The sequence below is a fragment of the Streptomyces sp. NPDC048462 genome (genome assembly GCF_043200175.1).
GTDB lineage: Bacteria > Actinomycetota > Actinomycetes > Streptomycetales > Streptomycetaceae > Streptomyces.
The window spans coordinates 292,604-523,289 of record NZ_JBICXG010000003.1 but is presented as its reverse complement, the minus strand read 5'-3'; the positions used below and the strand labels follow the sequence as shown (position 1 = coordinate 523,289).

The 230,686-nt window shown below is 72.2% G+C and carries 188 protein-coding genes, 4 pseudogenes and 3 riboswitches (1 of these 195 only partly in view); of the genes and pseudogenes, 87 read left to right on the top strand and 105 right to left on the bottom strand.

Annotation, left to right across the window (positions count from 1 at the left end):
* The first annotated feature begins 61 nt into the window (after positions 1–61).
* Genes ACGFU6_RS08305 through ACGFU6_RS08295 form a run of 3 tightly spaced genes read left to right on the top strand, consistent with a single transcriptional unit; the run spans position 62 to position 4,829 of the window.
* Entirely contained in the window at positions 62–1,435 is a 1,374-nt protein-coding gene (locus ACGFU6_RS08305; RefSeq protein ID WP_393608976.1) for an acetyl-CoA carboxylase biotin carboxylase subunit family protein, read from the top strand.
* The gene (locus ACGFU6_RS08300; protein WP_393608975.1) at positions 1,432–3,441 is read left to right on the top strand and encodes a PEP/pyruvate-binding domain-containing protein; all 2,010 of its coding nucleotides are present in this window, start codon (positions 1,432–1,434) and stop codon (positions 3,439–3,441) included. Before ACGFU6_RS08305 ends, ACGFU6_RS08300 begins: the two co-directional genes overlap by 4 nt.
* Entirely contained in the window at positions 3,438–4,829 is a 1,392-nt protein-coding gene (locus ACGFU6_RS08295) for an MFS transporter (protein WP_393608973.1), read from the top strand. Before ACGFU6_RS08300 ends, ACGFU6_RS08295 begins: the two co-directional genes overlap by 4 nt.
* A 25-nt stretch (positions 4,830–4,854) precedes the next feature.
* Here ACGFU6_RS08295 and ACGFU6_RS08290 read toward each other — a convergent pair whose 3' ends face one another.
* The 3 genes from ACGFU6_RS08290 to ACGFU6_RS08280 form a co-directional block, all read right to left on the bottom strand.
* Entirely contained in the window at positions 4,855–5,523 is a 669-nt protein-coding gene (locus ACGFU6_RS08290) for a hypothetical protein (RefSeq protein WP_393608972.1), read from the bottom strand.
* 157 nt (positions 5,524–5,680) lie between these two features.
* Positions 5,681–6,115, bottom strand: coding sequence for an SRPBCC family protein (locus ACGFU6_RS08285; RefSeq protein WP_123529813.1), 435 nt, complete (start codon positions 6,113–6,115; stop codon positions 5,681–5,683).
* 140 nt (positions 6,116–6,255) lie between these two features.
* Entirely contained in the window at positions 6,256–6,639 is a 384-nt protein-coding gene (locus ACGFU6_RS08280; protein WP_393608970.1) for a VOC family protein, read from the bottom strand.
* Positions 6,640–6,894: 255 nt separating this feature from the next.
* Between ACGFU6_RS08280 and ACGFU6_RS08275 the strand changes: the two genes are divergently transcribed.
* The 4 genes from ACGFU6_RS08275 (at position 6,895) to ACGFU6_RS08260 (ending at position 11,232) form a co-directional block, all read left to right on the top strand.
* On the top strand, positions 6,895–8,649 hold the full coding sequence (locus ACGFU6_RS08275) for a diacylglycerol kinase family protein (RefSeq protein WP_393608968.1): 1,755 nt from the start codon (positions 6,895–6,897) through the stop codon (positions 8,647–8,649).
* The gene (locus tag ACGFU6_RS08270) at positions 8,650–9,603 is read left to right on the top strand and encodes a YihY/virulence factor BrkB family protein (RefSeq protein WP_393608967.1); all 954 of its coding nucleotides are present in this window, start codon (positions 8,650–8,652) and stop codon (positions 9,601–9,603) included.
* A gap of 5 nt (positions 9,604–9,608) precedes the next feature.
* Positions 9,609–10,373 carry a phosphatase PAP2 family protein gene (locus tag ACGFU6_RS08265; RefSeq protein WP_393608966.1) on the top strand — a complete coding sequence of 255 codons (765 nt, stop codon included), beginning with the start codon at positions 9,609–9,611 and terminating at the stop codon, positions 10,371–10,373.
* 169 nt (positions 10,374–10,542) lie between these two features.
* Positions 10,543–11,232: a haloacid dehalogenase type II gene (locus tag ACGFU6_RS08260; RefSeq protein ID WP_393608964.1), complete on the top strand. Its 690-nt coding sequence runs from the start codon at positions 10,543–10,545 to the stop codon at positions 11,230–11,232.
* Positions 11,233–11,288: 56 nt separating this feature from the next.
* On the opposite strand, the gene ACGFU6_RS08255 is transcribed toward ACGFU6_RS08260, so the two are convergent.
* From ACGFU6_RS08255 to ACGFU6_RS08175, 17 genes are all read right to left on the bottom strand, one after another.
* Positions 11,289–12,065 carry an NADase-type glycan-binding domain-containing protein gene (locus tag ACGFU6_RS08255; RefSeq protein WP_393608962.1) on the bottom strand — a complete coding sequence of 259 codons (777 nt, stop codon included), beginning with the start codon at positions 12,063–12,065 and terminating at the stop codon, positions 11,289–11,291.
* A 304-nt stretch (positions 12,066–12,369) separates the two neighbouring features.
* A complete protein-coding gene (locus ACGFU6_RS08250; RefSeq protein WP_393608961.1) occupies positions 12,370–12,933 on the bottom strand; it encodes a phage tail protein in 564 nt (187 codons plus the stop codon).
* Positions 12,930–14,888, bottom strand: coding sequence for a putative baseplate assembly protein (locus tag ACGFU6_RS08245; RefSeq protein ID WP_393608959.1), 1,959 nt, complete (start codon positions 14,886–14,888; stop codon positions 12,930–12,932). The genes ACGFU6_RS08250 and ACGFU6_RS08245 overlap by 4 nt, the downstream gene beginning before the upstream one ends.
* Positions 14,888–15,310, bottom strand: a complete 423-nt coding sequence (locus tag ACGFU6_RS08240; protein WP_145768325.1) for a GPW/gp25 family protein — start codon at positions 15,308–15,310, stop codon at positions 14,888–14,890. The genes ACGFU6_RS08245 and ACGFU6_RS08240 overlap by 1 nt, the downstream gene beginning before the upstream one ends.
* Positions 15,310–15,627, bottom strand: coding sequence for a PAAR domain-containing protein (locus tag ACGFU6_RS08235; protein WP_393608957.1), 318 nt, complete (start codon positions 15,625–15,627; stop codon positions 15,310–15,312). The genes ACGFU6_RS08240 and ACGFU6_RS08235 overlap by 1 nt, the downstream gene beginning before the upstream one ends.
* 142 nt (positions 15,628–15,769) lie before the next feature.
* Positions 15,770–17,584, bottom strand: coding sequence for a VgrG-related protein (locus ACGFU6_RS08230; protein ID WP_393608956.1), 1,815 nt, complete (start codon positions 17,582–17,584; stop codon positions 15,770–15,772).
* The gene (locus ACGFU6_RS08225) at positions 17,581–18,303 is read right to left on the bottom strand and encodes a LysM peptidoglycan-binding domain-containing protein (protein WP_393608954.1); all 723 of its coding nucleotides are present in this window, start codon (positions 18,301–18,303) and stop codon (positions 17,581–17,583) included. The genes ACGFU6_RS08230 and ACGFU6_RS08225 overlap by 4 nt, the downstream gene beginning before the upstream one ends.
* A gap of 54 nt (positions 18,304–18,357) precedes the next feature.
* Positions 18,358–18,783: a phage tail protein gene (locus tag ACGFU6_RS08220; RefSeq protein ID WP_123465434.1), complete on the bottom strand. Its 426-nt coding sequence runs from the start codon at positions 18,781–18,783 to the stop codon at positions 18,358–18,360.
* A 31-nt stretch (positions 18,784–18,814) separates the two neighbouring features.
* Positions 18,815–19,282: a hypothetical protein gene (locus ACGFU6_RS08215; protein ID WP_393608953.1), complete on the bottom strand. Its 468-nt coding sequence runs from the start codon at positions 19,280–19,282 to the stop codon at positions 18,815–18,817.
* 2,560 nt (positions 19,283–21,842) lie between these two features.
* Positions 21,843–22,001: a DUF6760 family protein gene (locus ACGFU6_RS08210; RefSeq protein ID WP_185092612.1), complete on the bottom strand. Its 159-nt coding sequence runs from the start codon at positions 21,999–22,001 to the stop codon at positions 21,843–21,845.
* Complete coding sequence (locus ACGFU6_RS08205) at positions 21,998–22,492, bottom strand: hypothetical protein (protein WP_393608951.1); 495 nt, start codon at positions 22,490–22,492, stop codon at positions 21,998–22,000. The genes ACGFU6_RS08210 and ACGFU6_RS08205 overlap by 4 nt, the downstream gene beginning before the upstream one ends.
* Positions 22,489–22,929 (bottom strand): phage tail protein, encoded by a 441-nt coding sequence (locus tag ACGFU6_RS08200; RefSeq protein WP_024494932.1) that lies wholly within the window; start codon positions 22,927–22,929, stop codon positions 22,489–22,491. Before ACGFU6_RS08200 ends, ACGFU6_RS08205 begins: the two co-directional genes overlap by 4 nt.
* A 34-nt stretch (positions 22,930–22,963) precedes the next feature.
* Positions 22,964–24,517, bottom strand: a complete 1,554-nt coding sequence (locus tag ACGFU6_RS08195) for a phage tail sheath family protein (RefSeq protein ID WP_393608949.1) — start codon at positions 24,515–24,517, stop codon at positions 22,964–22,966.
* A 159-nt stretch (positions 24,518–24,676) separates the two neighbouring features.
* A complete protein-coding gene (locus tag ACGFU6_RS08190; protein ID WP_393609077.1) occupies positions 24,677–26,770 on the bottom strand; it encodes an AAA family ATPase in 2,094 nt (697 codons plus the stop codon).
* Positions 26,771–26,793: 23 nt separating this feature from the next.
* Positions 26,794–27,498 carry a DUF4255 domain-containing protein gene (locus ACGFU6_RS08185; RefSeq protein ID WP_393608948.1) on the bottom strand — a complete coding sequence of 235 codons (705 nt, stop codon included), beginning with the start codon at positions 27,496–27,498 and terminating at the stop codon, positions 26,794–26,796.
* Complete coding sequence (locus tag ACGFU6_RS08180) at positions 27,495–30,683, bottom strand: hypothetical protein (RefSeq protein ID WP_393608946.1); 3,189 nt, start codon at positions 30,681–30,683, stop codon at positions 27,495–27,497. The genes ACGFU6_RS08185 and ACGFU6_RS08180 overlap by 4 nt, the downstream gene beginning before the upstream one ends.
* Positions 30,684–30,828: 145 nt before the next feature.
* Positions 30,829–31,521 carry a LuxR C-terminal-related transcriptional regulator gene (locus ACGFU6_RS08175; RefSeq protein ID WP_393608944.1) on the bottom strand — a complete coding sequence of 231 codons (693 nt, stop codon included), beginning with the start codon at positions 31,519–31,521 and terminating at the stop codon, positions 30,829–30,831.
* Positions 31,522–31,881: 360 nt separating this feature from the next.
* Here ACGFU6_RS08175 and ACGFU6_RS08170 point away from each other — a divergent pair, with 360 nt between their 5' ends.
* The 3 genes from ACGFU6_RS08170 to ACGFU6_RS08160 all read left to right on the top strand — a co-directional run bounded on the left by ACGFU6_RS08170 (position 31,882) and on the right by ACGFU6_RS08160 (position 35,035).
* Positions 31,882–33,231 (top strand): hydrolytic protein, encoded by a 1,350-nt coding sequence (locus ACGFU6_RS08170; protein WP_393608942.1) that lies wholly within the window; start codon positions 31,882–31,884, stop codon positions 33,229–33,231.
* 443 nt (positions 33,232–33,674) lie between these two features.
* Positions 33,675–34,304, top strand: a complete 630-nt coding sequence (locus ACGFU6_RS08165; RefSeq protein ID WP_393608941.1) for a TetR/AcrR family transcriptional regulator — start codon at positions 33,675–33,677, stop codon at positions 34,302–34,304.
* Between the two features lie 77 nt (positions 34,305–34,381).
* Positions 34,382–35,035: a GPP34 family phosphoprotein gene (locus ACGFU6_RS08160; protein ID WP_393608940.1), complete on the top strand. Its 654-nt coding sequence runs from the start codon at positions 34,382–34,384 to the stop codon at positions 35,033–35,035.
* Between the two features lie 497 nt (positions 35,036–35,532).
* On the opposite strand, the gene ACGFU6_RS08155 is transcribed toward ACGFU6_RS08160, so the two are convergent.
* Together ACGFU6_RS08155 and ACGFU6_RS08150 are read right to left on the bottom strand one after the other, a co-directional pair.
* A complete protein-coding gene (locus tag ACGFU6_RS08155) occupies positions 35,533–36,267 on the bottom strand; it encodes a class F sortase (protein ID WP_393608938.1) in 735 nt (244 codons plus the stop codon).
* A gap of 67 nt (positions 36,268–36,334) precedes the next feature.
* Positions 36,335–37,162 carry an LPXTG cell wall anchor domain-containing protein gene (locus ACGFU6_RS08150; protein WP_393608936.1) on the bottom strand — a complete coding sequence of 276 codons (828 nt, stop codon included), beginning with the start codon at positions 37,160–37,162 and terminating at the stop codon, positions 36,335–36,337.
* A gap of 174 nt (positions 37,163–37,336) precedes the next feature.
* Here ACGFU6_RS08150 and ACGFU6_RS08145 point away from each other — a divergent pair, with 174 nt between their 5' ends.
* Positions 37,337–37,516, top strand: a complete 180-nt coding sequence (locus tag ACGFU6_RS08145) for a hypothetical protein (RefSeq protein ID WP_393608935.1) — start codon at positions 37,337–37,339, stop codon at positions 37,514–37,516.
* 97 nt (positions 37,517–37,613) lie between these two features.
* On the opposite strand, the gene ACGFU6_RS08140 is transcribed toward ACGFU6_RS08145, so the two are convergent.
* The 10 genes from ACGFU6_RS08140 to bla all read right to left on the bottom strand — a co-directional run bounded on the left by ACGFU6_RS08140 (position 37,614) and on the right by bla (position 47,520).
* Positions 37,614–38,270 carry a sortase domain-bontaining protein gene (locus tag ACGFU6_RS08140; RefSeq protein WP_393608934.1) on the bottom strand — a complete coding sequence of 219 codons (657 nt, stop codon included), beginning with the start codon at positions 38,268–38,270 and terminating at the stop codon, positions 37,614–37,616.
* Positions 38,271–38,295: 25 nt separating this feature from the next.
* Positions 38,296–39,078 carry a hypothetical protein gene (locus ACGFU6_RS08135; RefSeq protein WP_393608933.1) on the bottom strand — a complete coding sequence of 261 codons (783 nt, stop codon included), beginning with the start codon at positions 39,076–39,078 and terminating at the stop codon, positions 38,296–38,298.
* Between the two features lie 238 nt (positions 39,079–39,316).
* Complete coding sequence (locus ACGFU6_RS08130; protein ID WP_393608931.1) at positions 39,317–40,252, bottom strand: PfkB family carbohydrate kinase; 936 nt, start codon at positions 40,250–40,252, stop codon at positions 39,317–39,319.
* On the bottom strand, positions 40,249–41,238 hold the full coding sequence (locus tag ACGFU6_RS08125) for a zinc-dependent alcohol dehydrogenase family protein (RefSeq protein ID WP_393608930.1): 990 nt from the start codon (positions 41,236–41,238) through the stop codon (positions 40,249–40,251). The genes ACGFU6_RS08130 and ACGFU6_RS08125 overlap by 4 nt, the downstream gene beginning before the upstream one ends.
* Positions 41,235–42,125 carry a carbohydrate ABC transporter permease gene (locus ACGFU6_RS08120; protein ID WP_393608928.1) on the bottom strand — a complete coding sequence of 297 codons (891 nt, stop codon included), beginning with the start codon at positions 42,123–42,125 and terminating at the stop codon, positions 41,235–41,237. The genes ACGFU6_RS08125 and ACGFU6_RS08120 overlap by 4 nt, the downstream gene beginning before the upstream one ends.
* Complete coding sequence (locus ACGFU6_RS08115) at positions 42,122–43,105, bottom strand: carbohydrate ABC transporter permease (RefSeq protein ID WP_393608926.1); 984 nt, start codon at positions 43,103–43,105, stop codon at positions 42,122–42,124. Before ACGFU6_RS08115 ends, ACGFU6_RS08120 begins: the two co-directional genes overlap by 4 nt.
* The gene (locus ACGFU6_RS08110) at positions 43,102–44,466 is read right to left on the bottom strand and encodes an ABC transporter substrate-binding protein (protein ID WP_393609075.1); all 1,365 of its coding nucleotides are present in this window, start codon (positions 44,464–44,466) and stop codon (positions 43,102–43,104) included. Before ACGFU6_RS08110 ends, ACGFU6_RS08115 begins: the two co-directional genes overlap by 4 nt.
* 104 nt (positions 44,467–44,570) lie before the next feature.
* Positions 44,571–45,332, bottom strand: a complete 762-nt coding sequence (locus tag ACGFU6_RS08105) for a DeoR/GlpR family DNA-binding transcription regulator (protein WP_393608925.1) — start codon at positions 45,330–45,332, stop codon at positions 44,571–44,573.
* Positions 45,333–45,597: 265 nt separating this feature from the next.
* A complete protein-coding gene (locus tag ACGFU6_RS08100) occupies positions 45,598–46,473 on the bottom strand; it encodes a glycosyltransferase family 2 protein (RefSeq protein ID WP_393608923.1) in 876 nt (291 codons plus the stop codon).
* A gap of 111 nt (positions 46,474–46,584) precedes the next feature.
* Positions 46,585–47,520, bottom strand: a complete 936-nt coding sequence (bla, locus tag ACGFU6_RS08095; RefSeq protein WP_393608921.1) for a class A beta-lactamase — start codon at positions 47,518–47,520, stop codon at positions 46,585–46,587.
* Between the two features lie 130 nt (positions 47,521–47,650).
* On the opposite strand from bla, the gene ACGFU6_RS08090 reads away from it, so the two are divergent.
* Both ACGFU6_RS08090 and ACGFU6_RS08085 read left to right on the top strand, forming a co-directional pair.
* Complete coding sequence (locus ACGFU6_RS08090) at positions 47,651–48,523, top strand: LysR family transcriptional regulator (protein WP_393608920.1); 873 nt, start codon at positions 47,651–47,653, stop codon at positions 48,521–48,523.
* Positions 48,520–49,434, top strand: coding sequence for a serine hydrolase (locus ACGFU6_RS08085; protein ID WP_393608919.1), 915 nt, complete (start codon positions 48,520–48,522; stop codon positions 49,432–49,434). The genes ACGFU6_RS08090 and ACGFU6_RS08085 overlap by 4 nt, the downstream gene beginning before the upstream one ends.
* Positions 49,435–49,495: 61 nt before the next feature.
* Here ACGFU6_RS08085 and ACGFU6_RS08080 read toward each other — a convergent pair whose 3' ends face one another.
* A complete protein-coding gene (locus ACGFU6_RS08080) occupies positions 49,496–49,864 on the bottom strand; it encodes a nuclear transport factor 2 family protein (RefSeq protein WP_393608917.1) in 369 nt (122 codons plus the stop codon).
* A gap of 87 nt (positions 49,865–49,951) precedes the next feature.
* Between ACGFU6_RS08080 and ACGFU6_RS08075 the strand changes: the two genes are divergently transcribed.
* Together ACGFU6_RS08075 and ACGFU6_RS08070 are read left to right on the top strand one after the other, a co-directional pair.
* Positions 49,952–50,773 (top strand): helix-turn-helix domain-containing protein, encoded by an 822-nt coding sequence (locus ACGFU6_RS08075; protein ID WP_393608916.1) that lies wholly within the window; start codon positions 49,952–49,954, stop codon positions 50,771–50,773.
* 96 nt (positions 50,774–50,869) lie between these two features.
* The gene (locus ACGFU6_RS08070; protein ID WP_393608914.1) at positions 50,870–51,436 is read left to right on the top strand and encodes a glutathione S-transferase C-terminal domain-containing protein; all 567 of its coding nucleotides are present in this window, start codon (positions 50,870–50,872) and stop codon (positions 51,434–51,436) included.
* A 47-nt stretch (positions 51,437–51,483) separates the two neighbouring features.
* On the opposite strand, the gene ACGFU6_RS08065 is transcribed toward ACGFU6_RS08070, so the two are convergent.
* Together ACGFU6_RS08065 and ACGFU6_RS08060 are read right to left on the bottom strand one after the other, a co-directional pair.
* Complete coding sequence (locus tag ACGFU6_RS08065) at positions 51,484–53,868, bottom strand: ATP-binding cassette domain-containing protein (RefSeq protein ID WP_393608912.1); 2,385 nt, start codon at positions 53,866–53,868, stop codon at positions 51,484–51,486.
* Positions 53,869–54,060: 192 nt separating this feature from the next.
* Positions 54,061–54,417 (bottom strand): VOC family protein, encoded by a 357-nt coding sequence (locus ACGFU6_RS08060; RefSeq protein WP_393608911.1) that lies wholly within the window; start codon positions 54,415–54,417, stop codon positions 54,061–54,063.
* Between the two features lie 283 nt (positions 54,418–54,700).
* Here ACGFU6_RS08060 and ACGFU6_RS08055 point away from each other — a divergent pair, with 283 nt between their 5' ends.
* The 6 genes from ACGFU6_RS08055 (at position 54,701) to ACGFU6_RS08030 (ending at position 63,385) form a co-directional block, all read left to right on the top strand.
* Complete coding sequence (locus tag ACGFU6_RS08055; RefSeq protein WP_393608909.1) at positions 54,701–55,459, top strand: IclR family transcriptional regulator; 759 nt, start codon at positions 54,701–54,703, stop codon at positions 55,457–55,459.
* A 178-nt stretch (positions 55,460–55,637) separates the two neighbouring features.
* Entirely contained in the window at positions 55,638–57,083 is a 1,446-nt protein-coding gene (locus tag ACGFU6_RS08050; protein WP_393608908.1) for a hypothetical protein, read from the top strand.
* Positions 57,084–57,181: 98 nt separating this feature from the next.
* A complete protein-coding gene (locus tag ACGFU6_RS08045; RefSeq protein ID WP_393608907.1) occupies positions 57,182–58,459 on the top strand; it encodes an AAA family ATPase in 1,278 nt (425 codons plus the stop codon).
* On the top strand, positions 58,456–59,730 hold the full coding sequence (locus ACGFU6_RS08040) for a VWA-like domain-containing protein (RefSeq protein WP_393608905.1): 1,275 nt from the start codon (positions 58,456–58,458) through the stop codon (positions 59,728–59,730). Before ACGFU6_RS08045 ends, ACGFU6_RS08040 begins: the two co-directional genes overlap by 4 nt.
* Positions 59,731–60,038: 308 nt before the next feature.
* Entirely contained in the window at positions 60,039–61,673 is a 1,635-nt protein-coding gene (locus ACGFU6_RS08035; RefSeq protein ID WP_393608903.1) for an ABC-F family ATP-binding cassette domain-containing protein, read from the top strand.
* 80 nt (positions 61,674–61,753) lie between these two features.
* Entirely contained in the window at positions 61,754–63,385 is a 1,632-nt protein-coding gene (locus ACGFU6_RS08030) for an ABC-F family ATP-binding cassette domain-containing protein (protein WP_393608902.1), read from the top strand.
* Here ACGFU6_RS08030 and ACGFU6_RS08025 read toward each other — a convergent pair.
* A complete protein-coding gene (locus tag ACGFU6_RS08025) occupies positions 63,358–63,942 on the bottom strand; it encodes a helix-turn-helix domain-containing protein (protein ID WP_393608901.1) in 585 nt (194 codons plus the stop codon). The genes ACGFU6_RS08030 and ACGFU6_RS08025 overlap by 28 nt on opposite strands.
* 155 nt (positions 63,943–64,097) lie before the next feature.
* On the opposite strand from ACGFU6_RS08025, the gene ACGFU6_RS08020 reads away from it, so the two are divergent.
* Together ACGFU6_RS08020 and ACGFU6_RS08015 are read left to right on the top strand one after the other, a co-directional pair.
* Positions 64,098–65,339, top strand: a complete 1,242-nt coding sequence (locus ACGFU6_RS08020; RefSeq protein WP_393608900.1) for a benzoate/H(+) symporter BenE family transporter — start codon at positions 64,098–64,100, stop codon at positions 65,337–65,339.
* Positions 65,340–65,448: 109 nt separating this feature from the next.
* The gene (locus tag ACGFU6_RS08015) at positions 65,449–67,242 is read left to right on the top strand and encodes an ABC transporter ATP-binding protein (protein ID WP_393608898.1); all 1,794 of its coding nucleotides are present in this window, start codon (positions 65,449–65,451) and stop codon (positions 67,240–67,242) included.
* A gap of 130 nt (positions 67,243–67,372) precedes the next feature.
* Here ACGFU6_RS08015 and ACGFU6_RS08010 read toward each other — a convergent pair whose 3' ends face one another.
* Positions 67,373–67,678, bottom strand: coding sequence for a hypothetical protein (locus ACGFU6_RS08010; RefSeq protein WP_393608897.1), 306 nt, complete (start codon positions 67,676–67,678; stop codon positions 67,373–67,375).
* Between the two features lie 446 nt (positions 67,679–68,124).
* On the opposite strand from ACGFU6_RS08010, the gene ACGFU6_RS08005 reads away from it, so the two are divergent.
* The 4 genes from ACGFU6_RS08005 to ACGFU6_RS07990 are packed head-to-tail and all read left to right on the top strand — an operon-like array spanning position 68,125 to position 80,612.
* On the top strand, positions 68,125–78,561 hold the full coding sequence (locus tag ACGFU6_RS08005; RefSeq protein ID WP_393608896.1) for an amino acid adenylation domain-containing protein: 10,437 nt from the start codon (positions 68,125–68,127) through the stop codon (positions 78,559–78,561).
* Positions 78,558–78,764 (top strand): MbtH family protein, encoded by a 207-nt coding sequence (locus ACGFU6_RS08000; RefSeq protein WP_393608895.1) that lies wholly within the window; start codon positions 78,558–78,560, stop codon positions 78,762–78,764. The genes ACGFU6_RS08005 and ACGFU6_RS08000 overlap by 4 nt, the downstream gene beginning before the upstream one ends.
* 37 nt (positions 78,765–78,801) lie before the next feature.
* Positions 78,802–79,815 (top strand): ATP-binding cassette domain-containing protein, encoded by a 1,014-nt coding sequence (locus ACGFU6_RS07995; RefSeq protein ID WP_393608893.1) that lies wholly within the window; start codon positions 78,802–78,804, stop codon positions 79,813–79,815.
* A complete protein-coding gene (locus ACGFU6_RS07990; protein WP_393608891.1) occupies positions 79,812–80,612 on the top strand; it encodes an ABC transporter permease in 801 nt (266 codons plus the stop codon). The genes ACGFU6_RS07995 and ACGFU6_RS07990 overlap by 4 nt, the downstream gene beginning before the upstream one ends.
* A gap of 1 nt (position 80,613) precedes the next feature.
* On the opposite strand, the gene ACGFU6_RS07985 is transcribed toward ACGFU6_RS07990, so the two are convergent.
* The 3 genes from ACGFU6_RS07985 to ACGFU6_RS07975 form a co-directional block, all read right to left on the bottom strand.
* A complete protein-coding gene (locus ACGFU6_RS07985) occupies positions 80,614–82,302 on the bottom strand; it encodes a nickel transporter (protein WP_393608889.1) in 1,689 nt (562 codons plus the stop codon).
* Entirely contained in the window at positions 82,299–83,645 is a 1,347-nt protein-coding gene (locus tag ACGFU6_RS07980) for a tetratricopeptide repeat protein (RefSeq protein WP_393608888.1), read from the bottom strand. The genes ACGFU6_RS07985 and ACGFU6_RS07980 overlap by 4 nt, the downstream gene beginning before the upstream one ends.
* 111 nt (positions 83,646–83,756) lie before the next feature.
* Entirely contained in the window at positions 83,757–85,322 is a 1,566-nt protein-coding gene (locus ACGFU6_RS07975; protein WP_393608886.1) for a DUF4331 domain-containing protein, read from the bottom strand.
* 744 nt (positions 85,323–86,066) lie between these two features.
* On the opposite strand from ACGFU6_RS07975, the gene ACGFU6_RS07970 reads away from it, so the two are divergent.
* The gene (locus tag ACGFU6_RS07970; protein ID WP_393608884.1) at positions 86,067–86,375 is read left to right on the top strand and encodes a zf-HC2 domain-containing protein; all 309 of its coding nucleotides are present in this window, start codon (positions 86,067–86,069) and stop codon (positions 86,373–86,375) included.
* 116 nt (positions 86,376–86,491) lie between these two features.
* Here ACGFU6_RS07970 and ACGFU6_RS07965 read toward each other — a convergent pair whose 3' ends face one another.
* Positions 86,492–87,142, bottom strand: coding sequence for a fasciclin domain-containing protein (locus ACGFU6_RS07965; protein WP_393608883.1), 651 nt, complete (start codon positions 87,140–87,142; stop codon positions 86,492–86,494).
* A gap of 383 nt (positions 87,143–87,525) precedes the next feature.
* On the opposite strand from ACGFU6_RS07965, the gene ACGFU6_RS07960 reads away from it, so the two are divergent.
* Positions 87,526–88,743 carry an MFS transporter gene (locus ACGFU6_RS07960; RefSeq protein WP_393608881.1) on the top strand — a complete coding sequence of 406 codons (1,218 nt, stop codon included), beginning with the start codon at positions 87,526–87,528 and terminating at the stop codon, positions 88,741–88,743.
* 42 nt (positions 88,744–88,785) lie between these two features.
* On the opposite strand, the gene ACGFU6_RS07955 is transcribed toward ACGFU6_RS07960, so the two are convergent.
* Positions 88,786–89,523: an SAM-dependent methyltransferase gene (locus ACGFU6_RS07955; RefSeq protein ID WP_393608879.1), complete on the bottom strand. Its 738-nt coding sequence runs from the start codon at positions 89,521–89,523 to the stop codon at positions 88,786–88,788.
* A gap of 79 nt (positions 89,524–89,602) precedes the next feature.
* Positions 89,603–90,460, bottom strand: a complete 858-nt coding sequence (locus ACGFU6_RS07950) for a class I SAM-dependent methyltransferase (RefSeq protein WP_393608877.1) — start codon at positions 90,458–90,460, stop codon at positions 89,603–89,605.
* Positions 90,461–90,793: 333 nt separating this feature from the next.
* Between ACGFU6_RS07950 and ACGFU6_RS07945 the strand changes: the two genes are divergently transcribed.
* The 5 genes from ACGFU6_RS07945 to ACGFU6_RS07925 all read left to right on the top strand — a co-directional run bounded on the left by ACGFU6_RS07945 (position 90,794) and on the right by ACGFU6_RS07925 (position 97,897).
* A complete protein-coding gene (locus ACGFU6_RS07945) occupies positions 90,794–92,278 on the top strand; it encodes an aldehyde dehydrogenase family protein (protein ID WP_393608876.1) in 1,485 nt (494 codons plus the stop codon).
* Positions 92,279–92,292: 14 nt separating this feature from the next.
* Positions 92,293–93,831, top strand: a complete 1,539-nt coding sequence (locus ACGFU6_RS07940) for a GMC family oxidoreductase (RefSeq protein ID WP_393608874.1) — start codon at positions 92,293–92,295, stop codon at positions 93,829–93,831.
* Positions 93,828–94,877 (top strand): glycine betaine/L-proline ABC transporter ATP-binding protein, encoded by a 1,050-nt coding sequence (locus ACGFU6_RS07935; RefSeq protein WP_393608873.1) that lies wholly within the window; start codon positions 93,828–93,830, stop codon positions 94,875–94,877. The genes ACGFU6_RS07940 and ACGFU6_RS07935 overlap by 4 nt, the downstream gene beginning before the upstream one ends.
* A 94-nt stretch (positions 94,878–94,971) precedes the next feature.
* Positions 94,972–96,930: an ABC transporter permease gene (locus tag ACGFU6_RS07930; protein ID WP_393608871.1), complete on the top strand. Its 1,959-nt coding sequence runs from the start codon at positions 94,972–94,974 to the stop codon at positions 96,928–96,930.
* Position 96,931: 1 nt separating this feature from the next.
* A complete protein-coding gene (locus ACGFU6_RS07925) occupies positions 96,932–97,897 on the top strand; it encodes an ABC transporter substrate-binding protein (RefSeq protein ID WP_393608869.1) in 966 nt (321 codons plus the stop codon).
* 62 nt (positions 97,898–97,959) lie between these two features.
* Here the strand turns inward: ACGFU6_RS07925 and ACGFU6_RS07920 are convergent, their stop codons facing one another.
* From ACGFU6_RS07920 to ACGFU6_RS07905, 4 genes are all read right to left on the bottom strand, one after another.
* A complete protein-coding gene (locus ACGFU6_RS07920) occupies positions 97,960–98,196 on the bottom strand; it encodes a hypothetical protein (protein ID WP_393608868.1) in 237 nt (78 codons plus the stop codon).
* 7 nt (positions 98,197–98,203) lie between these two features.
* Complete coding sequence (locus ACGFU6_RS07915; protein WP_393608866.1) at positions 98,204–98,878, bottom strand: TNT domain-containing protein; 675 nt, start codon at positions 98,876–98,878, stop codon at positions 98,204–98,206.
* Positions 98,879–98,995: 117 nt separating this feature from the next.
* Complete coding sequence (locus ACGFU6_RS07910; RefSeq protein WP_393608864.1) at positions 98,996–100,831, bottom strand: SpoIIE family protein phosphatase; 1,836 nt, start codon at positions 100,829–100,831, stop codon at positions 98,996–98,998.
* 185 nt (positions 100,832–101,016) lie between these two features.
* A complete protein-coding gene (locus ACGFU6_RS07905; RefSeq protein ID WP_393608863.1) occupies positions 101,017–101,178 on the bottom strand; it encodes a hypothetical protein in 162 nt (53 codons plus the stop codon).
* A 273-nt stretch (positions 101,179–101,451) separates the two neighbouring features.
* Between ACGFU6_RS07905 and ACGFU6_RS07900 the strand changes: the two genes are divergently transcribed.
* Positions 101,452–103,353, top strand: a complete 1,902-nt coding sequence (locus tag ACGFU6_RS07900) for an ABC transporter ATP-binding protein (RefSeq protein WP_393608861.1) — start codon at positions 101,452–101,454, stop codon at positions 103,351–103,353.
* A gap of 67 nt (positions 103,354–103,420) precedes the next feature.
* On the opposite strand, the gene ACGFU6_RS07895 is transcribed toward ACGFU6_RS07900, so the two are convergent.
* Positions 103,421–104,269 (bottom strand): PepSY domain-containing protein, encoded by an 849-nt coding sequence (locus tag ACGFU6_RS07895; RefSeq protein WP_393608859.1) that lies wholly within the window; start codon positions 104,267–104,269, stop codon positions 103,421–103,423.
* A 226-nt stretch (positions 104,270–104,495) separates the two neighbouring features.
* Between ACGFU6_RS07895 and ACGFU6_RS07890 the strand changes: the two genes are divergently transcribed.
* A complete protein-coding gene (locus tag ACGFU6_RS07890) occupies positions 104,496–104,813 on the top strand; it encodes a hypothetical protein (protein WP_393608858.1) in 318 nt (105 codons plus the stop codon).
* A 108-nt stretch (positions 104,814–104,921) separates the two neighbouring features.
* Here the strand turns inward: ACGFU6_RS07890 and ACGFU6_RS07885 are convergent, their stop codons facing one another.
* The 3 genes from ACGFU6_RS07885 to ACGFU6_RS07875 are packed head-to-tail and all read right to left on the bottom strand — an operon-like array spanning position 104,922 to position 107,682.
* Positions 104,922–105,959 carry an ABC transporter substrate-binding protein gene (locus tag ACGFU6_RS07885; protein WP_393608856.1) on the bottom strand — a complete coding sequence of 346 codons (1,038 nt, stop codon included), beginning with the start codon at positions 105,957–105,959 and terminating at the stop codon, positions 104,922–104,924.
* A gap of 54 nt (positions 105,960–106,013) precedes the next feature.
* Positions 106,014–106,877, bottom strand: coding sequence for an ABC transporter permease (locus ACGFU6_RS07880; RefSeq protein ID WP_393608854.1), 864 nt, complete (start codon positions 106,875–106,877; stop codon positions 106,014–106,016).
* Complete coding sequence (locus ACGFU6_RS07875; RefSeq protein ID WP_123529943.1) at positions 106,867–107,682, bottom strand: ABC transporter ATP-binding protein; 816 nt, start codon at positions 107,680–107,682, stop codon at positions 106,867–106,869. Before ACGFU6_RS07875 ends, ACGFU6_RS07880 begins: the two co-directional genes overlap by 11 nt.
* Positions 107,683–107,900: 218 nt before the next feature.
* Here ACGFU6_RS07875 and ACGFU6_RS07870 point away from each other — a divergent pair, with 218 nt between their 5' ends.
* The 3 genes from ACGFU6_RS07870 to ACGFU6_RS07860 all read left to right on the top strand — a co-directional run bounded on the left by ACGFU6_RS07870 (position 107,901) and on the right by ACGFU6_RS07860 (position 110,684).
* Positions 107,901–109,499, top strand: coding sequence for an ATP-binding protein (locus ACGFU6_RS07870; RefSeq protein WP_393608852.1), 1,599 nt, complete (start codon positions 107,901–107,903; stop codon positions 109,497–109,499).
* Positions 109,496–110,194, top strand: coding sequence for a response regulator (locus tag ACGFU6_RS07865; protein ID WP_393608850.1), 699 nt, complete (start codon positions 109,496–109,498; stop codon positions 110,192–110,194). Before ACGFU6_RS07870 ends, ACGFU6_RS07865 begins: the two co-directional genes overlap by 4 nt.
* A 127-nt stretch (positions 110,195–110,321) precedes the next feature.
* Entirely contained in the window at positions 110,322–110,684 is a 363-nt protein-coding gene (locus tag ACGFU6_RS07860; protein ID WP_393608848.1) for a DUF779 domain-containing protein, read from the top strand.
* 22 nt (positions 110,685–110,706) lie between these two features.
* Here ACGFU6_RS07860 and ACGFU6_RS07855 read toward each other — a convergent pair whose 3' ends face one another.
* Entirely contained in the window at positions 110,707–111,465 is a 759-nt protein-coding gene (locus ACGFU6_RS07855; protein WP_393608846.1) for a hypothetical protein, read from the bottom strand.
* Positions 111,466–111,716: 251 nt separating this feature from the next.
* Here ACGFU6_RS07855 and ACGFU6_RS07850 point away from each other — a divergent pair, with 251 nt between their 5' ends.
* Together ACGFU6_RS07850 and ACGFU6_RS07845 are read left to right on the top strand one after the other, a co-directional pair.
* Positions 111,717–112,178 carry an SDR family oxidoreductase gene (locus ACGFU6_RS07850; protein ID WP_393608844.1) on the top strand — a complete coding sequence of 154 codons (462 nt, stop codon included), beginning with the start codon at positions 111,717–111,719 and terminating at the stop codon, positions 112,176–112,178.
* A 26-nt stretch (positions 112,179–112,204) separates the two neighbouring features.
* Positions 112,205–112,564: pseudogene (locus ACGFU6_RS07845) on the top strand (MerR family transcriptional regulator); the annotation flags it as partial.
* Positions 112,565–112,594: 30 nt separating this feature from the next.
* Here ACGFU6_RS07845 and ACGFU6_RS07840 read toward each other — a convergent pair.
* From ACGFU6_RS07840 to ACGFU6_RS07820, 5 genes are all read right to left on the bottom strand, one after another.
* Complete coding sequence (locus tag ACGFU6_RS07840) at positions 112,595–112,789, bottom strand: hypothetical protein (RefSeq protein ID WP_024489726.1); 195 nt, start codon at positions 112,787–112,789, stop codon at positions 112,595–112,597.
* Positions 112,790–112,960: 171 nt separating this feature from the next.
* Positions 112,961–114,079 (bottom strand): acyl-CoA dehydrogenase family protein, encoded by a 1,119-nt coding sequence (locus ACGFU6_RS07835; protein ID WP_393608843.1) that lies wholly within the window; start codon positions 114,077–114,079, stop codon positions 112,961–112,963.
* Positions 114,076–115,263: an acyl-CoA dehydrogenase family protein gene (locus ACGFU6_RS07830; protein ID WP_393608841.1), complete on the bottom strand. Its 1,188-nt coding sequence runs from the start codon at positions 115,261–115,263 to the stop codon at positions 114,076–114,078. Before ACGFU6_RS07830 ends, ACGFU6_RS07835 begins: the two co-directional genes overlap by 4 nt.
* Positions 115,260–116,228, bottom strand: a complete 969-nt coding sequence (locus ACGFU6_RS07825; RefSeq protein WP_393608840.1) for an NADPH:quinone oxidoreductase family protein — start codon at positions 116,226–116,228, stop codon at positions 115,260–115,262. Before ACGFU6_RS07825 ends, ACGFU6_RS07830 begins: the two co-directional genes overlap by 4 nt.
* Before the next feature lie 210 nt (positions 116,229–116,438).
* The gene (locus ACGFU6_RS07820; protein WP_393608838.1) at positions 116,439–119,117 is read right to left on the bottom strand and encodes a beta-N-acetylglucosaminidase domain-containing protein; all 2,679 of its coding nucleotides are present in this window, start codon (positions 119,115–119,117) and stop codon (positions 116,439–116,441) included.
* Between the two features lie 145 nt (positions 119,118–119,262).
* On the opposite strand from ACGFU6_RS07820, the gene ACGFU6_RS07815 reads away from it, so the two are divergent.
* On the top strand, positions 119,263–120,258 hold the full coding sequence (locus tag ACGFU6_RS07815; RefSeq protein ID WP_393608837.1) for an SDR family oxidoreductase: 996 nt from the start codon (positions 119,263–119,265) through the stop codon (positions 120,256–120,258).
* A gap of 1 nt (position 120,259) precedes the next feature.
* On the opposite strand, the gene ACGFU6_RS07810 is transcribed toward ACGFU6_RS07815, so the two are convergent.
* Positions 120,260–121,093 (bottom strand): enoyl-CoA hydratase/isomerase family protein, encoded by an 834-nt coding sequence (locus ACGFU6_RS07810; RefSeq protein WP_393608835.1) that lies wholly within the window; start codon positions 121,091–121,093, stop codon positions 120,260–120,262.
* Between the two features lie 92 nt (positions 121,094–121,185).
* Positions 121,186–121,917: a PIG-L deacetylase family protein gene (locus tag ACGFU6_RS07805; protein WP_393608833.1), complete on the bottom strand. Its 732-nt coding sequence runs from the start codon at positions 121,915–121,917 to the stop codon at positions 121,186–121,188.
* A gap of 148 nt (positions 121,918–122,065) precedes the next feature.
* Here ACGFU6_RS07805 and argG point away from each other — a divergent pair, with 148 nt between their 5' ends.
* Together argG and ACGFU6_RS07795 are read left to right on the top strand one after the other, a co-directional pair.
* Positions 122,066–123,517, top strand: coding sequence for an argininosuccinate synthase (gene argG / locus ACGFU6_RS07800; RefSeq protein WP_123529971.1), 1,452 nt, complete (start codon positions 122,066–122,068; stop codon positions 123,515–123,517).
* 181 nt (positions 123,518–123,698) lie between these two features.
* Positions 123,699–124,271 carry a rhodanese-like domain-containing protein gene (locus ACGFU6_RS07795; RefSeq protein ID WP_393608831.1) on the top strand — a complete coding sequence of 191 codons (573 nt, stop codon included), beginning with the start codon at positions 123,699–123,701 and terminating at the stop codon, positions 124,269–124,271.
* 110 nt (positions 124,272–124,381) lie between these two features.
* On the opposite strand, the gene ACGFU6_RS07790 is transcribed toward ACGFU6_RS07795, so the two are convergent.
* Positions 124,382–125,677 (bottom strand): alpha/beta fold hydrolase, encoded by a 1,296-nt coding sequence (locus ACGFU6_RS07790; RefSeq protein ID WP_393608830.1) that lies wholly within the window; start codon positions 125,675–125,677, stop codon positions 124,382–124,384.
* 105 nt (positions 125,678–125,782) lie between these two features.
* Between ACGFU6_RS07790 and ACGFU6_RS07785 the strand changes: the two genes are divergently transcribed.
* Positions 125,783–126,946 carry an ABC transporter ATP-binding protein gene (locus tag ACGFU6_RS07785; RefSeq protein WP_393608828.1) on the top strand — a complete coding sequence of 388 codons (1,164 nt, stop codon included), beginning with the start codon at positions 125,783–125,785 and terminating at the stop codon, positions 126,944–126,946.
* 30 nt (positions 126,947–126,976) lie between these two features.
* Here ACGFU6_RS07785 and ACGFU6_RS07780 read toward each other — a convergent pair whose 3' ends face one another.
* The 8 genes from ACGFU6_RS07780 to ACGFU6_RS07745 form a co-directional block, all read right to left on the bottom strand.
* On the bottom strand, positions 126,977–127,534 hold the full coding sequence (locus ACGFU6_RS07780; RefSeq protein ID WP_393608826.1) for an SMI1/KNR4 family protein: 558 nt from the start codon (positions 127,532–127,534) through the stop codon (positions 126,977–126,979).
* Positions 127,535–127,599: 65 nt separating this feature from the next.
* Entirely contained in the window at positions 127,600–128,259 is a 660-nt protein-coding gene (locus ACGFU6_RS07775) for a class I SAM-dependent methyltransferase (RefSeq protein WP_393608825.1), read from the bottom strand.
* A gap of 43 nt (positions 128,260–128,302) precedes the next feature.
* On the bottom strand, positions 128,303–129,451 hold the full coding sequence (locus tag ACGFU6_RS07770) for a serine hydrolase domain-containing protein (RefSeq protein ID WP_393608823.1): 1,149 nt from the start codon (positions 129,449–129,451) through the stop codon (positions 128,303–128,305).
* Between the two features lie 90 nt (positions 129,452–129,541).
* A complete protein-coding gene (locus tag ACGFU6_RS07765) occupies positions 129,542–130,495 on the bottom strand; it encodes an ABC transporter substrate-binding protein (RefSeq protein ID WP_393608822.1) in 954 nt (317 codons plus the stop codon).
* Positions 130,492–131,169: an ABC transporter permease gene (locus ACGFU6_RS07760; RefSeq protein ID WP_393608820.1), complete on the bottom strand. Its 678-nt coding sequence runs from the start codon at positions 131,167–131,169 to the stop codon at positions 130,492–130,494. The genes ACGFU6_RS07765 and ACGFU6_RS07760 overlap by 4 nt, the downstream gene beginning before the upstream one ends.
* Positions 131,166–131,843: an ABC transporter permease gene (locus tag ACGFU6_RS07755; protein ID WP_393608819.1), complete on the bottom strand. Its 678-nt coding sequence runs from the start codon at positions 131,841–131,843 to the stop codon at positions 131,166–131,168. Before ACGFU6_RS07755 ends, ACGFU6_RS07760 begins: the two co-directional genes overlap by 4 nt.
* A 145-nt stretch (positions 131,844–131,988) precedes the next feature.
* The gene (locus tag ACGFU6_RS07750; RefSeq protein ID WP_393608817.1) at positions 131,989–132,687 is read right to left on the bottom strand and encodes an alpha/beta fold hydrolase; all 699 of its coding nucleotides are present in this window, start codon (positions 132,685–132,687) and stop codon (positions 131,989–131,991) included.
* Entirely contained in the window at positions 132,680–133,276 is a 597-nt protein-coding gene (locus tag ACGFU6_RS07745; RefSeq protein ID WP_393608816.1) for a PadR family transcriptional regulator, read from the bottom strand. The genes ACGFU6_RS07750 and ACGFU6_RS07745 overlap by 8 nt, the downstream gene beginning before the upstream one ends.
* A gap of 70 nt (positions 133,277–133,346) precedes the next feature.
* Here ACGFU6_RS07745 and ACGFU6_RS07740 point away from each other — a divergent pair, with 70 nt between their 5' ends.
* The 5 genes from ACGFU6_RS07740 to ACGFU6_RS07720 all read left to right on the top strand — a co-directional run bounded on the left by ACGFU6_RS07740 (position 133,347) and on the right by ACGFU6_RS07720 (position 138,304).
* Positions 133,347–133,739, top strand: a complete 393-nt coding sequence (locus tag ACGFU6_RS07740; protein ID WP_393608814.1) for a nuclear transport factor 2 family protein — start codon at positions 133,347–133,349, stop codon at positions 133,737–133,739.
* Positions 133,740–133,797: 58 nt separating this feature from the next.
* The gene (locus ACGFU6_RS07735; protein ID WP_393608812.1) at positions 133,798–134,487 is read left to right on the top strand and encodes a formylglycine-generating enzyme family protein; all 690 of its coding nucleotides are present in this window, start codon (positions 133,798–133,800) and stop codon (positions 134,485–134,487) included.
* A gap of 157 nt (positions 134,488–134,644) precedes the next feature.
* Positions 134,645–135,952 (top strand): phosphoribosyltransferase family protein, encoded by a 1,308-nt coding sequence (locus ACGFU6_RS07730; RefSeq protein ID WP_393608811.1) that lies wholly within the window; start codon positions 134,645–134,647, stop codon positions 135,950–135,952.
* 241 nt (positions 135,953–136,193) lie between these two features.
* Positions 136,194–137,258 carry a tetratricopeptide repeat protein gene (locus tag ACGFU6_RS07725; protein WP_393608809.1) on the top strand — a complete coding sequence of 355 codons (1,065 nt, stop codon included), beginning with the start codon at positions 136,194–136,196 and terminating at the stop codon, positions 137,256–137,258.
* On the top strand, positions 137,255–138,304 hold the full coding sequence (locus ACGFU6_RS07720; RefSeq protein WP_393608807.1) for a polyprenyl synthetase family protein: 1,050 nt from the start codon (positions 137,255–137,257) through the stop codon (positions 138,302–138,304). Before ACGFU6_RS07725 ends, ACGFU6_RS07720 begins: the two co-directional genes overlap by 4 nt.
* Before the next feature lie 57 nt (positions 138,305–138,361).
* Here the strand turns inward: ACGFU6_RS07720 and ACGFU6_RS07715 are convergent, their stop codons facing one another.
* Positions 138,362–138,793: a DUF2000 family protein gene (locus ACGFU6_RS07715; RefSeq protein ID WP_393608805.1), complete on the bottom strand. Its 432-nt coding sequence runs from the start codon at positions 138,791–138,793 to the stop codon at positions 138,362–138,364.
* Positions 138,794–138,901: 108 nt separating this feature from the next.
* On the opposite strand from ACGFU6_RS07715, the gene ACGFU6_RS07710 reads away from it, so the two are divergent.
* A complete protein-coding gene (locus ACGFU6_RS07710; RefSeq protein ID WP_393608804.1) occupies positions 138,902–139,720 on the top strand; it encodes a helix-turn-helix domain-containing protein in 819 nt (272 codons plus the stop codon).
* Between the two features lie 6 nt (positions 139,721–139,726).
* On the opposite strand, the gene ACGFU6_RS07705 is transcribed toward ACGFU6_RS07710, so the two are convergent.
* Together ACGFU6_RS07705 and ACGFU6_RS07700 are read right to left on the bottom strand one after the other, a co-directional pair.
* Positions 139,727–140,236 carry a DUF664 domain-containing protein gene (locus ACGFU6_RS07705; RefSeq protein ID WP_393608802.1) on the bottom strand — a complete coding sequence of 170 codons (510 nt, stop codon included), beginning with the start codon at positions 140,234–140,236 and terminating at the stop codon, positions 139,727–139,729.
* Positions 140,237–140,306: 70 nt separating this feature from the next.
* Complete coding sequence (locus tag ACGFU6_RS07700; protein ID WP_393608800.1) at positions 140,307–140,624, bottom strand: YkvA family protein; 318 nt, start codon at positions 140,622–140,624, stop codon at positions 140,307–140,309.
* Between the two features lie 287 nt (positions 140,625–140,911).
* On the opposite strand from ACGFU6_RS07700, the gene ACGFU6_RS07695 reads away from it, so the two are divergent.
* On the top strand, positions 140,912–142,972 hold the full coding sequence (locus tag ACGFU6_RS07695; RefSeq protein WP_393609073.1) for a SpoIIE family protein phosphatase: 2,061 nt from the start codon (positions 140,912–140,914) through the stop codon (positions 142,970–142,972).
* Between the two features lie 48 nt (positions 142,973–143,020).
* On the opposite strand, the gene ACGFU6_RS07690 is transcribed toward ACGFU6_RS07695, so the two are convergent.
* Positions 143,021–143,485: a hypothetical protein gene (locus ACGFU6_RS07690; protein WP_393608798.1), complete on the bottom strand. Its 465-nt coding sequence runs from the start codon at positions 143,483–143,485 to the stop codon at positions 143,021–143,023.
* A gap of 169 nt (positions 143,486–143,654) precedes the next feature.
* On the opposite strand from ACGFU6_RS07690, the gene ACGFU6_RS07685 reads away from it, so the two are divergent.
* Entirely contained in the window at positions 143,655–144,551 is an 897-nt protein-coding gene (locus tag ACGFU6_RS07685; protein WP_393609072.1) for a carbohydrate kinase family protein, read from the top strand.
* 40 nt (positions 144,552–144,591) lie between these two features.
* On the opposite strand, the gene ACGFU6_RS07680 is transcribed toward ACGFU6_RS07685, so the two are convergent.
* On the bottom strand, positions 144,592–145,191 hold the full coding sequence (locus ACGFU6_RS07680) for a TetR/AcrR family transcriptional regulator (protein ID WP_393608797.1): 600 nt from the start codon (positions 145,189–145,191) through the stop codon (positions 144,592–144,594).
* Between the two features lie 183 nt (positions 145,192–145,374).
* Here ACGFU6_RS07680 and ACGFU6_RS07675 point away from each other — a divergent pair, with 183 nt between their 5' ends.
* A complete protein-coding gene (locus tag ACGFU6_RS07675; RefSeq protein ID WP_393608796.1) occupies positions 145,375–147,666 on the top strand; it encodes a glycoside hydrolase family 3 N-terminal domain-containing protein in 2,292 nt (763 codons plus the stop codon).
* Between the two features lie 256 nt (positions 147,667–147,922).
* Positions 147,923–150,073: an MMPL family transporter gene (locus tag ACGFU6_RS07670; RefSeq protein ID WP_393608795.1), complete on the top strand. Its 2,151-nt coding sequence runs from the start codon at positions 147,923–147,925 to the stop codon at positions 150,071–150,073.
* Positions 150,074–150,110: 37 nt separating this feature from the next.
* On the opposite strand, the gene ACGFU6_RS07665 is transcribed toward ACGFU6_RS07670, so the two are convergent.
* Positions 150,111–151,763: an MFS transporter gene (locus ACGFU6_RS07665; RefSeq protein ID WP_393608794.1), complete on the bottom strand. Its 1,653-nt coding sequence runs from the start codon at positions 151,761–151,763 to the stop codon at positions 150,111–150,113.
* A gap of 554 nt (positions 151,764–152,317) precedes the next feature.
* On the opposite strand from ACGFU6_RS07665, the gene ACGFU6_RS07660 reads away from it, so the two are divergent.
* Together ACGFU6_RS07660 and ACGFU6_RS07655 are read left to right on the top strand one after the other, a co-directional pair.
* Complete coding sequence (locus ACGFU6_RS07660) at positions 152,318–153,298, top strand: TauD/TfdA dioxygenase family protein (protein ID WP_393608792.1); 981 nt, start codon at positions 152,318–152,320, stop codon at positions 153,296–153,298.
* Between the two features lie 36 nt (positions 153,299–153,334).
* Positions 153,335–153,565, top strand: coding sequence for a hypothetical protein (locus ACGFU6_RS07655; RefSeq protein WP_393608790.1), 231 nt, complete (start codon positions 153,335–153,337; stop codon positions 153,563–153,565).
* A gap of 50 nt (positions 153,566–153,615) precedes the next feature.
* Here ACGFU6_RS07655 and ACGFU6_RS07650 read toward each other — a convergent pair whose 3' ends face one another.
* Complete coding sequence (locus ACGFU6_RS07650; RefSeq protein WP_393608789.1) at positions 153,616–155,844, bottom strand: alpha-galactosidase; 2,229 nt, start codon at positions 155,842–155,844, stop codon at positions 153,616–153,618.
* Between the two features lie 154 nt (positions 155,845–155,998).
* Between ACGFU6_RS07650 and ACGFU6_RS07645 the strand changes: the two genes are divergently transcribed.
* Positions 155,999–157,186: an ROK family protein gene (locus ACGFU6_RS07645; protein WP_393608788.1), complete on the top strand. Its 1,188-nt coding sequence runs from the start codon at positions 155,999–156,001 to the stop codon at positions 157,184–157,186.
* 42 nt (positions 157,187–157,228) lie between these two features.
* Here the strand turns inward: ACGFU6_RS07645 and ACGFU6_RS07640 are convergent, their stop codons facing one another.
* The gene (locus ACGFU6_RS07640; RefSeq protein WP_393608786.1) at positions 157,229–157,996 is read right to left on the bottom strand and encodes an NPP1 family protein; all 768 of its coding nucleotides are present in this window, start codon (positions 157,994–157,996) and stop codon (positions 157,229–157,231) included.
* A gap of 230 nt (positions 157,997–158,226) precedes the next feature.
* Between ACGFU6_RS07640 and ACGFU6_RS07635 the strand changes: the two genes are divergently transcribed.
* The 3 genes from ACGFU6_RS07635 (at position 158,227) to ACGFU6_RS07625 (ending at position 163,938) form a co-directional block, all read left to right on the top strand.
* Positions 158,227–159,414, top strand: a complete 1,188-nt coding sequence (locus tag ACGFU6_RS07635; RefSeq protein ID WP_393608785.1) for an ROK family protein — start codon at positions 158,227–158,229, stop codon at positions 159,412–159,414.
* Positions 159,415–159,609: 195 nt separating this feature from the next.
* Positions 159,610–161,448: an alpha-galactosidase D gene (locus ACGFU6_RS07630; RefSeq protein ID WP_393608784.1), complete on the top strand. Its 1,839-nt coding sequence runs from the start codon at positions 159,610–159,612 to the stop codon at positions 161,446–161,448.
* Positions 161,449–161,517: 69 nt separating this feature from the next.
* Positions 161,518–163,938, top strand: a complete 2,421-nt coding sequence (locus ACGFU6_RS07625) for a glycoside hydrolase N-terminal domain-containing protein (RefSeq protein ID WP_393608782.1) — start codon at positions 161,518–161,520, stop codon at positions 163,936–163,938.
* 73 nt (positions 163,939–164,011) lie between these two features.
* On the opposite strand, the gene ACGFU6_RS07620 is transcribed toward ACGFU6_RS07625, so the two are convergent.
* The 3 genes from ACGFU6_RS07620 to ACGFU6_RS07610 are packed head-to-tail and all read right to left on the bottom strand — an operon-like array spanning position 164,012 to position 167,696.
* Positions 164,012–166,153, bottom strand: coding sequence for a xanthine dehydrogenase family protein molybdopterin-binding subunit (locus ACGFU6_RS07620; protein WP_393608781.1), 2,142 nt, complete (start codon positions 166,151–166,153; stop codon positions 164,012–164,014).
* A complete protein-coding gene (locus ACGFU6_RS07615) occupies positions 166,150–167,142 on the bottom strand; it encodes an FAD binding domain-containing protein (RefSeq protein WP_393608779.1) in 993 nt (330 codons plus the stop codon). Before ACGFU6_RS07615 ends, ACGFU6_RS07620 begins: the two co-directional genes overlap by 4 nt.
* Positions 167,139–167,696 (bottom strand): (2Fe-2S)-binding protein, encoded by a 558-nt coding sequence (locus ACGFU6_RS07610; protein ID WP_393608778.1) that lies wholly within the window; start codon positions 167,694–167,696, stop codon positions 167,139–167,141. The genes ACGFU6_RS07615 and ACGFU6_RS07610 overlap by 4 nt, the downstream gene beginning before the upstream one ends.
* A 261-nt stretch (positions 167,697–167,957) precedes the next feature.
* On the opposite strand from ACGFU6_RS07610, the gene ACGFU6_RS07605 reads away from it, so the two are divergent.
* The gene (locus ACGFU6_RS07605; protein ID WP_393608777.1) at positions 167,958–168,569 is read left to right on the top strand and encodes a TetR/AcrR family transcriptional regulator; all 612 of its coding nucleotides are present in this window, start codon (positions 167,958–167,960) and stop codon (positions 168,567–168,569) included.
* A gap of 9 nt (positions 168,570–168,578) precedes the next feature.
* Positions 168,579–168,986, top strand: coding sequence for a molybdopterin-binding protein (locus tag ACGFU6_RS07600; RefSeq protein ID WP_393608776.1), 408 nt, complete (start codon positions 168,579–168,581; stop codon positions 168,984–168,986).
* A 21-nt stretch (positions 168,987–169,007) separates the two neighbouring features.
* Here ACGFU6_RS07600 and ACGFU6_RS07595 read toward each other — a convergent pair whose 3' ends face one another.
* Positions 169,008–170,528 (bottom strand): helix-turn-helix domain-containing protein, encoded by a 1,521-nt coding sequence (locus tag ACGFU6_RS07595; RefSeq protein ID WP_393608775.1) that lies wholly within the window; start codon positions 170,526–170,528, stop codon positions 169,008–169,010.
* Between the two features lie 243 nt (positions 170,529–170,771).
* Here ACGFU6_RS07595 and ACGFU6_RS07590 point away from each other — a divergent pair, with 243 nt between their 5' ends.
* From ACGFU6_RS07590 to ACGFU6_RS07580, 3 genes are all read left to right on the top strand, one after another.
* On the top strand, positions 170,772–171,596 hold the full coding sequence (locus ACGFU6_RS07590; RefSeq protein WP_393609070.1) for an FAD binding domain-containing protein: 825 nt from the start codon (positions 170,772–170,774) through the stop codon (positions 171,594–171,596).
* Complete coding sequence (locus ACGFU6_RS07585; RefSeq protein WP_393608773.1) at positions 171,593–174,349, top strand: molybdopterin-dependent oxidoreductase; 2,757 nt, start codon at positions 171,593–171,595, stop codon at positions 174,347–174,349. The genes ACGFU6_RS07590 and ACGFU6_RS07585 overlap by 4 nt, the downstream gene beginning before the upstream one ends.
* Positions 174,350–174,504: 155 nt before the next feature.
* Complete coding sequence (locus tag ACGFU6_RS07580; protein ID WP_393608771.1) at positions 174,505–174,987, top strand: molybdopterin-dependent oxidoreductase; 483 nt, start codon at positions 174,505–174,507, stop codon at positions 174,985–174,987.
* Positions 174,988–175,073: 86 nt separating this feature from the next.
* Here the strand turns inward: ACGFU6_RS07580 and ACGFU6_RS07575 are convergent, their stop codons facing one another.
* Positions 175,074–175,493 (bottom strand): molybdopterin-binding protein, encoded by a 420-nt coding sequence (locus tag ACGFU6_RS07575; protein ID WP_393608770.1) that lies wholly within the window; start codon positions 175,491–175,493, stop codon positions 175,074–175,076.
* Between the two features lie 470 nt (positions 175,494–175,963).
* Here ACGFU6_RS07575 and modA point away from each other — a divergent pair, with 470 nt between their 5' ends.
* A complete protein-coding gene (gene modA / locus ACGFU6_RS07570) occupies positions 175,964–176,770 on the top strand; it encodes a molybdate ABC transporter substrate-binding protein (protein ID WP_393608769.1) in 807 nt (268 codons plus the stop codon).
* 246 nt (positions 176,771–177,016) lie between these two features.
* Positions 177,017–178,990, top strand: a complete 1,974-nt coding sequence (locus tag ACGFU6_RS07565; RefSeq protein WP_393608767.1) for an ABC transporter permease — start codon at positions 177,017–177,019, stop codon at positions 178,988–178,990.
* Positions 178,991–179,129: 139 nt separating this feature from the next.
* On the opposite strand, the gene ACGFU6_RS07560 is transcribed toward ACGFU6_RS07565, so the two are convergent.
* From ACGFU6_RS07560 to ACGFU6_RS07545, 4 genes are all read right to left on the bottom strand, one after another.
* Positions 179,130–180,404, bottom strand: a complete 1,275-nt coding sequence (locus ACGFU6_RS07560) for a sugar ABC transporter permease (RefSeq protein ID WP_393608766.1) — start codon at positions 180,402–180,404, stop codon at positions 179,130–179,132.
* On the bottom strand, positions 180,401–181,180 hold the full coding sequence (locus tag ACGFU6_RS07555; protein WP_393608764.1) for an ATP-binding cassette domain-containing protein: 780 nt from the start codon (positions 181,178–181,180) through the stop codon (positions 180,401–180,403). Before ACGFU6_RS07555 ends, ACGFU6_RS07560 begins: the two co-directional genes overlap by 4 nt.
* A gap of 146 nt (positions 181,181–181,326) precedes the next feature.
* On the bottom strand, positions 181,327–182,418 hold the full coding sequence (locus ACGFU6_RS07550; RefSeq protein WP_393608763.1) for a sugar ABC transporter substrate-binding protein: 1,092 nt from the start codon (positions 182,416–182,418) through the stop codon (positions 181,327–181,329).
* Between the two features lie 145 nt (positions 182,419–182,563).
* Positions 182,564–183,016 (bottom strand): flavodoxin family protein, encoded by a 453-nt coding sequence (locus ACGFU6_RS07545; protein ID WP_393608761.1) that lies wholly within the window; start codon positions 183,014–183,016, stop codon positions 182,564–182,566.
* Between ACGFU6_RS07545 and ACGFU6_RS07540 the strand changes: the two genes are divergently transcribed.
* Positions 182,993–183,259, top strand: a complete 267-nt coding sequence (locus ACGFU6_RS07540) for a hypothetical protein (RefSeq protein WP_393608759.1) — start codon at positions 182,993–182,995, stop codon at positions 183,257–183,259. The two genes, ACGFU6_RS07545 and ACGFU6_RS07540, sit on opposite strands and share 24 nt — an antisense overlap.
* Positions 183,260–183,294: 35 nt before the next feature.
* On the opposite strand, the gene ACGFU6_RS07535 is transcribed toward ACGFU6_RS07540, so the two are convergent.
* The 3 genes from ACGFU6_RS07535 to ACGFU6_RS07525 form a co-directional block, all read right to left on the bottom strand.
* Positions 183,295–184,671, bottom strand: coding sequence for a histidine-type phosphatase (locus ACGFU6_RS07535; RefSeq protein ID WP_393608758.1), 1,377 nt, complete (start codon positions 184,669–184,671; stop codon positions 183,295–183,297).
* A gap of 144 nt (positions 184,672–184,815) precedes the next feature.
* Positions 184,816–185,244: a helix-turn-helix transcriptional regulator gene (locus ACGFU6_RS07530; RefSeq protein WP_393608756.1), complete on the bottom strand. Its 429-nt coding sequence runs from the start codon at positions 185,242–185,244 to the stop codon at positions 184,816–184,818.
* A gap of 52 nt (positions 185,245–185,296) precedes the next feature.
* Complete coding sequence (locus tag ACGFU6_RS07525; RefSeq protein WP_393608754.1) at positions 185,297–185,776, bottom strand: MarR family winged helix-turn-helix transcriptional regulator; 480 nt, start codon at positions 185,774–185,776, stop codon at positions 185,297–185,299.
* A 104-nt stretch (positions 185,777–185,880) separates the two neighbouring features.
* Between ACGFU6_RS07525 and ACGFU6_RS07520 the strand changes: the two genes are divergently transcribed.
* Entirely contained in the window at positions 185,881–186,840 is a 960-nt protein-coding gene (locus ACGFU6_RS07520) for a zinc-binding alcohol dehydrogenase family protein (RefSeq protein WP_393608752.1), read from the top strand.
* Positions 186,841–186,929: 89 nt separating this feature from the next.
* The gene (locus tag ACGFU6_RS07515) at positions 186,930–187,358 is read left to right on the top strand and encodes a pyridoxamine 5'-phosphate oxidase family protein (RefSeq protein ID WP_393608750.1); all 429 of its coding nucleotides are present in this window, start codon (positions 186,930–186,932) and stop codon (positions 187,356–187,358) included.
* Positions 187,359–187,451: 93 nt separating this feature from the next.
* On the opposite strand, the gene ACGFU6_RS07510 is transcribed toward ACGFU6_RS07515, so the two are convergent.
* Positions 187,452–187,703 (bottom strand): hypothetical protein, encoded by a 252-nt coding sequence (locus ACGFU6_RS07510; protein ID WP_393608748.1) that lies wholly within the window; start codon positions 187,701–187,703, stop codon positions 187,452–187,454.
* Between the two features lie 597 nt (positions 187,704–188,300).
* On the opposite strand from ACGFU6_RS07510, the gene ACGFU6_RS07505 reads away from it, so the two are divergent.
* The 3 genes from ACGFU6_RS07505 to ACGFU6_RS07495 all read left to right on the top strand — a co-directional run bounded on the left by ACGFU6_RS07505 (position 188,301) and on the right by ACGFU6_RS07495 (position 193,233).
* Positions 188,301–189,122 carry a hypothetical protein gene (locus ACGFU6_RS07505; protein ID WP_393608747.1) on the top strand — a complete coding sequence of 274 codons (822 nt, stop codon included), beginning with the start codon at positions 188,301–188,303 and terminating at the stop codon, positions 189,120–189,122.
* A gap of 95 nt (positions 189,123–189,217) precedes the next feature.
* Positions 189,218–189,434, top strand: a riboswitch (cobalamin riboswitch).
* A gap of 159 nt (positions 189,435–189,593) precedes the next feature.
* Positions 189,594–191,912 (top strand): 5-methyltetrahydropteroyltriglutamate--homocysteine S-methyltransferase, encoded by a 2,319-nt coding sequence (metE, locus tag ACGFU6_RS07500; protein WP_393608745.1) that lies wholly within the window; start codon positions 189,594–189,596, stop codon positions 191,910–191,912.
* Between the two features lie 226 nt (positions 191,913–192,138).
* Positions 192,139–193,233 carry a Rieske 2Fe-2S domain-containing protein gene (locus ACGFU6_RS07495; protein WP_393608743.1) on the top strand — a complete coding sequence of 365 codons (1,095 nt, stop codon included), beginning with the start codon at positions 192,139–192,141 and terminating at the stop codon, positions 193,231–193,233.
* Between the two features lie 37 nt (positions 193,234–193,270).
* Here ACGFU6_RS07495 and ACGFU6_RS07490 read toward each other — a convergent pair whose 3' ends face one another.
* Positions 193,271–194,008: a TioE family transcriptional regulator gene (locus ACGFU6_RS07490; protein WP_393608741.1), complete on the bottom strand. Its 738-nt coding sequence runs from the start codon at positions 194,006–194,008 to the stop codon at positions 193,271–193,273.
* 91 nt (positions 194,009–194,099) lie between these two features.
* Here ACGFU6_RS07490 and ACGFU6_RS07485 point away from each other — a divergent pair, with 91 nt between their 5' ends.
* The 3 genes from ACGFU6_RS07485 to dhaL all read left to right on the top strand — a co-directional run bounded on the left by ACGFU6_RS07485 (position 194,100) and on the right by dhaL (position 197,257).
* The gene (locus ACGFU6_RS07485; RefSeq protein ID WP_393608739.1) at positions 194,100–195,296 is read left to right on the top strand and encodes an erythromycin esterase family protein; all 1,197 of its coding nucleotides are present in this window, start codon (positions 194,100–194,102) and stop codon (positions 195,294–195,296) included.
* A gap of 239 nt (positions 195,297–195,535) precedes the next feature.
* Positions 195,536–196,534 carry a dihydroxyacetone kinase subunit DhaK gene (locus ACGFU6_RS07480; RefSeq protein ID WP_393608737.1) on the top strand — a complete coding sequence of 333 codons (999 nt, stop codon included), beginning with the start codon at positions 195,536–195,538 and terminating at the stop codon, positions 196,532–196,534.
* Positions 196,535–196,591: 57 nt separating this feature from the next.
* Positions 196,592–197,257, top strand: a complete 666-nt coding sequence (gene dhaL / locus ACGFU6_RS07475) for a dihydroxyacetone kinase subunit DhaL (RefSeq protein ID WP_393608736.1) — start codon at positions 196,592–196,594, stop codon at positions 197,255–197,257.
* Between the two features lie 14 nt (positions 197,258–197,271).
* Here the strand turns inward: dhaL and ACGFU6_RS07470 are convergent, their stop codons facing one another.
* The 5 genes and pseudogenes from ACGFU6_RS07470 to ACGFU6_RS07450 form a co-directional block, all read right to left on the bottom strand.
* Positions 197,272–197,997 (bottom strand): HAD family hydrolase, encoded by a 726-nt coding sequence (locus ACGFU6_RS07470; protein ID WP_393608735.1) that lies wholly within the window; start codon positions 197,995–197,997, stop codon positions 197,272–197,274.
* A 750-nt stretch (positions 197,998–198,747) separates the two neighbouring features.
* A complete protein-coding gene (locus ACGFU6_RS07465; RefSeq protein WP_393608734.1) occupies positions 198,748–199,248 on the bottom strand; it encodes a DUF5133 domain-containing protein in 501 nt (166 codons plus the stop codon).
* 163 nt (positions 199,249–199,411) lie between these two features.
* Positions 199,412–199,733: pseudogene (locus ACGFU6_RS07460) on the bottom strand (transposase); the annotation flags it as partial.
* 134 nt (positions 199,734–199,867) lie between these two features.
* Positions 199,868–200,887 carry a DUF389 domain-containing protein gene (locus tag ACGFU6_RS07455; RefSeq protein ID WP_393608732.1) on the bottom strand — a complete coding sequence of 340 codons (1,020 nt, stop codon included), beginning with the start codon at positions 200,885–200,887 and terminating at the stop codon, positions 199,868–199,870.
* Positions 200,888–200,922: 35 nt separating this feature from the next.
* Positions 200,923–202,254 (bottom strand): hypothetical protein, encoded by a 1,332-nt coding sequence (locus tag ACGFU6_RS07450; protein WP_393608731.1) that lies wholly within the window; start codon positions 202,252–202,254, stop codon positions 200,923–200,925.
* 491 nt (positions 202,255–202,745) lie between these two features.
* Between ACGFU6_RS07450 and ACGFU6_RS07445 the strand changes: the two are divergent.
* The 6 genes and pseudogenes from ACGFU6_RS07445 to ACGFU6_RS07420 all read left to right on the top strand — a co-directional run.
* Positions 202,746–203,249, top strand: a pseudogene (locus ACGFU6_RS07445) (SulP family inorganic anion transporter); the annotation flags it as partial.
* Positions 203,250–203,406: 157 nt separating this feature from the next.
* Positions 203,407–203,613 (top strand): annotated as a pseudogene (locus ACGFU6_RS07440) (SulP family inorganic anion transporter); the annotation flags it as partial.
* 51 nt (positions 203,614–203,664) lie between these two features.
* Positions 203,665–204,234, top strand: a complete 570-nt coding sequence (locus ACGFU6_RS07435) for an STAS domain-containing protein (protein ID WP_393609068.1) — start codon at positions 203,665–203,667, stop codon at positions 204,232–204,234.
* A gap of 110 nt (positions 204,235–204,344) precedes the next feature.
* Entirely contained in the window at positions 204,345–206,906 is a 2,562-nt protein-coding gene (locus ACGFU6_RS07430; protein ID WP_393608729.1) for a S8 family serine peptidase, read from the top strand.
* Positions 206,906–209,848, top strand: coding sequence for an FG-GAP repeat domain-containing protein (locus ACGFU6_RS07425; protein WP_393608728.1), 2,943 nt, complete (start codon positions 206,906–206,908; stop codon positions 209,846–209,848). The genes ACGFU6_RS07430 and ACGFU6_RS07425 overlap by 1 nt, the downstream gene beginning before the upstream one ends.
* 114 nt (positions 209,849–209,962) lie before the next feature.
* Positions 209,963–213,346, top strand: coding sequence for an ATP-binding protein (locus ACGFU6_RS07420; protein WP_393608726.1), 3,384 nt, complete (start codon positions 209,963–209,965; stop codon positions 213,344–213,346).
* Positions 213,347–213,409: 63 nt separating this feature from the next.
* On the opposite strand, the gene ACGFU6_RS07415 is transcribed toward ACGFU6_RS07420, so the two are convergent.
* The 3 genes from ACGFU6_RS07415 to ACGFU6_RS07405 form a co-directional block, all read right to left on the bottom strand.
* Positions 213,410–215,068: an acyl-CoA dehydrogenase family protein gene (locus ACGFU6_RS07415; protein ID WP_393608725.1), complete on the bottom strand. Its 1,659-nt coding sequence runs from the start codon at positions 215,066–215,068 to the stop codon at positions 213,410–213,412.
* 50 nt (positions 215,069–215,118) lie between these two features.
* Entirely contained in the window at positions 215,119–215,739 is a 621-nt protein-coding gene (locus tag ACGFU6_RS07410; protein WP_393608723.1) for a TetR/AcrR family transcriptional regulator, read from the bottom strand.
* A gap of 579 nt (positions 215,740–216,318) precedes the next feature.
* A complete protein-coding gene (locus ACGFU6_RS07405; RefSeq protein WP_393608722.1) occupies positions 216,319–218,220 on the bottom strand; it encodes an alkyl/aryl-sulfatase in 1,902 nt (633 codons plus the stop codon).
* Positions 218,221–218,487: 267 nt separating this feature from the next.
* On the opposite strand from ACGFU6_RS07405, the gene ACGFU6_RS07400 reads away from it, so the two are divergent.
* Positions 218,488–218,760 carry a lipopolysaccharide assembly protein LapA domain-containing protein gene (locus ACGFU6_RS07400; RefSeq protein WP_393608721.1) on the top strand — a complete coding sequence of 91 codons (273 nt, stop codon included), beginning with the start codon at positions 218,488–218,490 and terminating at the stop codon, positions 218,758–218,760.
* Between the two features lie 377 nt (positions 218,761–219,137).
* Positions 219,138–219,437: a hypothetical protein gene (locus ACGFU6_RS07395; protein WP_393608719.1), complete on the top strand. Its 300-nt coding sequence runs from the start codon at positions 219,138–219,140 to the stop codon at positions 219,435–219,437.
* 59 nt (positions 219,438–219,496) lie between these two features.
* Here the strand turns inward: ACGFU6_RS07395 and ACGFU6_RS07390 are convergent, their stop codons facing one another.
* The gene (locus ACGFU6_RS07390; RefSeq protein ID WP_393608717.1) at positions 219,497–219,892 is read right to left on the bottom strand and encodes a hypothetical protein; all 396 of its coding nucleotides are present in this window, start codon (positions 219,890–219,892) and stop codon (positions 219,497–219,499) included.
* 76 nt (positions 219,893–219,968) lie between these two features.
* Entirely contained in the window at positions 219,969–220,715 is a 747-nt protein-coding gene (locus tag ACGFU6_RS07385; RefSeq protein ID WP_393608716.1) for a VOC family protein, read from the bottom strand.
* 126 nt (positions 220,716–220,841) lie between these two features.
* Here ACGFU6_RS07385 and ACGFU6_RS07380 point away from each other — a divergent pair, with 126 nt between their 5' ends.
* Positions 220,842–221,708, top strand: a complete 867-nt coding sequence (locus ACGFU6_RS07380; protein ID WP_393608714.1) for a GNAT family N-acetyltransferase — start codon at positions 220,842–220,844, stop codon at positions 221,706–221,708.
* 335 nt (positions 221,709–222,043) lie between these two features.
* Here ACGFU6_RS07380 and ACGFU6_RS07375 read toward each other — a convergent pair whose 3' ends face one another.
* From ACGFU6_RS07375 to ACGFU6_RS07355, 5 genes are read right to left on the bottom strand one after another with little or no spacing between them, the layout of a single operon-like run.
* Positions 222,044–222,883, bottom strand: coding sequence for an ECF transporter S component (locus ACGFU6_RS07375; protein ID WP_393608712.1), 840 nt, complete (start codon positions 222,881–222,883; stop codon positions 222,044–222,046).
* Positions 222,880–224,541: an ABC transporter ATP-binding protein gene (locus ACGFU6_RS07370; RefSeq protein ID WP_393608710.1), complete on the bottom strand. Its 1,662-nt coding sequence runs from the start codon at positions 224,539–224,541 to the stop codon at positions 222,880–222,882. The genes ACGFU6_RS07375 and ACGFU6_RS07370 overlap by 4 nt, the downstream gene beginning before the upstream one ends.
* On the bottom strand, positions 224,538–225,710 hold the full coding sequence (locus ACGFU6_RS07365; RefSeq protein ID WP_393609067.1) for an energy-coupling factor transporter transmembrane component T: 1,173 nt from the start codon (positions 225,708–225,710) through the stop codon (positions 224,538–224,540). Before ACGFU6_RS07365 ends, ACGFU6_RS07370 begins: the two co-directional genes overlap by 4 nt.
* 16 nt (positions 225,711–225,726) lie before the next feature.
* Positions 225,727–226,644, bottom strand: coding sequence for a hypothetical protein (locus ACGFU6_RS07360; protein WP_393608709.1), 918 nt, complete (start codon positions 226,642–226,644; stop codon positions 225,727–225,729).
* Positions 226,641–229,340, bottom strand: a complete 2,700-nt coding sequence (locus ACGFU6_RS07355; RefSeq protein ID WP_393609065.1) for a prenyltransferase/squalene oxidase repeat-containing protein — start codon at positions 229,338–229,340, stop codon at positions 226,641–226,643. Before ACGFU6_RS07355 ends, ACGFU6_RS07360 begins: the two co-directional genes overlap by 4 nt.
* Positions 229,341–229,566: 226 nt before the next feature.
* Positions 229,567–229,637: riboswitch (cobalamin riboswitch) on the bottom strand.
* A gap of 142 nt (positions 229,638–229,779) precedes the next feature.
* A riboswitch (cobalamin riboswitch) is annotated at positions 229,780–229,856 on the top strand.
* A gap of 122 nt (positions 229,857–229,978) precedes the next feature.
* Here ACGFU6_RS07355 and ACGFU6_RS07350 point away from each other — a divergent pair.
* A protein-coding gene (locus ACGFU6_RS07350; RefSeq protein WP_393608707.1) for a hypothetical protein crosses the window boundary here: on the top strand, positions 229,979–230,686 show its 5' portion. It continues 705 nt past the right edge of the window; 708 of the gene's 1,413 nt are visible here — the first part of the coding sequence; its start codon is at positions 229,979–229,981; the stop codon falls past the right edge of the window.

Here is a 230,686-nt window from a genome sequence, read left to right as displayed (position 1 = left end):
TCCGGGCGCGCTGCCCGGCCGGCGCACTTGTGACGACACGAACGAATGGAGACGAACTTCAGTGAGCAAGGTGCTGTTGGTGCATGCCAAGGGTGGTCCGCCGCTCGGCTACGTCCTGTCCCGGGCGGCCGCGAAGTCGCACGTACACCTGCTGGCGCTCAGCGCTCTTCCTGCCTCTGCGGCCGACGCCGCGGCGAGCCTGTGCGCCTCGGTCGTGACGCCCGCCGAAGCGGATCGCACCGACCTGGTCTCCCTGATCGCCTCGCATGCGCGGGCCGTGGGCGCCGACGCGGTGCTCACCTTCTCCGAGTACGCGGTCGTCGCCGTCGCCGAGGCCTGCCAGGAACTCGGTCTCGCCGGAGCCGGGGGCGCCTCCGCCCTGGCCCGCGACAAGCGGCTCATGCGGCGCACCTGGCAGGAACACGGGCTCTCCCAGCCCGAGTTCCGCCCGGTCGCCACCGAGGCCGGTCTGCGCGAGGCCACCGGCGCCCTCTCCTTCCCGCTGCTGCTCAAGGCGGCCTGGAGCGCCGGCTCCACCGCGCACCAGATCATCCGCTCCCCGCACGAGGTGTCCGCCGCCTGGCGTCGTTCGCGCGAAGTGATGTCCGCGTCAGCCCGGTTGGGCTACTCCGAACTGCATGTGGCCGAGGCCGACGCCGACTTCGTCGTCGAGGAGATAGTGAGCGGCACCGCCTCGGACTGGTTCGCGGAACCCGGCTGGGGCGACTACGTCAGCGTCGAGGGTGTCGTGGCCGACGGCGTCTTCCACCCGGTCTGTCTCAGCGGCCGGATGCCGACGGTCGAGCCGTTCACCGAGCGCGCGGGCATCACGCCCGCGCCCCTGCCACAGGACGCCCAGGACCGTGTCGTGGCCCTCGCCCGGCAGGCCGTGGACGCCCTCGGTCTGAAGAACTGCGGGACGCACACCGAGATCAAGCTCGGCGCCGGGGGGCGTATGTGGCTGATCGAGACAGCCGCCCGGTTCGGCGGCGCGATGACTGTCCCGCAGATCGAGGAGGTCTTCGGGCTCGACCTCGTGGGCATGCTGGTCGACCACCTCCTCGGCCGCCCGGTGGACTGGCCCGCCGACGCCCGTACCCCTGATCAGGCGCGCGGCGCCGCCGGGTCCCTCGTCGTCCTCGCCGTCACCGGCGCGGGCGCGGCCTGGCCGGACCGGCGGATCTGGGACTTCCCGGCCGTCCTGGCGGGCGCGCCGCTCGGCCGGGGCAGCGCGCTGTCGGTGGTGGCGGAGTGTTCGCTCCCCGACGGCAGCGCGGTACCCGTCTACGACCCGGCCGCGGGAGCCAACACCATGGCGGCGCTGTGCCTCCTGTCCGCCCGCGACCCGCAGACCGTGCTCCGCGACTTCGAGGCCCTGGTGGACGCCCTGCCCCGGGTCCTGCCCGCAGCACTGCCCGAGGAAGTCTCCGCGTGAGCGCCCTCCTCACCACCGGAGCCCCGGAGCCCGCCACGGACCGGACGGTCGTCGGCGGGAACCTCTCGCTGCCGCTGTTCCGCACACTCTCCGGAGTGCTGGCCGGCCACCCGTACCTCAAGGTCGTCGTCGACCTGGCCGAGAACACCTGGCACCTGCTCGACACGGCCGCGCACCCGTTCCACGTCAACTACACGGCCACGCGCGTCCTCGGCATGGAACTCGCCGAACTCGACGCCTCCCTAGACGAGTTCAACGCCTCCGTCTACATGGACCCCGAGCGCCGTTTCCTGCTCGGGGTGCTGTCCCTGCACACCGAGCAGGAATCGGAGGGCAACGAGCGCACCTTCCTCGTCCTGGAGACGACCGAGGCCGACACCATGCACGGCGCGCTGCTCGAAGCGTTCTACGTGTTCGTCCGGGCGCGCCTCGACAGCAGCCTGCCGCTCCTGCTCAAGCCCGCGAACCACGGCCAGGAGGAGGAGCTCACGGCGATCAGCGCGACCCGGGTGCCACGCGTCCTCAGCCACGAACTCTTCGGCAACAGGACCCGTACGCCCCTCAACCCGGGCGACGCCACCGGGCGGCTGCGCTTCTTCCGCACCACCGAGGAGTACGAGGCCGCGGCGGCCGGGCTCGGCTGGGCGGACATCGTCGCCATGCCCCGCGTCCCGGACGATGTGCCCCGCACCGCCGGATTCCTCAACACCGCGCCGATCACACCGCTCTCGCACACCAACGTCCTCGCCGCCGGCTGGGGCATACCCAACGCCGTCGTGCGCGACCTGGAACAGCTCGTCGAGCGGGACGGGCTGGACGGCACCTGGGTCCGCTACCGGGTCCGCGAGGACGAGATCGCCCTGGAACCGCAGGCCGGCGAACTGGTGCTGCAGGCCCCGGCCTGGCACCAGCAGCGTATCCGCCTCGAACCACCGTTCCTCCAGGACGCACCCGTCATGTCCCTGTACCGGCTGCGCAGCGCCGACCGCGACCGGTACGGCACCAAGGCCGCCAACCTCGGCGAACTGCACCACGTGCTCGACAGCCGCACAGCCGATCTCACCGCCTTCTACGGGCGTCCCCGCCCGCCGCGCGAGGACCTCTACGGGCACCTCGCGGCCCGGCTCGGCCTGGACGCGCCCTCGGCCGCCGAACTCCGCTCGGCAGCCGGCGCCTTCGTGGCCGGCACGGTCGGGGCACCTGACGGTGTCGCCCTGCCCTTCGCACTGCAGCACCGCTTCCTCACCTCGTCCCCCGCGCTCCAGCAGGGCATCGGCAAGCTGAAGATGGCGCTCGAACTCGACGCCGGCGACATGCTGGACCCACTCTGCCTTCAGCTCCAGCACCTGATCCGCCACACGCCCATGCCCGAGTCCGTCACCCGCCAGATCGAGCAGTCCCTGTCCGCGCCCCCGGCCGCGGGCGGCCGTCTGGTGGTGCGCTCCTCCTCCAACGCCGAGGACCTGCCGGGCTTCTCCGCGGCAGGCGTCTACGACTCCGTGACCACCGTGCGCGGTCCCGGCGAACTCCTCGACGCGGTACGCCAGGTCTGGGCCTCCCTCCTGTCGCCACGCAGTGTGCGGCTGCGCCACCAGGCCGGCATCTCGCTCGACGACACGTACATGGGTGTGATCATTCAGGAGTACGTGCCCGCCTCCCTCGGCGGTGTGCTCGTGACCTGCAACCCGACGCGGCGCGAGGACTTCCGCAACGTCTACCTCAACTGCTCCCCCGGCTCGCCCGAGCAGGTCGTCGAGGGCTCGGTCCTGCCCCAGCAGTACCTGTACAACACGGTCGAGGGAGGGGGCCGCACCGTCGCCCTCGGCTCCTGGAGCGAGGGGCTGCCCGCAGCCACCCGGGCCCGGCTCGCCGATCTGTCCCTGACCGGACGGCTTCTGCAGTCCCACTTCTGCGCGTCCGACGTGGACAGGCCGCTGGACATCGAGTGGCTGATGACCGACCGGGACGAACTCCGCCTGGTCCAGATCCGCCCCTACGCGCTGTGAGGCCCCGCCTCCCGTGGCGGCCCGGGACCGGCCCGGCCGCCGCGGCTGCCGGCCTGACAGCCACCGCCCGCCGCATCATCAGGCTCAACCAGGGCTTCCAGCTGCTGTTCAACCTGCTGTGGTGGATGCCGGTGTTCTACGCCTTCCAGAAGGAGGCCGGGCTCTCGGACGGGCAGATCTTCGGCATCCAGAGCATCTACTACGTGGCATTCTGCCTGTTCGAGATCCCGACCGGGCTGATCGCCGACCGGATCGGCACCCGCAACTGCCTGCGGGCCGGGGCCGTCGTCATGACGGCGGCGAACCTGGCCCCGGTGTTCAGCCCCTCGTACACCGGCTTCCTCGTTCACTTCCTCGCCATCGCGGCGGGCCGCTCGCTCACCTCGGGAGCGGCGAGCGCCTACCTGTACGACGGGCTGCGCGCAGAGAAGTGCGACGAGCACTATCTGAGGGCGGAGGGCACGGCACGGGCCCTGGGGCTGGCGGCCAAGGTCGTGTGCTGGCCGCTGGTCGGCCCCTTGATGGCCCTCGCCCACACGGCGCCGTACGTCCTGAGCGCGGTGAGCGCCGCGGGCTCCCTGGTCTGCGCGGTGGCGCTCCCCCGGGTCGCCACCCCGTCGCGCACCGGCGGCGCGGGGAAGGCGGCCGCGACCGGGGGCGGGCGTCGCGGCAGGGGCGGGGCGTCCCTGCGTGACGCGGGCTCCGCGCTGCGCTGCGTAGCCTCCTCGCCATGGCTCGCCCTGGTGATGGTGCAGGGCGTGGCCGTGTTCACCCTCTCCCGGATCTGCCAGGTCAACCTCTTCCAGCCCATCCTGCTGGACCACGGCATCGGTGAGGCCTCGCACGGCGGAGTGCTGGCCGCCATGACGGTGGCGGAGGCGGTCGCCTCGGCCCGCCCGCAGTGGCTGAGCCGCCGGCTGCCACCGGTGGCCTGGGTGTCGGTTCTCAGCCTCGCGCTCGCAGGCACCCTGGCGGGCCTCACCCTGGGCGGCCCGTGGACCGTCGTCGCCCTGCTCTGTCTGTTCGCCGCCGCCACCGGCTTCGCCTATCCGGTCCAGCGCAAACTGGTGAACGACGCCGTGCCCGCCCACGCCCCGCGAGCCACTCTGCTGTCGGTCGAGAGCATCGTGGACCGCGCGGTGTGCGCGCTGGCTGCCGTTGCCGCGGGCGCCTACCTCTCCGCAGGGCACCTGGACGCACTGCTGTGGCACAGCGCCCTGGCGACTGCGGTGCTGCTCGGGGCCTTCCAACTCGTCCTGCGCAGCGGGACGGTCGAGCGAAGCCTCGGCCGGACGGGCACGGGAGCGGCTGGTCCCGCGGACCCGGGCGGGGCCGGCCCCGGCACCCGAACGCCCGCATCGGCGGGCAGGAGGGACACGCCTGCCTGAGCGGGGGCGACAGCGGCCGCGGAGGTCACCGCGGCAGGTGCGCGAGGAGCTCGATCAGCCGGACGGGCAGGTAGGCGGGCCGGTGGGGCCGCCCGACCTGGTAGGCCAGGAAGCCGAGCGAGGCCGCGGCATCGGTCTCCTCGGCGGTCTCGGCCTCGTAGACGAGGCGGCAGCCGCCCGAGCCGGCGCCGGCGCGTTCCCAGAGAACGGGTGCCGGTTTGCGCTCCGCCTCGGTGCGCGGGGTGAGGATCCGGTCGCCGAAATCGTCCCAGGCGAAGGGCGCGGAGCCCGTCCAGCCCGCGTCGACCTCCTTCTTCAGCCTGGCCGCGCGCTCGGCGTCGGTCTCGCCCCAGGACGACGGCACGTTCGTGATCAGGCCCACCTCGATGTGGCGTTCGCGCAGCGCGCGCAGGTAGGCGGACGCACCGGGCAGGTAGCTCGTGCTGCCGTCGTCCGCCGTGTGCACCAGGGTCTCCCCCAAGTCGAAGTACACGACGGTGCAACGGCGTTCGCTACCGGCCGGTACGGCGGGCGTCAGCACCGTACCGGCCGGCACGGCGGCGGACGTCCGCGCAGCCTCGGCAGCGGTCCCCGGCACAGCTGTGCTCGCGGGCGCGACCAGCACGGTCGACGCCATCGCGGCGGCCAGCGCGAGGCTCACCCGGACGAGACCCCGGGAGGTGGATCTGTTCATGACGGCGGCACCCTTCGTCGGGACGCACCACACGGGTACGCATTGTTCTGTACACGCCACATCATGCCGCAGATATTCATGCCCGGCGGGCAGACACCCGGAAGATCTCCCTTCGCGCCGCAACTACCGATCCCCACTCCGGCCCGTCAGGGGAGATTCACTCGAAGTCGCCGGAGGCGGTCCGCTCGGCCAGCTTCTGGAACTCGCCGAGGTCGTAGTTGGCCAGGACCGAGTCGAGGTTGGTGAGAGCTCCCAGGTGCTCCACAAATCCCTTGGGGTCGTATTCGATCTGCAGGGCCACCCGACTCGACTCGTGGTCCAGCCGGTGGAAGGTGACGACGCCGGCGTGATGGACGCCCTCCGTCGTCCTCCAGGCGATCCGGTCCTCCGGTACGACTTCGGTGAGCTCGGCGACGAAGACCTTGTCGACCCCCGGCAGTGCGAGCTGCCAGGCGAAGCGACGCTCGTCCAGGGGGTCGACGCGCTGCACATGGCTCAGGAACCTGGGCCACCGCTCCACATCGCTCCAGAGCGCCCAGCTGATGGCCACCGAGGCCTTGATATCGACGGTCTCGACGATCGAGGAAGACATGCGGACTCCTTGGCAAACGGGTGGGTTCGTGTGTTCACGGCGCCGGTCGCGGGTCCCGGTGGGGTCACGAGGTCCGTTCCGCACGGCGCGCGGACCGGGACGCGGTCACACGGATGGATGTCGGGTGCGGGCGGCGGATCTCAGGTGTTCCGGGTGGCCAGCGTGAAGGAGTGCCCGGCGGGATCGGAATAGAGGCGCGTGTCACGCGTGCCCCCGTTGTCCTTCGTGTCCAGGGGACGCGCACCGAGGCCGACCGCCTCGCGCTCCGCCTCGTCCATGTCCTCGCGCGCCACCAGGATCCGCAGATGAGCCTGCTGGGAGTCGTCGGGCCTCGGCCAGCTGGGAGGCGCATAGCCGTGGTCGCGGCGGATCGCCAGGCGCACCCCGTCGTGGCCCACGATCTCGACGATGTCGAGCTCCCGCCCGACCTGGACCTCCGCGTTGAGCAACGCGGCGTAGAACTCGGCGAGTTCGTTCGGCTCCGCGCAGTCCAGCACCAGCACACTCGTCTTCGCAACCGCCATGGCCGTCCTCCTGTCCACCGGGACCGGGTCTCCGGTACGTCGTCCCGGGTACCCCCTTCGAAGAGCCGCACACCCGCACTCCGCCGCACTCGCGATCCGCCGCCCCGGTGCACCGGCCTGCGCGGCGAGCGCCCTGAGCGCAGTCACCGCGGGCATGGCTGACCGGCGGATTTCGGGGCAGACGGCGGAGGGCCGGGCCCCGGCCGGCATCGACGCCGTCACCACCGACCCACTACGCCGAGCGCTGGGAGTGCCATGCCTGCGAACCTGCCGGAGAGACCGGTCGACCTGACCACGCGACCGCCCACGCCCTCCCGGCCCGGACACTCTCCGGCTCTCACGAGCGGCAGCGGCCGGGCCGCCGCCCTGATCGGCGCGATGGCCGTCTGCCAGGCCGCGCTGATGGTCGGACTGGGACTCCTGATCACCGGCCCCGCCGGTGGGATCTGGCCGCTGACCGCCGAGGACCGGGTCAACGAGGGGTTCGAGCGGCTGCGCACCGGACCCCTCAACGACGTGTCGTTCATCGCTTCGGAGGCCGGCAACACCACCACGGTGGTCGTTCTCACCGCGCTCACCTGTCTGGGCCTGATCCTCGTGCCCCGGCTGCCGAGGTGGCGCGAGGCGGTCTTCCTCGCTGTCTCCGTCTCGCTCCAGGCACTGGTGTTCCTGGTCATCAGCGTCTCCGTGGACCGCGAGCGGCCGGAGGTGGAGCGCCTGGATTCCTCGCCGCCGACGTCCAGTTACACCTCGGGGCACACGGGCGCCGCGACCGCGCTCTACGCCGGTCTCGCCGTGCTGGTGCTCTCCCGGGTGCGGGGCCCCTGGCGGAAGGCCGTCGGCGGGCTGCTGCTGCTCATACCGTTGGTGGTCGCGGTCGCACGCCTCTACCGGGGGATGCACCATCCCACCGACGTGCTCGGCGGACTGCTGAACGGAACGCTGTCGCTGCTGATCGTCGGGCGCGCCCTGATGAGCGGCGGCGGCGCTCCCACTCCCCCGCCGTCGAACGCCGCCGAGGTCGCGCTGCGGGCCACCGCCGAACGCACGGAGCACGTCGCGGGCCACACCGTCGTGATCGTCAACCCGACGGTGACCGACGACACGCAGCGCGAGACCCTGCGGCTGATCCTGGAGCAGCACGGCCACCACGGCGCGGAGTTCGTCTCCACGACCGCGGACGACCCGGGCGGCGGGCAGGCCGCCGCCGCCGTCCGGGACGGCGCGTCGCTGGTCGTGGTCTGCGGCGGGGACGGGACCATCAGGGCGGCGGCGGACGCCCTGGCCGGCACCGGCGTTCCGCTGGCCGTGGTGCCGTGCGGCACCGGCAACCTGCTGGCCCGGAACCTGGGTCTCCCCTTGACGCCGGCGGCCGCCCTGGACGCCGCGCTGTCGGGCAGCGTCCGCCCGGTCGACCTCGGAAGGATCGAGGGCGACTCCCTCCCGGCCACCCACTTCACCGCCATGTCCGGCGCCGGTCTGGACGCCGCGATGCTGGAGAACACCGGGGACGCCGCCAAGTCCGCCATCGGCTGGCCCGCCTACGTGGTGGCCGGTGTCAGGAGCCTGCGAGCGCCCCGGATGTCCGTGTCGATCCGGCTCGACAACGGACCGGTCCTGCACCGCACCGCCCGGATGGTCCTCCTCGCCAACATCGGCAGGGTGCAGGGCGGCGCCGCCCTCGTCCCGGCCGCCGAACCCGACGACGGACTGCTGGATCTCGCCGTCTTCGACCCGCGCGGCCCCGGCGGCTGGCTGCGCGCCGGCGGCATACTGCTGCGCGGCCGGTCGAGGCCGCCCCGCCCGTCCGGGGAAGGCAGCTTCCCGGCCGCCGACAGCACGGGCCACGGCACCCCGGTGGAGTACTTCACCTTCCGCCGTGCCGAACTCCGCTTCGCCTCGGCGCAGCCGCGCGAGTTCGACGGAGACCCGGTGCGACCGGGCCGGCTGCTCATCGCCGAGGTCAGGCCCGGAGCCCTGAGCGCGCTGCTGCCGGCCAGGAGCGAGTGAATGGGCACCGCGACCCGGGTCCCGCAGACCCGCGACATGACGGGCGACGAGCTCTCCGCCGACGAGGCACTGGCAGCCCTGCGCCGCTACGGCCGCTGGCCGCTGGTACGGGACTCCTTCGTCCGCTTCCGTTACGCCGACGGCTTCAGCCACTCCCGCGCACTCGCCCTGCAGACCGTCCTCTCCGTGATTCCCCTCGTCATCGCCTTCGTCGGACTGTCCGCCTCACTGCACACGGAGAACGTGGGGCAGCTGGCGGAACTGACCATTCACCGCATCGCCGCAGGGCCGAGTGCCGAAGTGGTCGACGACGCGCTGGACCGGAGCCGGCGGCGTGCCGGGGACGGCTCCCAGCTCACTCTCTGGCTCGGCCTGGCCTTCTCGCTGGTGAACGTCACGACGGCGATGTGCCAGATAGAACGCGGGGCCAACCGGATCTACGGAATCGAACGCGACCGCCCCTTCCACCAGAAGTACTCCCGGGGTCTGCTGATGGCCCTGACCGCCGGCATCCCCCTGGGCTTCGGCTTCATCCTGATGGTGGTCGGCGGCGACCTCGTCGCGGCCGCCGTGAGCGTCTACGGTCTCGGCGACGGGGCCAGGCACGCCTGGGACCTGCTGCGCTGGCCGTGCGGGCTGCTGCTCGCCCTCATCTCGGCGAGCGCGATCTTCCATCGCTCCCCGCGTCGCCGCCAGCCCGGCTACACGTGGCTGGCGTTCGGGGCGGCCCTGTACCTGGTGCTGTGGACGACGCTGACCTGGCTGCTCAGCCTCTACCTCTCCCTCAGCGGGTCCTTCGACACCGTCTACGGCCCGCTGAGCGCCTTCATGTCGCTGCTCCTGTGGGCCTATCTGACCTCCATCGCCCTCTTCCTCGGGCTGTCCTTCGCCGCGCAGCTGGAGGCGGCCCGCGCCAGGCAGCCCGGTCCTGTCAAGTCCGATCCGGGAGCGTGAATGTGATGCGCGCCAGTACAGGGCGGCTTCGTGGGTTCCCGCGCCGTGCCGCCGACCGCAGGTTCGGCGTACGTCTGCTCGCCGCCGCCGCCGTCGCCGCGGTGTCCGCGGTCCCCTTCGCCCTTCTCCTCGTGCTCGTCGAGAGCCGCTGGAGCCCGTTGCACGCCGTGGACTCGGGCGCGGCCCGGCGGCTGCACAGCACGGCGCTCGCCCACCCCGCGTGGACGAGCACGCTTCGTTTCCTGTCCGACCGGGTCTGGGACCCCGCGACGCTGCGCTGCGCGGTCGCGCTGCTGACGATCTGGCTGCTCCATCGCCGTGCCTGGCGGCTGGCCGCCTGGTCCGCCGTGACAGCCGTGGCCGGCGGACTCACGGGGCTGCTCGTCAAGACGGTCGTCGAGCGGGCCAGGCCCTCCCTGGCCGACCCGGTGGCCCAGGCGCCGGGCTTCTCCTTCCCGTCGGGCCACGCGATGAGCGCGACCACCTCGTTCGCCGTCCTGCTGCTCGTGCTGCTGCCGCTGGTGCCGCGTGGCTGGCGGGTCGTCTGCTGGAGCGTGGCGGTGCTCTCGGTGCTGGGAGTGGGGTTCACCCGGGTCGCACTCGGCGTCCACTGGTTCAGCGATGTGGTCGGCGGCTGGCTGCTCGGCCTCGCCGTGGTGGCGGCGACCGCCTGGGCCTTCGAAGCCTGGCGCGCCGACTCCGGCCGTCGCCGGAGCGGGATGGCCGAAGGCCTGGAGCCCGAGCTGCCCGAGGCCGCCCCGGAGCGGTGACGCCTCCGTCATCCCGGCCGGCGAGCGGCCCGTCACGATGTTGCCTCGAGCCGGCGCACCTGCCGGGAACGGGAACCAACGGACACCGCGCCTTGTTCGGCCAACAGCCGCTTGTACGGGACCGCTCGGTCCGGGAGACCACACCACTTCGTCCGGGAGACGACACCTCATGTCACAGCCAGAGATCGATGCCCTCGTCTTCGATGTGCTCGGGACACTCGTCGACGAACCCGCCGGGATCCGCGCGGGCATCCGCCGGCTGGACCCGACGCTGGACGATTTGGGGGTCGAACGGCTCCTGTCGCTGTGGCAGCGGCACATCGACCGCGAACAGCGCCGCGTCCTCGACGGCAGCCGGCCCTATCTGCCCAGCGACGCCCTGGACCGGGAGGCCGCCGAGGCGGTCGCCGGCGCGGCCGGTTCCGATGATCCGGACGCCGTGGAGGAGCTGGCACTGTCGGGCACCCGGGTGCCGCCCTGGCCCGACTCCGTGGCCGGCCTCGCCCGGTTCGCGAAGCGGTACCCGCTGATCGGGCTGTCCAACGCGAGCCGCACGGCCCTGCTCGGGCTCAACGCCCACGCCGGACTGCGCTGGCACCAGGCCCTGTCCGCCGAGGATGCCCGGAGCTACAAGCCGGACCCCGAGGTCTACCGGCTGGCCGTCACCGTGTCCGGACGGCCGCCGGAGCGGCTGCTGATGGTCGCCGCCCATGCATGGGACCTGCGCGGTGCGCAGGCGCTGGGGCTGCGCACCGCCTATGTCGCCCGCCCCATGGGTGATCCGCCCGACGGCTCGGACCGGTTCGACCTCTACGCCGAGAGCCTGGCCGATCTGGCGGAACAGCTCGGCGCCGGCTGAGAGCGCCCCGACGACACGGTGACGGTTTGTACGGGGCGGCGCTCTCCGGCTCCGGTTCAGCTCCGCCGGAAGAACTCCACCTCCGCCAGGGCCAGGTGACGGCCCTTCGTCAGACCGGCCGGCGAGGACAGGACCAGGCGCACCGTCTTCACGTCGCTGATCCCGGTGGGCACCGGCTGCGCACCCGGTTTGTCGCTGAGGGTGATCTGCTTGGTGTGCTTGTCGCCGTCCTGCGTGGTCACCTCCAGGTCCACCCGGAGTGCGCGCCCCTGGCCGGCGTATTCCTCCGCGGACTTGGACGCCCCGTTGGTGATGAGCACGTTGACCAGCCGGAACGGTTTGCCGAAGGTGTACGTCACCGAGGCCTGCGGCCCGGGTGCGCCCCAGTAGCGGTTGTTCAGTCCGTCCGTGGTGTTCTTCGCCGGGTGGCGGGGTATCTCCGCGCTCGCGGCGATACCGACCGGGGTCACCGCCACGGCCTTGCCCATCTTGTCCCTGGTGTCCTCGATGAGGGCGCGCCCGGCAGGCAGCAGCAGGAGCCCGCCCGCGCACAGGGCCAGCAGCACCGCGAGAATCACCAGGCCCCGTACCACCCGGCCGGAACTCGCCCGCGCCCGGCGGCGGCGGAACGGCCACACGGTCCGCCACCACGGCAGCGGTGCGGGCTTCGCGGCGGGGTTCAGCGCAGCGGCGCAGCGCCGGCAGAACCGCCGGCCGGGCAGGTTGGGCGTGGCGCAGGCCGGGCAGGGCACCCCGGCCGCCTCTTCCGGCGCCGCCACGGGCCGTACGACGGGGCGGGGCGCGACCGGCTTCGCGGGGAGTACGGGCAGCACGGGTTCCTGCTCCGACGCCTCGGGGGCGGGTGCGGCCGGGGCCGGACTCGGTCCGGGCGTGGGCGCGGGTGGAACCGTGGTGCGTGGTGGGGTGGTGGATGCGGCAGTGGCGCTCGGTGCGGTGGGGGTGCTCGGTGGGGCGGTGGTTTCCTCCGGGGTGGGTTGCGGTGGGGCCGGGGTGTTCGCGGGCGGCGTGCTCGGGGCCGGTTCGGTCTCCGACCAGCCCAGGTAGGCGCCGCAGTTACCGCAGAAGTCGTCCGCTGAACCGTTGGACGCCCCGCAGGTGGGACACGCGCGCACGGCGTCACCTCCCTTCATCGGCGGGCGGGCCGGGCAGGACCTCCACCCGGCAGACGGTGTGCACCGGGCACATCGCCCGGACGATCTCGTTGACCCGGTCCACGTCCACCGTCGCCTCGCGGCCCGGCCACACCCGGACCAGGATCTCGCCGGGCGGTTCCGGCGGCAGTTCGGCTCCGGCGGTACGCGACCACACCGCACCGCCGTCCCCGGCGATCACGGCGTTCACGCCGAGCCCGAGCCGCAACCCGTCCACCAGGCCGCGTCCGGTACCGCGCCGGCGGTGCAGCTCGACCGCGTGGACCACCGCCTCACGGCGCAGCTCCACGGGCCACCGCGGATCGTCGACCGCACCCACCCACGACGCCAGCCAGGCCAGGAAGTCGGCCGGGGCCACCCGGGGGTCGAAGTACGAGGGCAGGTTGTCCAGGGTCGCGAACACCGGGGCGAGCACGGTGTCGAGCCCCTCGGTGAACCGCTGCGCGAAGTCGTCGTCGGCGTACATGGCGGGGAGCTGTTCGCCGATCGGGTACCTGCTGGGCAGACCTGGTACGGCCGCGCGGCTCATCCCCGTACCTCCGGTTCGATGGCGGTGACGACCACCTGGTGCTGGTACGAGAAGACCAGCGCTCCTGCGGCCACGTCGATGCGGTCCGCCGGCGCACCCCGGCGTCCTGTCGTCGGGTCGGCGGCGAACAGCCGGATCTCCTCCACGAGCGCGTTGCCGGTGGCGCGTTGCAGTACGCCGAACACCTCGCCGTACTGCACCGGCCGCCCGAACGGCCACCCCGTACCGTCCGGGCCGCCGTGCAGCGGGTTGAGGAGCCGGAACAGCGCGTCGAGCGCCGCCTCGCGCACCCGGTCCGTGTCCCCGGGCGCCGCCGCGAGCCTCGCCACGACGGTGACGCCCTGGTAGACGGGCGGCTCCACCACGAGACGGGTACCGATCAGCCGTCGCTCGTCCAGGCTCTCGGTGATCGCCCGCAGTACCTGGTCCGACGGGATGAGCTGCTCGAAGCGGAGCCGGTCTCCCTCGTCGGCCACCGCGTCCGGTACGACCAGGACCCGCACCGCGCCCGCACCGTCCCCGGCGGGTATGCAGCGCACCCGGCGCACCGAGGGAGCGGCGCGGCGGCTGATGATCTCGTAGTCCTCGGCGGTCACCGCGCGCTCCTGCATCCGCAGCGCGTCCGGCGCCCGGAGCTTGGCGTTGGCGATGGTCTCACCGGCGACGCCGCCGCGCGCGGCCTCCCTGTTGTCGACCCGCGCCACGTACGGCACGGAGCTGCGCAGCACGGAGATCACGCCTCGTGCGACGTTTCCGGCAGGGCCGCCACCCGTGCGGTAGCGGGCCACTCGCAGCTGGGCGCCCTTGGGCGGTACGGCGCCGCACTGGCGCAGCGTGCCGTCCGGCTCTCGCAGCACCGGGGGGAAGGTGAACTCGCCGGTGGTGGCGTCCACCCGGACGTGCTGGTCGGCGGGGCCGGAGCGGCCGAAGTGTTCCACCAACTCCCAGCGGCGCCATCCCTGGCCCGAGGACACCTCCACCACCGGGGGTTCGCCGTCGAGGAGGACCGGTGGACGGCCGAGCCGGAAGGTCTGGCCGGCGACGCCCTCCGAGGTGCCGAGCGGCACGTCGGTCACCGTCTCCGCGTGTTCGACGTACATGGTGCCGCCGACCGTGAACACGGCCGCCTCGCGCACCGTCGGGGACTCCGAGTAGAACGGCTGGCCCGGTCCGGGCTCGGTGACGCGGCAGCGCAGCCAGCCGGCCCTGGTCCCGCCGACCACCGACGCGGTGTGCCCGGCCGGTACGTGGACGATGACCTCGCCGGGGCGGTTCAGCCCGCCGGTGGTGTCCGCGCCGGTCTCGCACTCGCGCCAGCCGCCGCCGTCCCACGCCTCCCACACCAGCGGGGGCTGGCGCGGGTCCACGCCGATGCCCTCCACCCGGCTGTCCATGCGCACCGCGACCACGCAGCGCGGCACCGGCGCCGGCAGACCGAACAGGAGCGCGTCGCCCGGCTCGGGGGTCGCCTGGAAGCAGGGCACGTCGAGCCCCTCGGCGAGCGTCCTGGTCCGGTCGCTCTGCTCACCGGTCCGGGGCGCGGTGACGAGTTTCGTCAACTCGCTCGGGACGATGTGGAGTTCGTCCGTGGTCGTGAAGACGACGGCTTCCTCGGTCTCGCCGCGCACGGTGGTCACCTCGGTGCCGGCGGGGAGCGTCACCGTCTCGGGCTGGGGGGCCGACAGCCAGAAGTCGACGTCGGCACCGGCGGCGGCCGGCGGGAACAGGCAGATGCCCAACAGGTCGAGGAACGCTGTGTAGTTCTTGTCCGGGACACGGTTCAGCCGGTAGAGCAGCTGGTCCACGAGGTAGGCGAACGTCTCGATGAGAGTGACGCCCGGGTCGGAGACGTTGTGGTCGGTCCACTCCGGGGCGCGCTGCTGCACGTACCGCTTCGCCTCGTCGACGAGTTGCTGGAACCGCCGGTCGTCCAGGTTGGGGAAGTCCAGAGCCATCAGTCCGCGACCAATTCCTCGGTCTCCTCGTCGGAGGGGATCGTGTAGAAGGGAAAGACCAGGTTGCGCCGGTCGTTGGTGGAGCGCACGGTGTAGTGCACGTCGATGTAGAGGGTGCCGTCCTCGACGGCGTCGAAGGCGACCACCACGTCGTCCACCGCGATGCGTGGCTCCCACCGTTCGAGGGCCTCGCGGGTCTGCTGCGCGATGCGTCCGGCGGTGGCGCCGTTGCCGGGGGCGAAGACGTAGTCGTGGATGCCGCAGCCGAACTCGGGGCGCATGGGGCGCTCGCCGGGCGCGGTTCCGAGCACCAGGCGGATCGCCTCCTCGATCTCCCGCTCGCGTTCGACCATGGCGATCCCGCCGGTCGGCCCGACGCGCAGCGGGAACGCCCAGCCGCGCCCGATGAACCGCTCGCTCATCACATGCCCCCGATGCGGACGTTCTGGGCGCCGGTCAGGATGTTCCCGGAGCACGCCGTACGGTCGCCGGCCCGCGCGGCCGGCAGCCCGCCGATCAGTACCGTGCCGGTGGCGAGCGCGGCCGGGTCGGGCAGGATCACGTTGGCCGGCCCCAGCAGTGCGTGCGGGGGGATCGGACAGGTGTGGAGGCTGCCCACGACGGCGGCGGGACGGCCGCCGATCAGCACCCGCATCACCGCGGCGGCGGCGCCGGGCGGCGCGGTGGCGATCACACCGCCGTGGCTGGTGGGGTCGCCGGTACGGGCTGCGGCTGGCATGCGGCACTCCTTGCGGAAGGTCCTGGGCCCGGAGGCCGGTCGCGGATTCGGTCAGGTGAGCGGAGTGGGTCAGGTGGGCCGGGTACTGAGGGTGCTGCGAGCGCTTCGGGCGCTTCGGTGGGTCCGCGCAGGTGGCGGGGTCTCAGTTGATCCGGATGAGCCGGGCCTTCAGGACGCCCAGCAGACCGCCGTCGACGGTGACATCCGAAACACCGTTGACGCGCACGGAACGGCCCCCGATCCGCACTCCGTCCGTGCCGTCGATGTCCACCTGTCTGCCCCGCACGTTCACCTTGCCCAGCTTGGCGTCCAGCGTGATGCCGTCCTTGTCGAGCACGACGGAGCTGAGGGGGCGGCCGCGCCCGGCGTACACGGTCAGTTCGATCCGGTCCAGGCGGTCGTCGAGGCGTACTTCGAGGCGCTCGTCGGCGGTCATCAGCCGCAGTCCGGACGGGCCCGGCGCCCGCGCGTCCAGGAGCTCGACCCGGTGCCCCGAACGCGACACCACCGAACGGCGGTTGACCTTGCCACTGGTCCGGTCGATCAGCGGGACGTCGTGGGGTGAGGGCCGGTCCACGCCGTTGTACAGCCCCCCGATGACGTACGGGCTGTCCAGCAGCCCCTGCTCGAACCCGACCAGGACCTCGTCGTTGACCTCCGCGCTCACCACCCCTCCCCCGCCGACGCCGCCCCACTGCACGGTGCGCACCCAGTCGGTGACGTAACTCTCGTCCAGCCAGGGAAACTTCAGCCGGACCCCGCCACGCTCGGCGCCGTCCGGCTCGCGTACGTCGGTCACCACGCCGATCGCCAGACCCGGCATACGGGGGCCACGGTCAGGCCCGCCGGTCACCAGGCCGGTCAGTGAGCGGTCCGGGCCCGCACCGACCCAGACGGTGGTGCGGTAGCCCTCGTGCGGCTCCAGTACGTGCTGTACGGCCGTCGCCGTGTACCGGCCCGAGAACGCCTGCCCGACGTTGCCGAGAGCCACCGGTTTACCGGCGCGCAGCCGGGGGTTGCCCTCGGCCAGCGCCTCCAGTTCCCCGAAGCCCGCGCTGACCTGGGCGGCCGTCGCGTCCGCGACCGCCGTCGTCTCGGCCTGGGTGCGGTACGGGGTGTCCGTGACGGTCAGCTTGGCCTTGCCGAAGCGGGCGTTCGCCGACGGGTTCAGACCGGGCACCGCGGTGTCACTGACCACCGACGGGTTCCGGGCCACCAGGGGCCGTTTGGTCTTGACGTCCCAGCCGCGCACCTCCACCGACGCCGCGCTGTCCGCCGCCGACAGCGAGGCCCGCAGCGCGAGGAGGTTGCGGCCGTACTCGAGCACCATCGGGTTCCTGGTGGCCGAGGTCGACGGCGCGGGCGCGCCGGACGCCTTCTGCGGCCGGGTGAACTGGAGCAGGCCCTTGTCGTCCACCCGCACCTGCGCACCGCTCTCGCCGGCCAGGTACTGCAGGAAGTCCCAGTCGGACACGTTCGCCTGCGAGAGCTGCTGGTAGGTGACCGGTGCGGCCTGCACGGTTCCGCAGGCCAGACCGGCCCCGGCGGCCACCTTGCGGACGATCGCGGCCGCCGTCATGTTCCGGTACGCGACCACCTTGCGGCCCCGCTGCAGCCGGTGCGCCTTGGAGTACGCGCGCACCACCGTGAACGAGCCGGTGCGGTCCCCGTCCAGTTCCAGGGCCGTCACCTCGCCGTCGAACAGCCGCTCACGCGCCTGGCCCGAGGCGGTCACCACCGAGACCCGCAGCGGGGTACCGATGGTGATTCCGGTCGCCTGGAGGAACTCGTGATCGGGGTCGCGGAAGGTGAGCACCGCCGCGTCGGGCAGGCCCACGTTCTCGTCCACCACGCAGCTCACCAGCTGGGCGGCCCAGACCCTGGGGAGCTCGGCGGGCGTCTCCACGACGGGGTCCGCCGCGAACGACCGGCTGCCCTGTGCCTCGGTTGTGCTCACCGTTCCTCCACGCTGTCCGTGTCCAGCAGTGCCGGCACCACCAGTTCGGTGCCGGGCGCGAGCGCCATCGGGTCGTCGATTCCGTTCGCCTCCGCGATGACCCGCCACGCCGTCGGGTCGCCGTACTCCCGCCAGGCCAGCATGGCGAGGCTGTCGCCCGCCACGACCGTGTGCGTACTGCGGGCGGTGCGGGCGCCGGACGTCGGGTTCTGGCCCGCCGTGTCGACGCTCGCCTCCTCGATGGACAGCCCGCAGGTGGCCCGCAGCGGCTTGCCGTCCACGTCGAACAGCGTGTAACTCACGGACAGGCTTGAAAGCACCCCGTCGAACGCGGTCGTCCGAGCGGTGCCCCACTCGAACCTGACCCATGGGCTGGCCGGCTTCTTGCGGCCCAGGCTGGCCGGTGTCGGCACGCAGGCCTTCATCAGCTTCTCCACCGCCTGCTCCACGGAGTTGTCGTGGGTGGCTGTGGCGTCCAGGAACACTTCGAGGCTCAGCGTGCGCGGTCCGCTGCCGACGAACTCGGGCAGCGCCGACTGCCCGGCCATCCGGGACGGGGAGCGCCGCCACTCGGCGGTCTTGCGCAGTTCCAGGGTGGAGGGGTTGAACTGCAGGTCGAGCTGCGCGACCGTCCCACCGGGTTTCGCGCCGACCGAGGCCGGGGGCTCCTTGAGGATCAGCTGGGCTCTGGCCCGGCTGGAGCGCACCGCTGGCGACATGCCTGGAGTTCCTTTCCGGTGCGGGTACGAGGGCTGGCGGGGAAGGGTGCCGGGTCAGGAAGGACGCAGCCCCTGATGGGCGATCTCCAGGGTTTCCACCGCGGCCTCCGAACGGGCGGGATCGAAGGACGGCCCCTGCCAGCGGACCGGGACGATCCCGAACACCTGCCAGCTGATGATCCTGGTCAGGTCCGGTTTCAGCGCCACGATCTCGCCGTCCTTGGGCTCCACCCGCCGCAGCGTCTCGTCGAGCCAGCGGCCGATCTTCGCCGTGTCGGCGGTGACCGGCCTGGTGAGCGTGATGTTCGACCAGGTCACGCGTCCGGGCAGTTGCCAGGTGAAGCCGTTGTTGCCGCCTTCGGCATAGCTCTCCATCTCCACCTCGGCGCCCATGCCGGAGCAGGTGTGAAAGGCCCCGAGGTCGTTCCCGGCGATAGCGAGCCGGAAGAACACGCTGGTCGCGAAGATGCTGTCTGTCATTGCTCCGTCATCCGTTCGGTGCTCTCGGGTCTCAGCGGCGTCCGTCGTAGGGACGGCCCGTACGGTCCCGGCCACGCCGCAGTTCGGTGCGCAGCAGCCGGGCCAGGGGGTCGAGCAGGCGGCGCGCCAGCTCGTCCAGTTCGGCACCGGAGCCCTGCGGTAGCCCGGCCGCGTCCCTGCCGGCGGCGGACGATGCCTTACCCGGCCGCTCCGGCTCCGGCCCGGCCGGTGTGCCGTTGGATACGGAGCTGCTGGGTACGGGGCTGCTGGATGCCGGGCTGTGGGATACGGGGCCGTTGGGCGGGGGGCCGTCGCCCGTCCCGGCGACGTCGCGCTGGACCTGGGGCCCGGCCCGGCCGGACCCGCCCGTCGCAGGCCTCGGGCTCGTCGGCGTGCCGGCCCGGGGCCGGACCACGGGGACGGTGCCCGAGGGTGCCCGCGCCGGTGCCGGTGTGACCGGGGGGCGGCCGGCGAGCGCCTGCGCCTGGGGTGCGGTCACCGGCAGGGGGCGTACGGGTACGGGCCCTGCCGGCGCGGCACTTGCCGAAGCCGGGCCTGCCGGTGCTCCTCCCCCGGCCGGGCCCCGGAGGGACGACGCGGGCCGGACGACCGGGACGCGCCGGGCGGACTCCGGAGCGCCGTTGCTCCGTACGCCGCGCCCCGCTTCCGCCGGCCGGGCACCGGAGCGTCCGGTGGCCGCCCGCTGGATCTGCGGCGTGGCCCGGGGCGTCCCGGACGGACCCGGCGACGGCTGTGCCGGGCCGCTCCGGTGCGGAGCCGGTGCGCCGGGCCAGCGCGCCGCCACCACCGGAGGGCCACCGGCTCGGGGGGTGGCGGGGGCTGCCACGCCTTGTGGAGCCAGGGTGTTCAGGCTGAGGGGACGGGCGGCGAGCAGCGAGAGGGTGCGGGGCGCGGACGCCGGGGCGGCGTGTGCTCCGGTCCGGGTCACGGTGACGGGGCGCGGGCTGACCGTGCTCAGGGGCGAAGCAGCTGCGATGCCGGAGCTACTTGTGGGGCCATCGATACTTGTGGGGCTTGCGTTGCTTGTCACGCTCAGGCCTCCTGCCGCGAGGGCACGGGAGACCGCATTGCCGGGCCCGGAGGCGGAGCCAGGGACAGAGCTGGATCCAGAGGCAGAGCCGGGGCCAGAGGCAGAGCCGGGACAAGAACCGGAACCGCCCGAGGCCGATTCCCGGCGGCGCGTGTTCCCTGCGGATCCCGCCGCTCCCGCAACGCCGCCCTGTGCGCCTGCCCGTGCACCTTCCCCTGTACCAAGCAGCGGCGCTTCCGTGGCGCTTGAGCGGTTCCGATCCGTCGTGGGTGGCGCCGGAGCTGCCCCGGACGTCCGGTCCTGTCGGGCCGGAGCACGCTGAACGTCGGGACCGGGTGCCGTGCGGCGAGGGCGCGGACCGGACCCGGTGGCGCCCGGCAGGCCCGCGCTGGGGGGCAGCTCGGACAACGGCGCGCCCAGGCCGCCGCGCGCTCGTGCCCCGGGGCGGCGGATCGGAGTCCGAGCGGGGGTATCCGTCCTCTTCGCGGGGGCGGTCGGTGTGCCGGGGGCCGGGGCACCGGGGGCCGGGGCACCGGGGGCCGGGGTATGGGAGGTGGTCTCCAAGTGGTGCTGGACCACGGGAAGCGCCGGACCGGACGTGGGTGCGGGTGCGGTGGGAGTGGTGGGTCCGGTCGGGGGAACCGCCACGGCGTCCGGCGTCAACGGCTGCGATGTGGAGGGCAGTTCACTCATCGGTGCGCCGAGTGGCGCGCGAACGGCGGCTCGCTGTACGGGCTCCGCCGGGCGCGTCCCGGCCCCGGCGGACGGGCCTGCGGTGAAGTCGGGCCCAGGTGCGTCCGGGGCGGCCCGGTTCACGGGAGCCCGCACGGTGGCCGGTCGCAGGGCCGGGAGCCGGCGCGCGGGCCCGGCCGGACGCCGGGCGACGGTCGGCAGCGGCCCGACCGGACGGGGCCGTACAGCCTCGCGGGACACCTCGTTCCCCGGGGCGCGGGGCGGCTGCGGCTGTCCGGCTCGCCTCGTGGCCGGTGACTCGGGTGCCCCCTGCGCCGCGCGCTGGACGGCCGGTCCCGATGACGTACGGCTGCCGGAACCGGCGGCCGGCCGGGACGCTCGCTCCGGAGCCGGGCCGGACGCTCCCGGTGGTGTCCGCGAGGCGCGTGCGCCGGAAGTGGGCCGGGCCACGGCTGCGTCCGCGACCGCGCCCGGGACCACCGACACGCGTCGCACCAGCGGGATGCGGGGAGCGGCCTGGCTGGGGGTGGCGCCCGTGTCCGTGGGCGTCACGACCGGGCCGGCGGCCGGGTCCGCCGCCCTCCGGCCGACTGGATCCGGCGGAAGAGGTGTGGCGGGGGAATCCGTGGATGTGAGGCCGCGGGTCCGAGACGGATCAGCCGAACGGCGTTCCACCGAAGGGCTGTTGCCGTCGGGTCGGGCCGCCGCTGTGGGCGCCGGGCCGAGGCCGGGTCCCGTACCCGACGTCGCGGTTCCTGTCGCCTTCGCCGTTCTCGTCGCCGCCCCCGGACGGGTCCGGCGCGAGATCTGCGGTGTCCGGGCGGCCGGGGCCCGCGTACCGCCGGTCGCGCTCACCACGTCCGGGGCACCGAGTCCGGGTGAGCCGCCATCCGCCCCGTTCGGCTGCTCCGTGCGCAGGGCCCGGAGCAGCAGGGGGCCCCGGCCGGTGCGGGTGGGCTGCGGGGCGGCGGGGGGCGTGACGCCGCGCACCAGACCGGTCGGGGCGGTGGGCAGCACGGCATGGCCCAGGCCGGCGTCGAACGACGGGTTCTGCCAGCTCGCGAGGCCGTCGCGGAAGGAGAGCCCGTCGCTGACGCCGAGCGGGGCGCGGGCCACGGTCAGCTGTTGCGGCGGGGCGCCGCGCCAGCCGCCGTCCCAGTCGCCCGGCACGGAGGCAGCCGGATCGGCCGGTGCGCCCCGGTCCGGACCGTCGCCGAAGGGACCGGCCGCCGCGGCGCGCTCCGCGGACCGGGGGCGGTCCGCGGTGTCGGGACCGGCAGTCCGGCGGCGCAGCCTGTCCCGCCATGCCATGCGCTCAACCGCCTTCGTTCACACGGGTGTTGATTCGGGCTATCTCGGATACCCACTCCTGGCGCTCGCCGTGCGTCAGGTCGAGGATCTCCTCGCGTTGCCAGTGGAAGTGGTAGGCGATGTACGCGATCTCCTCCCGGAGCCGGGGAAGGGCGTACGTCACGATTCCCCCAGGCGCCCACCCGAGAGGTCGACCTCGAAGCCGCCCTCGCAGTGCGGGCAGGTCACCGCCGCCCGGGTGTGGCCCTCGCTGTTGACGCGGCGGTAGAAGTCCTGGAGGAACGCCACGTCGGTGGCGTACATCCGTTCCACCACCCCGGCGTGCACATCGGTGATCGCGCCGAGCCGGGTGATCACCTGGCTGAGCAGGACCACGCTCAGGTACGCCGGGTTCTCCTTGACCCGCAGGTCGATCTGGGGCCGCAGCTCGTCACGGGCGGTCGCCAGGCGCATCGATCCGTGCCGGTGCACCGTGCCCGCCTCGTCCACGTATCCGCGCGGGAGCTCGAACTCGAACTCGGTGCGCAGCCTGTGGTCCTCCCGGGGGGCCGGGGCGGCGGCGGGGGCGGCCGCCGCCTGCTCCGGCACCTGGGCGGGCTCCGTCGCCTGGAGGATCTCCTCCAGGTTGCCCGCGGACACCGTACGACGCCTCATTCGACGACGATCTCCTCGAAGACGATCGTGACGGACTCGGTGGCCGCGGCGGACTCGCCCGCCTTGAGCGACGGGCCCTCCCACTTCGAGGCCCAGCCCTGCATCAGCTGGATGCGCCGGACGGTGCTGCCCTCGGAGTCCTTGATCTCGATCGTGAGGTTCTGCCGCGCGGCGTCCACGGCGCCCTTGTTCAGGGTCTCCTTGATCCACGAGGTGAACTCGCTGCTCTGGTCGAGTCCGCGGGTGATCGTGACCTCACCGGCCTGCCGGGCGCCGGGCTGCTTGCGGATGATCTGCTTGCCCTCCGCGCTGACCTGACGGACCTCGACGACCTCCTCCTCGACGGTCAGCCCGCTGATCTCCTGAATCGACTCGACCAGGTAGCCGCCGAGCTGCACGCCGAAGACGTGGGTGGAAAGAGCATCGCCCTCTGCCATGGCTGTCTGTCACCTTTCTTTGCTGACCCGCGGGTCACTCGTCGATGAGGCTGGTGGTGTCGGAGAACTGAGCCAGCCGGAACACCACGAACTCCGCGGGCTTGACCGGCGAGACGCCGATCTCACAGATGACCCGGCCCTGGTCGATGGACTCCTGCGGGTTGTTGTCGCGGTCGCACCGCACGTAGAACGCCTCTTCGGCGGTGCGGCCGAACAGCGCGCCCCTGCGCCACTCCTCGGTGAGGAACGCGGTGACGTTGCGCCGGATGCTCGACCACAGGCGGTCGTCGTTCGGCTCGAAGACCACCCACTGGGTGCCCAGGAGGATCGACTCCTCCAGGTAGTTGAACAGCCGGCGCACGTTCAGGTAGCGCCATGCCGGGTCCGAGGAGAGGGTGCGGGCGCCCCACACCCGCACGCCCCGGCCGGAGAACGCGCGCACGCAGTTCACGCCGATCGGGTTCAGCAGGTCCTGCTCGCCCTTGCTGAGCCGGAGTTCCAGATCCACGGCGCCGCGGATCACCTCGTTGGCGGGCGCCTTGTGCACGCCGCGCTCGGCGTCGCTGCGCGCCCACACGCCCGCGATGTGACCGCTGGGCGGGACGGTGGTGTTGCGTCCGGCCGCCGGGTCGAAGACCCGCACCCACGGGTAGTAGAGGGTGGCGTAGCGGGAGTCGTAGCCTGCCTCGTCGTTGCGCCAGGTGCGCACCTGCTGGGCGGAGAGTCCGGGCGGGCTGTCCAGGATGGCCACCCGGTCGCCCATCTGCTCGCAGTGCGCGATCACGGCGAGCTGCACCGTTCGTACGCCCTCCGCGTCGATGTCACCGCGCTGGTGGGCGCTCATCAGGTCCGGCACCGAGACCATGGTGATCTCGTCGATGGCCTCCAGGCCGCCGAACCCCGTACGGGCTGCGGCGTCGCCGACGTACTCGGACGCGTCGAGGCGCGCGACCTCGCCGGAGCCGGACGCGGCGGGCGCGGCCGGGGCGTCGGGCACTGCCACGGTCTGGCCCGCGGGCCGGCTCTGGGTGGCGTTGCGCTGCTCGGTGACCGCGATCAGGCTGGAGGAACGTGCCTGGGTGACGAGGTATCCCTTGACGTTCTTGCGGGTCGAGGCCTCGTAGGTCTCCACGACCTTGTCGCCCTGGCGGACCAGGACCTTGAAGCGGTCCTCGGGCGGGTTCTCGCCGTCCGCGTCGGCGATCTCCACCGACACCCCGGTGATCCCCGGCCTGGCCGCGATCAGGAAGCCGCCGAGTTCGACCGGCTCCGCCGCCCTGGCCTGCGCCCCCTGGGCGCCGTCGGCCGGGGATGCGCCCTCGGCGGGTCCGCCGATCCGGACCACGTAGGCCGCGCCCCCGCCGTTGGCGAAGTATCCGTAGACCGCGTGGGGCAGGTAGGTGCCCTCCGCGAATCCGCCGAACAGCTGGGTGTACTGGTCCCAGGAGGTGACCAGTGTCGGTGCGTGGAACGGTCCGTTCCGGGCAAACCCCACGAACGCGGCGACGGCGGTGCCGACCCCTTCGATCGGTCGGGCACCGGACTGCACCTCCTCCACGTACACACCCGGGGTGAGGTACGTCGGCATACTCGCTCCTTCGCGTCCTTACGGGTCACCTGTGTCCAGGCCGAGTCTTCGCTGCCGGCCCGCCTCGGCGACAGGGACTCGCGGACCTGGCCGGGGGCAAGGCCGCTGCCTTTCCGGGACGCCCCGCGCTGACCGTCCGGGCCAGGCGGTACGCGCGCCTCAGGCGCCGGCGGCCTCGGTCATGTACGGGCCGAACTCGCCCTCCAGGACCAGCCGCCCGAGCTTGCGGTACTCCTGCACGACCGAGGTCACCACCTGGCGCATGGTGAGCGGCGTGCCGGACTCCGCCGCCAGGTACGCCGCGGTCACCGCGCAGGCCCGGATCGAGCCCCCGGCGAGTTCGAAGCGGTCCGCGCAGAAGACGAGGTCGAGGTCGTCGGCGCGGGGCAGCCGGTCGCCCAGACACCGGTCCCAGAGGGCGAGGCGCTGGCCCGGGTCGGGCACCGGGAAGTCCGCCACCACGTCCAGGCGGCGGGTGAAGGCCTCGTCCAGGTTGGCCCGCAGGTTGGTGGTCAGCACGGCGATCCCGTCGAACGACTCCATGCGCTGGAGCAGGTACGCCGACTCGATGTTGGCGTGCCGGTCGTGCGCGTCCTTCACCTCCGAGCGCTTGCCGAAGATCGCGTCGGCCTCGTCGAAGAGCAGGACCGCGTTGACCGCGGACGCCTCGGTGAAGATCCGTTCCAGGTTCTTCTCGGTCTCCCCGACGTACTTGTCGACGACCGTGGACAGGTCCACCACGTACAGGTCCATGCCCAGGTCTGCGGCGACGACCTCGGCGGACATGGTCTTGCCGGTGCCCGACTCGCCCGCGAACAGGGCGATCACGCCACGTCCCCGGCCGCCGCCGGGCCGCATCCCCCACTGCCCCAGCACCTGCTCGCGGTGGCGGGCCCGCAGGGCGAGTTCGCGCAGCCGCCGGTGGGTGGTCGGCGGGAGCACCAGGTCGTCCCAGCCGACGCCCGGCTCCACCCGGCGGGCGAGCCGTTCGAGCCCGGCGCCGTTCTGGGCACGCACGGCGCTCTGCAGATCGTCGGGGCCGACCGGCCCGCCGGCCAGGGTGGCCGTGCGCACCGCGGCGTCGGCGGCGCGGCGCAACTGCCCGGAGTCCAGACGGTGCGCGGCGACGGCCCTGGCGAGCGCATCGGCGTCGCCGGTCATGGAGCCCTCACCGGCGGCCCGGTCGAGGGCGTGCCGCCAGCGCGCTGCCTGCCGCTCGGGAGACGGCGCCGCCACGGTCAGGACGACGGGGGCGTCGGCGGCCCACCCCGGGTCCCAGCCGGTGGTGCCGTGCGTGAGCAGCGGGATTCCCCGCAGCGCCGCGCACAACGCGCCCAGCGTCCGGGCCCGTTCGACGGGCTCGGCGGGCAGCGCCTCCACCGGGCCGAGTACGACCCCGGAGCCGGTCAGCCGGGCCTCGCGGGCTGCCACCCGGGCGAGTTCGGGCAGTTCGCCGGAGCGCCGGGCCAGCGCAACCGCGTCCAGAACGAGCGGCCGCAGCCCGGCCGCGCGCAGGGCTGCGGTGGCCAGGCCCTCGGCGTCGCCGCCCCGGCTGCGCAGGTGCACGAGGCCGGTGCCGGTGCGGGCGGCGGCCGAGGCCCGCCGGATCTCCGCCGCGTCGGCGGTCGGGTCCTCACCGCTCTCGCCGAGCACCCCGGCGAGCAGAACGTCGGGGTGCGCGTTGCCCAGGAGATGCCCGGACACCCGGTCGGGGACCGCCAGGACGCGGGAGAGCGGTGGCCGTTCCGGCTCGGTGACCCGCACCAGAGCGCCGTCGACGAGCGGTGCTCCGGGGGCGAGCCGGAAGCGGGCGGCGGCCGCGCCGGCCAGCCCGCACAGCTCCAGGGCGAGCCCGACCGTGGGACGACGGCGCGTCAGATCGTCGTTGAGGTAGCCGTAGAACCGCTCGAACCGCGCGTCCAGGTCGGGCGCCACCGCGATCAGAAGAAGGTCCAGGTCCAGCGGCGAGAGGCCGAACCGCACGGCGAGGCCTTCGAGGACGGAGCCGGGAGGCGGCTGCCAGGGCTCCTGCGCCGGTGCACCGAGGCCGCCCGGTTCGTCCAGGATGCGGGTGATCGCCTCGGGGGTGAAGTACTGGCCCCGGTAGGGGTCGTCGGGGTCGGGGTCGGCGGCCCGGCGGTCCTCCACCGCCTGCCGTACCCGCTGCTCGACCAGGCGGAGCCGGGCCCAGAGGTGGGCCTCTCCGGCGGGGACGGGGGGCTCGGTGCCGCACCTGCCCGAAGGCTCGGCGATGACTGCGGGTTCGACGGTACGGGTCACGGCTGGCGGTCTCCCCTGCGGCGGCGCGCGGGGGCGGGGCGGCGCTCGCGCGGTCCGGCGAAGCCGTCCGGGCCCGCCTCGCTCGTCCCCGTATAGCGCAGCCGCCGTCCCGGCACCGCCTCCCCCTCCTCGCTGCGGGCCGCGGAGCGCACGACGAGCCCTTCGGTGACCGGGGGTGCCAGGACGGTGCTCACTCCGGCCAGCGGTGCCCGCACCAGTACCCCCAGCGAGGCCTTCAGCTCTCCGCCGAGCGCCGACCACACGTCCGACGCGGACGGTGCGTCGAGCCTGCCCCCAGCGGTGTCCAGGCTGACGGTCAGGCCGAGTTCGGCGAGTGTGCCGGTGAGCAGCCGGGCCGGCAGCGTGTCGGTCGCCACCAGGCAGGCGAGCACCTGGGAGAGCAGCCGGTGCTCGTCCTGCGGGCGGCTCGCCCACGCCGTGACCAGGTAGGTCAGCTCGAACCAGCGCGGCGGGGTGCGGCGTGCGACCAGGTGTCCTTCCGCGTCGTACACCTCTCCCGCGCCGCTTCCGCGCCGGGTGGCGTCCTCCCGGATGTCGTACAGGAAGACGCAGACCGTGGGGGCGTTGCGGCGGGCCGCCCAGTCCTTGGTGGGGGCGTCGAAGACCACCTCGACGCCCGATGCCTCCAGGCCGGACTCACCGAGCAGCCGGCGCACTGCCTCGTCGACTTCGTGGATCACCGGCGGGTCATCTCGCCGGGCGGCTGCCAGTTGCCGATGACCACCAGGAAGTCGGTCTTCACCGCCGAGAAGCCGGGGCCCCTGGCCGTGATGACGCGCGGTCCCGTCTCGTCCTTGGCGAGGATGAGCAGCTGGCCGATGAAGGTGCCGTCGGGTTTCGGGACGGTCGGCGCGGCCGCCGCTGTGATGCCGGGCTTCCAGGTGAACCGCACCGGCGCTCCCGGCGGGAAGTCCTTGCCGCGCACCGAGGTGACGAAGCCGGGCTTGCCGATCGGCGGGACCGCGACGATGCGCGGCTGGAGGATGCGCAGTGGCTGCCGGGCGGTGTTGTCGCTCTTGTCCGCGTCGGTGCCGGTGGTGGTGAGCAGGCCGGTGGCGCTGCCGGTCAGCGCCTTGTCGGGGCTCAGGACGACGCGGACGACGGTACTCGCGCCCGGCGCCAGGTCGGGCAGCGCGCACACCCAGGAGCTGTCGCAGCCCGCCGGGGGCCCGCTGTTCGGGATCGTCCGGGGCAGGCCGACCCTGAGCCGCAGCCCGGTCGCCAGTGCCTCGCGGCCGTTGCGCACGGTGTACGTCACCACGACCCGTCCGCCGACGTAACCGGGGTTGGGCTGCGCCGTGACGCGTACCCCGGGACCGGCCGCCGGCTCGGGCGGGGCCGGGGGCACGGTGGGCGGCGCTGTGGGCGGTGCGGTGGTGGGGGGCGGCTCGGTGGTGGGGGGCGCCCGGGTGGGTGTCGGCGGTTGCGGTGGCGTCGTCGGGGGCGGGGTGTCCTCGCGTACCGGGACCACGGTGCGGCCGGTGTTGTCGGTGGGCTGCGGATCGATTACGGAGCCGGTGACCGACCAGTCGAACGGTGCGTCGCCGGGGGTGACCCCGACGAGGGTGACGCGCACCGGGACCGTTTCGCCGGGGCGCACCACTCCGACGTCGCACTGGAGGGAGGCGGCGTCGCAGGTGCCCCCGGGCCAGGTCAGCCCGCTGATCCGGGCGCCGGGCGGCGGGGCGATGGTCAGCCGGGTGCCGGGGGACGCGGCGGGGCCGTTGTTCACCACGTCGACGGTGATCGTCCTGGAGCGGCCGACGGCCACCGCCGGGACGTTGCCGGGCGCGTGGACCGCGAGGTCCACGGACTGCTGCACGCTGGGTTCCTTCTGCCGTCCGGGCAGGCCGGTGGTCAGCGGGCTGAGGGCGCAGGTCGCGATGTCCAGGAGGTAGAGCTTCTCGGGGCTGTTGGCCGGGAGCGCCTCGCGGGAGCTGATGACCAGGCCCGTGCCGTCGGCCGTCCAGGCGGCGTCGCGCGGCTGGAAGGGGCCGGTGAGCGAGGTGTCGGGCAGCTCCTGGCGGCAGCCGTCGGGGAGGTTGTGGGCGGCCTCGGGCAGCAGCACCTGGCAGCCGCCGTCCGCCAGCGACGTCAGCAGGATGCCGTTGTGCTCGTCGGTCCGGCCGCCGCCGTTCTTGCGGTTGAAGGCGATGCTGAGTCCGTCCGGCGAGAACGCCGGGCTGTCGTCGATGACTTCGCAGTCCCCCGGACACGCCGTGGCGCTCAGGTCCCGCTGCGCGTTCAGGTCGTTGACCGGCACGGTCCAGATGTGCTTGTTGCCGCCGCCCCCGCCGATCACCTGGTTACGGGTGAAGGCCAGGGTGGTGCCGTCGGAGGACCAGGTGGGCTGGGCGTCACCGCCCTGCGGCTGCCCGGCCGGCGCGGTGATCCGGTCGCGGATCTCGCCGGTCGCGACGTCCGCGATCAGGATGCTGCTGGGCCCCGCCGCGTCGCCGACGCCGCCGGGCGAAGTCCGGGTGAAGGCGAGGTACTTGCCGTCCGGGGAGAACGTCGGGTCGGTGTCCCAGTCGTTCGGTCCGCGCCCGTCGAGCTTCATGTACGCCTTGTTGGAGCCGTCGGCGTCCACCATCCAGATCCGCTCGACACGGTTGCCGGCGTCGCCCTCGAAGCGGGTCACCACGATCCTGCGGCCGTCGGGCGTGTAGTTCTGCCGCTCGGTCCACGGGTCCCCGGTGGTGGGCCGGAAGAGCGGGTCGTGCGTCGGATCGGTGTCGGTGTCGGCGGCCGGGTCCTCGTTGAGGATGGTCACCCCCAGGTCGCGGGGGTCGGATCCGTCCGAACGGGCGTCCTGGAGCGTCACCTCGTGCGGACCGGCGGCCGAGACGCGCTCGACCACCACACCGCCGTCGTCGACCGTGCCGGTCCAGGTGGGCGATTCGACCTCGCGGTCCTCGCTGAGCTTCAGTACCGGTGTGCCGGCGGAGTGCGTGGTCACGCGGAACACATGGTCCCAGTCGCCCTCGCAGTCGCAGGTGCGGTCGGGGCTCAGGAACAGCACGTCGTTCCCGTCGGGCAGCCACGCTGCCCCGTGGGTACGCCAGTCGGCCTGTACGCCACCCAGCAGCGGCCCGTCGGTGCGCCCGTCGGTCACCCGCAGCCGGGGTCCCGGCGGCCCGGCCGAGGTGTAGGCGATCAGGTCGCGGTGCGCGGGGTCGTCGACCGGGTTCCAGGCCGGCTCGGTGGCCGCGCCGTTGACGGGGTCGGTGACCCGGGTCGCGGCGCCGCCCGTCAGGGGCCGCACGTAGATCTGCATGCCGGCCGCCGCGTCGTCGCCGCCGGAGTACGCCAGGCGCTGCCCGTTGGGGGAGACGGTCGGGCACTCCTCGTCCCAGGGTGTGTCGGTGAGCCGGGTGAGGCCGGTGCCGTCGGTGCGCACGATCCACAGATCGCGCTGCTTGCGGCCGTCCGGGCCACCGGGTTCGGCCGAGTCGAACACGACGGACCGGCCGTCGGGCGTCAGCTGGGGGTGCCCGGCGTACCGGCCGCTGGTCAGCTTGCGCACCGAACCGTCGGCGGTCCGCAGGTAGACCTGCGGCGCCTTCTCGTCGCGGCGGCTCGCGAAGACCAGTTGGTCCCCGAGGGCGGACGGCTGGAGGTCGAAGTGGGCGGGGCCCTCGCCGAACAGCGGTGCGCTGTGGGTGTCGCTCTCCACCTGGCCGAGGCTGCGGTGGTGGGTGCCGGCGTAGGCGATCCGGGTGGCGGCGGCGTCGGCCGCCTGCGCCCGGGGCTCGGCGCTGCCCTCCCCCGAGGCCGTTGTCACCGCGAGCAGGGGGATCAGGAGCAGCAACGACGCCCCGAGTCTTCCCGGGCGGAACCGCCCACCGGGGCCGGCGGTGCGCATCACGGTCCACCTCGCTGTCTGGTGCGGTTTCGGGCTGTACCCCGCCACCCTGCCGGGTCCGCGTACGGTGCGGCAGGGCGGCGGAGACGTACCCGGGGGAAACGTTCGGTGCGCTTTCGGGCAGTGCCGGCGTACCCGGCCGCCGTCAGATCAGCCCGTTGCGCAGTGCGTAGCCGACCGCGTGGGCGCGGTTGCGCAGTTGCAGCCGGGTGATGATCTCGTGCAGGACGTTCTTCACGGTCCGTTCGGAGTAGGCGGTCTTGCGGGCTATCTCCACGGTGTCCAGGCCTTCCGACACCAGGCGCAGCATGTCCGCCTCGCGCGTGGTCAGCGTGGAGAGCGACAGGCTCCGCGGGTCGAGCGCCGACCGCTGGAGGCTGCCCACGTGGGTGAGCAGCTTGCCGAGCAGGTCGCCGGGGAGCACGCCCTCGCCGTTGGCCATCGCCAGGACGAGGTGGAGCAGCTGGTCCTGGCCGGCGTCGGCACGCCGCAGCACCGCCGAGACGCCGCACTCTATGACGCGTTGCAGCGCGCCCGCGCCGAGGGTACCGACCACCAGGCCGGTGCGGGTGGCGGTGTTGTGCCGCAGCCGGTGCAACAGGGCCGCCACGTCGTCGTCGACGGTGTCGACGACGACCAGCGAGGCCTGGGCCTGCTCCGCATCGGCGTCGTCGAGCAGACTTATCTCGGGCCGCCGGCGTAACTGCTGGACGACACCGACGTGCAGGACCGGATCGGCGGCGTACACGGCGACGGTCACCTGGTCCGGGCGGTCGGTCTGGGAGGTCCGGTGCACGGCCGGTGCCTGGCTGGACAGACGGGGTGTGGTGACGGACACGGCCGGACGGTACTGCTCTGGGCAGGTCATGGGTGCAGTTCCTGTTTCATGAGTCCGTGGGCAGAGGGTTCGTGAGCAGAGGGTTCGTGAGGTGAGAGTTCGCGGACGGGGGGTTCGTGAACGGAGGGAGTGTGGAGGGTTCGTGAGCAGAGGGTCGTGGGCACGAGGACGTACGAGCGGGTGACCCGAGGGGCGGTCAACGGCCGTCGCGGGCGCGGGCGGCCGACGGCGGGACCGGACGGTCCGGTCAACAGCTCACCGAAATGGTGGAGTTGGTCTTGACTTCCCGGGCACCGCGACTGCCCGGGTCTTGCCCTTGCGCTCCTCGTGGCGGGCGCGGCGCGCTTCTACCGTGGCGGTGTGACGCCTTCCGCATCCCCCTCCGGCCCCAGCGCGCCCGGCCTCGACATCCCGGCGGTGACCGTTGCGCCGGGCAGCACCGCCACCACCAGCCTGACCGTCCACAACGACAGCGACATCGTCGAGGCGTACAGCCTGGAGGTCGTCGGGGACTGCGCTCCCTGGGCCACCGTGGAGCCCCCGCGGGTCTCCCTCTATCCCGGCACGTCCGAGACGGTGACGATCCGTCTGGACCCACCGCGTTCGCCGGACATCCGGCCCGGTGAGACACCGCTGGGCGTGCGCGTCCTGCCGGCCGAGCACCCGGAGTCGGTACGGGTGCCCGAAACCGTCGTGACCGTCGAGGAGTTCCACGAGCTGCACACCGAGCTGGCGCCGCGTCGCCGGCGCGGCTGGCTGCGCGGCCGCTACCGCCTCGCGGTGCGCAACCTCGGCAACACCCCGGCGCAGGTGGGCTTCGCCCCCGGTCAGGCGGGTGAGGAGCTGCGGTTCGCCTTCAGCCCGGCGAAGCCGAAGCTGGAGCCCGGCGAGTCGGCGGAGGTCCGGCTGCGGGTCCGCACCGGCAAGCCGGTGTGGTTCGGCTCCCCGGTGGTGTGGCCGTTCACCGTGGACGCCGCCGAGTCCGTAGAGCCCGCCGCCCAGGAGGAGGCACGGCGTGACGAGACCGTCGTCCGGCCGCCGCTGAACGCCGAGTTCGTCCAGATCCCGATCTTCCCGAAGTGGCTGCTCGCGGTGCTCGCCGCGCTGCTCGCGCTGCTCCTGGCCTGGTTCACGCTGGTGCGTCCCGCGGTGCGCAGCGCGGCGAAGGAGGCCGCCACGAAGGAGGTCCAGGCGCGCCCCAATCCGGGCGGGGCGCAGGACAGCCAGTCGCCGGGCACCGGTTCGGGCGGCGGCAAGGACGACCCGTCCGGCGGGGACAAGGGCGCGCAGCCCGGAGCGAGCCCCGGGACGACGCCGGGCACGGGCGGCGACGGCACCCCGGCGGGCGGCGGCCAGCAGAGTTCGGCCACCATCGACCTGAAGACGTCCGGCGGGAAGAGCGAGGCGGGTACGTACAAGGTGCCCGAGGACCACGTCTTCGGGATCACGGACATCGTCGTCGCCAACTTCCAGGGCGACGAAGGGGTGATCACGATCACGTTCGGCAAGCGGAAGATCACCACGATCGCGCTGGAGACCTTCCGCAACCAGGACTACCACTGGGTCACCCCTATCAAGATCACCGAGAACGAGACCGTGACCGTCAACGTGACCTGTGCGAAGCCGGGTACACCGGCCACCGGGCGTCGGGCGCAGGAGTGCCACGAAGTCCTGAACGTGAGTGGTGTGCTCAGCCCCGTCAAGCAATGAACCAGGCCTTCCGGGACAATATCGACCAGCGCGGGGCCGTCCGAAACGGGAGATTTATCGTTTCGTCTGAAAATCGACACCGCACTCGACCGAGGACCGCGGGCCGACGGAGAGGCAGGGGCGGGGCGGCGGGGCGGCGCATCCAGCGGTGATCCGCCACCGCTCCCCGCACCACGGCCGATGATCCGGCCCAGCCCGTCGATGGTGGCACCCACGTCTCCCGCAGCACGAACGACCTGCGCGGATCGCAAAGTGGCCGACTTTCGCCGTGACAGCGCGCGTGTCCCGGGCAGGAGTTCGGGCCCCCGGACGCAAGCGCTTCGACACGACACCCTTTCCGCCTCTGTCACTAAGTGACACACTGTCTCTCGAAGACAGCGCGAGAGTGCGACGCGGGAGGGTGATGCGGTGCCATGCCGACGAAGACGCGCGGCACGGGAGGGATGAGCGAGCGGCGTCGGCTGCGGCTGCGCCTGGAGATCTCACGGGAGGCGGCACGCCTGTTCTGGGAACAGGGAGTGGCCGCGACGAGCGGCGACCAGATCGCCCAGGCGGTCGGCCTCTCCACCCGCACCCTCTGGCGGCACTTCCGGAGCAAGGAGAGCTGCGCCGAGCCGATCGTCGCGCAGGGCGTCGTCACCCTGCTGAGCGTGCTGCGCGACTGGCCCCGGGAGAGATCACTCGAAGACCATCTGGCCGCGGAACTGACCCGGCTCCGTCACGGGACGCCGCCCGTCGACATCGCGGACGAGACGCTCGCGATGAAGATGATCCGGCTCGCCGACACCGAACCGGCGCTCCGCACCGCCTGGCTGATGGCCTGTGACCAGACGGAACGGGAGATGTGCGTGATCATCGGCGACCGCCTCGGGCGCCCCGCCGGTGATCCGGAGGTGCGGCTGTACGCCGCTTCGGCCGCCGCGGTCCTGCGGGTGCTGGACGAGGAGATCGGCGCCGCCGTCCTCGCCGGAGCCGGCCTCACCGAGTACGAGGACGTGACGGCCGTTTCGCTGCGCTACGCCCACGCGATCCGCACGGCCACCGGCGGAGCCGTCGGCGGCCCGGTCACCTGAGGGCGCGCGACCGGACACCCGGGCCGGCGGACGCCCCCGTCAACACGACGAACGACGAGGAAGGCAGAGGAAGAGAAATGGCCCAGTCACTGCCCCAGAACCTTTACCTGCTCTGCTACACCGTGGACGCCGAGAAGTTCGAGCTCACCAATCTCCAGGGGCGCGGCCAGCTGCTGCGCGCCGGAGCGCTGACCGGGCTGACCGTCGGCGGGCTGGTCCGCGCCGAGGGAGGCAAGGCCGTCCGGCGCGCCGCCAAGCCGCCGGGCGACCCCTTCCTCGCCGACGTCTGGCACGACCTGCCCACGGAGAAGCCCAAGCGCTGGCTCCAGTTCGTCCACAACAAGGCCCACACCGCCGAGAAGCCGGTCCGGGAGCAGCTCGCCGGGGCGGGCGCGATCACGGTCCACCGCGAGAAGCGGCTCGGCCTGGTCTCGGTCGACCGGGTCCAGGTAAACGACCCGCAACAGGTGCGCGCCCTGCAGGATCGGGTTCGCGACGCCGTACTCCTCGGCGATGATCCGGCGTCGGTCCCGGTGGACGAGCTGACCATGGCCGTGTTCGCGGCCGAGGCCGAGGTGTCCAGCGTGTTCACCGGCAAGGAGCGCCGCGAACACAAGGCGGCGCTGAAGAAGCTCGCCGCGCATTACGACGGGCTCGTTCCAGGGCTGCGCGCGGCGCTGCGCGACTCGTACCTGTCGAGCAGGGCGGTCGGCGGCGGCTGGGGAAGCTGAACACCGGGGCCGGACCGCGCCGAGCGGGGCGGGGACGGGCGGGTGCGGTCCGCCGGCTGCAGGCACCGGCGGACCGCCGGTCCCGCTCCGGCTCACGAGTGGAGGTTGTCGAGCCGGCACGGGACCTGCGCACCGGACCACGGGGCCACCGAAGGAGTTCCGGCTCCTCGGCCCGGGGTCCGGGTCCGACCTGGTCGGCTCCGGAACGCGGTCCTGTGCGGTGGCTTCGTCCCCGTTGACGGGTCCGGCGCACGTATGTGGGGCGATGCCCGCCCGGGGCCCTGCCGGGTGGTTTCCGGCCCGGCCCCGAGCGGCCGAGGCGGACCTCTCGCCGTGAGCCCCGCTCCGACAGTCATTCGGAGACGGGGCGCCTGCGGATTGGAGCCGGAGCGGATTCGGTACCGGTATCACCTGTCCGGGTGAAGCGCCGCCCGCGGCCGCCCGCGCCGGCACGGGCCCGGCTGCCCGCGCTCCCCGGCCCGTGCCGCCGTGCCCGCCTATGCGGGACCGTGGCTGCCGGTGAGGGTGGCGTACACGACGACGTTGTCGGCGTAGTGGCTGTCGTCCTTGGAGTAGTCGCCGCCACAGGTGATCAGGCGGAGCCCGGCGTGGTCGAGGTTGCGGTAGACCTCGACGGTGGGGAACCGGTCCTTGGGGTAGACGGCGGTCCGGTCGACGGTGAAGTCGGCGGTCCGCCCGTCCGCGCGCCGGACGCTGATCCGGTCACCGGGACGGAGCTTGCCGAGCCCGAAGAACACCCCGGGCGCGCCGTTCCAGGTGACATGACCCGCTATCACGGCGGGGCCCACGGCTCCGGGCGTGGCCCCGGGGCGGTACCAGCCCGCCTTGTCCGGGTCCCGCGGGGTCTCCATGGCGCGGTCCTTGCCGAGCCCGAGCTCCTCCAGGGTGGAGGTCACCTTGAGCGAGGGAATCGTGATGCCGACGGGCCGGGACGCGGGCAGCGCCGCGGTGTGCGGCTTCCCGGACGGTGCGGCGGTGTCCGGTTTCCCCGACGGCGTCGCGGGCTTCGCCCCCTGTCGCACCGGGGGCTGTCCGGTGGCGGCCGGACTCCCCCTGTCCGCGGCGGGGGGCGGAGCGGGCTGCTGCCGGCTCGTTCCCAGAGCCAGCAGCAGCCCACCGGTCAGGAGCAGGGCGGCGGTGAGGGCGATGAGCGTGACATTGCGCCGCCGGGCCCTCGTGCGGTGCGCGCCTTCGTCGGGTATCTCGTTCATCGCTTCACCTGTCCCTGCGTCCGGCTGTTACGGGCATCCGACGGCGCGTCCGTCGGTGTGGCGCGCCTCAGCCGTCGTGCCGGGCGTCCGCCGTGCGCGTCCGGCGCCGTACGACGAACAGCCCGCCCGCCGCGAGGAGCGCCGCGCCGCCCGCCGCGAACAGACCGGGCGACTCCACACCCGCGGTGCTCCCGCTGCCCGTCTCGACGCCGCCCACGGGCATGGAGCCGACCGCGGCACCCTTGACCATGCCGCAGCTCGCCGGAGCCGTGGCCTCCTGCGGCAGCTTCGGGTCGAGTTCGCTCTTGCCCTTGCCGAAGTCGTACTTGGCGTTGCCGTTCGGGTCGATGCCGTGCTGGACGACGTGGAGATCCTTGATGTGCTCGGCCACGGCGTGCGAGACGGGAATGGTCCGGGAGTAGCTCAGCTTCCCGTCCTTGTCCGCGACGGGCATCCGGTCGACGGCGAGGCCGCTGTTCTTGGACGTGTCGCCCTTGGTGGTCAAGGAGATGTTGATGTCCCCGTACACCGGCAGCCCCTCGGCCGTGCTGACGATGCCGTCACCGTCCTTGTCGGCGCTCATGTCCGGGCAGCGGAAGTCATGGCCGTCGGTCGAGCCGTGGATGTGCTGCGCGTGCGGCTGGCCGGGGACCAGGCCCTCGGCCTCGATCTTCACCGTGAGCTTGTCGCCCTCCACGCTCACCAGGGCCGTGCCACTGGCGCCGGAGCTGTTCAACTGGTTCAGGTCGATCTGGTACGTGTCGCCGTCGGCGGCTTTCGCCGCGCTGCCGGCGACATGGCCGTCGTGCGCCATGGCGGGCACGGCCGCGCAGAGCGTGAGCGCGGCGGGCACAGCCAGCAGAGCGGTGAGACGGGTTGAACGGCGGGCATTCACGAAGACGCATCCCCTTCCGGCGGTCCGGTCACAGAACCGGAACCGCGTTCGGTCGCTGATGTCGTCTATTCGGCGCCGTCGGCGCGATGGATTGGTCTGAGCACGACATCTCTCGTATGGGAGCCGCGAACGGGGGCACATGGGGTTCACCACTCGAGAACAGGAGTTCCACCGATGCTCGGAATAGTCGCAGCCGTCCTCTTCTTCATCGCCTTCCTGATCAATGCCGCTGACATCGCGACCAACGACGTCTTCTCGTCCGTGAACGTGATGCTGCTCGGCCTGACGGCCCTGGCGTTGCACGTGGGCGGGATCGGCACCGGATGGGGGGCCGGCAGGTCGCGCAGGCGCTGATCCGCGGCCCGTGGGCAGCACCACGCCCCACCGCCCGGCCTCCGTCCGCGTCAGAGCAGCGATACCCACCACCACAGGCCCGCCCCCGTCCGGAACGTCACCCGGGGGCGGGCTTCTGACGTGGGGTGGCGTAGACGACCACGTTCTCCCGGTACTCGCGCGCGCCCGGGTCCCAGCCGGTGCAGGTCAGCAGGCGCAGGCTCGGGCCGGGAGTGGGGCCGTAGACGGTGGAGTCGGGGAACTCGTCCTTGGGGTAGACGGCCACCGCGTCGATCGTGAAGTGCGCGGTGGTCCCGTCACGGCGTGCGACGGACACGGCCATACCGGGCTTGACGGCGCCCAGGCTGTAGAACGCCGCGGGGCCGGAGGTGGTGTCGACGTGTCCCGCGAGCACGGCGGTGCCGCGCTCGCCCGGCGTGGCGGAGGAACCGACCCAGCTCGCCCGGTCCCTGCCCCGGGGCAGCGGCAGTTGCCCGTCGCCGTCGAGTTCCTCCGGTACGAGGGTGGCGTTCAGCCCCACGGCGGGGATCCGGACCGCGGTCGGTACCGATCTGGGCATGCCGTCCTGTGGCGCCGTCGCACGGCCGGCCGGGGGCGGCGGCGACACACTCACCACGGTGCGCGGCCGGGGCGGTGGCCCGGCCTGCTGGTGGACGGCCACGCCCACGGCCAGCGCGCCGGCGAGTACGCACAGGGCGGCCGCAGCGGTCCAGATGCTGCGGCCGCCCGTCCCGGGGGCCGGGGTCTCTCGCATCACCGACGCCCCGGTGCCACGGTGCTCATGCCTGACCGCTGGCCTTGCGACGACGGATCACGAGGAAGCCGGCTCCGCCGACCGCGATGGCGGCCGCACCCGCCGACATCAGGCCGGTGTGCTGCAGACCCTGGGTGCTGCCCGCGCCGGCGGCGACGCCACCGGACATCTGAGCGCGCATCACACCGCACAGCGCGGGCGCGGTGGCGACCTGCGGGAGCTTGGGGTCGAGCTCACTGGCGCCGAGTACGTCTGTGAACTTGCCGCTGCCGTCGTAGTCGATGCCGTGGACGACGATGGCCGAGTTGTTCGCACGGATGCTCTTGACCACGTCGTCGGTGACCATCTGGGTGCGCTCGTAGTGGAACGAGGACCCCATCGGGAAGCGGTCGACGGCCAGCGCGCTGGCCGGTGTGTTGTCGCCGCTGGTGGTGAGGGACGTACCGATCATGCCGTACGCCTTCATGCCGTCCGACGTGCTCATCGACTTCTTGCCGTTGTGCACACCGGCGTCCGCCGCCGTGGGACAGCGGCCCTGCCCGTCGATGTGGATGTGCTGCGCGTGCGGAACGCCCGCGAGGAGCCCCTTGGCGTCGACCGTCACCGTGGCCTTGTTGCCTTCGAGGCGGATCCTGGCGGTGCCGGAGCCGGTGACGTTGTTCGTGGGCACCGGGTTCAACGTCGTCGTGAAGACGTCGCTTCCCGCGTGGCCGGACCCCGTGTCACCGGCCGAGGCCGGCGGGGCGATCGCCAGGGTGGAGCCGGCCATGGTCAGGGCGGCCAGCAGCGACGCGGCTATCTTCTTCAAGGTCTCTCCTTCGGTCCCGCCGGTACGGGATCCCGCACCGGCGGCAGCACCTTCAGCCGGCCAGCTGCACGGCAAAAATGCTCACGTAAAGTACACGAATATGCACCTGTCGTGACGTTAGAGCCGGTGAAGGTTCGCCGCGCGCCGGAGCGGGCATTCGAGCCGTTCCGGCAGGTCCGGAGAGTGACCGGCGGGCGTGCGACGGCAGTGGCGCGCCCGCCGAACGTGCTGTGCGGGCTCAGCGGCCGAGGCCGGCCCCGGGGCGCGACGGCTCCGTGCCCGACCGGGCGACGACGGAGGCCGCCACCCGCGACGCGAACGTCAGCATCTCGGCGGCCCTCTCGCGCGACAGCCGCACCGCGCCGCCGTCGCGGAACGCCCCGGCATCGCTCAGCCAGTTGAGCGTCCCGGCCATGAACGCGTCCCCGGCGCCTATCGTGTTGACCACCTCGACCGGCACCGCGGGCACCGACACCCGTCCGGACTCCCGGCCGAAGGCGGTACTGCCCGCCGGGCCCCGGGTGAGGACCACCAGCCGGTTCTCCGCGGCAAGCCGCTCACAGGTGTCCTCCGGGGACACCCCCGGCCAGAGCGCGGTCACGTCCTCGTCGCTGACCTTGAGGATCCCGGCCAGTGCGCACAGCTCCCGCAGCCGCCGTACGGCGGAGCCGCTGTCCAGGGTGCGGTCCCCGCGCACGTTCGGGTCGACCACCAGCACGCGGTGCCCGGCCGCGGCGCGCGCGGTCGCGGCCACGGCCTCGGCGGCGGGCGCGACGACCGCGGCGAGTCCGCCCGCGTACACGGCGCCGAAGCGGCCCACGTCGGCCGTGCGCTCCGGCAGCCGGAAGGTGGCGGTGTCCTGCAGGTGGAAGTGGTAGCCGGTGCCGTCGGGGCCCGGGTCGGCGACCGCGAGTGCGGTGGGCAGCTCCGAACGGGCGCACAGGTCCAGCCGCGTTCCTGCGGAGACCAGCCGCTCCTCGATCAGTCGGGCGAACCCGTCGCCGCCGAGCCCTCCCGCGAACCAGCTGGGCGTGCCCAGCCGGGCCAGCCCGGCGGCGACGTTGGCGGGTGCGCCGCCGGGCTGCGCCCGGTGGGTCCCCGGATCGTCCGGGGACGGCACCAGGTCGATGAGCGCCTCGCCCATCACCAGGACGGCATCGGGGCCACCGGTCACGGCTCGACCACGATCTTGCGGCCCTGGCCGGCCTTGAACCGCTCCAGGGCTGCCGGGTACTGCTCCAGCGGCAGCCGGTCGCTGATGAAGACCGCGGGGTCGATGACTCCCCCGGCGAACAGCGCGGCGGCCCGCTCGTAGCTGTGCAGCACGGCCATCGAGCCGGTGATCGTGATCTCCTGGTTGTAGATCCGGTAGGGCTCGATGACGGCGGTCGTCGCGTAGTCCGCGACGCCGAACTGCAGGAACGTGCCGCCCTTGGCGACCCGGCCGAGGCCGTCCTGGATGGCGCCCGCGTTACCGGTGGCATCGACGACGACGTCCCAGCCCCGTACCGTCTCCAGCTCGTCCGCCGAGGCGGCCGAGCGCGAGACACCGAGCTTGACGGCGGTGGTCAGCCGGTCCGGGTTGACGTCCAGGATGTCGACGGACGCGGCGCCGGTGCGCTTGGCCAGCTCCAGCATCATCAGCCCCATGGTGCCGGAACCGTAGATGAGCACCTTGGCGCCCAGCGTGGAGCTGAGCACGTCGTAGCCGCGCACGGCGCAGGAGAGCGGCTCGATCAGCGCCGCGGTGCGCACGTCGACGTGGTCGGGGAGCTTGACGCAGTTCGCCACCGGGGCGACGGCGAACTCGGCGGCCCCGCCGGGCTTGCTGACCCCGATCGCGTTCCAGTTGTCGCAGAGGTTCCCGCGTCCGCTGCGGCAGTAGTGGCACTCGTGGCAGTGCAACGACGGATCGACGGCGACCTTGTCCCCGATAACCAGCTCGGTCACCTCCGAGCCGGTCTCCACGATCTCACCGGCGAACTCGTGCCCCGGAATGATGGGCAGCGCGGGTGCGAACTCGCCCTGGAGGATGTGCAGATCGGTGCCGCAGAGTCCGCAGGCCTTGACCGCGACGACCACGTCCCGGGGGCCGGGGGTGGGGTCGGGGACGGTCTCGACCGACACCTTGCCGACGGATTCGATGATCGCAGCCCTCATTTGACAGCTCCAAGAGAAAGGCCCTGGACGAGTTTGTCCTGGGCGGCGAAGCCGGCGGCGAGCACCGGCAGGGACACGACGACGGACGCGGCGCACAGCTGGGCGAGGAAGAGCCCCTGGCTGGTGACGACGCTCGTCAGGAAGACGGGGGCGGTCTGGGCCGTCACCCCGGTGAGCACCCGGGCGAAGAGCAGCTCGTTCCAGCTGAAGATGAAGCAGATGAGCGAGGTGGCCGCGATCCCGGGTGCGGCGACCGGCGCCACCACCCTGGCCAGCACGGTGGGCAGCCGGGCCCCGTCGACCTGGGCGGCCTCGATGATGGACACCGGCACATCGGCCAGGAACGACTGCATCATCCAGACCGCGATCGGCAGGTTCATCGACGTGTAGAGGATGACGAGGAACCAGATGTTGTCCAGCATTCCGGTGTTCTTGGCGAACAGGTACACCGGCAGCAGCCCCGCCACGACCGGCAGCATCTTCGTGGACAGGAAGAAGAACATCACGTCCGTCCACTTCTCCACTCGCTTGATGGAGAGCGCGTACGCGGCGGGGAGCGCGAGTACGAGCACGAAGAGCGTGGAGAAGACCGACGCGGTCACGGAGTTGATCAGCGGCGGCCAGGGGCTCGCGCCTCCGCCGGCGCCGAAGAACACCCGGTAGCCGTCGAGGGTGAGGGGTGCGCCGAGCGACGGGGGGTTGGTCGCGGCGTCGGCCTCCGAGTGGAAGGAGGTGAGCAGCATCCAGAGTGCGGGGGCGCAGAAGGCGATGCCGACGATCCAGGCGACCAGCCCGAGGACGGTGGAGCGTCGCCTGCCCCTGCGCAGGGCCCGTGCGTGGTCGGCGCGGACGGTGGGGGCGGCTTGCGGAGCGGTCAGGGTACTCATGCGCGGTTCGCCTCCTCACTGAAGAGGGACGAGACCACGCGCAGGGCGAGGGTCGCGACGACGATGGTGCCGATCACCACGACCACGCCTGCGGCGGACGCCAGTCCGTATTCGTGAGCCTGGTAGAAGGTCTGGTAGATCGTGTACGGGAGGTTCGCGGTGCCGAGTCCGCCGGCGGTGATGGTGAACACGGCGTCGAAGTTCTGCACGATGTAGATGGAGCCGAGCAGTACGCCCAGTTCCAGGTACCGGCGCAGGTGCGGCAGTGTCAGGTAGCAGAACATCTGCCAGGCGTTCGCGCCGTCCAGCCGTGCGGCCTCCATCTGCTCGGCGGACCGGCTCTGCAGTCCGGCGAGCAGGATGAGCATCATGAACGGGGTCCACTGCCAGATGAGCGCGGTCGCGACCGCGGCCAGCGGCATGTCGGAGATCCAGTCGGGCTGAGCGGGGCTGTCGACGCCGAACAGTCCGGTGAACCAGGCCCAGCCCCCGTTCAGCAGGCCGTACTCGGGGTTGTACAGCAGGTGCTTCCACATCAGCGCCGCCGAGACGGGCACCAGGAGGAACGGGGTGATCAGCAGGGTTCGGACGAATCCCCGGCCGATGAACGCGCGGTCGAGCAGCAGGGCGAGGAGGAGCCCGAGCACGACGCTCACGATCACGACTCCCGCCGTGAGCCAGACCGTGGTGAACACCGAGTCGCGCAGGCTCGGATCGCTGAACACCTGGCCGTAGTTGGCGAACGCGTTGAAGCTGCGCGAGTCGGGCGAGAGCGAGTTCCAGTCGAAGAACGAGATCACGACCGTTGCAACGAAGGGCAGCTGGGTCACGGCGATCAGGAAGATCAGGGCGGGCAGCAGTGGGGCGCGGGTGGCCCAGACCCGGGCCCGGCCGGGGCCCTTTCCGGCCTTGCGGGGTGCGGTTGCGTCACCGGGTGCTCCGGCGGGCGAGACTTCCGGGGTGGATACGGAGGTACTCACTTCTGCTCCTTGCCGACCTTTTCGGCGAGTGCCTGCGAGGCCTTCAGGGCGTCGGACACCGACTGGCGGCCGGCGATCGCGGAGCTGATCTCCTGCGAGACCTTGGTGCCCAGGTCGGTGAACTCCGGGATGTCGACGAACTGGATACCCACGGTCGGCCGGGGCTGGGTTCCGGGGTCACGCGGGTTCGCGCCGGCGATGGCCTGCTGGGTGACGCTCGCGAACGCGGAGGCGTCCTTCAGGTAGTCCTTGTTGGAGTACGTCGAGGCGCGCTTGCCCGCGGGCACGTCGGGCCAGCCGACCTTCTCGCCGACGAGGTTCTCGTAGTCCTTGCCGGAGGCCCAGGAGATGAACTTCCAGGCACTGTCGGTCTTCTTGGAGGCCTTCTGCATGCCCCAGGCCCAGGTGTAGAGCCAGCCCGAGGTGTCGGTCTTCTCGACGGGCGCGGCGACGTATCCGACCTTGCCCTTGACCGGGGAGCCGGCGGCCTCCAGCGATCCGGCGCCTGCGGTGGCGTCGTACCACATGGCCGTCTTGCCCTGCGTCATGTTGTTGAGGCACTCGGCGTAGCCGGACTGGGGAGCGCCCGCTTCGCCGTGCTTCTTCACCAGGTCGACGTAGAACTGGACGGCCTTCTTGAACTCGGGAGAGTCGAGCCTGGCGTTCCAGTCCTTGTCGAACCAGGTGCCGCCCATGGTGTTGACGACGGTGGTCAGCGGTGCGATGACCTCGCCCCAGCCGGGCAGGCCGCGCAGGCAGATGCCCTTCATGCCGCTCCTGGCGCCGTCCGCCTTGGCCGCCAGGTCGGCGACCTGCTGCCAGGTGGGCTTGGCCGGCATCTTCAGGTTCTTCTCGGCGAAGACGTCCTTGCGGTACATGAGGAAGGAGGACTCGCCGTAGAACGGCTCGGCGTAGAGCTTGCCGTCCTGCGCGGTAAGGGATTCCTGGAGCGGCTTCAGGATGTCCTTCTGGTCGAAGGCCTTGTCCTTGGCCGTGTAGTCGTCGAGCGGGTGCAGCCAGCCGTTCTTCGCGTAGAACGGCACCTCGAAGTTGCTGATGGTGGCGACGTCGTACTGGCCCGCCTGGTTGGAGAAGTCCTGGGTGATCTTGTCGCGTACGTCGTTCTCCGGCAGCACCGTGAAGTGCACCTCGATGCCGGTCTCCTTGGTGAAGTTGGCCGCGGTGAGCTTCTGCAGCTGCACCATCTGAGGGTTGTTCACCATGAGTACGTTGATCGAGTCGTTGTCGCCGGACGAGCTGCCGCCGCCCGCGCCGCTGCACCCGGCGAGCAGGGCCGTGAGGGCGGCGCCGGTGCCCAGTCGCACACTCAGCCTGCTTCGGCGTTGCTGAAGGTGGAGCATGTGGTTCTCCTGATCACTCGTCATCGAGGGACTGCTTGCGTTTTGTACTGGCCATGTCAGGCCGCCCGGCCGGCGGAGGCGGTGCGCGACCGTGCGGGGGTGCGTCAGGCGCGGATGACCTGTGGGCCGAGACGTGAGTAGCGCTGGGCCTCGGCGGAGGCCAGACCCGTGTCGGTGACGATCGACTCGAAGTCACCGACCTCGGCGAAGCGGCAGAAGCTCACGGCGCCGAACTTGGTGTGGATGCCGGCGAAGACCCTGCGACGGCTGCTGCGCATGGCCTGGGCCTTCACTTCGCTCACGGCCGGGTCGGGCGTGGTCAGCCCGTACTCGCGGGAGATGCCGTTCGCCCCGACGTACGCCAGGTCGATGACGAATCCGGCGAGCATCCGGGTCGTCCAGTGATCGACGGTGGCCATCGTGGAACCGCGCAGCCTGCCGCCGAGGAGCAGCACGGTGGCCTTCTCCGCGTCGGCGAGAGCGGTCGCCACGGCGAGGGAGGCGGTGACCACGGTCAGGGGCCGGTCCCGGGGCAGTGCCTCCGCGACGAGCATGGGCGTGTAGCCCTCATCGACGAAGACCGTCTCCGCGTCGCCGAGCAGGTCGGCCGCGGCCGCCGCGATCCTGGACTTCTGGGGGACGAGACGGCTGGTGCGGGCGGCCAGCGTCGTCTCGAAGCCCGCGCTCTCCACGGGATAGGCGCCGCCGTGGGTGCGGCGCACCAGACCGTGCTCCTCCAGGATGTGCAGATCACGCCGGACGGTTTCCTTGGCCACCTGGAGCGCCCCGGCCAGTGCGGTTACGTCCACCGATCCTTCGCGTCGGGCAATCTTGAGGATCTCTCGTCGGCGCTCGTCGGTGTCCACGACATACTTCCCTGCGTTCGCTGCGACTCAGGCCCCGTTCGGGCTCATGGGTCGTTTGTACAAGCAAGGGACCCGCTGCGACCAGGCTCTTCACAACGTCACCTGTGCCCGTTCGTGCCCGTTTCGCCGAGGCCGTATCGGCTGGTCAAGCCGCACGGACGGGTCGCGTCCGCCCGGACTCCTGCCCGATCAAGGCCGAGGGAGTGCCCGAACGGCGCCCGCGGCGGTCGGCACTCCCCCGCCGGAACCCGGTGACACTGCCCGTTCAGAGGACCGGTGGCCGGCCCAGCCGGGTCATGCGCCACACGGTGCGCCACTTCATCGGCTCGCGCGGTCCGCACGGCGTCCGCAGTCCCTCGGCGAACCCGCCCCACCAGGCCCGCAGACCGGCGGCCGAGCGCATCCGTGCCATGGTCAGGGAGATCCAGACCCCGAGGTAGACCGGGATCAGCGCGGCCGGGAGGCGTCGGCGGGCCAGCCACACCCGGTTGCGGGCGGTGAAGCGGTAGTGGGTCGCGTGCCGGGCCGGGGACGTCCTCGGGTGCTGGAGCACGAGTTCGGGTTCGTAGCGGATCGTCCAGCCCGCGTCGAGCGCACGCCAGGCCAGGTCGGACTCCTCGTGCCCGAAGAAGAACTCCGCCGGCCACCGGCCGATCCCGCCGAGCATCGGCATCGAGAAGGCGTGTCCGCCGCCGAGGAAGGCGGTCACCGCACCACCCCGCATCGGGTCGCCGGCGCGCAGCCGGGGCACCCAGCGCCGCTCCGTCACCCCGTGCTCGTCAGCGACCCGGAACCCGACGATGCCGAGCCCGGGGTCGTCGGCGAACAGCCGCTGAACCCGGCGGAACACGTCTTCGGCGATGAGCAGGCCGTCGTCGTCCAGTTCGACGACGACATCCACCTCCCCCGACTCACTCAGCGCCCTGAGCCCGACGTTGCGGCCGCCGGGGCAGCCCAGGTTCTCCTCGAGCGGGATCCTGGTCACGTCGGCCGTGATGTCGGTGAGGGGCGTCGCATTGCCGACCAGGACCACCCTCGCCGCCGGCACGTCCTGCTTCTCCACCGAGGCGAGCAGGGCGGCCAGTTCGATGGGGCGGGTGCCCATCGTGACGATGACGACTCCAAGGCGTGGCAATGGCATGGGGCTCGCTCCAGCGGTCGGTGAAGATGCCAATGCTAGGGCCTGCCATCAAGCCGCCGTCTGCCGCGCGGCGCCATGCCGAGCAGGCCGGGCCACGCGATTTACGGGCGGCTACCCGAGCGCCCCGATCGCCCCGATGGCGACCTTCGCGGCTCCGGCGATGAGGGCGTCGTCCCGTTCGGCGTCCTTGGTGGAGCGTCGCGAGAGGACGGCCAGGGTGATCGGGGCGGCGCCGGGAGGCCAGATGACGGCGATGTCGTTCCGGGTGCCGTAGCCGCCCGTGCCCGTCTTGTCGCCCACCTGCCAGTGGTCGGGAACGCCCGCGCGGATGGTGTGGTCGCCGGTGGTGTTGCGCCTGAGCAGGTCGGTCAGCACGGCCCGTTTGTCCGCGGGGAGCGTGCTGCCGAGGACGTACGCGCGCAGGTCGGTGGCCAGGGCGCGGGGGGTGCTGGTGTCGCGGGGGTCGCCGGGGGTGGCATCGCTGAGCGCGGTCTCGTAGCGGTCGCAGCGGGTGACTTCGTCACCGAGTGAGCGCAGGGCCTTCTGCAGGGCGTGGGGGGAGCCGAGTTCGTGGAAGAGGAGGTTGGCCGCGGTGTTGTCGCTGTACCGGATCGCGGCGTCGGACAGCTCGCGCAGGGTCATCCCGGTGTCGACGTGCTTCTCCGTGATCGGTGAGGCGCTCACGAGGTCGCCTCGGCCGTAGCGTACGAGCCGGTCCATCTGCCGCAGTGAGTTCTTGTCCAGTACGGCGCCGACGAGCAGCGCCTTGCAGGTGGAGGCGTAGGCGAATCGCTCGTCCGGCCGGTGGGTGACGGTCCGGCCGCTGCCGGTGTCGAGCGCGTGGACCCCGAGCCGGGCGTCGAACTTCCGCTCCAGTTCACGGAAGGCCCGTTCGGTACGGGGGTCGGCGGGGGCCGGGCCCGAAGCGGCCGGCGAGCTGAAGGAGGCGGGCGAGGCGTCGTCCGAGCCGCCCGCGCATCCGGCGAGGGGCAGGGCGGCGAGTCCGGCCAGTACGGCACGACGGGACAGCGAAGTTCGAGTCTGCATGGCATACGGGCTTTCTGTTCCGGGGACGTGGGCTGTCCGAAGTCAAGTCCGACGCCGGGCCGCATGTCGAATACCATCTCGGCATCTTCCTCATTCACAAGCCATATCACCGCATGCCAGGAGGTACGGATTGCTCACCGAACGACATCTGGAAATCTTTGTCGCCCTGGCGGACGAGGAGCACTTTGGTGCGGCCGCCCAGCGGGTGGGCATGACCCAGCCACCGTTGTCGCAGGGCCTGCGGAGACTGGAGTCGCTGCTCGGGGTCCGTCTGTTCGACCGTGAGCGGGGGGTGTTCCTCACCGAGGAGGGGGCACTGCTGCTTCCGCACGCCCGCCGCGCCCTGGCCGCCCTCGCGGAGCTCCGCGAGACCGGTGCCCGTGAGCAGGCCGACGGCCGGCGGCTGCGGATCGGGCTTGCCCCGGAGGTGCCGGCGCCGCTGGCCGCCGAGGCGGCGGCGGCCCCGGTCCGGGCGGGTGAGCGCGCCAGGATCGGCATGGTGACGGCGTCGACTGCCACACTCCTCGCCGACGTCGCGGCCGGACGGGTCGACATCGCCGTGATCCGGCACCCGTCCGTGCTGCACGGTCTCGCCGCGGGCCGGGTGATCCTGCTGCCGACCTGGGTGCTGTCCCCCGCCGGGGTCGACGCGAGCGGTGGGACGGCCGCGTCACGCCTGCCCGTCGCGGTGCGCCCGCGTGCCGAGGCACCCGCCGCGCATGACCTATTCGTCGACACCCTGGCCAGCCGGGGCCGCCGCGTGGAGACCGTGGTGGTCTCCGACGAGCGCGCCGCCCTCGCCCTCGTGGCGGCGGGCCAGGCGGTGCTCGTCACGGCGGACGAGGCGCTGACGGCGTCCGGCGTGGAGCGCCGGACGGCGACGGACCCGCCGCTGCCCCTGCGCTTGCGGGTCGCCTGGGACCCCCGCCGTCCGGGTGCGCTGGAGACCGCCGGGACGGCGCAGCTGCTGGAGGACGCCCTGGCCCGGAAGGTGGCACCGTGAGCCGGTCGCGCCGGGGCGGCGGTGTGGAGCGCGCCATTCGCGGCATGTTCGACGACGCGGGCGTCCGGGGCTGGCTGCACGTGGCGGAGCTGCGGCGCCCGGCCGCCCGCGTGGTCATCGATCCCGGCGAACAGCTGCCCCTGGGGTCGGTCTACAAGCTGCCGCTCATGGCCGCCTTCTGCCGCCTCGCGGACGCGGGACGGCTGGACCCGTGCCACCGGGTGACCCTGGATGCCGCCGACCGGGTCCCCGGCCCGACGGGCGTCTCCATCCTCCAGGACCCCGTCACCATGTCCCTGCGTGATCTGGTGGCGCTGATGATGACCGTCTCCGACAACACCGCGGCCGCCGCCGTCCTGCGGGCCGTCGGCGCCGATGCGGTGGATGCCGTCTGCCGCCTGCTGGGCATGCCCGACACCCATGTCCGCGGCGGTGTCGTCAGCACGTTCAGCCGGCTGGTCGCGGAGACGGGAGCGCCGTCGCTGGACGCGGCCCTGGCCCATGTAGCCGACAACGACACCGTCGTACCGGCGGGCGTGTACGACCCGGCCTTCAAGGCATCCGGCACCCCGGCGGACCTGGCACGGCTGCTGCGGGCCGTCTGGACGGATGAGGCCGCCTCGGCGGAGGGCTGCGCGTTCATGCGGGAGGTGATGCGCAGGCAGCCGTGGACGCACCGGCTCGCCTCGGGGTTTCCCTACGACGACGTCACCGTCTACGGGAAGACCGGCACCTTCGGTTCGCTCCGGCACGAGGCCGGGGTCGTCGAACTCGCGGACGGCAGCACCTACACCGCGGTGGTGTTCACCCAGGCGGCCAGGGCCGACAGCAGGCTGCCGCGCGCCGACGCCGTGATCGGGGCCGCGGCGCGGGCCGCCGTGGAGGAGCTGCGGGGGAACCAGGGCACCTGACCTGGGCCGGTTCCCCCTCACCGCCAAGGACGCCGGCACCCGCCCGGCGCCGCCGCCGTGGTCAGAGTGTCTCCAGAGGGTTCGGAGCGTTCACCGGGATCTGCTCGACGACCTCCCAGCGCTCCGCGATCAGGCCGTCCTGGATGCGGAAGATGTCGGCCACCGCGATGTCGAGCGCGCCTCCGGGCAGCCACCGGTGGGAGAACAGCGTCACGAAGCCGCCCTGCGCCACCACGCTCCGGATGTCGATGCGCAGCTCCGCGTGGGGCAGCTTCCCCGCCGCCTCGATCCATTCGGCTTTCGTGGAGGTCCGGAACGGCAGCCCGTGATCGGCGTAGTCGTCGCACAGCAGCGGCGATACGGCATCGAGGTCGCCCCTTCCGTAGAACTCCAGGCATTTCAGGACCAGTTCCCTGTTGTCAGTGCTCATGCCGCCAAGTTTCGCGACGCGTTCGGGCGGTGTCGATGAACTCCCAGTTCATGGAACGTCTCCGGGACAGCCCTTAGGGTCGGCGTTGTGGAAACGGTAGGCACCCTGTTGCGCGAGTGGCGTCACAGCCGACGGCTGAGCCAGCTCGATCTCGCGCTTGCCGCCGACGTATCACCCCGCTACGTCAGCCTCGTGGAGACCGGCAGGTCCCGGCCGAGCGCCGGGATGGTGCTTCGCCTCGCGGCACAGCTGGACGTTCCGCTGCGGCACCGCAACCGTCTGCTGGTGGCAGCCGGTTTCGCGCCCCGGTACGGCGAGCGGCCGCTCGACGAGCCGGACATGTCAGCCGTCCGGGACGCCCTGATCCAGGTACTGCACGCGCACGAACCGTACCCGGCGCTGGTCGTGGACCGGCATTGGAACATCGTGCTGTCCAACGCACCGGTCGGGCTGTTCCTCGAAGGCGTCGATCCCGCGCTGCTCGCCGCTCCGGTCAACATGGTGCGGCTCGGGCTCGATCCGCGAGGGCTCGCCTCCCGGATCGTCAACCTCACCGAAGTCGGCTCGTTCTTCCGCGCGCGGTTGTCGCGTCAGCTCGCCCGCACCGGTGATCCGGTGGTCGGCGCACTGTACGACGAGTTCTTCGCGGAGCGTGAGCCGGACGAGCCGGCCCCCACGGCGGCCTCGGAGGTGGCGATTGCGATGATCTTCCGGTTCCGGGGACGTGAGCTGAGGCTGTTCTCGACGATCACCACGTTCGGCACCCCGCACGACATCACGCTCGACGAGCTCTCGATCGAGTCGTACTACCCGGCGGACGCCGACAGCGCCGCCTTCCTGCGGAGCATGGCCGACGTGCGCGGCGGCCCGCCGCTGCTTCACGGTCACGACGGAGGGCGGGACACCTGACGGGCCGCGAGAGCGGACCGGGGAACGGATGCGGCTGAGGGTGCGGCTGTGGGTGCGGCTGTGGGTGGCGCCCCGGCCAGGACCGGGCTCCGGTCGATGCGTATCTCGATCACTCTAGCCCTGCTCGGTCTCGAGGACTCGGTCGCCACCACGTTCCTGGGGCACCCCGCCGGGGCACCCGAGGCGCTCGCCTCGCTGCGCAGCGCGTACGAGGCCACGTTGCACCACTACGACGGTCCGCTGACGGCGCCCGCGCTGTGCGACCGGTGGAGCGGACGCGTCGTCAGCAACCACACGCCCGACATCCTCCGCGATCTCGCGGGCCTGCTCTCGGGCCATGACGAGGCCCGCCCGTCGGCGCTGCGGCCGCCGGAGCTCGCGGCGGACATCGAGGCCCTCCGCGAGATGCTGGACCGGGATGTCACGCCCCGGGCGAGTCATACGCAGCGGTCGGTGGCCCTGGACCTGCTGGATCGGTCGCTCGCCCCCCGGCCCTACGCGCTGGGCGAGGAATTGACCGCTGCCGATGTGGACCTGTGGGTGGCGCTCGTCCATCTCGGCCCGGCCGGCACCCTTGGCGGCCGTCCCCGGCTCCGGGAGTACGTGGAGCGCCTCGGCGGCCACCCCGCCTTCCCGAAGCCACCGAAGCCACCGAAGCGCTGAACGCAGCGGCGACGTCGATCGGGGCGGCCGCCCTTCGGCGCTCCCCCTCAGGATCCGACGTAGGCGGCGAGGTGCTCGCCGGTGAGCGTGGAGCGGTCGTCGACCAGATCGGCGGGGGTGCCCTCGAAGACGAGCGAACCGCCGTCGTGACCGGCGCCGGGACCGAGGTCGATGATCCAGTCGGCGTGTGCCATGACCGCTTGGTGGTGCTCGATCACGATGACGGACTTCCCGGAGTCCACGAGCCGGTCGAGCAGGCCGAGCAGCTGCTCGACGTCTGCGAGGTGAAGGCCGGTGGTGGGCTCGTCGAGGACGTAGACGCCGCCCTTCTCGCCCATGTGCGTGGCCAGCTTGAGCCGTTGCCGCTCACCGCCGGACAGGGTGGTGAGCGGCTGGCCCAGGCTGAGGTAGCCGAGCCCGACGTCCGCGAGCCTGCCGAGGACGCGGTGGGCGGCGGGCGTGTGCGCCTCTCCGGCGCCGAAGAACTCCTCGGCCTCGGCCACCGGCATCGCGAGCACCTCGCTGATGTCGCGGCCGCCGAGGCGGTATTCGAGCACCGAGGCCAGGAACCGCTTCCCCTCGCACTCCTCGCAGACGGTGGCGACGCCCGCCATCATCGCCAGGTCGGTGTAGACGACCCCGACGCCGTTGCAACCGGGGCAGGCGCCTTCGGAGTTGGCGCTGAACAGGGCCGGCTTCACGTCGTTGGCCTTGGCGAACGCCTTGCGGATCGGGTCGAGCAGCCCGGTGTACGTGGCCGGGTTGCTCCGTCGCGAGCCCCGGATCGCGCCCTGGTCGATCGACACCACCCCGTCCAGTCGGGAGACCGAGCCGTGGATCAGTGAGCTCTTGCCGGAACCGGCGACGCCGGTGACCACGGCGAGGACCCCGAGCGGGATGTCGACGTCGACGCCGCGCAGGTTGTTCGCGTCCGCTCCCCGGACCTCCAGCGCGCCGGTGGGCTTGCGCGGCGCTTCCTTGAGGGTGGCCCGGTCGTCGAAGTGGCGCCCCGTGACGGTGTCCCCGGCCCGCAGGCCCTCGACGGAGCCCTCGAAGCAGACGGTGCCGCCCGCCGTACCGGCGCCGGGGCCGAGGTCGACGACATGGTCAGCGATCGCGATCGTCTCCGGCTTGTGCTCCACGACGAGCACCGTGTTGCCCTTGTCGCGCAGGCGCAGCAGCAGCCGGTTCATCCGCTGGATGTCGTGGGGGTGCAGCCCGGCGGTCGGCTCGTCGAAGACATAGGTGACGTCGGTGAGCGAGGAGCCCAGGTGGCGGATCATCTTGACGCGCTGGGCCTCGCCGCCCGACAGCGTGCCCGTCGGCCGGTCGAGGGAGAGGTAGCCGAGCCCGATCTCCACGAACGAGTCGAGCGTCTGTCGCAGCGCGGTGAGCAGGGGTGCGACCGAGGGCTCGTCGAGACCGCGGACCCAGTCGGCCAGGTCGCTGGTCTGCATCGCGCAGGCGTCGGCGATGTTGATCCGCTTGATCTTCGAGGACCGGGCGCCCTCGCTGAGGCGGGTGCCGTCGCACTCGGGGCAGGTGGTGAAGGTGACGGCCCGCTCCACGAACGCGCGGATGTGGGGCTGCAGGGCTTCCTTGTCCTTGGACAGGAAGGACTTCTGGATCTTGGGGATCAGACCCTCGTAAGTGAGGTTCACGCCCTCGACCTTGACCTTGGTCGGCTCCCGGTAGAGGAAGTCCCGCATCTCCTTCTTGGTGAACCTGCGGATCGGCTTGTGCGGGTCCAGGAGTCCCGATTCGGCGTAGACCCGGACGGTCCAGAAGCTGTCGGACTTCCAGCCGGGGATGGTGAAGGCGCCCTCGGCGAGGGACTTGGAGTCGTCGTAGAGCTGCGTGAGGTCGATGTCGGAGACGGTGCCCCGTCCCTCGCAGCGCGTACACATGCCGCCGGTGCGGTTGAAGGTCGCCTTCACCGCCTTCTTGGCACCGCGCTCCACCGTGATGGCACCGCTGGCCCGGACCGAGGGGACATTGAAGGCGTACGCGCCCGGCGGGCCGATGTGCGGCTTCCCGAGGCGGCTGAAGAGGATCCGCAGCATCGCGTTGGCGTCGGTGGCCGTGCCGACCGTGGAGCGCGGATCGGCGCCCAGTCTCTGCTGGTCCACGATGATCGCGGTGGTCAGCCCGTCCAGGACGTCGACCTCGGGCCGCGACAGCGTCGGCATGAAGCCCTGCACGAAGGCGCTGTAGGTCTCGTTGATCAGCCGCTGCGACTCCGCCGCGATCGTGTTGAACACCAGCGAGGTCTTCCCCGAGCCCGAGACACCGGTGAAGACCGTGAGCCGCCGCTTCGGGATCTCGATGCTGACGTCCCTGAGGTTGTTCACGCGCGCGCCGTGCACGCGGATCACATCGTGGATGTCGGCGGCGTGCGGTGCGGACGACCGCGCGTCCTTACTCGTGGCCATGCTTATCGGTTCTCCATCTGTCTGCTGTCGGCCATCTGTCCGCTGTCGGCCATCTGTCTTCCGTCGACCGGCTGAGGACTGTAGGCATGGTTCTACTTGGCCGACGTGTCCGTGGCCAACGCATCCCGGCGGGAGGGCGGCCGCGCCGCTCGCCCGCCGTGCCGGACGCGCGGGACGGCTCAGCGGCCGTACTCAGGTGTCCTGCAGGATCCCGAGCACGTTGCCGTCGGGATCCGTGAAGGTGGCCACCAGGCGTCCGCCGCCAACGTCGTGCGCGGGCTCCTTCACCGTGGCGCCCGCGGCCGTCACCTCGGCCAGCTTCGCCTCGATGTCGGGCACCTCCCAGTAGGTCACGGGCGAGGCCATGCCCTGCCCTCCCCCGTCCGGCACGAGACCGATGTGCTGGCCCCCGGCCTCGTAGCCGACGTAGTAGGGCGCGTCCGCCTGCGGCTCCACGCCGAGCAGGGCCGTGTACACCGCCTTGGCGGCTGCCAGGTCGGACACGGGGTGCAGGACGGTCTTGATTCCCTTGGCGGCTGAGCCGGTCATGGTCGCTCCTGTGGTTCGTGGGGCGCGGGGCCCCATGTGGACGGTCGCGCCGGGCCGGCGCGGAGGTACGGAGCCGGCGGGCACGGTCGGCGCCCGATGCCCGGGCGCCCGGTGTCTGGCAATCACGCTAGCTGCGGCCCGGTGACCGCGCTTCTCCATTCCTGACCGGTCCCCGCAGCGGTCCCGGAACGCGCCGCGCCCCTTCGCCTCGGCACGCGCCCCAGGTCAGGGCCGTGCACCGGTCGTATTGCTGCCGTCCGGCACCGGGTCCATGCTTGTGTGCATGGGTGACGAGGGCGGCCCCGAGCTCATCGCGTACGTCGAGCGTGCCCTCCGCGTGATGGAGGCGGCGGGATCGCACTCGGCGGATGTCCCCGTGCGGCAGCTGGCCCGGGAGGCGGGTCTGCCCCTGGCCACCGTCGAACGGCTCCTGAAGGCGCTCGCACGCGACGGCTATCTGACCGAGGCGGCCGACGGCACGTTCGCCCTCTCCCCCGAGCGCTCGTCGCCGGGCGCCGCGGGCGGCGGGCGCGGGCTGCCGGCCCCCGTCAGGCCCGTCCTGAAGTCGTTGCGGGACGAGCTCTCGGCCGCGGTCTATCTGACGCTGTACGAGGAGGGCGAGATCCGGGTCCTGGAGATCGTCGACAGCGCCCGGGCCCCCCGGGTGGATCTCTGGGTCGGATTCCAGGACGCCGGACACGCCACGGCTCTCGGCAAGAGCGTGCTGCGAGAACTCGACGAGCAGGCGCGCGCCGAGTACTTCTCCCGGCATACGCTGACCGATCTCACCCCCCGCACCATCACGCGGCGGGAGGAGCTGCTGCGGCAGCTCGACTCCACGCCGGCGGCGCCAGTCGTCATGGACCGGGAGGAGTACGCCCGCGGTACGACATGCATAGCCGTGCCCGTGTACAGCGGTGACCAGATCGGTTCGCTGGGCATCTCCTTCCGGTCGGACCGGATGTACCGGACCACCCGCGTCCGGGCCGGGCTGCTGTCCTCGGCGATGCGCGTGACGATGGGCCTCTCCCTGCCCGACTGAGCCCCCGACCGGGCCGCGACAGGACCCCGGACAATCCGGGCCGGTCCCCGACCGCGCCCCGTTTCCGGGCAGTTCGAGAAAATCCGTGGCGGTCCGGTGTCGCGAGCTATACGGTCGTCGCGATGATGACTCACTCTGTTCACAGATTGGGGGACCCGTCCGCGCAAGGTGAGTGCTGATGCTCACCGAGACCGCGAACCGGGATTCCCGTTCTTCCTACTGGCTGCGCGTGCGCGAGTTCGCCGTGCCGTCCTCCATGATCGAGACCGCGACCGGCCGCCGTTCCTCCGGGGACTGGGCAGGGGCGTGTGCCGCAGCGGGCGTCGACGTCGATCTGAACCTGCGTTCCGTGGCGGACGCGCACGGCCGTGAGCTCGCGGCCCGTGTCCGGGCCGATCTACGGCATCTGGCGCCGGACCTGTTGCGCTGGCACCTGCCGAGAACGGCTCCCGACGGCCTGCTGCGTCCGGGCCTGACCATGGCACTGGCCCGGTACGACGCCTGGGGCCCGGACGGCCCGTACCCGGCCCAGCTCGTGATCCGGACGCCGCCGGCCTGGGCGGACGGCGGTCAGCGCATCAGCCTCGCGCTGTGGGACGGCTCCCTCGCCGACGCCGCTGCACGACGGCACCCGCATCCCCACCCCAGCCGGCGGTTCCGGCTCGATCTGCACCGCCACCTCTGGGACGCGCGCAGGGCCGGCGAGCTGCGGAGCCGGTCCGGGGCCGACCGGCCGGCCGCCGGCCTGCGTCCCGTACCGGACCCGCCGCTCCCGGGCCCGGTGCCGGCGCTGCGGCTGCACCGCTTCGCCGTCGACCGGTGGGCGGACGAGGCCGGGATCCTGCTCCGGGCCGAGGGACTGCCCGTCGGCCCCGTCACCGTACGGTGCGGGGTCAGGCACCGGCTGCTCCTGGACCCGGCCGTGGACGGGGACGGCCCCGGGCCGCCCGCGCTGCGGATCTCGGCGGCGCCCGCCGATGGGGTCGCCGCCGCGCTGCCGGTCCTGCCCGACGCGGCGGCCTGGGTGCCGCCCGACCTGGAGCTGCTCCGGGCCGGTGCGATCGAGGCCGGGCGGCTGCACCCGCTGGTCGCCTCGGCCCTGGCACCGGAGCACGCACCGCCGGGCGACCACCGTGATCCGGACCCGCCGGGCGGACCGCGCCTCGTGGAGTGCCGGGGCGCCCGGCACCGGATCGGGCTGGTCGACGGGGTGCTGGCGCCGCTCGACCACGATCCGGCCGAGATCCGCCGCGAGGAGCTGCTGGTCGCCCTGACCGGCAATCCGCTCCCCTGTCTGCGGGCCATCGACGAGGCGCACCGCCGCCCGCACTGCCTCAGCGGGGTACGGGAACGGCTCCTGCACGGCGACATCACCGGTGCGCTGGCCGTCGTCGAGGGTCTGCTCGGCCCCGACGCGGTGCTGCGGGGCGGCGCCCTGCGGGACGAGCTGGCGGCCGCCGCCCAACGGCGGATCACCCACGGACTGTTCAGGGCCGGCCTGATCGGCGGCGGACCGGGGTCCGCGCCCGGCCGGTTCTTCCCGGCTCGTCCCCGTTCCCGCCCACGGCCCCGTCCCCGTTCCGGTGACCGTACCCCTCGCCCACGCCTGGCGACCTTCCGCTGACCTGAGGGCCCGGCCCTGCCCGCGTGCCTCGCGCGCGCGTCACGAACCGCACGCCACGATCCGCGCGTCACGAACCCACAACCGACAGGTGATCAGACATGCCCGCATACGCACCGTTCGCCACCCCCGACGCCCCTGCCCAACCGTCCGGACCGGCCGCCGCCGATGTCCCCCAGCTCGACGTCGCAGGTGAACTGCTCGCCCTGCTGCGCGACACCGGCACCGAACCGCGCCCCGACACACAGCTGGAGGCGCTGACCCTGGCCGTGGCCGCCGACCTGCCGGTGATCCTCTGGGGCGAGCCCGGAATCGGCAAGACCGCCGCCCTGACCCAGCTCGCCGCGTCCCTGGAGCTGCCGCTGACCACCGTCATCGCCAGCGTGCACGAGCCGTCCGACTTCTCCGGGCTGCCCATCGTCGGCGACGACCCCGCGGAACAGGGCGTTCCGATGGCCCCGCCGGACTGGGCCGTGCGGCTCGTACGGGCCGGCCGAGGGCTGCTGTTCCTGGACGAACTGTCCACCGCGGCCCCGGCCGTGCAGGCCGCTCTGCTCCGCCTCGTGCTCGAACGGCGGATCGGCTCCCTGCGGCTGCCGCCCGAGGTACGGATCGTGGCGGCCGCCAATCCCCGGTCCTCGGCCGCCGACGGCTGGGAGCTGAGCCCGCCCCTGGCCAACCGGTTCGTCCACCTCCAGTGGGCCCACGACCACGAGGTCGTCGTGCGCGGGCTCGGCGGGACCTGGCCCCGTGCGACGCTGCCGCGGCTCTCCCCCGGCGCACTGCCGCAGGCGGTGGAGTTCGCCCGGCGCGCGGTGTGCGGGCTGCTGTCCGCGCGCCCCGCCCTCGTGCACCGGCTGCCCAGCAACGAGGCCCGCCGGGGCGGCCCCTGGCCCTCGCCCCGGACCTGGGACATGACGCTGTCACTGATCGCCTTCGCGACCGCGGCCGGTTCCTCCCGGGAAGTGCTCTCCGCACTGGTCCGGGGCACGGTCGGGGACGGTCCGGGGCTGGAGCTGCTGGCGAGCCTGGACCGGATGGACCTGCCCGACCCCGAGCTCCTGCTCGCCGACCCGGCCGGAGCCGTCCTGCCCGAGCGCGGGGACCTGCGTCAGGCCGCGCTCGACGGCGTGGTGGCCGCGGTCCGCAACCGCCCCGAGAGGCCCCGATGGGACGCCGCGTGGGAGCTTCTGGTCCGGGCGCTGGAGTCCGGGGCACCTGATCTGGTGGTCGTTCCCGCCACCACACTCGCCTCGCTGCGCCAGGAGGACTGGGACGTACCCGCCGCCATCGAGCAGCTGGCCGGGGTCGTCTCGCTGTCCCGCCGCGCGGACCGGGCAGCGGCCCGTACGGCCGCCGCCGCACAGGCCCGCCGATGACGCCCAGGACACCGGAGACGCGCCGGACACCGGCCGCGCCGCTGCCGCTGGACCTCGACAAGCTCTTCGCCGCCCGGCTGCACGCCGCCCGGGTCCGCCCCTACCTGGCGACGGCACTGTTCGCGCTGCACACCGTCGAATCGCGGCGGGTGCCGACGATGGCCGTCGACCGGCACTGGCGCTGCTACGCCTCCCCGGCGTTCGTGGCGGCCACCCCGGTGGAGGAGCTGGCCGGGGTGTGGGTGCACGAGATCTCGCACCTGCTGCGCGACCATCACGGGCGCGGTGACCGGGTCGCGCGGGAGCGGGGGCTGACCGGCCCGGGTGAACGGCTGCGGATGAACATCGCCGCGGACTGCGAGATCAACGACGACGTGTTCGGTGAGGGGCTGGCCCGGCCGGAGGGCGCAGTCACCCCGCGGAGCCTCGGGCTCCCCGAGGGGGAGCTCATGGAGGACTACCTGCGGCAGTTCCGCCTCGGGCCGCACACGCAGGACCTCGCCTGGCTGGACTGCGGCAGCGGGGCCGACGGGCTGGAGAGGGAGTGGGACCTGGGGCCGGAGGGCGCACACGGCCTCAGCGCCCAGCAACGGGACGCGGTCCGGTTCCGGGTGGCCCAGGGCATCACCGGCCGCCCGGGAGACGCTCCGCAGGGGTGGCAGCGGTGGGCGCAGGAGGCGTTCCACCCGCCGCAGGCGTGGCGGGAGTTGCTGGGGGCGGCCGTGCGCTCGGCGGCCTCGGGCCCCGGGACCGGCCAGGACTACACCTACGGCCGCCCGTCCCGCCGTGCGGCCGGGGTGCCCGGCGCCGTGCTGCCGAGCCTCCGCCGCCGGCCGCCCCGGGTCACCGTGATCATCGACACCTCCGGCTCGGTCAGTGACGCCGAACTGGGCAGCGCGCTCCTGGAGGTCGCCGCCATCTCCCGCACCGTCGGCGGCCGCCGGGACCTGGTCAGCGTCCTGTCGTGCGACGCGGCCGCCGGAGTCGCTCACCCGCTGTGCCGCGCCGAGGGCATTGCCCTGATCGGCGGCGGGGGTACGGATCTGCGCTCGGGGTTCGCCAGGGCGCTGCGGGCCCGGCCCCGTCCTGACGTCGTGGTGGTCCTCACGGACGGGCAGACGCCGTGGCCCGCGGCGCGGCCGGCGTGCCGGACGGTGGTGGGTCTGTTTCCCCGGCGCCACTCGCACGGATCGTGGAGCGAGGACGATCCCGGCTACGTGCCGGACGCGCCGCCCGCGTGGGCGCGCACGGTCGAGATCGGCTCGTCCTGATCCGGCCTGATCCAAACGAAAGACCCTGGCGGGTGACGGATCGCGGTGGCCCCGTCCGGTGGGGTCCGTCCGGCGTTGTCCGCAGGGCCGGGGGCGGCCCGCCTGCTAATGTGGTCACGCTGTTCAGCGTGTACGGAGGAGATCAGACATGGCGGGTGACGACGACATCTCCGGGTGATACCCGGAGCTGACCGGCCACCGGCAGGCGCCCAGGAGCGCAGCCGATGTGGCCATGTCGTTGTTCCCTCTGTCCATATCCCCCGGGGCCGCACTCCGTGCCGTCCCGGATCACACGCGAGGTCCCCCGTATGTCCGACGCATCCATCATCTGCTCCGGTCTCTCCTTCTCCTGGCCCGACGACACCCTTGTCTTCCATGACCTGTCCTTCGCCATGGGGAGCGGCCGTACGGGGCTCGTCGCCCCCAACGGGTCCGGCAAGAGCACCCTTCTCAAGCTGATCGCCGGTGAGCTCCGGCCCACCTCGGGCGCCGTCTCGGTGGGCGGCACGCTCGGCTACCTGCCGCAGAGCCTCCCGCTGACCGGCGACCTGACGGTGGCCGAGGTACTGGGGGTCGACGCGGTGATCCGCGCCCTGGACGCCGTGGAGTCCGGCGATGTCGGCGAGGACCACTTCGCGGTCATCGGTGACGACTGGGACATCGAGGAGCGCACCCGCGCACAACTGGACCGGCTCGGCCTGACCGGCATCGCCCTCGACCGGAGCACCGGCACGCTCAGCGGCGGACAGGTCATCTCGCTCGGTCTGGCCGCCCAGTTGCTGAAGCGGCCCGATGTACTGCTGCTCGACGAGCCGACCAACAACCTGGACCTCGAAGCCCGGCGCTCGCTCCATGACGCGCTCGACGCGTGGGGCGGCGCCCTGCTGCTCGTCAGCCACGACCGTGCACTCCTCGGCCGCATGGACCGTATCGCCGAACTCGGCAGCGACGAACTGCGCCTCTACGGAGGCCACTTCGACGCCTACGAGGAAGCCGTCCGGGCCGAGCAGGAGGTTGCCGAGAAGAACGTGCGCAACGCCGAACAGGAACTGAAGCGGGAGAAGCGGGAGTTGCAGCAGGCCCGCGAGCGCGCCGAGCGCCGGGCGAGCAACGCCGCGCGCAATCTCAAGAGCGCCGGCCTTCCACGCATCTTCGCCGGGAACATGAAGCGGGGCGCCCAGGAGTCCGCGGGCCGGGCCGGGCAGACCCATGCCGCCCGGGTCGGTGAGGCCAGGGCCCGGCTGGACGAGGCTGGCCGGGCGGTGCGCGACGAGCAGCGCATCACCCTCGATCTCCCGGACACCGTCGTCCCCGCCGGACGTACCGTCCTGCTCGCCGAGCGGGTACGGGTACGCCTCGGCGGGCGGGAGCAGTTCGCCGGCGAGGGCGTCGGTCTGACGATCCGCGGCCCCGAACGCATCGCACTCACGGGCGCCAACGGCGCCGGCAAGAGCACCCTGTTGCGCCTGATCAACGGCGAACTCCAGCCTGAGGGAGGCGAGATCAGGCGGCTGGACGGGCGGATCGCCTATCTGTCGCAGCGGCTCGACCTGCTCGACCTCGACCGTACGGTGGCGGAGAACTTCGCCGTGTCCGCCCCGCACCGGCCGGAGGCGGAGCGGATGAACCTGCTCGCACGCTTCCTCTTCCGGGGCGACAGCGCCCACCTGCCCGTCAGGCTGCTGTCCGGTGGCGAGCGCCTTCGGGCGACCTTGGCCTGCGTACTGTGCGCCGAACCGGCCCCGCAGCTGCTGCTCCTGGACGAGCCGACCAACAACCTCGACCTGACGAGCGCGGATCAGCTGGAGGGCGCGCTGAGCTCGTACCGGGGAGCGTTCGTGGTCGTCAGTCACGACGAGCCCTTCCTCAGCAGGATCGGCGTGGACCGGTGGCTGAGGCTGGCGGACGGCGAGCTGGTGGAGACCGGGACTCCGCAGATGTGAACCGCTGACGTGCCGTCCTGGCCCGCGCCCGAGGCAGACCGCCCGGCGGGCCGCGAACCGATCACGTTGGAGGAGCCACCATGCCCGCAACCGCACTGCTCGCACACGACATCGTCCGCACCCTCGGCTCCAAGCGCGTACTCGACGGGGTGTCCCTCACCGCCGCGCCCGGCCACCGCATCGGCCTGATCGGTGAGAACGGTGTCGGCAAGTCGACTCTGTTGCGCCTGCTCGCCGGTACGGACGAGCCCGACGGCGGCAGCGTCACCAGGCCCGCCGACCTGGGCTTCCTGCACCAGGAGATGGCGTTCGACGCCACGGCGACGATCGCCGACGTGCTGGACGACGCCCTGCGCGAGGCCCGGGAGGACCTCGCGGCCATCGACCGGCTCACCGAGGAGCTGGCCCGCACCCCGCAGGACTCCCCCGGCCACGCCGAACTGCTGGCGGCGTACGGCCACCGGCTCGAACTGGCCGAGGAGCGGCGGACCTGGGACGCCGACCGGCGCGCCGCCGTCCTGCTCACCGGGCTCGGACTCGCGGCCCTGCCGTACAGGCGGACGCTCGGCTCGCTCTCCGGCGGGCAGCGCGGCCGGCTGTCACTGGCCGCACTTCTGGTACGGCGCCCCTCGGCCCTCCTGCTGGACGAGCCGACCAACCACCTCGACGACGAGGCCGCCGCCTTCGTGGAGGAGCAGCTGCGCGGGATGCCGGGACCGGTCGTGATCGCCAGTCACGACCGGGCCTTCCTGGACGCGGTCTGCACCGACCTGATCGACCTGGATCCGGCCGTCGAGGGGCCCGTGCGCTACGGCGGCGGCTACAGCGCCTACCTGGCCGTGAAGCGGGCGGAGCGGGTGCGCTGGGAACGGCTGTACGCCGAGGAGCAGGAGGAGATCGAGGCGCTGCGCCGCTCGGCCGATGTGACGGCGCGGCAGGTCGCGCCGGACCGAGGTCCGCGCGACAGCGAGAAGATGGGGTACGGCCTGCGGGCGGGCCGGGTGCAGAGCCAGATCGCCCGCCGGGTCCGCAACGCTTCGCGCCGGCTGGCGGAGCTGGAGCGGCGGCGGACCGGGGAACCTCCGCAGCCGTTGCGGTTCCGGCACCCGGGGCTCGCCGGAGCTTCGGCCGACGGCACCCTGGTGTCCCTGCGCGGGGTGCGCGTGCCGGGACGCCTGGCCATCGACAGGCTCGATGTGGCGGCGGCCGAACGACTCCTGGTCACGGGCGGCAACGGCGCGGGGAAGTCGACGCTGCTCGCCGTGCTCGCGGGGCGTCTCACCCCGGAGGGCGAGGTGGGCAGGCGCCCGGGGCTCACGGTCGGGCTGCTCACGCAGGACACCCGGTTCGCGCGGCCGGACCGTACCGTCCGTGACACCTACGAGCGCGCGCTGGGCGCCGGCCGGGCCGAGGCGGTCCCGCTGACCTCGCTCGGCCTGATGCACGAGGCAGACCTGGACAAGCAGGTGGGGCGGCTGTCGGCCGGCCAGCGGCGCAGGCTCGCGCTGGCCCTGCTGACGGCCCGGCCTCCGCAGCTCCTGCTGCTCGACGAACCCACCAACCACCTGTCCCCCCGGCTCTGCGACGAGCTGGAGGAGGCGCTCGGACCGGGACCCGGCGCCGTCGTGGTGGCCAGCCACGACCGCTGGCTGCGGATGCGGTGGCAGGGCCGCCGCATCCGGCTTCACCCGGAGCCCGGGGCCGTCGGGTAGCGGACGAAGAGGATGCCGTGCACGTCGGCGTCCGGTGCGCTGTAGATGTGGGGCACGTCGGCCGGCCACCGCGCGGACGCACCGGGGCCGACCGTCCGGGTGTCGTGCGGCGGGCCGACGACGGCGGCGCCCGACAGCACCATCAGGCTCTCCCCCGTGCCCGGGACGTGCGCCTCGGATTCCTGGGTGGCGCCGGCGCGGATCGTCACGCGGAACACATCGGTGACCGCCGCCTCGTCCTCGTACCGCTCCAGCAGGACCGCGGTGACGGCGCTGCCCGAGACTCCGGGAAGGCCTTCGGCGCAGCCGGTCCCGGAACCGGGGGCGGAGCCCGGTCCGCCCTGCTGCGCCGGGTCGCCGAGGAGGGCGCTGAGCGGCCGGCCGAGGGCGGTGGCGAGGGCGTAGAGGGTCTCCAGGGTGGGGTTGCGCCGGCCGCTCTCCAGCTCGGAGAGCGTGCCCTTGCCCACCCGGGAACGCCGGGACAACTCCGAGAGGGACAGGTCCTGTTGGTGCCGCAGCGCCCGTAGCCTGCGCCCGACGTCCTCGTTCGGTCCCATCGGCGTCCAGCCACCCCGCATTCCCGGTTGACGGGTGTCAGCCCGCCTCTCTAGTGTTCCATAAACAGAACGTTCCGTATACGGAACACGCTCGCGGTGCGCCGGTCCCGCTGCTGGTCGACGGCGCCCGCACCGCACGGGGGAAGTGGCTCACCATGTTCGTGCTCGCCCGCATTCGCTCGGCCGCGCCGCTCTCGGCCGTGGCCGCAGGACTGATCGCCGTCATGGTCGGCGTCACCAGTTCGGCGGCCCTGGTCTTCACGGCGGCGAGGGCGGCGGGGGCCGACTCACGCGAGATCTCCTCCTGGATGCTCGCGCTCGGTGTCGGCCTGGCCTGCACCTGCGTCGGTCTGTCGCTGCGCTACCGGGCCCCCGTCGTCACCGCGTGGTCGACGCCCGGGGCGGCGCTCCTCACGACCGGCCTGAGTGGTGTGTCCATGCCCCAGGCGGTCGGCGCGTTCGTCTTCTCCGGGCTGCTCATCCTCCTCAGCGGGGTGACGGGCTGGTTCAGCCGTGTCATGGGCCGGATCCCGGTACCGCTGGCGGCCGCACTTCTGGCCGGGGTCCTGCTGCGGTTCGGCACGGGGCTGTTCAGCACGATGCACGGCAGCTTCGCGGTCGCCTTCCCGATGTTCGTGCTCTATCTGCTGGGGCGGCGCCTGCTCCCCCGGTACGCGGTACTGCTGGCGCTCGGCGCCGGGGTGGTGGCCACGGTGTTCACCGGTGGCTGGCAGCCGGACAAGGTCCGCTTCGCACTGGCCACCCCGGTCTTCGTCACCCCGGAGTTCGACTGGAAGGTGCTCGTCAGCGTCGGAGCCCCGCTGTTCGTGGTCACGATGGCCTCCCAGAACCTGCCCGGGGTGGCCGTGATCCGGGGTGCCGGCTACGACGTACCGGTGTCCCCGCTGATGACCTGGACCGGGGCGGCCAACGCCGTACTGGCGCCGTTCGGCGCGTTCGGCCTCAACCTCGCCGCCATCACGGCCGCCATCTGCACGGGCGAGGAGGCCCATCCCGACCGCGACAGGCGCTTTCTGGCGGCGGTCTGGGCGGGCGTCTTCTATCTCTGCGTGGGCCTGCTCGGCGCGACCGTCGCCTCACTCCTGACCGCGATGCCGCACGCACTGGTCCTGGCGATCGCCGGAATCGGCCTGCTCGCCACCATCGAGTCCTCCCTGTCGACGGCCCTGGCCGACAAGTCGTCCCGGGAGGCGGCCGTCGTGACCTTCCTCGCCACGGCCTCCGGGGTGACGCTCCTCGGCATCGGATCCGCGTTCTGGGGGCTGCTGGCGGGCCTGATCACCGGCGCGATCGCCTCCTTGGGGCGGTCCGGCCGCGAGACCCCCGCCCCGGCCCCCGAACCCGAGGCATCGCCGCGCGAACTCCGCGTCCCGTGACACCGGCCGGGGCCCGTACCCGGTGGACCGGCCGCGTGCGCGGCAGCCGACTGTCCTGTCCGTGGAACTCGGTTGCCGCGCACGGCGCGAGCACGGTGGGATGGACTCCATGCCGAAAGCGCTTGCGCCCGTCCCCGCAGAACCGCTCACACCCTTCGACCACCTGGACCACCGCTACCGCGGTGAGAACCCGGTACGCACCCTCGGCCATCTGTTCCACCCGGACCGCGGCCGGCTGGCGCTGGCGGTCCTCGTCTTCGTCGTGAAGCACAGCCCGATCTGGCTGCTGCCGCTGATCACCGCGACCGTCCTCGACGTGGTCGTCCAGCACGGCCCGGAGTCCGGACTCTGGGAGTCCACCGGCATCCTGCTGTTCATCCTCGTCATCAACTATCCGCTCCACCAGTGGTACGTACGACTCCTCGGCGGCAGCATCCGCCGGATGGGCATCACCCTGCGCTCCGCGCTGTGCCGCCGGATGCAGCAGCTGTCCATCGGCTACCACGCCCGGGTCAGTTCGAGCGTGCTGCAGGCCAAGGTGGTCCGCGACGTGGAGTCCGTGGAACAGATGATGCAGCAGAGCGCGGACATGGGTCTCGGCGCCGTGGTGACCCTGGTCGGCGGCCTGGTCGTCATCGGCCTGCGCGTACCGGCGTTCCTGCCCGTCTTCCTCGTCGTGGTGCCGGCCGCCGGGTTCCTGGTGATGAAGCTGCGCGCACGGCTGCGCAGCCACAACGAGTCCTTCCGCCGCGAGGTGGAGCAGCTCTCCTCCCGGGTGGGCGAGATGACCACACTCATCCCCATCACCCGCGCCCACGGCCTGGAGCGGACGGCGCTGGGCCGGGTCGACGGCTCGCTGCGCCAGGTGTTCGCGGCCGGGCTCCGACTGGACACCGTGAACGGCCGCTTCGGCTCGCTGGCCTGGGTGATCCTCAACTCGCTCGGCGTGCTGTGCCTGACGGGTTCGGCCCTGGTCGCCTATCACGGGTGGATGCCGATCACCGCGGGCGACGTGGTGATGCTCAGCTCCTTCTTCACCGTACTGACCGGCTCCGTGACCACGCTGCTCGGCCTGGCCCCCGTACTCACCAAGGGCCTGGAGTCCGTGCGTTCGGCGGGCGAGGTGCTGCAGGCCCCGGACCTGGAGCAGAACGCCGGCAAGGCGCAGGTGGAGCGGGTCACCGGCCGCATCGACTTCGAGGACGTGGGATTCGCCTACGACGACGCGGCCCCGGCGGTCGACGGGTTCACCCTCTCCGCACGGCCGGGCGAGACGATCGCGCTGGTCGGCGCCTCGGGCGCGGGCAAGTCGACCGTCCTCAACCTGCTCATCGGCTTCATCCGGCCCACCTCGGGCCGCATCATGCTCGACGGGACCGACATGGCCGGGCTCGACCTGCGCAGCTACCGGCGCTTCCTGTCGGTGGTGCCGCAGGAGTCGATCCTGTTCGAGGGGAGCATCCGCGACAACGTGACGTACGGGATGGGCGACACGGACGAGGCCACGCTGACGCGCGCCCTGGAGGACGCCAACGCGCTGGAGTTCGTACGGGATCTGCCGCTCGGTCTGGACACGGTCGTCGGCCAGCGCGGCGCACGGCTCTCGGGCGGGCAGCGGCAGCGGCTCGCGATCGCCAGGGCGCTGATCCGCGATCCCCGGGTGCTGGTGCTCGACGAGGCCACCTCCGCACTCGACAACCACTCGGAGGCCCTCGTCCAGGAGGCCCTGTCCCGTCTGGTGAACGGCCGGACCGTCTTCGTCGTCGCCCACCGTCTCTCGACGATCCGGGACGCGGACCGCATCGTGGCGATGGAGGGCGGCCGGATCGCGGAGGTGGGCTCGCACCACGAGCTGCTGGACAGGGGCGGCGTGTACGCGGGGCTCCAGCCGGCTCGCCCGTGACGCACCGTCCATGACGCGCCGGCCGGTCCCGTGACACCGTGCCGCGGGCACGGCGGGAACCGGCCGGGCGCGGCGCGACGACCCCGGTGGCCCGGGAGGTCCACGGACCTCCCGGGCCACCGGTGCGCGGTCAGGGGCGTACGGTGCAGAGCGCCAGCAGGCACAGGTTGAAGCCCTGCGTATTGCTCGGCCCCGCGTTGCCGCCCCCGGCGGAGTCCCCGACCGAACAGCGCGCCAGCAGGCAGAGGTTGCCGCCCTGTACACCGCGGTAGGCAAGCGGCGTCCAGGCAGGCTGTGCCGCCCGTATGGAACCGTCGCCCGGGGCCGTCCGCCCGTGTGCGCCCGCCGCTCCAGCTCCGGCCGCCGACGTGATCACCAAAACTCCCGCGGCTGCCAGGGCCGCACACCAACGCGGAACTGCTGTGGGGATATTCATGGACGCTCCAGAGATCTCGTGAGCAGTCGACCTTCGACGTGGGCGATTCGAAGCTGCGGGGCTCCCGGCTTGCCCGGTGGCTCGAATTCATTACTCATTCGACTGATACGCACTTGTGAAGCGCAAAGCACAGCCCACGGCCTTGTGTCACGCGTCACACCACCAATCCAACACGTATGTGACTTCGAACGACTGTTGTGACAGCCCAATTGGGGCGACGGTGGCATTCCGGAGGTGTGCGGCGCTGTGCTGGTGCGTCAGAGACTTGGTTCACAGCAGCGATGCGTGAACGTGCGCCGGCGCGCGCCGAGGGCGCAGGCGATGAGATAGCCGCCCGCCGCGGAACCACCCGCCCGTACGGGGCTGCCCCGTCCTCATTCCGTCCTGCCCCGGCGCTCCGCCGCGAGCCGTCCCGCTCCGCAGGCCTTCCACAGAGGTGAGAACGCGTGACCGACGCACCGCACAACACGACTTCGCACGATGACCTTCCGCTGACCTCGGCTCAGCGTGGCATCTGGTTCGCGCAACGCATCGACGCGGACAGCGCGGCGTACAACGTGGCCGAGTACGCCGATGTCCGGGGGCCGCTGGACCCGGTCGTCCTGCGGGCCGCGGTCAGTCGGGTGGCGGACGGGAACGAAGCGCTGCGGGTGACCTTCGGAGAGCGTGACGGCATCCCCTTCCAACGCGTCCACCGCCCCGGCGCCACGGGCCGGCCCCCGCTCGACGTCCCGCTGATCGACCTCTCCGGCCACCAGGACCCCCACGGTGAGGCGTTGCGGCGGATGGAGGCGGCGCTGCGGCAGCCCGCGGACGTCACGGCCGGCCCGCTGGTGCGGCTGACCCTCTACCGCCTCACGGACACGCGTCACCTCTTCCACCAGCAGGTGCACCACCTCGCGCTCGACGGCTACGGCGCCGCCCTGGCCCTGGCCCGTATCGCGGAGGCGTACACCTCGGCGGCCACGCCCGCCGAGGGCGAGCCGTCGCCCGTGACCCGCGGCGCGCTCATGGGTCTGACAGACGAGGAACACGCCTACACCGCGTCCGGTCAGCACGCCGCCGACCGCGAGTTCTGGACGCGCTACCTGTCGGGCTCCCCAACCCCCGTCAGGCCGGACGCCGACCGGTCCGCGTCCGGACGCGGGTCGCTGCGCGTGCGCGCGGAGGTGCTGCCCGAACGGGCGGCGCGGCTGCGGGCGGCGGCGAGGGAGTCGGGGGTGGGGTGGCCGACGTTCTTCATGACCGCGCTGGCCGTCTATCTGCACCGCAGCCAGGGCGTGGGCGAAGCCGTCATCGGTCTGCCGGTCACCGCCCGGCGCACCCCACTGGCCCGTGCCACGCCGGCCATGCTCAGCTCCATCCTGCCGTTGCGGCTGGCGCTCGCCCCCTCCGACCGGGTGGCCGACGTGGCGAGGCGCGCGTCGGCGGAGGCCCGCAAGGTGCTGCGGCATCAGCGCTACGCCACGGAGGAGCTCCGGCGCGATCTCGGGATCGCGGGTACGGACGTGCCGTTGAGCGGTCCCTCGGTCAACATCCTTGCCTTCGACGACAGCCTCAGCTTCGGCCCGCACCGGGCCACCCTGCACAACCTGTCCATCGGGCCGGTGGATGACCTGGCCGTCGCCGTGCACGCCTCGTACGCGGACGGCGGTCTCCACATCGACCTGCACGGCAACTCCGCCAGGTACAGCCGCGAGCAACTGGCGGGGCATCACCGTCGGCTGTGCCGGCTGATCGAGGACTTCGCCGACGACCCGTCCCGCACGATCGGCTCGCTGAACTTCCTCAGCGACGCCGAGCGCCGTCTGGTGCCCGGTCTCGCCGCGCCGCACCGCGCCGCTCCGGACGGAGCCGGTGCCGCGCAGGTCACCCTGCCCGAACAGCTCGCCCGGCAGGCCCTGATCACCCCGGACGCGACCGCGGTCGTCTCCGGCCGTGCCCGGCTGACCTTCGCGGAGCTGGACGGCCGGGTCGACGCCCTCGCCGCGGTGCTGGCCGCCGCCGGGGCGCGGCCCGGCGCGCGGATCGCCGTCGGCCTGCCCCGTTCCACGGAACTCGTCGTGGCGATGCTGGCGGTGATGCGCGCGGGAGCCGCCTACCTGCCGCTCGACCCCTCGTACCCGGCCGAACGCCTCGCCTTCATGATCGAGGACTCGGCACCGGCCGCGCTGATCGCCAACTCGGAGTCCGCGCACCTCATCGATCCCGCACGGGCGCTGCCGCTGGTGGATCCGGCCCTGGTCCGGCAGGAGCCCGATGTGAGCACGCCGGTCGGCCCGGGGCGCCGGGACGCCGCCTACGTCATCTACACCTCGGGTTCCACCGGGCGTCCCAAGGGTGTCGTCGTCGAGCACCGCTCGCTCAGCAATCTCCTCGAACACCACCGGCAGGAGTCCCACGCGCTGGCTGAGGAGACCTACGGGCGCGGGCTGCGGGTCGCCCTGACGGCGGCCACCTCCTTCGACGCCTCCTGGGACCCGGTCCTGTGGATGGCGGCGGGCCACGAGCTGCACATCGTCGGCGACGACGTCCGGCGCGACCCCCAGGCGCTGGTGGACCACCTCGTCCGGGAGCGCATCGACGCCATCGAGACGACACCCACCTATCTGCGCCAGATGCTCACCGCCGGCCTGCTCACCGCCCCGGCCCACCGGCCCCGCGTCATCGCCCTGGGCGGTGAACCCGTCGACGAGGCCCTGTGGAGGGAGCTCTCCGAGCGCGACGACCTCCTCGTCTTCAACTTCTACGGACCGACCGAGGCCACCGTCAACGCGGTGACGACCCGGATCGCCGGCCCGACCCCGGTCATCGGACGGCCGGTCTCCGGCGCCCGCGCCTACGTGCTCGATCCCTCGCTCCACCCGGTGCCGCGCGGCGGCACCGGTGAGCTGTACCTGTCCGGCGAGGGCGTGGCCCGCGGGTACTCGGGACGGCCCGGACTCACCGCCGAGCGCTTCCTGCCGGACCCGTTCGGGCCGTCGGGCGACCGGATGTACCGCACCGGGGACCTCGTGCGCTGGGGCGAGGACGGAATGCTGGAGTTCCTCGGCCGCAGCGACGGCCAGATCAAGATCCGCGGCCACCGCGTGGAGACCGGCGAGATCGAGGCGGCCCTGCGGGAGCTGCCCGGTGTGAGCGGGGCCGCGGTGACGCCGGTGGCGGTGCGGGAGGGCGAGGGTCGGCTCGCCGCCTATCTGGTGCCCGCCGGTGGCGGCGGTGCCGCCCTCGACCTAGAAGCCGTGCGCGACGCCCTGGCGCGGGTGCTTCCCGGTCACATGGTGCCGTCCGCCTACGCGACGGTGGAGCGGCTGCCGCTGACTCCCAACGGCAAGCTGGACCCGGGCCGGCTGCCCCCGGCCCGTCCCGTGGGGGTGCGGGGCGGCGCGCCGCGCACGGCGGAGGAGCAGCGGATGTGCGCCGCGTTCGCCGAGTGCCTCGGCCTGCCGGAGGTGGGCCGGGACGACGGTTTCTTCCTGCTCGGCGGCCATTCGCTGCTGGCGACCCGTCTGGTGGGGCTGATCCGGGCGGAGTTCGGCGTCGAGCTGCCGATCCGGGCCCTGTTCGAGGCGCCCACCCCGGCCGGGCTCGTCGCGCTGCTGGACTCCGCCCCGCCCGCACGCCCGGCGGTTGGCGCGGCGCTGCCCCGCCCGGAGCGGCTGCCCGCCTCGTTCGGCCAGCAGCGCCTGTGGGTGACGGAGGCGATGGGCGACGCCGGCACCGCGTACCACATGCCGCTCGCCCTGCGGCTGTCGGGCACGCTGGACCGGGGCGCCCTGTCCGCGGCGCTCGATGACGTCGTCGCCCGGCACGAGAGCCTGCGTACGGTCTTCTCGGAGGATCCCGAAGGGGTCCGCCAGCGGGTACTCGCACCGCCCGCCGCCGGTTCCCTCCTGGTGGTGCGGGAGCCTTGCGAGGCGCGGGACGTACGGCCCGACCCCGCTCCCTTCGCGCTGGACCGGGAACTCCCGCTGCGCGCGGAGCTGTTCCCCACCGGCACCGATGAGCACGTGCTGGTGCTGGTCCTCCATCACATCGCCGCCGACGGCTGGTCGCTCGGCCCGCTGCTGCGGGACCTCTCCGCGGCCTGCACGGCCCGTGCCTCGGGCGGTGCGCCCCGCTGGGAGCCGATGCCGGTGCAGTACGCCGACTACGCCCTGTGGCAGCGGTCCCTGCTCGGGGATTCCCGGCAGCCCGACAGCGTGGCGGGACGCCAGCTCGCGCACTGGAGCGCGGCGCTGCAGGGCCTGGCCGAGCAGTCCGGATTCCCCGCGGACCGGGCACGTCCGGCCAGGTCGTCGGGGCGTGGCGGGCGCGTCCCGGTCGTCGTGGGCCCGGCCGCGCACCGTGCGCTCGTCGGTATGGCCGCCGACAGCGGGGCCAGCGCCTTCATGGTGCTGCACGCCGCGCTCGCGGCCCTGATGACCAGGCTGGGCGCGGGCGATGACATCGCGATCGGGACCCCGGTGGCGGGCCGCACCGACGAGAGCCTCGCCGAGCTGATCGGGTTCTTCGTCAACACCCTGGTGCTCCGGGCCGACACCTCCGGAGCGCCGAGCTTCCGGGAGCTCGTGGCGCGGGTGAAGCGGACCGACCTCGCGGCCTACGCGCATCAGGACCTGCCGTTCGAGCGCGTCGTGGAGGCGCTGGCGCCGGAACGTTCTGCCTCCCGCCACCCGCTCTTCCAGGTCATGTTCAGCCTCAACAACACTCCCGTCCCCCGCCCCCTGCTGCCCGGCCTCACGGTCAGCCACGAGACCTCGGTACGAGGCACCGGGGCCAAGTTCGATCTCACCTGGGACCTCGCCGAGCGCTTCGACGGCGCGGGCGCGCCCGCCGGGATCGAGGGGGAACTGGAGTTCAGTCACGACCTCTTCGACCCCACCACGGCCGCGCGGTTCGCCGAGCACTTCTCCCGGCTGCTCACCGCGCTGCTCGCGCGTCCCGACCTGGCCGCCGACGACGTCTGCTTCCTCACCCCCGGCCAGCGCGCCGAGGCGCTCGACGAACTGCCGCGGCAAGCGCACACCCGCCCGTCGGCGGGGTCTTCTGCCGCCGGCACGCACCCCGCCCAGGACTGGACAGTGCTGGACGTCCTCACCACGCGTGCCGCCCTGCAGCCCGGCCGCACCGCCGTGGTCGCGTCCGACGGGCGGCTCACCTTCGGTGAACTATTGGCCGGCGCCGAGCACCTCGCGCGGCGCATCCGGCAGGCGGGGGCCGGCCACGGCGACCGGGTGGCCGTCGCCCTGCCCCGTACCGGCGCTCACATCGTGGCGCTCCTGGCCGTCCTCAGGGCCGGGGCCGTGTACGTACCGCTGGACCTCACCCACCCGGCGGCCCGCAACCAGCTGATCCTCGACAGCGCGGCGCCCCGGCTGCTGCTCACCACGGCCGGTACGGACAGCGCCCTGCCCGCGGCGACGCCCCGGTTGTTCCTGGACGGGCCGGTTTTCGGGGACGCCCGCGAGGACCCGCTGCCGCCCGCGCCACGGGCGGGGGACGCCGCGTACGTGCTGCACACCTCGGGGTCCACCGGGCTGCCCAAGGGCGTCACGGTGGAGCACGGCGCCCTGGCCAATCTGTACGCGAGCCACCGCGAGCGGCTCATGGAACCGGCGGAGGCCTTCAACGACGGCCGTCCGCTGCGCGTCGCGCTGACGGCGGCCATGACCTTCGACGCCTCCTGGGACCCGCTGCTCTGGATGATCGCCGGTCACGAACTCCACCTGGTGGACGACATCACCCGGCGCGATCCCGAGGCGCTCGCCGCGCTGGTCCACGACCGCGCGGTCGACGTCGTCGAGACCACCCCGTCCTTCCTCGGAGAGCTGGCGGCGAACGGCCTGTTCGCCCCCGGCAGACGCCGCCCCCACGTGGTGGCGCTCGGCGGCGAGGCCCTGGACGAGCGGCTCTGGCAGAAGCTGGCCGCGCTCCGCGACATCACCGTGTGGAATCTCTACGGGCCCACCGAGACCACCGTCGACAGCGTGATGGGACGGGTCGCCCCCGGCACCCGCCCGCACCTGGGAAGTCCGGTCGCGGGCAGCCGTGCCCGGGTACTGGACGCACGGCTGCGTCCGGTCGCTCCGGGGACGACGGGAGAGCTCTACGTGTCCGGGGCCGGCCTGGCCCGCGGCTACGAGAACCTGCCGGCCGCCACCGCGTCCCGTTTCGTCCCCGACCCGTACGGCGCTCCCGGCTCCCGCATGTACCGCACCGGTGACCTCGTGCGCCGGCGCGACGGGCTCCTGGTCTTCGTGGGGCGGGCCGACGGCCAGGTCAAGGTCCGGGGCTTCCGGGTGGAGACCGGCGAGGTCGAGAGCGTGCTGAGCGGTCATCCGGATGTGGAGCGGTGCGCGGTCGCCACGAGCCCGGGTGCCGACGGCGGCGGGCGGCTGGACTGCTGGGTCGTCCCCAGGGACGGCAGCCGTCCCTCGGCCCGGGAGCTGCGCGCCTTCCTGGCGGAACGGCTGCCCACGTACATGGTGCCGGCGACCGTGGCCCACCTCGGCTCGATGCCCCTCACCCCGCACGGCAAGGTGGACTTCCGGGCCCTGCCCAGGGACGGGGAGGCCCCGGCCCGCCGGGACGCGGCAGCGGTGGCGGCGGAGCTGCCGCGGTCGCCGCGCGAGGAGATCCTGTGCGCCCTGTTCGCGGAGTGCCTGGGCCACGAACACGTCGGCAGGGGCGAGGACTTCTTCGAGCTGGGCGGCCACTCGCTGCTTGCCACCCGTCTCGTCGGCCGCATCCGGGCCGCCTTCGGGGTGGAGCTCCCGCTGCGGGCGCTCTTCGAGTCGACGACCCCGGCGGCGCTCGCCGAACGCCTGGACGGGGCGGGCGGGGCAGCACGGCCCGCACTGCGACCGGCGGCGCGTCCTGCCCGGCCCGCACTGTCTCCGGCGCAGCAACGGCTCTGGTTCCTGCACCAGTTGGACCCGGAGAGCGCCTCGTACCACATCGCTTTCGCGGTGGATCTGGACGGCGTCCTGGACCGGTCGGCGCTGCACCTGGCGGTGACGGACCTGGTGGCCCGGCACGAGAGCCTGCGGACCCTCATCGGCACGCACGAGGGCGAACCCTTCCAGGCCGTGCTCGCCCCCGCCGACGCCCGGCCCGCCATGCCGGTCCGGACGGTGGCGGAGGAGGACCTCAGGACGGTGCTGCGCGAGGCGGCGGGGCGGCCGTTCGACCCGGTGTGCGAGATCCCGCTGCGCGCGGAGCTGTTCCGGACCTCGGGCGAGCGGCACACCCTGCTCCTGGTCGTGCATCACATCGCGGCCGACGGATGGTCGATGGGGCCGCTGGCCCGGGACCTGGCCGAGGCCTACGCGGCCCGGACGGCCGGACGCTCGCCCGGCCGGGCACCGCTGCCGGTGCAGTACACGGACTACGCGCTGTGGCAGCGCGACCTGCTGGGGGACACCGATTCCCCCGGCTCACCGCTCTCCACCCAACTCGCCTACTGGAAGGCGGAGCTGGCGGGCGCCCCGGAGGAGACGCCGCTGCCCTCGGACCGTCCCCGGCCGGTCGTGCCCAGCGGCCGGGGCGGTTCCGTGGCCTTCCGGGTGCCCGGGGCGACCGCAGCGGGCCTCAGGCGGCTGGCCGCGAAGTCGGCCTCCAGCACCTTCATGGTGCTGCACGCCGCGCTGGCCGCCGTGCTGCACCGGGCCGGCTCCGGCGACGACATCACCATCGGCACCCCGGTGGCGGGCCGGACGGACGAGGCGCTGGAGCCGCTGGTGGGGTTCTTCGTGAACACCCTGGCGCTGCGCGCCGACGTGAGCGGCGACCCGGCCTTCGTCGAACTGCTGGCGCGGGTGCGGGACACCGATCTCGCCGCCTACACCCACCAGGACCTCCCGTTCGAGCGCCTGGTGGAGGAGGTGCGGCCGACGCGTTCGCTCAGCCGCCATCCGCTGTTCCAGGTGATGCTCACCCTGAACAACACCCGCCCGCCCCGGGCGGAGCTGCCGGGACTGCGTACGCGGGTCCATGAGGTCGAGACGGCCGGGGCCAAGTTCGACCTGTCGTTCAGTTTCACGGAGCGCCGGGGCGCCGACGGCGAGGACGCGTACCTGGACGGCACGCTGGAGTTCGGCCGGGACCTCTTCGACACCGCCACCGCTCACCGGATCACCGAATGGTTCCTCGCTCTGACGGCGCACGCGGTCGACGCGCCGGACACCCGGGTGAGCGATCTGGCCCTGCTGCCCCCGTCCGAGCAGTCCCGGCTGCTCGCCCTCGGCGACGGCAGCGGCGCGAGCGAGGCGATGACCGTCCTGCACCGGTTCGCCCAGTCCGTCGCCGCTCGCCGCGACGACATCGCGGTGAGCGCCCCGGACGGCGCGGCGAGCTTCGCGGGGCTCGACGCCCGCTCGGATCACATAGCCGCCCTGCTGCGCGCCGAGGGTGTCCGTCCGGGTGCGTGCGTCGCGGTGCTGCTGCCCCGGTCCGTCGACTCCGTCGCCGCGCTGCTCGGGGTGCTGAAGGCGGGCGCGGTCTACGCACCGCTCGACCCGAGCCTCCCGGACGGGCGGATCGAGGCGGTGCTGGAGGACGCCCGGCCCGCGCTGGTCGTCGTCGCCGGAGCGACCGGGCACCGCATGCCCGGACCGTGGCGCCCGCTGCTGCTCGACGGAGCGGAGCCGGAACCGGCCACGGGCACTCCCCCGCCCACGGCCCGACCGGCCCCCGGCGACGGCGCGTACCTGATCCACACCTCGGGGTCCACCGGCCGCCCCAAGGGCGTACGTGTGGGACACGGTTCGCTGGCCCGGCTGCTGGACCACCACCGCCACCAGGTCTTCGCACCCGCCGTCCGGGCACGCGGCGGACGCCGGCTGCGGGTCGCGCTGACCGCAGCCCTGTCCTTCGACGCGTCGTTCGATCCCCTGCTGTGGATGATCGACGGTCATGAGCTCCACCTGCTGGACGACGGCACCCGGCGCGACTCCGAGGCCCTGGTGGACGTCGTGCGCTCCCGGGAACTCGACGTGCTGGAGTCGACTCCCACCCATGTCGGCCACCTTCTCGAGGCGGGACTGCTCGCGGCCGGAACGGAGCATCGTCCGACGGTCCTGATCCTCGGCGGCGAAGCCGTCCCGGCCGCGCTGTGGACGACGCTGCACGGCATTCCCGACGTGCAGAGCTGGAACTTCTACGGTCCGACGGAAGCCACCGTCGACACGCTGGTCGCCCGGATCTCCGACACCGTGCGCCCGGTGCTCGGCGGACCCGTGGCCGGCACCCGGGTCGCGCTGCTCGACGAACGACTGCGCCCGGTGCCGCTGGGGGTGCCCGGGGACCTGTACCTCTCGGGACAGAGCCTCGCGCACGGCTACCACAACAGGCAGGCCGAGACCGCCCGCAGCTTCGTTCCGGACCCGTACGGCCCCGCGTCCAGCCGGATGTACCGCACGGGCGACCGGGCCGTGCGCGCGCCGGACGGCTCCCTGCTCTTCACCGGCCGCAGCGACGGACAGATCAAGGTGCGCGGCTTCCGGGTCGAACCCGACGAGGCTGCGACGGTGCTGACCGCCCATCCCGAGGTCGTGGCGGCGGCCGTCGTCGCCCACCAGGACGGCGCGGCGGGGGCCCGGCTCGACGCCCACGTCGTCCTGACCCCGTTGCCGGACGGCGACCGGAGCCCGGCGGACCCCGAACGGCTGGCGGCGCTGCGGGAGTACGCGGCCGGGCACCTGCCCGGCTACATGGTCCCGTCCGGCTGGCAGGCCCTGGACCGGCTCCCGCTCACCCCGAACGGGAAGCTGGACCGTGACGCGCTGACCCGCCCGGTGCCCCTCGGTGTGACGGACGCCGCCGGACGCAGCCCCCGCAACCCTCGCGAGGACGTCCTGTGCACCCTGTTCGCCGAGGTGCTGGGCGTCGAACGCGTCCTGATCGACGACGACTTCTTCGCGCTGGGCGGCCACTCGCTGCTCGCGACACGGCTGGCCGGACGCGTCCGGGCCGCCCTCGGCGTCGAGCTGAGCATCCGCAGCCTGTTCGAGGCGCCGACGGTGGCCCGGCTCGCGGAACGGCTGCTCGACGGGGCGCAGGACAGTGCGCTAGCGACACTCCTGCCGCTGCGGACCACGGGCAGCCGGCCCCCGCTGTTCTGCGTGCACCCGGCGGGCGGACTCGCCTGGTCCTACGCCGGCCTGCTGCCCCATCTGGATCCCGGCCAGCCGGTGTACGGGCTGCAGACGCCGAACCTGGACGGCGGCGCGCCGTTCCCGGACAGCATCGAGGCGATGGCCGCCGTCTACGTACGCGAGCTGCGCACCGTCCAGCCGGCCGGGCCCTACCACCTGATGGGCTGGTCCTTCGGCGGCAACGTGGTGCAGGAGGTCGCCGTCCAGCTCCAGGAGGCCGGGGAGCGGGTGGCGCTCCTCGCCATTCTCGACGCCTTCCCGCTCGCCCCGCTGGACGACCTCGACAACGCGGACCGGGACACCGTGTTCCGGGCGCTGCTGTCCAACATGGGAGTGGGCGAGGAGGGCCTCGGCCGGGAGGGCGCGGTCGAGGCGAGCGCCGTCCGCGAGGAGTTCCGTCGCAGCGGGAGCCCGCTCGGCTCGCTGGAACCCGCCACGATCGACGCGATGGTGGACAACTTCGCCGGCCAGGCCCGGCTGATGCGGAAGTACACACCGAGGCGCTTCGAGGGCCCTGCCCTCTTCTTCACCGCCACCGAGGGCCGGCCCGCCGGCACCTTCGGACTCGAACTCTGGGCGCCGTACATCAGCGGCCCGGTCGAGAACCACGACGTGGCGTGCGCGCACGCCCAGATGATGCAGCCCGACGCCCGTGCGCGGATCGGGACCACGCTGGCCGCCGCACTCGGCGCCGGCCACGACACCACACAGGGAGAGACCCGATGACCAACCCCTTCGACGACCCGCAGACCCAGCACCGTGTCCTGGTCAACGACGAGGACCAGCACGCCCTGTGGCCCTCCTTCGCGGAGATTCCCGCCGGGTGGCAGGCCGTGTACGGGCCCGCCGACCACACCGCGTGCCTGGACTACGTCGAGGTGCACTGGACGGACCTGACCCCCAGGAGCGCCCGCGTCGCCATGGCCTGACCGGCCCGATCACCGCGACCCACCACGAAAGGGAACCATGACGGAGCGGCGGAACCAGCCGGCGATACGTGCCGAGGGCCTCACCAAGAGGTACGGCGACAGACACGCCCTGGCCGGGGTGGACCTGGAAGCGGCGCCCGGCACCGTACTGGGTGTTCTCGGACCCAACGGGGCCGGCAAGACCACGGCGGTACGCATCCTCTCCACCCTGCTCCGGCCGGACAGCGGAGAGGCCTGGGTGGCGGGGCACGACATCCGCAAGGACCCGGAGGGCGTCCGGAAGAACCTGGGCCTCTCGGGCCAGTACGCGGCGGTCGACGAGAAGCTGACAGGGCGGGAGAACCTGTACCTCGTCGCGCGTCTGTACGGAATGGGCCGGCACGCCGCCCGGCGCAGGGCCGGTCAGCTGCTGGAGAGCTTCCACCTCGAAGAGGCCGCCGACCGGCCGAGCGGTGGGTATTCGGGCGGCATGCGCAGGAGGCTGGACCTGGCGGGCGCGCTCGTCGCCCGGCCGGTCGTCGTCGTCCTGGACGAGCCGACCACCGGGCTGGACCCGAGGGGCCGTGCCGACACCTGGCGCTCGATCCAGGAACTGGTCGCCGGCGGCACCACGGTGCTGCTGACCACGCAGTACCTGGAGGAGGCCGACCAACTGGCGGACACCATCGTCGTCATCGAGCACGGCCGGGTCGTCGCACGCGGCACCGCCGCGGAGCTCAAGAGCCGGGTCGGCGGCGAGCGGCTGTCGCTGACCGTGCCCGATCCGCCTCTCAGGTCGACGGCCGCGGAGGTCCTGGCGGGCCTGGGACCGCACCTGCCGGTGCTCGAACCTCGGACGGGGCGGCTCACGGTCACCACCGAGCAGGGCGCCCTCACGCTGGAGGACGCGCTCGGGCGGCTGCGGCTGGCCGGGATCGGCGTCCGGGACGTGGAACTCGCCCCGCCCACCCTTGACGACGTGTTCATGACCCTGACCGGGCGCCCCGATCCGGCGCGCGGGCCGAGCGGGCAGCCGGTCGGTGCCTCCGGCGGCGGGGAGGCCCGACGATGACCGGGCTCAGGCGGCTGGGCCGCGACGCCTCCATCGTGGCCTGGCGCAATCTGCTCAACCTGCGCCGCACACCGGGTTCGGTGATCGCCGCCCTGGTGCAGCCGGTGATGTTCGTACTGCTTCTGGCGTACGTGTTCGGGGGCAGCCTCGGCGGAGCCGGGTACCGCACCTTCCTGATGGGCGGGATCTTCGCCCAGGCGGTCACCTTCAACGCGGCGTTCACCGCTCTGGGGCTGGCCAACGACATGGACAAGGGCATCGTGGACCGCTTCCGGGCCCTGCCCATGCCCCGGCTCGCCGTGCTGCTCGGCCGGACGCTCTCGGACCTGGTGATGAGCGCGGTGACGCTGGCGGTGACCTCGCTGTGCGGTCTGCTGGTGGGCTGGCGCGTCACCGGCTCCGTGGCCGACGCGGTCCTCGCCTACCTGCTCGTCCTGCTGTTCGCGTTCGCCATGTCCTGGGTCGGAGCGGCCATCGGTCTGCTGGCGCGGAGTGTGGAGGTCGCCCAGAGCGCGGGTCTGATCTGGCTGTTTCCCGTCACCTTCGTGTCGTCGGCCTTCGTCTCGACCCACACGATGCCCGGCCCGCTGCGCACCGTGGCCGAGTGGAATCCGGTCTCGGCCACCGCGACCGCTGTGCGCGACCTCTTCGGCAACCCGCCACCGGTGGGCATGCCGGTGAGCGAGGCATGGCCCGTCGTGCACGCGTTGCCCTACGCGCTGCTCTGTGCGGCGGTCGTCGTCGCGGTGTTCATGGCCGCCTCGCTCGCCCGCTTCCGGCGGATCACGCTCGGCTGACCTACCAGGGGCCGGCCGCCGCCCGCAGGGTCAGGAGCGCTCCGACGGCCAGCACGAGCGCGGCCGAGGCGGCCGGACCGGCCCCCGCGAACCGGGCGAACGGGGCGCGCAGACGGGCGTACTTGTCGGCCCGCGCCTCGAACCGGTCCCGCAGCCGTACCAGCAGCAGGCCCGCGAGGGTGAGTGTCGCGGCCATTCCCAGGCCGTACCCGACGACGAGCAGCACCCCGAAGGCGGTGCGCCCGAGGGCGATCGCACCGAGCAGGACGACCAGGGCGGAGGGGCTGGGGACGAGGCCTCCCGCGATCCCCATCCCGATCAGTCCGGTGCGTGAGGTTCCGGCTCGGCGCGGGGCGCCCTCCGGGGCCGGACGGGGAGCGTGGCTGTGGGTACGGTCCCTGGCCGGGGCGAGGACCGTGCCGTCCCGCTCGGCCTCGACCGGCTGCGGCCCGCGCCTCCTCGGTACCAACCGTGCCGGAGCGGGCGGGCCGGGCGGGAGCGCCGATTCAGGGGCGTGGTCGTGATGGTGCTCCTGACCGTCGCCGTGGTCGTGGCCGTGGTGATGACCGTGACCGTGGTGGTGGTGGTGGCCATGGTCGTTACCGTGACCGTGGTGGTGGCCGTGGGCCGGGCGTTTCGTCAGTGCGGCACGCAGGAGCCACAGCCCGATCCCGGTCACCATCAGCCCGCTGACGAGACCGAGCCAGGCCAGCACGGTCTCCCCCGCCAGCGACGTGGCCAGCGGCAGGGCGAGACCGAGCGCCAGCACCCCTGCGGTATGGGTGAAGGTGACGGTGACTCCGACGGTGACCGCGTCCCTCGGGGAGCCGCGGCGGCCCGCCAGGTACGCGGCCATGATCGTCTTTCCGTGGCCGGGGAGGGCCGCGTGCGAGGCGCCGAGCACGAGGGAGAGGAACAGGGCCAGAAGTCCTGCGGGAACGGTCAGTTCGCGCCGCCCCACCAGCGCGTCGAAGACTCCGGACACCCTGTCGAGCGCCGCGGTGACCGGGCCCGCCCCCGGCAGCACCGTCCGCACCGCGGCTGCGGGCCGGCCCTCGCCGGGTTCGGTGTGCAGCCGGGCCGAGCGCTGGTCCAGGGGGGTGGCCAGCGGGTCCTTGGGGTAGTGCCGGAGTTCGTCGGTGGGCGAGGTGGTGGGCAGCGTCGACCGGGTGAGCGTGACGCCGAGGCCGCGCGCGGTCATCTCCTGCCAGCCGATCCGCCGTTCGTCGTACTCCGTGCGCACGTCGACGTCCGCGGGCCCGCCCAGGTCCACGCGGGCGGCGAGGGTGCAGCTGAGCCTGCTGGTCCGCAGGCCCCCTTCGCCGGGCCGGAACTCGAACGTACTGCTCACGGTCTTCCAGCGCACCGGTGTACCGGCGATGTCCAGCCGCAGCTGCCGGGTGAGCTGCGCGCAGTCCCCGGCGGCGAAGGACCGTGTCTCGGCGGCGTCCACGGCACCGTTGTGGTCCCGGTCAACGCGCGGGCGTTCCTGTGCGGTGGCGATCTCCGCGCGGTCGACCACGATGAGCGCGTCGACGGCGTCCTTACGGAAGGTCAGCCCGGTGTGGTGGTTGACCGTGAAGTTGCCCAGCGGGTGTGCGTGCGCCGCGGTGGCGAGGCCGGCCAGGAGGACCGTGAGTGTTCCCGTGAGGGTCAGCGAGGCGAGGAGGCGCGAGGGCGTTCGGTTCATCGGACGGTTTCGATTCTGCTGAGCGCGGTGCGTGCCCGTGGGGCGTCCACCGGATGGAAGTGGGGGTCGGTGTCCAGGGCGCGACGGAGGTCGGTGCGGGCGGCCCCGGTCCGGCCGAGCGCCTGGTTGATCAGCGCCCGGTGATAGTGGAACGGTGCGCTCACGGTGCCCAGTGCGAGTGCGAGGTCGGCCTGTTCGATCGCCTCGGTGTCGCGTCCGGCCCGGTGCAGGGCCCAGGCGTACGCGTCGTGGACCGCGATGAAAGGCCGCCGGCGCAGTGCGGCGCGTCCCATCTCGACCGCGGTCCGCGCGTTGCCGTGGTCGGCCTCGAAGAGCACCGCGTCGGCGTCCGGCACCCCGCCGCTCGCCTTCCTCAGCGTCTCCTGCGCCCTGAGTACGTCGTACTGCTGCTCGGCCGCCCCGCGGTGTCCGAGCGACCGCTGGAGGTCGCCGAGCCCGAGAAGGTACTGGGGCAGGGGCGCGGCGGCGACGGCCGCGGTGAAGTCGGTGACGGCCTGCCCGGAGTGGCCGAGCGCGGTGTGGGCGCGGGCCCGTGCCTCCAGGAGGGCGGCGTCGCCCGGGAGTACGGCAAGTCCGGTGCCGGCGAGCTTCAGGGCCGTGCGCGGATCCCCGGTCTCCAGGGCGAGGGTGGCGAGGTGAGTCAGGGCGAACGCCTTGTCGGCCGGGGTGCCGGCCGCCTGGAGGGACTTGTTCATCAGGTCGCGTGCCCGCGCCGTGTCGCCGCGGAGTTCCCAGCTGTACGAGGCGCGCGCGAGGGCGCTGCTGTCGGGCCTGAGGTCGGTCATGCGCTGGACCGCCGCGTAGGAGTCCTCGTAGCGGCCGAGCTGGGTGAGCGCGTCGGCCAGGACCCCTTGGGCGGGCGCGCTGTAGGGGTTGTCGGTGGTGGCCCGCTGCGCCCAGGTCAGGGCTTCGGCGAAGTCGTGGCGGGCGGATTCGAGGGCGCCCATCCCGGTCTCCGCCGCGAAGTTGCCGGCCGGCTGGAGGGTGAGGGACTTGCGCAGGGCGGTGCGGGCCCGGTCGTAGGTGGCCGCGTCCGCCGTGCTCCGGGCCTGTTGGACGTAGGCCATGCCGAGGGAGGACCAGCCGCCGGGGTCGGCGGGCAGTTTGCGGACGTGGGCCCGCAGGGCTTCGGTGGCGTCCTTGCCGCGGGGCGCGTCCTGGCCGGCGGCGGCCGTGGGCGCGGGCGCCTGCTGGGGTGCCAGGCCCAGTGCCCCGACCGTGAACAGCGTGCCTCCCAGGGCGATGGTGACCGCGGTACTGCGCAGTCGTCGTCTGCCGGATCGAACGGGGGGCGCGGGGACTTGGTCGGTCGGGGCTGGCACTGGTTCTCCCGGTGGTGTGGGACGGGCGAGGGGAGGCGGCGGTGTCCGGACCGGCCGACCGGTCCGGACACCGGTGTGACCCGGGATCACCCCTGGATCAGGGGTGACAGGTCAGCTCGTGGCGCGGCGCCGGCGCAGGCGCAGCCCTCCGACACCCAGCAGGGCGACGCCCGCGGTGCCGATCGCGGCCGCGTTCGACGGCGTCATCGCCGACTTCCCGGCGCGGCCGGACGGGCCGCTGTTGACGCTCTTGGTGTGCGGGAGCGCCAGGTACGGGAAGCGCGTACCGAAGGGCACCTCATTGGCATCGACCTTGTCGCCGTCCGCGAGCGCGGGGACGAGCTTGCCCGTCTGGGCGGCTCCTTCGACCGCCTGGAGGGAGATGTCGATGACGTCATCGGTGAGGCGGCGGCCGTTCGGGAAGCCGGCCAGGTCCCCGGCGAGGACGCCGAGCCTGTTGGGCTTCGCGGTCGGCGGCACGGCCATGTTCAGCCGCAGCTCCTCGGCCGGGACGATCTTCTTGAGCGAGGCGTCCTTGTTCAGCCGGTGGGCGTTCAGATCGGCCTTGATCGGCCCGCAGGCCTTGCAGATGCCGGTGAGGTAGATCTCCGCGAGGTCATTGCGCGGGGCCTTCGGCGCCGGCACGCCGTACACCTTCTGGATCAGCTTCGGCAGGATCGGGTCCAGCACCTTGTCCACGACCGGCTGGACGGTGCGGTCCTGGCTGGGGTTGAGGGTGTTGAAGGCGTCCTTGTACTTGAGGGGTACGACGACCTCGTTGACGAGCGGGTTGCCGAGGCGGGAGACCTGCTTCCACCCGGTGTGGGCGCTCGCGGTCCTGGAGTCCGTGACCTGGACGCCGCGGCGCTCGGTGGTCGACCAGATCCCGACCACCGGGTTGCGGGTGGCGTTGCCCCGCAGTGCCAGGTCCTTCTTGGGGATCTGGAGTGCGACGGAGTTGACGTTGTACCCGGCGAGGGTGTCCTGACCGCGTTCGCTGAGGTTTCCGCCGTAGAGCAGGTCGAAGACGCGCAGGTCGGCGAAGAACGGGTCCTCCGCCTGGCCGGCGAACGCCTTGCCGCCGCGCGGGGCGTTGCGGACCGCCTGGGCTCGCAGGGTGGCGTAGTTCGGCATGGACGCCTTGCCGACGTTCGACGGCGCCACGGGGGCCCCGCGCAGCACCGTGGAGGTGCCGCGGGAGGTGGTCACCGTGAGGTCGTAGACCTGCCGGATGTTCAGGTCCGGGTCGTTGAGGGAGGTGACCGGACCGGTGTTGTAGAGGAACTGGCCGCCCGCGTCGCGGGTCAGGGTGCGAAAGCGCCAGGTGTAGGTGACGTCCGCGTTGCCGTCGCCGGTGTTGTCGATCTTGATGTTGTACCGGGCGTCGTCGGCGAACTGGTAGAAGTTCGGGCCGCCGTTGGGCTCCTCGAACGGGATCCAGTTGGCGGCGAGCGTCACCGTGTCGGAGCGGTCGGGGCTGGTGAAGGCGTACACGTCGGTGTTGTCCGCCCGCGGGTCACCGGCGATCAGCGGGGCCTCGCGGTGGCTGGAGGCCGCACTGATTCCGGGTGCGAGGGTGAGAACCCCGAGCCCCGTGGCCAGCGCACCGGCGCCGAGGACGAGGAGGGAGTGGTCGAGGACGCGCCGGCTGCGCGGCCTCGGAGTGGGGGACGTCAAGACTGGTCCTCTCGACAACGGATCACCGCCGCACCCCCTGGCCGGGGCGCAGGTGCGGGTACGGGGCGATACGTGGGATGGGCGGAACGGGCCGACGATCCCGTACACGGGAAGAATTCCGTGCACCTGTCGCGGGGGCTGTGCCCGCCACCGATCGTCGGGGCGACAGCGAACCACATTTCTCCGGCAAGGATTCACGTATTTCCCGGGAAGAATTCCGGCGGCGCGCCCCTCTTCGGGCATAACCGCAGATGAACGCACCACCGAGCCTCTGCCCGAACCGTGCGAATTAGACGGAGAACACGCTCCGGATGTAGGCCATAAGTGCAACCACCCGCTTATTGCGAACCATTCGCAATAAGTGTCCGCCATTTACTCGCGTCAGAAGTACGATCATTCACCCGTGCGGGCCTGCGGCGAAGTCCTTGAATCACCTCGATGCCATGGGTTTTGGGCGCATCTTCACTAATTTCGCCCGGACGGCAATCCGCGACCGGCTCGGCTACGGATCACTCAAGAACGGCCGAACAGATGTCACTCGCGGCAACTTCGGAGAGGAATTCGGACAGGGATACCTTATTGCCCGTCAACGCGTATCCGGCGATCGGTAATTCGGGTGACCGAAGGGCCGATACCGCGGTTCGGCGTTGCCTTTTTCCATGCCGCCCGGCCCATGAGTTCCGGTCCGCACATGAAATCGACGAACCCGGGAATCACCCGTCCCCGTAAACACAGGAGAAATTGGTGTCCGACGTTCATATGCTGACAGGCGCGTACGCGCTGGACGCGCTGCCGGAGCGGGAACGCACAGCGGTCGAGGCCCACTGCGCCGGATGTCCCACCTGCCTTCGCGAGTGCGAGGAGTTCCGGGCGACCGCCGCCCGGCTGGGGATGGCATCGACGACGATTCCGCCCGCGGCCCTGAAGGGGCGCGTGCTCGACATCGTCCGCGCCACGCCCCGGCAGCCGCCGTGGCGGCTGCGGATGAGCGGCCTGGGCCGGCGGCTTCGCCGTCGTGCGGCCGTGCGGCTGCGGCGCTGCACGCTCCGCTGAGCGCGCGTGTCCCGGGGCCCCGGGACACGCGGAAAAAGCCCCGCCGCGAGCCCGGACCGGGGGGCTGATTCCGGTCGGGCACGCAGCGGGGCGGCTCTGTCTGGCGTCGGGCGTGACTACTTGGGCATCAGGACCGTGTCGATGATGTAGACCGTGGCGTTGGCGGTGGGCACGTTGCCGCACACCACGCCGGCACTGTCGTTGACCTTGTAGGACTCACCGGAGCCGGAGGTGGTGAGCTTGGACTTCTGGAGGGTGTCGAAGCTGCCGTTCTCCAGCTGCTTCGGGGTGAGCTTCTGCCCGACCACGTGGTAGGTGAGGATCTTGGTGAGCGTCGCCTTGTCGCTCAGGACCTTGTCCAGGTCGGCCTTCGGGATCTTCGCGAAGGCCTCGTTGGTGGGCGCGAACACCGTGATGTTCTTGGCATTGTTGAGCGTGTCCACCAGGCCGGCCTTCTTGACCGCGGTCACCAGGGTCGACAGGTCCGGGTTGTTGGAGGCGGCCGTGGCGACCGGGTCCTTGGACATGCCGTCGAAGCTGCCCGCGCCTTCCTTCGGGACACCGGCACAGGCCGGGCCGAACGGCTTGTCCATCGAGGCGGAGTCGGCCGTGGCCGGGTCCGAGGCGTCCGGAGCGGCCGCCGCGGCACTGGACTTGCTGTCCGACGCCTTGTCGGAGCTGTCGTCCGAGCACGCGGTCAGCGCCAGCGGAAGGACGGCGGCTGCGGCGACGGCGACGGCTGCACGACGGTAGCGAAGGGCGTTCATGTTGTTCTCCTTGATGGAAATACGGGGAGGGGGACAGAAGTCGCAGCCGGCGGCTGCGTCTGCGACGGGTGCCGGGCGACAGCGGCCGGTCAGGACGGCCTGGTGCTGATCGCTCGCACGGTCGGGAAAGGTCTTGACGCGCGTCCGGTCCGGACACCACCGGCCCGGCCGATGGCTCGGCCGTCGGGCGCGGTACGTATCGAGGTGTTCCGGAGGATCATCACGCAGCTGGTTCGGTGCCGACCGCCCGGCGGATTGGTCGATCACTCGATCAGGAGAAAAATTCCTGAAACACAGACAGACGCGGCCGGTGAGGGTATGGAGGGTCTTGTCCCGGTAACGCACCCTCGCGCCGAACGCCGCCCCACCGGGCGGGCGATCATATGGTGACGGGTGTGATCGTTCGTGAGCGCGCGCTGAACACAAGTGACCGACACCCGGGCTATCTGGCTGCGGCGGTGGTGTTCGCCATCGGTATGGCCGGCACCACCCTGCCCACGCCGCTGTACGGGCTCTACCAGCAGCAGATCGGATTCTCCGAGCTGATGGTGACCGTCGTCTTCGCCGTCTACGCCCTCGCGGTCATCACCGTGCTGCTGCTGGCGGGCAACCACTCGGACAAGGTCGGCCGCAGACCCGTGCTCCTGTGCGCGATGGCGCTGTCGGCCGCGAGTGCCGGATGCTTCCTCCTGGAACGCGGACTGCCGCTGCTCTTCGCGGGGCGGCTGCTGTCCGGCTTCGCCGCCGGGCTGCTGAGCGGCGCCGCGACGGCGGCGGTCATCGAGCTGGCCGCTCCCGGACAGAAGGCTCGGGCCGGGTTCGCCGCCACCGCCGCGAACATGGGCGGCCTGGGCTGCGGGCCGCTGCTGTCGGGGCTCCTCGCGCAGTACACGCCCTGGCCGCTGACGCTGCCGTTCTGGGTCCATCTGGGGCTGGTGGCCGTGGCATCCGGGATCACCTGGTTCCTGCCGGAGACCGTGGCCGATCCGAAGCGGTGGCCGCGCCCGGCGCCCCAGGGGATGGCGGTGCCACCCGAGGTGCGAGGCGTGTTCGTGCCCGCCTCCGTCGCCGCCTTCGCCGGCTTCGCGCTGCTCGGGCTGTTCACCGCGGTCGCGCCGAGCTTCGCCTCACAGACGCTCGGGGTGCACAACGCGGCCGTCACCGGGGCCGTGGTGTTCTCCGTGTTCCTGGCCTCGACGTTCGGACAGTCCCTGACCCAGCGTTTCGGCGCCCGCCGCGCGCTCCCGGCCGGCTGCGGCATCCTCATGGCCGGACTGGTGCTGGTGGCGTCGTCGCTCATCGCGGAGTCCCTGCCACTGCTGGTCCTGGGAGCGCTGTGCGGCGGCACCGGTCAGGGCCTCGCCTTCCGCGCGGCGCTCACCCTGGTCAGCGGCGCGGCCCCGGCCGAGCACCGCGGCGGGACCATCTCGGCCTTCTTCGTCGTCGCGTACACCGGGATCTCGGTGCCGGTCGTCGGGGTCGGTGCCATCGCCACCTGGCTCGGGCTGCGCGAGGCCGGGCTCGTCTTCACGGGCTGTGTGCTGCTGCTGGCGGCGGGGGCGGGAACGTACGCCGTGCTCAGGCCACCGCCGGGCACCTGACCGCCGGCGCGACGGCCTCGGTCAGGTCTCCCGGCCCGGGGCTCAGCCGGCGGTGCGGCGCAGGACCAGGCTGACGAAGCCCCAGGTTTCGCGGTAGCCGCGCAGCCACTCGGTGCGGCGGGTCGCCGACAGCGCGAGCATCTCCGCGCCGTCCGGGTGGCCGGGGTGGTCCAGTGCCCAGTCGGCCAACGTCCCCCAGCAGGACCACTCGTAGGCGTCCAGCTCCTGGCGGGTACTCACGTGGCCCTGGACGGGTGTCCAGCCGTCGGCCACGACCCGGTCCACGGTCGTCGCCAGGTCGGCGAAGTCCCCGAGCATCTCGATGGCCTCCGGCGACGGCTCCCGCTCCCAGAACCCGTCACCGACCAGCACCCGCCCGCCGGGGGCCAGGTGTTCGCGGACCGCGGCCAGAGTGGGGAGCAGCCCGCCGAAGGCGTGGGCGGCCCCGAAGCTCAGCACCAGGTCGAAGCCGTGCGGCGAGACGAAATCGGCGGCGGGCACCTGGTGCAGGGTCAGGCGGTCCGCCACTCCGAGCGCGACGGCACGCCTGCGGGCGTCCGCCAACGCGTCCTCGGAGATGTCGACACCCTCGGCCCGCAGCTCCGGGCGGGCGGACAGCGCGCGCAGGAGCCACTCCCCGCCGCCGCAGCCGAGGTCGAGTACGCGCTCGTCGCCGCGCGTGATGCCGTGGTCCAGCAGCCTGCGTACCGAATCGTCGTCCAGCGGGGACTTGACGGGGTGGTGGGCATGGGCGATTTTGGAGATCTCGTCTCGGTTCACCGGCGCAGCCTGACAGCAGCGAAGACGACGTGCACGTATTTTTATCCACCTCGTGCCCGGCAATGCGGCGGGCGGGGCTTCAGACGGTGGCGATCAGCAGGTCCTCGCCGCTCGACGGGCGAAGACCATCGGTCCGGTTCGCGAAGTATTGTCCGGCCAGCTGGGGTCCCGACACGTGCCGGGCGCCCTCGAACCCGGTGGCGCGGGCCAGTGCGAGCATCTCCTGCGGGGTGTGGAAGCTGATGAAGGGCGTTCCGGACGCGAGCGCCCTCGGCTTGGTCTCCTCCAGCCGGTCGCGGTCCACGTCGTCGACGAGTTCGGCCGGCAGCATGAACGTCATGGCGAGCGTCGAGCCGGGGGCGAGCCCGCCGAGCGTTCGCAGGGTCGCCGCGATGGCCGCCGCCGTGAGGTACACCGTGACGCCGGCACAGACGACGAGTGCCGGCCTGTCCGCGTCGAAACCGGCGTCCGACAGCTGCGGCAGCCAGTCCCCGCCCGCCTCGAAGTCGACCGGCACCAGCCGGAGCCGGTCGGGAATCCCGTAACCGAGCTCGATCAGCCGCCGGCGCTTCCAGGCCTGGGTGTCCGGCCGGTCGATCTCGAAGACCCTCAGCCGGGAGGCGGTGTCGGGCCGGCGCTGCGCGTAGGTGTCCAGACCGGCCCCGAGGATGACGTACTGGTCGATCCCCTGGCTGACCTCCTCGGCCACCAGGTCCTCGACGAAGCGGGCGCGGGACACGGTGGAGGCGCGGAAGCCGGCGGTGGCGTCCAGGTCCATGTCCGGACGGCTGCGCCATCCCTCGTCGGGCGCCACCAGCCGCAGGCCGATCTCGTCCTCGAACACGTGCGGCGCGGCGTCGACCTGTACGTGCATCGCCCGCCAGAGCGCGACCCGCACCGCGGTGTTGTCCGGCACCTCGTACTGCTGGTCCGCCATGGCTTTCCCACTCCTTACGGTCGGCGCCCGGCCGGGCGGAGCCATTTTTTACGCTACCCAAATAGTTACATACTCATACTTTCCAGCTATTTACCCCGGACAACGCATGGATCGCGGGGACGGGCGCCACTACGGGACGGACCGGCGGTTGCCGCGTCCCGGGCCGCCAAGGCTGCCGGAACCGGCCGCACCCCGCCCTGACGTGCAGATCCCGTGAGCCGGGTCACTTCGCGAGGGCCGTCGCGCATGGCTTCGGACTTCCGGGGAAGAGGGCCAGACCGCCGGGGTTCGCCCGGTCCCATCCGTACGGCCACCGAAAGGGCAGCACACGACGTGTCGGCACAACACACGATCCAGGTAGCGGGAGAGTGGCGAGCCGCCGCATCCGGCGCCACGCGCGAGGTTCTCGATCCCGTGGACGCGACCGCCTTCGCCGTCGTCTCCGAGGGCGGCGCGGCGGACGCGGACGCGGCCGTCGCCGCGGCCCGGACCGCTTTCGACGCGGGTCCCTGGCCGCACACGCCGGTCGCGGAGCGCGCCGCACTGCTCAGGCGGGTGGCCGGTCTGCTGGAGCGCGACCGGGAACGGATCGGCGCTCTGGAGTGCCGTGACGCCGGGAAGACGCTCGAAGAGGGCCGGGTCGACGTGGACTGCGTCCGGGACGCCTTCCGCTACTTCGCCGACCTCGTCATGAACGAGAGCGGCGGGCGGGTCGTCGACGCGGGGTCCGAGGAGATCCACAGCGTCGTGGTGCATGAACCCGTCGGCGTCTGCGGGCTCATCACCCCGTGGAACTATCCCCTGCTCCAGGCGAGTTGGAAGATCGCCCCGGCCCTCGCCGCCGGCAACACCTTCGTGATCAAGCCGAGCGAGATCACACCGCTGACCACGGTCGCGCTGATCGCGCTGCTCGCCGAGGCCGGGCTGCCGCCCGGGGTGGCCAACATCGTCACGGGCCCCGGCGCCACCGTCGGCGCGCGGCTCGCGGAGCACCCCGGGGTCGATCTGATCTCCTTCACGGGCGGACTCACCAGCGGGACGAAGGTGATGCGGGCCGCCGCCGACTCGGTCAAGAAGGTCGCGCTCGAACTCGGCGGCAAGAACCCCAACGTGGTGTTCGCGGACGCCTGCGCCACCGAGGAGGGCTTCGACACCGCGGTCGACCAGGCGCTCAACGCCGCGTTCATCCACAGCGGCCAGGTCTGCTCCGCCGGATCGCGGCTGATCGTCGAGGAGTCGGTGCGCGAGCGGTTCGTCACCGAGCTCGCCCGGCGCGCCGAACTGATCAGGATCGGCCGGGGCACGGACGACGGCGTCGAGTGCGGACCGCTCGTCTCCGCGCAACAGCTCGCCAGGACCGAGGAGTTCGTGGCCTCCGCGCTCCACGAGGGCGCGGTGCTGAAGGCCGGCGGAGAACGCCCCGATGGACCCGGGTACTTCTACCGGCCCACCGTGCTGGACCACTGCGACCGCTCCATGCGCGTGGTGCGCGAGGAGGTCTTCGGGCCGGTCCTGACCGTCGAGACGTTCCGTACCGAGGACGAGGCCGTGACCCTCGCCAACGACACGGAGTACGGGCTGGCCGGCGGCGTGTGGACCGCCGATCCGGGCCGGGGGCGCCGGGTCGCCGCCCGGCTGCGCCACGGCACCGTCTGGATCAACGACTTCCACCCCTACCTGCCGCAGGCCGAGTGGGGCGGCTTCGGCAAGTCCGGCATCGGCCGGGAGCTGGGTCCGACGGGTCTCGCCGAATACCGCGAGTCCAAGCACATCTACCAGAACCTCGCCCCGCGCCCGGTGCGCTGGTTCGCGGGCTGACAGGAGCAGAGGCGATGGAGAACCTGACCCACTACGACTACGTGATCGTCGGCGGCGGCACGGCCGGTTCGGTGATCGCTTCCCGGCTGACCGAGGACCCCGACATCACCGTCGCCCTCATCGAGGGCGGCCCCAGCGACGTGGGACGCGACGACGTCCTGACCCTGCGCCGCTGGATGGGCCTCCTGGGCGGTGAGCTGGACTACGACTACCCGACGACCGAGCAGCCACGCGGCAACTCCAGCATCCGGCACAGCAGGGCCCGGGTGCTCGGCGGCTGCTCGTCCCACAACACCCTGATCGCGTTCAAGCCACTGCCATCCGACTGGGACGAATGGGCGGCGGCCGGCGCCGAGGGCTGGGACGCCCCGTCGATGGCCCCGTACTTCGACCGGCTGCGCAACAACATCGTCCCCGTCGGCGAGGCCGACCGCAACGCCATCGCCCGCGACTTCGTCGACACGGCGCGGACGACGCTCGGGGTGCCGCGCGTCGAGGGGTTCAACAAGGCCCCCTTCCAGGACGGTGTGGGGTTCTTCGACCTCGCCTACCACCCCGAGAACAACAAGCGCTCCTCCGCCTCGGTGGCGTATCTGCACCCCTTCCTCGACCGGCCCAACCTCCATATCGCCCTGGAGACATGGGCGTTCAGGCTGGAACTCGACGGCGACCGGGCGACCGGGGTCCATGTGCGGACCGCGGACGGCGCCGAGCGGCTCGTCCGCGCCCGGCGCGAAGTGGTGCTGTGCGCGGGCGCGGTGGACACCCCTCGGCTGCTGATGCACTCCGGGATAGGCCACCGCGCGGAGCTGGAGAAGCTCGGCATACCGGTGGTGCACGACCTGCCGGGTGTGGGTGAGAACCTGCTCGACCACCCCGAGTCGGTCATCGTCTGGGAGACCCACGGGCCGATCCCCGAGAACTCCGCGATGGACAGCGACGCCGGGCTGTTCGTGCGCCGGGACCCGCAGAGCCCGGGGCCCGACCTGATGTTCCACTTCTACCAGATCCCGTTCACGGACAATCCGGAACGGCTCGGCTACGAGCGCCCCGAACACGGGGTGTCCATGACGCCGAACATCCCGAAGCCGAGGAGCCGCGGCCGGCTCTATCTGACCAGCCCCGATCCGGCGGTCAAACCCGCTCTGGACTTCCGCTACTTCACCGATCCGGAGGACTACGACGGCCGCACCCTCGTCGACGGGATCAGGATCGCCCGCGAGATCGCCGCGCGGGAGCCGCTGGCGGGCTGGCTGAAGCGGGAGGTCTGCCCGGGGCCCGAGGTCACCTCGGACGAGGATCTGAGCGAGTACGCGCGCAGGGTCGCGCACACCGTCTACCACCCGGCGGGAACATGCCGGATGGGCGCGGCCGACGACGCGCTCGCCGTGGTCACACCCGATCTGCGCATCCGCGGTCTGGACGCGGTCCGGATAGCCGACGCGTCGGTCTTCCCGACGATGCCGGCCGTCAACCCGATGATCGGGGTCCTGATGGTCGGGGAGAAGTGCGCGGAGTTGCTCGGCACCACTGATGGGGGTCATGTCCGATGAACACACCGCCGCACGTCTTCTCCGTGAACAACCTCTGGAAGGTCTTCGGGCCGAAGGCCGACCGGGTGCCCGGTGACCCTGAGCTCGCCGAGCTCGACGGCACGGAACTGCGCGAGCGGACCGGCTGCACCGCCGCCGTGCGCGATGTCTCCTTCGACGTCCGCAAGGGCGAGGTGTTCGTCGTGATGGGCCTGTCCGGGTCCGGCAAGTCCACCCTCGTGCGCTGCCTCACCCGGCTCGTCGAACCGACGTCCGGCGAGATCGTCATGGACGGCGAGGACGTGCTGTCGATGAACGCGGGACGGCTGCGGGAACTGCGCCGCCACCGCGCCGCCATGGTCTTCCAGCACTTCGGTCTGCTGCCGCACCGTTCGGTCGTCGACAACATCGCCTACGGGCTGGAGATCCAGGGCATGGGCCGGGCCGAACGACGCTCGCGCGCTGCCGAGTTCATCGCCAAGGTCGGACTCGAAGGCCTGGAGGACCGGCGCCCCGGGCAGCTCTCCGGGGGCCAGCAGCAGCGCGTCGGGCTGGCGCGGGCGCTGGCCGTCGACCCCGAAGTGCTGCTGTTCGACGAGCCGTTCAGCGCCCTGGACCCGCTCATCCGGCGGGACATGCAGGAGGAGGTCGTGCGCCTGCACCGCGAGGAGGGCCGCACGATGGTCTTCATCACCCACGACCTGAACGAAGCGCTGAAGCTCGGTGACCGGATCGCCCTGATGCGGGACGGCCGGATCGTGCAGCTGGGCACCCCCGAGGAGATCGTGGGGTCGCCGGCCGACGACTACGTCCGGGACTTCGTGCGCGATGTCCCGCGCGAACAGGTGCTGACCGTACGGGCCGCGATGCGGCCGGCCGACGGCGACGAGAGTGTCTCGGGTCCGGCGCTGGCACCGGGAACCACCGTCTCGGAGGCGATCGAGGCGGTCGTCCGTACCGGGGAGACCGCACGCGTGGTCGACGAGGGACGCTGCCTGGGCGTGGTCGACCACGCGTGCCTGCTCGGCGTCGTGGCCGGGATTCCGGCCGTGAGGGAGGCCGCGTGATGGGGACGAACCGTCCGACGGCCCCGCCGGGCCGCACCGGCGCCCGCCGCCCCGGACACGGGACGCCCTCCCCCACGAACCGGAGGTGCCCGCGATGACCGCCACCGCCACCCCCGCACGCCCCACCGGTCTCGGCTCGTCCGGGACCGCCGCCGCCCTCGCACGGCACCGCACACCGATTCTGCTGGCCGCGACGGTCGTGCTGCTGGCGCTCGGCACCGTCCTGGCCGGCCGGGGCGCCTGGCCCGGGGACCTCACCGTCGACCTCACCGGTCCGCTCGGCAGCGTCAGCGACTGGATCATCGACAACCGCGACACGCACCCGCTGTTCCTCTACTTCTTCGGGCACATCAGCAACGGCGTCGTCCTCTCGGTACGCGCCGTCTATCTGGTGCTGCTCGCGGCCGGCTGGGCCGGGGTCACCGCGGCGGTCGGGCTGATCGCCTGGCGCGTGGCGGGTGTGCGGCTCGCGCTGTCCGCCGTGGTCGCGCTGCTCTGCTGCGGGCTGCTCGGCATGTGGGTGCCGACCATGCAGACCCTGGCGCTGATGGTGGTCGCGGTCCTGGTGTCCGTGGCACTCGGGGCGCTCCTCGGCCTGGCCGCGGGACTGTCGGACCGGTTCTTCCGCGTGCTGCGGCCGGTGCTCGACACCATGCAGGTGATGCCGGCCTTCGCGTACCTGCTGCCGGTGGTCCTCGTCTTCGGCATCGGAGTACCGGCCGCCGTGCTGGCGACCGTCGTCTACGCGGCGCCGCCGATGGCCCGGCTGACCGCTCTCGGGCTGCGCGACGCGGACGCGGGCGTCATGGAGGCGGCCGCTTCGCTCGGCGCCACCGGACGGCAGCGGCTGCTGACCGCCCGGCTGCCGCTGGCCCGCAGGGAACTGCTGCTCGGCCTCAACCAGACGATCATGATGGCCCTCTCGATGGCTGTCATCGCCTCCGTGATCGGCGCCGGCGGTCTCGGTGACCGCGTCTACCAGGCACTGGCCTCCGTGGACGTCGGAGCCGCGCTGGCGGCCGGAATCCCGATCGTGCTGCTCGCCGTGATCCTCGACCGGGTCACCGGCGCGGCCGGCAACGGGCTCGACACCGCGCCCCGTGCCGGATCGGCCCGGCTGGGCTGGGCCGTCGCCGCGGCCGGCACCGTGGTCGTCGCCGTCGGGACGCGCCTCGTCGCCGGGACGGGCTGGCCGGACGGCTGGACGGTCGCGGTGGCCGAGCCCGTCAACAGGGCCGTCGGCTGGATGACCGACCACCTGTACTCGGGTGTCCCGGTCGTCGGCGGCACGGCGGACTGGGCCGGACGTTTCACCACCTGGGTCCTGGACCCGGTGCGCGACGGACTGCAGTGGCTGCCCTGGTGGGCGGTGCTGCTGCTGATCGCCCTGCTCGCCATGCTGATCGGCACCTGGCGCACCACGGTGACCGCCGTCCTCGCGATGGCCGCCATCGGGGTGCTCGGCGTCTGGGACCCGGCGCTGGACACGCTCTCCCAGGTGCTGGCCGGTGTCGCGGTGACGCTGGTGGCCGGCTTCGCCGTCGGGATCGCCGCCTCGCGCAGCGAACGGGTGGAGCGGCTGCTGCGCCCGGTCCTTGACGTGTTCCAGACGATGCCGCAGTTCGTCTACCTCATCCCCGTCGTCGCCCTGTTCGGCGTCGGCCGCGCACCGGCGGTGGCCGCCGCCGTCATCTACGCGCTGCCCGCCGTCGTCCGTATCACGACCCAGGGCCTGAAGGGCGTCGACCCCGTCACCATGGAGTCCTCGCGCTCGCTCGGCGCGACCGGTGTCCAGCAGCTGCTGAAGGTCCAGCTTCCACTGGCCCGGCCGGCGCTGCTGCTCGCCGTCAACCAGGGCGTCGTCCTGGTGCTCGCCGTCGTGGTCATCGGTGGTCTCGTCGGTGGCGGGGCGCTCGGCTACTCCGCGGTGTTCGGCCTCGCCCAGGGCGATCTGGCGACCGGGCTGGTCGCCGGCGCGGCGATCGTCCTGCTCGGCCTGATGCTCGACCGCGTCACCCAGCCGACCCGGCGCCACTCCGGAAAGGGGGCCTGAGATGGCTCGTCCGCGTACTCCGCTCGTCGCACTCCTCTCCGCCACGGCCCTGGTCGCCGTGGCCGGCTGCGGCGCGGCCGACATGACCCAGCAGTCCTCGCCGTTCGCCAACGCGCAGGGCGCGAAGACCGTGACCCTGTCCGTGCAGTCGTGGGTCGGCGCCCAGGCGAACGTGGCGGTCGCCCAGTACCTCCTGGAACACGAGCTGGGCTACCGCGTCGACACCGTCCAGATCGACGAGGTGCCCGCCTGGGACGCCCTCAGCCAGGGCCGGGTGGACGCCATCCTGGAGGACTGGGGCCATCCCGACCAGGAGGCCCGGTACGTCAAGGACAAGAAGACGATCAGTCCGGGCGGCGAGCTCGGTGTCACCGGGCACATCGGCTGGTTCGTGCCGACGTACTTCGCCAAGGAGCATCCCGACGTCACGGACTGGCACAACCTCAACAAGTACGCCGGGCAGTTCCGCACGCCGGAGAGCGGTGGCAAGGGCCAGCTGCTGGACGGCTCCCCGTCCTACGTGACCAACGACAAGGCACTCGTACGGAATCTCGGCCTGGACTACCAGGTCGTGTTCTCCGGGTCGGAGGCCGCGCAGATCACCCAGATCAAGCAGTTCGCCAAGGAGAAGAAGCCCTTCCTCTCCTACTGGTACAAGCCGCAGTGGCTGTTCGAGAAGGTGCCGATGACGGAGGTGAAGCTGCCTCCGTACAAGGACGGCTGCGACTCCGACGCCAAGAAGGTCAAGTGCGCCTACCCGCAGACGCCGCTGAAGAAGTACCTCAACGCCCACTTCGCCGGCAGCGGGGGGAAGGCCGCCCGGTTCCTGAGGAACTTCTCCTGGAGCACCGAGGACCAGAACGAGGTCGCCCTGATGATCGCCGATCAGAAGCTGTCGCCCGAGGACGCGGCGAAGAAGTGGGCCGACGAGAACGAGCGGACATGGCGGGCCTGGATTCCCCGCTGACGCAACGGGCCGGCCGGACGGATTCCCGTCCGGCCGGCCCGCTCGTCCGCCTGTCCGGCTTACTACGGAACGAGCAGGTGGAGCAGGTGTGCGCAGCCGGCCGATTCGCTCGGGTGCCGGGCGATCACCTCGTACGTACCGCGCTCGTACGCCCCGGTCTCCCACGCCCCGTCGGGGGCCTGCCGCAGGAACAGGAAGTCGGTGGGGGTGGGGGCCGGTTCGTGGACTCCCTCGATGCGGTAGTAGCCGTCGGCCACTCCGGCGGCCACTGCCGCGGCCCGCAGTTCCCGGCGGTCCATGCCGGCGCTAGGCGGCGGGAGCGAGGTAGCCGTTTTCCAGCAGCCACTTGACGTTCAGCCGCTGGCCCTCGCCCGGGTCGAGGAAGACCGCGTCGAGCTTGATCTGCTGGCCTCCGCCGGACTGCTCGAACCAGGGGGCGATGCTCCCCTGCCACACCCAGAAGGGCTTGGCGACCTTGTACACCCGGTAGTCGCAGGGGAAGGCCGCCTCACGGGTGTTGAGGTTCTGCGGGGGCAGCGCCCGCTCCGCGTACGAGTCGCCGGCCGGGGCCAGGAAGCCGCCGTACTCGGAACCGAACCGGTCCAGGCGCTGGCCGGGGCGCAGCTTCGAGGGCTCCTTGTCGACCTTGCCGTTGACCTCGCCGAAGCCGTCGTTGGGCGGGTACTTCCAGCTGCCGGAGTCGGCGGGCCCTTCCCAGTACTTCTTCAGGAAGGCCTGCGGGGACAGGCCCCCGGTCCGCTTGTAGCCCTTCAGGAGCGGGCCCACCGGGGCGCGGTTCCTGTTCGGCAGCCACTGCGGGCCGAGCCGGGCGTCGTCGTGGAACTCGCCGGTGCAGGGCTCGTGCCGGGCGGTGGTGCCGGCCGGCCGGTTCTCCGGCTTCGCCGCGGCGCTCGCGGCGGGGGCCGCGAGCAGTCCGGCGGTGATGCCCAGCGCGGCAAGTACCGTGCGCATACGGTGCATTCGGATGTCCCCTCAAGTACTGATGATCTACCAGTGAGGTGACAAAGGGTAGCCGCACGATCACCTTGGGGTTCGACACCATGCCGTTCGCGGAGCGCGGGCACGAGGTGTCCGTTCTCAGACCGCGGTGCCGTCCGCGGCCTCGGGCGGGGACGCCTCGGTGAGGGCGAACCAGGCGGTCTTGCCCTCCGGTTCGGGCCGCACGCCCCATTGGTCGGCCAGGATGTCGAGGAGCAGCAGCCCCCGTCCCGACGAGGCGAGTTCGACCGGGGTCCGCTGGTGGGGCAGTTCGTCGCCCCGGTCCATGACCTCGACGAGCAGCCTGCGCCGGCCGGTCTCCCCGGTGACGTACGCGGTGAGTGAGCCGTCCTGGTCGGTGTGCACGAGTACGTTGCCGAGCAGTTCCGTCGCCAGGAGGACCGCGGTGTCCACCTGGTCCGGCCGCGCCCAGTCGTACAGCAGCGCCTTCAGTTCCGCCCGCGCCTCGGCCAGGCCCTCGCCGTGGTCCTGGCCGATGGTGAGCACCAGGCGGCGCTTGTCCACCTCGGCGCGCGGTTTCACCGAGTCACGTCGCAGCAGCAGGAGCGCGATGTCGTCGCCGTCGCGGGCGGCGCCCTCCCGGGCGCCGGGTTCGGGGCTGAGTACGGCCGCCATCAGCCGGTCCGCCATCGCTTCGAGGTCCTCGACGGGGCCGGGCGAGAACGCGTCGCGCACCCGTACCCAGCCGCTGTACATGTCGTGGCCGCCGTTCTCGATCAGGCCGTCCGTGCACAGCATCAGGACCTCGCCGTCGTGCAGGCGCAGGATGTCGACGGGGTAGTCCTCCTCGCCGGGCATCAGGCCGAGCGGCAGTCCGCCGCTGATGTGCTTGATCAGGCAGGTGCCGTCCGGAGTCCGCAGGACGGGGTGCGGGTGGCCGGCGCGTGCGATGTGCAGGTTGCCGGTGGACGGGTCGGCCTCGATGTAGAGGCAGGTGGCGAACCGGTCCTCGTCGAGGGTGGTCAGGAAGCGGGAGGCCCGTGCCAGTACGGCGTCCGGGCCGTGCCCCTCGGCGGCGTACGCGTGCACGGCCGTGCGCAGCTGGGCCATCAGCCCCGCCGCGTGCACATCGTGTCCCTGTACGTCTCCGATGACCAGGGCGAGACGGCCGTTGGGCAGGTCGATGCTGTCGTACCAGTCCCCGCCGACCATGAGCCCTCCCCCGGTCGGTACGTAGCGTGTCGCGACGCTCAGCCCGGTCATCGCGGGACCTACGGCGCGCATGCTCCGGCGCAGGCCGCGGGAGAGGGCCAGTTCCGCCTTGCCGGCCCGCGCGCGTTCGAGGACCTGGGCGATCATCCGGCCGGTGACGGTCAGCAGGGCGCGCTCGCTCGTGCTGAAGGCGACGGGTGAGCGGAAGGCGGCCAGCCACACTCCGACGACCCGCCCGGCGGTCACGAGCGGCAGGAAGGCCCAGGCGTTGCGGCCCTTGCGGGCCGACATGTGCCAGGTGGCCGGGAATCCGGCGCGGTACTCCCGTGTCGAGGCCAGGAACACCGCCCGGCCGGTCCTGGCGACCTCGGCGGCCGGGTATTCGGTCGCAATCGGCATCCGGAAGCCCTGGTCGACCACGCCGCCGGGCCGGAATCCGTACTGGGCCAGCGCGCTGAGGTGCCCGTCGCCGATTCCGAACACGCACTGGCCGTCGAGGGGGAAGTCCGGCGCGTACAGCCCGGCCGCCAGTCTCAGGGCCTCGTCGAGCGAGTCGGACTCGCTGATCGCGTGACCGGCCGAGAGCAGGAGCGAGTCGCGCCGTCTGACCGCATCGCCGGGCGGTACACCCTCGGCGGCGGGCCGGCTCCCCCGGCCGTCCCGCGGCGCCGGGGACGGGGCGTGCATCCGGTTCAGCGCGGCGATCTGGTCCAGCTCGGCCTCGAACTCGTCCGGCGGCGGTTCATGCCGTTCACCACCCATCCGGCATCCCTTCGTCCCGATGTCCGTCGCCGACTGTTCGTACCATGCTCCGACGGTGGAGCCGGGTCCGCAGTGCGAGAGAGCGTGACAGCGCGGTGCACGGAGCCGTGCGGGGCGCCGGGGCGCGGGAATCCGGGAGTGGAAAGGGCGGGGCGGGGCGACGCCCGAACGGGGCGGGCCGGCCGTCAGCGGTACGCCGCGGACCTGCGTACGTCGCTGAAGTCGACGGCCTGGTCGGCCTCGCGCAGAGTCTCCTCAGCCACTCGGCGCACCTCCGCCAGGACGTCCCCGTGCTCCTCCACGAGACCGGCGTAGATCGGTGCCTCGGAACTGTCTGTGAAACTCACGTCGAACTGCCTCAATCGGTTGGGTATGCCATCGTTCGGCCGGAAACAGGGGCCGATTCTACGTGGTCCGCCGCGGCGGCCGCGGGCGGCACCGAGGAGTGGACGTTCCGGGCGATACCCGAATTCGGCTGTGCTCGCCGCCCGGGGAATGAGATCCTGCGCCGGGCGCGGAGAAAGCGGTTGACCTCAAGTCGACTTGAGATCCTAGCGTTCTGACTGCGCCCCGGGCCGTGTCCGGTCGACGGGAGCATGGATTTCTTCCCGGAGGCACGCATGAGTATGGAAGTCACGGCTTGGTCATCGCTGCACAGTGCGATGAGCGCCCAACAGGACCGCCGGCCGTTCTCCCGGGCCACCGTGCGCCGGATCGCCGCCTTCGCCCGGCCGCGTCGCCGTGAGCTCTACCGCTTCCTCGTACTGAGCGTCGTCACGGCCCTGCTGGCGGTGGCCACGCCGGTGCTGGCCGGCCGGGTGGTCAACGCGATCGTGCAGGGCAAGGAGAACGGCACGGTGACCCGGCTGGCGCTGGTGATCGCGTTGATCGCCGTGGCCGAGGCGGGGCTCGGCCTGCTGACCCGCCTGCTGTCGGCCACCCTGGGCGAGGGGCTGATCCTGGACCTGCGCACAGCGGTCTTCGACCATGTGCAGCGGATGCCGGTCGCCTTCTTCACCCGGACCCGCACCGGGGCCCTGGTGAGCCGGCTCAACAACGACGTCATCGGGGCCCAGCGGGCGTTCAGCAACACCCTGTCCGGCGTGGTGTCCAACCTGGTGACCCTGTTGCTGACCCTCACGGTGATGCTGACCATCTCCTGGCAGATCACCCTGCTCGCGCTCGTCCTGTTGCCGGTGTTCGTCGTGCCCGCGCGGCGGATGGGATCCAGGATGGCCCGGATGCAGCGTGAGGCGGCCGGTCACAACGCCGCCATGGGCACCCAGATGACCGAGCGTTTCTCGGCTCCCGGCGCGACCCTGGTCAAGCTCTTCGGCCGGCCGGCCGACGAGTCCGCCGAGTTCGCCGCGCGGGCCGGCCGGGTCCGGGACATCGGGATCCGTACGGCCATGGCGCAGTCGACGTTCATCACGGCGCTCACCCTGGTGTCCGCGCTGGCTCTCGCGCTGGTCTACGGGCTCGGCGGCTACTACGCGCTGCGCGGGAGCCTGGAGCCGGGTGCGGTCGTGGCGCTCGCGCTGCTGCTGACCCGGCTCTACGCACCACTGACCGCGCTGGCCGGTGCCCGGGTCGAGGTGATGAGCGCCCTGGTGAGCTTCGAGCGGGTCTTCGAGATCCTCGACCTGAAGCCGCTGATCACCGAGAAGCCGGATGCCCGCAAGGTGCCGGACGGTCCGGTGTCGGTGGAGTTCGACGGGGTGTCCTTCGGCTACCCGGCCGCCGACAAGGTCTCCCTCGCCTCGCTCGAAGAGGTCGCGACACTCGATTCCCGGGGCGGTACGGAGGTCCTGCACGACGTCTCCTTCCGTGCCGAGCCCGGCCGGATGGTCGCACTGGTCGGTTCCTCGGGTGCGGGCAAGTCGACGATCGCGCAGCTGCTGCCCCGGCTGTACGACACCGATGCCGGCTCGGTGCGGCTGAACGGTATCGACGTACGCGATCTGAGCGCCGACTCGATCCGCGAGACCCTCGGCATGGTCACCCAGGACGGGCACCTCTTCCATGAGTCGGTCCGCGCCAACCTCACGCTGGCCAGGCCCGGAGCGAGCGAGGAGGAGATCTGGGACGCCCTGCGCCGCTCCCGCCTCGACGGGCTGGTGGCCTCGCTGCCCGACGGCCTCGACACGGTGGTGGGCGAGCGTGGCTACCGGCTCTCGGGCGGTGAGCGGCAGCGGCTGACGATCGCCCGGCTGCTCCTGGCCCAGCAGCGCGTCGTGATCCTCGACGAGGCGACCGCGCACCTCGACTCGACGTCGGAGGCGGCCGTGCAGGAGGCGCTGGCGGAGGCGCTGGAGGGACGCACCGCCGTGGTGATCGCCCACCGGCTCTCGACGGTGCGGGCGGCCGACCTGATCCTGGTCATCGAGGAGGGGCGGGTGGCCGAGCGCGGCACGCACAGCGAGCTGCTGGCCGCCGGCGGACGGTACGAGGAGCTGTACCGGACGCAGTTCGAGTCGCCGGCGGCGAACGGCCCGCGCCCGGAGTCCGTCCCGGCCGAATGACGAGGGAGGCGCCCCCGGTCCGTGCGGACCGGGGGCGCCTCGTGTGCGGGGCCGTGGGGTGGCCGGGTCAGTCGTCGTCGACGTGCTCACCGGTGACGGAGCCACTGGCGGCGTCGATGTCGACCGTCGTCTCATTGAAGTCCTTGGTGACGACGTCGACGGACCAGATGAGGACGTTCTTGTCGTTGTCGTCCAGGTCGAGGGAGGTCACGGTGCCCTTGGCCTTGGTGGTGGCGGCCTTGGCCGCCTGCTGCGGCGTCTGCGTGGCCTTGGCGATGCGCTCGGCAGTGCGGGTCTTCTCCTGAGCGTCCTGGTCCGGGTCCTCGACGGACTGGAGCACCTTGCCGGAGACCGCGTCGATGCGCACGGTGTGCTCGGTGCCGTCCTTCGCCACGACGGCCGCCACCCACTCCGGGCCCTTGGCGGCGGGGCTGGCGGACGGGGAGGCGCTCGCTCCGGAGGGCGACGCGCCGGAACCGCTCGGTGAGGAACTGGCACCGGACGGGGAGGCGCTCGCACTCGCGGACGCGGATGCACTCGCACTCGCGGACGCGTCGGTGTCGTCGTCGGACTTCCCCGGGCCCTTCAGTTCGAGTTCGATCACCTTGCTTCCTGCGACGGCTCCCTCGGCCGTGGTGACGGCCTTGTCGAAGGTGATCTTGGTGGAGGCCAGCAGCTTCTTGCGCTTCTCCTGGTCCTTGGTCAGCGAAGCGCTCGGGCTGGGCGAGGGGCTGGTCGTCCGCTCCGGGACGGCGCGCGCGGCTTCGGAGGTCTCCGTCCCCGTCGATGTGCTGCCGCTGTCCTGGCCGCAGCCGGTGAGCAGGGCGGCGGTCAGGACGACGCAGGCGGCGCCGGCCGCACGGAGGCGGTGGGCGCGCAGGAGTCCGGTGTTCTTCGGTCGGGGGTCATAGGTCATGCCGGCATGCCTAACCGCCGTGCGGCCCGGGCATGTGGGGTGACGGGTCGGAGTCACCCGATCAACCGTGTGCCGGCCCGGACCCGCCCGTCCCCGGCGCAAGGACCCGGTGCGAGGGAGCGGGCGACGGCGAGAGGGCCGATTCCCCGGTGTGCCACGGGAAATCGGCTTCCGATATTGGCTCCCGCGGGTCGCGATCCGGGCGTTTTGGTGCGAGCCTGGATGCATGACCTGGGCGTCCTGGACGACACGCGGAGTGTATTCGGGGCACGGCGGCGTGCTCACCGAAGAGGTCGGGCCGCTGTCGGGCGATCTGACCGTGCACACCACATGGGCCGATGACACGGCACAGATCACCGTGCAGTACACCGACGCGGCCGACTGGTTCACCATGTCGGGCAGCCCCGTGCCCTGCTCCTCGGAGGAGGACAGCCGGACACTGCACGAGGCCGTGGTGAACGCCGTGCGGCGGGGTGCGGCGGCCACCGTTCCGGCCGCGTGCCTGGAGCCGGACGGGCGGACCGGGGAAACCGCCTCCGAATAACCCACGACCGCGGTGCCCGTTCGAGCCGGTACCCGGCGGCGCGCCCGCACGCGAAGGCGTACGGGCGCGCGGCGGAGCCGGTGCGGTGCGGCGGGCCCGCTCCACGAGTCAGTGGGCCTTCTTCACGAACTCCGTCGTGTACGTCTTGGAGAGGTCGACGTCCGCGTTCTTGAGGTTGGGGTTGAAGGCCTTCAGGACCCGCTCGACGGTGGCCGGACCGTCCGGAGGCATCACCCCGTCGGTGGTGAACATCGGCAGGGTGTTCTTGATGGACTGTGCGTAGAGCGCGGCGCCGCCGCCCTGCGCGTAGTCGGCGGGCATCTTCGCGGCGATCTCGCCCGCGCTGTGCGTCGACATCCACTTCAGGGTCTTCACGAAGGCGTTGGCGAGCTTCTGCACGGTCGCCTTGTGGGCGTTGACCCACTCGGTCTGCATGTAGAGGCTGGAGGACGGGTAGAGCCCGCCGAGTGCCTTCTTGGACCCTTCGGGGGTCCGCATGTCGATGAGGATGCTGCCGAGCTTCTTGTCCAGGACGGTGGCCACGGTCGGGTCGGTGGTCATGCCGCCCTGGATGGAGCCCTGCTGGAGCGCGGAGATGAACGTCTGGCCGGCTCCGACCGCTACGGGGGTGAACTCGCTGGTCTGCACCCCGTTCTTCACGGCGAGGTACTTCGTCAGGAAGTCGGTCGAGGAACCGAGTCCCGTCACGCCCAGCTTCCTGCCCTTGAAGTCCTTGGCCGAGCCGATGTCGCCCGCCGCCTTGTTGGAGACCATCTCGACCTCTCCGGGCGCCTGGGAGAGCTGGACCACCGACTCCACATGCTTGCCCTTCACCTGGAGATCGAGCGTGTGGTCGTAGAAGCCCACGGTTCCCTGTACGTCGCCGGAGACGAGCGCGGTCTCCGCCTGGACGCCGGCGGGCTCGGTCAGCAGCTGGACGGCGACGCCCTCGTCCTTGAAGTAGCCGAGCCGTTCGGTGAGCATCGCGGGCAGGTAGATGACCTTGTCCAGGCCGCCCACCATGATCTTCACGCTGTCGTTCTTGTCGCCGGACGCGGAGGTGGAGTCGCCTCCGCAGGCGGTCAGGCTCGCCGCGGCGAGCACTCCGGCGACGGCGAGTGCCGGGATCCGGGGGGACATACGCATCTGGTTCACGTCCTTGTGAAGAGGGTTCCCCTGAGGGGAGGAAGGTGGCGCGGGTCAGCGCGCGGTGTCGGCGTCGGCCGGTTTCCAGCGGAAGAGCTTCTTCTCCAGGAAGGTGAGCAGCCCCTCGGCGAGCAGGGCCACGACCGCGAGGATGGCCATGGCGGCGTACACGCCGGCCGCGTTGAACGTGCCCTGCGAGGCGGCGACGAGCAGGCCCAGTCCCTTGGTGGCGCCGATGTACTCACCGACGATGGCGCCGATCAGCGCGAAGCCGAAGCTGACGTGGAGGCTGGTGAAGATCCAAGAGGTGGCGGAGGGAATGACCACCTGGAGGGTGACCTGCCGGTTGCTGGCGCCCAGGATGCGGGAGTTGGCGACGAGGTTGCGGTCGACCTCCCTGGCGCCCTGGAAGGCGTTGAAGAAGACCGGGAAGAACACCAGGACGACCGCGGAGGCGACCTTGGACGCCGGGCCCAGGCCGAACCAGATCAGGAAGATCGGGGCGAGCACGATGCGCGGCAGGGCGTTGAGGACCTTGATGTACGGGCCGAGGACATCGGCGGCGAAGCGGACCCGGCCGAGCGCGATACCGAACAGCACACCGGCGATCACACCGATGACCCAGCCGAGCAGCGCCTCGTAGAGCGTGTACCAGATCTGCTCCCACAGGGAGCCCTGGGCGGTACCGTCGGTCACCCAGGTACGGATCTGCTCCCAGATCTTCGACGGCATGGAGAAGTTGAACGGATCGATGACGGCCGTCCTGGCCAGCCACTCCCACAGTCCGACGACCGCGACGAGGACGGCGATCCGGCTGGCCAGCACCAGCATCCTGCGGTTGCGAGCGGCCCGCGCCCTCGCCTCGGTCCGGCCGGTGCCGCTCGCGGCGGCGGTCTTGGTGACGGTCTCAGGCGGCATCGGCCGCACCCCTCTCGCGGGTGATGCGGACCTCTTCGCCGAGCGAGGACCAGATCTCGCGGTAGATCTCCAGGAACCGGGGCTCAAGGCGCACCTGTTCGACCTTGCGCGGACGCGGCAGGCCGATCTCGAAGACCTCCTTGACCGTGGCCGGTCCGGCGGTCATCACGACGACCTTGTCGGCGAGTGCGATGGACTCCTCCAGGTCGTGCGTGACGAAGACGACGGAGGCTCCCGTGCCGCCCCACAGCTCCAGCAGCTCGTCGGACATCAGGGCCCGGGTCTGCACGTCGAGTGCCGAGAACGGCTCGTCCATCAGCAGGATCTCCGGGTCGTTGACGAACGTCGCGGCGAGGGCGACCCGCTTGCGCTGGCCCCCGGAGAGCTGGTGGGGATAGCGGTCCTCGAAGGAGGACAGGCCGACCCGGTCGAGCCAGGCCCGCGCACGTTCCTTCGCCTCCGCCTTCGGCACGCCCCGGAAGCGGGGGCCCGCCATGACGTTGGACAGGACCGTCCGCCAGGGGAAGACCGCGTCCTGCTGGAAGACGAAGCCGACCTTGTCACCGATGCCGCGCACCGGCTCGCCGGAGACCAGTACCTCCCCCTCGGTGGGCTCCTCAAGCCCGCTGATCAGGGTCAGGGTGGTCGACTTGCCGCATCCGGTCGGACCGACGACGGCGACGAACTCCCCCCTGCCGATCGTCAGATCCAGATCCCGTACGGCGGTGTGGAGCGCCCCCGACGGAGTCCGGAACGCTTTGCTCGCCCCCCGCAGCTCGATGGCGGGGCTCGTTTCGCTGTTCATGGGGCGGGACGCTAGGGGCGCTCCGGGCCCGGCGGGAGCCTTGCGCCCACAACTCCGGGTTCTGCCCGTTACCCGGGGTTCTGCTCATTGTGCTCACTCCCGTACAACGAAGCGGCGACGAGGGCTAGGCAGCGGGGTCGGGGCCGTTTACCTTGCGTTGACACCGAGCGGATCGGAGTACCGGATTCGAGGACCGCGGGAGAGCAGAGGACACGGACATGCGCATTCACTGGCCCCGCCGTGTCTTCGCCCAGGTACTGCTCACCCAGGTGGTGATCACGACGGGGGTGGTCATGCTCGTCACCGGGCTCTTCCTCGCCCCGCTGAGCCACGAGCTCGATGACCAGGCGATGCGGCGGGCCCTGTCCATCGCCCAGACCACCGCCGCCGAACCCGGCCTGGTGGAGAAGCTGCTCAGCACCCGGCCCGATCCGGCCGGGCCCGTACAGGCCGAGGCGGAGCGGATCCGGCGGGCCACCGGGGCGCTGTACATCGTGGTGATGGACACCCGGGGTGTGCGGTGGTCGCACACCGAGACCGACCGGATCAGCGAACGCGTCTCGACCGATCCGAGTACGGCGCTGGCCGGCCGCGAGGTCATGCAGATCGACATCGGCACCCTGGGGCGCTCCGCCCGCGCGAAGGTCCCGCTGCGCGACCGGGACGGCACCGTGGTCGGGGCCGTCTCGGTGGGCATCGCGTACAAGAGCGTCAGGCAGGGGCTGCTCGGCACCATTCCGGTGCTCCTGCAGTACGCGGGAGCCGCACTGGCCGCGGGGGTGCTGGCGGCGCTCGTCGTCTCCCGCCGCGTCCAGCGCAACACGCACGGTCTGGCCTTCGCGGACATCTCCGCGCTCCTGGACGAGCGTGAGGCGATGCTGCACAGCATCCGCGAGGCGGTGCTCGCCCTCGATTCGCGCGGGCGGATCCGGCTGCTCAACGACGAGGCGCAACGGCTGCTGGAGCTGACCCCGGACGCCGTCGGCCGGACGCTGGGCGAGGTGCTGCCGCCGGGGCGTACGACGCAGGTGCTGGCGGGCCGGGTCGACGGCGCGAATCTGCTCACCGTCTCCCGGGGGCGGGTGCTGATCGCGAACCGGATGCCGACCGGCGACGGCGGCGCCGTCGTGACGCTGCGCGACCGCACCGAACTCGAACTGCTCGGCCGCGAGCTGGACTCCACGCACGGACTGCTCGACGCGCTCCGCGCCCAGGACCACGAGCACGCCAACCGGCTGCACACCCTGCTGGGCCTGCTGGAGCTGGGCAGGCACGAGGCGGCGGTGGAGTTCGTCACCGAGGTGTCCGACGGCCACCGGGCCTCGGCCGAGCAGGTCGCGGAGCGCGTGAACGATCCGCTGCTCTCGGCGCTGCTGGTGGGCAAGTCCGCCGTCGCCGCCGAGCGCGGCGCGTCCTTGCTGGTCTCCCCCGCCACCCGGCTGCCCGACGTCGTGGTGGACCCGCGCGATCTGGTGACCGTACTGGGCAATCTCATCGACAACGCCCTGGACGTCGCCACGCTGGTCGAGGTGGAGCTGCTCGCCGAGGGCACCACCGCCGTCCTGCGGGTCAGCGACGACGGCCCCGGGGTGCCCGTCGACATGCGGGAACAGATCTTCACCGAGGGCTGGTCCACCAAGGAGTCCCCGGCCCACCGGGAGCGCGGGCTCGGGCTGGCGCTGGTGCGTCGCCTGGCCGAGCGCTACGGCGGCGCGGCCCGGGTCACTGCCAGGGCCGGTGGCGGCGCGGTCTTCACCGTCGTCCTGCCGGAGGCGCTCGCCGTCCGGCAGCGAGTCGAGGCGGGAGAGTCGCAGTGATTGACGTTCTGGTGGTGGACGACGACTTCCGGGTTGCGGAGATCAACGCGGCCTATGTGAGCAAGGTGCCGGGTTTCCGGGTCGTCTCCCGTGCCCACACCGCCGCGCAGGCGCTGTCCGTCCTGGAGCGCGAGCATGTCGATCTGATCCTGCTCGATCACTATCTGCCGGACCGCACGGGGCTCACGCTGGTGCGTCAGCTGCGCCAGCTCGGCCACCCCGCCGACGTGATCATGGTGACGGCCGCCCGCGACGTGGTGACCGTGCGGACCGCGCTGCGGTACGGCGCCCTGCAGTATCTGGTCAAGCCGTTCAGTTTCGGTGGCCTGCGCTCCAAGCTGGAGAGCTACGCGACGCTGCGCCGCACCCTGGACGGTGTGGAGAGCCGTCGCGGCGAGGCAGGCCAGGAGCAGGTCGACCAGATCTTCGGGGCGCTGCGCACCTCGGAGTCCGTCGTCGCGGCCGGGCTCCCGAAGGGGCACTCGGCGCCGACCGCCGATGTCATCCGCCAGGTGCTGCTCGGGGCCGGTGAGCCGCTGTCGGCGCACGAGGTCGCCGCGCGGGCCGGTCTGAGCCGCTCGACCGCACAGCGGTACCTCAAGTACCTGGAGGGTGCGGGCCGGATCAGCCTGACCCTGAAGTACGGGGACACCGGCCGCCCGGAGCACCGCTACGCCTGGGCGGTGGCCGGCTGAGGGGCCACGGAGCCGCGCAACCCCTCTGCAACGTCCGGCCGGGTTGCATGGGGGCCATGCGCGCACCGCGATCCCCGCGGTGCCCGGAAGGAGACCGATCCGTGAACCGATGCGAGGGTGTGCGGCCATGAGCTCCGCGGACGCGCCGCCGGTGGAGCTCACACCCGCGGCCGCGGATCTGCTGCGGCGGCTGCGCGAGCTGCACGGGCCGCTGATGTTCCACCAGTCGGGCGGCTGCTGCGACGGCAGCGCGCCGATGTGCTACCAGGACGGGGAGTTCCGTACCGGCGGCTCCGACGTACTGCTCGCGTCCCTGGAGGTCGAAGGGATGGCGGAGAGCGTTCCGTTCTGGATGTCGAGGAGCCAGTTCGAGGTGTGGGCGCACACCCGGCTGATCGTGGATGTGGTGGAGGGCCGGGGCAGCGGCTTCTCGCTGGAGGCCCCGGAGGGGGTGCGGTTCCTGATCCGGTCGCGGCTCGTGGGCGGCTGACCGGGTCCGCATGGGCCGGGGGTCAGGCCCGGGGCCCGTGCGCACCGCCGGGTCCGCGCCGCGCGCCGGTCCGGCGGTCGAGCAGTTCGCGGCGGATCTCGGCGGCCGTGCTCCTGGCCCGGTCCGAGGTGGCCCTGCGGTCCGTCTGGGCGGGCACGAACCGGTGCAGCGCCTGCCCGCAGCGCGGGCAGGCGGTGTCGGTGTGGAGCAGCCTGCCGTCCTCGCACCGAGGGTCCTCGCAGCGTGCCGCGGTCAGCAGGTGTCCGGCGATCTCCAGGGGCGGCCAGCGGCGCCGGCCGTCCTCGTCCTTCTCCTGGAGGGTATGGGCCCAGCGTGCGTTCCACCGGCGCTCCACCCGGTCCAGGAGCTGGTCCGGGGTGCGCCGGCCCAGCTCCCGCTGGATCATCTCGACGAGTTCGGCGGGGTAGCGGCCGCCGAACTCCCGCATGAGGGGCTGCGGAAGCGCGTGCAGGAGGTAGCCGACCGGGTCCGCGCCCGCCCGCTGCCACGTGCGGCACTGGCAGTCCCCGTCCGCCGACAATGGGGTGCGGCAGCGGTTGCACAGGCCCCGGCAGTCGCCGCACAGTCCGTGGTCGAGCCCGTCCAGGTGCCGGGCGGGGGCCCGGCCGCACTCCCGGCAGCAGGAGGCGCAGAGGCCGCAGAGCCGTTCGTAACCGACAGACGTTGCCCAGGGCCGCTGCTGGCAGCGGCAGCAGCGGCTGCTGTTGCAGTGCTCGTGGTGCACGGCGGCCGGTTGGCGTCCCAGTGGGGGCAATGACATGGCTGCGCTCTCCGGGTCCCTCGCTCGGTGCGGCGCCCGGCAGCCGTTGCCGTGCCGGACGGGGATACGGTACGCGGTGTCCCGCACCCCACCGGACCGTTTCATACCTGAATGCCCGGGGTCCCCGTACGGCCGCACAAAGCAACCAACTGACCGAAAATTGGAAGTTCCCGTACATACGAGATCATTCGCATGCGGTTACGAGTCGCTGCTTGACCTTGCCGCTGGCGGCAGGATTGAACGATTGCCGCATGAACGTCAGCTCAGCAGCCTCCAGGCCTGCCACCGACCGCGTCGTCGCCATCACCGGCGCGGGGACCGGCATCGGCCGTGCCACCGCCCACGCCTTCGCCGCCGAGGGCGCCACGGTCCTCGTCATCGGGCGGCGGGGCCGGCCGGGCGGCTCCGTCTACGCCGCGACCAAGATGGCCATGGAGCTGTTCACCCGCACCTGGGCGGTCGAACTGGCGCCGCGCGGCATCCGCGTCGTGGCGGTCGCGCCCGGTGCGATCGGGACCCCGATCGGCAAGCACCAGGGGCTGACGCCCGAGCAGTTGGCGGCGCTGCGGGAGTGGCAGCTGGCGCACACCCCGATGCGGCGGCGCGGCACACCCGAGGAGGTGGCGCGCTCGATCACGTATCTCGCCTCGCCCGACGCCTCGTTCATCACCGGTGCGGTTCTCCCGGTCGACGGCGGTGCCGTGGTCGCGTGATAAGAGTGAACGGGGAGGTGGTGGGGGTGCTGATCGGCGAACTGGCCGGGGCCACCGGCACGACCGCGCGTGCGCTGCGCCACTACGAGCAGGCCGGGCTGATCACTTCTCGGCGGGCGGCCAACGGCTACCGGGTGTACGAGGCGCGCACGGTCGTCCGGGTCCGCAACATCCGCCACCTGCTGGCCGCCGGGCTCAGGCTGGACGACGTACGGGCCTTCCTGCCCTGCCTGGACGGCGATGTCGTCGCTTCCCCGCCCTCGCCGCCGGGGCTGCGGATCGCCCGCGAGCGGCTCGCGGTCCTCGACGCCCGGATCGCCGCCCAGACCGAGGCCCGGGACCGGCTGGCCGAGGCACTTCGGGCGCTGCCCGGTGACCCGGCCCCGCCGGGCGGAGCCACCGGGGCGGCGACGGGGTCAGGGCCGGATGCTGCTCACCACGTCGGCGGTGGCCGTGAGGCCCTCCTGGATGGTGGGCGCCATGCTCGTCCCCGCGAGGAAGAACCCCAGCAGGCCGCAGACCAGCGCGTGTGAGATCTTCAGTCCGCCATTGCGGAGGAAGATCACCGCCAGGATCAGCAGAAGCAGTACCAGTGAGATCGAAATGGCCATGGCCAACCTCCTCCGCCGCGCCTGAATTGCGGCATTCGGCGGCCAGTTTGGCGTAGCGGAGAGGCCATCCGGCGCACTGGCGTGTCCGCCAAACGGGTAGGGCTGGGCGGCCAGGGACGGGGCCGGGCGGCCCCCGGTCAGCCGGAGCCGCCGGGGGGCCGCCCGGCCGCGTCACGGCGCGGGCAGCTCCATCAGTTCCGCGACGGTCCCTCGGTGGCGGCCCGCCGTGCCGTACGCGATCGAGTCGGCCTTGGCGCGCTTGAGGTACAGGTGCGCCGGGTGCTCCCAGGTCATCCCGATTCCGCCGTGGAGCTGAACGCACTCCTCCGCCGCGTGGACGGCGACCTCGGAGCAGTACGCCTGCGCGACGGCCACCGCCAGCGGCGCGTCGGGGCTGCCGGTGGCCAGCGCGTCCGCCGCGTTGCGCGCCGCCGCCCGCGCCGAGGCGACCTGCAGCCATAGCTGTGCCATGCGGTGTTTGAGCGACTGGAACGAGCCGACGGGGCGGTTGAACTGGTGGCGCTCGCGGGTGTACCGGACCGTCTCGGTCAGGCACCACTCGGCGAGCCCGAGCTGTTCGGAGGCGAGGAGCCCGGCTCCGGCCAGCAGCCCGGCGCGCACCGCTTCCCGGCCTGCCGGGGCATCCGCGAGGCGGGTTGCGGTGGCTCCGGTCAGGGTGACGGCGGCGAGCGGGCGGGTCAGGTCGAGCGCGACGAGCGGCTCGACGACGACGCCCTCGGCGTCCGCGGCCACGGCGTACAGCCCGTCGGCGGCCGGGACCAGCAGCACATCGGCGGCGGCCGCGTCGGCGACCGGGCCGATCGTGCCGTCGAGGCCGGCGGTCACGGTGGCCGGGTCCGGCGCGGCGGCGGAGAACGGCAGGGCGAGTACCGCGACCTTGCGGCCCAAAGCCAGGTCCGCGAGGAGTCCGGCCTCCGGCCCGTCCTGGGCACCGAGCGCCAGCAGCGTCTCGGTGGCGACGACGGAACTGGTCAGGTAGGGCGTCGGGGCGACGCGGCGGCCGAGTTCCTCCATGACCACGGCGGCCTCGCGGTGTCCGGCGCCCTGCCCGCCGAGCTTCTCGGGCACCAGGAGTCCGGCGGCGCCGATGCCGGTGGCGAGCGCCTTCCAGAGCTGCGGGTCCTGCGGCGTGCCGGACTCGGTGCGGGCGATCACCGCCGGCGCGTCGCACCGGGCGTCCAGGAGCGAGCGGACGGCGGCGCGCAGGTCGTCCTCGGCCTCCGAGTACAGCAGATCGGGCGCCTGGCTCTCTTCGGTCCGTGCGGTCATCGGGACAGGTCCTTCCAGGCGACGTCCTTGTCGTTGCGCGGTTCGGCGGGCAGGCCGAGCACGCGTTCGGCGACGATGTTGAGCAGTACCTCGCTCGTGCCGCCCTCGATGGAGTTGCCCTTCGAGCGGAGGTAGCGGTAGCCGGCGTCGCGGCCGGTGAAGTCGACGAGCTCGGGCCGGCGCATCGTCCAGTCGCTGTACAACAGGCCTTCACCGCCCAGGAGTTCGACCTCCAGGGCGCTGATCTCCTGGTTGAGCCGGGCGAAGGCCAGCTTCATCCCGGAGCCCTCGGGGCCCGGCTGACCGGCGACGAGCTGCTGGCGCAGGCGCGCCCCGGTGAGCCGGGCGACCTCGGCCTCCACCCAGAGGGTGAGCAGGCGCTGGTGCAGATCGTGGGTACGCAGTTCGGGGCGTTCGCGCCAGGTCGCGGCGACCGGTCCGATCATGCCGCCCTCGCGCGGGATGCGCGCTCCGCCGATGGAGACGCGCTCGTTCATGAGCGTCGTCTGCGCGACCTTCCAGCCCTCACCGACCGGGCCGAGCCGGTGGCTGTCGGGGATGCGCACGCCGGTGAGGAAGACCTCGTTGAACTCGGCCTCGCCGGTGATCTGCCGCAGCGGCCGCACCTCTACGCCGGGGTCGGTCATGTCGCAGATGAAGTAGCTGATGCCGCGGTGCTTGGGCACGTCGGGGTCGGTACGGGCGATGAGGATCGCCCAGCGCGCCAGATGGGCGCTGGACGTCCAGACCTTCTGCCCGTCGACCACCCAGTCCTCCCCGTCGCGGACGGCGCGGGTGGAGAGGGCGGCGAGGTCGGAACCGGCGCCCGGCTCGCTGAACAGCTGGCACCACACCTCCTCCCCCGCCCACAGGGGGCGCAGGAACCGCTTCTTCTGCTCGTCGGTTCCGTAGCCGAGGACGGTCGGGGCGGCCATGCCGAGGCCGATGCCGATACGGCGCGGGTCGTTGTCCGGCGCGTCCGCCGCGGCCAGTTCGGCGTCCACGACGGGCTGCAGGGAGCGCGGGGCATCGAGCCCGCCCAGTCCCACCGGGTAGTGCACCCAGGCGAGTCCGGCGTCGAAGCGTGCCTTGAGGAAGTCGGTCCGGTCGGTGGTGGCCGGGGGGTGCCCGTCCAGCAGTTCCCGGGTGAGGCGGCGCAGTTCCGCGGCGTCGGGGGCGGTCATCGGGCGGCTCCTGACGGGAGGACGACGATGCGGCCGGTGCTGGTGCCGTCGGCGACGCGCTGGACCGCGGCCGCCGCGCCGTCCATCGCGACACGCTCACTGATCAGCGGCTTGACGACGCCCTCGGCGGCGAGCCCGGTCAGCTCCCGGTGACAGTCGCGGACCGCCTGCGGGTCCTTGGTGTTGTACAGGCCCCAGTGGAGCCCGAGCACCGAGTAGTTCTTCACCAGGGCGTGATTGAGCCCCGGAGTGGGGATCACGCCACTGGCGAAGCCGACGACGACCACCCGGCCCTCGAAGGCGATGCACTTCACGGACTTGGCGTACGCGTCGCCGCCGACCGGGTCGTAGACGACGTCGGCGCCGCGTCCGCCGGTCGCGTCCTTGACGGCCGCGACGATGTCGTCGGCGCGCCGGTCGATGACCAGGTCGCAGCCGAGGGCGGTGGCCGCCTTGGCCTTCTCCGCGCCGCCGACGACGCCGATGACGGTCGCGCCGGCGGCCTTGCCGAGCTGGACCGCGGCGCTGCCGACGCCGCCGGCCGCGGCGTGGACGAGCAGCGTCTCACCGGCCTGCAGCCGTGCCCGCCGGTGCAGCCCGAACCAGCCGGTCTGGTAGCCGATGTGCAGCGCGGCGGCCTCCGCGTCGTCCAGGGCTTCCGGGGCGGGCAGCAGCGCCGCCTCGTCCGCGACGACGTACTGGGCGAAACCGCCGTCCGGCAGCGCGGGGGTGGCGAGCACCCGGCGGCCGTCCGGCGTCCTGCCGCAGATCTCCACGCCGGGCGTGAACGGCAGCGGGGGCCGGATCTGGTACTGGCCGCGGCAGAGCAGCGCGTCGGGGAAGTTGATGTTCGCCGCGAGCACCTCGACGAGCACCTGCCCGTCGCCGGGCGTGGGCCGGTCCGTCTCCTCCAGCCGCATCACCTCGTTCGGCTCGCCGTTCCGGTGCACTCGCCATGCCTGCATGAGGGGCCTCCACAACACTGTCGGCATTACCACTGCTCCGGCGCATACTAAGCGGTCGCTTGCCCCTCTGGGAACAACCTGCGGGTGACCGCTTCCGCCGGACGGTGACCTGCCGGGCCGCGAGGGCGGACGGCGGGGCCCCGGGCCGTGGCATGACCGTGCGCCCGCCCGCCCGCTCGGGGGCGCCGGGCGCACTACGGGGCGGCCCCGCTACTCGCCCACCACCACCTCCGCGATCTGCGGCGCCCCGGCGCCCCGGCGCCAGGCCACCCGCACCGCGTCGGCGCTCCGGCCGTGCGTGTCGATGTACGTGTACGCCCCGCCGAGCCTGCCGACGGTCCGCCAGTCGCCGTCCGCGCTCCGCAGCTGGATGTCCGCCGCGCCCTCGGCACCGGCCGGCCGCAGGACCGTCACCGAGCCGACCGCACGCGCGCTGCCGAGCCCCACCTCGATGGACTCGCCTGCCTGCGGGGCCCGCGCGGCGCGGTAGACCGTGCCCGGGTCCCCGTCGGCGGCCGAGCCCATGGCGGATCCGGTGGCCGCGGGAGGGCTGCCGGTGACCGCTCCGTCCGTCGTCGCGACGTGGAACTCACGCACGACGACCCAGCTGGTCTGGGCCGCCGTCGCCCGCGCCCGCACGTAGCGGGCCTTCGTACCGGCGGGCGCGGTCGCCGCGACGTCCGGCTTGCCGGAGAACGTGGTCAGCGGCTGCCAGCTCCTGCCGTCGGCCGAGTACTCGAGCACGCCTTCGTGCAGGTAGTCATCGGTGCTGCCGGGCTTGCCCATGGCCAGCGTGATGTCGCCGATGTCCCTGGACTCGCCCAGGTCGACGGTGAGCTGATCGTCCACGGCAGGCGCGCCGTCGCTCCAGAAGTACGTGGAGTCGTCGCCGTCGAGCATCCGGGCGGCGGCGTTGCCCTGGTAGGTGCCCAGGCTCGTCGACGCGGCGGGGCGGCCGCTCACGCCGAGGATCCGGTCGTGCTCGGCGGTGGCCGCGTCGACGAACCCGTCCAGCACCCCGTCACCGACGTGGACCGGCACCTTGCCGCCGCCGAGGCCGGTGTACACGAAGGACTTGGCCCGCTCGACCTGGGCGGGCAACTGCTGCCGGAGCTCCCAGGCCTGTGCGCCGTTCCCGGCGCGGGCCGCCTCGACCATGCGCAGGGCCGTGCGGGACGCGGTCGCCCAGGCCTCGGTGGCGTCCAGCCAGGGGCCGGAGTCGTCGATGAAACCGCGGTCCGGAAGTGCCGCGCGCAGCCGGGCGGGGGCTGCGCGGAGGTTTCCGAGCACGGTGGTGAGCCGCTTCGAGTCGCCGGACTTCCAGTAGCGCGCGACCTCCGCCGCCAGTTCCGGCGCCTTGTCGGTGTTGAGCGCCGAGCTGTAGTTGACGTCGGCGAAGGCGCGCAGTGCCTGCTCGGTACGGGCGTCGCCGTCCGCGTACTCCTTGAGCCCCTTGCCCCACGAGGTGCGCGGGTCGTACGCGGCGTCGTTCCAGGAGTAGTCCGCGACGGTGTACAGCGAGAGCTTCGAGGCGTACGGCTGGATCATCGGGTTGGCGGTGATCCCGGCGAGCCTGCCGGGCAGCCCCTTCTCCCGCCCGTTGAACGGGCCGAGGAGCAGCCGGTCGGTCGCGTAGTCGTTCACCGGGTAGTTGTCCCAGGTCAGGATCGGGTGCCCGAACACCTCACGGGCGGTGTCGGCCTGAGCGTTCGTCATGGTCGGTGCGACGACTCCGACGCCGGTCCACTCGACGAGCACGTCCGGGTCGAGCTGCTCGGAGAGCGCCTTCTTGTACGGGGACTGGCTGATGTTGTAGTACTCGGTGGGGACCATCTGGAGCGGCTGCGCACCGGGGTGGGTGGCGATGAACTCCTTGTTGACCCGGTTCAGCAGGTACGCCTGCGCGGCTCCCGCGGCCCCGCCGCCGGTCCCCCACTTCTCCTTGTCGGCGTCGCAGTTCCAGTCGGTGTAGCTGATGTCGTCCAGCGGCACGGCGAAGGTCCGTACGCCGATGTCCCAGATCGTCTGGAACTTGTCGACGAGGGCCTTGGTGTCCGCCTCCGAGCTGTAGCAGACCGACAGCCCGGGAGAGAGCGCGTAGGTGAACTCGACGTGCCGCTGGACGGCCCGGTCGGCGAGCTCCCGGATCTGCGCCAGCTGGTCGGCCGGGTAGGCGTCGCGCCACTTCTCGCGGAGGTAGGCGTCGTCCTTGGGCGAGTACACGTAGATGTTCATCTTGTGCTCGCCGTAGTAGTCGAGCTGGTCGAGCCGGGCCTTCTGCGACCAGGGAGTGCCGTAGAACCCCTCGATGACGCCGCGCAGGGCGGTACCCGGCCAGTCGCGCACCGCGAGTCCGCCGATGCGGGCTCCGGCCCCCTTCCGGTGCGGCAGTACCTGGCGCAGGCTCTGCGCCGCGTAGTAGGTGCCGGTGGTGTCCTTGCCCGCGAGGACGATGCGGCCCGCCCCGATGCCGAGGACGTATCCGTCGGCGGGCAGCCCGGTGGCGCCTTCGAGCTTCTGGGCGGCGAGCGCGGCTGCGTCACCGACATGCACGGTGAGCCCGCTCGTGGAGGCCCGGGTGCTCCGGACGACGCGCTGTGCACCGGCCTGCTTCAGGGCGGTCTCGACCACGGCGAGCGAGGATTCGTCGGCCGTTTCGCCGGCCACCACGGTGACGGTGGGAGTGATGGTGATCCGGTCGGACCGGCTCTTGACCGACTGCGGGGTCGGGGTGATGACGGGGGTCCCCGGGCTGTTCCGGGCCTCCGTCGGGGCGCCGGCCCCGGTGCTGCCGGCCGCCTGCGCGGAGGGACCCGCGGCCAGCAGGCCGGCGACGAGCAGGGCCGCCGACGCGGCCAGGGCGGTGAGACGAGGTGGGCGAGGCGTCACAGATCCTCCATTGATCACTCAAGTCATCAGAGTCGCGCAACACAACTGCACCGAATTCAACATCCTGGCACTTACATGTCAATGGTCTGGACAACATCACTGCGTGGACCTGGAGTTTTGCCTTCGGAAGCGGTAGTTATTCGCCATGACAGAGCCCATGCACACGCCCGGCCTCGCCGCGCCGCCCCCGCTGGGCGCCAGCGCCTTACCACCCGGCACGTACGACGGCGTCGTCGTGCTGGTCACCGGCGGCGGCTCGGGACTCGGCAAGGCGATCGCCGCCGAATTCGCCCGGCTGGGCGCGGATCTGGTGCTGGTCGGCCGGAACGCCGAACGGCTCGCCGCCGCCCGGGACGAGCTGGCCCCGCTGACCGGCGGCCGGGTCATGACCGCACCGGCCGACATCCGCGACCCCGACCGGATCGCCGCGGTGTTCGACGCGGCCGAGGCCGAACTCGGGCTCCCGGGAGTGCTGGTCAACAACGCGGCCGCCAACTTCCCCTCCCCCGCCGAGGACTTGTCACCGAACGCCTGGCGGGCGGTGCTCGACATCACGCTGACCGGCACCTGGTTCACCACGCGGGAGTTCGGGCGCCGCCACCTCGCGGCCGGCACCGCGGGCTCGATCGTCAGCGTGGGCGCGTCGTACGCCTGGACCGGCGGCCCCGGCCACGCCCACTCGGCCGCCGCCAAGGCCGGGGTGAAGAACCTGGTCGAGACGCTCGCCGTGGAGTGGGGCCCGTACGGAATCCGGATCAACGGACTCGTGCCGGGGCTGATGCCGCACGAGGACATGACCGCCGACATCCGCGGCCACCTGGACCGGGCAGGAGAAGCGGACCCCGGCCGCGACGGAGCCGACGGGCACGGCGAGCACGGCTCACGTGCCGGGCAGGGCTCACGCGGTGAACACCACGAGCACGACGCGCGCCAGCCCGCGCTCCGGGTCGGGCTGCCGCGCGAACTGGGCTGGGCGGCGACGTTCCTGGCCTCGCCCTTCGCCGGATTCGTCTCCGGCCACTCGCTCGTGGTGGACGGCGCGAACTGGCAGCGCCGCTCCCTGGTCGCCCCTCCGGTGGTGCCGGTGCGCGAGCAGCTGGGGCGCGGCCCGTTCGCCCCGCCCGGCCCCGGCGGGCGGTGAGTCAGCCGCCCTCGAAGTGCGGTGTCCGGCGGGCGGCCTTGGCCGCGTAGCCCTCGGCGCAGTCCTGCGAGGTGAGGGTGAGCGCGGCGGCCAGGGCCGTCCGGTCGAGCGCGGCCGCCATCCCGGCGTCCGCGAAGGCGTCGACCGAACGCTTGATGTGCCGTACGGCCAAGGGGGCGTTGGCCGCCACCGCTTCGGCCACCGACCGCGCGGTGGCCTCCAGCTCGCCGCGCGGCGTGACGCCCTGGAGCAGGCCGATCCGCTCGGCCGTCGCCGCGTCGATCCGGCGGCCGGTGAGCGCGAGGTACTTCGCCCAGCCCGCCCCGGCATCGCGGGCGACGCGCATGTCGCCGCCCGCGTCCACCGCGACCCCGATGCCGGCCTCCGGCAGCGCGAACACGGCGTCATCGGCGGCGATCCGGATGTCGGCCATGAGGGCCAGCTCGAAGCCGAAGCCCAGGCAGTAGCCCTGGACGGCCGCGATCACCGGCTGCGGGAGCCCGGCGAACGCGGCAAAGCGTTCGTGCACCCAGCGGATGCCCTCGTAGTAGTTCTGGGTGCGCTCGGACGGGGAGCGGCCGGTGATGGCGCCACCGGGCGCGGTGACGTCGATCCCGGCACAGAAGGCCCGGCCCTCGCCACGCAGCAGCACGGCCCGGACCGAGCCGTCGAACCTGATCCGGTCCGCCATGATGCCGAGCTGCCTGCTGGACTCCCAGCTCCAGCCGTTGAGCCGGTCGGGCCGGCAGAGGGTCAGCACACCCACGCCGTCCTCGACCCGGAGCGTGATCCGCTCCTCGCCGTGCGGAATGCCGTGATCGAGGATGTCGAGCACCGCCGCCCCCTCCCTTAACTGACGCTTCGTCAGAATGCGCTGTGCGGCACAGGGTACGGCGACCCGCCCGGGGCGGCCAGGGTCCGGCCGGCTCAGCGCGCGAACAGCTCGAAGGCGACGGCGGGCCGGCCGCCGAACCGTTCACCCGACGCCTCGGCGTTGCCGGTGAGGAAGGCGCGGCAGTACTCCTCCGGATCCTGGTCCGTGAGCACCTCGATGTACGTGCGGTGGGCGAGCAGCGAACGCACGGAGCGCTCGAGTCCGGCCGTCACGTCGAGGGCGTGCGTCGGCGTGGCCGACCCGGCGACGGCGACCCAGCGCACCCCGTTCCACGGTTCGAGACCCTGCTCGGTCAGCTCCGGGAAGATCCAGCGGTTGCCCGCGTCGGCCACCGCGTCCAGGGCCGCACGCCCGACCGCGCGGTGGTCGGGGGTGTTCCAGGCGACGCCGCCCCAGGTATCGAGGTGGTTGAGCGTGACGACGAGCTCGGGCCGGTATCGGCGGACGGCCGCGGCGATGTCGCGGCGCAGCTCCACGCCGTACTCGATGACCCCGTCGCAATGGTCCAGGAACTCCACCCGGGAGACGCCGACGACCTCCGCGCTCGCGCGCTGCTCCCGCTCGCGCAGCGGTGCGCACTTCGCCGGTTCGACGGTGTCGATGCCGGCCTCGCCCCGGGAGGCCAGCAGATAGCTGACCTCGCGGCCGCCGTCCGTCCACACGGCGACGGCCGCCGCGCAGCCGTACTCCAGATCGTCGGGGTGCGCCACGACGGCGAGCGCGCGCCTCCAGTCCTCGGGCATGGGCTCCAGCTGCTCGGTCATATCGGCAGGCTAACCGGACCGGGCGGACCCGGCCCGCCGGCACACACCCGCGCCCTCGCGCTTTCCTCGGGCACTCCCCGGACCGCACCGACGGCACACCCACAGCCCCCACATTGCATGATCATGCGTAATAGCGCATACTCTTCCTATGTCTAAGGTTCTTACCTCCCTGCCCGCCGGCGAGCGCGTCGGCATCGCCTTCTCCGGTGGCCTCGACACCTCCGTCGCGGTCGCCTGGATGCGCGACAAGGGTGCCGTCCCGTGCACCTACACCGCCGACATCGGCCAGTACGACGAGCCCGACATCGCGTCGGTGCCCGGCCGCGCGTCGGCCTACGGCGCCGAGATCGCGCGCCTGGTCGACTGCCGTGCGGCGCTGGTCGAGGAAGGCCTGGCGGCGCTCACCTGCGGCGCGTTCCACATCCGCTCGGGCGGGCGTGCCTACTTCAACACCACGCCCCTGGGCCGCGCCGTCACCGGCACCCTGCTGGTCCGGGCGATGCTCGAGGACAACGTACAGATCTGGGGCGACGGCTCGACGTTCAAGGGCAACGACATCGAGCGGTTCTACCGCTACGGTCTGCTGGCCAACCCGCACCTGCGGATCTACAAGCCCTGGCTCGACGCGGACTTCGTCCACGAGCTGGGCGGCCGCAAGGAGATGTCGGAGTGGCTGGTCGCCCACGACCTCCCCTACCGCGACAGCACCGAGAAGGCGTACTCCACCGACGCCAACATCTGGGGCGCCACCCACGAGGCCAAGACCCTGGAGCACCTCGACACCGGCGTCGAGACCGTCGACCCGATCATGGGCGTGCGGTTCTGGGACCCGGCGGTCGAGATCGCCACCGAGGACGTCACGATCGGCTTCGACCAGGGCCGCCCGGTGACGATCAACGGCAAGGAGTTCGCCTCCGCCGTCGACCTGGTGATGGAGGCCAACGCCATCGGCGGCCGCCACGGCATGGGCATGTCCGACCAGATCGAGAACCGGGTGATCGAGGCCAAGAGCCGGGGCATCTACGAGGCCCCGGCCCTGGCCCTGCTGCACGCCGCCTACGAGCGGCTGGTCAACGCGATCCACAACGAGGACACCGTCGCGCAGTACCACAACGAGGGCCGTCGCCTGGGCCGTCTCATGTACGAGGGCCGCTGGCTCGACCCGCAGGCGCTGATGATCCGCGAGTCCCTCCAGCGCTGGGTCGGCGCCGCCGTCACCGGCGAGGTGACGCTGCGGCTGCGGCGCGGCGAGGACTACTCGATCATGAACACCTCCGGTCCGGCGTTCAGCTACCACCCGGACAAGCTGTCCATGGAGCGCACCGACAACTCCGCGTTCGGCCCGGTGGACCGGATCGGCCAGCTCACCATGCGCAACCTGGACATCGCCGACTCCCGCGCCAAGCTGGAGCAGTACGCCGATCTCGGCATCGTCGGCAACACGCACGCCACGCTCATCGGTGCCGCGCAGGCGGCCTCGACCGGGCTGATCGGTGCGATGCCGCAGGGCGGCGCCGAGGTCATCGCCTCCCGCGACCGGGCCGAGAGCGACGCCGACGAGATGCTCGACCGCGCCGCCATGGAGTTCGGCACCGACTGATCCTGGTGCGTACTGATCCGCCCGGCCGGGATGCTTCGGTGAGGTCCCGGCCGGGCGGAGCGCGGCCCGCCCGGGACTTCGTTCACCGCGGCTTCGGATACCCCGACGGGTACCCTGGCCGGTCCGGGGCAGGAGAGACCGAGAACCCGCCCCGCCCGGTGAACGAAAGGAAACACCGCTCGTGACCAGCCCCGTATCGCTCTCACCAGCCCAGGCCGCGGCCCGCCTCACGGAGTTCACCGTCATCGATGTGCGGGCCCCCGGCGAGTACGCCTCCGGGCATGTTCCCGGCGCCCTCAACATCCCGCTCGACCGCCTCTCCGAGGCCGTCCCCGCGCTCAAGTCCGCCTCGGCACGCGGTGCCCTGCTCGTGGTCTGCGCCTCCGGGGTGCGCTCCACCCGGGCCTGCGACATCCTCTCGGCCGCCGACATCGACGCCGCCACGCTTTCCGGCGGCACCTCCGCCTGGGAGGGCGAGGGCCGCGATCTGGACCGCCCCGCCGGCTCCCGGGGCGGCTGGGCACTGGAGCGGCAGGTGCGGCTCGCCGCCGGTTCGCTGGTGGTGGCCGGTCTGCTGGCGGGGGTCAGGTACCCGGCCGCGCGCTGGCTGTCCGCCGGAATCGGCTGCGGCCTCGTGTACTCCGCGGTGACCGGCAGGTGCGGCATCGCGGCCGCCCTGTCCAGGCTCCCCCACAACCGTGACCCTCGGGCGGCGACGAACCTGAACGCGACGCTGGACGCCCTCCAGGGCTGACCGCCGCCCGCACACCGGGGAACGGCTCGGGGCGAGATCCGGGCGCCGCCGCGGCTCCGGACCTCGCGGCAGCCCCGGACCTCGCTGACGCCCCGGGCCCCGCCGGTGCCTCAGGCCTCGTCGCGGACCAGGGCGAGCAGCCGGTCCAGGACCCTCGGGCCGCCCGCGCGCAGCCCGTCGTGCTCGTACTCGTCGGTCACCCAGGTGCGCAGCCCCCGGATCGCGGCGGCCGTACGCAGCGCGTGGGCCGTGTCCACGTACATGTCGTCGTGGTAGACGGCGGCGGCCACCGGTACCTCGTTGGCGGCCAGCCGCTCCGTGTCGTACAGCGGCTCCCAGCCGCCTCGGCCGGCGAGCAGTTCGGCCGTCTCGCGCAGCGGGCGCAGGGCCGGGTCCACGTCGAAGTGCCAGGGGTGGATGCTCTCGCCGGTGAACAGGACCGGGCCGTCGCCCCGGAGCGCCGCCGCCGCGTCGAACTGCGGGAACTCGGCGCGCACCCGCTCGGCCGCCCAGTCGGTGGGGCGTTCGCCCTGGCTGTAGATCGCCTCGTGCAGGAGCGCGTACAGCGGATGCCCGGCGAACGAACAGGCCGTGCGCATGGCCTCCTGGAAGGTGTCGGAGAGTTCGGTGCCGTGCGGGGTGCGGACGAAGGCGTTCTCCAGCAGGTAGTGGAGCTGGTGGCTGCCGCTGCCGCCGCCGAGCATGATGCCGAGCGACTGGAACCCCTCGGGTGTCAGCCGGTGTCCGGCGCTCTCGGGGTGGTGCTCCGCGAGGTGCGCGGTGATTTCGCGGGCGCGCTCGACATCCTGCGGGTAGCGGGCGTAGTGCGCAGCGACCTTCCGCTCGATCCTCGGGTACGCGGCCCGGTAGACGTCGTCCGGGTGGGCGTCGAGCGAGGGCAGGCCGCCGGTGATCAGGACGGTGCTGAGCCCCTCGGGCGCGGCGCAGAGGTAGCGCACGGCGCAGAAGCCGCCGAAGGACTGGCCGAGCACCGTCCAGGGCGCGCCGCCGGTCAGCGCCGGCCGGATCAGCTCGCAGTCCCGCACGATGCTGTCGGACCGGAAGTGCGCTAGGTAGTCGGCCTGCTCGCGGGGGCCGCCGCGCAGCGGCAGCGTCTGCCGGTTGGCCGGGGTGGACAGTCCGGTGCCGCGCTGGTCCAGGAGCAGCACCCGGAACTCCCGCACGGCGCGGCCCAGCCAGGCCTCCGCGCCGGTGAAGCGGCGGGCGCCGAAGCCGGGTCCGCCCTCCAGGTACAGCAGCCACGGCAGCTCGTCGGCGGCCCTGGAAGCGGCCACCACCTCCCGGCCGAAGATCTCGATCTGCTCACCGCCCGGGTCGGTGTGATCGAGCGGCACGGTGAAGTGACGGTCGGTGAGGACGAGACCGGGCTGCCGGTAGCTGTTCAAGGGTGCTCCTGAATCCGATGTTTCCCGGACAGTTCAGCACACCCGTGTGCCCCGGACGGTCCCGGCCCGTGTGCGGTGGAACCGGCCGCCTCCTAACGTGCAGTCATGATCCGGTTCGAGCAGGTCGGCAAGGTCTATCCGGACGGTACGACGGCCGTCCACGAACTGTCCTTCGAGGTCGCCGAGGGTGAGCTCGTCACCCTGGTCGGCCCGTCCGGCTGCGGCAAGACCACCACGATGATGATGGTCAACCGGCTGATCGAGCCGACCTCGGGGCGAATTCTGGTGGGCGGCGAGGACATCTCCACGGTCGACCCGGTGAAGCTGCGCCGCGGGATCGGCTACGTCATCCAGCAGGTCGGACTCTTCCCGCACCGCACGGTCCTCGACAACACCGCCACCGTCCCGGCGCTGATCGGCTGGAAGCGGTCCAGGGCCCGGGAGCGGGCGGCCGAACTCCTGGATCTGGTGGGCCTGGATCCGGCGACGTACGGCTCCCGCTACCCGGCGCAGCTCTCCGGCGGTCAGCGCCAGCGGGTCGGTGTGGCACGGGCGCTGGCCGCCGATCCGCCGGTGCTCCTGATGGACGAACCGTTCGGCGCGGTGGACCCGGTGGTGCGGGAGCGGCTGCAGAACGAGTTCCTGAGCCTGCAGGCCACGGTCAGGAAGACGGTCCTGATGGTCACCCACGACATCGAGGAGGCGGTGCGGATGGGCGACCGGATCGCGGTGTACGGGGAGGGCCGCATCGAGCAGTTCGACAGTCCGGGGGCGGTGCTCGGCTCCCCCGCCACCCCGTACGTGGCCCGGTTCGTCGGCGCCGACCGGGGCCTCAAGCGGCTCTCGGTCACCACGATCGAACCCGAGGACCTGGAGGAGCCGCCGGTCGCCCGGCTGGACGAGCCGGTCCGGGTGGCGGCGGCCCGGCTCGGGGCCGCGGGCTCACGGTGGGCGGTCGTCCTGAACGGTACGGGCGAGCTGCACGGCTGGGTGTCGGCGGACGCGTTGCGGATCGCCGGGGAGGCCGGCACGGTGGGCGAACTGGCCCGCCGGATGGACGCGTGGGTGCCGGTCGGCGCGCCCCTGAAGCAGGCGTTCAGCGAGATGCTCCAGCACGACGCCGGGTGGGTGGCGGTCCTGGACGGGGCGCGGTTCCTCGGTGTCCTGACCCCGGCGAAGCTGCACGAGGCGCTTCGCCGGTCGGTGGACGCGGACGCGCAGGGCGTGGGACGTGACGAGGTCGAGTTCGATTCGGTGGCGGACGCCTGAGCGGGGCGCGTGCCTCCCGCTCGTGTCCGGCTACACGCCGGCGGACAGCCGGCTCCCGGCCCCGTCCCACGGCTCGGGTTCGGCCACGTCGTCCCTCTCGTAGGCGTCCTCCTCGAACCAGCCCGTCCCCGCGAGCCAGGTCTCCAGCCACCCCGCGAGGCCCGCGGAATCCAGGAACCAGCAGTGCTCCCACGATCCGCCGCCGTACGGGTTCGGGTCGAAGAGCAGGACCTGGCCGTCTTCACTGCGGCAGTCGACGCCCGCGTACATGCCGCAGCCCCAGGTAAGGATCGGTACGACGCCTTCGGGCCACTCCGGGTGCTCCGCCGCGACGACTGTCTCACGTAGCGTCAGGTATTCGCCGGTCACGCCGGAGTCCGGACCGGACAGCGGCAGCAGTCGGTAGTCGGGGCCGAAGCCGCCGTCGGCGACCTCGCGGTACAGACGGGCGAGCAGCGGGTGCAGCGCGAAGCCGAGGTGGGCCTCGGCCGCCGCGATCCGGGCATCGTCGAGCGGCGCGGGCAGGTCCGCGTTGTCCGATGCGGCCCGGACGGCGACGCGTCGCACGAGATCGTCCATGTCGGTCATGACCGTGATGCTGCCAGACCCCTCTGACATGTCGCTGCCCAGGTCGACCGCACGGATCGCGGCTCTCAGGGCCGTTCGGGCTTGAGGGCGAGGAAGGTGGCGTAGGTCCGCTCGGCCCCCTCGCCGGGTTCCTCCACCAGGCGCGCGGTGAGGGCGAACCCGGCCTGCTTCAGGAGCCCGGCGATCCGGTCGGGCGGCAGCAGGTAGGACTCGTAGGACACCGGATGCCCGCCGTACGCCTTTGTGGGACGCAGGTGCTGGCCGGCCCCCACATGGCCGGCCGGCATCAGACAGCCGCCCGGCGCGAGAGTGCGGTGGAACTCGCCGAACACCACGGGGAGCAGCTCGGGCGGGGTGTGGTGGGTGGAGTAGTACGCGAGGATGCCGCCGAGTGCGGCGTCCTCGACCGGGAGGTCGGTCATCGAGCCGACACCGAAGCGCAGTTCCGGGTGGGCGCCACGGGCCAGCTCGACCATGGCGGGCGACAGGTCCAGCCCGAACACGTCCACCTGCCGCGCAGCGAGGTGGGCCGTGACTCTGCCGGGCCCGCAGCCCAGGTCGGCGACCGGTCCGAGGCCGGCCGTCCGTGCCACTTCCGCGAAGACGTCCAGCATCCCCCGGGACAGCGGGTCCAACTGCGCCGGGGTCTTGACCCGTTCGACGTAGTCGGCGGCGACGGTGTCGTACGACTCCCGGACGGCGGCGAGGTAGGAGAGCTCAGACATGCGGGCGACTCCAAAGCCTCTCCCCGCGGTGGTGGCCCTGAGGTCAGACGCTTCCGGCGTACCGCCAGAAGTCCCGCATCAGCACCGGCGGGGTGGGGCCGGCCATCGCGACCTGGCTGAGCATGACGGCGACCGTGCCGGTGGCCGGGATGATGTGAGCCGTCGTGCCGGTGCCCCCGACCCAGCCGTAGCGCCCCGGCACGTTCCAGGGATCGAGCGTCTCGACGTCGACCGAACCGCCGAACCCCCAGCCCTGCCCCTCGGTGAACAGTCCGCTGGCCGCGCGCTGAGCGGGTGTCAGGTGATCGGTGGTCATCTGCCGCACGGACTCCGGCGTCAGCAGGCTGCGGCTGCCCACGGACCCGTCGTCGAGCAGCATCCGCGCGAAGGCGTACCAGTCGTCGACGGTCGAGACGAGTCCGCCGCCGCCGGACGGGAAGTCCGGCATGCCGCTCCACTGCCCGCCGGGTGCGTCGGCCAGTGTTAGGGCGCCCTCCGCATCCGCCCGGTAGTAGCCGGTGAGACGGTCGAGCCGGTCCGGCGGGACGGCGAATCCGGTGTCGGTCATCCCGAGCGGCTCGAACAGCCGCTCCGCCATGAACTCCGGCAGCGACTGGCCCGAGACCCGGGCGATCAGCACGCCCAGGATGTCGGCGCAGGTGTTGTACAGCCACGCCTCCCCCGGCTGGTGGAGCATCGGGACCCGGGCCAGCGCCGCCATCCACTCGTCCGGGGCGGCGACGGCCTGCGGCTCCGGCGGGCCCTGGTTCAACTCGCTGAACAGGGGTGCGAGCGCGGGCAGCGAGAAGTCGGACGGGAATCCGTACCCGGCGCGGAAGGTGAGCAGGTCGAGCACGGTGATCGGCCGCGCGGCCGGGACCACGTCGTCGACCGGACTCTGCGGGGTGCGCACGACCATCGGCGCGGCCAGTTCGGGCAGCCAGGGCCCGACCGGGTCGGAGGCCGCCAACCGGCCGTCGTCGATCAGCATCATGGCCGCCGCCGCGGTGACCGGCTTGGTGATCGAGGCGATCCGGAAGACCGAGTCCCGGGCCATCGGCACGCTGTCGTCCGTGAAGGCGGAGCCGACCGCCGCCACCTCGATGCGTTCGCCGCGAGCCACCAGTCCCACCGCTCCCGGCACCGAACCGTGACGGACGTGCGTTTCGAGTACTTCGCGCAGGGTGCTCATCGCTCCGCCTTCTCAGGTGTGGGGTTCAACAGGATGACTCCACCGGTGGTCCGGACTCATCGGGCCGCGCCGAGCCACCCTGCGGTGCGCTCAGCCGGCCGGGATGAGGTGCTCGGACCGCAGATAGGCGCGGGCCACGTCCTCGGGGAGCCGCCGCCAGCTGTCCACCTGTTCGTTCAGCCGGGCCAGGTCCGCGGTGGTCAGTACGGTGTTCAGCCTGCCCAGCGCCGTGCGCACGCCCGCGCTGCCCGCCCTGGCACGGTTGACGACGGGGACGAGGTAGTCGGCGTTCTGCAGGTGCTTGTCGTCCGCGAGCAGGACGAGCCCGAATTCGTCCAGGGTGGCGTCGGTGGTGGTGGTCAGCACCATCTGGTCCCGGCCGCTCTGGACCGCCTGCTTGGCCTGCGTGGTACCGACGCCCTTGGGGTCGACGGCGGTGATGTCGATGCCGTACGTCTTCTTCAGGCCGGGTGCGCAGTACGGGCGCTGCACGCACTCGTCACCTGCCGCCAGCCGGACCGGCAGCCCAGATCTGCCGAGGTCGCTCAGCGACTTCAGGTGGTGTTTCCTCGCGTACGCGGAAGTGACGGCGAAGGCGTTCTGGTCGACGGCCCGGCCGGGGTCCAGGACGGTGAGGCCGCGCGGCGCGGCCAGGGCGCGCAGGGCCTTCATGGTCGCGGCCAGGTCCGGGGAGCCGACGGGCGCGGCGTCGGCGCCGTTCTTCTTGGCGTTCAGCCAGTCGGCGAAGGTGGCGGCGTACTCCGGTACGACGTCGATCTGGCCGCTCTCCAGAGCCGGTTCGTAGATCTCCCGGTTGGTGACGGAGATGATCTTCGTGGAGTATCCGGCCCGGTCGAGCAGCAGGGCGTACATCTGGGCGAGCAGATCGCTCTCGGTGAAGCCCGCCGAGCCGATGGTGAGGTGCTTGCTGTCGCCGGGCGGCGCGGTGACCTCGCCCTGTTTCTCCAGCGCCGGTCCGCTGGTACAGGCGGCCGCCGCCAGTGCGAGCAGCAGGATCGCGGGGAGCGCGCGGCGGGCCCTCATCCGGTGTTCCCGTCGCGGACCCAGTCGGGCGCGAGGCGCTGCGCCAGCTCGAAGAGCCCCTCGACGATCAGGGCGAACACGGCGACCAGGACCGCTCCGGCGACCACCTGGGCGGTCGAGGCGAGGTTGAATCCGGCGGTGATGATCCGGCCCAGGCCGCCGCCGCCCGCCAGGGCGGCGATGGTGGCGGTGGCGACGAGCTGCACGGCCGCGATCCGTACCCCGGTGAGGATGAGCGGCAGGGCGAGCGGCACCTCGACCTGGAACAGCAGCTGTCTGCCGGTCATCCCCATGCCCCGGGCCGCCCGCACGACGTCCTGGTCGACCTCGCGCATGCCGACGTAGGCGTTGGTGAGCAGCGGCGGTACGGCGAACAGGACGAGGGCGACGATGGTCGGTCCCTCTCCGAACCGGCCGACCGGGGTGAGCAGGAGCAGCACCAGGACGGCGAAGGTGGGGACGGCCCGGCCGATGTTGGAGATGTTGACGGCGAGGGCGCCGCCCTTGCCGAGGTGGCCGAGGACCAGCGCCACCGGCAGGGCGATGAGGCAGCTGATCAGCAGGCAGACGACGGTGAGGTAGAGGTGCTGGCCGAGCCGGGTCCAGATGCCGTCGTCGCCGTACCAGTGCGCGGAGGTGGTGAGCCAGGACCAGGCCTTGGTGAGGGTGTTCACGACTGCCTCCGGGTCCAGGGCGTCAGCAGGCGTTGCACCAGCAGGAGCAGCAGGTCGGCGGCGACGGCGATGACGACGCAGAGCACGGACGCGGTGAGCACCTGGGCCTTGAAGTAGGTGTTCATGCCGGAGTAGATGAGGTTGCCGAGTCCGCCGTAGCCGACGATCGCGCCGATGGTGACCAGGGAGACCGCGGAGACGGTGGCGATGCGCAGGCCCGCCATGGCGGCGGGCAGGGCGAGGGGGAGCTCGACCGCGACGAGCAGCCGTACGGGCCCGTATCCCATGCCCCGGGCCGCCTGGCGGGTCTCCTCCGGTACGGCTCGGAGTCCGGCCAGGATGTTCCGTACGAGGAGGGTCAGGGAGTACAGGACGAGCCCCGCGACGACGAGCGCGGCGGAGAGCCCGTACACCGGCAGCAGGAGCGAGAACATCGCGAGGGAGGGCACGGTGTACAGGACGGTGGTCACTCCGAGCACCGGTCCTGCCGCCCAGCGCCAGCGGCGGGCGGCGAGGGCGAGGGGGAGGGCGAGCACCAGGCCGATGAGTACGGCGATCACGGTCAGCTGGAGGTGCTGGAGCACGGCCTCCCACAGGATGTGCCGACGGCTGCTCAGGTAGGCGCCGCAGATCCATTCGTTGCGCGCGAGGCAGTCGTCCGGAGGCGCGGTCACCCGTCCATTGCAGCCCGGAACAGGGCGGGAGCGCGCGTCCTGATCGTCTGTTCGTGGAGCGGGACGGCGCGGGGCCGGTGGACGGCGCCGGGCGTGAGCGGCCGGCCCCGCCCGGATCCGCAGGGCGGCCGGACCCCGCCCGGACCTACTTGGCGGCCGCCTCGGTGAGGATCCGGACGAGCTCCGCGGGCCGGGAGTACATCGGCCAGTGTCCGGTGTCCATCGTGACCAGCTCCCAGCTGTCCCCGGTGAGCAACGCGGCAACGTCGTCGCTCGGTTCGGGACCGTCGAGCAGGCACTTGACGTAGGTGACCGGGAGGCCGTCGAGCGGGGTGTTCAGCACGGCGGGGTCGCTCAGCGAGGCGCCCGGGTGCGGCGTCGCACCGGCCAGGAGGCGCGCGGTCTGCCCGTCGGTGAGCCCCTGGCCCTCGAACTCGGCCGGGGCCGGCGGCGCCCAGGAGTCCCCGTTGCCCGCGAGCTCGGCCTCCATCGCGGCCGGGCCCTGCCACCAGGCGGAGACGAAGGACTCGCCCTCGGCCGGAACGCCGGCGTCCACGAAGACCACGCGGGAGAGCCGGTCACCGATGCGGCCGGCGGCCTGGCCGACCGGGATGCCCGAGTAGCTGTGGCCGACCAGCACGACATCGCGGAGCCCGAGGCGCTCCACCTCGTCGACGATGTCGGTCACATGGGTCTGCGGGCCGACCGGAAGCTCCCGCTTCTCCCCGACGCCGGTCAGGGTCACCGGGTGTGCGCCGTGCCCCGCCGCACGCAGCCCCGGCACCACCTCGTCCCATGCCGACGCTCCCAGCCAGACACCCGCCACCAGTACGAATTCAGTCATGCGCAGACCCTAACCGTGGGGTCTGACAACGTCGTTGAGCCGCTCTCCGGTCCAGGATGCGCAGCACCTGCTCGCCCCAGCGCAGGTTCTCCGCCTCGAAGGACCGTCCGCGCATCAGGGTCAAGTAGGGGCCGATGCGGTCGGTCTCGGCGACGAAGGTCTCCTCGTCCCGGCCGTCCAGCAGACGTTCCCGGAGCCGGTCGTAGCGGGCGAGTTTGGCACGCGCCCACTCCATGCGTTCCGCGACAGAGGCACGTACCGCTTCGTGGTCGCCGGCGTCCACCGCCTGCGTCATGACCAGGAGCTCGTCCCTGATGGCGATGGGGCGGGGCGGTTCGGCGGTGAACGCCGCGAGCGAGGCGCGGCCCGGCTCCGTGAGCGTGAACACCCGCTTGTTCGGCCTGCGCTGCTGCTCGACGACGCGTGCCTCGATCAGGCCGCTCCCCGCCAGTCGGTCCAGCTCCCGGTACAGCTGCTGCGGCGTGGTGGACCAGAAGTCCGCCACCGAGACGTCGAAGATCTTGGCCAGGTCGTAGCCGGAGGCCTCGCCTTCCAGCAGGGCGGCCAGGACCGCGTACTTGAGAGACATCTGGACACGCTAGCACCGATGTGATTAACCTCTTTCACACCTATTCAACAAATTGACTATGGAGTGGCGCATGCACCCCTTCCGAGAGGCCGTCGAGGCACACGATCTCGACGCCGTCGAGGCGCTGCTGGCCGAGGACGTCGTCTTCACCAGCCCGGTGGCGTTCAAGCCGTACCCCGGCAAGCCCCTCACCGCCGCGATCCTGCGTGCGGTCATCGAGGTGTTCTCGGACTTCCGGTACGTCCGGGAGATGTCGAGCGAGGACGGGCGCGACCACGCGCTCGCCTTCGTCGCGAAGGTGGGCGACCGGGAGATCAGCGGCTGCGACTTCCTGCACATGAACGAGGCGGGCGAGATCGACGACATGATGGTGATGGTCCGGCCGCTGTCCGGGGCGCAGGCACTGGCCGCGGCCATGGGGGCGCGGTTCGACGCGATCTCCCGCGAGGCGTCGGCGGGCTGACCCGGCCGGGGCGTGAACCGGGTTCCGGCCTCAGCGGCGTTGCTAAGCTCGGCGTTCCATGGACACAGTCACCGAGATCCAGCTGATCACCGTCCCGGCGGGCCGGGTCACCCTGTCGGACCGTCGTACGCAACACAGTTGGGCGGTCGACCTGGCCCCCTTCCTGCTCGGCGCGACCGTGGTCACACAGGGCCTGTACGCGCAGGTCACCGGCGAGCGCCCGGCCTCCGCACAGGGCGGCCGGCTCCCCGTGGAGAGCGTTTCCTGGCTGGACGCGGTCCGGTTCTGCAACGCCCTGTCGCTGCGCGCCGGCCTGACCCCCGTCTACCGCCTGCCCACCGGCCCCGACGGTACGCAGAGCGCCGAAGGCGTCGCCCGGGACACCGCCGCCGACGGGTTCCGGCTGCCCACCGAGGCCGAGTGGGAGCACGCCTGCCGGGCCGGCACGACGGGCGCCCGCTACGGAGAGCTCGACGACATCGCCTGGTACCGGGGCAACTCGCGGGAGCGGATGCACGAGGTGGGCGGCAGGGAGCCGAACGCCTGGGGCCTGTACGACACGCTGGGCAACGTCTGGGAATGGTGCTGGGACGTCTACGACGCCGAGGTGTACGGCAGCTACCGGGTACTGCGCGGCGGCGGCTGGTTCGACGAGCACTGGAGCTGCCGGGCATCGGTGCGGCGGCGCAGCCACCCGACGTTCCGGATCGACGACACCGGGTTCCGGGTGGCACGTTCCGTGCTGTGACGTCGCGCGATGCCCCGAAAGCCCGGCGGGCCGCTCCGCCGCTCGTTCCGGGCAAAAGCAGCTCCGTCGCCGGCTTGCGGACCCGCGGCGCACGGTGTCGACTCGAAGCAGATGTGCAGATGGCCGCCTCCCCTCTCCCGGTCTGGGGTGAATCCCCGTGCTGTTCGCCGATCGCGCCGACGCGGGACAACGGCTCGCTAAGGCTCTGCGCCCGCTGGCCGCAAGCGATCCCGTCGTACTGGGCCTGCCGCGCGGCGGAGTCCCGGTGGCCTTCCGCGTCGCCCAGGCGCTCGGCGCGCCGCTCGACGTGATCGTGGTCCGCAAGCTCGGCGTCCCGCGCCACCCGGAACTGGGCTTCGGCGCCATCGGTGAGGGCGGGGTGCGGGTCATCAGCGAGGACATCCTGCGCCGCAGCGGGGCGTCCCCGCAGGACCTCGCCGCCGTGGAGCACGCCGAGGGTGCCGAGCTGCTGCGGCGGGCCCGGACCTTCCGCGGCGACCGGCCGCGCATCCGCTTCGAAGGGCGCTGCGTGATCGTCGTGGACGACGGCATCGCGACCGGCGCGACCGCTCTCGCCGCGTGCGAGGTGGCCCGTGCGCAGGGCGCGGCACGGGTGGTACTGGCCGTGCCGGTGGCGCCGCCGGATGCCGCCGAGCGGGTCCGGGGCCGGGCGGACGAGCTGGTGTGCCTGTCCACGCCGCTGCGGTTCTCCGCGGTGGGTGAGTGGTACCGGGACTTCGGCCAGACCCCGGACGAGGAGGTCGTCGCGCTGCTGGCGCGGGCCGCGGACCGGGCGTCCGCGCCCACGCCCGTCGAGGTGGCCGTGGAGGCGGGCGGTGTGGTGCTGCCGGGTGAGCTGACCTCGGCCGGATCCGCCCGCGCTCTCGTGGTGTTCGCCCACGGCTCCGGCAGCAGCCGGCACAGCCCGCGCAACCACTCGGTGGCGGCGGCCCTGCACCGGGCGGGGCTCGGCACCCTGCTCTTCGACCTGCTCACACCGGCCGAGGCGGCGGACCGCTCAGCCGCCTTCGACATCGCGACCCTGGCGGAACGGCTGATGGGCGCCACCGGCTGGCTGCGGCGTCGCGAGCCCCTTCCCGTCGGCGTCTTCGGGGCCAGCACCGGGGCAGCGGCCGCACTGCGGGCGGCGGCCGCACTAGGAGCCGGGCGCGACACGGGGATCGGGGCGGTCGTCTCGCGCGGCGGCCGGCCCGACCTGGCGGGCGCCGGTCTCGGTGATGTCCGGTCTCCGACACTCCTCGTCGTGGGCGGCAGCGACACCCGGGTACTGGAGCTGAACCGGCAGGCGCGCCAGGAGCTGCGCTGCGAGAGCCGGCTGGACGTCGTCGCCGGCGCGACGCACCTCTTCGAGGAGCCGGGCGCGCTGGACGAGGTGGCCGGGCTCGCCCGGGAGTGGTTCCGCGAGCACCTCACGGGGACCGGGAGCGGTTCGGCGGCCGTCTGACGGACCGGGCCGGCAGGCCCTGCGAGCACCGTCGAGCGAATGTCCGTACGGATTGCGGGGTTCCGAAGCAACCGTGGACGCCGATCAGCCGTCTTGATCCACAACAAGGCGGTACGCCGCACACGACAAGCTTTCCGACCCCCCATGAGCGCACAGGTCAGAGCACCGAGCGGCTATGCACTGAATGTATACATCGCATGCATAGTCGACGGCCGGGCCCGTCCGCGCGCGAAAGGCTCCCATGCACAGCAAAGCACTGGCGCCCGAGTACCAGGGCGCCCTCACCAAGATGTCCGTGAACGCCTCCCTCACCGACGTACTGGCCGAGGGAGAAAGCCACTTGAGGGCGGCCGAGCTCGCCGGCTCCCAGCAGGAGGTGGCCCGCGCCGGACTCGCGGTGGCCGAGGCGCACCGCAGGCTGGGCCACGTACAGGACGCCGACCGCGCCTGGAAGGCCAGCTACCGCGCGGCCCGGTCCGCCGAGGACACCGGGGCGATGGCCTGGGCGCTGTGGAGCGGCGGCACGCTCGCCCGCCAGCGGGGCGCGCTGCGCCTCGCCTTCCGCCTGCTGGGCCTGGCCGCCGACCTGGGCAAGAAGGGCGGCGACGTGGTCGCCCGCGGCTACTCGCTCGCGGGCCTCGCGGAGACCGGGCGCATCCAGGGCGACTACCGGACCGTCGCCGCCCTGCACGAGCAGCTGCTCGCCGAGGCACGCGCCCGGGGCGAGGCACGGCACACCGTCTGGGCCCTGGAGGGCATCGCGCAGATCCACCGCAACACCGGCTCGTTCGACACCGCCCTGGAGATGTTCGAGGAGGCGGCGCAGCTGGCCGGGAACGCGGACGACCGGCGCGGCCGGGCCTGGGCGCTCCGCGGTATGGCGGACATCATCTCCGTACGGGACAACGACCCGGAGCGCGCGCTCGCCCTGCTGGCCGAGGCCGAACTGACCTGCCGTGAGATGAACTTGTCCAGCGCCCTCGCCTACAACCACAAGATGCGCGCCAACGTGCTCTACCGCGCCGGACGGTACGCGCAGGCCCGCGAGGTGTACGAGGAGGCGCTGGGCGAGTTCCGGGCGATGACCGAGCCCCGGGGCGAGGCGCTGGCCCGTCTCGGTCTGGTGAAGTCGCTCGCCCGGCTGGGCCGGGACCGCGCGCAGACCGCTGCGGAGCTGGACGGGCTGCGCGTCACGCTCGACCGGATAGGACTGCTCAACGCGCGCGACATGGTCGACAAGGCCTACGCGGAACTCGGCGTGTCACCGGCCGGTGACACGGTGGCCGGGGAAGCCGGCCGCCGATGACACCCCCGGTGACCCAGCAGGCCACTGCGCCGGAGGTACTCGCCCGCTGCCGCGCCCTCGTCCGGCCCGGTCTGGAGCTTGCCGTGCGGCAGCTGCACCCGTGGCACGCCGAGATCACCGCGTTCTCGCTCGGCTGGGACGGGCCCGGCGGCCGGGCCGTCCCCGGCGGGCAGGGCAAGGGGGTCCGGCAGGCCCTCGCGGTGCTCGGCGCCGAGGCCGTCGGCGCGAAGGCGCAGAGCGCGGTCCGGGGCGCCGTCGCGGCCGAGCTGATCCACACCTTCTCCCTGCTCCACGACGACATCATGGACGGCGACGAGACCCGCAGGCAGCGCGCCACCGCCTGGAAGGCCTACGGGACCGGGCCCGCCGTCCTGGCGGGTGACGCGCTCTTCGCGCTGGCGGTGCAGACCCTGGCGGACGCCCCCGGCCCGCACTGCGTCCCGGCGGTCCGGCTGCTGTCCTGGACCCTGAACGACCTGGTCCGCGGCCAGGCCGACGACCTGCTCTTCGAGTCCCGGCCCTGGACCGGGCCCGATGCGGTGCGGCCGCACGAGTACCGGCTGATGGCCGAGCACAAGACGGGTTCGCTGCTCGGCTGCGCCGCCGGTCTGGGCGCCGTGCTCGGAGGGGCCGGACGGACGGCGGCCGACGCGCTCACCTCGGCGGGACGCCATCTGGGAGTCGCCTTCCAGGTCATGGACGACGTGCTCGGCATCTGGGGCGACCCGGAGGCGACGGGCAAGCCGGTGCACGGCGATCTGCGCCGGCAGAAGAAGACCTACCCCGTTCTCACCGCCCTCGCGGCGGGCGACCGGGCGGCGCTGGAGCTGGGTGCCCTGCTGCGTACCGGCGAGCCGCTCGACGGCGGGGCGGCCGGGCGGGCCGCCGCTCTGGTCGAGGAGGCCGGCGGGCGCTCGGCCGCCGTGGCCGAGGCCCACCGTCATCTGGACAGCGCCCGCGCCTGCCTGGAGAGCGTCGCGCTGGAGACGGAGGCGGTCGGTGAACTGCTCGCGCTGCTGCCCTACTTCGTCGAGCGCACCGTGTGAAGGCCGCCGCCCGTACTGCCGCCGGCCCGCCGCGCGTCCGGCCGGCGGCGGACACGTTCAGGAGTGCATGGACGCGCCCTTGAGGATCTTGTCCACGGCGTTGCGGGGACCGTGCACGGCCAGCCCGACCAGGTCCATCGCCGCCCTCGGCACCGCCCGCACGGCGGCCCGGTTGTCCCGGTCGTTGCCCGTCGTGAAGAGGTCGGAGGTGAACACCGACAGGGTCACGCCCCGGCCGACCGCACGGGTGTGGGCCGTCGTGAGCATCTCCTTCCCCCCTTCGAGGACCAGGACCGGCTGCCGGAACATCGGCAGGTAGGGAGTGCCGTCGGCGTCGGCGTACGGTTCGCCGACGAGTTCGGGCACCGCCGTGCCGAGGCCGCTGACCAGGAACGCCGTGACGTTCAGCCGCTGCCAGGTCTGCAGGTCGTCCCTGAGCAGGACGGCGATCTTGGTGTCGAAGCGGACGGGGGCTGTTTGGTCTGTCATGGCACCGAGCCTGCCCGGCACGCCCCCGGCCCGTCTTGTACGAACTTTGCATGCCGGCGCCGGCCCGCCCGGAGCCGACGGGCCGGCGGCCGGGCGTACGATCGGGTCATGGCAGCTCGTCCGGACATCACCGCGTGGTGTCCGCCGGTGGAGGGGATCGAAGAGGTCTTCCACGCCCACTTCATCGATCACTCCTACCCCATGCACACGCACGACGCGTGGACCCTGCTCATCGTGGACGAGGGCATGGTCCGCTACGACCTGGACCACCACGAGCACGGGGTGCTCACCCATGTGGTGACGCTGCTGCCGCCGCACGTTCCGCACAACGGCGGCGCCGCGACCGCCGAGGGCTTCCGCAAACGCGTGCTGTACCTCAACACCGCGCAGGTCGACGAGCGGCTGATCGGCATGGCGGTCGACCGCCCCGTGCTGCACGATCCCGCGCTGCGGAACCGGATCGCCCGGCTCCACACGACGCTCTCGGCGCCGGGCGACGAACTGGAGGCGGCGAGCCGGCTCGCCCTGGTCGCCGAGCGGCTCGACCGGCATCTGCGCGACCGGCTGGAACCCGTCCGGTACGTGCACGACCGCAGGATCGCCCACCGCCTGCGCGACCTGCTGGACGAACGGTTCGTGGCGGGCATCACGCTCCAGGAGGCTGCGCTGCGCCTGCACGCCCATCACACGCATCTGGTACGTGCGTTCAGCCGGGAGTTCGGGATGGCGCCGCACCAGTACGTGACGGGGCGCCGGGTCGACCTCGCACGCCGGCTGCTCCTCCAGGGGCTGCCGGGGCCCGACGTGGCGACGTCCGCCGGTTTCTACGACCAGTCCCATCTGGCCCGCCACTTCAAGCGGGTCGTGGGCACCAGCCCGGGGCACTACGCCCGTACCCGCGGACCGCTCGCCCCGCCGGCCGGCTGAGGCCGGCTACCGGCGCTCCAGCGAGCCCCGGACGAAGGCGGCCTGCCCGGCATGCTGGAGATCGTCCGACAGCACGCTGATCAGCCGTACGCCCAGGGTGACCGGCGGCGACCAGGCCTCGTCCACGACGCGGTCCAGCGCGTGGCCGTCCAGGCCCTGGAGGAAGCTGATGGTCTGCAGGTGCACCGCGTCGTGGTAGCCGATCAGCAGCTCCGCCGAGTCGACCCGCACGGCCGCCACCTGCTTGCCGCTCTGCCCGTAACCGGTGGCCGCCTCGGCGAACGGCAGATCGAAGCGGGCGGCCCAGTCCTGAGCCGTCCAGATCTGCTGGACGCCGGCCGCGTCCGCGATGTGGTCGTCCTGGACCCGGGTCAGGTGCCAGACCAGCCACGCGATCGAGTTCGCGCCCTCGTCGAGGCGCGCGTGGAGATCGTCGGGCCCGAGGCCCTCGACGGCCGAGTGCACCGTCTCCCGGATGCGGGTGAATCCATCCACCAGGATGTCTGCGACGTTCATGTCCTCACCATGGCTGCTCGCCTGCCCCGTCCCCGCCATCGACACACCCCGGCGGGGCCGGGTACGCGCCCTACGGCACGAGGTGCCGGGCCTCGGTGGCCCGCCCGTCGCGGCCGCCCGCCCCGGCGGCCCGCGCGGCGGCGTGCAGGGAGCGCAGCGCCAGCATGAGGAAGCCGATGTCGTCGAGGTACACGGGGTCGGGCAGCAGGTCGACGGGCGACACGGTGTAGATCACCGCAGCCCAGACCAGCGCCTTGTTGCGCAGCGGGATTCCGGCGTCGACCAGCAGTTTCCTGGCGCGGAACACCCGCACCAGGAGGACGCCGGCGACACCCATGGTGAGCAGCGCGAGGGCCGCACCGATGATGAGCCAGGCCGTGGTGTCCATGCCTCATCGTGTACCCGGCAGCCGGCGAATCATCACGCGGAGGGTCCGCCGGTGGTGTGACGGTGCGCTCCTCGCGACAGGTCCCGCTCCTGACGGTCGTGCTCGGCTGTTCGGGTCAGTACGCTGCGGGTGACCGCTGCGGCACCGCCGAAAGCCCCCTCGGCGGGACCGCGGACCCGCCGGAGCTGCGGTGGCGGCGGGTCCGGGGCGACCATGGGAGACAGCGAACCTTGCGTCCGGGCACGGCGACGGCTTGGGAAGGGTGGTCCGTGGACGGCACTGGCGACATGCGGACCGGCTTGGGCGACGCCCGCCGGGCGGCTGCGGTGCGCCGCTCCCCCGAGGGCGGTCTGGTGGACGTCCTCGGGACGGCCGCGATGGTGCTGGACACCGAGGGCCGTATCGCACTGTGGAGCCCGCAGGCCGAGCGGCTGCTGGGGTACACGCCGCAGGAGGCGCTCGGCCGGTTCGCCGCCCGCCTCCTGGTCGACGACGAACACTTCGAGCTGGTGCTGAGGCTGTTCTCCGAGGTGATGGGCAGCGGTGAGACCTGGGCGGGGACCTTCCCCGTACGGTGCAAGGACGGCACGTCCCGGCTGCTGGAGTTCCGCAACATGCGCCTGCAGGACGACCGCGGCGACTTCTACGCGCTGGGCCTGGCCACGGACGGGGCGACGCTGCGGCAGGTGGAGCGCGATCTGGCGCTGTCCGTGCGCCTGGTCGACCAGTCCCCGATCGGCCTGGCCGTCCTGGGCGGCGATCTGCGGTATCTGGCGGCCAACCCCGCGCTGGAGCGGATGAACGGTCTGAGCGCGGCCGAGCACCTGGGCCGCCGGGCCGGCGACGCGCTGCCCTTCCTGGACGCCGAAGCGGTCGAGGCGGCGATGCGTGAGGTCCTCAAGAGCGGTGTGCCGCAGGTGGGCCATCAGGTGGAGGGCCGTACGGCGGCCGATCCGGAGACCGACCGCGCCTGGTCGATGTCGCTGTACCGGCTGGAGGACTCCGGCGGTCAGGTGCTGGGGCTCGCCGTCTCGCTGATCGACATGACCGACCACCACCGCGCGGAGGCCGAGGCGGAGCGCGCCAGGCACCGGCTGGCGCTGGTCGCGGACGCCTCGGTGCGCATCGGGACCACTCTGGACCTGGAGCAGACCGCGCGGGAGCTGGCCGAGGTCACGGTTCCGGAGCTGGCAGACGTCGCGGCGGTCGACGTCCTGGACAGTGTGCTGAAGGGGCGTCCCAGCCGGACCGAGGGCCCGGCCCTGATCCAGGCGCTGGCCGTCGTCGCGGCCCGGCCGACGCCGGTCGTGGAGGCGGCGGATCCACCGGGTCACGCGGCCCACTACGGAGCGGACCGGCTGATCACGCGCTGCGTGCGTACGGCCGAGCCGGTCCGGGTGCCGTACCTGGACGCGGAGTCGCTGGCGCAGGTCGCCCGCGACAGCCGTTCGGCGGGGCTGCTGGCCGAGGCCGGTGCGCACTCCTACCTGGCGGTGCCGCTGATCGCCCGGGGCGAGGTGCTGGGCGCCATCGACCTCATCCGGACGGACAATCCGCTGCCGTTCAGCGAGGAGGACGAGGTGCTGGCCTGCGAGCTGGCGGCCCGCGCGGCGGTCTGCATCGACAACGCCCGGCTGTTCCGGCAGCAGCGGGAGACCGCGCTCACCCTCCAGCGCAGCATGCTGCCGCACAACCACCACGCCCCGGTCGGGCTGGAGGTGGCGTCCCGCTACCGGCCTGCCGCCTCGCGGTACGAGGTCGGCGGGGACTGGTTCGACGTCATCCCGCTGCGGGAGGGCGGAACCGCCCTGGTGGTCGGTGATGTCATGGGCAGCGGCATCAACGCGGCAACCACGATGGGGCGGCTGCGGACCGCCACCCAGACCCTGTCCAGGATCGGCCTGCGGCCCGCCGAGGTGCTCGCGCACCTCGACGAGATCACCGCCGACCTCGACCCCTGGTTCGCCACCTGCGTCTACGGCGTGTACGACCCGGCCCGCAACATCTGCCGGGTGAGTACGGCCGGGCATCTTCCGCCGGTGCTGATCCCGGCCGGGGGTCCGCCCCGGCTGCTCGATCTGCCTGCCGGGGCGCCGCTCGGGGTGGGCGGTGTGCCGTTCAGCGACGTCACGTTCGACCTCGGGCCGGGTGACCGTCTCGTCCTGTACACGGACGGCCTGGTGGAAACCCGTGACCAGGACATAGACACCCGCCTCGACGCCCTTCGGGAGTTGCTCCGCGAGCCTGATCCGTCGCTGGAGGAGTCCTGCGACCGGCTGCTGCGCAAGCTGCGGGACCCCAGTCACCACGACGATGTGGCGTTGCTGATGGCCCGGGTGCGCGACTGACGCCGGGAGGCGGCACCGGACGCGTGCCACCTACCGCTGCCGGGTGGTTCAGCGGCCGCACCTGCGGTGCCGGCGGCAACGGCGGCCCGGAGTACCGCACCGGCGCGCTCCCGCGCCGAGGAAACCGAGACCGATGCCGAACATCCAGGCGTCCTTGGCCAGCGGGACGCCTGCCTGGCTGGGGCGCAGGCTGCCCGGCTCACGCATTCCGGGGACCCGCAGATACAGGCCGAGCAGCCCGCCGGAGAACCCGGTCAGCGCCAGTCCGGCGAGCCGGGTCGGCACGACGGGGAGCAGCAGGGCGCTGCCGACAGTGATCTCGGACCAGGCGAGCAGTCGGGTGAACCGCCCGGCCTCGATCCGGTCGAGGAAGGGGTAGGCGGTGCAGGCCATGCCGTGCAGGGTCTGCGCGGTCTCCTCGTCGGCCTTGAGCTTGCCCAGGCCGGAGTTCAGGATGAACGCGCCAGTGGCGAGGCGCGGAGGAATGTCTCGCGGTTCGAGCGCCGACAGCATCGAAAAGCCTCCACAGATCAGGTCCAAGGCCCCTGGTCGATCATAGGCAGCGGGCTGCCGGACCGCTCGCAGAGAACGGCCCCGGCGCCCCCGGCAGGTCCGCGATACTGAGCCGCGGCGGGACGAGAGAGGCGGCACAGTGATACGACAACAGCCCCGGTACGACGTTGTGGTGGTGGGCGGCAGCGGGGTGGACACGATCGTCCGCGTTGACTCCCTGCCGGTCCCGCTCGCCGACTCCGTCATGGTCGGTCCGATCGAGGAGTGGGCCGGGCAGACCGGGGGCAATGTGGCGCTCGGCGCGCGGGCCCTCGGTCTGGACGTGGCCCTGCTCGACTGCATCGGTGACGATCCGGTCGGCGCCCTGGTGCGCGAGCGGCTGGCCGAGGGAGACGTGGAGTTCCATCCGCGGATCTCCGCGGCGGGCACCAGGCGCGCGGTGAACCTGGTGGACGCGAAGGGCCGGCGGATGTCGTTCTACGACGCCCGGGACCCGGAGGACCTGCGGATGCCGAGGGACTTCTACCTGCCCCGGCTGCGGCGGGCCCGCCATGTCCACCTGTCCATCATGAACTTCACCCGGTTCCTGTACGACGACATCGAGGCCCTCGGGGTCCCCGTCTCCACGGATCTGCACGACTGGGACGGACTCGCCGGGCACCAGCGGGAGTTCGCCCTCCGCTCCGATCTGGTCTTCTTCAGCGCGGCGACGACGGGCAGCCGGGCCCCCGCGCTGATGCGGCGGATCCTGCGCGAGGGCCGCGCCGGGACCGTGGTGGCGACGGCGGGCGCCGAGGGCTCCTATCTGCTCACCCGCGACGGCGGGCCGGACCCGTACCACGTACCGGCCACCGTGCCGTGCGCACCGGTGGTGGACACCAACGGGGCCGGCGACGCGTTCGTCACCGGCTTCCTGTTCGGGAGGCTCGACGGCCGGGACGACCGCGAATGCGCCCGGCTGGGCGCGGTGGCGGGGGCCCACGCCTGCACGGCACCCGGCTCGAGCGCCCTCATCGGCCGCGACGCCCTGCTCGCGGCCGACCGCAGCGGTTCGCGGGAAGCCTGACCCCGCCCGTGCCGCCTCCGGGCGGCACGGGCTCCCCGGTTCACAGCGCCACGGTCAACTGCGCCTGCACATGGGCGCGCAGGACGCCCGCCATGTCCGTCACACAGCCGCTGATGAGCCACTGCACCTGGAGTCCGTCCATCATCGCGATCAGCTGCTGTGCCGCCTCGTCGGGCTCGATCCCGGGACGCAGCGCGCCCTCGTCCTGCGCCTCCCGGTAGGAGACGGCCGTGGAGAGCACCGAGGTGCGGTAGCGCTCCACGAAGTAGGCGTGCGCCGGGTGGTCGGCGGAGGTCGCCTCGGCCGCGAGTACGGAGAACAGCTCGACGATGCCCCGGCGTTCGGCGTTCAGCGTGGCGAGGTCGGCGAGCCGGCGCAGCCGGCCCACGCCTTTCGGGCTGCCGACGGCCAGCCATTCGGCGTCCACCTCGTCGCGGTGTTCCAGTACCGCGAGCAGCAGCGACTGTTTGGTCGGGAAGTGGTGCAGCAGTCCGGGGTGCGAGATCCCGCAGCGGGTGGCGATCACCCGCAACGACGCGCCCCGGTAACCGACCTCACCGAAAATGGCCATGGCCTGGTCAAGGATCTCCACGCGTTTGGCCCGGCCCTTGGCGTAGCCACGACGTGTGTCGGCGGTCATGTGCCACTCTCCCCGGCCGTCTCTGACGGCGTCAATGAGTACAGTTGCATACCCACATACTTACCACCCGGTCGGGATTCGGCGTACGGTGGGACCGGGTGGCCGAGTTGGGCCGACCGGCCCCTTCCGCCACCCGGGCATCCGCCCGACGAGAACGTCACCGACGTTGTGAAAGGAACTCCTGTGGGCTCCTCACTGCCCTATCTCGACCCCGCGCTGTCCGTCTCCGAGCGCGTCGCCGATCTGGCCGGGCGGATGACGCTGCCCGAGAAGGTCGGCCAGATGCTCCAGTTGAACGCGAAGGAAGGCGTCCGCCACCTCATCGAGGACATGCACGCGGGCTCGATCCTGCACGCCTCTCCCGACCGCGTCCTGGAAGCCGCCGCCCTCACCGAGCGGACCCGGCTGCGCATCCCGCTGCTCGTCGCCGAGGACTGCATCCACGGTCACTCGTTCTGGGAAGGTGCCACGATCTTCCCCACCCAGCTCGGCATGGCCGCGAGCTGGGACCCCGAACTCGTCGAGCGCATCGCGCGGGCGACGGCTGTCGAGGTCGCCGCGACCGGCGTGCACTGGACGTTCTCGCCGGTCCTGTGCATCACCCGGGACCTGCGCTGGGGCCGGGTGAGCGAGACGTTCGGCGAGGACCCCTTCCTCATCGGTGAGCTCGCCTCCGCGATGGTGCGCGGGTACCAGGGGGACGGTCTCGACGACCCGACGGCGATCCTGGCGTGCGCCAAGCACTTCGCCGGCTACTCCGAGACCCAGGGCGGCCGGGACGCGAGCGAGGCCGACATCTCGCGGCGCAAGCTCCGTTCGTGGTTCCTGCCGCCGTTCGAGCGGGTCGCCAAGGAGGGCTGCCGGACGTTCATGCTCGGGTACCAGTCGATGGACGGGGTCCCGATCACGGTCAACAACTGGCTGCTGAACGAGGTGCTGCGCGGTGAGTGGGGCTACACCGGAACGCTGGTGACCGACTGGGACAACGTCGGCCGCATGGTGTGGGAGCAGCGGGTCTACGCCGACCACGCGCAGGCGGCCGCCGCCGCGGTCCGCGCGGGCAACGACATGGTGATGACGACGCCGGACTTCTTCGAGGGTGCGCAGGAGGCGGTCGCGGGCGGCACGCTCGACGAGGCGGAGATCGACGCGGCGGTCCGCCGGATCCTCACGCTCAAGTTCGAGCTGGGCCTGTTCGAGAACCCGCGCCACCCGGACCGCGCGCAGCAGACCGCGGTCATCGGGAGCGCCGGACACGCGGACGTGAACCTCGAAGCGGCCCGCCGCACGCTGGTGCTCCTCACCAACGACGGCACCCTGCCGCTGGCCGGTGGTCTCACGGCCGGGGCGGACGGACGCGCGCTCGCACCGGCCGGCGCCGGGCCGCGCACGGTAGCGGTCATCGGGCCCAACGCCGATGACCCGCAGACCCAGCTCGGCGACTGGGCGGGGTCCTCCGGTCAGGCGGACTGGCTGCCGGACGGTCATCCGCGCGAGATGATCCGCACCGTCCTGGACGGATTCCGGGAGCACGTGCCGGACGGCTGGACCGTCACCCACGCGCGCGGGGCCGACATCCTCACGGTGGGACCGGACCCGCTGGGCGCGTTCTTCCCCGACGGGCAGCCCCGGCCGGAGGTCGTCGTCCCCTCGGAGCCCTCCGAGGCGCTGATCAGCGAGGCCGTCGCCGCGGCGGAGGCCGCCGACTACGTCGTCGCGGTCGTCGGTGACCGCATCGAGCTGATCGGTGAGGGGCGCTCGACCGCGACCCTGGAGCTGATCGGCGGTCAGGTCGCGCTGCTCGACGCGCTGGCCGCGACGGGCAAACCGCTCGTGGTGGTCGTCATCAGCTCCAAGCCGCTCGTGCTGCCGCCCTCCGCGCACAGCGCTGCGGCGATCGTGCACGCCTTCAACCCGGGCATGCTCGGCGGCCGGGCCGTGGCGGAGCTGGCGCTCGGCCTCATCGAGCCGTCCGGCCGGCTGCCCGTCTCCTTCGCCCGGCACTCGGGTCAGCAGCCGACGTACTACAACCAGGTGCGCGGCCAGCACGGCTCCCGCTACGCCGACCTGACGCAGAGTCCGGCGTTCGTGTTCGGCGAGGGCCTGAGCTACACGAGTGTCGAGTACAGCGGTCTGACGGTGCTGACCGAAGCCCTCGGCGCGGACGACACCCTGCGGGCCCGGGTCCTCGTCAGCAACACCGGCGACCGGCCGGTGCGGGAGACCGTGCAGGCGTACGTGAGCGACACCGTCACCTCGGTGACGTGGGCCGAGAAGGAGCTCAAGGCCTACCGTCAGATCACCCTCGAACCCGGCGAGTCGCGCGAGGTGGCCATCGAACTGCCGGTCGCGGAGTGCAGTCTGGTGGACGCCGCGGGCAACCGCGTCGTCGAGCCCGGCGCGTTCGAGCTGCTCGTCGGCCCGTCCTCGCGCGACGAGGCACTGCTGCGCGCGGGGTTCACCGTCAAGAGCTGACGGCCACGCCGCCGGGCGCCCGGTGCACTGCCGGGCGCCCGAGGTCCCGCACCCGCCGCGCCGCCGGATAGCCCAACCGGGGCCCGGCAGCCGCCCGGCGGCGGGTCGCGGTGCCGGCGCGCGAGCCGCCGCCTACTCTCACCGGCACGGAACCTGGGAGCGGGTGGCGTTGCGGAACCGGTGCTGTGCGGCCCGCGCCGGCAGCCGTCGGCTCCCCCGATCACGACGTCACTCCTGACGAAGTACGGGGAGTGCCATGCCGGATCTGCAGCGGCGTCGACGGCCGGGGGTGGCGGCGCTGGTCTGCGGCCGGCGCACCAAATGGCTGGTGGTGGCGTTGTGGCTGATCGTCTTCGTCGTCGCCGCGCCCCTCGCACAGAAGCTCACCGACGCGCAGGACAACGACGCCGCTTCCTGGCTGCCCAGCAGCGCGGAGTCCACCCAGGTCCTGGAGAGTTCGAAGGACTTCAGGCCGGAGATCATCACCGCGATCGTCGTGTACGCCCGGGAGGGCGGTCTCACCGTCGCGGACCGTTCCCGGATCGCCCAGGACGCGCGGGAGCTGCGCACCACGCACGCGCACGGGGTGCGGGGCCCGCAGACCCAGGGGCCCCGGTTCGACAGGAAGGCCTCCCCCTCGGCCGCGCAGATCTTCGTGCCCATCACGATGGGCGACGACGGCTGGGAGCGGCTCGGACCGGCCGTCGACTCCATCAGGGACGTCGTGGGCGGCAGCGGCGGCGGGCTCGCCGTCCATGTCACCGGCCCCGGGGGGATCTCGGCCGACTCGGCGGAGGCGTTCTCGGGCATCGACTCGACGCTGCTGATCGCGGCGCTGGGTGTGGTCATCGTGATGCTGCTGATCACCTACCGCAGCCCGACCCTCCTGCTGCTGCCGGTGATCGCGGTCGTGGCAGCCCTCTTCAGCGCACAGGCCCTGATCTATCTGCTCGCCGCACACGCGGGCCTGACGGTGAACGGCCAGAGCGCCGGCATCCTCACGGTGCTGGTGTTCGGTGCGGGCACGGACTACGCGCTGCTGCTGGTGGCGCGCTACCGGGAGGAGCTGCGCCGGCACGAGGACCGGCACGAGGCGATGGCGCGGGCGCTGCACCGGGCCGGGCCCGCCGTGCTGGCGAGCAGCGGCACCGTGGTGCTCGGGATGCTGGTGCTGCTGGTCGCGGAGATGAACTCGACGCGGGGGCTCGGGCCGGTGGCCGCGATCGGTGTGGCGGTCGCCCTGATCGCCATGCTCACGCTGCTGCCGGCGCTGCTGGTGATCTTCGGCCGGTGGGTGTTCTGGCCGGTCGTACCGCACTTCGGCTCGGCCGAGCCGACCGAGCACGGCATCTGGGCACGGACGGGACAGCGCCTGGCGCGCCGTCCCCGGACCGTCTGGGCGGCCACCGCGCTGGTGCTCGCCGCCCTGTCGCTGGGGCTGACGCAGTTGAACGCCTCCGGCCTCAGCAATGCCGACTCCTTCACCGGGAAACCGGATTCGATCACCGGCCAGGAGGTGCAGGACCGATACTTCCCGGCGGGCAGCGGGGATCCCCTGGTCGTCATCGCCTCGGCCGGCCAAGAGGCCCCGGTACGCGGTGCGGTGGCGGCTACGCCCGGTGTGGTGCGCGGTTCCGTCGGCGTACCGCCGGGTGCCCGGCCGGAGGCGGACGGCCGGGTCATCCTGGAAGCGACCATGACGGATCCGTCGGACAGCGACGGGGCCAAGGACACCGTGGAGCGGGTCCGCGACTCGGTGCACGCGGTACCGGGGGCCGGCGCGCAGGTGGGCGGCACTACCGCGGCGCTGATCGACATGGACGCCGCGACCCGGCACGACAACATGCTGATCATCCCGCTGGTGCTCCTGGTGGTGCTGATCATCCTCGCGCTGCTGCTGCGTGCCGCGGTCGCGCCGTTGCTGCTGATCGCGACGGTGGTGCTGTCCTTCGCCGCGGCGCTCGGCATCAGCGCGCTGGCCTTCCGCTTCGTCTTCGACTACGCGGGCGAGCCGACGGACTTCCCGCTGTTCGTCTTCGTGTTCCTGGTGGCGCTCGGCATCGACTACAACATCTTCCTGTCGACTCGGATCCGCGAGGAGGCGGTTCTCCAGGGAACCCGGGCGGGCGTGGTGGCGGGCCTCGCCGCGACGGGTGCGGTGATCACATCGGCGGGACTGGTCCTCGCGGGCACCTTCGCGGCACTGGGCACGCTGCCGGTCGTGGTCTTCGCCGAGATCGGCTTCGCGGTGGCGCTGGGCGTGCTGCTGGACACGTTCGTCGTGCGGTCGGTGCTGGTCACCTCGCTCTTCCTGGACCTCGGTCCGCGCGTGTGGTGGCCCAACCGGCTGGCCCGCGAGGACGGTTCGGCGGGGCCCGAGCCGGAGTCGGCGGCGCACGAGGCTTAGCGGCGCGGCGAGTGTGCGCGTCGGGGGACGGGAGGCCTCAATCCGGATCGGGGGGATCCTGGCCGCCCGGCCGCGGCGGCTGCCGCGCGGGGTCCGGCCGCCCCGGGGCGACCGCTTGCTGCGGGGCATCACCGGCCCCCGCCGCTCCGGGCATCGCCGCGCCGTCGCCCCGCAGGCGCTCGATGTCCGAGGGGCGCACCTTGACGATGATCAGCGCGATCAACGCGGCCACGACGGCGAACACGACAGCGGTGACGAAGGCCTTGGAGATGCCCGTCACCAGCACCTGCTCGCCCCAGTGCCCGGGGAGCTGGCCGGTCCTGCGGAACTGCGCCACCTCGGCGCGGGTCGCCTGCGACAGGAAGCTCGGGACCTGATGGGTGGCCTCGTTGCGGCTGGCCGTACCGAAGACCGTGACCAGGATGGACAGGCCCAGCGAACCGCCCACCTGTTGCATGGTGTTGAGAATTCCGGACGCCGCGCCCGCCTCCCGCGACGCCACACCGGACACGGCCATCAGCGTCAGCGACACGAACTGCAGCCCCATGCCGAGCCCGAACACCAGCACCGGGCCGAGCAGACTGCCCAGGTACGTGCTGTCCGCGTCCGCCTGCGTCAGCCAGCCGAGCCCCGCGGCGCACAGGAGGGAGCCCGTCACCATGAAGGGTTTCGGCCCCCATCTCGGCAGCAGCCGGGAGGTGAAACCGGCGCCCACGGCGATGATCGCGCTGACCGGCAGGAAGGCGAGGCCGGCCCGGAGCGGGCTGAAACTCAGGATGTTCTGCACGAAGAGGGTCAGGAAGAAGAACATTCCGAACATCGCGGCGGACAGGCACAGCATCATCCCGTACACACCCGCGCGATTGCGGTCGCGGAACATCCACAACGGCGTGATGGGCTGCCTCGACCGGCCCTCGATCGCGATGAACACGGCGAGCAGCACGACGGCGGCGGCGAAGGCTCCCAGGGTCAGGCTGTCGCTCCAGCCCTCCTCGGACGCACGGATGAAGCCGTAGACCAGCAGCACCATGCCCAGCGTGGCCGTCAGCGCCCCCACGGCGTCGAAGTGTCCCGGGTGGCGCTCGGACTCCCGGATGAAGCGGGGTGTGGCGAGCACGATCAGCAGCGCGATGGGGACGTTGACGAAGAAGATCCACCGCCAGTCGAGCCATTCCACCAGCAGCCCGCCCGCCAGCAGGCCGATGGCGCTGCCTCCTGCCGAGACGGCGGCGAAGACACCGAACGCCCTGTTGCGGTCCGGCCCCTCGCGGAAGGTCGTGGTGATCAGTGAGAGCGCGGTCGGCGAGGCGATGGCTCCGCCGACGCCCTGGAGCGAACGCGCCGCGAGCAACTGCCAGGATTCCTGGGAGAGGCCGCCGAGCAGCGAGGCGAAGGCGAAGAGCACGACGCCGAACATGAAGACCCTGCGGCGGCCGAGGATGTCTCCGAGCCGCCCGCCCAGCAGCAGCAGTCCGCCGAAGGTCAGCGTGTAGGCGTTGACCACCCAGGAGAGGTTCTCGGTGGAGAAGCCCAGCGCGGTCTGGATGTGCGGAAGGGCGATGTTCACGATGGTGATGTCGAGGACCACCATCAACTGGCAGGAGCAGATGACGAGTAGGGCGATCCCGCTGCCGTGTGCCCCCTTCGGGGATTCGGCAGCGCGCCGGGGTGTCACGTGGGATTCCGTCATGGGATCGCTTGCAGACTCAAGCCGTTGAGTGAACGCATACGTTCACTCACACGAGATTAGTCCTGCCCGTCGGCCCCCGCCAATCGATGGAGGCCCGGGGGCGGGCGGCGCGGGGGCGGGCGCGACATTACGGCGGCGTGAAATCGCGCGGGCCCTCGCACCCGGTCCCGCGGCGGCCGACGCGGGTGGTCGGGAGCGGGCCGTGAAGCGCAGGTCAGAAGCGGTTTGACGGCGTCCGTCCGGCTGGGCGGCGGGCCGCGCGCGGGCACCCAGCGGGGAGCCGGTGCGTGGTTGACGTACCCGGCGGGCGCTGCGAGTCTCCGGAACATGTTCGCGACGGTCACTCCCGATACGCGGCCCGCTCCGCGCGTCGGCCGCACCGCACCGCAGCCCGGGTGTCCGGGCCGCTGTAGCGCTGCCTGACCGACCCCTGTCGCACGGACTTCCGCTTCCCGCAGCTCCACGCCTCCCACGCATCCGCATCCGGCCCCGCCGCGTCCGACGGCGGGCGTTTCGCCGCCCGGACGGGCGTGCCCACCGAAAGGAATCCCGCGATGTCCTCGGCAACCACAGCTCCCGCTCCCACCACCATCACGGTCCAGAAGCTCGGCGGCCGCATCGGCGCCGTCATCTCCGGAGTACGTCTCGGGGGCGGTCTGGACCCGGGGACGGTCGCGGCCGTCCGGGCCGCGGTCCTGGCCGGCAAGGTCGTCTTCTTCCGGGGCCAGGACCACCTGGACGAGGACAGCCACGAGGCGTTCGGCAGGCTGCTCGGCACCCCGGTCGCCCACCCGACCGTCCCGTCCGCCGACGGCCGCTACTCGCTCGGCATCGACTCCGACCACGGCGGCCGGGCCAACCAGTGGCACACCGACGTCACCTTCGTACCCGCCTATCCGGCCTTCTCCATCCTGCGCGCGGTCACCGTCCCGCCCTACGGCGGCAACACCCTGTGGTCCAACACCGCCGCCGCGTACGCCGGGCTGCCCGAGCAGCTGCGCACCCTGGCCGACAGCCTGCGGGCCGTCCACTCCAACGACTACGACTACGTCTCGGTGCGCCCGGACGCGCTGCCCGAGGCGCTCGCCCAGTACCAGAGGGTGTTCGCCTCGACGAAGTTCCTCACCGAGCACCCGGTGGTCCGCGTCCACCCCGAGACGGGCGAACGGGTGCTGCTCCTGGGCAACTTCGTCCAGCGCATCAGCGGACTGACCGGCCGCGACTCGCGCGCTCTCGTCGAGCTGTTCCAGTCCCACATCGAGCGCCCGGAGAACACCGTGCGCTGGCAGTGGCAGGCCGGCGACGTAGCGATCTGGGACAACCGCGCCACCCAGCACTACGGGGTGGACGACTCGGACACCCACGAGCGCAAGCTGCGCCGCGTGACCATCGACGGCGACGTCCCGGTCGGCACGGACGGCAGGCCCTCCACCCTCATCAGCCCGACGGAGGTGCCCGACCCGGACTTCGGCATCGCGTCCGGGGCCTCGGCGGACCCGTTGGCAGCGGCCGGGGACCGACAGGAGCGAAGGTAAAGACTCCTCCCATTGCGCAACCTTTAAAGTATGGGCATGGATACCGATTGCACGACACGCGAGGAGCACGCCGTGCTCGTCGGGGGCCCCGCCCACGGCCTGCGCCTGCGCGTCACCGACCGGCCGACGGTCCTGCAGATCACCCGCCCCTGCGAGGTGGAGGCCGCACCGGGCGGCGTCCGGGCCGAGGCCCTGTACGTGTACCGGCTCGGCCTGCTCCCGGGCGACGGGCCGCTGCGCTACGGCTACGACGCCGCGAGCCCGTGACCCCGCCCGGTGGTCCACCGCTCAGCCCGCGCCGGACCGGTGGACCGCGGTCAGCCCGCGGACACCTGCGCCGCGACCTCGATCAGCAGCGCCTGCCCCGGGTTGAGCGTCGGCATCGGCAGCCCGGCACCGGTCAGCACGGCGCCCGGCACCGGGACCCAGCCGTCGAGCGCCGCCGTGCACCACAGGGGGCTGGCGACCTGGTGGAGGGCGGGCAGTCCCGCCTCCGTACGGATCCGGACCCGGTAGGAACGGCCCGGGGTGAGGCCGGGCAGCCGGACCCGGCCGGACTGGCCGGGCACGGACGTCTCCGTGCGCGTCCAGCAGTACAGCGCGGAACCGGTGTCCGGCGCGACCACGCCGTGCAGCTGGGTCGCCTCGTCATCGAGGTCCGCCCTGACGACCCGTCCGCCGTGCAGGAGTCCGCGCAGTTCCTTGTAGAGCGCCGCCCACCGGCCCAGCGTGACGCGTTGCGCCGGGGTGCGCGCGGTCAGGTCGTCCTCGATGCCCGCGTGGCCGAACAACGCGGTGATCAGCCGGAAGGAGTCATCGGTGACCCGCCCCGTCGTATGGCTGCGCGGACCCCCGACGTGGGCGCCGACCAGCTCGGGCGGCAGCAGCTGCCCGGTCCAGCGCTGGATGGCCTGGCGCTCCACCGGGTCGTTGCAGTCGGACGCCCAGACCCGGTCAGTCCGGGCGAGCACGCCGAGGTCCACCCGGCCGCCGCCGCTGGAGCACGACTCGATCTCCAGCGCGGGGTGGCGCGCCCTGAGCGCGTCCATCAGCCGGTACAGGGCCGCCGTCTGAGCATGCACACCGGGCCGGTCGGCGCCGTGCGCACCGCGCCGCACCGCTTCGTGCAGGTCCCGGTTGTGGTCCCATTTGAGGTAGTCGATGCCGTACTCGCTCACGAGGGCGTCCAGCCGCTCCAGCAGGTGGGCGAAGGCGTGCTCGTCGGCGACGTTGACCACGTACTGGTGCCGGGAGCTCGGACCCACGCCGGCGGACGGGCCGAGAATCCACTCGGGGTGCTCGCGGGCCATCCGCGAGTCGAGGTTCACCATCTCCGGTTCGACCCAGAGCCCGAACTGCATCCCGTGCGCGTGCACCCGCTCCGCCAGCGGGGTCAGCCCCTCGGGCCACACCTGCGGGTCCACCGTCCAGTCACCGAGCCCCGCCGTGTCGTCCCGGCGGCCGAGGAACCAGCCGTCGTCCAGGACCAGGCGCTCCACCCCGACTTCGGCTGCGGCGTCGGCCAGCGCGAGCAGCCGTTCGGGGCGGTGGTCGAAGTACACCGCCTCCCAGGTGTTCAGGGTCAGCGGCCGAGGTGTGGACGGATGGCCGGGCCGGGCGCGGAGCATCGCGTGGAAGCGGCCGGCCAGCCCGTCCAGCCCTTCCCCGGACCAGGCGAAGAAGCATTCGGGCGAGGTGTACCGGTCGCCCGGGGCCAGCCGGATCTCGCCGGGCGCCAGCAGTTCGCCGCCGCCGAGGACTCCCCCGTGTACCCCTGCGCCCTCGGGCAGCCGCTCGGCCAGCCAGCGCTGGTTGCCGCTCCAGCCCACATGCAGGGCCCAGACCTCACCGGTGCGGAACCCGAATCCGGGCACCCCGACCGTCAGGAGGTGCGGGGCGTCCAGTCCCGGCTTGCCCCGGCGCACCTCACGGACGTGTCCGGCGAACGCCAGCCGGCCGCGCTGCGGGGTGCGTTCGCGGCACCACTTCCCGGTGAAGTCCAGGATCTCCTGGGCGCGGCTCGGCAGCGGGAGCAGCGCGGTGGTGGCGGCGAGGTCGTACGGGACGGCGCCGGCGGCGGAGTCCGGACCCGGCCCTGCGGCGGGGTCCGCGGCGGAGCCGGCCGGACACGAGAGGCTGGTGCGCACACCCAGGACGCCCGAGGGGTCCAGCCGGTAGGTGAGGGTGATGTCGAGCGCGGCGTCCGTGTCGCGGAGGGCGATGAGCAGTTCGCCGGGGCGTTCCTCGGCTCCGGTCATCACGGCCCTGGGCGCGGTGGCCGTCCCGGCGCGGTGGCCCTGCTGGGCCGGGGTGCCGAGCCAGCCATCGGCTTCGGTGGGCCAGACGGTGAACTGCCTCGGTTCGTCGAGCGAGTTGTTGAGCGTGGCGGCGTCGGCCGTCAGCCCGAGGGCCGCGAGACCCTCGTCGGACAGCTCACCGAGATCCTCGCCCCAGTGCAGGACACGGGGCAGCGGAGTGCGGAGTTCGACGACGAAGCTCACCCCGGCCGCCCGCAGGTGCGCGATCCGGGTGGTGGTGCGGGTCATGGCATGTCCTCTCGAGAGCGCGGCGACTGTAACGAGAGTTTCCTTCCATCGTCAATATATTCTCCATGGGCTCAAGGCCATTTCCCTGTTCCTGGGTGTTTCACGCTCCCGGTCCCACCTCCCTTGCTTTCGGCCAGAAGGTAATCTCCACGGGGTGAACCTCTCCCGGCAGCCGCCGTCCGCTGCCCTCGTCCTCCAGGCCCTGCTGACCCAGGGGCCGTTGACCCGGGCGGAGCTCGGACGCCGCACCGGCCTCTCCTCCGGGGCCGTCACCAAGGTCTCGGCACCCCTGCTCGACGACGGCTGGATCACCGAGCTCGGGCCGGCCGGTGAACGGCAGCCCGGCCGCCCGGCCACACTGGTGGCGGTGCGGCCCGAGCGGGCCGGGTTCATCGGCATCAAGATCACCTCGGACGAGCTCATCGGCATGCTCGTCGACCTCACGGCCGCGCCCCTTGCCACCCAGCGGGTCCCGCTGCGCTCGCGGGACGTCGGCACGGTGGTGGGGGCCGTGGCCCGGCTGGTCGGCTCGCTCTCCGGGCGGGCCGGAAAGGGGGCGAACGGGTCCGGCCCGGCGGTGCACAGCCTCGGCGTGACGGTCTCCGGCGATGTGGACGGACCCAGCGGCACGGTCCGCTACTCGCCCTTCCTCGACTGGCACGGCGTCCGGCTCGCCACCCTGGTGGAGGAGGCCACCGGCATCGCGACGGTGATCGACAACGACGTACGGGCGCTCACGGTCGCCGAGCAGTGGTTCGGCGCCGGGGTCGGGCTCTCCTCGTTCGCCCTGGTCACGGTCGGCGCGGGGGTGGGATGCGGGATGTCCGTGCACGGCCGGGTGGTCTCGGGCGCGTTCGGGGTCTCCGGCGAACTGGGGCATCTGCCCGTCGGCGGAACGGACCGGGTCTGCACCTGTGGCAACACCGGCTGCGTCGAGGCCGTCGCGTCCACCCAGGCCATCGTCGACCAGGTGCGGGAACAGACGGGCGACACTGCTCTCTCGCTCGCCGGTGCCGTGCGCCTGGCCCGGTCCGGGGACGCCGCCGCGCGCGACGTCTTCACCCGGGCGGGGCGGGCGCTGGGACTGGCGATCGCCTCGGTGGCCAACCTCATCGGCCCGGAGCGCATCATCATCTCCGGCGAGGGCGTGGCGGCCTACGACCTGTTCTCCGACGAGATCCGGCGGACCTTCGGCGCCCAGGCCTTCGGCGCCGCCGCCCGGTGCGAACTCCTGGTGCGGCCGCTGCCGTTCGAGACATGGGCGCGCGGTGGCGCGGCGATGGCGGCCCACCGCCTCTTCGCGCCGCTGCCCGGCCGGTCCGGCGGGACGGGGCGGCGCTGACCGGCGCCGCCGCGCCCCGCCGGGCCGCTCGCGCCCGGCCCGTCAGGCGTTGGGGTCGAAGGGGATACCGGCGGGCATCGCCTTCTGCAGGTGCCCGGCGAGGTTCCCGTCCTTCAGGCCGAAGACGGCGCTGCCGAAGTCGGCCTGAACCAGCTTGTCCCGCAGGCCCTCGGGATATCCGTTCCAGCCGACGAGGTCGGGGAACTGCCACTGGTGGTAGTGGTTCTCGGGCGGCTCGTCGCCCGAGGTCGCGGGACGGAAGCAGTGCGTCCCGATCCCGTCCTTGTGGTAGACGGCCTTGGGATGGGTGCCGTCCCACTGGATCCGGTCCCGGCCGTAGACGCTGAACCCGCCGTGCGCCGAGGTGGAGACGTACTTCGCCTCGTTGTCCTGCACCCAGACCACGACGTGCTCCCAGTCGTGGCGGTGCCCGCCGAGACCGCTGCCGGCCACGGCCTGGTCCTTCTCGAAGTAGAGGCCGTAAATGATGGCGCACCAGCCGTTGTTGCACTTGGAGCGCGCGTAGCCGTTGGTGTTGTCCAGGTCCCAGGAGTCGTGACAGCTGCCATTGACGGCTCCGGTGGTCTTCAGCCCGGGGGCTATGGTGCCGTCCGGGCCGATGGCGGGGGTCGGATAGCAGCCGTCCCCGTCGTAGTCGTACGCCGGCTGGAAGGTCTGTTCCAGCCCGTCGGCGTTCGCCGGGAGCGCGCCCGGCACGTCGGCGAAGGCGCTGCCCGGCGACGCCAGGACCAATACCCCGGCCGCGGCCAGCACGAGGGGCACGTTGCGGATCCGTCGTCTGTTCTTCACTGGTTCCTCCTGGTCGAAAGGGTCGGGCCGCACCAAGCGGTGTCATGCCCATGGCGATCCTCGGGGAACCCCGAAGTCCTGCCGGGTACGGGGGATTTCGCGGCGATGACCACGCGGCCAACTGCCCGGCTGCGCACCGGGCGAGGCCGGCCCGGCCCGCCGCCACGGCACCTTGGCGAGGTTGACTTTTTTTCTTGACAGAGGAAATTAACTCCCCTACGTTTCCGGCCATGTCATCGACCAACCTCGTCGAGACGTTCCCGGCGCCGACGCCGGCTGCCTCTCTGGTGTTCACCACAGCCCTGTCCCAGGGGCCGCTCTCCCGGGTGGAGATCGCGCGCAGGACCGGACTGTCGTCGGCGGCCGTGACCAAGGCCGTACGCCCGTTGATGGCGACCGGGTACTTCGTCGAGGAGACCGACGGCACCGCGCCCGCGACGGTCGGGCGGCCGGCCAACCCGGTCCGGGTCAACGGCGGGCGCGCCCTGTTCATCGGCGTCAAGGTGACCGCTGACGAGGTCATCGCGGTTCTCGCGGACCTCTGCTGCCGGATCAGAGTGGCCCGCCATGTGCCGCTGTCCGAGCGGTCGCCCGCCTCGGTGATCTCGGTCATCGCCGCGCTCAGCGGCGAACTGCTCATCGAGGCGGGGCGGTTCGGCGTCGGAGTGCGCGGGCTGGCCGTGGCGGTCTCCGGCGATGTGGACCGGGCCTCGGGCGTGGTCCGCTACTCCCCGTTCCTCGGCTGGCGCGATGTCGGCCTGGCCGGGGCGGCGCGGGCGGCGACCGGTCTGCCGGTCACCGTGGACAACGACGTCCGGGCGCTGACCGTGGCGGAGCAGTGGTTCGGCGCGGGGGCCGGGCGCTCCGGATTCGCGCTGGTCACGGTCGGGGCCGGGATCGGCTGCGGACTGGTGGTCCACGGCCGGGTCGTGGCCGGGGCACACGGGGTGGCCGGTGAGATCGGCCATCTGTCCATCGACCCGGACGGGCCGCTCTGCCACTGCGGCAACCGGGGCTGTGTCGAGGCGATCGCCTCGGACTCCGCCATCGCGCGCAGCATCCAGGAGCGGACGGGGCAGCCAGTCGGCGGACCGGCGCACGCGCTGGAACTGGCCAGGGCCGGTGACGCGGTGGCCCGCGAGGCCTTCGCCCGCGCCGGGGCCGCGATCGGCCGGGCCATCGGGGCGGTCGCCAATCTGCTCGGCCCCGAGCGCGTGATCATCTCCGGCGAGGGGCTGGCCGCGTACGACCTGTTCGCCTCACAGATCCGGGACGCGTTCGCCGCCACCGTCTTCAGTACGGCCGCGCGGTGCGAGGTGATCACCCGCCCGCTGCCGTTCGAGGAGTGGGCGCGCGGCGCCGCGGCCACCGCCATCCAGACCTTCATCGGACCCGACACCTTCCAGGAGCAGCGATGACCGAGCAGGGCCGCACACCGGGACCGTCCAGGAGCGGCGCCTTCCGAGGCCGCCGGCGCTGAAGGGCGCACGCGCGGGCGCACGGCGGACCGGCCCCGAGCCCTCCGGTACGCGGCCACCGCACCCCGCGCACCCACCACCGACCTGCCCCCTCTCCCCCACCGCCGCCTACGACCAGAGCAGGAGACCACCCGCATGCCCTCCCCCGCCCGCACCACGAGACGAGCCGCGCGCGCCGCGATGGTCCTCGCAGTCACGGCCGCCGTCGCCGTCGCCGTACCTCCGGCGCAGGCCGCACCCGACACCGCCCCGGCCACGCCGTCCGCCGCCGCCCCGGCGCCCGCCGCCGGACAGGGCCGGGCCCAGAAGCCGTTCATGGGGTGGAGCAGCTGGTCGATGCAGACCAGCTCGTACCCCGGTCTCAACCCCACCGGCCAGTACAGCTATCTCACCGAGGCGAACGTCCTCAAGCAGGCCGACGCGATGGCCGCCAAGCTGAAGCGGTTCGGCTACGAGTACATCAACATCGACGCGGGCTGGTGGCGCGACCAGGACTGGACGCCGGAGTTCGACGGCTACGGGCGCCAGCAGGCCGACCCGGAACGTTTCCCGCGCGGAATGAAGCCGGTCGCCGACGAACTCCACCGCAAGGGCCTCAAGGCCGGCATCTACCTGCCGGTCGGCCTGGAGAAGGAGGGGTACGGCGACGGCAAGCTGCCGATCTGGAACGCACCGGGCTGCACCACCGGGGACATCGTCCACAGTGATCTGCGCACGACGAACGGCTGGGACAGCTCGTACAAGATCGACTTCTCGCGGCCGTGCGCCCAGAAGTACATCGACTCCCAGGCCCGGTTGATCGCCGACTGGGGATACGACTTCCTCAAGCTCGACGGGGTCGGCCCGGGTTCCTTCAAGAGCGGTGACAACTACGACAACCGGGCGGACGTCGCCGCCTGGAAGAAGGCCATCGCGCGCGCCGGCCGCCCCGTCCATCTGGAGATCTCCTGGTCGCTGGATGTCGACTACGCCGACAGCTGGAAGGAGAACTCCGACGGCTGGCGGGTGGACACCGATGTCGAGTGCTACTGCGAGACGCTGGTGACGTGGGACAGCTCGGCGAAGGCCCGCTGGCGCGACACCCCCGCGTGGACCCGGCACGCGGGTCTGGGCGGCTGGAACGACCTGGACGCGATCGACGTCGGCAACGGCGAGATGGACGGGCTGACGAAGGCCGAGCGACAGAGCTACATGACGCTGTGGTCCATCGCCAAGTCGCCGCTCTACTCGGGTGACGACCTGACCAAGCTGGACGCGTACGGCGTCTCGCTGCTGACCAACCGCGAAGTGCTCCGGGTCAACCAGCGGCCGGGCGCACCGGCCCACCCCGTCACGACGGCGGGCGACGAGCAGGTGTGGGCGGCCAGGAACCCCGACGGCGGCTACACCGTGGCGCTGTTCAACCTCGGCTCGTCGCCCGCCCCGGTGACGGCCCGCTGGTCGGCACTCGGCTTCAGCGGCAAGGCGTCCGTGCGCGACCTGTGGAACAAGGAGAGCCTGGGACAGCACAAGGACGGCATCACCGAGGCCCTGCCCGCACACGGTTCGCGGCTGTTCACCGTCGCCCCGCACGGCTCGGGACTTCGGACCACGGCGTACGAGGCGGAGTCCCCGGCCAACACGCTCTCCGGCCACGCCGAGGTCGCCGGCTGCGACGACTGCTCCGGCGGCAGGAAGGTCGGCAACCTCTACGAGGGCGGCTCGCTGAGCTTCGAGAACATCGAAGCGGCGCGGACCGGAACGTACTACGTCAACGTGGCCTACACCTCCGGTGACGAGCGGTCCGTCGAGGTCTCGGCCAACGGGAAGCCGGCCACCAAGATGGTCTTCCCGTCCAGCGGGGGCTGGGGCGCGGCCGGGACCATCAGTGTTCCCGTCACGCTCAAGGCCGGCCGCAACACCGTCACCTTCGACAGCGGCGCCTCGGGCTACTCGCCCGACATCGACCGCATCGACGTACCGAAGCGGAGCTGACGCCCGGCGCTGCCCCGAGCCGCCCCAGCGCTTCTCCCCGCCCGTCATCCGCACCGGAATGGAGTCCCCGTGAACCACCAGCACCCGCAGCCGCCCGCGCAGCCCGGTCCCGACCACCCGAGCCGCCGCCGTCTGCTCACGCTCGCCGCCGCCGTCGGCTCGGCCACCGCCCTGGGCGCGCTGCCCGCCTTCGCCGCCTCACCGGCCCCGGAGCGTCCCGCCGCGGCCCCGCCGCGCGCACCCGGCCGGCCCACCGAACTGTGGTACCGGGCCCCCGCGTCCGCCGATTCGATGATCGGGCAGGCCCTCCCGGTGGGCAACGGCCGGCTCGGCGCGCTCGTCGGCAACGACCCCGCCCGCGAACTGCTGCACATCACCGATGCCACCCTGTGGACCGGCGGGATCAACGACGAACTGGACGCGGACGGTCAGTTCCCTTACGGGCGTGCGGACTTCGGAAGTCTCACGCTGCTGGGCAACGTGACGGTCGACATCCCGGACCACGAGCTGTCCGCGGTGTCCGGCTACCGCCGCGGCCTCGACCTGGCCCGGGGCGTCATCACCTCCCATTACACCCGCTCCGGTGTGACGTACGAGCGCAGCGTCTTCGCCAGCGGGCCGGACGACGTCGTGGTCATCCGGTTCACCCAGCGCGGCGGCGGCCACTACACCGGCACGCTCGCGCTGGACGGCACGCACGGCGAGACCACCTCGGCGGACGGGCGCGGGGCGGAGCTCTCCCTGGCGGACTCGTTCGACAACGGGCTGCGCTACGGGGCGGTCGTCCTGGCGCAGAGCCGCAGCGGCAAGGTGTCCACGGACGGCGGCCGGATCACCTTCACGCGGTGCGCCGACCTCACCGTGGTGATCAGCGGCGGGACCGACTACGCCCCCGACGCGGCCAAGGGCTACCGCAACCCGGGGCTCGACCCGCTCGCCCTCGCGCGCACCAAGGCCCGTGACGCGGCCGCCGTCTCCGCCACCGAACTGCTGCACACCCATGTGGCCGACCACCGGAGCCTGTTCGACCGCATGACCCTCGACCTGGGGGCCTCGACACCGCAGCAGCGCTCCCTGGACACCTGGGAGCGACTGCGGGCCCGTACGGCACAGGGCGATCCCGATCCGGAACTGGAGGCGCTGTACCTCCAGTTCGGCCGCTACCTGATGATCTCCGGGTCGCGGGGCGGGCTGCCGGTCGCGCTCCAGGGCCTTTGGCTGGACGGCAACGACCCCGACTGGATGGGTGATTACCACACCGACATCAACATCCAGATGAACTACTGGATGGCCGACCGCGCTGGGCTGTCCCCCTGCTTCGACGCGCTGACGGACTACTGTCTCGCGCAGCTCCCGTCCTGGACCGAGGTGACCGGCAGCCACTTCCAGGATCCGGCCAACCGCTTCCGCAACTCCAGCGGCAAGGTCGCCGGCTGGACCGTGGCGTTCTCCACGAACATCCACGGCGGCCTCGGCTGGTGGTGGCACCCGGCGGGCAACGCCTGGCTGTGCAACTCCCTCTGGGAGCACTACGAGTTCACCCAGGACCGGTCACACGTGGCGCGCATCTTCCCGATGCTGAAGGGTGCCTGCGAGTTCTGGGAGGCGCGGTTGCTGACCACGACCGTCACCGATGCCGCGACGGGCGAGCGGCGGGAGGTCCTGATCGCGGACAGCGACTGGTCCCCGGAGCACGGGCCGCAGGACGCGAAGGGCAACACCTACGCCCAGGAGGTGGTCCGGGATCTCTTCCTGCACTTCGAGGAGGCGTGCGCGCTGCTCGGCCGCGACGCGCGGTACGGCGCGGCGGTGGCGAAGATGCGCAAGCGGCTGTACCTGCCCGAGGTCAGTCCCAAGACCGGCTGGCTCCAGGAGTGGATGTCTCCGGACAACCTGGGCGAGACGACGCACCGTCATCTGTCGCCGCTGATCAGCCTCTTCCCCGGGGACCGGATCCGGCCGGGTGCGGTCTCCGACGAGCTGCTGGCCGGGGCCACCGCGCTGCTGGAGGCCCGCGGCATGGAGAACTTCGGCTGGGCCAACGCCTGGCGTGCGATGTGCTGGGCACGGCTGAAGAACGCCGACAACGCCTACCGGCTCGTCGTCAACAACCTGCGGCCCTCGGTCAGCGGCAGCAACGGCTCCGCGATGAACCTGTTCGACATCTACCAGGCCGAGCCGGACCGAGGCATCTTCCAGATCGACGCCAACTTCGGTACGCCCACGGCCATGATCGAGATGCTCCTCTACTCGCGGCCCGGCCACATCGAGCTGCTGCCCGCCCTGCCGGCGGCGTGGGCGGGCTCGGGGTCGGTCACCGGACTGGGCGCGCGCGGCGGCTTCGTGGTGGACCTGAGCTGGCGCGACGGGAAGGTGCGCGAGGCGCGGATCCGCAGTGTCGGCGGCCGCACCACCGAGGTGAGCTGGAAGGGCGTGACCCGGAAGGTGGAACTGCGGCCCGGCGGCTCGGTCGCCCTGCGGAAGTTCTGACCCCGGCGCAGCAGCCGGTGCGGCCAGGGGCGGCGTGGCCCTTCCGGGTCACGCCGCCCCTGGCGTCCGCGGGTCAGGCGCGCGGGGCCTCCTGCGCCGCGCGCAGGACGCGGTCGGGACGGATCGGCAGTTCCCGGTGGCGGACGCCGGTGGCGTGCCACACCGCGTTGGCGATCGCCGCGGCGACGCCGACGACTCCGATCTCGCCGATGCCCTTGATCCCGACGGGGTCGCCGGGCACGTGGTCGTCCACCCAGTCCGCCTCGATGACCGGCACATCGGCGTGCGAGGCGAAGTGATAGCCGGCGAGGTCCGCGCCGACGTGGCCGCCGGAGGCCTGGTCCCTGATCGCCTCCTCGTGCAGGGCCATCGACAGCCCCCAGGTCATTCCGCCGACGAACTGGCTGCGGGCGGTCAGCGGGTTGACGATGGTGCCCGCGGCGTAGATGCCGAGCAGCCTGCGCACCCGCACCTCGCCGGTGGTGACGTCCACCGCCGCCTCGGCGAACTGCGCACCGAAGGAGTGCCGTTCCAGCTGCGGGAGGGTGCCGATGACCTCAGCGGTGTTCGACCTCGCGGTGATCCCCTCCGGCGGAATGCCCCCGCCCAGGGCCAGCCGCTCCCGCAGCTCCCCGGCCGCCAGCATGACCGCCCAGGCCCAGGAGCGGGTGCCCATCGAGCCACCGGCGATCATCGCCGGGCCCAGATCGCTGTCGCCGATCCGCACCAGGACCCGGTCCGGGTCCACCTCCAGGGCGTCGGCGGCGACCAGTGTCATCGCGGTCCTGGCACCCGTCCCGATGTCCGCCGCGTTGATCCGCACGGTGAAGCCGCCGTCCTGCTCCGCGGTCACGGCGGCGGTGGACGGGCTGACCCCCGAGGGGTAGGTGGCCGCGGCTGTGCCGGTCCCGAGCAGCCAGCGGCCCTCGCGGCGCACACCGGGGCGCGGGTCGCGCTCCGCCCAGCCGAACCTGCGGGCGCCCTCCTCGAAACACGCCACCATGTTGCGGCTGCTGAACGGCAGCCCCGACACGGGTCCCACCGAGGTGTCGTTGCGGATGCGCAGCGCGACCGGGTCCACGCCGCACTTCTCGGCCAGTTCGTCGAGCGCCGATTCGACGGCGAAGGACCCCGGCGCCTCGCCCGGTGCGCGCATCCAGGTCGGGGACGGCACGTCGAGCCGCACCAGCGTGTGCCGGGTGCGGTGCGCGTCGGCGTCGTACAGGACCCGCCCCAGCACGGCGCTCGTCTCGACGAACTCGTGCACGGTCGACGTCAGGCTCTGTGCGCGGTGGTCGAACGCGCGCAGCCGGCCGTCCGCGTCGGCGCCGAGCCTGACCCGCTGCGCCGTGGGGCTGCGGAACCCCACCAGCGAGAACATCTGTCGCCGGGTCAGTACGACGCGTACGGGACGCTGGAGGACGGTCGCGCCCATCACCGCGGCCACCTGATGGGGGCTCAGGCCCTTGGAGCCGAAGGCCCCTCCGACGTGCTCGGAGCGTACCCGAACGGCTGACGGGTCGAGGGAGAAGATCAGTGCGAGCTCGGCGGCCACCCAGGTGCTGCCCTGGTTGGAGTCGACGACGTCGAGCCGGCCGTCGTCCCAGCGGGCCGTCGCCGCGTGCGGCTCCATCGAGCTGTGGTGCTCCTCGGGCGTGGTGTAGTCCTCGTCCACGACGAAGGCGGCCCCTGCCAGCTCGGCCTCCAGATCGCCCTTGGACGTCTCGGCCTCGGCCATCACACCGCTCGGCGGGACGTACGCACCGGGGTGCCCGGCGAAGAACGCCACGTCGTGCGGCTCCTCCTCGTCGTAGCGGACGACCAGCGCCTCGGCAGCCTCCCGGGCCTGTTCGGACGTCTCGGCCACGACCATCGCCACCGGCCAGCCCACGAAGGGCACCCGGTCGTGCTGGAAGAGGCCGACGACCGGGTTGGGCCGTCCCAGCATGCCGACGTAGTCGGTATCGACGCGCGGCGCGTTCCCGTGGTGCAGCACCGTGAGGACTCCGGGCATGGCCAGGACCTCGGTGTCCCGCACCTCGCGGATCCGGCCGCGGGCCACCGTCGAGAGCACCAGCCAGCCGTGGGCGAGGTCCGCGAAGGGGATCTCGCCCGCGTAGCGGGCGGCTCCGGTGACCTTGTCGTGGCCCTCCACCCGGGTGCGGCCCGAGCCGACGGCCCCGGTGAACGCCGCGCTGTCGGTCGTCGTGGTCATCGGGCTGCCTCCTCGGCGAGTTCACTCAGCACGGCCACCACCAGGTTGCGGATCAGCGTCGCCTTGTACCCGTTCTCCGGTAGCGCCTCGGCCGCTGCCAGCTCGGCATCCGCAGCGGAGGCGAACGCCTCGGCGCTCGCCGGTCCGCCGGTCAGCGCCCGCTCGGCGGCGCGGGCCCGCCACGGCCGGGACGCGACCGCCCCGAACGCGAGGCGCACTTCGGTCACGACGCCGTCCCGGACGTCGAGCGCGGCGGCGACGGAGCCGACCGCGAAGGCGTACGAGGCGCGTTCGCGCACCTTGCGGTACCGGGAGTGCGCGGCGACCGCGGCCGGCGGCAGGGTGACACCGGTGACGAGGGCGCCCGGCGGCAGGGCGGTCTCGATGTGCGGGGTGGTGCCCACCGGCAGGTAGAACTCGGCGATCGGCAGTTCGCCGGGCCCCTCGGCCGTCTCGTAGGAGACGACGGCGTCGAACGCGGCGAGCGCGACGGCCATGTCCGAGGGGTGGGTGGCCACGCAGTGCTCGGAGGCGCCGAGGATCGCGTGGTTGTGGTGCTCGCCCGCGACGGCCGGGCAACCGCTGCCCGGAACCCGCTTGTTGCACGGCTTGGCGAGGTCGGTGAAGTAGCCGCAGCGGGTCCGCTGGAGCAGGTTCCCGCCGACGGTGGCCATGTTGCGCAGCTGTCCGGAGGCGCCGGCCAGGAGCGCCTGAGCCAGCGCCGGGTAGTGCCGCCGCACCTCGGGGTGGGCGGCGAGATCGCTGTTGGTGACGGTCGCGCCGATGCGCAGGCCGCCCTCCGGGGTGAACTCGATCGTGTCCAGAGGCAGTTCCTGGACGTCGACGAGGAGTGCGGGGCGCTCCACACCGGCCTTCATCAGGTCCACCAGGTTGGTGCCGCCACCCAGGAAGCGAGCCTGCGGGTCGGTGCCGAGCACCGCGAGTGCCCCGGAGACGTCGAAGGCGCGCTCGTAGCCGAATTCCCTCATGCGACCTGCTCCTTGACCCCGTCGGCGGAGGCCGCCGCGGCGCTCGCGACCGCCCGCACGATCGACACGTAGGCGCCGCAGCGGCAGAGGTTGCCGCTCATCCGCTCGCGGATCTCCTCGGCGGTGAGCGCGGGCGCCCCCGCTTCCGGCCGGACGTCCTCGGTGACGGCGCTCGGCCAGCCCGCCGCGTGCTCCTCGATCACGGCGAGGGCGGAACAGATCTGGCCCGGGGTGCAGTAGCCGCACTGGTAGCCGTCGAGGTCGAGGAAGGCCTGCTGGACGGGGTGCAGCCGGTCGCCGTCGGCGACGCCTTCGATGGTGGTGATCTCGCGCCCCTCGGCAGCGACCGCGAGCTGCAGGCAGGACACGGCTCTGCGCCCGTCGAGCAGCACCGTGCAGGCACCGCACTGCCCCTGGTCGCAGCCCTTCTTGGTGCCGGTCAGATCCAGCCGCTCGCGCAGGGCGTCGAGCAGGGTGGTGCGATGGTCGACGGGCAGCGTGTACTTTTCGCCATTGATGTTCAGGGTGATCGCACTGGACGTCGATGGGGCCATGAACAGCCTTCTTTCGCGTTGCTGATGCGCGTCGTCGAACGAGACGGGTCCCGGCGGACGGCCCGGGAGGGAGAGGGGTGGAGAGAACGGGGCGATACGGGGCCGATTGCGCAGGTGAGGGTGGGGCACCGGCCGGCCGTACTGGCTGGAAATGCCGCTAAGGTAAGGCTAAGCGGACAGCTGTCCGCCAGTGATCAAACCTAGTGGACAGCTGTCCGGTTATCAAGGGCGGCCATGGCCGCGAGCCCGGAAGGAGGACGTGTGCAGGACGGGAAGAACGCCCCGCTGCGTCCCGACGCACAGCGCAATCGTGAACGCATCCTGGAAGTCGCGCTGGCCGAGCTGACGCTGGCCGCGGACGCACCGGTGAGCGTGATCGCCAAGAAGGCCGGCGTCGGGCAGGGGACGTTCTACCGCAACTTCCCCAACCGGGAGGCGCTCGTCCTGGAGGTCTACCGCTACGAGATGCAGCAGGTGGCCGGCTCCGCGGCCCAGTTGCTCCTCACCCACGACCCCGACCGGGCCCTGCGCGAGTGGATGGACCGGCTCGCGCAGTTCGCCATGGCCAAGGCGGGTCTGGCCGAGGCGTTGCGCACGACGGTCAGCCGGCAGGGCGGCCTGGCCCGGCTGGGCCACGGCCCGGTGACCGGGGCGGTCACGATCCTGCTGGACGCCAACGAGAGGGCGGGCACCATCCGTACGGGGCTGACCGCCGAGGACTTCCTGCTCGCCATAGCCGGGCTCTGGCAGATCGACCCGCACAGCGACTGGCAGCCGCGCGCCGCCCGGCTGCTGGACCTGGTGATGGACGGGCTGCGGGCCGGCGCGTCCGGCGGCAGCCGCCCGGCACGTGATCCGAACGAAAGGCCCTAGAGTGCGCGGGTGCCCTCGTACAGCATTGGCCAGGCCGCGGAGCTGCTGGCCGTCAGTCCCGAGACCGTCCGCCGCTGGGCCGACGGCGGCCACCTCGTCATGGACCGGGGCGGCTCGGGAAACCGGGTGATCGACGGTGTCAGCCTCGCGGGTTTCGCCATGGAGCGTGCCGCAGGGCTGCATCCCGTGCCCGGGGAGGTGCTGACGTCGGTCCGGAACTCCTTCGCCGGGATCGTCGTCTCGGTGACGGCCGACGACGTGGTGGCGCAGGTGGAGATCCAGTCGGGGCCGCACCGGCTGGTGTCGCTGATCAGCCGCGAGTCGGTCGATGAACTCGGCCTGGCGGTCGGGGTCATGGCCACGGCCCGGGTGAAGTCGACGAACGTGCACATCGACCGGCCGGGCAGCCGGGGCTGATCCCTTCCCGCGCTCTCGCGGTCAGCGGCACATCAGGGCGGCCTGCAGATCGAGCCGGTGATCGAGGCGCGAGAGATCGCGGCCGGTGAGCTGCTCGATGCGCCGGACCCGGTAGTGGACGGTGTTGACGTGCAGGTGCAGTGCTTCCGCGGCGCGGGCCCAGGAGCAGTTGTGGGCGAGGAAGACTTCGAGGGTGTGCAGCATCATGCGCTGCGAGGCGCCGTCCCCGTCGGTCAACGGGCCCAGGGTCCGGGCGCTGAAGACCTCGCGCACCTCCCCGGGGAGTCCCGCGAGCAGGGTGCGCAGGGTGGTGAGGTCGCCCGCCGAGGTCAGTCCGGCCGCCGCGGGCCCGGTGGCACGGGACGCCGTGAGGGCGTAGCGGGCCTGTACGAGACTTCCGTGCAGTTCCTCGGGACCGGCGGCCACCGCGCCCACCCCGCCGTGGAGTGCCCCGCCCGGGTGGCAGCCGTCAAGGACGGGCCACAGCTCGCGCAACCGGCCCTCGATGTCTTCCGGTTCGCCCCGGACCACGGCCACGGCCACGCCTGCCGTGAGCCGGCCCACGGCGAAGGGCCGGCCGGGGTCGTGGTGCAGGGCCTCGGCCAGGGCGTCCGCCGCCGCGCCCGCGTCGTCCTGGTGGGCCGGCCGGGCGGCGACCACCTGGTAGGGCCCCATGCCGGAGAGGCCGCAGCCATGGAGTGCGACGCGCAGTGACGTCCCGTCGGTGTGCGGGGCCTCGATGAGCGAGACGAGCTCGTCGCCCCTGCGGCGTGCCGCGTTCTCGCCGGGGGCGGCGCGGTGCCGGTGCTGGGCGAGCACGTCGGCTATCTCGTGCAGCACGCGGGGCGGCGCCCCTGCCGTGTCGGGGACGTAGAGGTGCCAGACGTCGTAGGGGGATCCGTCCGACTCGATGCGCAGGGTGACCCCGGCGGAGCCGTGCAGGCGTTCCGCGCCGCGTCGTGCGGTCAGCGGCGGGGCCGACGGGGTGCGTGCGAGGGTGCGTCCGGTCGCGCTGAGGAGGTAGGCGGGCGGGGTGCCCAGGTGGGCGAAGGCCCGGTCGAGCAGCGTGTCCGGGTCCGCGCCGGCCGCGAGCAGGGCGCTGAGTTCGTTGCGTACGTTCTCCGGGGTCGCGTAGTGGTGCGTCGGGCGGCGGCTGAGATCGCCCCACTGCCGCAGGTAGACCGCCTCGGTGATGGCCCGGAAGCTGGTGCGCGCGGGGACGGCGACGAGGGTGACGCCATGGGTCCGGCAGGCGTCGACCAGGACCTCGGGCACGGTGCCGTGCGTCTCCTCGCCCGCGAGCAGGGCCACGGCACCGGCCGCCCGCAGCGCGGTGACGAACCGCTCCGCCTTCTCGGGCTCGTCGGTGGGGCGCCACCACACCAGGCCGCTGAGCACGATCTCCCCCTGCTGGAGGAAGCGGGCCGGGTCCTCCAGGTCGGTGGCGGTGACCCCGCTGATCTCCCGGACCGGCAGGGGTTCCTCGCCCCACAGCAGGGTGAGGCCGAGCGATTCGAGCTGGAGAAGGTGTTCGACGTGCATGGTGTGACTCCTTGCGCGACTGCCGGGTCCGGGCCCCGACATCTCACATTCACGAGGCGACTGCGAGTCCGGCCATCGTAAATGCCAGGTGAAGTGATAGATACACCTCTTGGTGGATCCTCCAGGACGTGACGCGGGAGCTGGTGTTTTTCCGTGTGGTGCACCAGTCGTGCGCGAGGCGGCGGCGTTGCTTCACTGAGGTTCTCGATGGCCGACGACGCAGCGGCCGGAGTGGAGAACGACATGGATCTCAACACCGTGCGGGACATCCGGGACGCCCGTTCCCACGAGCCCTGGCGGCCCGGTGACGCCTGGCTGGGCGGGGGCACCTACCTGTTCTCCGAGCCCCAGCCCCATCTGCGGCGGCTGGTGGATCTGAGCAGGATGGGCTGGGAGCCGGTCACGCACCACCCGGACGGTTCCGTGGAGTTCGCCGCGACCTGCACCATCGCCCAGCTGTCCCGGCACGGGAAGCGCAGCCGCGTACGGGCGGCGCCGCTGTTCGAGCAGTGCTGCCGGGCCTTCCTCGCCTCCTTCAAGATCTGGAACATGGCCACCGTCGGCGGGAACCTCTGCAACGCCCTGCCTGCCGGGCCGATGATCTCCCTCACCTCGGCCCTCGACGGGGTGTGCCTCCTCCAGGCCCAGGACGGCTCCCTGCGCCGGGTACGGGTGGCCGATTTCGTCACCGGCGCCGGGCGCAAGGACCTGGGCGAGGGCGAGCTGCTGCGCTCCGTCACGCTGCCCGCCCGGACGCTGGCCGCCCGCACCGCCTTCCGGCAGGCCTCGCTCTACGGCCTGGGCAGGTCGGGCGCCCTGGTCATCGGGGTGCTCGACGAGCAGGACGGCTCGCTGGCCGTGACGGTCACCGCGGCGACCGTCCGTCCCTTCCGGTTCTGGTTCCCGCTGCCACCGGACCGGAAGGGGCTGCGCGGCGCCCTGGAGACGGCCATCGGCGACGGCGACTGGTTCGACGACATCCACGGACTGCCCGCCTGGCGGCGGCACATGGCCTTCCGCCTGGCCGAGGAGGTCCGGCGCGAGCTGACCACGGAAGGTGTGCGATGAGTTTCGGTATCCATGTCAACGAGCAGCCCTTCGACGCCGAACCCCGGCCCGGACAGTGCCTGCGCACCTATCTGCGCGACCGGGGCTGGTTCGGGGTGAAGAAGGGCTGCGACGCCGGTGACTGCGGGGCCTGCACCGTCCACGTCGACGGGGAGCCGGTGCACAGCTGCATCTACCCGGCCCTGCGGGCAGGCGGCCGGTCGGTGACCACCGTGGAGGGCCTGGCGACGGACGGCGAACTGCACCCCGTGCAGCAGAAGTTCCTGGACGCACAGGGGTTCCAGTGCGGGTTCTGCACCGCGGGGTACCTGATGACCACCGCCGCCCTCGACGAGGACCAGCTCACCGACCTGCCCCGCGCGTTCAAGGGCAACCTGTGCCGCTGTACCGGCTATCGCGCCATCGAGGACGCGGTGCGCGGTGTGAAGCACGTCGAGGCCCCGTGCGCGGGCGCGGCGGTCGGCCGCAGCCTGCCCGCCCCGGCGGGCCCCCAGGTGGTGACCGGGACCGCCCGGTACACCTTCGACATCGACGTTCCCGGCCTCCTGCACATGAAGCTGCTGCGCTCCCCGCACGCGCACGCCCGGATCACAACAATCGACACCTCGGCCGCGCTGCGCGTCCCGGGGGTGCGCCTTGTTCTCACCCACCACGACGCCCCCGAACGGCACTACTCCACCGCCCGGCACGAACACCCCACCGAGGACCCCGACGACACCCGGGTGCTGGACGACACCGTGCGCTACATCGGCCAGCGGGTGGCCGCGGTCGTCGCCGACAGCGAGGCGGCGGCCGAGGAGGGCTGCCGGCGCGTCGAGGTGACGTACGAGGTGCTGCCGGCCGTTCTGGACCCGGAGGCGGCGATGCTGCCGGGGGCGCCGGTCGTGCACGCCAAGGACGCCGCGGAGGCCCGGATCGCCCGGCCGCTGGACAACGTCGTGGGCGAGTCGCACGGTGAGATCGGCTCGGTCGACGAGGGTTTCGCCGCGGCCGACGTGGTGTACGAGGAGACGTTCCGTACCCAGCGGGTCCAGCACGCCAGCCTGGAGACGCACGGCGCGGTCGCCTGGTTCGAGCAGCCGGAGGAGGGGCCGGAACGCGTCGTGGTGCGCTCCAGCACCCAGACCCCCTTCCTCACCCGGCGGGCGCTCTGCGCCCTGTACGACCTGCCGCTGGAGAAGGTACGGGTCCTGGCGGGACGGGTGGGCGGCGGTTTCGGCGGCAAGCAGGAGATGATCGTCGAGGACATCGTCGTACTCGCCGCGATGCGTCTGCACCGTCCGGTGAAACTCGAGTACACCCGCGCCGAGCAGTTCTTCGGCGCTACCACCCGGCACCCGTTCACCGTGCGGGTCAAGGCCGGGGCCAGTCGCGACGGAGCCCTGACCGCGCTTCAGCTGCGGGTGGTGTCCAACACCGGGGCGTACGGCAACCACGGGCCGGCCGTGATGTTCCACAGCGTCGGTGAGTCGATGGCCGTCTACCGCGCCCCGCACAAGAAGGCGGACGCCTACGCCGTCTACACCCACGCCGTGCCCGCGGGCGCGTTCCGGGGTTACGGGCTCGGGCAGGTCGTCTTCGCCATGGAGTCCGTCATGGACGAACTGGCCCGGCTGCTCTCCATGGACCCCCTGGAGTTCCGCGCACGCAACATCATCGGCCCGGGTGAGCCCATGATCAGTCCGGGCGGCGAGGAGGAGGACCTGCACATCGCCAGCTACGGTCTCGACCAGTGCCTCGGCATCGTCCGGACCGCACGGGCCGAGCCGCCGGACGCGGCATCCGAGGGGTGGCTCGTGGGCGAGGGCTCCGCGCTGTCCATGATCGCGACCGGGCCGCCCGGCGGGCACATCGCCGACGCCCGGATCAGCCTGCTGGCCGACGGGACCCTCGATCTGGCGGTGGGGACGGCGGAGTTCGGCAACGGCACCACCACGGTCCACCGGCAGATCGCGGCGGGCGAGCTGGGCACCACCGTCGACCGGATCGCCGTGCGCCAGTCGGACACCGACGTCGTGAAGCACGACACGGGGGCCTTCGGATCGACCGGGACCGTGGTGGCCGGGAAGGCGACGCTCCGAGCCTCCCAGGCCCTGGCGGAGACCCTCCTCACGTTCGCGGCCCAGCACCTCGGGGTGCACCGCGACGAGTGCCGCCTCCTGGAGGACGCGGTCGAGCACCGGAACACGCGGATCCTGCTGAAGGAGCTGCACGCCGCGGCCCAGTCGGCGGGCCGGGAACTCGCGGCGGACGGTCACTTCGGCGGGACGCCGCGTTCCGTCGCCTTCAACGCCCAGTGGTTCAGGCTCGCCGTCGATCCGGGCACGGGCGAGATCAGGATCCTGCGCAGTGTGCACGCGGCGGACGCGGGCAAGGTCATGAACCCGATGCAGTGCCGGGGCCAGGTGGAGGGCGGAATCGCCCAGGCCCTGGGTGCCACGCTCTTCGAGAACGTGCGGCTGGACGAGCGGGGCAAGGTCACCACCGCCGCGTTCCGCCAGTACCGGCTGCCGCAGTACTCCGACATCCCCCGTACGGAGGTGCACTTCATGGAGACCGTCGACTCGATCGGCACGCTGGGGGCGAAGTCGATGAGTGAGAGCCCGTTCAACCCGGTCGCGCCGGCGTTCGTGAACGCCCTGCGGGACGCCACCGGAGTCCGGTTCACCGAACTGCCCCTCACCAGGGACCGGGTCTGGGTGGCCCTGGACGAACAGGCCCGCGCCCGGTCCGGCCGGCCGGGCGGCCGGTGATCCGGGGATACGGCAGAAACACGCGGGATCAACGGTATCGGTTCACAAACGCCAGGCTTTCAGCGGACATTGCCTCGTACGCGCGATTTCGCGGGGCGGCGGCTGGGCATACCTTCTGACAGCCGCCCTGCGGGCCGTCCGATTTGGGGATCCCCATGAGCCGACTCAGCGCGCAACCCCGCACACCTGCACCGCCGTTCACCCCCTTCGCGCTGCGCGGGGACGTGGAGTGCCCGGCCACGCTGACCGTGGAGGACCTGCGCAGCGGGTGGGAGGAGCACCGGGCGGACGTGGTCTTCGACTGCGCCACCAACGGCCCGCAGCACCACAGCTTCGAGGGCCCCCTGCTCCGCGAGGTGGTTCTCGACGCCCATCCGGTGTTCGACGCCCGCAGGCGCAAGGACCGGTCCCGCTACCTCGTGGCGGTCACCGGCGGGGACGGGCACCACACGGTGCTGTCATGGGCGGAGGTGGACGCCGATTTCGGCGATGTCCCGGTCCTCCTGGCCACCCGGATGGACGGTCAGGGGCTGGACGCGGCGGGAAGCCAGCTGGTGGTGCCGGCCGACCGGTGCGGCGCGCGCTACATCAGCGCCATCACACATGTGTGGGTCGGAGCGTGGCCGGTCTCCGTATAGCCGCCCCCGTCCGCACACCGGCTCTTCGGCGAACCGGCACGGTCCGCGCCTCCCGCCCGGTCCGTGCCGCCCGCCCGGCCGGTGGCTCAGGCCGCGGCGAGGGAGACCTCGGTGGACTTGATCAGCGCGGTGACGGAGGCGCCCGACGCCAGCCGCAGGTCGGTCACGGCGTCCTTGGTGATCGCCGCGGTCAGTTCGCCGCCCTCGACGGAGACCTTGACGCTCGCCATGGCACCGCCGGTGGCGACGTCCGTGACGGTCCCGCGGATCTGGTTGCGGATGCTCAGCCCCTCGACGTCGCCGGTCGCCAGGGACACCTCGGTGGACTTGATCAGCGTGCGGACCGGGCTCCCGCCGGTGAGTCCGAGCTCCTTCACCGCTTCGAGCGTGATCGCGGCCGTGATCTCCTGCCCGCCCACCAGACGGACCTTGACGGTGGCCATCACATCGCCCGCGGTGACGGCGGTGACGGTGCCGGCGATCTGGTTACGGATGCTCAGGCTCATGGGGAGGTGCCTCGAATTCAGAGTGAAATGTCTGGTATTTCCCGGTCTGTATTCCCCACTCTAAACATCTCCGGCACGGCCGGCAGGCGGGCGCCGCAGGCGCGAGGGCATTGCGGCACCCCGCCCGGCAAAAGAGAGAAAACAGCTTCACGGACCACCCCTCACCTGGGCACATCCATGCGCCTGCCGCTTCGGAGTTTCCTCCGAACGACTCCGCATCTGCTATGGAGCTTCGCATTACGCGTTGTAAATGCAAACCGAAAAGACCTATTGTGTGGCACATGCAGTCCCCCGCCATGGGTGATGTCGCAGCCCGGGTGACCACCACCCGCCACACGTCGCCCGGCGTGCGCACCGACCGCACCTGAGCCCCACAGCTCCACAAGCGGCGTCGCCCGTCCCCGGCGCGGCTCACCACCATCCGCTCGGGCGGCACCAGCCGGCCGCGTTCCCAAGGAGTCCCGACCCTCATGTCCCTCGCCTTCACCAGACGCCGTACCGCAGCCTCGATCCTCACGGCGGCTCTCCTCGTCCCGCTGGCAGCCTGTGGCAGCGACAACGACAAGAAGGACTCGGGCGCCGACGCGACCGCCTCCTCGACCGGGGTGCCGAAGGCGGACCTGACGGTGCTGGCCGCCTCGTCCCTCACCGACGTGTTCAAGACCGCCGGTGCCGCGTACGAGAAGGAGCACCCCGGAACCAAGGTGAAGTTCTCGTTCGCCGGTTCGCAGGAGCTCGCCGCCCAGGTCAAGCAGGGCGCGCCCGCCGACGCCCTGGTCACCGCCGACACCAAGACGATGGACGGCCTCAGCTCCGACACCGGCACGCCGACCGTCATCGCGAAGAACCGCCTGGTCATCGCCACCGGCAAGGGCAACCCGGAGAAGATCGACAACCTGAAGGACCTCTCCGACACCAAGCTCAAGGTGGTGCTCGCCGCCCCCGAGGTGCCGGTGGGCCGCTACAGCAAGCAGATCCTGGACGCCCAGAAGATCGCCGTGAAGCCGGTCTCCCAGGAGCCCAACGTCCGCGCCGTCCTCAGCAAGGTCGAGCTCGGTGAGGCGGACGCCGGTCTCGTCTACAAGACGGATGCCGCCACCGCCACGGACAAGGTCGAGGCCATCGACATCCCCGATGCCCAGAACGCCGTCGCCTCGTACCCGGCCGCGACGCTGAAGACCACGAAGAGCAGCGAGGCCGCTGACGCGTTCGTCAAGTGGCTCTCCACCCCGGAGGCCCAGAAGATCCTCGCCGCCGCGGGCTTCCAGCAGCCGTAGGGTGACCACCCGTGGGGGGGGGGGGGCGCCCCCCCCCCCCCCCCCCCCGCCCATCAGCCGCCTGGGGGGGGCGCCCCCACGCGGGGGGGGGGGGCCCGACGCGGCCCCCCCCCCCCCCCCCCCCCGAGCCGCGCGGCCGGGGGCGCCCCGCCGGGGGGGGGGCCCCCCCGGGGGGGGGGCCGGCCCCCGGGGCGGCCCCCCCGCACGGCATTTCCGCTTCAGGGACTTCCAGCTCCAGGGACTTCGATGAGACGCCTTCGCAGCCGCACCACCGGCCCCCGCGCACCGATCGCGCTGGCGATCCCCGCGCTGCTGGCCATCGCCTTCCTGTTGCTGCCGCTGATCGGAATCCTCGCCCGCACCTCCTGGGGCGACCTGGGCACTCATCTGACCAGCCCCGAGACCACCCAGGCGCTGAAACTGTCGCTGCTCGTCTCGTTCTGGGCGCTCGGCCTCTCGCTCGTACTCGGTGTGCCGCTGGCCTGGCTGCTGGCCCGTACCGAGTTCCCCGGCAAGACCTTCGTCCGTTCCCTCGTGCTCCTGCCGATGGTGCTGCCGCCCACGGTGGGCGGTGTGGCCCTGCTGCTCGCCTTCGGCCGGCGCGGTCTGCTCGGGCCGTGGCTCGAGGACACGTTCGGCATCACGCTGCCCTTCCACACCTCCGGCGCCGTCCTGGCGGCGACGTTCGTCGCGATGCCGTTCCTGGTCATCAGCCTCGAAGGGGCGCTCGGCGGGCTGCGCCCCCGTTACGAGGAGACGGCGTCCTCCCTCGGGGCCTCGCCGGTACGGGTGTTCTTCACCGTCACCCTGCCCATGGTCGCCCCCGGCCTCGCCGCCGGAGCCGCGCTCACCTGGGCGCGGGCACTGGGTGAGTTCGGCGCCACCATCACGTTCGCCGGAAACCTCCCCGGAACCACCCAGACCCTGCCGCTCCAGGTCTACCTGCTCCTCCAGGACAACCCGGAGGCCGCCACCTCGGTCTCCCTGCTCCTGCTCGCGATCGCGATGCTCGTCCTCATCGGGCTGCGCGGGCGGTGGACCGGCACCCCGAGCGCGGCGACCGCCGGGCCGCGCGCCCAGGCCGACGATCCGGCCGCCGTCCCGGCGCCGGACGCCCGGCCGCCCGCACCGGAACGCGCCGGGCCCGGAGCCGAAACCGGGACCTCGGCCGGGACCGTCCAGGACAGCTGGCCGCTGCACGCCGAGGTCACCGGCTTCAACCAGCTCACGCTCGACGCCGACGCCGGGACCACCATCGCCGTCGTCGGGCCCAACGGCGCGGGCAAGACGACCCTGCTGCGCGCCCTGCTCGGCCTCACCCCGCGCGCCCACGCCGCGCTGCGGCTCGGGGAGATGGACGTCAGCACCCTGCCCACGCACCGCCGGGGCGTCGCCTGGGTGCCGCAGGACGGCGCGCTGTTCCCGCACCTCAGCGCGCTCGCGAACACCGCCTACGGGCTGCGCGCCCAGGGTGTGGCGCGCGCCGAGGCCCGCCGCAGGGCCCAGGAATGGCTGGACCGCCTCGGCGTGGGCCACCTGGCCGCCCGCAGGCCGTCCCAGGTCTCCGGCGGGCAGGCCCAGCGCATCGCCCTGGCCAGGGCGCTCGCCACCCGGCCCCGGCTGCTGCTGCTCGACGAGCCCCTGGCCGCGCTCGACCAGACCACCCGGGCACATGTCCGGCACACCCTGCGCACCCACCTCGACGGCTTCGGCGGCGTCTGCCTGATCGTCACCCATGACCCGGTGGAGGCCGTGTCCCTCGCGGACCGCGTCCTCGTACTGGAGGACGGCCGCGTACTCCAGGACGCCCCGCCCGGCGAGGTGACCCGGCACCCCCACTCCCCCTGGGTCGCCCGCATGCTCGGCCGCAACGCCTGGCCGGGCACCGCGACCGCCGAGGGTCTCCGGCTCGACGGCGGCGGCCTCCTGGTCATCGCGGACCCGCTGCCGGCCGGTACCGCGGCGCTCGCGGTCATCGCCCCCGAGGCGGTCTCCGTGCACCGCGCCGAGCCCGGCGGCAGCCCGCGCAACATCTGGGCGGGCACCGTCCGGGAGATCACCACCAGCGGCAGCCGGCTGCGCGTCCTCATCACGTCGTCGCAGGCACCGGATCTCGTCGCGGAGATCACCCCACAGGCCGCGGCCGAACTCGGCCTCGCGGACGGCGTCCCGGTGTGGACCAGCGTCAAGGCGACCGAGACGACGGTCGTGGCCCTGTAGCCGGTCGACAGGTCGAGGACCTGGACGACTGCCTCGCGCGTCTGCCCGCCGACAGCGACCGGATTCCTTTCCTCAGGCGGCTGCCGGCCGAGATCCGCAGCCGGTGACGGCTCGGTGACCGGCGAGGAGCGGCCACCCCTCAGGCTCGTCCCGCCGCTTTCTGGCTCCTGCGCGAGAGGGAGTCGACGACCACGGCCGCCAGCAGCACGGCACCCGTGATCATGAACTGGACGGCGTTGCTGACCCCCATGATGTTCATCCCCGACTGGATGGACCCGATCACCAGGGCGCCGAGCAGGGCCGACCAGACCGAACCCCGCCCGCCGAAGAGGCTCGTACCGCCGATGACGGCCGCGGCGATGACGTTCATCAGCAGGTTGCCGCCGCCCGAGGTCTGGCTCGCGGACTGGATCTGCCCGGCCAGGAAGATGCCGCCGACCCCCGCCATGGTGCCGGCGATCGAGAAGACGGACATCCGGATGGACGCCACGCCGATTCCGGCCCGCCGCGCGCCCTCGACGTTGCCGCCGACGGCGAAGATCTTCCGCCCGTACGTGGTGCGGCGCAGCACGAAGTCCAGTACCACCAGCAGGATCAGGAAGATCAGCAGAGCCAGCGGCAGGCCCTCGTACCGGTTGAGGATGTACGCGGTGGCGAAGGCGATCGCGGCGAGGACAGCCGCGCGCAGCACGATCTCGGTGACCGGGCGCGACGGTACCTTGGCCGCCCTGCGGCGACCGGCGTCCAGGAGCGATGCCGCCAGGAACAGCCCGACCCCCACGGCCGCCGCCGCGTAGGCGGCGGCCGGGCTGGCGTAGATGGTCGAGTAGAGCTCGGCGACAATGCTGTCGCTCGGGATGTTGACCGTTCCGCTGGAGCCGAGCACCTGGAGCATCAGCCCGTTCCAGGCGAGGTTGCCGGCCAGGGTGACGACGAACGCGGGCACGCCGACCTTCGCGAAGAAGAAGCCGTGGATGAGGCCCACGGCCGCTCCGCCGAGGATGGCGATCAGGAGCGCCAGCCACTGGTTCATACCGTTCAGGACGTTCAGTACGGCGAAGATCGCGGCGCACAGGCCGCTGACGGAGCCGACGGAGAGGTCGATCTCGCCGAGGAGCAGGACGAAGACGATCCCGACGGCGATCATGCCGGTGCCGACGATCTGCTGGCTGAGGTCTGAAAGGTTCTGTGCCGAGAGGAACGTGCTGTTGAGGCTGCCGAACACGGTCCAGATGATGATCACGGCGAGGACGACGGGCAGGGAACCCAGCTCGCCGCTCCGCAGCTTGCGCCAGAACTCCCGCAGGTAGCCGCGGAGTCCCTCCTCGCGCACGAGCAGCCGGGTGTCGACGGCGGGGGTGGCGGCGGGTGCCGGTTCCTGTGCGTCGTCGCCGCGGGAGCGGTTCCTGGTCATCGCTCCTCCTCCCGCCTACGGGCCTGACGGCGGGTCACGGCGCTGTCGGTGGCACCCGTGATGGCGGAGATGATCTCCTCGGTCGTGGTGGAACGCCGGTCGAAGTAGCCGTTGTTGCGGCCCAGCCGCATGACCGCGATCCGGTCCGCGACCGCCATCACGTCCACCATGTTGTGGCTGACCAGAATGGTCCCGAGGCCTCGGTCACGGAGCCGCTCGACCAGGTCGAGGACCTCGGCCGTCTGCTCCACGCCCAGGGCCGCGGTGGGCTCGTCGAGGATGACGACCTTCGGTTCACCGATGAGGGAACGGGCGATCGCCACCGTCTGGCGCTGGCCGCCGGACAGGGAGGCGACCGGGATGCGGACACTGGGGATGCGGATGGACAGGGTGTCGAGCAGTTCTCTGCTGCGCCGGTCCATGCGGACCTCGTCGAGCACGCCGAAACGGCGCAGTTCGCGGCCGAGGAAGAGGTTGCCGACCACGTCGAGGTTGTCGCACAGGGCCAGGTCCTGGTAGACGGTCGCGATGCCGAGGCGCTGGGCGTCGTGCGGCCGGTCGATGGTCACCCGGCGGCCCTGCCATTCGATGACGCCCTCGTCCGGTCTGTTGACCCCCGCGATCGTCTTGACCGCGGTGGACTTCCCGGCGCCGTTGTCACCGACGAGCGCGACGACCTCGCCGGGGCGGACGTCCAGATCGAAGCCCGACAGTGCCTGCACGGCACCGAACCGTTTGGAGATCCCCCGCAGTGTGAGCACAGGTGCTTCCGGCAACGGAACCGCCTCCTCCGCCCGCACGCGCGGGCCGTCTGGCACCCCCGCCGGACGGCCCGCGCGGTGCGGCCCGTCCGGATTCGCGGACTCGGGACTACTGGAGGCCTCGGGACTGCTGGAGGCCGGGACTGCTGGAGGCCTCGGGACTACTGGAGACCCGCCTTCGCGCACGCGGCGGCGTAGGCGGGAGTGCAGATGTCCTTGACCGTGTACAGGCCGTCCTTGACGACGGTGTCCTTGATGTTGTCCTTGTCGACCACGACCGGTGTCAGCAGCCTGGCCGGGACCTTCTCACCGCTGCCGCTGGTGACGGTGGTGGGCGTCAGGGACTTGGGGATGTCCTTGCCCTGGGCGAGCGCGACCGCCATCTCGGCGGCGATGTCCGCCTCCGGCTTGTACGGCTTCTCCACCGTGATGGTCTGGGTGCCGAGCAGGATCCGCTGGATCGCGTCGAGCTGGGCGTCCTGGCCGGTCAACGGCACGTTCATACCGGCCGCCTTGAGAGCGGTGGCGATACCGGCGGCCAGGCCGTCGTTGGCCGAGTAGACGCCGATGATGTTGTTCTTGCCCAGGGCGCTGATGGCGCCCGCCATCTGCTGGTTGGCGTTGTTCGGGTCCCAGTTCGGGGTGTCGTACTCCTTGCCGATCTTCACCTTGCCGTCGAGGACGGAGTGGGCGCCCGCCTTGAACTCGGCGGCGTTCGGGTCGGTCGGCGAACCGTTCTGCATCACGATCTCGCCGCTGCCGGCCCTGCTCCCCAGGGCGGCGAGCAGCGCCTTGCCCTGCAGCTCACCGACCTTGCGGTTGTCGTACGAGACGTAGCTGTCGACGGGGCCCTGGGCGAGGCGGTCGTACGCGACGACCTTCACGCCCGCGGCCCGCGCCTTCTGCACGGACGACTGGATCGACTTGGCGTCCACGGCGTCCAGGATGAGCACCTTGTCGCCCTTGGCGAGGGCGGTGTTCACCTGCTGCTGCTGGGTGGTGGCGCTCTCGGCGGCGTTGTAGTAGTCGATCTGCGCGCCGGGTGCCAGTTCCTTGATCTTGTTCTCGATGTACGGCTTGTCGAACTTCTCGTACCGCGTGGTCTTGCTCTCCGGCAGCAGCAGACCGATCTTCACGTCGTCCGCTGCCGCTCTGCCCGCTCCCGGCTGCGCCGCGCCGCTGGTCGCCACCGCGCCCAGGGACAGGGCCGCCGCTCCGGCCAGGGCTATCGCGCCCCGCAATGTACGGCTCATGGGGAGGCTCCTTCTCGTACGGCGCCGTCCCTCCGAACCGGGAGACGCGGAGACGAAAATGCACTTTCGGCCTACATATCGACATTAGCGGCAACCTCCGGACCGGCAAGCGGGTGACATCGTCGCAGGCGGGCCGCCCGAGGAGTCAGGCCATCAGGCCGCTCGCGAGCGTCGCCCCCAGCTCCCAGCACGCCTCCGTGTCGGCCTTGCCCGGTTCGCCCGTCACCGTCACGGCGTCGGCCGCCCGGCGCCATCCCAGGCCCGTGGTGATCGACTCGATGGCCCGGACGGCACCGGTGACGTCGTTGCCGCCGTGCACGTAGTACCCGAAGGGCCGGCCGCGCGTCGCGTCCAGGCACGGGTAGTAGACCTGGTCGAAGAAGTGCTTGAGGGCACCGGACATGTAGCCGAGGTTGGCCGGGGTCCCCAGCAGCAGGCCGTCGGCGGCGAGCACGTCGGACGCCGTGGCGGCGAGTGCCGCGCGCCGCACGACCCGGACACCCTCGATCCCCTCCGTCGTCGCGCCGGAGACGACGGCTTCGAACAGCGCCTGGCAGTTCGGGGAGGGCGTGTGATGGACGATCAGCAAAGTGGCCACACCCCGAACCCTGCCGCCCCCGACTCCGGGCCGCAAGCGAGGCACGGCCGGGCACGGTGCCGCAGACACGTTCAGGCGGGCACCGGCACCGCCGCGGTGACGCTCGCCTCGGTCGCGCCCGCCCATCGCCTCCTGATGACCGGCCGGCCCGGCACCCGGGAGCAGGTGCACGGGCTGATCGCCATGCTCGCGGCGGCCGGGACAGTCGGTGCCGCCGCCGGAGATGTCCCGGGCGGCGGGTAGGCGCCGTTGTCACGGTCGCCGCCGCCGGTTGGCTGTCAGGACTCGGCGCGGCCGAAGCAGCGCTTCAGCTCGTCGGCGTCGTAGAAGTAACTCCCCTTCGACACCGGCTCGCAGCCCTGCTTGAAGGCGGTCTGCCTCTCGTTGTAGAGCATCCGCACCAGGTATCTGCTCCCCCGGCTTCCCTCGCTCCCGGTTCCCGTCTTCCGGTACAGGTCCCACTGGATGTTCGCGGCCATGGGCGCCACCGACGCGCCTCGCCAGGCGTTGTCGGCGTACGTGTACGGCTTCGCCGGCGATGCCGGCTCCGTGCTGCCGGGCAGACCCATGAGCGCGGCCAGCGGGATGATCTCCTCCGCGTGGGTGAAGCGCAGCTCGGCGCCCATGTCCGCCGTCCCGGCCCGCTTGGCGTCGATCTTCTCGAAGAAGTCATCGAGCAGGACGTTCGCCATCCTGAAGGTGATGTCGCTGTCGGAGAATCCCGGGCCCTTCTCGTAGAAGTCCTCGGCATCGCCGAGGTAGGCGAACCACCGGGCGTCGCGCGGTGCGATGTAGCGCTCCATGTTCCAACTGCCCTCGTCGGACATGGCCGGAGCGATGCTGTAGAGGGCGTAGACCGCCTGCGCGGCTTCCGTGTCGGTGCCGATCCCGGAGAACTCGCCGGCCGAGACCCGCTTGACGAAGGCCGGCTTGAAGATCTTCTTCAGGACGTTGCAGGCGGCGGTCCGGGTGGCCGGCTGGTCGGTGATCCGCTTGAGCGTGGCGGCCAGCCGCTCGTCGTTGTCGACGTAGTCCCGGTACTCCTCGCCACCGGCCGACTTATGGAAGTAGAGCAGGTCGGCGTCGGTCCTGGCGGGCGTGATGAGCGGCTTGAGAGCGGGGTCGTTGTCAGCCAGGGCCGTCGCGAACAGATTGCCGCTGTCGACGGCGCGGTCCTTGCCGGAGTCGACGATGTCGATCTGCTCGGAGTTCCTGACGATCCGCCCGAAGAGCGTGGGGAGCCGCTTCTCCAGCCGGGCCGCAGTATCCACGAGCTCGCGCTCACCCCGGCCACTGAGCTGTCCGTATCCGACCTTGTCCATAGCCGCGAGCAGAGACCGCGCCTCGTCGCCGAAGCGCTCGCCCGCGCGGGTGAGTTGGCCCTCGCTCGCGGCTTTCGACCACAGCGCCAGGATCAGGTCGCCGTCCTCGCTGTCGGACGCCGCCCGGGATCCGTGGCGGGAGACGCTCTCGGTGAACACCGGGACGAACCCCTCGGGGGCCTGCTGGTAGGCCCGCAGGTTCTGCTGGGGCGCGTACGGGGTCTTGGTGCCGTAGTAGCGGCCGGGAGAGGAGCTCGCCTGGGCCGGCGCCGCTGTCGACAGCAGGGCAGATGCGGCGAGCGTCAGAGCGACGGCGACGGTTCGTTTCTGCATGGGTTCACCGGTTCGGATCGGGATGCGTCGGTCGGGCGCTCGCATCATGATCGTTCGGGATGAACACGGTGGGTGCGGAAGATGGCCCGCACATGCACCACGCCGCGACGAAGACCTTGCCCGGCGCCCGCCGCCCCACGCCCGTCAGGCCGGCGTCCCGCCGATCGCGGCCGGCTGGTCCTTGACCGGCCGGGTGTGCGCCCTGGCCAGACACGCGGGCAACGCCAGCACGGCGCTGTGGTCTCCGGCCCGGTACGCGCTCGGTGTCATCCCCACGAGTTCGGTGAACCGGGAGCTGAACGAGCCGAGGGAGGTACAGCCGACCGTCATGCACGCGTCGGTCACGCTCATGCCCGTGCGCAGCAGCGCCATCGCCCGCTCGACCCGCCGGGTCATGAGGTAGCTGTACGGCGTCTCGCCGTAGGCCTCCCGGAACGCCCGGGAGAAGTGGCCCGGTGACATCAGCGCGCGGCTCGCCATGGCCGTCACGTCCAGCGGCCGCGCATACTCCCGGTCGACGAGATCCCGGGCCCGGCGCAGGTGCGCGAGGTTGGCGAGGCGCTGGTCATCCATGCGAGGAGGGTACCTCCGCCGGTGCGCCCGTTCCCGTGGTTCCGCGCCCTCGTCAGAGACTCTGCTCCCCGGCGCCGGACCCCGGTTGCCGCACCTGGAGGAGGGAGGCGGCGAGCTCGGTGAGCTGGGCGCGCCGGGCGGCGGGCAGCTCGTCGGTGAGCGCGCTCACCCGGCGGCCGATCTCGTCCGCGCACTGTCGGGCGAGCCGCCTGCCGCCGGGGGTCAGGGTGACGAGGACGGCGCGGCCGTCGTACGGGGAGGGTGTGCGCTCGACCAGGCCGCGCTTCTCCGCGCGGCCGACCAGACCGGTCATCGAGGACTTGTCCAGGCCGAGGTGGCGTCCGAGCTCGACCATGCCCGCCCGCCGGTCGCGCAGGATGCCGAGGAGCCGGATCTGGATGACCGACAACTCGTGCTCGGCGCCTGCGGCGGAGACGATCCGGTGGATCAGGAAGGACAGCTGCACCAGCGCGTCCACCGTGTTCAGGGGCCCGTCATCGGCAAGGCCGGACGGGTCGGATTCGAGGGTCATGGGGCCAGCCTATTTGACGTAGTACGTGGCACAAACTATTTTCGGATTTAGTACGTGCCGCAAACCAAATGGTCGCGGCAGTCCCATCGGAACGGGAGAATCCCATGCACGCCGCAGTCGTACGGTCCTTCGGCTCGCCGCCCCGGTTCGAGAGCTTCCCGACTCCCAGCGTCTCCGGGGACCACGAGGTCCTGGTCGACGTCCTGGCCGCCGGTCTGCACCCCCGGGTCCGCTCGGCCGCGAACGGCAGCCACTACACCTCCGACGGCACGCTGCCCCTGATTCCCGGCTTCGACGCGGTCGGCCGCACCCAGGAGGGCGAACTGCTCTACTTCGTCGCCACGGACACGGCCCCGGGCACCATGGCGGAGAAGGCGGTGGCCGACCGCCGCCGGGCCATCGCGCTGCCGCCCGGGACGGACCCGGCCGACGTGGCCGCGGCCATGAACCCCGGCATGTCCTCGTGGGTGGCGCTGCGCTCCCGCATCTCCTTCCGGCCCGGCAGCTCCGTGCTGGTCCTCGGCGCCACGGGCAACGCCGGACAGCTGGCCGTCCAGATCGCCGGGCACCTCGGGGCCGGCCGGGTGATCGGCGCGGGCCGCGCCCCCGAGCGGCTCAGGCTGCTGGAGGCCATCGGAGCCGACGAGACGGTGAGCCTGACCGGCGACGACGAGACCGTGGCGAGCCGGCTCGGGCAGGCGGCAGCGGACGTCGACGTGGTCATCGACTACCTCTGGGGCCATGTCACCCAGCAGGCCATGCCCGCACTGCTGACGGCCCGCACCGACCGCGCGAAGCCGCTGACCTGGATCCAGATCGGGTCCATGGCCGGGCAGAACATCAACCTGCCCTCGTCCCTGCTTCGCGCGGCGAACCTGAACGTCATCGGCAGCGGCCAGGGCTCGGTGACCACCGGCGGCATCGTCGCCGAGCTGCCGTCCCTGGCCGAGCGGATCGTCTCCGGAGCCCTGGCCGTGGACCCGCTGCTCATCCCGCTGAGCCAGGTCGAGGAGGCGTGGAACACGCAGACCTCCCCCGGCCAGCGCATTGTCCTGACGCCCTGACGCCCCGCCGCGGATGCCAGGACGACACGGTACGAACGTTGCATAATTCAGCACCAGAGGCTCACGACACCCACCACGAAGGAGTCCCCGTGGCTTTGACCCGTGAAGAGCGCGAGCAGTTTCTGGCGGAGCCGCACGTCGCGGCACTGGCCGTGCACGCGACCGAGCCGGACCGGTCACCGCTGACGGTCCCGATCTGGTACCAGTACCGGCCGGGCGGCGACATCTGGATCATGACGGGGCTCAACTCCCGCAAGGGCAAGGCGATCGCGGAGGCGGGCCGGTTCTGTCTGATGGTCGACCGCGTCTCACCGACCGTGCGCTACGTCTCGGTCGAGGGTCCCGTCGTCTCGACCGTCCCGGCCACCCGCGAACAGCTGGTCGAGATGTCGTCGCGCTACCTCCCCGCAGAGAAGGTCGAGGGTTACGTCGACTTCGCCTGGAAGGAGCACGGCGAGCAGGTGGTCGTCCACATGCGGCCCCAGCGCTGGCTCGGCACCGACCTCGGAGCCGTCTGAGAGGAGCGGGACCTGCCGGGCCGCACGCACCGGGCCCGGCGCCCGCACCGCGACTGCCGCCCCTGCCGGCCGCCCTCCGCAGCGGGCCGGAGCTCAGCCGGACGGTTCGTCGGGGACGGGGTGCTCGGGATGAGGGTGATGGCCGACATGCGGAGCGCCGCGTCGGCCGGTGCCCGCCTCGTCGGTATCGGGGACCTCCAGGTCCGGCCGCTCGTCGGCCGTCCGCCGCTTCGCACCGCCGACCACGTCCAAGGGGTCCTCGTCGGCCCTGGCCTGCTGATCGGGCGGGTCGCGGGGAATCGGGGCCGCGCTGCTCCCCGGGTCTTTCGGGTGACCGTCGTTCACGGTGTGCTCACTTCCTTCCGTAGGCGTCCACCGGTGCGGGTACCCGGGTGACCGGCGACGATGCGTGGCAGCCTCGGCACCGGACGTCTTCGGCCGCCGCCCGGACCCGGCGGTGCACGGCCCGCTCCGGGTGGGGCACTCCATTCGTCCCACAGGAGCGGGAGTCACGCTCACCGAGGACGCGGGAGCGGGGAGCGGAACTACCGTTCTCCGGGCGGCCCCGAGCCCTCCGGCACCGCCCGGCAGCGGCGGCGGAACCCGGACCGAAGAGCCGGGCCGGCAGGTTCCTGGCGAACCCTTGCGAACCCTCCTCAACCGAGTTGCGCAGGTGCTAACTTGCAGCATCACGAAGGACGGCGCGGAGCACGGCACTCCGGGAATCACGTGTTGCCTCCGGCCGGGCCTCGCAGGTGCCACCGCCCCCGCAGCGATCAGGCATGACGCCGGACGCCCGGACCCAAACGCTGTCCCCACCGCCGTCACCACCATCACGGACATCACCGCCATCGCACCCATAGCGACGCTCGGGACGGTCCGGACCACCTGAACGATCTGGTCGATCCGGACGGGTCGGGGCCATCCACGGAAGGACAGCACATGGGCATGGACGTCGCGGTCGGCATGTTGATCATGTGGGCAGTGGGCAAGGCCAGGCGGGCGGGGGGCCAGCTCAACGGACTCACCGACCACACGATGGAGTTGCTGGTTCAACGGCTGTGGGAGCTGGTGGACGCCAAGCTGGGCGGCGATCCGGCGATCCAGCAGCTGGTGTCCGAGTCGCGGGAGAACGGCGACGCCACGGCTCCGGCACGCACGCGCGCCGAGAACGTCCTCCGGGACGCGGCGGACCAGGACCCCCGGTTCGCCGCGCAACTCGAGGCCATCCTGTCGAATGCGGGCGGCGGGAACACCTCCCCGCCGGCGGACTCCGAGCCCACCGGCATCCGGGCCGGCGGAGCCGTCGTCACGGGTGCCAACTTCGGCCGGATCAACGCCAATACCAGCATCAAGAACGTCGTCGCGCGGAATCCGCTGCCCACCCTCATCGTGGCCGTCCTGGTGCTCGTCGCGGCCTTCTTCGGCATACGGGCGATGATCCCGCCTTCCGGCAGCGGCGAAGAGGCACCGGGCTCCTCCGCGATGGTCGGCACCTGGAAGGCCGCCGGGTCCGCCGACCCCATGGTCTTCGGCCAGGACGGCACCTGCTCGGGCTTCTACTACGACAACGGCGCCCCGCTCGACATCGGCGGCCCGATGACCTGCTCCATCTCCAGCACCGCGGACGAGGACGGCCGCTACGCGTTCGTCGTGACGCAGAGCCCGAACAAGGCGACCTACCGGGTCGGCTTCGTCAACGATGCCCGCGCCGTCGTCTACTCGTCCACGGGACAGAAGATCTATGAGATGAGCCGCTTCTGACGGCCGGCGCCCGGGACGGAGCGCCGGCCCGCTCCCCTCGGTGACAGGCGTTCCGCAATGTGAACGGCTTGGCCCGGGGCGCCGGACGACGGTCTAGTGTGGTCCGTGCAGCTGGTTCGCCCTGTCCGCCAGACAGGCGCGTCGCAAGAGGGAACCCGGTGGAATTCCGGGACTGCCCCGCAGCGGTGAGTGGGAACGACCGCCGTCATACGCACTGGGTCCGGTTGGATCTGGGAAGCGACGGCCAGTAGGTGTCCGCCTCGGCGGATGTGCCCGCGAGTCCGAAGACCTGCCCGTTGCCCGCACGCGAACCCTCGCGTGCGGATACCCCGGTGACCTCGTGGGCGGGTCGGCGTACATATCGAGCGGTACACACGGCACATCGTCGGTGTGGTCCGTCCGGTTCGTCATCCCTTCGCGTCCGCGTCCCGTCCCGGGATGTTCAGGAGTCATCTCGCGAAGGAGATTTCCGTGACAGCCAAGCCCGCAGCCGCGGCAGCACGAGCCACCGTGTACGGCTACCCCCGCCAGGGACCGGACCGGGAACTGAAGAAGGCCGTCGAGGGTTACTGGAAGGGCCGTGTCGCCGCCGGCGCCCTCCGGGAGACCGCGGCCGGCCTGCGCCGCGCCAACTGGACGCGGCTGGCCGACGCCGGCGTCCACGAGGTGCCCACCGGCGACTTCTCGTACTACGACCACGTCCTGGACACCAGCGTCATGGTCGGCGCGATCCCCGCACGCCACCGAGCGGCCGTCGATGCCGACGCCCTGGACGGCTACTTCGCGATGGCCCGCGGCACCCAGGACGTGGCGCCGCTGGAGATGACCAAGTGGTTCGACACCAACTACCACTACCTCGTCCCCGAACTCGGTCCGGACACCGTCTTCAGCGCCGACTCCGCCAAGCAGGTAACGGAGTTGGGGGAGGCCCTCGCGCTCGGCCTCACCGCCCGGCCGGTGCTCGTCGGCCCGGTCACCTATCTCCTGCTGGCCAAGCCGGCCCCGGGGGTGCCGGACGGCTTCGAGCCGCTCACCCTGCTCGACCGGCTGCTTCCGGTCTACGCGGAGGTACTCGCCGATCTGCGTGCCGCCGGCGCGGAGTGGGTCCAACTGGACGAACCCGCGCTCGTCCAGGACCGCTCCCCCGCCGAGCTGAACGCGGTGGCCCGCGCCTACCGTGAGCTCGGCGGCCTCACCGACCGACCCAAGCTGCTCGTCGCCTCATACTTCGACCGGCTCGGTGAGGCCCTGCCCGTCCTGGCGAAGGCCCCGGTGGAGGGTCTGGCCGTGGACTTCACCGGCGCGGCGGCCGCCAACCTCGGCGACCTCGCCGCCGCGGGCGGGCTGCCCGGCAAGCGGCTCGTCGCCGGCGTCGTCAACGGACGCAACATCTGGATCAACGACTACGAGAAGTCCCTCTCCACCCTCGCCACCCTCCTGGGCCTGGCCGACAGCGTCGACGTGGCCGCGTCCTGCTCCCTGCTGCACGTCCCGCTCGACACGGCGCCCGAGAAGGACATCGACCCCCGGATCCTGCGCTGGCTCGCCTTCGCCGGGCAGAAGACCGCCGAGGTCGTCACACTGGCCAGGGCGCTGACCCGGGGCACCGGGGCCGTCGCCGCCGAGATCGCCGCCAACCGCGCCGCCCTCGCCTCCCGCCGGGACTCCCCCATCACCCGCGACCCCGCCGTACGGGCCAGGACCGCGGCCGTCACCGACGCGGACGGGCGGCGCTCCCAGCCGTACGCCGGGCGGACCGCCGCCCAGCGTGCCCGCCTCGGGCTGCCCCTGCTGCCCACGACGACCATCGGCTCCTTCCCGCAGACGAATGAACTGCGCACCGCACGGGCCGACCTCCGCGCGGGCCGGATCGACACCGCCGGCTACGAGGAGCGGATCAAGGACGAGATCCGGGAGGTCATCTCCTTCCAGGAGAAGACCGGCATCGACGTCCTGGTGCACGGCGAGCCCGAACGCAACGACATGGTGCAGTACTTCGCCGAACAGCTCACCGGCTACCTCGCCACCCGGCACGGCTGGGTCCAGTCCTACGGCACCCGCTACGTGCGCCCACCGGTCCTGGCCGGCGACATCTCCCGCACCGAGCCGATGACGGTGCGCTGGACGACGTACGCCCAGTCCCTCACCGACCGGCCCGTCAAGGGCATGCTCACCGGCCCCGTCACCATGCTCGCCTGGTCCTTCGTCCGCGACGACCAGCCACTCGGCGACACCGCGATGCAGGTCGCCCTCGCCCTGCGCGACGAGGTCAACGACCTTGAATCTGGTGGCACTTCGGTCATCCAGGTGGACGAACCCGCACTGCGCGAGACCCTGCCGCTACGGACGGCGGACCGCGCCGCCTACCTGGACTGGGCGACCGAGTCGTTCCGGCTCACCACCGGCGGGGTACGGCCGGACACCCAGATCCACACCCACATGTGCTACGCCGAGTTCGGCGACATCGTCCAGGCCATCGACGATCTGGACGCCGACGTCATCAGCCTGGAGGCCGCCCGTTCGCACATGCAGGTCGCCCGGGAACTGGCCGGACACGGCTACCCCCGCGAAGCCGGACCCGGCGTCTACGACATCCACTCCCCCCGGGTACCCGACGCCGACGAGGCCGCCGCCCTGCTCCGCAAGGGACTTGAGGCCATCCCCGCCGAACGCCTGTGGGTCAACCCCGACTGCGGCCTGAAGACCCGGGGCTGGACCGAGACCAGGGCGTCCCTGGAGAACCTCGTCACCGCGGCCCGAACCGTCCGGGGCGAACTGCCCGCCACCTGACCGGGAAGCGATGGGAGGGCCGGGGCACCCGCAGGGTGAGCGCTCGCGCGGGCGCCCCGGCCCGCCACCCGTTCCCCGCTCCCTGGCCGGCGCCTGCCCCTCGTCGTCAACTCATCGCGCACCGCTTCCCGTTCGGGTGGCACGCAATCTGTTGAGGGAATCGCGCGAAGGTCTGGGCAGCCTCCCGGCGAAAGATCCTGCAGGGGAAGTCGTCGGAGGGGAAGTCTTGGAAGTGTCACCCGAGTACGGGCGCACCATCAGCGAGGGTCCGACCCCGGCGGACGCCGCCGGTGCGCCCGCCCTGCCCTGTCCGAGCGGCTGGTCCGCGCTGGCGTTCTCGCACGAACTGCGGCCGGGCACCGTACTGACCCGGCCGCTGGCGGGCCAGGACGTCGTGCTGTACCGGCTGGGCAGCGGGGAGCTACGGGCCGTCCACCCGTACTGTCCGCACCTCGGTGCCCATCTCGGGCTGGCGAAGATCGACGGGGACGAGCTCACGTGCCCCTTCCACTTCTTCGCGTTCGGCCCGGACGGCACATGTGTGCGCACGGGGTACGGCACGCCGCCGCCGCGTTCCGCGCTGACCCAACTGCCCGTGCACGAGGTCAACGGCGCCGTCTTCGTCTGGCGTCACCACGACGGCCGCGCTCCGGACTGGACGGTCCCCCGCTGGCACGAGATCGGCCACCGGCCCGCGCGCACGGCCGCCTGGGAGCTGGCCGGAAACGTCCAGGAGGTCATCGAGAACTCGGTGGACCTGGGGCACTTCGCCACCCTGCACGGCTGGGCCAGGGCCGAGATCGGCGGGCCGGTGGTGTACGAGGACGCCGCGTTCCACGTGTCCATGCGGGCCCACGAGACGGCACCGCTGGTGGGCAGCTTCACGGTCGACGTCGAGGTGGACGGATACGGGCTCGGCTGCCTGCACGCCGATGTGTACACGCCGCGCTTCGGGCTGCGGATGTGCACGATGGTGATGCCGACGGCGATCGGCCCCAACCGGATGCAGTTCCGGCAGTTGAACCGGATCGCCTTCACCGAGCCGGGCCGGCTGCCGCCCCCGCTCGCGCGAGCGGTCAGCCGTACCGCCGCGCGGCTCCTGGACCGCGTCATCTTCCGGTCGAGTTGCGAGTTCACGGCGGCCGACTTCCCGATCTGGCACCACAAGCAGTACCAGCAGCCGCCCCGGCTGGCCTCGGGCGACGGCCCGATCGGCCCGTTCCGGCGCTGGGCCCGGCGGTTCTACCCCCCGCCGCCCGGCAACGGGCCCCTGCCACGGCCCGTCCGCGGCAAGGAGGAGGACACGGCCGTGCACCCATGACCCCGGTCCGCGGGGCCGGTGCACCGGCCCCCGGGGCTCAGCCGCGCCGGCGGAGGTAGCCGTCCAGCTCCGCGGCCCCGGTCAGCATCGCCCGGCCCCGGGCCGACAGCCGGCCGCGCCAGTCGTCCAGTGCGGCCTCCATCGGTTCGAGCCCGCCGGCCGAGCGCACCTGGGCGATCAGCGGGGCGATCTGCTCCAGGAGGTATCCGCCCCGCCGTAGTTGATGTGTCAGCCGGGCGTCCCGCACGTCGGCCTCGTCGTAGACGCGGTACCCCGTCAGCGGGTCACGCTCCGGGTTCACCAGCCCGGCACCCTCCCACTTCCGCAGCGTCGCGGGCCGGATGCCCAGCTTCCCGGCGAGCGGCCCGATGAACGTGCCGGCGTTGCCCGCCCCGGCGGCCGGATCGGGCTCGGACGGCGTGGCGGGCTCCAGGTCGCGCAGGGCGCCCTCCACGGCCCGGAGGGTCCGGCGGTCGTCGAGGAGCTGGGCGTGGCTCTCGTCGATGAGGTGGAACGCGTGATCGGCCGCGCCCTCGTTCACCGCCCGCATGATCAGCGTCGCCGTCGGGTGGCCGTGCCCCGGCACCAGGGCGAGAAAGGCGCGCAGCGCGCCCGCGTGCCGTGGCGTGTAGGTGCGGTACCCGCTGGGTGTGCGGTCGGCCGCCGGAAGGATGCCGGCCTCCTCGTAGTTCCGCACCGCCTGCGTGGACAGACCGTGCCCGCGCGCCAGATCGATCGGCCTGAGCCGCTCACCACTTTGAGGGTTTCGCTTCACCGGTCTGCCATTCCCCTGCCATTTCTCTGGGATTTCGCCGCTGCAATCGTGAACAAGTCTCCACCGTTGGTTCAACGATACCGTTGAATGCATGGCTACTGCTATCAAGGACACCACGCACGCCGTCGAGGCCTGCGCAGTCATGAAGCTGCTTCCCCGCAAGCCTCGGCTGCTTGCTCTGGGCGAGCCCACCCACGGCGCCGGCGCCGTGCTCGACGCACGCAACAAGCTCTTCCGTCAGCTCGTCGAGCAGGAGGGCTACCGGACGATCGCCATCGAGAGCGACTGCCTGATGGGTCTGCTGGTGGACGCCTACGTCACCTCGGGCACCGGCACTCTCGACGAGGTGATGGAGCACGGATTCAGCCACGAGTGGGGCGCCTTCGCGGGCAACCGCGAGCTCGTGCGCTGGATGCGTGCGTACAACGAGGACCGGCCCGCGTCCGAACAGGTCCGCTTCGCCGGTTTCGACGGGCCGTTGGAGATCACCGGCGCCGCGAGCCCCCGGCACGCCCTCACCTCGCTCCATGCCTACCTCTCGGCCCATCTGGACGCGGGCCTGTTCCCCTGCACCGCCGGCACGCTCGACCGTCTGCTCGGCTCCGACGGACAGTGGACCGAGCCCGCAGCGATGACGGACCCGGCTCGGTCCTTCGGGCGGTCGGCAGAGGCCAGGGAGCTGCGGCTGCTCACCGACGACCTCGTGGCGCTGCTCGATGCCCGGATACCGCAGCTGATCGCATCGGACTCACGGGAGGGCCTGCACCTGGCGCGTCTGTACGGGCGTACCGCCGTCGGGCTGCTCCGCTACCACTTCTGGATGGCCGACACGTCACCGAGCCGCTTGTCCTGGCTGATGAGCCTGCGGGACTCGATGATGGCCGCCAACCTGCTCGCCCTCGCCGAGCAGGGCCCGGCACTGGTCAACGCCCACAACGGGCACCTCCAGCGGGACCGGAGCACGACGCGGATGAGCGGCCGGCCGCTTGAGTGGTGGAGCGCCGGCGCGCTCGTGGACACCCGCCTGGGCGAGGAGTACGCCTTCCTGGCCACGGCCCTGGGCACGATGCCGCACCACGGGGTCGGTACCCCGCCGCCGGACAGCCTCGAAGGGCTCCTTTACGCGCTCCCGGACGACAGCCGCGTCGTCGATGCGGCGGGGCTGGCCGCCGCCCTCGGTGAGACACGCCCCGCCCCTCGGGTTTCCCCTTACTACGGCTACTCACCGCTCGATCCGTCCCACCTGGACCGGATCGACGGGCTCGTGTTCGTCAAGGACGCCCCTTAGCCTCGGCGTTTCAGTTGGAACTGGCGGGCGGTCGAGCAGGATTGTTTGTCGGCGAGGTCCGTGGACGAATGCAGGCGTGGGTGAATCGCTCGCGGTCAGCGATCATGCGAGGCGTGTACGAATGAATGACCGACTGTCCTACGAATTGCCCTGTACCGGCCGGGGACGCAGCATGTAAATCACCTCGGCGGGAGGGGCCCGGCCCAGCCGCTCGCGGCCCTCGACGACGGAGGACCTGGATGGCATCGTATTTCGAGAACGGTGACGACACCCTGGTGCGGGACGCCCTGCGGGGCTTCGCCCGTGCCCACGCGGATCTGCTCACACTCGACCCCGGCCACGGTTTCCTCCTGGCCCGCGACCCGGCGCCCACGCGGAGGGTCGGCCTCCTCTCGGGTGGAGGGGCAGGGCACGAACCCCTGCACACCGGATACGTCGGACGAGGCATGCTGGACGTCGCCTGCCCGGGTCTCGTCTTCGCCTCACCGCACAACCGGCAGGTGTACGAAGGATCCCTCGCCGCGGCCCGGTCCCAGGGCGTGCTGCACATCGTGAAGAACTACACCGGCGACCGGATCAACTTCGGCATCGCCGCCGAACGGCTCGCCCACCGCGACGTCCCCTGTGCCCGGGTCCTGGTCGACGACGACCTCGCCACCGACTCCGAAGACATCGCCGCGGGCCGCCGGGGCACGGGCGGCACCGTCCTGATCGAGAAGATACTCGGGGCGGCGGCCGACACCGGGCTCGGCCTCCAGGAACTCCAGGAGTTCGGCACCCGCCTCGCCGCAGGCTGTCGCACCCTGGCCGTTGCCTCAGCCGCCCACACCGCGCCCGCGACCGGCCAGCCCGCCTTCCTCCTCGATCCGGAGGAACTGGAGTACGGCGTCGGCATCCACGGCGAGCGCGCCCCGGAGACCGTCCCCCGCGGCCCCCTCGGCCCTCTCGTCGAGCGCATGGCCCTGGCGCTCCTGGACGCGCTCTCCCCGGCCCGGGACTCCTCCGTCATCGCCCTGGTCAACGGCCTCGGGGCGGTCACCCCGCTGGAGCTGTACGCGGTCCACACCGTGCTCGGCGGCCTGCTCGACGACCGCGGTATCGAACTTGCCCGTTCCCTCGTCGGCGAGTACATCACTTCCCTGGACATGCGCGGCTTCTCCATCACCCTGCTGGCCGCCGACCACCAGACCCTGCGCCTGTACGACGCGCCCGTGTGGACCGCCGCCCTGCGCTGGTGAGGCCGCGGCGGCACACAGCCGTCCCCGACAGCTTTCCCCCGAGCACGGGAGGCACCCATGACGACCAGTACGTCCCCCGACGCGTTCTCCACCGACGCCTGGATGCGCCGCTTCGTGCTGTCCGCCCGGACCGCGAAGGACCGCCTCACCTCATTGGACCAAGCGGTGGGCGACGGCGACTTCGGCATCAACCTCAGCACCGGAGCACGCTCCACCCTTCGGCATCTCAACGCGAACCCCGCATCCCGCAGCGACCCCGCCGCACCCCTCCACGCCGCGGCCACGGCCTTCCTGGACGAGGTCGGCGGCACCAGCGGGCCGTTGTTCGGCCTGCTGTTCCAGGCACTGGCCGTCGCCGTGGCCGACGCCGGGGCCGCCACCACGCAGGCTCTCGCAGCCGGAGCGGCGGAGGGGCTGGCGGCCGTCCGCCGCGTGGGTGACGCGGCGCCCGGCGACAAGACCCTCGTCGACGCACTGGGCCCGGCGGCTGAGGCCCTCAGGACCGCCCCGGAGACCACCCCGTCGGCGGAAGCCCTGGCCCGGGCCGCCGACGCCGCCTGGGCCGGCGTGTCCGAGACCGCGCGTCTGCGCGCCAGGATGGGACGCTCCAGCTACCTCGGCAGACGCGCCGAAGGCGTTCCCGATCCGGGTGCGGTGGGTATCGCGCTGCTCTTCGCCTCCGCCCAAGCAGTCGTGGAGGATCTCAGCACGTGGCTGGACTGAGGGGCTGCCGGCCCCTACTCCCGCGCCCCGCGAGTCGGCCAGGACTCCACCCAGGCCGACAGATCCGGAGCGTTAAGGGCGGGTACCCACAGGTCGGCCCGGGCCGCCTCCTCGGGCCGCGGGCGCGGGCCCACCCCGACCACGCGCAGCCCGGCCCGCAGGGCCGACTCGATTCCCGTCATCGAGTCCTCGACGGCGAGAGCCCGTTGCGGTGCGGCACCGCAGAGGCGGGCGGCCGTCGCGTAGACGTCCGGCCAGGGCTTCGGGCGTACGGGCTCGCCGTTCCGGCCTCCGGGGTTGTCTTCACTCGGGACCACAACGTGCTCGAAGTGGCCGAGCAGACCGGCCCGGTCGAGGCTCGACTCCACCACCTGCAAAGGGCAGTTGCTCGCCACGGCGAGTGGCAGGCGGCCGGAGAGCCGACGTACGAAGTCGGCGGCTCCGGGCATCGTGACGGGGTCCTTGGCGACCTGAACCATGAAGTGGCGCAGTAGCGAGCCGGTCATTTCCGCTGCCAGCTTGGGCTTGTCCGCCTCCTGGGCCATCAGCCGGCCGCAGTCGATGTAATGGACGCCCTTGGCCCGCTCGGCGAAGCCCGGCGCGGGGTGGATACCGAAGTCCCGGAAGACCTGGCTACGTGCGTCCTGCCAGTGGCTTTCGGTGTCCATCAAGGTGCCGTCGCAGTCGAAGACGACGGCCTCGGGAGACCAGCCGGTCAGGGCGTTGGTTGTGTCGGTCATGGTGTGCCGCTCCTGAAGGAGGGAGGCGGTCAGGCTCGTGGCGGGACCGCGGATTCGTGGTTGTGCGTTTCCCAGAGGCGGCTTGGACGGCTTGCTGCGTCCCTCGCCCCATCGATGTCCGGGGGCCCGTAGGCGTATTCCCGTTCGCATCGTGAAACGTCACCGCGGCCACGCTATGGAGGTGTTGTTGCGTGATGCAATCACTGCTTTGCGTGCTCGACCGCGCCGGATCCGAGGTGTAAGGGCCCACCCGAATTCCTTTCGGTGAAACGCTCTGATTTGCACGCCAATGTTGCGCAGTGGAAGGTGAGTTGATGAATGGCTGCGCGGGATTCGTCGCCCGGGATCCGGTGTAAATCGATTCACCCGTATGGCCAGTCGACCGCCAAAAATTCAGCTAAATTCACCCTTGGGCGTGCACGCTCGAAAGTACATAACAATACGGCGAAGAGGCCGGTTGTTTATCACCGGCGCACGCGGGCGCACGAAATTCTCGCATCAAACGCGAAATGAGCGGGCGCAGTGAGCCGGTGTGTCGGGTTCGGCGAGTGGCAAGGACCCCCGAGGCGCGGAGCCGCCGCGCCCGATGGCGGTCGCTGCTCTGGGCCTCCCGGCGCCGATCCCGAACACGCGACCCGATATGCGCAGCTCAAGGCGATATCAGAGACCTGCGTCGACTGGACTCCCGATCTGTAGTCATCGAGAAGACGCGGGCCCGTCGTGTGCAGTCCGGGCCGGCTGCCAGGTCCTTCAGGCCGATGGGCCGCCGGGGGACCTCGGAGGCAGGTCGGAGGCAGGGAGCAAGCTACGAGCGGCAGCCAGGGCTTGCGACTCGTCACGAATGCCGGTGAGTACGCAAAGGGTGTAGAGCGTACCCTCGCTCCCGGGCCTGACCGTGCAGTCCCAGTAGGATGCGTCGAGACTCTGCAGCTCGTCGTAGCGGTTGACCAGCTCGCGCAGGATTTCGGGATCGGCTTGCAGCACCATAGGCCTTCCTCGGGTCCGGGTCATCTCTGGCTTCCCTACGATGGTGCGGTCAACGACGCGGCGCCGCCACTGCGGGCCGCCGGTCGAGAGTCGACTGCCACGACCCACCAGGTTCGCTTGCTCATGCACCTGTGCTCGGTGCTCTTTGCGTCCGGTCCCTGAATATAAGAAGGAAGTCGGCCGGCTGCCCGGCACGACTCGTCCTTTCAGATGAACGGCGACATCGCCTGCCGCGACCACTTCGAGGAAGAGGCCGTCGCCCATGCCTGGGAATTCTCGCCGAGTCCGCAGAGCGAGAGCGACCACGGGGCAGAGTGGCGGGTCGTATCACCTACTTTCCCGGACTTCGTCCCGCGCTTGGGTCTGTAGTCCACCGAGACTGTCCAACCCACATCGTCATCTTCATCCGCCGCAGTAACACGCTGTCTCATTTGGTGAGTCGTCGGTGGCGGATGAGGGTCGCGGCTATGCCGACGAAGGCGAGGAAGTGCTCGGGCTTTCGTTCGTAGCGGCGGTGGAGGCGTCGGCAGCCGGCCAGCCAGGAGCACGGTTCGTTCGACCACCCAGCGGTGGCGGCCGAGCCGTTGCGAGGACTCGACGCCCCTCCGGGCGATGCGGTGGCGTATGCCGCGTCCACGGAGCCATCGCCGCAGGTGGTCGTAGTCGTATCCCTTGTCCGCATGCAGCTTCGCCGGTCGCCTGCGGCGCGGGCCACGGCGGGAACGGATGGGTGGAATGCCACGGATGAGTCAACCAAATCCGTCGTGCACAGACCAACGGACGCTCACGCCGTAAGAAGCGACCTCTTGGAGCTCAGGGCTGTCCCGTGTCACCGGGAGGCGGTGCGTTCGCCCGCACCGGCCCCGGGGCCACCGGGAGGCGGTCAGCTGCGTCCGCCCTCGCGCACCGTGCAGGTGTCCGTGTCCGCCGGGCACCAGTGCGTCCGTCCGCCGACCAGATGGAGTTCGAGGTCGGCGTCACGCATGCCGTGGTCGTCGAGGGCGGCGCGCAGCGCGGTCGGCGCGGGCTGCGGCGGGAGTCCGAGCACGCCGATCACGACGATGCCGTTGCGGGCCTCGACGGACGCGATCTGCCATTTCCCGGTGGCGGCCCACTTCTCCGCGACCGGGCGGGCGTCGGCGGCCAGCGAGCGGTCTCGGGCGACGGTGACCGTGCCGGCGGTGAGCGGGGCCGCGACGAGCACGACCACGCACACCACGGCGGCGAGCGTCCTCCCTCGGAACTCCCCCACGCGCATGTCCGCCCGCTCGGCCCCCGCCCGGACTCCGTAGAGCAGGAAGACCACGGTGCCGGTGGCGACGATGGCGGCGACGTTGGTGGCGAACAGCAGCGCCGACTGCCCGGCGTCGTGGTAGCGGTGCACGGTGAGCAGCAGCCCGGTGACGGCGAGCGGCGGCACCAGCGAGATGGCGATCGCGACGCCGGGCAGGGTGTCGGAGATGTCCGCGCGCACGAGGGCGAACGCGCCGACGGTGCCGGTGGCCAGCGCCGCGAGCAGGTCGATGAGGCGGGGGCTGATGCGTGAGGAGACCTGGCTGTTGGAGGCGTAGGCGTCGGGCGGGGAGACGATCCAGCCGAGCAGCATACCGATCGCGACCACGGCGAGGGCGCCGCCCAGCACCAGCAGCAGGCAGCGTGTCACCTGCCGGCGGCGTGCCAGGACGAGGGCCAGGGCGCAGCCGAGGATCGGCGTCATCAACGGGGCGACGATCATCGCGCCGATCACGGTGGCGGTCGAGTCCCCGACCACACCGGCGCCCGCGATGACGGCGGCGAGCACGAGCAGGCCCCAGAACCGGGTCGAGCCGGGGCTGCGGACTCCGCGCTCGATGAACAGGGTTCCGGTCATCCGCCGGACCGCGTTCGCGTCGACTCCCGCCATGGCTGGGGTCCTTTCTGTCGGGTGACCGCGTCCGGTCAGGCAGGGGGCGCCACCGGTTCCCGGTCCCCCGTGGCCGGCCGGGCCGCCAGGAACTCCACCACGGCCAGGAGGAACAGCAGGCACAACGCGATGGCGAGGACCACCCACCCGGTGGGGTGCGGCCACAGCAGGTACACGAGCAGCGAGGCGGCCACCAGCACCCAGGTGATCCAGGTGCGCCGGCGGCGTACGAAGGGGCCCACGGGTCCGGTGCGCAGTCCGGCGCCGTCGGCGGTGGAGCGGACGGCCGTGATGCCGTTGACCCACAGTCCGCGTACGAGTGCGGCGCGCCGGCCCGGCCCCGTGAGCCAGGCGGCCAGGGCGATGACGACGCCGACGGCGACGACCATCCGGACGGTGGTCTGCAGGAAGTGGGTCATGGCGTCGTAGACCGCCCCCGCCGCGCCCTGCGAGACGTCGGCGGGCAGGGCGTCCAGGTAGACCACCCGGAAGACCCGCAGGCCGATGCCGAGGAGCGCGGCGGCGGCAGCGGCGCCGAGGCATCCCGCGACCAGCGCCCTGCGACGCCGTACCGCGAGCAGTACCCCGGCGGCGATGAGGAGGACCGCGATCACCGGGAGCCAGTTGCCGAGGAACTGCAGGACCCGCACGTACGTCTTGACCTTGCCGATGTCCTCGGACCTGATGAGCGTGATGTCGGTGTGGATCTCCGGGATCCGTCCGGCCGCCGTCAGGCCCGCGTCGACCAGGCGTTGTTCGACCCGGTCGACCACGGGAGCGAGATCGAGAGTGACCGCGTCGTCCGTCAGCTCGACCGCTCCGCCGCCCTTGCCGGTCAGCGCCTTGTTCACGGCACTGTGGGCCCGGCGATTGGCCTCGGTCCAGACCGTCTCGAAGGTGTCCGAGGCCACGACCGCCCGCGCCTTGTCGTGCACGAAGCTGCGGAGTGCGCCTTCCAGCGAGTCGCCGAGCGGGCCCAGCGCCTTTTCCAGGCGGGGCCGGTCCGCAGGTGCCACGTCCGTAAGGAGGGCCGAGAGGTCGATCCGGGTCATGAGCGCGTCGGTCACCCGTCCGGCCACGGCGTCCTGGACGTCGGCGTCGGCGGCCAGGGGCGCGACCGTGTCCACGTATCGGCCGGTGTCCCCCACTTTGTCGGCGGCCCAGGCGGCGACGACGGACAGCGGGGCGAGCAGACACCCCACAGTGATGAGCACCGCGGCGAGGAAGGACCGGCCGCGGTGCCGGGGCGGCCGGGCGCGCTCGCGTTCGAGTGCGGCCACCCTCGTGCGCAGACCTTCGAGTTCCGCCTGCTCCCACCGCTCCGGCTCTCCGGAACCGTCGTCGCCACGTGCGCTTCCGTCCTCCACCCTGCCCCCAGTCCCAGTCCCAGTCCCCTGCCCGGTCGGGCTCGCCCTCTGTCTGTCTGTCTGTCTGTCTGTCTGTCTGTCTGTCTGTCTGTCTGTCTGTCTGTCAGGGAACGGTCTGCGGCCGGCGGGCGCGAGCGGGACTGGGCCATTCGGGGGATCGGTGGTGATAGGGAGTCACTAGATGATTGTTTGTCACACTTTTCAATTATCTTGACCCGTATGTACTTCCGGTCTCCGTAGAAGGCCGCAGACTCGACGCAGCACGGAGGCCGGCCATGGGCGACGCCATCGGACAGGTACTGGCCCCGGCGGCCGGAATCGCGATCAGCCCCGTCCCGCTGATCGCGATGGTGCCGACCCCAAGAATCCGGTGCCGGCTGCCGGCGGCGGGGTGTCGAATGGATGGCACTGCGCAACGCAGCCGTCATGACGACGCTGCTGGTTGTTCCGGGCGTCAAGTACGTGGGTGACTCGGTGAGCGGTCCGGCGTCATGAAGCCGGTGCGTGCCGTGTTCACGCGGGCGGTGTCCCGGCTGGGCAGGCCGCGCCCGGCGGATGTGGGTTCGGGCCTGGTCACGGGTCTCTTCTCCATCCCGGAAGGCATGGCGTACGCGGCGATCGCCGGGTTCAACCCGGTCGCCGGGCTGTACGCGGGAGTCGTACCGGCGATCGTCGGCTCGCTCACGGCCCGTACCGTCCTCATGGTCACCACCCTCACCAGCGCGATCGCCCTCACCTCCCAGAGCGTGCTGAAGGACGCCGGGCTCGACCCCAAAGACGCGGGCAGCATCGCCACGCTGACGCTGATGGCGGGCGTGGTGATGGTGCTGATGGGGGTGCTGCGGCTCGGCGTTCTGCTGAGCTTCGTGTCCAACGCCGTGATGACCGGCTTCTCCGTCGGCATCGCGCTGCAGATCGTGACCGGCGTCCTCAAGGACGCCACCGGTTACGACCCGCAGGGCCACAACCGGCTGTACCAGCTCGGCGACTGGCTCGCCCACGTCACCCACTGGCAGCTCGACACCACCCTCGTCGCCCTCGTCACCATCGCGGTGTGGGCGCTCGCCGGACTCCGTACCGAACCCCGACGGTTCCCGCTCCTCCGTCAACGGCGACTTCGCGGCCCAGGGGGCGGCCAACCTCGCGGGCGGGTTCTTCCAGGCGCTTCCGGCGGGCGGCTCGTTGTCCCGCACCGGGGTCGCCGTCTCCGCAGGCGCCCGTACCCGCTGGGCGGGGGTGCTGTCGGGGGTGCTGCTCGCGGTGGTCGTACTGGTCTGCGCGCCGCTCGCCGAACGCATCCCCATGCCGGTCATCGGCGGGCTGATCCTGGTGGTCGGCGGTGAGCTGATCCGGGGCAAGCGCCATGACGTACGTCTGGTGCTGCGCACCTCGCGGCTGTCGTTCGCGGCGATGGCGCTGACCTTCCTGGCCACCACGCAGATCCCGTTGCAGCAGGCGATCGTGCTCGGTGCGGTCCTTTCACTGTTGCTGTACTGCGTGCAGGCGGCTCGCCGGGCCCGTCTGCTGGCACTGGAGTGCGATCCGGAGGGCCGGTGGCATCTGACACCGGTTCCCGAGCGGCTGACGCCGGGCGAGGTCACCGTCCTGTACTACGAAGGGGGCAGCCTGTTCGCCGAGCTCCCGCGCATCGAGGCGTCGCTGCCGCGTGCGGACGGGGCGAAGGGCGCCGTGCTCGTCCTCGTGATGCGCGGGCTGCCGGACGTGCCGTCCTCCATGGTGGTCAAGCTCCTGCGGCGCCGGATCGGTGAACTCGACCGGAACGGGGCCCGGCTGGTCCTCGCCGGCGTGCAGCCGGAGCTCCGCCGCGTCCTGGAGGCGACCGGCATCGCCGATGATCTCGGTCCCGACGGGGTGATCCCCGCCGAGGGCGCGTTGTTCGCACCGGTGGAGCAGGCGCTCGCGCAGAGCCGTGCCTGGGCCCGCCGCCACTCGGGCGACGGTTCGCCGGACGGCCCCTGACCCACCCCGCGTACGCGCCCCTGCCGTCGTTTCGGGCCCTTGTAATGCCCAAGTAACGGCGCCCTTCTAGCGTCCGGACTCCCCCGTACCGTTCCTGGAGGAGCATCCCGATGCACCTGTCCCGATCGCCCCGGCGCAGAACCGCCGCATGGGCGGCCGCAGCGCTCACCGTCACGGGCCTGCTGATCGGTCCACCGTCCGCGGCCGCCGCCACCGGGCCCGCCGCACAGGTCGACACCGCCCTGCTCAACGCCGTGGACGGGGGCGGCGAGGCGTCGTTCTTCGTCGTCCTCAAGGACAAGGCCGACCTGTCGCCCGCCAAGAGCAAGCGCGCCCACGCGGCGAAGGCGAAGTCGGCGTTCACCGAGCTGAAGGCGAAGGCGCGGACCAGCCAGCGCTCGCTCAACTCCTTCCTCGACAAGGAGAAGGTCGGCCACCAGGACTTCTGGATCGCCAACACCGTCAAGGTCACCGGCGACGAGGACCTCGTCAAGGAGCTCTCGAAGCGCTCCGACGTCGCGCAGATCGTCAAGGAGCAGCACTACAAGCTCGACGACATCGAGAACCGGCCGTCCAGGGCCGAGACGAACGCGGCCGTCAAGGCGGCCTCGAAGGCGGCGGCCACCGATGAGGGCGGCGCGCCCGAGTGGGGCGTCAAGGACATCAAGGCCGACCAGGTCTGGGACGAGTACCAGGACCGCGGCGAGGGGATCGTCATCGCCGACCTCGACTCCGGTGTTCAGTACGACCACCCGGATCTGGTCGGCAACTACCGGGGCAACAACGGCGACGGCTCCTTCACGCACGACTACAACTGGTTCGACGCCAGCGGTCAGTGCCCCACGAGCGCCCCGTGCGACAACAACGGCCACGGCACGCACACCATGGGCACGATGGTCGGCAAGGACGGCGTCGGCGTCGCCCCCGGCGCGACCTGGATCGCCACGAAGGGCTGCGAGACCGACTCCTGCTCGGACGCCTCGCTGCTCGCGGCCGGTCAGTGGATCCTCGCGCCGACCGACCACGACGGTGAGAACCCGCGCCCGGACCTCGCCCCGAACATCGTCAACAACTCCTGGGGCGGCGGAAACACCACGTTCTACCAGGACACGGTTCAGGCGTGGAACGCCGCGGGCATCTTCGAGGCGTTCGCGGCCGGCAACGCCGGTGACGGCGCTTCCTGCTCGACCTCGGAGGCGCCCGGTGCGCAGGCTCCGGCCTACGGCGTCGGCGCGTACGACTCGACCGGGAAGATCGCGAAGTTCTCCGGCTTCGGCCCCTCGCTCGTCGACGGCTCCATGAAGCCGAACATCTCGGCCCCGGGCGTCGACGTCCGCTCCACCTGGCCGGGCAGCACGTACAACACCATCTCCGGTACGTCGATGGCGACTCCGCACGTCTCCGGCGCGGTGGCGCTGCTGTGGTCGGCGGCCCCGTCGCTCATCGGTGACATCGACGCCACCCGCGCCCTGCTCAACGAGGGTGCGACCGACGTCGACGACACGCACTGCGGTGGCACCGCCGGCGCCAACAACGTCTGGGGCGAGGGCAAGCTCGACATCTACTCCTCCGTCGAGAAGGCACCGCACAGCGCCGGCACCGTGACCGGCAAGGTCACCGACAAGGCCGCAGGCACCGCTCTGTCCGGCCTCTCCGTCCAGGCCACCGACGCCGCGGGCACCACGCGCACCACGCACACCACCACGAGCGGTGACTACCGCCTGACCCTGTCGGCCGGCACGTACTCCTTCACCGTGAGCGGCTACGGCTTCGCGACCTCCACCGTCTCCGGTGTCGAGGTCACCGAGAGCGATGACCTCGCCCAGGACTTCGGGCTCGACGCCGTCGCCTCGCACCAGGTCTCCGGCACGGTCAAGGACGTCCAGGGCCGCCCGCTGGGCAGGGCAACCGTCGAGGTCTCCGGTACGCCGGTGAAGCCGGTCACCACCGGCACCGACGGCACGTTCACCCTGCCGGCGGTCGCCGTGGGCCGCTACACACTGACCGTGACGCCCGCCGCCCCGGTGCTCTGCAACGGTGTGTACGCCGAGTCCTTCGAGGTGGCCGGTGACATGACGGAGAAGATCAAGCTCCCCGTCCGCACCGACGCCTACGGCCACACCTGCACCCCGGCCACGTACTCCTGGGTCAAGGGCACCAAGAACGTGACGCTCAGCGGTGACGAGGACGCCACGACGATCTCGCTGCCGTTCCCGGTGGAGCTGTACGGCGTTGCCTACACCAGCGCCTCGGTCACCACGAACGGTCTGGTCAACTTCATGGAGCCGCGCCTCGGTGACTACGGCAACGTCGCGCTGCCGTCCGTCGCCAAGCCCAACGGGACCGTCGCCGCCCTCTGGGACGACCTGGTCCTGGACAAGAAGTCCAGCGTTCAGACCGCCACCAAGGGCGATGTGGGCCACCGTACGTTCGCCGTCGTGTGGAACAAGGCCGCCTACGCGGACGGTTCGGGCGACCGCGCCACCTTCGAGGCCGTCTTCGACGAGGCCACCGGCGCCATCACGCTCCAGTACAAGACGGTCGACGACCGGGGCGTCGGTGCGACGGTCGGCATCGAGAACCAGACCGGCGTCGACGCACTCCAGTACTCGTACAACCAGCCGGTGCTGACCGCCGGTTCCGCCGTTCGTATCGCGCCGGAAGGCAAGTAATGAGAACCCACGCCCCGCGGCGGGCCCTGCGGCTCGCCTCCACCCTCGTCGCGGCCGGTCTCGCGCTGACCGCGGCCCCGCACGCGCTGGCCTCCGACAGCTCCCCCACGGCGATGCGACTCACCGCCGACCAGGCGAAGCAGCTGGCCGCGCACGCCAACGTCGACGTGTACGGCGACGGCACGGCGGTCAAGAACGGCACGTCTGACGACGCCGCCGCCTCCAACCACGGCAGCTCCCTCCAGGGCTCGCCCGCGAAGGGCGCGCCGGAGGCGGCGTCCGGCACCGATGCCACGGACACCCCTGTCACCTTCACCAAGAAGTCCGCGCTGGACGGCGTGCACGGACTGGGCGCCACCGTGCCGGCCGGCTCCAAGGGCTACTTCACCGTGCACAGCCTCGCCTCCATCCAGCTCCACAAGGCCGACGGCTCCACCGCCTGGTCGCGCGACAGCGACTCGCTGTACGCGGACTGGAAGATCAAGAACCTCCGGCCCTGGCAGACCGAGTTCTACCCGGCCCGGGTCCTGATGGGCTACAACGCGGTCAGCCCGTTCTCGCCCTACTCCGACCAGGGCTTCGACTCCGGCGATCTGACCGGTGACGGCGTCCCGGACCTGGTCTTCTCCGCGAGCGTGGGGGTGAACCCGCCGACCGGCGTCATCATCCCGGGCTCCACGATGACGCAGGGCACCGTGGTGACCGTCCTCGACGGCAAGTCCGGGACCACGCTCTGGTCGAAGGTGTACGCCTACGCCGGCCAGGTCAAGATCGTCGACGGAACGCTGCTGGTCGCCGACTGGCCCCGGCTGAACAACACATCGGCGGACGACGCGACGGCCACCCTGTCCGGGACCCGGTTCTCGTACGCCGACGGCGCGCTGACCCCCTCCTCTACCTGGAGCTACGACACCGGGGAGACCGAGCCGGTCACCTGGGGCGCGCTCGAGGGCGCGGGCACCGGGAAGATCGCCGCATCCTGGAACCTCCGCAAGACCGACAAGACCGCAGCGCGTGGTCGCACCCTGGTCCTGGACACCGCCGACGGCTCCCTGGTCTGGCAGACGGACAGCGAGCTGTACGGGCGTCAGCTGCACTTGGACGCCGCGCGCGGCCGGATGGTGGCCCTTGAACAGGCGGACACCTCGGACGCGGTCGAGTACCAGATCGCCTCGTACGACCTGGACAGCGGCAAGCGCATCACGCTGGACACCCGGATCAACGCCTTCCCGACCGCCATGACGATCGGTGACGTGGCCCCGGGCGGCGGGAGCGAGTACGCGGTCAGCGAGTCGACCCTCGACTCCGACCTGTTCCTGAACGCCTCCACCGTCCGCCTCCTGAGCGGCTCGGACGGCGCCACGGTCCGGTGGACGCACACCACCAAGCGCGCGCCCGGCAACACCAGGGACGCCCCGGCGACCTGGCACCTTGATGTCGTCGGCGGCAAGCTGATCGCCGCGGCGCAGGACGACACGGACAGCGCTCTGGCGCAGAACGTCGGCAGCCTGCGATACGGCTCGCTGACGGCGTTCAACGCCAAGGGAAAGGTCGCCTGGCGGCAGGCCGGCCTGAACGCCTCGCCCATGTTCCAGCAGGCGTACCGCTCCGGCGGCGACGACTATGTGCGCACCATCGACCCGCAGCAGAACATCCACGAGTACAAGGTGGGCAACGGCAAGCAGCAGAGCCTGACGCCGCTCCAGGCAGACCTCAACTACGCGCGGGCCGCCGACCTGGACGGCGACAAGAAGCCGGACGTCGTCGCGGGCGGCAGCTCGAACGGGGTGTGGGCGTGGTCGGGCCCGTCGCTGGTCGAGGGCGCGCCCAAGCAGTTGTGGAAGACCACCGTGCCCGGCGCCGTGCTCAGCGTCCAGACCGGTGACGTGACCGGTGACAAGAAGCCCGAAGTGATCGTCGCCGCGGAGACATCGGTGGTCGTGCTCGACGGCACCACCGGCAAGATCCTCACGACCATCGACGGCGGCGGCCAGTACGTACGTTCCGTCACGGTCGCAGACGTCGACGGCAAGGGCAAGGCCGAAATCCTGGTGCCGACCGACGCGCTGCGCGCCTACAAGGGCAACGGAAAGGCGCTGTGGACGTACTCGGCCCCCGCCGACGCGGGCGACGTGTTCTTCTCCGACACCGTGACCGGTGACGGCCAGGTGTACACGCAGTACACCTCCAAGAACGCCCTGGCCCTTCCCGACGCAGCCGAGAACGGTGTCGCGCTCGACGGCGCGAAGGGCACCGTGCGCTGGACCGCCGATCCCAAGGCCCCGGCCACGGCGGTCGACGGCAAGCTGCACGGCGCGCTCCTGGACCACGCCGTCTTCGCATCGCCGAAGATCCCCTACGCGGACGGGCACGCGGTCGTCTACACCTGGATGGCGCTGACCGATCCCACCACCTCCGGTGACATCTCCACCGCCACCGCGCACGTCGTGATGGAGATCCGTGACGGGCGCACCGGCGAACTGCTGCACAGCACCGTGAACGGCGGCCCGTGGTCGCACGGCAACTTCTTCATCGACGGCAAGGGCGACCCGCTGTACGCCCTCAGCTTCGCCACCATCCGCGGCTACGGCGCCGGCGGCCAGGACACCAGCGCCTCGATCCTGGCGCCGCTGCGAACCGCCCAGTTCATCACCGGGCCCGGCGGCCGCAAGCTGGTGGCCGGCGGCATGGAGGGCGGCGTGGGCGTGTGGGACCCCTCGGTCCTCACCTCGGACGCGTCCTTCCAGTCCGGTGTGGGCAGCGCGTCCCTGATGGGCGGCCGCAACTACCTCGCCGCCGACCTCGACGGCGACGGCGTCGACGACATGGTCTCGCTGAACTTCGACGACCACGGCAACAACCGGACGGCGGAGGAACTGGGCGGCGGTGTGCTGTCCCTGAACGACGCCGCCCGCCAGCTGGCGGTGTACACCCTGTCCTGACGGCTCCAACGGGTCCGTGCGGCGCCATGCCGTGACGACCCGTAAGCGCTGACCACTGAGGACCCCCGGCGGCGGCCGGGGGTCCTCAGCATGCTCGGTTACAGTTGCGCCCTCATGAACGCACGACGTACCACCGGCACCGATCCCGTGGCGCCACGCCTGAACCTGCACCTTTTCGGTGGTTTTCGGGTTACCCGGGAATCCGGCGCGGCACCCGCCGAGCGCTGGCCGAGAATGACCGCACAGGCCCTGGTGAAACTGCTCGCCGTGGTACCCGAGCACCGGCTGCACCGCGAACAGGTCATCGACATCTGCTGGCCCGGCGCCGATCCGCACGCGGCGCAGGGCAGCCTGCGGGTCGCGCTGCACTCCGCCCGCCGGATCCTGGAGCCCGAACTCGCCTCGCGCGCCACGTCCTCGTACCTGGTCTCGGAGGGGGCGCTGCTGTTCCTGGACCCGGCGACGGTATGGATCGACGCGGACCAGGCCGAACGCGACGCACGGGACGCACTGGCGAGCGGCGGCGTGGCGGAGCTCGCACGGGCCCTGGAGTGGTTCTCCGGCGAACTGCTGCCGGAGGACCGGTACGCCGACTGGGCCGAGGGCCGTCGGGCCCAGCTCGCGGCGCTGAAGGAGCGGGTGCTCATCGGGCTCGCAGCGGCGCATCTGGAGACGGGCGCGGTCCAGGAGGCGGCGGACACCGCCGGGCGGGTCCTCGAATCGAGCCCCGCCGAGGAACTGGCGCACCGCATCCTCATCGACGCGTACACCCGGCAGGGGCTGCGGCGGCGCGCGGTGCGGCAGTACCACGTGTGCCGGGCCGCACTGGACGCGGAGCTGGGGGTGCGGCCGGGTGCGGAGACCGAGCGCCTGCACCGGGTCGCGCTGGCGGCGGAGCTCCCGCTCGTGCCGTCCGCACCCTCGCTGCCGGCCGCCTTGCGGGTCCCGGTGGCCACTCCGTTGCGCGGGCGCGGGGCCGTCCTCGAACGGCTGCTCACGGCGGACGGGCCCGCTGTCGTCAGGCTGCTGACCGGGGAGGCCGGGGTCGGCAAGACCCGGCTGGTGGGCGAGGTGGCGCGGCGGGCCGCCGCGTCCGGCACCGCGGTGCTGTGGGGCGGCGGGCACGACGCGGAGGGGCACACGCCGTACGGGGCGTTCGCGGAGGCGCTCGACGGATGGCTGGCCGAGCGCGACCCGGACCAGCGGGCCGGGGTCGGCGCGGAGTACCCGGAACTGGCCGCGTTCCTGCCGGCGCTCGGCCGGGTGCGGGCGGACGAGGAACGGAGCCCGGAGGAGGAACGGGACCGGCTGTTCCGCGCCACCGCCGGGCTGCTCGGCGAACTGTCGTCGGTGCAGCCGGTGCTGATCGTGCTCGACGACCTGCACGCCGCCGACGAGGGCTCGTTCCAGTTGCTGAGCCATCTGGCCAGGAGGGCGGCGCAGACGGGCGGCCCCCGGTTCCTGGTGACGTGCCGCGAGGAGGAGATACCCGACGGCGACCCGCGCCGTGCCGGGCTGACCTCGCTGCTGCGTCAGGGTCTTGCCACGCGCGAGGAGGTGGGGCGTCTGAGCCAGGAGGCCTGCCTCGCGGTGGTGCGCGACACGGTACTGCTGCCCGCCGCACGGCACCTGCCACCGGAGCCCTTCGGCCCGGCCGGTGCCGGCGCGGAGGACCAACGGCTGAACCGGGTGTGGGAACTCTCCCTCGGCAACCCGCTGTTCGCCGTCGAGCTGGCCCACGGGCTGGCCGAGGACGTGCCCGGTGTGCCGGCGCCGGACGGTATCCGGCAGCTGGTGGCGGAACGGCTCGGCCGGCTCGACCACGACACGCGCCGCATCGTCGAGGCGCTCTCCGTCGCCGGTCCCGAGACGGCCCTGTCCGAACTGCTCGATGTCGCCGCGCACGGACTGCACCCGCCGGTCTCCGGCGGCGCCGCCACCGACGCGCTGGAGCACGCCATCGGCGCGTCCCTCGTCGAGGAGCGCGAGATCGTACTGGCGGGGCAGCACGAGGCCGGGCTGATCTTCCGTCACCCGCTGGTCCGTCTCACCTGCTACGAGGAGCTCTCCGAGGTCCGCCGCAGGCAGTTGCACGGCGCGTTCGCCCAGGCGGTGCTGCGCCGCCGCCCGGATGCCGTCGACACCCTCGCCTCCCATTTCGCGCACGCCGACGATCCGCGCGCCGCCGAGTACCTGCGCAGGGCGGCCGCACGGGCCGCGGCCCTCTTCGCCAACGACACCGCCGACCGCTACTACCGGGACCTGGTCGCGCGGCTCGACGTGGACGCGGCCCGTGCCCGTCTCGCGCACAGCCAGGTGCTGAGCCGGATGGGCAACTTCGGCGAGGCGGCCGAGGTGCTGCGGCTGGCGCTGGACGAGTTCGCCCGCCGGGGCGACCGCGAGGACGTCGTGCTCACCGCCGCCTGGCTGGCCGACGCGCTGGCGCGGGCCGGTGGCCCGGAGGCCGGCAGGCAGGTACTGGGCGAGCATCCGGTGACCGGGGACACCGCCCCTGAACCGGCCGCCGCGCACTTCCTCGCCCTGTCCATGATCTGCAAGATCCAGGGACGGTACGAGGAGGGGTTCCGCGCCGCCCAGCAGGCTCTCGCGGTCGCGTCACGGGTGTCGGGAAGACAGGGGCAGGGCCTCATGGCCCGTTCCTACGCCCTGCAGGCCAGCAACCTCGGCCTCAACGGAAGGCTGGACGAAGCGCGTACGGCCGCCGGGAGGGCGCTCGCTCCGGCCGAGGAGTACGGGGATCCGACCCTGCTCGGTTCGGTCCTGTCGACGTTGCGGGAGAACCGGCGGCGGGGCGGACAGCTGCGTGAGGCCGTCGCGATGGGCGAGCGCGCGCTCGACCTCGCGGAACGGTCCGGCGATCCGATCGCGGCCGCGTTCGAGCGGGCGAACCTCGCCGAACTGTTCCTGCTGCTCGAAGAGTTCACCGCCGCGCGGAAGCTCGCCGAGGCGGCGGTGGCCAGCGCCGAACCGGACGACGCCTGGTGTCTGCCGTACACCCTGGCGACGCTGGCCCTGGTCCGGATACGCACCGGCGAGCCCTCGGACGCGGCGGCGCTGCTGGACCGGGCCGAGCGCTCCGCCGTGGGGATGGTGGACCGGCAGGCGGGCCACGAGGTCCGCACGGCCCGCGCCGAACTCGCCCTGCGCGCCGGCCTTCCGGGCGACGCGCTCCACGCGGTGGACGGCTTCGCGCAGGAGGCTCCCGTGCTGGTCGCCTGGGGGCGGCTCCGTGCGGGGCACCCCGGACCGGCGCGCCGGATCGCGCACGCGGAGGTCGAACGCGCGGCACGGACCGGTGAGCGGATCGCCGAGGCGGACGCCCGGATCGCCCTCGCGGTGGCCCTGTTCCGGCTCGCGGAGCACGAGGCCGCGCGGGAGGCCCTGGACCGGGCCGAGGAACTGGTGCGGGCGCTGCCCTACCCGGCCGGGATCCGTCACGCGGCCGACGCGCGCCGGCTGATGGACGAGGCCGCCTGAAGCCGGGAGCCCGCGGCGCTCACTCCTGGCGTTAGTTGCAGGGCCAGTGCCTGTCGTCCGGCCTCAGGCGGGGAGCCGCTCCAGCAGTGCGGCGAAGTCCGTGCCCGGTGCCAGGGTGCCGAATGCCAGGCCCCGGTCCCCGTCCAGCCTGGACGCGCAGAAGGCGTCCGCCACCGGGGCCGGTGCGTGCCGGACGAGGAGGGAGCCCTGGAGCACGAGCGCGGCGCGTTCGATGAGGCGGCGGGCGCGCAGCGGGGCGTCCTCGGTGAGGACGAGCGCGCCGCGCAGTTCCCGCCAGGCGGCGTCCAGTCGCCGGTCGGCGCCGGCAGCGGCGTCGATCTCGGTGTGGAAGGCCTCGAAGGAGTCGGGCTCCCGCGCCAGCGCCCGCAGCAGGTCGAGGGCGTTGACGTTGCCGGAGCCCTCCCAGATGCCGTTGAGCGGGGCCTCCCGGTACAGGCGCGGCATCCCGGACTCCTCGACGTATCCGTTGCCGCCGAGGCATTCCAGCGCCTCGGCCACCGCGACGGGCTGGCGCTTGCACACCCAGTACTTGGCCACGGCCGTGGCGAGCCGCAGGAACGCGCGCTCCCCGCTGTCGCCCCGCTGCGCCCGGTCTGCGGCGCCGGCCAGGCGCAGCGCCAGTGTGGTGGCGGCCTCGGACTCCACGCTCAGGTCACCGAGCACGTTGCGCATCAGGGGCTGGTCGATCAGCTTCGCGCCGAACACCGAGCGGTGGCGGGCGTGGTGGGCGGCCTGGGCGAGGGCGGCGCGGGTGCCGGCGGCGGAGCCCAGGACGCAGTCCAGGCGCGTCATGGTGACCATGTCCATGATGGTGCGAACGCCCTTGCCCTCGGCACCGACGAGCCAGGCCACCGTGTCGTCGAACTCGGGCTCGCTGCTGGCGTTGGCGCGGTTGCCGAGCTTGTCCTTGAGCCGCTGGATACGGAAGGTGTTGCGGCTGCCGTCCGGCAGTACGCGGGGCACCAGGAAGCAGGAGAGCCCGCCGGGCGACTGGGCGAGCACGAGGAAGAGGTCGTTCATCGGCGCGCTGGTGAACCACTTGTGCCCGCGCAGCCGCCAGGTCCCGTCGGGCGCTTCGGTGGCCGCGGTGGTGTTGGCCCGTACGTCGGTGCCGCCCTGCTTCTCCGTCATGCCCATCCCGGCGAGCAGGCCGGGCTTCTCGGCCGGGGTCCGCAGGCCGGACTCGTAGACCCGGCTCGTGAGGAGCGGCTCGTACGTCTTGGCCAGGTCGGGTGCGTGGCGCAGCGCCGGGACGACCGCGTACGTCATGGAGACCGGGCACAGGTGCCCCGGCTCCAGGGTCGTCATCAGCATGAAGCCGGCGGCACGGGCCACATGGGCGCCCGGACGCTCGTCGGCCCAGGCCGCGCCGGCCAGGCCCGCGCCCACGGAGGTGTCCATCAGGTGGTGGTAGGCGGGGTGGAACTCGACCTCGTCGACGCGGTGTCCGTAGCGGTCGTGGGTACGCAGTACGGGTTCGTGGTCGTTGGCCTGATCGGCCCAGCCCTGCGCCTCCTCGCCGCCGACGAGACGGCCGATGCGGTGCAGTTCCTCGATGTGCCACTGGGCGCCCTCACGGCGCACGCCCTCCAGCAGAACGGCGTCGTCCGCGACGTCGTGGCCGGTCAACGGCGGTGTCTGGTTGGTCACTTCGTGGGTCAGGGCGGTGGGGTGGCTGCGGGGGGCGTCGGTCGTGGACACGGGTTTCCTCCGAGTGGGATGGGCGGGAGACCGGGGTCGGCTCGGGGCGGTCAGGGCTGCGGGGGTGCGGGCGCGGCGCCGGCACAGCGCAGTGCCATGGCGACGAGTTCGGCCAGGAGTGCCTCGGTGGCCTTCTCGTCGCGGGCGGCGAGCGGGTCGACGAGCACTTCACCGATCGCCCCGGTGAGCGCGGCGGCGGTGATCTCGCCGTTCTGGGCGGGCAGCAGGCCGGACTCGATGCCCTCGTGGACGACTTGGGCGAACAGGGCCCGGTAGCGGCGGCGGAACTCGAGGCGTTCGGCGCCGACCGCGGGTTCGGCGGGGGCGGCGAGCAGCGCGTAGGCCAGCCCGCGGTTCTCCAGGGCGCGGCGGGCGAAGACCTCGACGCCGCGTCCGATCCGCCCGGCGGGGTCTCCCGGCCCCTGGAGCACTTCACCCAGTACGTCGGCCTCGCGTCCGGCTGCGCGCCGGAACACCTCGACGGCCAGCGCCGTCTTGGACGCGAAGTGCTGGTACACCGAGCCGGCCGCGATGCCCGCCGAGTCGGCGACGGCGGTCACGGACGCCTGTGACCAGCCCACTTCCGTGATCACCGAGGTGGCGCAGACGATCAGGTGCTCCCTGGCGGCTTCGAGGCGACTGATTTCGGCTGGGGTCTTGCGGTAGGCCATAAAAGAAGTGAACCATCATTCAGAGTTTCCCGCCACGGTCGGTTCCACCGGCCCCGCCCGTCAGGAGAACGTGACGCACCTCAGTACCCTGCCGGACAGCGCCGTCCGCTCGGCCGGCGACGGCGAAGCGGTCGTCTACCGTGAGCGGCGCTGGACCTGTCGCGAGTTCGCCGACGCCGCGCGCCGCGCCGCGACCGTGCTGCGGGAGGCCGGGCTGGGGCAAGGGAGACCGGCTGGCGGTGATGGCGTACAACACCCCCGCCTTCCTCTTCGCGGCGTTCGGGGCCTGGTAGGCGGGCGCCACGCTGGTGCCGGTGAACCACAAGATGCGGACCGCCGAGGTGGCAAGGCAGCTGCGGCACTGCGCAGCCCGGCTCGGGGTCATCGACGCGGAGACCGGGCCGCGTGCGACCTCGGCGGACACCGCCCATGCCGTCGCCGGTACGCCACCCGGACACCGGGGACGCCCGCCCGCACCCGCCGTGGGGCGAGACCGTGGTGGCCGTGGTCGTACCGCCCGCAGGCGCCGAGGTGGACCGGGCGGGGCTGCGTGCCTGGCTCGGGCCCCGGCCGTCCGGGTCAGGGGGTGACGATGGCGAAGTCCGGGTCCGGGTCGCTGAGGTGGCCCAGCATTTCGGTCAGCCGGCCGATGTCCCCGGTGATCTCGACTCCGGGGCGGGCCGCGAGGTCGGCCGGGGCCACGACGCCGAGCAGGACGGCCCGCACCTCGGCCTCGGTCAGCGAGATCTCGACGTCCGGGTCGGCCGCGGACGGGCCGGTTCCCATGACGTGCGTGAGGACACCGTTGCGCAGCCGCAGCGTGAGGGCATCACCGCCGGACGGCTTCCAGCGCACGGTGATGTCCGCGTCCCAGCTTCGCGGCCCGTCCACCCGGATGGCGAGGGCGTCGCACAGCTGGTCCAGGGTCAGTGCCGCGAGAAGGTCGGGCGCGACCGTGGTGGTGGGCGTGCCGACCGATCCGTGCCGCAGTTCCAGCGCACCCATGAGGTAGAAGTTGCGCCAGGTCCCGTTCTCGCTGCCGTATCCGAGCTGCTCCAGCGCGTCGGCCTGCAGTGCGCGCGCCTGTTCGTTGTCCGGGTCCGTGAACAGCACGTGGTTGACGACCTCCACGACCCAGCGGAGGTCTCCTTCACCGAAGGACTCACGGGCACGGCGCAGCACCTCGTCGGCGCCGCCCATGAAGTCCACGTACCGCCGGGCGGCCTCGGTCGGCGGGTGCTGCCACAGATGGGCCGGGTTGCCGTCGAACCAGCCGAGGTAGCGCTGGTAGACGGCCTTGCTGTTGTGGCTGACCGAGCCGTAGTAACCGTGCGTGTGCCAGGCCTGTTCGAGGGCCGGGGGCATCACCATCTCCTCTGCGATCTCCGCCGAGGTGAGGCCCAGGTTGAGCATGCGCAGCACCTGGTCGTGGAGGTACCCGTACAGGTCCCGCTGCTCGGACAGGAAGGTCACCACGCGCTCACGGCCCCAGACGGGCCAGTGGTGGGAGGCGAAGGCCAGGTCCGAGGAGCCCGCGAAGAGATCGATGGCTTCTGTGAGGTACCGGGACCAGACATGCGGGTCGCGGACCTCGGCGCCGCGCAGGGTGAGCAGATTGTGCAGGTTGTGGGTCGCGTTCTCCGCCATGCACAGGGCCGAGCGGTCGGGGAAGTGGATGTTCAGTTCCGCCGGTGCCTCGGTGCCGGGGGTGAGCTGGAAGACCATGCGGATGCCGTCGACGGTCTCCGTCTGCCCGGTGCGGGTGATGTCCACCGTCGGGGGGATCAGGCCGACCTCACCCGTCGAGACGGTCTGCCCGAGCCCGGCGCCGATCTGTCCGCGCGGCCCCTTCGGCAGGGCGGCACCGTACATGTAGGCCGCGCGACGGCCCATCGCCGTACCCGCGTAGACGTTCTCCCTGACGGCGTGCTCCACGAAGCCGTGCGGGGCGAACACCGGTACCCCGCCCGCGACCTCCTCGTCGGTCAGGACGCCACGCACCCCGCCGAAGTGGTCGACGTGGCTGTGCGTGTAGAGCATCCCGGTCACCGGCCGCTCGCCCCGGTGACTGCGGTACAGCGCGAGGCCGGCGGCGGCCGTCGCCGCGCACACCAGGGGGTCGATGATCAGAACACCGCGCTCGCCCTCGACGATCGTCATGTTCGACAGGTCGAAGCCGCGGATCTGGTAGATGCCGTCGGTGACCTCGAAGAGCCCGTGGTCGGAACAGAGCCGGCTCTGCCGCCACAGGCTGGGGTTGGCCGTGTCCGGGCACTCCTGGTCGAGGAACCCGTAAGCCTCCAGGTCCCACACCGCACTGCCCTCACCATCGCGGATCACGTGGTCCTCTGCCGTGCCCATGAATCCGCGCCGCGCGTCCTCGAGGTCCTGGGCGTCGCCGAAGGGATAGTTCTGCCGGACAGCCTCGTTCGCCTGTGCGACGGCCCGCTCGGCGGGCTTCGTGTCGGTGTTCTGGGGCATCTCGAACTCCCTCAACGCGGTGGACCGGAGCGCCGGCGTCCCATGGGACGCGGCCAGTGCCACCCTCACCCGGCGTGCATGGCCGCACGAGTGGGTGTAGGCCGTCCGGGGGAACCGCGCCGGCCTACCGCACGGACCGGCGTCCGCCGCCACCCCGGTCCGCCCCGCCGCGCCGGCCGCCCCGCCGCGCCGGCCGCCGCCACCCCGTTCACCCGGCCGGCCGCGCCTGTCGAGGCGTTACTCCTCGCGCTCACCGACGCTGGAGCCATGAGCCCAGAGGAAGCCCGCAAGCCGTCAGGTCGCAGCGGTGGGGGGAAGAACACCAAGCGGGGCCCGAGGCTTTCCCCGGCCCGGATCGGTGTGCTGGTCCTGGCCGCCGCCTCGATCGTCGTCATCGCGGAGAACACCCGCGAGGTGACGATCCGCCTCCTCGTCCCGGTGGTCACCATGCCGCTGTACCTGGCGCTGCTCATCATGTTCGTGCTCGGCGGTCTGTGCGGAGCGCTTCTGCTGCGCAGCAGGACCAACGCCGCTCCCTGAACCGGCCGTACGCGTCGGTTCACGGATACGGCTGCCGGCATGTCGAACACGGGCCGATATGGTGCGGCCGGGCGACGCCAAACCGCCCGCCGCCCGCCATGGCGCCACACATACCGGGTGTCGGCCCGCGAGTCCGCCCGGAGGGCGCCGCGCCCAAGCGGACGAAGACAGTCCGGTCGTACGGAAACAGGCGTCTCCTCCTGTCTGACACGCCATGGGCACTGTTCGACACATCTGCCGGGTTCACGCCATTCACGCCGACTCATGTGGTATTGGGCAGCTCGGCGGACAGGCTATTGATCAGGTGCCCGGCGATCGAGAACGCGGCGGCGCCACCACACCTGGAAGTGACAGCACCAGACAGAGGAGGCCTCTATATGAGCATGATCCTTACCGGCAAGCTGGAACTGAGTTCGACCAACCCCGTCGAGACACGCGGCGGCAACACGTCGACCTTCACCTGGGTCGACTTCCCCACCCCGTTCCCGACCGGCTCGGACGTCATCGTGCACGCCACGACACAGACGTTCAACGCACCCGACACTCCGGGCATCCGACTGCACGGCGTGAGTGAGACCGGCTTCTTCATCCGCTTCAACGAGCTCTACGGGGCGGGCACCAAGTCGAACGGGGCCCACGGCGTGGACACCGTCGGCTGGACCGCGTACACCGTCTGACACCCGGCAACCCGCCCGCCCCCAACGCCCGAAGCGCGTCCCGGCGGGCTTCGGGGCGGTCACTCCTCCCGTACGGGCGCGGCGTCGCGACCCGGGCCCGTACGGCGGTGCAGGTGCAGCGTCAGGGCGAGCAGCCCGAGCGGGGTGGCGGCGGCCAGAACGGCGACGGCCCGGCGCTCCCGGATGGCCACGGCCTCGGCGCAGCCGGTCGTGGCGAGTTCGTCGGGCCCGGCGTCGGGGCCGTACTCCCGCTTCGTGAACGCCTCCCGGTCGAAGAGCGCGGGCGCACCGCACGACACCGGCTCCGGGAAGCTCCCGTCGTTGTCGAAGGACGGCGGGAAGAGCATCAGCCCGAGAGCGAACAGGAAACCGCCGATCGCCGGGATCGCGAGAACCCACGCCCCGATGAGCTGCTCGCGGGCGGTGCGGGGCGCGTTGGCGTCGACGTCAGTCACGCCGGGAGACGATACGTCCCGGCGCCGCCCCGGCGTCCGCCGGGGCTCGGGGCCGTGCGTGGCCACCGGCTCCGCGTCAGGAGGACCGGCCCAGGACGCAGAACTCGTGGCCCTCCGGGTCCTGCAGGCACGTCCACGGGACGTCACCCTGGCCGAGGTCCAGATCGGTGGCACCCAGACTCCGCAGCCGGGCCACCTCCGCCGTCTTGTCGTCACCCGGGTACGGCAACAGGTCGAGATGAGCGCGGTCCGGCACGTTCCGCACACCGGGGGTGCGGCGGAACTCCACGTACGGGCCCACGTCCTTGGCGGAGCGCAGCACCGCGCGGTCGTCGGTCGCCTCACGCACGGTCCAGTCCATCGCCTCGCCCCAGAACCGGACCATGGCCGACGGCTCCGCGCAGTCGACCACCACCCGGGCGATCGGCCCGGTGTCCCGATAGGTCTCGCGGGGCTCCAGCACGCAGAACTCATTGCCCTCCGGATCCGCGAGGACCACCCACGGCACATCCCCCTGCCCCACGTCGGCGGGGGTCGCGCCGAGGGACCGGAGGCGGGTCACCAACTCGGCCTGGTGCTCGGCGGAGGTCGTGGCGAGATCGAGGTGCAGACGGTTCTTCGTGGCCGTCTTGGGTTCCGGGACGATGACGACATCGATGCATACGGCGGACGCGTCCGGCCGGAGGAAGCCGCCGCCGGGTTCTACGTTGCTCACGCCCGGCCCCTCACTGGACAGCTCCCAGCCGAGCGCGCCCGCCCAGAAGCGGCCGATGGCCGAGTCGTCAAGGGCCTTCATGTTCACCTGAACAGGACGCACTGCCATGACAAGATCCTATGCGCGCAACCCACTTGGCCGAGCGAGGTTCTCGGTCGGGCCGCTGAGGGGGCAGCACTACTGGGCCGGATAATCGGTTGCGGCCCCTTCGGGGTGGGGTATCTGATCCCGGCTATGACGATTGTGCTGCGGTCGCCGGCGGTCAGCGGGGTACGCGAGGCCATGGCGGCTCTGCGGGATTGGCAGTGCGACGGAGCGCCGATGCAGCTGCATTCGGGGGACATCGGCTGGAACTACCGCTTCGGGACAGCCGAGACGGCCGCGGCGGTACGGACCTGGAGCCGGGACGGACGGATCCTCGCGGTCGGGATGCTGGACTCGCCGACGGTGGTGCGGATGACGGTCGCTCCGGACGCCTTCCGGGATGAGGGCTTGGCGCGGCGGCTCGTCGAGGACTTCTCGCTGCCTGAGCGCGGCGTGCTGCCGGATGGAGCGGTGTCGGTCGAGGCGCCGCCTGGCCTGCTGCTTCACGAGCTGTTGACCAAGGAGGGCTGGGGCGTCGACGAGCCGTGGACGCCTCTCTTCCGCAACCTCGTGGAGCCGGTGGCGAACCCCGGCGTGCGGATCGGGGCGATCAGTCCGGAGCAGGCGCACGATTTCGCCGACGTCCTGCGGTCGGCGTTCAACACCTCGGGTCCCAGGCGTTCTTACTGGCCCGCGATGTCGGCGGGACCGTTCCACGCCGACGCCCGCTGCCTGGGCGCCTATGACGACCGGGGCAACATGGCGGGGGTGGTGACGGTGTGGTCGGCCGGCCCGGGGAAGCCGGGGCTGGTCGAGCCGATGGGCGTACACGAGGACCACCGCGGTCGCGGCTACGGCCGGGCGATCACCATGGCCGGGGCGGCCGCGCTGCGGGAGATGGGCTCGTCGAGCGTGCGCGTCTGCACGCTCGGTTCCAACATCGCCGGCATCGCCACGTACAAGGCAGCCGGTTTCGAGGCGCAGCCGGCGGTAAGGGACCGGATCCGGGCGGTCTGACACCGCGGCTGCCCGGCAGAGCGGGCCGGATCCCCGGCGATCACCGAGACGCGGTCCCGGGTGGCAGCGCCCGTCGCCACCTGCGGGTGCCGGTGGTCACTGCGATCCGCTTCCCGCCGGCGCACCGGCTGCGTCAGGCGTGGCTGAGGAAGCGGAAGCGGGTGCGGAATCATTCATGCCCTCACCCAACTCGGACGGGCGGCGACGCACAGCCGTTCGGATACTCGGATCCCGGGTGTGCATACTCATGAGCCTTGAAGGAACGGTACAAAGCCCCCGGACATCCGTGAGGAGGGTTCAGCTGCGCTGGTGCGGGCCTGGGCAGCTGACGGGCGTCACGCATATTTCGACGCCTCTTGGTCCCGGTCGCGCCCGGCGGGCGCGGGCGGGGTGAAGCGGACCGGTGCACGGAAGCGGGCGCGCCGGACGGCGCGACGGAATGTCGTCAATACGGCGGGACCGGCGAGAACGATGCAGACGAAGTTGGTGACCGCCCGGCCGGTGTCCCAGCCGAGGGACGTGGCCAGGTCGAAGGCGAGGTAGCGATGCCACTGCTCGGTGAACGGCAGGCCTGGGAGGTAGGCGATGGAGCTGTTCGGGTCGAGGGAGAACGGCCAGAAGGAGAGGTTGAGCAGGAATCCGAAGAGGTAGCCCGAGACGGATCCGTAGCCGGCCAGCATCAGGACTTCACGGCGGCCCGTCGCGCGGGGCAGGAATCCGGCCAGCATGCCTACGAATGCGCACCCGAACATCTGGTACGGCATCCAGGGTCCGACACCGCCGGTGATCAGCGCGGAGGTGAACAGCGAGGTGCAGCCGAGCGTGAATCCGAAACCCGGGCCGTAGACGCGCCCGGCGAGGACCAGGACGAAGAAGACGGTTTCGATTCCGGCTGTTCCCGCGCCGAGCGGGCGCAGGGCGGCGTTGACGGCTGACAGTACGCCGAGCATGGCCAGTGCCTTGGAGCTGATCCCGCCTTCGGCGATCTCGGAGAGGACCACGCAGAGCACGAGGACGAGCAGAACACCGAAGATGAGCGGCGGCGCGTGGTTCGAACCGAACTTTCCCGGAGCTACGACGAAGGGCCAGAAGAACGCCACGACGCCCAGGAATGCGGCCAGTGCGATGACCAGGGAGACGCGCGGGGTGAGCCGGATGGCTGTCGTGGTGGTCATGTGACGTCCTCGGTCGGGGCCGTCGTCCCGGCAAGCGCCGAGGTCACCTGGTCGACGGTGAGGTAGGGCAGCGGGGCGAGGATCTTGGCCGTCTGGGGTGCGAACACCGGTGAGGCGACGATGACTTCGCCGGTAGGCCCGTCCGCGACGATGTCTCCCTCCGCCATGACGACCACGCGGTCCGCGGTGCGTGCGACGAATTCGACGTCGTGGGTGGAGATGACGACGCCCCGGCCCTCTTCGGCGAGCGCGGCGACGATCCGGGTCAGTTCCGCCTTGGCCCGGTAGTCGAGCCCGCGGGTCGGTTCGTCCAGGAGCAGGACCTGGGGTGCGGCGGTCAGCTGGACCGCCAGGACGAGGGCCAGCTTCTGTCCTTCGGACAGGTCCCGGGGGTGGGTCGCGTCCGCGATGCCCGGCGCGAGGCGGTCCAGGATCGTCCGAGCACTGTCGGTTTCACCTGTCGCGGCCGACTCGCTGTCCGCCTGGTCGAGTTCCTGCTTGACGCTTTCGAGGTACAGGAGGTCCGCGGGCGTCTGGGGGACGAGGCCGACGGCACGGCGCGCGTCGACGGCCGCCATGGTGTGGGGGTCCCCGCGCTTCCCCGTGCGCGGGTCCCTCGTGTGCACCCGTCCGCCACTGCGCGGGCCGGAACCCTGGAGGGCCCAGAGCAGGGAGGACTTGCCTGAACCGTTGCGTCCCATCAGCGCGGTGATCTCGCCGCCGCTCAGGTCGAGGTCCACCTCCCGGACCGCCGGCACACGGTGGTAGCTGACGGTGATTCCGCGGGCGGTGAGCAGCGGCGGACGGCCTTCCGCCGGAGCCGGCCGTACCGGCGCGGGTGCGGTGGCGGCCAGCCGGGTACGGAGCGGTGCGGCGGCCCGGCGGGCGTCGCGGACGGACAGGGGCAGCGGGTCCCAGGCGGCTGCGCGGGCCAGTTCCACGATCGGCGGGGCGATGGAGGACGTGCGGAGGATGTCGGCGGGCGTGCCGTGCACCACGCGTCCGCCGCCCGGCAGGTGGACCACACGGTCGGCGTACTGGACGACGCGCTCCAGGCGGTGCTCGGCCATGAGTACGGTCACGCCGAGGTCGTGGACGAGGCGGGTGACAGCGGCGAGTACCTCGTCCGCCGCCGTCGGGTCCAGGGCTGAGGTGGGTTCGTCGAGAACGAGGACGCGGGGGTGTGCGGTGAGGACAGAACCGATGGCCACCCGCTGCTGCTGCCCGCCGGAGAGTTCGTAAAGGGCGCGGTGGCGCAGGTCGGCAAGGCCCAGCAGGTCGAGGGTTTCCTCGACGCGTTTACGCATGACCGCCGGAGCGATGGCCAGCTGTTCCATCGCGTAGGCGAGTTCTTCCTCGACGGTGTCGGTCACGAAACCGTCGAGCGGGTCCTGGCCCACCACACCCACCACGTCGGCGAGTTCACGCGGCGGGTGGTGGGCGGTGTCACGGCCGTCAACGGTCACACGGCCGTAGAGGGTGCCGCCGGTGAAGTGCGGCACCAGCCCGTTGACAGCTCCCAGCAGGGTGGATTTGCCGACGCCTGTGTGGCCGACGACGAGGCACAGCTCGCCTTCCTCGACGGTGAGGTCCACCTCGCGCAGGGCGGGTTCGGCCGCGTCGTCGTACTGAACGGTGACCTGGTCGAACGTGATCACGTGGCTTCGGCTCTCTCGGTGCGTTGCGTGGGGATGACCGGGCGGGACGGGGCGGCGGGCGGCGGGGCGAGGAACCCGGCAGTTCCGGCAAGCAGGATCGCCAGGGTCGGCACCAGGGGCAGGGTGGGCCAGGTGAGCGGATAGATGGAGGGGTTGAGTTCGGCGGCGTTGTAGCCGATGTTGCTGAACAGCATTACGGCGGAGAGCACTCCGGCTCCCGCGACGGCCCATTCGGGCGGTCGCCAGGGGTCGGGCCGGTAGGTGGTGCGGGTGACCCGGCGGCCGCCCAGGCGCAGCCCGGCCACACACAGCACCGCGCCCGCCGCCATGGCCGGGAACCCGAGGAGTGCGGGCGTCGTCGCGTCGAGGAGTCCGTATGCTCCGGCGCACAGGCCGCACATCCCTGCGAGCATCAGCGCCCCGGTGATCCGGCGGGAGCGGCGGGTGGCGGTGCCCGCTCTGCCGTATCCGCGCGAGTCCATGGCCGCGGCCAGGTGCAGGGAGCGTTCGAGGGCGTCCTCCAGGACGGGGACGGCGATGCTGCGGAGCGCCTTGAGTCCCTTGTTGCGTCCTGCCCGGAGTCTGCGGGCGCGGGCGACCCGCTGCACGCTCTGGACGAGTTGGGGGGCGACGCTGATGGCGACGGTGACGGCGACCCCGAGCTCGTGGAGCGCGCCTGGCAGGACCCGCAGTGCGCGTTTGGGGTTGGCCAGGGTGTTGGCCGCTCCGATGCAGCAGAGCATGCAGGCGAGGCGCAGCCCGTCGGTGGCGGCCGAGAGGAGGGCTTCCAGCGAGACGGGACCGCCGAGTTGGATGCCCGCGTACCAGTCGGGGGTCGGGATGTGCGGGAGCGAGAAGAGGAAGTGGTCGTGCGGGGTGATGCCCGTGGCGAAGACAGCCCGGAACAGGACGCGGATCGCGACGACGGTGAGCGCGAGGTAGAGGTAGTACTTGAAGCCGCGGGCCCAGGGCGCCTCGGTGCGGCGTGCGGTGACGACGAAGCCGAGCACCGCGAGAACGAGGAAGAGCAGCAACGGGTTGTTGGTGCGGCTGACGGCAGTAGCCAGCGCCAGGGCCCAGATCCACCAGGCGACCGGATGGAGTGTTCTGGGCAGCCGACGGCCGCCGCTGTCCGGCGCGGGGCCGGGCAGCGGCGTCGTCGCGGGCATGGTGCGCGACACCCGGCTACTCCGTACGGCGTCGGCGTCTGGCGACGAACACCGCGCCACCGCCGATCAGCACGATCAGCGAGCCGCCGGCCACCACGGGAACGAGGGAGCCGGGGTCGTGTTTCGCGTCGGCGGCCGGGGCGGCGTCGAGCACTGGGGGCCGGGAGGACGCCTTCGTCCGCTTCGGCGTTTCGCTGGGGCTCCGGGTCGGGCTGGGTGACGCGGACTTCGACAGGCTGGGCGTTGCCGTGCGGGAGGGCTTCGCCGAAGCGGGACGGGACTTCGACGGGCTGGGCTTCGGTGTCTCCGGGGCCGGGCCGGTGTCCGTGCCCGGCGGGAGGGCGGGCGCCCGGTCGGTCGACGCGGGCTTCCCCGCGTTCCCCGTTGCCCCGGTGTTGTGGGCGCGCAGTTGGTCGGGCTTGAACTGCGGGAGCCCCTTCGTGCCGCCGATGTCCGTACCGCCGAAGATCCACAGGTCCACGCTGCCCGGCTTCGGCTTGTAGAGCATGGCGCCGAGCTGGCTGTACTCCCAGGTGTTGGCGCCCGGGTCGGCGTGCCAGTACGACCAGTAGGCGGAAGCGGGCGGCGTCAGGACGCAGTCGTCCTGCTGGGGCGTCGGGTACTGCTTGCCGCCCTGCTGACCGCTGTAACCGATCCGGCAGATGAAGGCCGGGCCGTCGTGGCCGGTCCCGGTGGTGCGCCAGCCGCCCTGGTTCAGGAGCTCGTAACCGGTGGTCGGGGTCGTGCCGCAGGAGCGGTAGACCGGCCCGCCCCAGTGGCTGAAGTCGACCGCGAGGACGACGCCGGAGGTGGTGGTGCAGCGGCCCATCGGCTGCGGGTCGGCTGCGGCCGAAGGGGCGGTCGCCGTCACTGCCGAGGCCGACATCACGAGGGCTGCCATCGCCTGCACGGCCCTGCGGCGGACGGAACTCATATGTGCCCCCCGTCGGTGGCACGACGCCGGGCGACGACCACCGTGCGCCAGCCGGCGCCGACGAGCAGAGCGGCGAACCCGACGAGCGCGCCGACCCGCGCACCGGTCGAGGCGAGTACTCCGCCACCGGACCCGCCGGCATCGGTGTCGATGATGCCGCCAGTACCGCCTGCGCTGTCGTCGGGAGTGACGATCAGCGGGGTGGAGGAACTCGGGCCGGGCGTGGGCTGTGCACTCGTGCCGGTCAGGCTGCGCTCCAGCGTGCCGAACGACACTCCGGTCGCCCCGCTCACTGCCTGGGTGGAGGCGCGCAGGTCGGAGCCGCTCTGCCCCTGATCGGCGACCCGGAATCCGCCGTCCTTGTTCTGCTGCGAGGCGAGGAACTTCCGGGCGTCAGCAATTTCGGAACCGTACGTCTTCGAGTCCAGGGAGAGCCCCTGGACCGCCAGCGCCGCCGAGTTGACGGAGTTGCCGGCCGCACCGGGGAAGCCCCCGTCGTTCAGCTGCTGTCCCGCGAGCCACTTCAGCGCCTTGCCGACCGCCTTGTCCGCCTTCTCGCCGCCCGCGAGGTCGAGCGTCATGGCGGCCATGGCGGTGGAGTCGACCTCCGAGTCGCCCGTGGCGGGGATGAGGCTGGGCCAGGCACCGTTGCCGTGCTGGAGGCTCTCGAGGTACGCGGTCGGCTCCTGCGCCCCGTTCCTGTCGCCTGCCCGGAGCTGGGCCATGATCGCCAGGGACTGGGAGAAGACCGAAGGGGCGTAGGTGTAAGCACCCTTGGCCGCGCAGCTGCGGTCCGGCGCCTTGCTCGGCGCGGCGCACACCGCCTTGTCCAGAGCGGCGATGAGGTCGTGGCCGCCGAAGGAACGCGGATCGCGTCCGACGGCCTCGGCCAGCAGTGCGGTCTTGCCGATGGATCCGCCCAGGGCGTACTTGGTCCCGGTCAGGGTCCAGTCCTGAAGGGTGCGGCCGTCGCCGTCCTTGCCGCCCTTGTCGAGGAAGTCGACGATGCCGCGCAGCTTGGCGTTGTTCAGCCCGGTGGCGGCAAGTGCGTAGGCGCCGTCGATGGTGAGGCCGAAGTCCGCCCGGGAGCCGCCGGTGTCGGCCGCGTAGTACTGGCCCTGCTTGAGGTTGGTCCCGCTGGTGAGGTAGGCGACGCCCTTCTTGAGGTCCGGTCCCTCGCCTGCCGGGAGAGCCGGGTCGCTCGTCGGCGGCCTTGTGGTGGGCGGCTCGGGAGTGGGCGGTTCCGTGGTCGGCGGGTCGGTCGGCTCGGGCTTCTTCGTCGTCAGACGGGAAAGGTCGCTGCCCGCGCCCGCCAGCACCGCTGGGCCCGTCGCGTAGAGGGCCGGGTCGGTGGCGTCCTGCTCGAAACCAAAGCCGCCGCCCTCCAGTTGCTCCCGGGAGAGCCAGGCGACCGCGGCATCGGCGTGCGCGGTGTCATCGAGGGACCGGAGTGCCTGCGCCGCGTAGGCGGTGGCGTAGATGCTGCCGGTCGTCGATCCGGTGTAGCCGGGGAACGCACCGTCCTCGCGCTGGGCCTTCTTCAGGTACGCCCGTGCCTTGGCGACTTCCGCGTCATGGCCGCCCACCTGCTGGAGAGCGAGGACGGTGGCTCCGGTGATGCCGGGGTCACCGTCGCAGTACTCGCCGGGCCGGATGAGGATGCTGGTGATCCCGCCGTCATCGCACTGCAGCTGCGTCAGCCGGTCCACGGCTTGGGCCGGGGGTTCCACGCCGGCCCTCAGGAGCGCGAGCAGGGACAGCGCCTGGCCGTCGGCGTATCCGGCGTTGCGGAAGTCGCCCTTGGCGGTGCAGCCGGGCGTGGGGCTGCCCGATTCGGGGCCCGCGGCACAGACGTTGTCGGCCAGGTCGGCGATCAGGTCGTGGCCGCCGAAGTCGTGCGGATCTGCCTCGATGGCCTCTGCCAGGAGGGCCAGGCGGGCAGCGGCGGTGGCGTCGGGGGCTTCGTCGTTGCCTGCCGCGTAGGCGTAGTCGTCGGTGTGGGCGGCGAGGAAGGCCGTGGCCTTACCGAGGCTCGCGCTGTCGCGGTCAGCGGCGGCCAGCGCGAAGGCGGCCTCGGTGGTCAGGAGGTAGTTGGGGGCGCCGGCGCCGTCGTCGACCACGCGTTCCCCGTCCGTGAGCGCGCCCTCGACCCAGGCCGTTGCGGCCGGCAGGTCGATCTGGCCTGCCGGAACGGTCGGCGTTCCGGTCGGGTCGGGGTTCTCACCACCGCCGCCGCCTGCGCGCACCTCGTCCGGGGTGAACGTCGGCCTGCCGGATGTGCCGCCGATGTCCGTTCCGCCGTATACCCAGGCGTCGACGTCGCCGGCCTTGAGGTTGCGGCTCATGGCGCCGTACTGACTGTAGGTCCACTTGTTCTGGCCGGGCGAGGCGAGCCAGTACGACCAGTAGGCCGTGGCCGGCGGGGTGAGCACGCAGGCCTCGTCGTCCGTGGTCGGGTACTGCGTGCCCGCGCCGTGACCGATGCGGCAGATGAAGGCCGGGCCGTCGTGCTGGGTGCCCTCGGTGGTGAAGCCCGCCTCGTGGAGGAGTTCGTACCCCGTTGTGGGGGTCGCGTCGCAACCACGCTCGACCCCGCCCCCGAACGGGCCGAAGTCGACGGCGACGATCGCACCCTTGGTGGGCGTGCAGTCGCTGAGCGGATCCGCGTGGGCCGGGGTGACCCCGACGAACGTCATTCCTGCGGCGAGAAGCAGGAATGCCACGGCTGTCAGAGACAGGAACGCTCTCGTCCCCGTTCGCCGGTCTCTTCGCTGTGCGGTCTCCACCACGGCCCCCTCGTTCGGTGTCCGAAGGGACGGGAACGTGGCTGAGGAGCCATCACCACACGCGACATATCGCAGGGCTGGGCCGGTCGACCACGCCGTAGTCCGCGACGGCGTTTCTCGCTGAAGATCAGGTCCAGGCATTCCGGCTCGCCCGGTCGGAACCGGGCCTACGGTTGCGGGTCAGCGCCGGAATCGGACCGGCTTCCCCTGGAACTCAGTGCGTATCAGCGGGATTGCAGCACGCATGTACACACTCCGTCAAGACATGGCCATGGACGAGGAGAAGCCGTGCGTGGGGTGTGTCTGGCGGGACCAGAGCCGCTGGGGTAGCGTCCTGGGCTGCCGAGTGGGGGAACCCGGTGAGACTCCGGGGCTGACGCGCAGCGGTAGTGGGACGGCTGGGGGCCGTTCCGAGCCCGAATGCCCACACGGCGATGTACTCCAGCAAGCCGGTCCACGCGTTCGGGCGGCGGCCCTGGCCCCCTCTGCCTCCGGCCCGGAGCGGACGGTGGGCCCGGTCTGCGCGCCCCTCATCCCAGGAGCAGGCCATGTCCCGCCAGGTCACCCCAAGCCGTATCGTGTTCACCGCGACCGCCGCCATCGGAGCGTTCTGCCTCAGCGTGCTGCCCGCAGCCGCGACGGCCACTCCCGCCCAGATCGCCACCTCGAAGACCAACGGGGTCACGTATCTCAAGTCCCTTCAGGCCGCCGACGGTTCGTACGCCGGCCCCGGGCTGTCCAACGAATGGGCGTTCAGCGCCCTCGCCGCCGCGGGCACGGCTGTCGTGGATGTCACACCTGGAGGCGACACCGCCAAGAACGCGAGATCGGTCTACCGCAGCCTTCTCGCCTCGACGAGTTGGCCCTCGACGGCGCCCGTAGTGACGGACTACGAGCGGGCGACGCTCAACGCCTACGCGGCCGGTATCGATCCCGCCCGCGTCTCGGCGTCCCGCAACCTGATCGGCGACATCTACGGCTACTGGCAGACGGCCGAACCCGGATACTTCGGTCCCTCGGCCAACTTCAACGGCACCGTGTTCGCCGCGCTCGCCCTGGGCGGCGCCAAGACGCAGAGCGGGGCCCAGCGCATACCACAGGCCCTGCGCGACTCCCTGGTCACGCGCATCCGGGCCAACCAGCACAACGACGGCGGCTGGAACTTCAGCAAGGCCGAAGGCGACCCGGGCCAGCTCGGCACGGCCGGCGACATCGACATGACCGGTGCCGCCATGGCCGCGCTGTGCGTCTCCGGA

Coding starts and splice junctions, on each gene's coding strand:
- ACGFU6_RS07915 (WP_393608866.1), bottom strand. CDS start 98,878: ATGCACCGTATGCGCACGGTACTTGCCGCGCTGGGCATCACCGCCGGA.
- ACGFU6_RS07655 (WP_393608790.1), top strand. CDS start 153,335: ATGGATACCGATTGCACGACACGCGAGGAGCACGCCGTGCTCGTCGGG.
- ACGFU6_RS07990 (WP_393608891.1), top strand. CDS start 79,812: ATGACCGGGCTCAGGCGGCTGGGCCGCGACGCCTCCATCGTGGCCTGG.
- ACGFU6_RS08285 (WP_123529813.1), bottom strand. CDS start 6,115: ATGTCTTCCTCGATCGTCGAGACCGTCGATATCAAGGCCTCGGTGGCC.
- ACGFU6_RS07890 (WP_393608858.1), top strand. CDS start 104,496: ATGACCTGGGCGTCCTGGACGACACGCGGAGTGTATTCGGGGCACGGC.
- ACGFU6_RS07830 (WP_393608841.1), bottom strand. CDS start 115,263: ATGACCGCCCCCGACGCCGCGGAACTGCGCCGCCTCACCCGGGAACTG.
- ACGFU6_RS07895 (WP_393608859.1), bottom strand. CDS start 104,269: ATGACCTATGACCCCCGACCGAAGAACACCGGACTCCTGCGCGCCCAC.
- ACGFU6_RS08240 (WP_145768325.1), bottom strand. CDS start 15,310: ATGAGCGAGCGGTTCATCGGGCGCGGCTGGGCGTTCCCGCTGCGCGTC.
- ACGFU6_RS08080 (WP_393608917.1), bottom strand. CDS start 49,864: ATGAGCACTGACAACAGGGAACTGGTCCTGAAATGCCTGGAGTTCTAC.
- ACGFU6_RS07365 (WP_393609067.1), bottom strand. CDS start 225,710: ATGCCCGCGACGACGCCGCTGCCCGGCCCCGCGCCGGACAGCGGCGGC.
- ACGFU6_RS08060 (WP_393608911.1), bottom strand. CDS start 54,417: ATGACCGGCTCAGCCGCCAAGGGAATCAAGACCGTCCTGCACCCCGTG.
- ACGFU6_RS08110 (WP_393609075.1), bottom strand. CDS start 44,466: ATGCTCCACCTTCAGCAACGCCGAAGCAGGCTGAGTGTGCGACTGGGC.
- ACGFU6_RS07550 (WP_393608763.1), bottom strand. CDS start 182,418: ATGAGCCGTACATTGCGGGGCGCGATAGCCCTGGCCGGAGCGGCGGCC.
- ACGFU6_RS08265 (WP_393608966.1), top strand. CDS start 9,609: ATGCGCGCCAGTACAGGGCGGCTTCGTGGGTTCCCGCGCCGTGCCGCC.
- dhaL (WP_393608736.1), top strand. CDS start 196,592: ATGACGACCAGTACGTCCCCCGACGCGTTCTCCACCGACGCCTGGATG.
- ACGFU6_RS08205 (WP_393608951.1), bottom strand. CDS start 22,492: ATGAGGCGTCGTACGGTGTCCGCGGGCAACCTGGAGGAGATCCTCCAG.
- ACGFU6_RS07910 (WP_393608864.1), bottom strand. CDS start 100,831: ATGGGTGGTGAACGGCATGAACCGCCGCCGGACGAGTTCGAGGCCGAG.
- ACGFU6_RS08035 (WP_393608903.1), top strand. CDS start 60,039: ATGTCCGACGCATCCATCATCTGCTCCGGTCTCTCCTTCTCCTGGCCC.
- ACGFU6_RS07740 (WP_393608814.1), top strand. CDS start 133,347: ATGCACCCCTTCCGAGAGGCCGTCGAGGCACACGATCTCGACGCCGTC.
- ACGFU6_RS07410 (WP_393608723.1), bottom strand. CDS start 215,739: ATGGCCTACCGCAAGACCCCAGCCGAAATCAGTCGCCTCGAAGCCGCC.
- ACGFU6_RS08245 (WP_393608959.1), bottom strand. CDS start 14,888: ATGGCTCTGGACTTCCCCAACCTGGACGACCGGCGGTTCCAGCAACTC.
- ACGFU6_RS07680 (WP_393608797.1), bottom strand. CDS start 145,191: ATGACCGCCGACACACGTCGTGGCTACGCCAAGGGCCGGGCCAAACGC.
- ACGFU6_RS07455 (WP_393608732.1), bottom strand. CDS start 200,887: ATGGCGGGAGTCGACGCGAACGCGGTCCGGCGGATGACCGGAACCCTG.
- ACGFU6_RS07360 (WP_393608709.1), bottom strand. CDS start 226,644: ATGAGTTCCGTCCGCCGCAGGGCCGTGCAGGCGATGGCAGCCCTCGTG.
- ACGFU6_RS07470 (WP_393608735.1), bottom strand. CDS start 197,997: ATGACCGACACAACCAACGCCCTGACCGGCTGGTCTCCCGAGGCCGTC.
- ACGFU6_RS07505 (WP_393608747.1), top strand. CDS start 188,301: ATGGGCATGGACGTCGCGGTCGGCATGTTGATCATGTGGGCAGTGGGC.
- ACGFU6_RS07710 (WP_393608804.1), top strand. CDS start 138,902: ATGGCAGCTCGTCCGGACATCACCGCGTGGTGTCCGCCGGTGGAGGGG.
- argG (WP_123529971.1), top strand. CDS start 122,066: ATGTCTAAGGTTCTTACCTCCCTGCCCGCCGGCGAGCGCGTCGGCATC.
- ACGFU6_RS07560 (WP_393608766.1), bottom strand. CDS start 180,404: ATGACCAGGAACCGCTCCCGCGGCGACGACGCACAGGAACCGGCACCC.
- ACGFU6_RS08125 (WP_393608930.1), bottom strand. CDS start 41,238: ATGAGGGCTGCGATCATCGAATCCGTCGGCAAGGTGTCGGTCGAGACC.
- bla (WP_393608921.1), bottom strand. CDS start 47,520: ATGCAGACTCGAACTTCGCTGTCCCGTCGTGCCGTACTGGCCGGACTC.
- ACGFU6_RS07995 (WP_393608893.1), top strand. CDS start 78,802: ATGACGGAGCGGCGGAACCAGCCGGCGATACGTGCCGAGGGCCTCACC.
- ACGFU6_RS07580 (WP_393608771.1), top strand. CDS start 174,505: ATGAGCCGACTCAGCGCGCAACCCCGCACACCTGCACCGCCGTTCACC.
- ACGFU6_RS08180 (WP_393608946.1), bottom strand. CDS start 30,683: ATGCGCACCGCCGGCCCCGGTGGGCGGTTCCGCCCGGGAAGACTCGGG.
- ACGFU6_RS07575 (WP_393608770.1), bottom strand. CDS start 175,493: ATGAGCCTGAGCATCCGTAACCAGATCGCCGGCACCGTCACCGCCGTC.
- ACGFU6_RS07700 (WP_393608800.1), bottom strand. CDS start 140,624: ATGGACACCACGGCCTGGCTCATCATCGGTGCGGCCCTCGCGCTGCTC.
- ACGFU6_RS08040 (WP_393608905.1), top strand. CDS start 58,456: ATGACGCCCAGGACACCGGAGACGCGCCGGACACCGGCCGCGCCGCTG.
- ACGFU6_RS08030 (WP_393608902.1), top strand. CDS start 61,754: ATGCCCGCAACCGCACTGCTCGCACACGACATCGTCCGCACCCTCGGC.
- ACGFU6_RS08280 (WP_393608970.1), bottom strand. CDS start 6,639: ATGGCGGTTGCGAAGACGAGTGTGCTGGTGCTGGACTGCGCGGAGCCG.
- ACGFU6_RS08015 (WP_393608898.1), top strand. CDS start 65,449: ATGCCGAAAGCGCTTGCGCCCGTCCCCGCAGAACCGCTCACACCCTTC.
- ACGFU6_RS07380 (WP_393608714.1), top strand. CDS start 220,842: ATGACGATTGTGCTGCGGTCGCCGGCGGTCAGCGGGGTACGCGAGGCC.
- ACGFU6_RS07635 (WP_393608785.1), top strand. CDS start 158,227: ATGTCATCGACCAACCTCGTCGAGACGTTCCCGGCGCCGACGCCGGCT.
- ACGFU6_RS08250 (WP_393608961.1), bottom strand. CDS start 12,933: ATGAGCCGCGCGGCCGTACCAGGTCTGCCCAGCAGGTACCCGATCGGC.
- ACGFU6_RS07520 (WP_393608752.1), top strand. CDS start 185,881: ATGCACGCCGCAGTCGTACGGTCCTTCGGCTCGCCGCCCCGGTTCGAG.
- ACGFU6_RS07435 (WP_393609068.1), top strand. CDS start 203,665: ATGGCGCTGACCTTCCTGGCCACCACGCAGATCCCGTTGCAGCAGGCG.
- ACGFU6_RS08195 (WP_393608949.1), bottom strand. CDS start 24,517: ATGCCGACGTACCTCACCCCGGGTGTGTACGTGGAGGAGGTGCAGTCC.
- ACGFU6_RS07765 (WP_393608822.1), bottom strand. CDS start 130,495: ATGAGGGCCCGCCGCGCGCTCCCCGCGATCCTGCTGCTCGCACTGGCG.
- ACGFU6_RS08270 (WP_393608967.1), top strand. CDS start 8,650: ATGGGCACCGCGACCCGGGTCCCGCAGACCCGCGACATGACGGGCGAC.
- ACGFU6_RS07775 (WP_393608825.1), bottom strand. CDS start 128,259: ATGTCTGAGCTCTCCTACCTCGCCGCCGTCCGGGAGTCGTACGACACC.
- ACGFU6_RS07375 (WP_393608712.1), bottom strand. CDS start 222,883: ATGACCACCACGACAGCCATCCGGCTCACCCCGCGCGTCTCCCTGGTC.
- ACGFU6_RS08290 (WP_393608972.1), bottom strand. CDS start 5,523: ATGAACAGATCCACCTCCCGGGGTCTCGTCCGGGTGAGCCTCGCGCTG.
- ACGFU6_RS07660 (WP_393608792.1), top strand. CDS start 152,318: ATGTCCTCGGCAACCACAGCTCCCGCTCCCACCACCATCACGGTCCAG.
- ACGFU6_RS07395 (WP_393608719.1), top strand. CDS start 219,138: ATGAGCATGATCCTTACCGGCAAGCTGGAACTGAGTTCGACCAACCCC.
- ACGFU6_RS08200 (WP_024494932.1), bottom strand. CDS start 22,929: ATGGCAGAGGGCGATGCTCTTTCCACCCACGTCTTCGGCGTGCAGCTC.
- ACGFU6_RS07960 (WP_393608881.1), top strand. CDS start 87,526: ATGGTGACGGGTGTGATCGTTCGTGAGCGCGCGCTGAACACAAGTGAC.
- ACGFU6_RS08100 (WP_393608923.1), bottom strand. CDS start 46,473: ATGCCATTGCCACGCCTTGGAGTCGTCATCGTCACGATGGGCACCCGC.
- ACGFU6_RS07880 (WP_393608854.1), bottom strand. CDS start 106,877: ATGCCGCCTGAGACCGTCACCAAGACCGCCGCCGCGAGCGGCACCGGC.
- ACGFU6_RS07615 (WP_393608779.1), bottom strand. CDS start 167,142: ATGAGGGAATTCGGCTACGAGCGCGCCTTCGACGTCTCCGGGGCACTC.
- ACGFU6_RS08225 (WP_393608954.1), bottom strand. CDS start 18,303: ATGTCGCCAGCGGTGCGCTCCAGCCGGGCCAGAGCCCAGCTGATCCTC.
- ACGFU6_RS07585 (WP_393608773.1), top strand. CDS start 171,593: ATGAGTTTCGGTATCCATGTCAACGAGCAGCCCTTCGACGCCGAACCC.
- ACGFU6_RS07835 (WP_393608843.1), bottom strand. CDS start 114,079: ATGACCGCACGGACCGAAGAGAGCCAGGCGCCCGATCTGCTGTACTCG.
- ACGFU6_RS07480 (WP_393608737.1), top strand. CDS start 195,536: ATGGCATCGTATTTCGAGAACGGTGACGACACCCTGGTGCGGGACGCC.
- ACGFU6_RS07840 (WP_024489726.1), bottom strand. CDS start 112,789: ATGGCCATTTCGATCTCACTGGTACTGCTTCTGCTGATCCTGGCGGTG.
- ACGFU6_RS07405 (WP_393608722.1), bottom strand. CDS start 218,220: ATGCCCCAGAACACCGACACGAAGCCCGCCGAGCGGGCCGTCGCACAG.
- ACGFU6_RS07485 (WP_393608739.1), top strand. CDS start 194,100: ATGGCTACTGCTATCAAGGACACCACGCACGCCGTCGAGGCCTGCGCA.
- ACGFU6_RS07670 (WP_393608795.1), top strand. CDS start 147,923: ATGCCGGATCTGCAGCGGCGTCGACGGCCGGGGGTGGCGGCGCTGGTC.
- ACGFU6_RS07715 (WP_393608805.1), bottom strand. CDS start 138,793: ATGACAGACCAAACAGCCCCCGTCCGCTTCGACACCAAGATCGCCGTC.
- ACGFU6_RS07650 (WP_393608789.1), bottom strand. CDS start 155,844: ATGACCCGCACCACCACCCGGATCGCGCACCTGCGGGCGGCCGGGGTG.
- ACGFU6_RS07430 (WP_393608729.1), top strand. CDS start 204,345: ATGCACCTGTCCCGATCGCCCCGGCGCAGAACCGCCGCATGGGCGGCC.
- ACGFU6_RS07940 (WP_393608874.1), top strand. CDS start 92,293: ATGGAGAACCTGACCCACTACGACTACGTGATCGTCGGCGGCGGCACG.
- ACGFU6_RS07720 (WP_393608807.1), top strand. CDS start 137,255: ATGACACCCCCGGTGACCCAGCAGGCCACTGCGCCGGAGGTACTCGCC.
- ACGFU6_RS07965 (WP_393608883.1), bottom strand. CDS start 87,142: ATGAACGCCCTTCGCTACCGTCGTGCAGCCGTCGCCGTCGCCGCAGCC.
- ACGFU6_RS07900 (WP_393608861.1), top strand. CDS start 101,452: ATGAGTATGGAAGTCACGGCTTGGTCATCGCTGCACAGTGCGATGAGC.
- ACGFU6_RS07565 (WP_393608767.1), top strand. CDS start 177,017: ATGAGACGCCTTCGCAGCCGCACCACCGGCCCCCGCGCACCGATCGCG.
- ACGFU6_RS07750 (WP_393608817.1), bottom strand. CDS start 132,687: ATGACTGAATTCGTACTGGTGGCGGGTGTCTGGCTGGGAGCGTCGGCA.
- ACGFU6_RS07850 (WP_393608844.1), top strand. CDS start 111,717: ATGAACGTCAGCTCAGCAGCCTCCAGGCCTGCCACCGACCGCGTCGTC.
- ACGFU6_RS08120 (WP_393608928.1), bottom strand. CDS start 42,125: ATGAGTACCCTGACCGCTCCGCAAGCCGCCCCCACCGTCCGCGCCGAC.
- ACGFU6_RS08070 (WP_393608914.1), top strand. CDS start 50,870: ATGCGTATCTCGATCACTCTAGCCCTGCTCGGTCTCGAGGACTCGGTC.
- ACGFU6_RS07530 (WP_393608756.1), bottom strand. CDS start 185,244: ATGGATGACCAGCGCCTCGCCAACCTCGCGCACCTGCGCCGGGCCCGG.
- ACGFU6_RS07385 (WP_393608716.1), bottom strand. CDS start 220,715: ATGGCAGTGCGTCCTGTTCAGGTGAACATGAAGGCCCTTGACGACTCG.
- ACGFU6_RS07355 (WP_393609065.1), bottom strand. CDS start 229,340: ATGACGTTCGTCGGGGTCACCCCGGCCCACGCGGATCCGCTCAGCGAC.
- ACGFU6_RS07400 (WP_393608721.1), top strand. CDS start 218,488: ATGAGCCCAGAGGAAGCCCGCAAGCCGTCAGGTCGCAGCGGTGGGGGG.
- ACGFU6_RS08155 (WP_393608938.1), bottom strand. CDS start 36,267: ATGAACGAGATACCCGACGAAGGCGCGCACCGCACGAGGGCCCGGCGG.
- ACGFU6_RS07620 (WP_393608781.1), bottom strand. CDS start 166,153: ATGACCACGACGACCGACAGCGCGGCGTTCACCGGGGCCGTCGGCTCG.
- ACGFU6_RS07870 (WP_393608852.1), top strand. CDS start 107,901: ATGCGCATTCACTGGCCCCGCCGTGTCTTCGCCCAGGTACTGCTCACC.
- ACGFU6_RS07930 (WP_393608871.1), top strand. CDS start 94,972: ATGACCGCCACCGCCACCCCCGCACGCCCCACCGGTCTCGGCTCGTCC.
- ACGFU6_RS08275 (WP_393608968.1), top strand. CDS start 6,895: ATGCCTGCGAACCTGCCGGAGAGACCGGTCGACCTGACCACGCGACCG.
- ACGFU6_RS08220 (WP_123465434.1), bottom strand. CDS start 18,783: ATGACAGACAGCATCTTCGCGACCAGCGTGTTCTTCCGGCTCGCTATC.
- ACGFU6_RS08260 (WP_393608964.1), top strand. CDS start 10,543: ATGTCACAGCCAGAGATCGATGCCCTCGTCTTCGATGTGCTCGGGACA.
- ACGFU6_RS07780 (WP_393608826.1), bottom strand. CDS start 127,534: ATGACCGACATGGACGATCTCGTGCGACGCGTCGCCGTCCGGGCCGCA.
- ACGFU6_RS07590 (WP_393609070.1), top strand. CDS start 170,772: ATGGATCTCAACACCGTGCGGGACATCCGGGACGCCCGTTCCCACGAG.
- ACGFU6_RS07770 (WP_393608823.1), bottom strand. CDS start 129,451: ATGAGCACCCTGCGCGAAGTACTCGAAACGCACGTCCGTCACGGTTCG.
- ACGFU6_RS08010 (WP_393608897.1), bottom strand. CDS start 67,678: ATGAATATCCCCACAGCAGTTCCGCGTTGGTGTGCGGCCCTGGCAGCC.
- ACGFU6_RS07595 (WP_393608775.1), bottom strand. CDS start 170,528: ATGCACGTCGAACACCTTCTCCAGCTCGAATCGCTCGGCCTCACCCTG.
- ACGFU6_RS07745 (WP_393608816.1), bottom strand. CDS start 133,276: ATGTCTCTCAAGTACGCGGTCCTGGCCGCCCTGCTGGAAGGCGAGGCC.
- ACGFU6_RS07630 (WP_393608784.1), top strand. CDS start 159,610: ATGCCCTCCCCCGCCCGCACCACGAGACGAGCCGCGCGCGCCGCGATG.
- ACGFU6_RS08140 (WP_393608934.1), bottom strand. CDS start 38,270: ATGCGAGAGACCCCGGCCCCCGGGACGGGCGGCCGCAGCATCTGGACC.
- ACGFU6_RS07725 (WP_393608809.1), top strand. CDS start 136,194: ATGCACAGCAAAGCACTGGCGCCCGAGTACCAGGGCGCCCTCACCAAG.
- ACGFU6_RS08045 (WP_393608907.1), top strand. CDS start 57,182: ATGCCCGCATACGCACCGTTCGCCACCCCCGACGCCCCTGCCCAACCG.
- ACGFU6_RS08055 (WP_393608909.1), top strand. CDS start 54,701: ATGGGTGACGAGGGCGGCCCCGAGCTCATCGCGTACGTCGAGCGTGCC.
- ACGFU6_RS07885 (WP_393608856.1), bottom strand. CDS start 105,959: ATGCGTATGTCCCCCCGGATCCCGGCACTCGCCGTCGCCGGAGTGCTC.
- ACGFU6_RS08160 (WP_393608940.1), top strand. CDS start 34,382: ATGGCCCAGTCACTGCCCCAGAACCTTTACCTGCTCTGCTACACCGTG.
- ACGFU6_RS07535 (WP_393608758.1), bottom strand. CDS start 184,671: ATGCAGAAACGAACCGTCGCCGTCGCTCTGACGCTCGCCGCATCTGCC.
- ACGFU6_RS08235 (WP_393608957.1), bottom strand. CDS start 15,627: ATGCCAGCCGCAGCCCGTACCGGCGACCCCACCAGCCACGGCGGTGTG.
- modA (WP_393608769.1), top strand. CDS start 175,964: ATGTCCCTCGCCTTCACCAGACGCCGTACCGCAGCCTCGATCCTCACG.
- ACGFU6_RS07540 (WP_393608759.1), top strand. CDS start 182,993: ATGGACGATCAGCAAAGTGGCCACACCCCGAACCCTGCCGCCCCCGAC.
- ACGFU6_RS07420 (WP_393608726.1), top strand. CDS start 209,963: ATGAACGCACGACGTACCACCGGCACCGATCCCGTGGCGCCACGCCTG.
- ACGFU6_RS07425 (WP_393608728.1), top strand. CDS start 206,906: ATGAGAACCCACGCCCCGCGGCGGGCCCTGCGGCTCGCCTCCACCCTC.
- ACGFU6_RS08145 (WP_393608935.1), top strand. CDS start 37,337: ATGCTCGGAATAGTCGCAGCCGTCCTCTTCTTCATCGCCTTCCTGATC.
- ACGFU6_RS07875 (WP_123529943.1), bottom strand. CDS start 107,682: ATGAACAGCGAAACGAGCCCCGCCATCGAGCTGCGGGGGGCGAGCAAA.
- ACGFU6_RS07935 (WP_393608873.1), top strand. CDS start 93,828: ATGAACACACCGCCGCACGTCTTCTCCGTGAACAACCTCTGGAAGGTC.
- ACGFU6_RS07690 (WP_393608798.1), bottom strand. CDS start 143,485: ATGCTGTCGGCGCTCGAACCGCGAGACATTCCTCCGCGCCTCGCCACT.
- ACGFU6_RS07805 (WP_393608833.1), bottom strand. CDS start 121,917: ATGACCGAGCAGCTGGAGCCCATGCCCGAGGACTGGAGGCGCGCGCTC.
- ACGFU6_RS07855 (WP_393608846.1), bottom strand. CDS start 111,465: ATGTCATTGCCCCCACTGGGACGCCAACCGGCCGCCGTGCACCACGAG.
- ACGFU6_RS07705 (WP_393608802.1), bottom strand. CDS start 140,236: ATGAACGTCGCAGACATCCTGGTGGATGGATTCACCCGCATCCGGGAG.
- ACGFU6_RS07860 (WP_393608848.1), top strand. CDS start 110,322: ATGAGCTCCGCGGACGCGCCGCCGGTGGAGCTCACACCCGCGGCCGCG.
- ACGFU6_RS07735 (WP_393608812.1), top strand. CDS start 133,798: ATGGACACAGTCACCGAGATCCAGCTGATCACCGTCCCGGCGGGCCGG.
- ACGFU6_RS07815 (WP_393608837.1), top strand. CDS start 119,263: ATGACAGAGCCCATGCACACGCCCGGCCTCGCCGCGCCGCCCCCGCTG.
- ACGFU6_RS08165 (WP_393608941.1), top strand. CDS start 33,675: ATGAGCGAGCGGCGTCGGCTGCGGCTGCGCCTGGAGATCTCACGGGAG.
- ACGFU6_RS07920 (WP_393608868.1), bottom strand. CDS start 98,196: ATGGACCGCCGGGAACTGCGGGCCGCGGCAGTGGCCGCCGGAGTGGCC.
- ACGFU6_RS07785 (WP_393608828.1), top strand. CDS start 125,783: ATGATCCGGTTCGAGCAGGTCGGCAAGGTCTATCCGGACGGTACGACG.
- ACGFU6_RS07825 (WP_393608840.1), bottom strand. CDS start 116,228: ATGCAGGCATGGCGAGTGCACCGGAACGGCGAGCCGAACGAGGTGATG.
- ACGFU6_RS08000 (WP_393608895.1), top strand. CDS start 78,558: ATGACCAACCCCTTCGACGACCCGCAGACCCAGCACCGTGTCCTGGTC.
- ACGFU6_RS07665 (WP_393608794.1), bottom strand. CDS start 151,763: ATGACGGAATCCCACGTGACACCCCGGCGCGCTGCCGAATCCCCGAAG.
- ACGFU6_RS08020 (WP_393608900.1), top strand. CDS start 64,098: ATGTTCGTGCTCGCCCGCATTCGCTCGGCCGCGCCGCTCTCGGCCGTG.
- ACGFU6_RS07950 (WP_393608877.1), bottom strand. CDS start 90,460: ATGGCGGACCAGCAGTACGAGGTGCCGGACAACACCGCGGTGCGGGTC.
- ACGFU6_RS08025 (WP_393608901.1), bottom strand. CDS start 63,942: ATGGGACCGAACGAGGACGTCGGGCGCAGGCTACGGGCGCTGCGGCAC.
- ACGFU6_RS07525 (WP_393608754.1), bottom strand. CDS start 185,776: ATGACCCTCGAATCCGACCCGTCCGGCCTTGCCGATGACGGGCCCCTG.
- ACGFU6_RS07985 (WP_393608889.1), bottom strand. CDS start 82,302: ATGAACCGAACGCCCTCGCGCCTCCTCGCCTCGCTGACCCTCACGGGA.
- ACGFU6_RS08050 (WP_393608908.1), top strand. CDS start 55,638: ATGCTCACCGAGACCGCGAACCGGGATTCCCGTTCTTCCTACTGGCTG.
- ACGFU6_RS08065 (WP_393608912.1), bottom strand. CDS start 53,868: ATGGCCACGAGTAAGGACGCGCGGTCGTCCGCACCGCACGCCGCCGAC.
- ACGFU6_RS07695 (WP_393609073.1), top strand. CDS start 140,912: ATGCGGACCGGCTTGGGCGACGCCCGCCGGGCGGCTGCGGTGCGCCGC.
- ACGFU6_RS07465 (WP_393608734.1), bottom strand. CDS start 199,248: ATGGGCGACGGCCTCTTCCTCGAAGTGGTCGCGGCAGGCGATGTCGCC.
- ACGFU6_RS07610 (WP_393608778.1), bottom strand. CDS start 167,696: ATGGCCCCATCGACGTCCAGTGCGATCACCCTGAACATCAATGGCGAA.
- ACGFU6_RS07925 (WP_393608869.1), top strand. CDS start 96,932: ATGGCTCGTCCGCGTACTCCGCTCGTCGCACTCCTCTCCGCCACGGCC.